Origin of the sequence: Ponticaulis koreensis DSM 19734 (genome assembly GCF_000420665.1) — a bacterium.
Classification (GTDB): Bacteria; Pseudomonadota; Alphaproteobacteria; order Caulobacterales; family Hyphomonadaceae; genus Ponticaulis; species Ponticaulis koreensis.
Genome location: NZ_ATVJ01000001.1, coordinates 393,950 through 620,695 on the forward strand (window position 1 = coordinate 393,950; position 226,746 = coordinate 620,695).

Annotated in this window: 237 protein-coding genes, 1 tRNA gene and 1 other RNA gene (1 of these 239 running past the window's edge); 110 read left to right on the top strand and 129 right to left on the bottom strand. The window is 55.3% G+C overall.

Annotation, left to right across the window (positions count from 1 at the left end; all coding sequences use genetic code 11):
* Positions 1-175 precede the first annotated feature (175 nt).
* The 8 genes from G523_RS0102115 to G523_RS0102155 all read right to left on the bottom strand — a co-directional run bounded on the left by G523_RS0102115 (position 176) and on the right by G523_RS0102155 (position 6,941).
* Positions 176-1,333 (bottom strand): winged helix-turn-helix domain-containing protein, encoded by a 1,158-nt coding sequence (locus G523_RS0102115; RefSeq protein WP_022693367.1) that lies wholly within the window; start codon positions 1,331-1,333, stop codon positions 176-178.
* Between the two features lie 235 nt (positions 1,334-1,568).
* Complete coding sequence (locus tag G523_RS0102120) at positions 1,569-2,108, bottom strand: SMI1/KNR4 family protein (protein WP_022693368.1); 540 nt, start codon at positions 2,106-2,108, stop codon at positions 1,569-1,571.
* A 126-nt stretch (positions 2,109-2,234) separates the two neighbouring features.
* Positions 2,235-3,302, bottom strand: a complete 1,068-nt coding sequence (mtnA, locus tag G523_RS0102125) for an S-methyl-5-thioribose-1-phosphate isomerase (RefSeq protein ID WP_022693369.1) — start codon at positions 3,300-3,302, stop codon at positions 2,235-2,237.
* A gap of 17 nt (positions 3,303-3,319) precedes the next feature.
* Positions 3,320-4,009 carry an acireductone synthase gene (gene mtnC / locus G523_RS0102130; RefSeq protein WP_022693370.1) on the bottom strand — a complete coding sequence of 230 codons (690 nt, stop codon included), beginning with the start codon at positions 4,007-4,009 and terminating at the stop codon, positions 3,320-3,322.
* On the bottom strand, positions 4,006-4,560 hold the full coding sequence (locus tag G523_RS0102135; RefSeq protein ID WP_022693371.1) for a 1,2-dihydroxy-3-keto-5-methylthiopentene dioxygenase: 555 nt from the start codon (positions 4,558-4,560) through the stop codon (positions 4,006-4,008). Before G523_RS0102135 ends, mtnC begins: the two co-directional genes overlap by 4 nt.
* Entirely contained in the window at positions 4,557-5,210 is a 654-nt protein-coding gene (mtnB, locus tag G523_RS0102140; protein ID WP_022693372.1) for a methylthioribulose 1-phosphate dehydratase, read from the bottom strand. The genes G523_RS0102135 and mtnB overlap by 4 nt, the downstream gene beginning before the upstream one ends.
* Positions 5,207-6,391 carry a pyridoxal phosphate-dependent aminotransferase gene (locus G523_RS0102145; RefSeq protein ID WP_022693373.1) on the bottom strand — a complete coding sequence of 395 codons (1,185 nt, stop codon included), beginning with the start codon at positions 6,389-6,391 and terminating at the stop codon, positions 5,207-5,209. The genes mtnB and G523_RS0102145 overlap by 4 nt, the downstream gene beginning before the upstream one ends.
* A 130-nt stretch (positions 6,392-6,521) precedes the next feature.
* The gene (locus G523_RS0102155; protein ID WP_022693375.1) at positions 6,522-6,941 is read right to left on the bottom strand and encodes a MarR family winged helix-turn-helix transcriptional regulator; all 420 of its coding nucleotides are present in this window, start codon (positions 6,939-6,941) and stop codon (positions 6,522-6,524) included.
* 70 nt (positions 6,942-7,011) lie between these two features.
* On the opposite strand from G523_RS0102155, the gene G523_RS0102160 reads away from it, so the two are divergent.
* Positions 7,012-7,542: a hypothetical protein gene (locus tag G523_RS0102160; RefSeq protein WP_022693376.1), complete on the top strand. Its 531-nt coding sequence runs from the start codon at positions 7,012-7,014 to the stop codon at positions 7,540-7,542.
* A 103-nt stretch (positions 7,543-7,645) separates the two neighbouring features.
* Here the strand turns inward: G523_RS0102160 and G523_RS0102165 are convergent, their stop codons facing one another.
* The gene (locus G523_RS0102165) at positions 7,646-9,817 is read right to left on the bottom strand and encodes a primosomal protein N' (protein ID WP_027441376.1); all 2,172 of its coding nucleotides are present in this window, start codon (positions 9,815-9,817) and stop codon (positions 7,646-7,648) included.
* A gap of 71 nt (positions 9,818-9,888) precedes the next feature.
* Here G523_RS0102165 and G523_RS0102170 point away from each other — a divergent pair, with 71 nt between their 5' ends.
* From G523_RS0102170 to G523_RS0102180, 3 genes are all read left to right on the top strand, one after another.
* Positions 9,889-10,812: a tyrosine recombinase XerC gene (locus tag G523_RS0102170; RefSeq protein ID WP_022693378.1), complete on the top strand. Its 924-nt coding sequence runs from the start codon at positions 9,889-9,891 to the stop codon at positions 10,810-10,812.
* Positions 10,813-10,901: 89 nt separating this feature from the next.
* Positions 10,902-11,525, top strand: coding sequence for a hypothetical protein (locus tag G523_RS0102175; protein ID WP_022693379.1), 624 nt, complete (start codon positions 10,902-10,904; stop codon positions 11,523-11,525).
* Between the two features lie 6 nt (positions 11,526-11,531).
* Positions 11,532-11,849 (top strand): winged helix-turn-helix domain-containing protein, encoded by a 318-nt coding sequence (locus G523_RS0102180; RefSeq protein ID WP_022693380.1) that lies wholly within the window; start codon positions 11,532-11,534, stop codon positions 11,847-11,849.
* A gap of 64 nt (positions 11,850-11,913) precedes the next feature.
* On the opposite strand, the gene G523_RS0102185 is transcribed toward G523_RS0102180, so the two are convergent.
* The 7 genes from G523_RS0102185 to G523_RS0102215 all read right to left on the bottom strand — a co-directional run bounded on the left by G523_RS0102185 (position 11,914) and on the right by G523_RS0102215 (position 20,603).
* Entirely contained in the window at positions 11,914-13,077 is a 1,164-nt protein-coding gene (locus G523_RS0102185) for a pyridoxal phosphate-dependent aminotransferase (RefSeq protein WP_022693381.1), read from the bottom strand.
* Positions 13,078-13,116: 39 nt separating this feature from the next.
* A complete protein-coding gene (locus G523_RS0102190; protein ID WP_022693382.1) occupies positions 13,117-13,956 on the bottom strand; it encodes a sulfite exporter TauE/SafE family protein in 840 nt (279 codons plus the stop codon).
* 169 nt (positions 13,957-14,125) lie between these two features.
* Positions 14,126-16,759: a TonB-dependent receptor plug domain-containing protein gene (locus tag G523_RS0102195; protein WP_022693383.1), complete on the bottom strand. Its 2,634-nt coding sequence runs from the start codon at positions 16,757-16,759 to the stop codon at positions 14,126-14,128.
* A 333-nt stretch (positions 16,760-17,092) separates the two neighbouring features.
* Positions 17,093-17,665 (bottom strand): ANTAR domain-containing response regulator, encoded by a 573-nt coding sequence (locus tag G523_RS17575; RefSeq protein ID WP_162141016.1) that lies wholly within the window; start codon positions 17,663-17,665, stop codon positions 17,093-17,095.
* Between the two features lie 212 nt (positions 17,666-17,877).
* Positions 17,878-19,284: a dihydrolipoyl dehydrogenase gene (gene lpdA / locus G523_RS0102205; protein WP_022693385.1), complete on the bottom strand. Its 1,407-nt coding sequence runs from the start codon at positions 19,282-19,284 to the stop codon at positions 17,878-17,880.
* A 112-nt stretch (positions 19,285-19,396) separates the two neighbouring features.
* Complete coding sequence (locus G523_RS0102210; RefSeq protein ID WP_022693386.1) at positions 19,397-19,756, bottom strand: hypothetical protein; 360 nt, start codon at positions 19,754-19,756, stop codon at positions 19,397-19,399.
* A 34-nt stretch (positions 19,757-19,790) separates the two neighbouring features.
* Complete coding sequence (locus G523_RS0102215; protein WP_022693387.1) at positions 19,791-20,603, bottom strand: PhzF family phenazine biosynthesis protein; 813 nt, start codon at positions 20,601-20,603, stop codon at positions 19,791-19,793.
* 128 nt (positions 20,604-20,731) lie between these two features.
* Here G523_RS0102215 and G523_RS0102220 point away from each other — a divergent pair, with 128 nt between their 5' ends.
* Positions 20,732-21,181: a DMT family transporter gene (locus tag G523_RS0102220; protein WP_033232567.1), complete on the top strand. Its 450-nt coding sequence runs from the start codon at positions 20,732-20,734 to the stop codon at positions 21,179-21,181.
* Positions 21,182-21,183: 2 nt separating this feature from the next.
* Here the strand turns inward: G523_RS0102220 and G523_RS0102225 are convergent, their stop codons facing one another.
* The 11 genes from G523_RS0102225 to G523_RS0102275 form a co-directional block, all read right to left on the bottom strand.
* Positions 21,184-21,501 (bottom strand): hypothetical protein, encoded by a 318-nt coding sequence (locus tag G523_RS0102225; protein ID WP_022693389.1) that lies wholly within the window; start codon positions 21,499-21,501, stop codon positions 21,184-21,186.
* Between the two features lie 3 nt (positions 21,502-21,504).
* On the bottom strand, positions 21,505-22,329 hold the full coding sequence (thiD, locus tag G523_RS0102230; RefSeq protein WP_022693390.1) for a bifunctional hydroxymethylpyrimidine kinase/phosphomethylpyrimidine kinase: 825 nt from the start codon (positions 22,327-22,329) through the stop codon (positions 21,505-21,507).
* 65 nt (positions 22,330-22,394) lie between these two features.
* The gene (ftsH, locus tag G523_RS0102235; RefSeq protein WP_022693391.1) at positions 22,395-24,293 is read right to left on the bottom strand and encodes an ATP-dependent zinc metalloprotease FtsH; all 1,899 of its coding nucleotides are present in this window, start codon (positions 24,291-24,293) and stop codon (positions 22,395-22,397) included.
* Positions 24,294-24,348: 55 nt separating this feature from the next.
* Complete coding sequence (tilS, locus tag G523_RS20015) at positions 24,349-25,701, bottom strand: tRNA lysidine(34) synthetase TilS (protein WP_022693392.1); 1,353 nt, start codon at positions 25,699-25,701, stop codon at positions 24,349-24,351.
* Positions 25,685-26,686: a tetratricopeptide repeat protein gene (locus G523_RS0102245; protein ID WP_022693393.1), complete on the bottom strand. Its 1,002-nt coding sequence runs from the start codon at positions 26,684-26,686 to the stop codon at positions 25,685-25,687. The genes tilS and G523_RS0102245 overlap by 17 nt, the downstream gene beginning before the upstream one ends.
* Before the next feature lie 78 nt (positions 26,687-26,764).
* Positions 26,765-27,322 carry a peptidoglycan-associated lipoprotein Pal gene (gene pal, locus G523_RS0102250; protein ID WP_022693394.1) on the bottom strand — a complete coding sequence of 186 codons (558 nt, stop codon included), beginning with the start codon at positions 27,320-27,322 and terminating at the stop codon, positions 26,765-26,767.
* A gap of 116 nt (positions 27,323-27,438) precedes the next feature.
* Positions 27,439-28,803: a Tol-Pal system beta propeller repeat protein TolB gene (gene tolB, locus G523_RS0102255; RefSeq protein ID WP_033232266.1), complete on the bottom strand. Its 1,365-nt coding sequence runs from the start codon at positions 28,801-28,803 to the stop codon at positions 27,439-27,441.
* Positions 28,804-28,823: 20 nt separating this feature from the next.
* Positions 28,824-29,732, bottom strand: a complete 909-nt coding sequence (locus tag G523_RS0102260) for a hypothetical protein (RefSeq protein WP_022693396.1) — start codon at positions 29,730-29,732, stop codon at positions 28,824-28,826.
* 5 nt (positions 29,733-29,737) lie between these two features.
* A complete protein-coding gene (locus G523_RS0102265) occupies positions 29,738-30,181 on the bottom strand; it encodes an ExbD/TolR family protein (protein WP_022693397.1) in 444 nt (147 codons plus the stop codon).
* A 3-nt stretch (positions 30,182-30,184) separates the two neighbouring features.
* The gene (tolQ, locus tag G523_RS0102270; RefSeq protein ID WP_027441381.1) at positions 30,185-30,904 is read right to left on the bottom strand and encodes a protein TolQ; all 720 of its coding nucleotides are present in this window, start codon (positions 30,902-30,904) and stop codon (positions 30,185-30,187) included.
* A 120-nt stretch (positions 30,905-31,024) separates the two neighbouring features.
* On the bottom strand, positions 31,025-31,543 hold the full coding sequence (locus G523_RS0102275; RefSeq protein WP_022693399.1) for a YbgC/FadM family acyl-CoA thioesterase: 519 nt from the start codon (positions 31,541-31,543) through the stop codon (positions 31,025-31,027).
* On the opposite strand from G523_RS0102275, the gene G523_RS17585 reads away from it, so the two are divergent.
* The 3 genes from G523_RS17585 to G523_RS0102290 all read left to right on the top strand — a co-directional run bounded on the left by G523_RS17585 (position 31,542) and on the right by G523_RS0102290 (position 32,983).
* Positions 31,542-31,895: a DUF983 domain-containing protein gene (locus tag G523_RS17585; RefSeq protein ID WP_022693400.1), complete on the top strand. Its 354-nt coding sequence runs from the start codon at positions 31,542-31,544 to the stop codon at positions 31,893-31,895. The genes G523_RS0102275 and G523_RS17585 overlap by 2 nt on opposite strands.
* A 54-nt stretch (positions 31,896-31,949) precedes the next feature.
* Positions 31,950-32,381: a hypothetical protein gene (locus tag G523_RS0102285; RefSeq protein ID WP_022693401.1), complete on the top strand. Its 432-nt coding sequence runs from the start codon at positions 31,950-31,952 to the stop codon at positions 32,379-32,381.
* 173 nt (positions 32,382-32,554) lie between these two features.
* Positions 32,555-32,983, top strand: a complete 429-nt coding sequence (locus G523_RS0102290) for a hypothetical protein (RefSeq protein WP_022693402.1) — start codon at positions 32,555-32,557, stop codon at positions 32,981-32,983.
* Positions 32,984-33,013: 30 nt separating this feature from the next.
* Here G523_RS0102290 and G523_RS0102295 read toward each other — a convergent pair whose 3' ends face one another.
* From G523_RS0102295 to ruvC, 5 genes are all read right to left on the bottom strand, one after another.
* Positions 33,014-33,322, bottom strand: a complete 309-nt coding sequence (locus tag G523_RS0102295) for a GIY-YIG nuclease family protein (RefSeq protein ID WP_027441384.1) — start codon at positions 33,320-33,322, stop codon at positions 33,014-33,016.
* A 174-nt stretch (positions 33,323-33,496) separates the two neighbouring features.
* The gene (locus G523_RS20800; RefSeq protein WP_022693404.1) at positions 33,497-33,667 is read right to left on the bottom strand and encodes a hypothetical protein; all 171 of its coding nucleotides are present in this window, start codon (positions 33,665-33,667) and stop codon (positions 33,497-33,499) included.
* A gap of 326 nt (positions 33,668-33,993) precedes the next feature.
* Positions 33,994-35,019 (bottom strand): Holliday junction branch migration DNA helicase RuvB, encoded by a 1,026-nt coding sequence (ruvB, locus tag G523_RS0102305; protein ID WP_022693405.1) that lies wholly within the window; start codon positions 35,017-35,019, stop codon positions 33,994-33,996.
* Positions 35,016-35,639, bottom strand: a complete 624-nt coding sequence (ruvA, locus tag G523_RS0102310; protein ID WP_022693406.1) for a Holliday junction branch migration protein RuvA — start codon at positions 35,637-35,639, stop codon at positions 35,016-35,018. Before ruvA ends, ruvB begins: the two co-directional genes overlap by 4 nt.
* Positions 35,636-36,136: a crossover junction endodeoxyribonuclease RuvC gene (ruvC, locus tag G523_RS0102315; protein WP_022693407.1), complete on the bottom strand. Its 501-nt coding sequence runs from the start codon at positions 36,134-36,136 to the stop codon at positions 35,636-35,638. The genes ruvA and ruvC overlap by 4 nt, the downstream gene beginning before the upstream one ends.
* A 229-nt stretch (positions 36,137-36,365) precedes the next feature.
* Between ruvC and G523_RS0102320 the strand changes: the two genes are divergently transcribed.
* Entirely contained in the window at positions 36,366-38,660 is a 2,295-nt protein-coding gene (locus tag G523_RS0102320) for a TonB-dependent receptor (protein ID WP_022693408.1), read from the top strand.
* A 53-nt stretch (positions 38,661-38,713) separates the two neighbouring features.
* On the opposite strand, the gene G523_RS0102325 is transcribed toward G523_RS0102320, so the two are convergent.
* The 3 genes from G523_RS0102325 to thiE form a co-directional block, all read right to left on the bottom strand.
* Positions 38,714-39,328: a glutathione S-transferase family protein gene (locus G523_RS0102325; RefSeq protein ID WP_022693409.1), complete on the bottom strand. Its 615-nt coding sequence runs from the start codon at positions 39,326-39,328 to the stop codon at positions 38,714-38,716.
* 112 nt (positions 39,329-39,440) lie between these two features.
* Positions 39,441-39,890, bottom strand: a complete 450-nt coding sequence (locus G523_RS0102330) for a YcgN family cysteine cluster protein (RefSeq protein WP_027441387.1) — start codon at positions 39,888-39,890, stop codon at positions 39,441-39,443.
* Position 39,891: 1 nt separating this feature from the next.
* A complete protein-coding gene (thiE, locus tag G523_RS0102335; RefSeq protein ID WP_022693411.1) occupies positions 39,892-40,548 on the bottom strand; it encodes a thiamine phosphate synthase in 657 nt (218 codons plus the stop codon).
* Positions 40,549-40,638: 90 nt separating this feature from the next.
* Here thiE and G523_RS0102340 point away from each other — a divergent pair, with 90 nt between their 5' ends.
* From G523_RS0102340 to G523_RS0102355, 4 genes are all read left to right on the top strand, one after another.
* Entirely contained in the window at positions 40,639-41,121 is a 483-nt protein-coding gene (locus G523_RS0102340; protein WP_022693412.1) for a VOC family protein, read from the top strand.
* Between the two features lie 22 nt (positions 41,122-41,143).
* Complete coding sequence (locus G523_RS0102345) at positions 41,144-41,557, top strand: VOC family protein (RefSeq protein WP_022693413.1); 414 nt, start codon at positions 41,144-41,146, stop codon at positions 41,555-41,557.
* A 95-nt stretch (positions 41,558-41,652) separates the two neighbouring features.
* The gene (locus G523_RS0102350) at positions 41,653-43,347 is read left to right on the top strand and encodes a S41 family peptidase (RefSeq protein WP_022693414.1); all 1,695 of its coding nucleotides are present in this window, start codon (positions 41,653-41,655) and stop codon (positions 43,345-43,347) included.
* A 2-nt stretch (positions 43,348-43,349) separates the two neighbouring features.
* A complete protein-coding gene (locus G523_RS0102355; protein ID WP_022693415.1) occupies positions 43,350-43,718 on the top strand; it encodes a hypothetical protein in 369 nt (122 codons plus the stop codon).
* A 264-nt stretch (positions 43,719-43,982) separates the two neighbouring features.
* On the opposite strand, the gene G523_RS0102360 is transcribed toward G523_RS0102355, so the two are convergent.
* The 7 genes from G523_RS0102360 to tkt all read right to left on the bottom strand — a co-directional run bounded on the left by G523_RS0102360 (position 43,983) and on the right by tkt (position 52,744).
* A complete protein-coding gene (locus tag G523_RS0102360; RefSeq protein ID WP_022693416.1) occupies positions 43,983-44,873 on the bottom strand; it encodes a fructose bisphosphate aldolase in 891 nt (296 codons plus the stop codon).
* A gap of 65 nt (positions 44,874-44,938) precedes the next feature.
* Entirely contained in the window at positions 44,939-46,135 is a 1,197-nt protein-coding gene (locus G523_RS0102365; RefSeq protein ID WP_022693417.1) for a phosphoglycerate kinase, read from the bottom strand.
* A 3-nt stretch (positions 46,136-46,138) separates the two neighbouring features.
* Positions 46,139-46,774 (bottom strand): class I SAM-dependent methyltransferase, encoded by a 636-nt coding sequence (locus tag G523_RS0102370; protein ID WP_022693418.1) that lies wholly within the window; start codon positions 46,772-46,774, stop codon positions 46,139-46,141.
* A gap of 204 nt (positions 46,775-46,978) precedes the next feature.
* Complete coding sequence (gap, locus tag G523_RS0102375) at positions 46,979-47,986, bottom strand: type I glyceraldehyde-3-phosphate dehydrogenase (RefSeq protein ID WP_022693419.1); 1,008 nt, start codon at positions 47,984-47,986, stop codon at positions 46,979-46,981.
* A gap of 136 nt (positions 47,987-48,122) precedes the next feature.
* A complete protein-coding gene (locus tag G523_RS0102380) occupies positions 48,123-48,629 on the bottom strand; it encodes a 1-acyl-sn-glycerol-3-phosphate acyltransferase (RefSeq protein ID WP_022693420.1) in 507 nt (168 codons plus the stop codon).
* A 169-nt stretch (positions 48,630-48,798) separates the two neighbouring features.
* Positions 48,799-50,511: an alpha/beta hydrolase gene (locus tag G523_RS0102385; RefSeq protein WP_022693421.1), complete on the bottom strand. Its 1,713-nt coding sequence runs from the start codon at positions 50,509-50,511 to the stop codon at positions 48,799-48,801.
* A gap of 253 nt (positions 50,512-50,764) precedes the next feature.
* Complete coding sequence (gene tkt / locus G523_RS0102390) at positions 50,765-52,744, bottom strand: transketolase (protein ID WP_027441390.1); 1,980 nt, start codon at positions 52,742-52,744, stop codon at positions 50,765-50,767.
* Between the two features lie 137 nt (positions 52,745-52,881).
* On the opposite strand from tkt, the gene G523_RS0102395 reads away from it, so the two are divergent.
* The 4 genes from G523_RS0102395 to G523_RS0102410 all read left to right on the top strand — a co-directional run bounded on the left by G523_RS0102395 (position 52,882) and on the right by G523_RS0102410 (position 55,413).
* Complete coding sequence (locus tag G523_RS0102395) at positions 52,882-53,160, top strand: DUF4164 family protein (RefSeq protein WP_022693423.1); 279 nt, start codon at positions 52,882-52,884, stop codon at positions 53,158-53,160.
* 19 nt (positions 53,161-53,179) lie between these two features.
* Positions 53,180-53,509 carry a cell division protein ZapA gene (locus tag G523_RS0102400; protein ID WP_022693424.1) on the top strand — a complete coding sequence of 110 codons (330 nt, stop codon included), beginning with the start codon at positions 53,180-53,182 and terminating at the stop codon, positions 53,507-53,509.
* Positions 53,510-53,605: 96 nt separating this feature from the next.
* Positions 53,606-54,418: a hypothetical protein gene (locus G523_RS0102405; protein ID WP_022693425.1), complete on the top strand. Its 813-nt coding sequence runs from the start codon at positions 53,606-53,608 to the stop codon at positions 54,416-54,418.
* A gap of 74 nt (positions 54,419-54,492) precedes the next feature.
* Positions 54,493-55,413, top strand: a complete 921-nt coding sequence (locus tag G523_RS0102410; RefSeq protein WP_022693426.1) for an outer membrane beta-barrel protein — start codon at positions 54,493-54,495, stop codon at positions 55,411-55,413.
* A gap of 1 nt (position 55,414) precedes the next feature.
* Here the strand turns inward: G523_RS0102410 and G523_RS20020 are convergent, their stop codons facing one another.
* Positions 55,415-56,854, bottom strand: a complete 1,440-nt coding sequence (locus G523_RS20020; protein ID WP_162141017.1) for a S8 family serine peptidase — start codon at positions 56,852-56,854, stop codon at positions 55,415-55,417.
* 101 nt (positions 56,855-56,955) lie between these two features.
* Between G523_RS20020 and G523_RS0102420 the strand changes: the two genes are divergently transcribed.
* The 3 genes from G523_RS0102420 to G523_RS20025 are packed head-to-tail and all read left to right on the top strand — an operon-like array spanning position 56,956 to position 58,745.
* Positions 56,956-57,453, top strand: coding sequence for an RNA polymerase sigma factor (locus G523_RS0102420; RefSeq protein WP_022693428.1), 498 nt, complete (start codon positions 56,956-56,958; stop codon positions 57,451-57,453).
* Positions 57,446-58,240 carry an anti-sigma factor gene (locus G523_RS0102425; protein ID WP_022693429.1) on the top strand — a complete coding sequence of 265 codons (795 nt, stop codon included), beginning with the start codon at positions 57,446-57,448 and terminating at the stop codon, positions 58,238-58,240. Before G523_RS0102420 ends, G523_RS0102425 begins: the two co-directional genes overlap by 8 nt.
* The gene (locus G523_RS20025) at positions 58,230-58,745 is read left to right on the top strand and encodes a CC0125/CC1285 family lipoprotein (protein WP_022693430.1); all 516 of its coding nucleotides are present in this window, start codon (positions 58,230-58,232) and stop codon (positions 58,743-58,745) included. Before G523_RS0102425 ends, G523_RS20025 begins: the two co-directional genes overlap by 11 nt.
* A gap of 58 nt (positions 58,746-58,803) precedes the next feature.
* Here G523_RS20025 and G523_RS0102435 read toward each other — a convergent pair whose 3' ends face one another.
* The 3 genes from G523_RS0102435 to G523_RS20030 all read right to left on the bottom strand — a co-directional run bounded on the left by G523_RS0102435 (position 58,804) and on the right by G523_RS20030 (position 63,939).
* Positions 58,804-60,840: a methyl-accepting chemotaxis protein gene (locus G523_RS0102435; RefSeq protein WP_022693431.1), complete on the bottom strand. Its 2,037-nt coding sequence runs from the start codon at positions 60,838-60,840 to the stop codon at positions 58,804-58,806.
* A 135-nt stretch (positions 60,841-60,975) separates the two neighbouring features.
* Positions 60,976-61,296 (bottom strand): energy transducer TonB, encoded by a 321-nt coding sequence (locus G523_RS0102440; RefSeq protein ID WP_022693432.1) that lies wholly within the window; start codon positions 61,294-61,296, stop codon positions 60,976-60,978.
* Between the two features lie 279 nt (positions 61,297-61,575).
* Positions 61,576-63,939 (bottom strand): mechanosensitive ion channel family protein, encoded by a 2,364-nt coding sequence (locus G523_RS20030; protein ID WP_022693433.1) that lies wholly within the window; start codon positions 63,937-63,939, stop codon positions 61,576-61,578.
* A gap of 142 nt (positions 63,940-64,081) precedes the next feature.
* Here G523_RS20030 and ssrS point away from each other — a divergent pair.
* The 4 genes from ssrS (at position 64,082) to G523_RS0102460 (ending at position 68,108) form a co-directional block, all read left to right on the top strand.
* Positions 64,082-64,243: non-coding RNA, 6S RNA (gene ssrS, locus G523_RS20590), on the top strand.
* Positions 64,244-64,266: 23 nt separating this feature from the next.
* Positions 64,267-64,851, top strand: a complete 585-nt coding sequence (locus tag G523_RS0102450) for a 5-formyltetrahydrofolate cyclo-ligase (protein ID WP_022693434.1) — start codon at positions 64,267-64,269, stop codon at positions 64,849-64,851.
* A 140-nt stretch (positions 64,852-64,991) separates the two neighbouring features.
* Positions 64,992-67,160: a methyl-accepting chemotaxis protein gene (locus G523_RS0102455; RefSeq protein WP_022693435.1), complete on the top strand. Its 2,169-nt coding sequence runs from the start codon at positions 64,992-64,994 to the stop codon at positions 67,158-67,160.
* A gap of 123 nt (positions 67,161-67,283) precedes the next feature.
* Positions 67,284-68,108 carry a TIGR00282 family metallophosphoesterase gene (locus tag G523_RS0102460; RefSeq protein WP_022693436.1) on the top strand — a complete coding sequence of 275 codons (825 nt, stop codon included), beginning with the start codon at positions 67,284-67,286 and terminating at the stop codon, positions 68,106-68,108.
* Here G523_RS0102460 and G523_RS0102465 read toward each other — a convergent pair.
* Positions 68,105-68,512, bottom strand: coding sequence for a hypothetical protein (locus tag G523_RS0102465; RefSeq protein WP_155802566.1), 408 nt, complete (start codon positions 68,510-68,512; stop codon positions 68,105-68,107). The genes G523_RS0102460 and G523_RS0102465 overlap by 4 nt on opposite strands.
* Positions 68,513-68,805: 293 nt before the next feature.
* Between G523_RS0102465 and G523_RS0102475 the strand changes: the two genes are divergently transcribed.
* The 5 genes from G523_RS0102475 (at position 68,806) to G523_RS17605 (ending at position 73,552) form a co-directional block, all read left to right on the top strand.
* On the top strand, positions 68,806-69,534 hold the full coding sequence (locus G523_RS0102475; protein ID WP_022693439.1) for a DUF4328 domain-containing protein: 729 nt from the start codon (positions 68,806-68,808) through the stop codon (positions 69,532-69,534).
* Between the two features lie 109 nt (positions 69,535-69,643).
* Positions 69,644-70,393, top strand: a complete 750-nt coding sequence (locus G523_RS0102480; protein ID WP_022693440.1) for a YebC/PmpR family DNA-binding transcriptional regulator — start codon at positions 69,644-69,646, stop codon at positions 70,391-70,393.
* 126 nt (positions 70,394-70,519) lie between these two features.
* On the top strand, positions 70,520-70,888 hold the full coding sequence (locus G523_RS20805) for a hypothetical protein (RefSeq protein WP_022693441.1): 369 nt from the start codon (positions 70,520-70,522) through the stop codon (positions 70,886-70,888).
* Positions 70,889-70,947: 59 nt separating this feature from the next.
* Entirely contained in the window at positions 70,948-71,811 is an 864-nt protein-coding gene (locus tag G523_RS0102490; protein WP_022693442.1) for a protein phosphatase 2C domain-containing protein, read from the top strand.
* A gap of 94 nt (positions 71,812-71,905) precedes the next feature.
* Positions 71,906-73,552, top strand: a complete 1,647-nt coding sequence (locus G523_RS17605; protein ID WP_022693443.1) for a methyl-accepting chemotaxis protein — start codon at positions 71,906-71,908, stop codon at positions 73,550-73,552.
* Positions 73,553-73,607: 55 nt separating this feature from the next.
* Here G523_RS17605 and G523_RS0102500 read toward each other — a convergent pair whose 3' ends face one another.
* Positions 73,608-74,864 (bottom strand): FAD-dependent monooxygenase, encoded by a 1,257-nt coding sequence (locus G523_RS0102500; RefSeq protein ID WP_022693444.1) that lies wholly within the window; start codon positions 74,862-74,864, stop codon positions 73,608-73,610.
* 226 nt (positions 74,865-75,090) lie between these two features.
* Here G523_RS0102500 and G523_RS0102505 point away from each other — a divergent pair, with 226 nt between their 5' ends.
* Together G523_RS0102505 and G523_RS0102510 are read left to right on the top strand one after the other, a co-directional pair.
* The gene (locus tag G523_RS0102505) at positions 75,091-76,398 is read left to right on the top strand and encodes an ammonium transporter family protein (RefSeq protein ID WP_022693445.1); all 1,308 of its coding nucleotides are present in this window, start codon (positions 75,091-75,093) and stop codon (positions 76,396-76,398) included.
* Positions 76,399-76,636: 238 nt separating this feature from the next.
* Complete coding sequence (locus tag G523_RS0102510) at positions 76,637-79,108, top strand: FtsK/SpoIIIE family DNA translocase (protein WP_022693446.1); 2,472 nt, start codon at positions 76,637-76,639, stop codon at positions 79,106-79,108.
* 39 nt (positions 79,109-79,147) lie between these two features.
* Here the strand turns inward: G523_RS0102510 and G523_RS0102515 are convergent, their stop codons facing one another.
* The gene (locus G523_RS0102515; RefSeq protein ID WP_022693447.1) at positions 79,148-79,546 is read right to left on the bottom strand and encodes a hypothetical protein; all 399 of its coding nucleotides are present in this window, start codon (positions 79,544-79,546) and stop codon (positions 79,148-79,150) included.
* 263 nt (positions 79,547-79,809) lie between these two features.
* Here G523_RS0102515 and G523_RS0102520 point away from each other — a divergent pair, with 263 nt between their 5' ends.
* On the top strand, positions 79,810-80,508 hold the full coding sequence (locus tag G523_RS0102520) for a LolA family protein (protein ID WP_022693448.1): 699 nt from the start codon (positions 79,810-79,812) through the stop codon (positions 80,506-80,508).
* Between the two features lie 60 nt (positions 80,509-80,568).
* Here G523_RS0102520 and phaR read toward each other — a convergent pair whose 3' ends face one another.
* On the bottom strand, positions 80,569-81,177 hold the full coding sequence (gene phaR / locus G523_RS0102525) for a polyhydroxyalkanoate synthesis repressor PhaR (protein WP_022693449.1): 609 nt from the start codon (positions 81,175-81,177) through the stop codon (positions 80,569-80,571).
* Positions 81,178-81,531: 354 nt separating this feature from the next.
* On the opposite strand from phaR, the gene phbB reads away from it, so the two are divergent.
* The gene (phbB, locus tag G523_RS0102530; protein WP_022693450.1) at positions 81,532-82,257 is read left to right on the top strand and encodes an acetoacetyl-CoA reductase; all 726 of its coding nucleotides are present in this window, start codon (positions 81,532-81,534) and stop codon (positions 82,255-82,257) included.
* Between the two features lie 97 nt (positions 82,258-82,354).
* Entirely contained in the window at positions 82,355-83,101 is a 747-nt protein-coding gene (locus G523_RS0102535; RefSeq protein ID WP_162141018.1) for a DUF4908 domain-containing protein, read from the top strand.
* A gap of 3 nt (positions 83,102-83,104) precedes the next feature.
* Here G523_RS0102535 and G523_RS0102540 read toward each other — a convergent pair whose 3' ends face one another.
* The 4 genes from G523_RS0102540 to trxA are packed head-to-tail and all read right to left on the bottom strand — an operon-like array spanning position 83,105 to position 85,251.
* Positions 83,105-83,446, bottom strand: coding sequence for a gamma-butyrobetaine hydroxylase-like domain-containing protein (locus G523_RS0102540; RefSeq protein WP_022693452.1), 342 nt, complete (start codon positions 83,444-83,446; stop codon positions 83,105-83,107).
* Positions 83,446-83,652: a Trm112 family protein gene (locus tag G523_RS0102545; RefSeq protein ID WP_022693453.1), complete on the bottom strand. Its 207-nt coding sequence runs from the start codon at positions 83,650-83,652 to the stop codon at positions 83,446-83,448. The genes G523_RS0102540 and G523_RS0102545 overlap by 1 nt, the downstream gene beginning before the upstream one ends.
* Entirely contained in the window at positions 83,640-84,296 is a 657-nt protein-coding gene (locus tag G523_RS0102550; protein ID WP_022693454.1) for an LON peptidase substrate-binding domain-containing protein, read from the bottom strand. Before G523_RS0102550 ends, G523_RS0102545 begins: the two co-directional genes overlap by 13 nt.
* Before the next feature lie 55 nt (positions 84,297-84,351).
* Positions 84,352-85,251, bottom strand: coding sequence for a thioredoxin (trxA, locus tag G523_RS0102555; RefSeq protein ID WP_022693455.1), 900 nt, complete (start codon positions 85,249-85,251; stop codon positions 84,352-84,354).
* Positions 85,252-85,443: 192 nt separating this feature from the next.
* Here trxA and G523_RS0102560 point away from each other — a divergent pair, with 192 nt between their 5' ends.
* A complete protein-coding gene (locus tag G523_RS0102560; RefSeq protein ID WP_022693456.1) occupies positions 85,444-85,755 on the top strand; it encodes a DUF1272 domain-containing protein in 312 nt (103 codons plus the stop codon).
* Here the strand turns inward: G523_RS0102560 and G523_RS0102565 are convergent.
* The gene (locus G523_RS0102565; protein WP_022693457.1) at positions 85,752-86,252 is read right to left on the bottom strand and encodes a prolyl-tRNA synthetase associated domain-containing protein; all 501 of its coding nucleotides are present in this window, start codon (positions 86,250-86,252) and stop codon (positions 85,752-85,754) included. The genes G523_RS0102560 and G523_RS0102565 overlap by 4 nt on opposite strands.
* 53 nt (positions 86,253-86,305) lie before the next feature.
* On the opposite strand from G523_RS0102565, the gene G523_RS0102570 reads away from it, so the two are divergent.
* Complete coding sequence (locus G523_RS0102570; RefSeq protein WP_022693458.1) at positions 86,306-87,073, top strand: DUF6065 family protein; 768 nt, start codon at positions 86,306-86,308, stop codon at positions 87,071-87,073.
* Positions 87,070-87,813 (top strand): thermonuclease family protein, encoded by a 744-nt coding sequence (locus tag G523_RS20035; RefSeq protein WP_022693459.1) that lies wholly within the window; start codon positions 87,070-87,072, stop codon positions 87,811-87,813. Before G523_RS0102570 ends, G523_RS20035 begins: the two co-directional genes overlap by 4 nt.
* Here the strand turns inward: G523_RS20035 and G523_RS0102580 are convergent.
* The 8 genes from G523_RS0102580 to G523_RS20040 all read right to left on the bottom strand — a co-directional run bounded on the left by G523_RS0102580 (position 87,810) and on the right by G523_RS20040 (position 94,797).
* Positions 87,810-88,700: an RNA polymerase factor sigma-32 gene (locus G523_RS0102580; protein WP_022693460.1), complete on the bottom strand. Its 891-nt coding sequence runs from the start codon at positions 88,698-88,700 to the stop codon at positions 87,810-87,812. The genes G523_RS20035 and G523_RS0102580 overlap by 4 nt on opposite strands.
* A 65-nt stretch (positions 88,701-88,765) precedes the next feature.
* Positions 88,766-89,284, bottom strand: a complete 519-nt coding sequence (locus G523_RS0102585) for a CarD family transcriptional regulator (protein WP_022693461.1) — start codon at positions 89,282-89,284, stop codon at positions 88,766-88,768.
* 208 nt (positions 89,285-89,492) lie between these two features.
* A complete protein-coding gene (gene fdxA / locus G523_RS0102590; protein WP_022693462.1) occupies positions 89,493-89,834 on the bottom strand; it encodes a ferredoxin FdxA in 342 nt (113 codons plus the stop codon).
* Positions 89,835-89,897: 63 nt separating this feature from the next.
* Positions 89,898-90,350, bottom strand: a complete 453-nt coding sequence (locus G523_RS0102595) for a tellurite resistance TerB family protein (protein ID WP_022693463.1) — start codon at positions 90,348-90,350, stop codon at positions 89,898-89,900.
* A 58-nt stretch (positions 90,351-90,408) separates the two neighbouring features.
* Positions 90,409-90,699 carry an RNA-binding S4 domain-containing protein gene (locus tag G523_RS0102600; RefSeq protein ID WP_022693464.1) on the bottom strand — a complete coding sequence of 97 codons (291 nt, stop codon included), beginning with the start codon at positions 90,697-90,699 and terminating at the stop codon, positions 90,409-90,411.
* Positions 90,700-90,707: 8 nt separating this feature from the next.
* Complete coding sequence (locus G523_RS17615; RefSeq protein ID WP_022693465.1) at positions 90,708-93,548, bottom strand: helicase-related protein; 2,841 nt, start codon at positions 93,546-93,548, stop codon at positions 90,708-90,710.
* A gap of 73 nt (positions 93,549-93,621) precedes the next feature.
* Positions 93,622-94,320 carry a DUF6544 family protein gene (locus tag G523_RS0102610; RefSeq protein WP_022693466.1) on the bottom strand — a complete coding sequence of 233 codons (699 nt, stop codon included), beginning with the start codon at positions 94,318-94,320 and terminating at the stop codon, positions 93,622-93,624.
* 24 nt (positions 94,321-94,344) lie between these two features.
* Entirely contained in the window at positions 94,345-94,797 is a 453-nt protein-coding gene (locus G523_RS20040; protein ID WP_022693467.1) for a PH domain-containing protein, read from the bottom strand.
* Positions 94,798-94,965: 168 nt separating this feature from the next.
* Here G523_RS20040 and G523_RS0102625 point away from each other — a divergent pair, with 168 nt between their 5' ends.
* The gene (locus G523_RS0102625) at positions 94,966-95,685 is read left to right on the top strand and encodes a dienelactone hydrolase family protein (RefSeq protein WP_022693469.1); all 720 of its coding nucleotides are present in this window, start codon (positions 94,966-94,968) and stop codon (positions 95,683-95,685) included.
* A gap of 175 nt (positions 95,686-95,860) precedes the next feature.
* A complete protein-coding gene (typA, locus tag G523_RS0102630; protein ID WP_022693470.1) occupies positions 95,861-97,672 on the top strand; it encodes a translational GTPase TypA in 1,812 nt (603 codons plus the stop codon).
* Positions 97,673-97,763: 91 nt separating this feature from the next.
* Here the strand turns inward: typA and G523_RS0102635 are convergent, their stop codons facing one another.
* Genes G523_RS0102635 through dcm form a run of 3 tightly spaced genes read right to left on the bottom strand, consistent with a single transcriptional unit; the run spans position 97,764 to position 100,827 of the window.
* On the bottom strand, positions 97,764-99,116 hold the full coding sequence (locus G523_RS0102635) for an MvaI/BcnI family restriction endonuclease (protein ID WP_022693471.1): 1,353 nt from the start codon (positions 99,114-99,116) through the stop codon (positions 97,764-97,766).
* 24 nt (positions 99,117-99,140) lie between these two features.
* Positions 99,141-99,602 (bottom strand): very short patch repair endonuclease, encoded by a 462-nt coding sequence (locus G523_RS0102640; protein WP_022693472.1) that lies wholly within the window; start codon positions 99,600-99,602, stop codon positions 99,141-99,143.
* A gap of 1 nt (position 99,603) precedes the next feature.
* A complete protein-coding gene (gene dcm, locus G523_RS0102645; RefSeq protein ID WP_027441395.1) occupies positions 99,604-100,827 on the bottom strand; it encodes a DNA (cytosine-5-)-methyltransferase in 1,224 nt (407 codons plus the stop codon).
* Positions 100,828-100,952: 125 nt separating this feature from the next.
* Between dcm and G523_RS0102650 the strand changes: the two genes are divergently transcribed.
* Complete coding sequence (locus tag G523_RS0102650; protein WP_022693474.1) at positions 100,953-101,684, top strand: hypothetical protein; 732 nt, start codon at positions 100,953-100,955, stop codon at positions 101,682-101,684.
* Here the strand turns inward: G523_RS0102650 and G523_RS0102655 are convergent.
* Entirely contained in the window at positions 101,681-102,013 is a 333-nt protein-coding gene (locus G523_RS0102655) for a hypothetical protein (protein ID WP_155802567.1), read from the bottom strand. The two genes, G523_RS0102650 and G523_RS0102655, sit on opposite strands and share 4 nt — an antisense overlap.
* A gap of 108 nt (positions 102,014-102,121) precedes the next feature.
* On the opposite strand from G523_RS0102655, the gene G523_RS0102660 reads away from it, so the two are divergent.
* On the top strand, positions 102,122-102,571 hold the full coding sequence (locus G523_RS0102660; protein ID WP_022693476.1) for a GNAT family N-acetyltransferase: 450 nt from the start codon (positions 102,122-102,124) through the stop codon (positions 102,569-102,571).
* Between the two features lie 106 nt (positions 102,572-102,677).
* Positions 102,678-102,959 carry a hypothetical protein gene (locus G523_RS0102665; RefSeq protein ID WP_022693477.1) on the top strand — a complete coding sequence of 94 codons (282 nt, stop codon included), beginning with the start codon at positions 102,678-102,680 and terminating at the stop codon, positions 102,957-102,959.
* 3 nt (positions 102,960-102,962) lie between these two features.
* Here the strand turns inward: G523_RS0102665 and G523_RS0102670 are convergent, their stop codons facing one another.
* A complete protein-coding gene (locus G523_RS0102670; RefSeq protein ID WP_022693478.1) occupies positions 102,963-103,625 on the bottom strand; it encodes a YggS family pyridoxal phosphate-dependent enzyme in 663 nt (220 codons plus the stop codon).
* A 74-nt stretch (positions 103,626-103,699) separates the two neighbouring features.
* Here G523_RS0102670 and G523_RS0102675 point away from each other — a divergent pair, with 74 nt between their 5' ends.
* The gene (locus G523_RS0102675; RefSeq protein ID WP_033232582.1) at positions 103,700-104,236 is read left to right on the top strand and encodes a thiamine phosphate synthase; all 537 of its coding nucleotides are present in this window, start codon (positions 103,700-103,702) and stop codon (positions 104,234-104,236) included.
* Positions 104,237-104,297: 61 nt separating this feature from the next.
* The gene (locus G523_RS0102680) at positions 104,298-104,483 is read left to right on the top strand and encodes a hypothetical protein (RefSeq protein WP_022693480.1); all 186 of its coding nucleotides are present in this window, start codon (positions 104,298-104,300) and stop codon (positions 104,481-104,483) included.
* Positions 104,484-104,492: 9 nt separating this feature from the next.
* On the opposite strand, the gene G523_RS0102685 is transcribed toward G523_RS0102680, so the two are convergent.
* The 7 genes from G523_RS0102685 to G523_RS17625 form a co-directional block, all read right to left on the bottom strand.
* Positions 104,493-104,909, bottom strand: coding sequence for a GFA family protein (locus tag G523_RS0102685; RefSeq protein ID WP_022693481.1), 417 nt, complete (start codon positions 104,907-104,909; stop codon positions 104,493-104,495).
* Positions 104,909-105,688 (bottom strand): hypothetical protein, encoded by a 780-nt coding sequence (locus G523_RS0102690; RefSeq protein ID WP_022693482.1) that lies wholly within the window; start codon positions 105,686-105,688, stop codon positions 104,909-104,911. The genes G523_RS0102685 and G523_RS0102690 overlap by 1 nt, the downstream gene beginning before the upstream one ends.
* A 5-nt stretch (positions 105,689-105,693) precedes the next feature.
* Entirely contained in the window at positions 105,694-106,506 is an 813-nt protein-coding gene (locus G523_RS0102695; protein ID WP_022693483.1) for an enoyl-ACP reductase FabI, read from the bottom strand.
* A gap of 77 nt (positions 106,507-106,583) precedes the next feature.
* Positions 106,584-107,054, bottom strand: coding sequence for a GNAT family N-acetyltransferase (locus G523_RS0102700; protein WP_022693484.1), 471 nt, complete (start codon positions 107,052-107,054; stop codon positions 106,584-106,586).
* Entirely contained in the window at positions 107,044-107,799 is a 756-nt protein-coding gene (locus tag G523_RS0102705) for a 7-carboxy-7-deazaguanine synthase QueE (protein ID WP_022693485.1), read from the bottom strand. Before G523_RS0102705 ends, G523_RS0102700 begins: the two co-directional genes overlap by 11 nt.
* An 8-nt stretch (positions 107,800-107,807) precedes the next feature.
* Positions 107,808-108,332 carry a bifunctional 3-hydroxydecanoyl-ACP dehydratase/trans-2-decenoyl-ACP isomerase gene (fabA, locus tag G523_RS0102710; RefSeq protein WP_022693486.1) on the bottom strand — a complete coding sequence of 175 codons (525 nt, stop codon included), beginning with the start codon at positions 108,330-108,332 and terminating at the stop codon, positions 107,808-107,810.
* Between the two features lie 101 nt (positions 108,333-108,433).
* Positions 108,434-109,039 carry an SH3 domain-containing protein gene (locus G523_RS17625; protein ID WP_022693487.1) on the bottom strand — a complete coding sequence of 202 codons (606 nt, stop codon included), beginning with the start codon at positions 109,037-109,039 and terminating at the stop codon, positions 108,434-108,436.
* Between the two features lie 156 nt (positions 109,040-109,195).
* On the opposite strand from G523_RS17625, the gene G523_RS0102720 reads away from it, so the two are divergent.
* Positions 109,196-110,182 carry a 2-hydroxyacid dehydrogenase gene (locus G523_RS0102720; protein ID WP_022693488.1) on the top strand — a complete coding sequence of 329 codons (987 nt, stop codon included), beginning with the start codon at positions 109,196-109,198 and terminating at the stop codon, positions 110,180-110,182.
* On the opposite strand, the gene G523_RS20045 is transcribed toward G523_RS0102720, so the two are convergent.
* The gene (locus tag G523_RS20045) at positions 110,183-111,208 is read right to left on the bottom strand and encodes an alpha/beta fold hydrolase (RefSeq protein ID WP_081648683.1); all 1,026 of its coding nucleotides are present in this window, start codon (positions 111,206-111,208) and stop codon (positions 110,183-110,185) included. It lies immediately after the preceding gene.
* A complete protein-coding gene (locus G523_RS0102730; RefSeq protein ID WP_022693490.1) occupies positions 111,205-111,945 on the bottom strand; it encodes a HesA/MoeB/ThiF family protein in 741 nt (246 codons plus the stop codon). Before G523_RS0102730 ends, G523_RS20045 begins: the two co-directional genes overlap by 4 nt.
* Positions 111,946-112,015: 70 nt before the next feature.
* Here G523_RS0102730 and G523_RS17635 point away from each other — a divergent pair, with 70 nt between their 5' ends.
* The gene (locus G523_RS17635) at positions 112,016-113,344 is read left to right on the top strand and encodes an ATP-dependent DNA helicase (RefSeq protein WP_022693491.1); all 1,329 of its coding nucleotides are present in this window, start codon (positions 112,016-112,018) and stop codon (positions 113,342-113,344) included.
* A gap of 318 nt (positions 113,345-113,662) precedes the next feature.
* Here the strand turns inward: G523_RS17635 and G523_RS17640 are convergent, their stop codons facing one another.
* On the bottom strand, positions 113,663-114,247 hold the full coding sequence (locus G523_RS17640; RefSeq protein WP_022693493.1) for a TetR/AcrR family transcriptional regulator: 585 nt from the start codon (positions 114,245-114,247) through the stop codon (positions 113,663-113,665).
* A 61-nt stretch (positions 114,248-114,308) separates the two neighbouring features.
* On the opposite strand from G523_RS17640, the gene G523_RS0102750 reads away from it, so the two are divergent.
* The 5 genes from G523_RS0102750 (at position 114,309) to G523_RS0102770 (ending at position 117,850) form a co-directional block, all read left to right on the top strand.
* On the top strand, positions 114,309-115,307 hold the full coding sequence (locus G523_RS0102750; RefSeq protein WP_022693494.1) for an NAD(P)H-dependent glycerol-3-phosphate dehydrogenase: 999 nt from the start codon (positions 114,309-114,311) through the stop codon (positions 115,305-115,307).
* Complete coding sequence (locus tag G523_RS0102755; protein ID WP_022693495.1) at positions 115,304-115,750, top strand: MmcB family DNA repair protein; 447 nt, start codon at positions 115,304-115,306, stop codon at positions 115,748-115,750. The genes G523_RS0102750 and G523_RS0102755 overlap by 4 nt, the downstream gene beginning before the upstream one ends.
* A gap of 61 nt (positions 115,751-115,811) precedes the next feature.
* Positions 115,812-117,026, top strand: coding sequence for a DUF418 domain-containing protein (locus G523_RS0102760; protein WP_022693496.1), 1,215 nt, complete (start codon positions 115,812-115,814; stop codon positions 117,024-117,026).
* Entirely contained in the window at positions 117,023-117,208 is a 186-nt protein-coding gene (locus G523_RS0102765; RefSeq protein ID WP_022693497.1) for a hypothetical protein, read from the top strand. Before G523_RS0102760 ends, G523_RS0102765 begins: the two co-directional genes overlap by 4 nt.
* A gap of 90 nt (positions 117,209-117,298) precedes the next feature.
* Entirely contained in the window at positions 117,299-117,850 is a 552-nt protein-coding gene (locus tag G523_RS0102770) for a hypothetical protein (RefSeq protein WP_022693498.1), read from the top strand.
* Between the two features lie 22 nt (positions 117,851-117,872).
* Here G523_RS0102770 and G523_RS0102775 read toward each other — a convergent pair whose 3' ends face one another.
* On the bottom strand, positions 117,873-119,000 hold the full coding sequence (locus G523_RS0102775) for an iron-containing alcohol dehydrogenase (protein ID WP_022693499.1): 1,128 nt from the start codon (positions 118,998-119,000) through the stop codon (positions 117,873-117,875).
* A 121-nt stretch (positions 119,001-119,121) separates the two neighbouring features.
* Between G523_RS0102775 and G523_RS0102780 the strand changes: the two genes are divergently transcribed.
* Positions 119,122-120,975 (top strand): ABC transporter ATP-binding protein, encoded by a 1,854-nt coding sequence (locus tag G523_RS0102780; protein ID WP_022693500.1) that lies wholly within the window; start codon positions 119,122-119,124, stop codon positions 120,973-120,975.
* A gap of 4 nt (positions 120,976-120,979) precedes the next feature.
* Here G523_RS0102780 and G523_RS0102785 read toward each other — a convergent pair whose 3' ends face one another.
* Entirely contained in the window at positions 120,980-121,789 is an 810-nt protein-coding gene (locus tag G523_RS0102785) for a class I SAM-dependent methyltransferase (RefSeq protein WP_022693501.1), read from the bottom strand.
* Between the two features lie 101 nt (positions 121,790-121,890).
* Between G523_RS0102785 and G523_RS0102790 the strand changes: the two genes are divergently transcribed.
* The 3 genes from G523_RS0102790 to G523_RS17645 are packed head-to-tail and all read left to right on the top strand — an operon-like array spanning position 121,891 to position 124,108.
* Positions 121,891-122,286, top strand: coding sequence for a nuclear transport factor 2 family protein (locus G523_RS0102790; RefSeq protein ID WP_022693502.1), 396 nt, complete (start codon positions 121,891-121,893; stop codon positions 122,284-122,286).
* A 6-nt stretch (positions 122,287-122,292) separates the two neighbouring features.
* Positions 122,293-123,516 carry a threonine ammonia-lyase gene (locus G523_RS0102795; protein ID WP_022693503.1) on the top strand — a complete coding sequence of 408 codons (1,224 nt, stop codon included), beginning with the start codon at positions 122,293-122,295 and terminating at the stop codon, positions 123,514-123,516.
* A 22-nt stretch (positions 123,517-123,538) separates the two neighbouring features.
* A complete protein-coding gene (locus G523_RS17645; RefSeq protein WP_022693504.1) occupies positions 123,539-124,108 on the top strand; it encodes an FKBP-type peptidyl-prolyl cis-trans isomerase in 570 nt (189 codons plus the stop codon).
* A 25-nt stretch (positions 124,109-124,133) separates the two neighbouring features.
* On the opposite strand, the gene G523_RS0102805 is transcribed toward G523_RS17645, so the two are convergent.
* Together G523_RS0102805 and G523_RS0102810 are read right to left on the bottom strand one after the other, a co-directional pair.
* Positions 124,134-124,841 carry a hypothetical protein gene (locus tag G523_RS0102805; protein WP_022693505.1) on the bottom strand — a complete coding sequence of 236 codons (708 nt, stop codon included), beginning with the start codon at positions 124,839-124,841 and terminating at the stop codon, positions 124,134-124,136.
* 114 nt (positions 124,842-124,955) lie between these two features.
* Positions 124,956-125,726, bottom strand: a complete 771-nt coding sequence (locus G523_RS0102810) for a hypothetical protein (RefSeq protein WP_022693506.1) — start codon at positions 125,724-125,726, stop codon at positions 124,956-124,958.
* 161 nt (positions 125,727-125,887) lie between these two features.
* Between G523_RS0102810 and G523_RS0102815 the strand changes: the two genes are divergently transcribed.
* Complete coding sequence (locus G523_RS0102815; RefSeq protein ID WP_022693507.1) at positions 125,888-127,198, top strand: cytochrome P450; 1,311 nt, start codon at positions 125,888-125,890, stop codon at positions 127,196-127,198.
* A 52-nt stretch (positions 127,199-127,250) separates the two neighbouring features.
* On the opposite strand, the gene G523_RS17650 is transcribed toward G523_RS0102815, so the two are convergent.
* On the bottom strand, positions 127,251-128,171 hold the full coding sequence (locus tag G523_RS17650; RefSeq protein WP_022693508.1) for a GNAT family N-acetyltransferase: 921 nt from the start codon (positions 128,169-128,171) through the stop codon (positions 127,251-127,253).
* Between the two features lie 455 nt (positions 128,172-128,626).
* On the opposite strand from G523_RS17650, the gene G523_RS0102825 reads away from it, so the two are divergent.
* The 3 genes from G523_RS0102825 (at position 128,627) to zapE (ending at position 131,003) form a co-directional block, all read left to right on the top strand.
* On the top strand, positions 128,627-129,052 hold the full coding sequence (locus G523_RS0102825; protein ID WP_022693509.1) for a DNA-binding transcriptional response regulator: 426 nt from the start codon (positions 128,627-128,629) through the stop codon (positions 129,050-129,052).
* A gap of 203 nt (positions 129,053-129,255) precedes the next feature.
* Positions 129,256-129,873 carry a rhomboid family intramembrane serine protease gene (locus G523_RS0102830; RefSeq protein ID WP_022693510.1) on the top strand — a complete coding sequence of 206 codons (618 nt, stop codon included), beginning with the start codon at positions 129,256-129,258 and terminating at the stop codon, positions 129,871-129,873.
* Entirely contained in the window at positions 129,873-131,003 is a 1,131-nt protein-coding gene (gene zapE / locus G523_RS0102835) for a cell division protein ZapE (RefSeq protein ID WP_022693511.1), read from the top strand. The genes G523_RS0102830 and zapE overlap by 1 nt, the downstream gene beginning before the upstream one ends.
* Here the strand turns inward: zapE and G523_RS17655 are convergent.
* Positions 131,000-131,686, bottom strand: coding sequence for an arylesterase (locus G523_RS17655; RefSeq protein ID WP_162141019.1), 687 nt, complete (start codon positions 131,684-131,686; stop codon positions 131,000-131,002). The genes zapE and G523_RS17655 overlap by 4 nt on opposite strands.
* 84 nt (positions 131,687-131,770) lie before the next feature.
* Between G523_RS17655 and G523_RS0102845 the strand changes: the two genes are divergently transcribed.
* From G523_RS0102845 to G523_RS0102870, 5 genes are all read left to right on the top strand, one after another.
* Complete coding sequence (locus G523_RS0102845) at positions 131,771-132,439, top strand: ABC transporter ATP-binding protein (RefSeq protein WP_022693513.1); 669 nt, start codon at positions 131,771-131,773, stop codon at positions 132,437-132,439.
* Positions 132,436-134,955 (top strand): ABC transporter permease, encoded by a 2,520-nt coding sequence (locus G523_RS0102850; RefSeq protein WP_022693514.1) that lies wholly within the window; start codon positions 132,436-132,438, stop codon positions 134,953-134,955. Before G523_RS0102845 ends, G523_RS0102850 begins: the two co-directional genes overlap by 4 nt.
* Positions 134,956-135,097: 142 nt before the next feature.
* A complete protein-coding gene (locus G523_RS0102855; RefSeq protein ID WP_022693515.1) occupies positions 135,098-135,748 on the top strand; it encodes a hypothetical protein in 651 nt (216 codons plus the stop codon).
* A gap of 148 nt (positions 135,749-135,896) precedes the next feature.
* On the top strand, positions 135,897-136,241 hold the full coding sequence (locus tag G523_RS0102860) for an ArsR/SmtB family transcription factor (protein WP_022693516.1): 345 nt from the start codon (positions 135,897-135,899) through the stop codon (positions 136,239-136,241).
* A 311-nt stretch (positions 136,242-136,552) separates the two neighbouring features.
* The gene (locus G523_RS0102870; protein WP_022693518.1) at positions 136,553-137,839 is read left to right on the top strand and encodes a TAXI family TRAP transporter solute-binding subunit; all 1,287 of its coding nucleotides are present in this window, start codon (positions 136,553-136,555) and stop codon (positions 137,837-137,839) included.
* Positions 137,840-138,026: 187 nt separating this feature from the next.
* Here G523_RS0102870 and G523_RS20050 read toward each other — a convergent pair whose 3' ends face one another.
* Entirely contained in the window at positions 138,027-138,788 is a 762-nt protein-coding gene (locus tag G523_RS20050) for a LytTR family DNA-binding domain-containing protein (RefSeq protein WP_022693519.1), read from the bottom strand.
* Positions 138,789-138,967: 179 nt separating this feature from the next.
* Here G523_RS20050 and G523_RS0102880 point away from each other — a divergent pair, with 179 nt between their 5' ends.
* From G523_RS0102880 to sucD, 13 genes are all read left to right on the top strand, one after another.
* Positions 138,968-139,522: a DUF2306 domain-containing protein gene (locus tag G523_RS0102880; protein WP_022693520.1), complete on the top strand. Its 555-nt coding sequence runs from the start codon at positions 138,968-138,970 to the stop codon at positions 139,520-139,522.
* Positions 139,523-139,667: 145 nt separating this feature from the next.
* The gene (locus G523_RS17670) at positions 139,668-140,846 is read left to right on the top strand and encodes an alkaline phosphatase D family protein (protein ID WP_022693521.1); all 1,179 of its coding nucleotides are present in this window, start codon (positions 139,668-139,670) and stop codon (positions 140,844-140,846) included.
* Between the two features lie 3 nt (positions 140,847-140,849).
* Positions 140,850-142,097: an MFS transporter gene (locus G523_RS0102890; protein WP_022693522.1), complete on the top strand. Its 1,248-nt coding sequence runs from the start codon at positions 140,850-140,852 to the stop codon at positions 142,095-142,097.
* Positions 142,098-142,311: 214 nt separating this feature from the next.
* Complete coding sequence (gene sucC, locus G523_RS0102895; protein WP_022693523.1) at positions 142,312-143,505, top strand: ADP-forming succinate--CoA ligase subunit beta; 1,194 nt, start codon at positions 142,312-142,314, stop codon at positions 143,503-143,505.
* A 69-nt stretch (positions 143,506-143,574) separates the two neighbouring features.
* Positions 143,575-143,907, top strand: a complete 333-nt coding sequence (locus G523_RS0102900; RefSeq protein WP_027441403.1) for a DUF952 domain-containing protein — start codon at positions 143,575-143,577, stop codon at positions 143,905-143,907.
* Between the two features lie 131 nt (positions 143,908-144,038).
* Positions 144,039-144,392 (top strand): hypothetical protein, encoded by a 354-nt coding sequence (locus G523_RS0102905; RefSeq protein WP_022693525.1) that lies wholly within the window; start codon positions 144,039-144,041, stop codon positions 144,390-144,392.
* A 99-nt stretch (positions 144,393-144,491) separates the two neighbouring features.
* Positions 144,492-145,058, top strand: a complete 567-nt coding sequence (locus tag G523_RS0102910) for a hypothetical protein (RefSeq protein WP_022693526.1) — start codon at positions 144,492-144,494, stop codon at positions 145,056-145,058.
* Complete coding sequence (locus G523_RS0102915; RefSeq protein WP_022693527.1) at positions 145,059-145,622, top strand: hypothetical protein; 564 nt, start codon at positions 145,059-145,061, stop codon at positions 145,620-145,622.
* Positions 145,623-145,813: 191 nt separating this feature from the next.
* Complete coding sequence (locus G523_RS17675; RefSeq protein ID WP_022693528.1) at positions 145,814-147,889, top strand: redoxin domain-containing protein; 2,076 nt, start codon at positions 145,814-145,816, stop codon at positions 147,887-147,889.
* 107 nt (positions 147,890-147,996) lie between these two features.
* Complete coding sequence (locus G523_RS0102925) at positions 147,997-148,593, top strand: hypothetical protein (protein ID WP_155802569.1); 597 nt, start codon at positions 147,997-147,999, stop codon at positions 148,591-148,593.
* Between the two features lie 63 nt (positions 148,594-148,656).
* Complete coding sequence (locus tag G523_RS0102930) at positions 148,657-148,884, top strand: ribbon-helix-helix protein, CopG family (protein ID WP_022693530.1); 228 nt, start codon at positions 148,657-148,659, stop codon at positions 148,882-148,884.
* Positions 148,881-149,300, top strand: coding sequence for a PIN domain-containing protein (locus G523_RS0102935; protein ID WP_022693531.1), 420 nt, complete (start codon positions 148,881-148,883; stop codon positions 149,298-149,300). Before G523_RS0102930 ends, G523_RS0102935 begins: the two co-directional genes overlap by 4 nt.
* A gap of 31 nt (positions 149,301-149,331) precedes the next feature.
* Positions 149,332-150,234: a succinate--CoA ligase subunit alpha gene (gene sucD / locus G523_RS0102940; protein ID WP_022693532.1), complete on the top strand. Its 903-nt coding sequence runs from the start codon at positions 149,332-149,334 to the stop codon at positions 150,232-150,234.
* 60 nt (positions 150,235-150,294) lie between these two features.
* On the opposite strand, the gene G523_RS0102945 is transcribed toward sucD, so the two are convergent.
* Positions 150,295-150,966, bottom strand: coding sequence for a hypothetical protein (locus tag G523_RS0102945; RefSeq protein ID WP_155802570.1), 672 nt, complete (start codon positions 150,964-150,966; stop codon positions 150,295-150,297).
* Between the two features lie 65 nt (positions 150,967-151,031).
* On the opposite strand from G523_RS0102945, the gene G523_RS17680 reads away from it, so the two are divergent.
* From G523_RS17680 to odhB, 3 genes are all read left to right on the top strand, one after another.
* A complete protein-coding gene (locus tag G523_RS17680) occupies positions 151,032-151,445 on the top strand; it encodes a globin (RefSeq protein ID WP_022693534.1) in 414 nt (137 codons plus the stop codon).
* Between the two features lie 366 nt (positions 151,446-151,811).
* Positions 151,812-154,823, top strand: coding sequence for a 2-oxoglutarate dehydrogenase E1 component (locus tag G523_RS0102955; RefSeq protein ID WP_022693535.1), 3,012 nt, complete (start codon positions 151,812-151,814; stop codon positions 154,821-154,823).
* Between the two features lie 32 nt (positions 154,824-154,855).
* Entirely contained in the window at positions 154,856-156,388 is a 1,533-nt protein-coding gene (gene odhB / locus G523_RS0102960; protein WP_022693536.1) for a 2-oxoglutarate dehydrogenase complex dihydrolipoyllysine-residue succinyltransferase, read from the top strand.
* 49 nt (positions 156,389-156,437) lie between these two features.
* Here odhB and G523_RS0102965 read toward each other — a convergent pair whose 3' ends face one another.
* Positions 156,438-157,112: a Fe2+-dependent dioxygenase gene (locus tag G523_RS0102965; RefSeq protein WP_022693537.1), complete on the bottom strand. Its 675-nt coding sequence runs from the start codon at positions 157,110-157,112 to the stop codon at positions 156,438-156,440.
* A gap of 98 nt (positions 157,113-157,210) precedes the next feature.
* On the opposite strand from G523_RS0102965, the gene G523_RS20055 reads away from it, so the two are divergent.
* Together G523_RS20055 and G523_RS20060 are read left to right on the top strand one after the other, a co-directional pair.
* Positions 157,211-158,125: a hypothetical protein gene (locus G523_RS20055; protein WP_022693538.1), complete on the top strand. Its 915-nt coding sequence runs from the start codon at positions 157,211-157,213 to the stop codon at positions 158,123-158,125.
* Between the two features lie 9 nt (positions 158,126-158,134).
* Positions 158,135-158,815: a DedA family protein gene (locus G523_RS20060; protein WP_022693539.1), complete on the top strand. Its 681-nt coding sequence runs from the start codon at positions 158,135-158,137 to the stop codon at positions 158,813-158,815.
* On the opposite strand, the gene G523_RS0102980 is transcribed toward G523_RS20060, so the two are convergent.
* The 9 genes from G523_RS0102980 to G523_RS0103025 form a co-directional block, all read right to left on the bottom strand.
* Positions 158,757-160,043, bottom strand: a complete 1,287-nt coding sequence (locus G523_RS0102980; RefSeq protein WP_022693540.1) for a glycosyltransferase — start codon at positions 160,041-160,043, stop codon at positions 158,757-158,759. The genes G523_RS20060 and G523_RS0102980 overlap by 59 nt on opposite strands.
* Positions 160,040-161,317, bottom strand: a complete 1,278-nt coding sequence (locus tag G523_RS17695; protein ID WP_022693541.1) for a F390 synthetase-related protein — start codon at positions 161,315-161,317, stop codon at positions 160,040-160,042. Before G523_RS17695 ends, G523_RS0102980 begins: the two co-directional genes overlap by 4 nt.
* Positions 161,317-162,090 carry an MBL fold metallo-hydrolase gene (locus tag G523_RS0102990; protein ID WP_022693542.1) on the bottom strand — a complete coding sequence of 258 codons (774 nt, stop codon included), beginning with the start codon at positions 162,088-162,090 and terminating at the stop codon, positions 161,317-161,319. Before G523_RS0102990 ends, G523_RS17695 begins: the two co-directional genes overlap by 1 nt.
* The gene (locus G523_RS0102995) at positions 162,087-163,061 is read right to left on the bottom strand and encodes an NAD-dependent epimerase/dehydratase family protein (protein ID WP_022693543.1); all 975 of its coding nucleotides are present in this window, start codon (positions 163,059-163,061) and stop codon (positions 162,087-162,089) included. Before G523_RS0102995 ends, G523_RS0102990 begins: the two co-directional genes overlap by 4 nt.
* A complete protein-coding gene (locus G523_RS0103000) occupies positions 163,058-164,050 on the bottom strand; it encodes a 3-oxoacyl-ACP synthase III family protein (RefSeq protein WP_022693544.1) in 993 nt (330 codons plus the stop codon). Before G523_RS0103000 ends, G523_RS0102995 begins: the two co-directional genes overlap by 4 nt.
* Positions 164,051-164,260: 210 nt before the next feature.
* On the bottom strand, positions 164,261-165,556 hold the full coding sequence (locus G523_RS0103005; protein ID WP_022693545.1) for a dihydrolipoamide acetyltransferase family protein: 1,296 nt from the start codon (positions 165,554-165,556) through the stop codon (positions 164,261-164,263).
* A gap of 1 nt (position 165,557) precedes the next feature.
* On the bottom strand, positions 165,558-166,571 hold the full coding sequence (locus tag G523_RS0103010) for an alpha-ketoacid dehydrogenase subunit beta (protein ID WP_022693546.1): 1,014 nt from the start codon (positions 166,569-166,571) through the stop codon (positions 165,558-165,560).
* A gap of 1 nt (position 166,572) precedes the next feature.
* Positions 166,573-167,820 (bottom strand): thiamine pyrophosphate-dependent enzyme, encoded by a 1,248-nt coding sequence (locus tag G523_RS0103015; protein ID WP_022693547.1) that lies wholly within the window; start codon positions 167,818-167,820, stop codon positions 166,573-166,575.
* 284 nt (positions 167,821-168,104) lie between these two features.
* A tRNA-Arg gene (locus G523_RS0103025) sits at positions 168,105-168,181 on the bottom strand.
* 64 nt (positions 168,182-168,245) lie between these two features.
* Between G523_RS0103025 and G523_RS0103030 the strand changes: the two genes are divergently transcribed.
* Positions 168,246-169,178, top strand: a complete 933-nt coding sequence (locus G523_RS0103030; RefSeq protein ID WP_162141020.1) for a TraB/GumN family protein — start codon at positions 168,246-168,248, stop codon at positions 169,176-169,178.
* Between the two features lie 9 nt (positions 169,179-169,187).
* Here G523_RS0103030 and G523_RS0103035 read toward each other — a convergent pair whose 3' ends face one another.
* Positions 169,188-170,150 (bottom strand): ABC transporter ATP-binding protein, encoded by a 963-nt coding sequence (locus G523_RS0103035; RefSeq protein ID WP_022693549.1) that lies wholly within the window; start codon positions 170,148-170,150, stop codon positions 169,188-169,190.
* An 89-nt stretch (positions 170,151-170,239) separates the two neighbouring features.
* Here G523_RS0103035 and G523_RS0103040 point away from each other — a divergent pair, with 89 nt between their 5' ends.
* Together G523_RS0103040 and G523_RS0103045 are read left to right on the top strand one after the other, a co-directional pair.
* Positions 170,240-170,437 (top strand): zinc-finger domain-containing protein, encoded by a 198-nt coding sequence (locus G523_RS0103040; RefSeq protein WP_022693550.1) that lies wholly within the window; start codon positions 170,240-170,242, stop codon positions 170,435-170,437.
* A 23-nt stretch (positions 170,438-170,460) separates the two neighbouring features.
* Positions 170,461-171,918 carry an SLC13 family permease gene (locus G523_RS0103045; RefSeq protein ID WP_022693551.1) on the top strand — a complete coding sequence of 486 codons (1,458 nt, stop codon included), beginning with the start codon at positions 170,461-170,463 and terminating at the stop codon, positions 171,916-171,918.
* On the opposite strand, the gene G523_RS0103050 is transcribed toward G523_RS0103045, so the two are convergent.
* Positions 171,915-172,325, bottom strand: a complete 411-nt coding sequence (locus G523_RS0103050) for a hypothetical protein (RefSeq protein ID WP_027441405.1) — start codon at positions 172,323-172,325, stop codon at positions 171,915-171,917. The two genes, G523_RS0103045 and G523_RS0103050, sit on opposite strands and share 4 nt — an antisense overlap.
* A 138-nt stretch (positions 172,326-172,463) precedes the next feature.
* Complete coding sequence (locus tag G523_RS0103055) at positions 172,464-172,793, bottom strand: hypothetical protein (protein WP_022693553.1); 330 nt, start codon at positions 172,791-172,793, stop codon at positions 172,464-172,466.
* A 106-nt stretch (positions 172,794-172,899) separates the two neighbouring features.
* Here G523_RS0103055 and polA point away from each other — a divergent pair, with 106 nt between their 5' ends.
* Together polA and G523_RS17700 are read left to right on the top strand one after the other, a co-directional pair.
* The gene (polA, locus tag G523_RS0103060) at positions 172,900-175,692 is read left to right on the top strand and encodes a DNA polymerase I (protein ID WP_027441406.1); all 2,793 of its coding nucleotides are present in this window, start codon (positions 172,900-172,902) and stop codon (positions 175,690-175,692) included.
* Positions 175,693-175,782: 90 nt separating this feature from the next.
* Positions 175,783-177,213, top strand: coding sequence for a sensor histidine kinase (locus G523_RS17700; protein ID WP_022693555.1), 1,431 nt, complete (start codon positions 175,783-175,785; stop codon positions 177,211-177,213).
* Here G523_RS17700 and G523_RS17705 read toward each other — a convergent pair.
* Together G523_RS17705 and G523_RS0103075 are read right to left on the bottom strand one after the other, a co-directional pair.
* A complete protein-coding gene (locus G523_RS17705; protein WP_022693556.1) occupies positions 177,210-177,683 on the bottom strand; it encodes a GNAT family N-acetyltransferase in 474 nt (157 codons plus the stop codon). The genes G523_RS17700 and G523_RS17705 overlap by 4 nt on opposite strands.
* Positions 177,680-178,483, bottom strand: a complete 804-nt coding sequence (locus tag G523_RS0103075; RefSeq protein ID WP_022693557.1) for an SDR family NAD(P)-dependent oxidoreductase — start codon at positions 178,481-178,483, stop codon at positions 177,680-177,682. Before G523_RS0103075 ends, G523_RS17705 begins: the two co-directional genes overlap by 4 nt.
* Positions 178,484-178,565: 82 nt before the next feature.
* Between G523_RS0103075 and G523_RS0103080 the strand changes: the two genes are divergently transcribed.
* The 5 genes from G523_RS0103080 (at position 178,566) to G523_RS17715 (ending at position 183,670) form a co-directional block, all read left to right on the top strand.
* Positions 178,566-179,012 carry an iron-sulfur cluster assembly scaffold protein gene (locus G523_RS0103080; protein WP_022693558.1) on the top strand — a complete coding sequence of 149 codons (447 nt, stop codon included), beginning with the start codon at positions 178,566-178,568 and terminating at the stop codon, positions 179,010-179,012.
* Between the two features lie 54 nt (positions 179,013-179,066).
* Positions 179,067-179,360, top strand: coding sequence for a membrane protein insertion efficiency factor YidD (gene yidD, locus G523_RS17710; RefSeq protein WP_051134738.1), 294 nt, complete (start codon positions 179,067-179,069; stop codon positions 179,358-179,360).
* 138 nt (positions 179,361-179,498) lie between these two features.
* Positions 179,499-181,427: a threonine--tRNA ligase gene (gene thrS, locus G523_RS0103090; RefSeq protein ID WP_022693560.1), complete on the top strand. Its 1,929-nt coding sequence runs from the start codon at positions 179,499-179,501 to the stop codon at positions 181,425-181,427.
* 78 nt (positions 181,428-181,505) lie between these two features.
* Complete coding sequence (locus G523_RS0103095) at positions 181,506-182,747, top strand: O-antigen ligase family protein (RefSeq protein WP_022693561.1); 1,242 nt, start codon at positions 181,506-181,508, stop codon at positions 182,745-182,747.
* Positions 182,747-183,670: a glycosyltransferase family 2 protein gene (locus G523_RS17715; protein ID WP_022693562.1), complete on the top strand. Its 924-nt coding sequence runs from the start codon at positions 182,747-182,749 to the stop codon at positions 183,668-183,670. Before G523_RS0103095 ends, G523_RS17715 begins: the two co-directional genes overlap by 1 nt.
* Here G523_RS17715 and G523_RS0103105 read toward each other — a convergent pair.
* Entirely contained in the window at positions 183,660-184,559 is a 900-nt protein-coding gene (locus G523_RS0103105) for a hydroxymethylglutaryl-CoA lyase (RefSeq protein WP_022693563.1), read from the bottom strand. The genes G523_RS17715 and G523_RS0103105 overlap by 11 nt on opposite strands.
* Positions 184,556-186,502, bottom strand: a complete 1,947-nt coding sequence (locus G523_RS0103110) for an ArnT family glycosyltransferase (RefSeq protein WP_022693564.1) — start codon at positions 186,500-186,502, stop codon at positions 184,556-184,558. Before G523_RS0103110 ends, G523_RS0103105 begins: the two co-directional genes overlap by 4 nt.
* Positions 186,503-186,577: 75 nt before the next feature.
* On the opposite strand from G523_RS0103110, the gene G523_RS0103115 reads away from it, so the two are divergent.
* Entirely contained in the window at positions 186,578-187,354 is a 777-nt protein-coding gene (locus G523_RS0103115; protein WP_051134739.1) for a glycosyltransferase family 2 protein, read from the top strand.
* Positions 187,355-187,490: 136 nt separating this feature from the next.
* Positions 187,491-187,946 carry a hypothetical protein gene (locus tag G523_RS0103120; RefSeq protein WP_033232601.1) on the top strand — a complete coding sequence of 152 codons (456 nt, stop codon included), beginning with the start codon at positions 187,491-187,493 and terminating at the stop codon, positions 187,944-187,946.
* 56 nt (positions 187,947-188,002) lie between these two features.
* Here the strand turns inward: G523_RS0103120 and G523_RS20810 are convergent, their stop codons facing one another.
* Together G523_RS20810 and G523_RS0103130 are read right to left on the bottom strand one after the other, a co-directional pair.
* Positions 188,003-188,140, bottom strand: coding sequence for a hypothetical protein (locus G523_RS20810; protein WP_022693567.1), 138 nt, complete (start codon positions 188,138-188,140; stop codon positions 188,003-188,005).
* Positions 188,140-188,484, bottom strand: coding sequence for a hypothetical protein (locus G523_RS0103130; RefSeq protein WP_022693568.1), 345 nt, complete (start codon positions 188,482-188,484; stop codon positions 188,140-188,142). The genes G523_RS20810 and G523_RS0103130 overlap by 1 nt, the downstream gene beginning before the upstream one ends.
* Positions 188,485-188,781: 297 nt before the next feature.
* Here G523_RS0103130 and xth point away from each other — a divergent pair, with 297 nt between their 5' ends.
* Positions 188,782-189,582 carry an exodeoxyribonuclease III gene (gene xth, locus G523_RS0103135; protein WP_022693569.1) on the top strand — a complete coding sequence of 267 codons (801 nt, stop codon included), beginning with the start codon at positions 188,782-188,784 and terminating at the stop codon, positions 189,580-189,582.
* Here the strand turns inward: xth and G523_RS0103140 are convergent, their stop codons facing one another.
* From G523_RS0103140 to leuC, 5 genes are all read right to left on the bottom strand, one after another.
* Positions 189,583-190,143: a DUF4287 domain-containing protein gene (locus G523_RS0103140; RefSeq protein WP_022693570.1), complete on the bottom strand. Its 561-nt coding sequence runs from the start codon at positions 190,141-190,143 to the stop codon at positions 189,583-189,585.
* Between the two features lie 54 nt (positions 190,144-190,197).
* Positions 190,198-190,824 (bottom strand): rhomboid family intramembrane serine protease, encoded by a 627-nt coding sequence (locus tag G523_RS0103145; RefSeq protein ID WP_022693571.1) that lies wholly within the window; start codon positions 190,822-190,824, stop codon positions 190,198-190,200.
* A gap of 14 nt (positions 190,825-190,838) precedes the next feature.
* The gene (locus G523_RS0103150) at positions 190,839-191,525 is read right to left on the bottom strand and encodes a response regulator transcription factor (RefSeq protein WP_022693572.1); all 687 of its coding nucleotides are present in this window, start codon (positions 191,523-191,525) and stop codon (positions 190,839-190,841) included.
* 120 nt (positions 191,526-191,645) lie between these two features.
* Positions 191,646-191,873, bottom strand: a complete 228-nt coding sequence (locus G523_RS0103155) for a hypothetical protein (protein ID WP_022693573.1) — start codon at positions 191,871-191,873, stop codon at positions 191,646-191,648.
* Positions 191,874-191,955: 82 nt separating this feature from the next.
* Positions 191,956-193,356 carry a 3-isopropylmalate dehydratase large subunit gene (gene leuC, locus G523_RS0103160; RefSeq protein ID WP_022693574.1) on the bottom strand — a complete coding sequence of 467 codons (1,401 nt, stop codon included), beginning with the start codon at positions 193,354-193,356 and terminating at the stop codon, positions 191,956-191,958.
* Positions 193,357-193,553: 197 nt separating this feature from the next.
* Here leuC and G523_RS0103165 point away from each other — a divergent pair, with 197 nt between their 5' ends.
* Complete coding sequence (locus tag G523_RS0103165; protein ID WP_022693575.1) at positions 193,554-194,393, top strand: 2OG-Fe(II) oxygenase; 840 nt, start codon at positions 193,554-193,556, stop codon at positions 194,391-194,393.
* A 263-nt stretch (positions 194,394-194,656) separates the two neighbouring features.
* Positions 194,657-195,412 (top strand): 2OG-Fe(II) oxygenase, encoded by a 756-nt coding sequence (locus G523_RS17720; protein WP_022693576.1) that lies wholly within the window; start codon positions 194,657-194,659, stop codon positions 195,410-195,412.
* Here the strand turns inward: G523_RS17720 and G523_RS0103175 are convergent.
* Positions 195,409-196,473, bottom strand: coding sequence for a 5-(carboxyamino)imidazole ribonucleotide synthase (locus G523_RS0103175; RefSeq protein WP_022693577.1), 1,065 nt, complete (start codon positions 196,471-196,473; stop codon positions 195,409-195,411). The two genes, G523_RS17720 and G523_RS0103175, sit on opposite strands and share 4 nt — an antisense overlap.
* Positions 196,470-196,961, bottom strand: a complete 492-nt coding sequence (gene purE, locus G523_RS0103180; protein WP_022693578.1) for a 5-(carboxyamino)imidazole ribonucleotide mutase — start codon at positions 196,959-196,961, stop codon at positions 196,470-196,472. The genes G523_RS0103175 and purE overlap by 4 nt, the downstream gene beginning before the upstream one ends.
* Positions 196,962-197,128: 167 nt before the next feature.
* On the opposite strand from purE, the gene G523_RS17725 reads away from it, so the two are divergent.
* The 9 genes from G523_RS17725 (at position 197,129) to G523_RS17735 (ending at position 206,749) form a co-directional block, all read left to right on the top strand.
* Complete coding sequence (locus G523_RS17725) at positions 197,129-197,866, top strand: GGDEF domain-containing protein (RefSeq protein ID WP_022693579.1); 738 nt, start codon at positions 197,129-197,131, stop codon at positions 197,864-197,866.
* 743 nt (positions 197,867-198,609) lie between these two features.
* Positions 198,610-199,257, top strand: a complete 648-nt coding sequence (locus tag G523_RS0103195) for a TetR/AcrR family transcriptional regulator (protein ID WP_022693581.1) — start codon at positions 198,610-198,612, stop codon at positions 199,255-199,257.
* 85 nt (positions 199,258-199,342) lie between these two features.
* The gene (locus G523_RS17730; RefSeq protein ID WP_022693582.1) at positions 199,343-200,686 is read left to right on the top strand and encodes a serine hydrolase domain-containing protein; all 1,344 of its coding nucleotides are present in this window, start codon (positions 199,343-199,345) and stop codon (positions 200,684-200,686) included.
* Between the two features lie 152 nt (positions 200,687-200,838).
* Complete coding sequence (locus G523_RS0103205; protein WP_022693583.1) at positions 200,839-201,705, top strand: hypothetical protein; 867 nt, start codon at positions 200,839-200,841, stop codon at positions 201,703-201,705.
* Positions 201,705-202,766, top strand: coding sequence for a hypothetical protein (locus tag G523_RS0103210; RefSeq protein WP_022693584.1), 1,062 nt, complete (start codon positions 201,705-201,707; stop codon positions 202,764-202,766). Before G523_RS0103205 ends, G523_RS0103210 begins: the two co-directional genes overlap by 1 nt.
* 93 nt (positions 202,767-202,859) lie before the next feature.
* Complete coding sequence (locus G523_RS0103215) at positions 202,860-203,924, top strand: hypothetical protein (protein WP_022693585.1); 1,065 nt, start codon at positions 202,860-202,862, stop codon at positions 203,922-203,924.
* A 76-nt stretch (positions 203,925-204,000) separates the two neighbouring features.
* The gene (locus G523_RS0103220; RefSeq protein ID WP_155802572.1) at positions 204,001-205,056 is read left to right on the top strand and encodes a hypothetical protein; all 1,056 of its coding nucleotides are present in this window, start codon (positions 204,001-204,003) and stop codon (positions 205,054-205,056) included.
* 88 nt (positions 205,057-205,144) lie between these two features.
* Positions 205,145-206,200 carry a hypothetical protein gene (locus tag G523_RS0103225; RefSeq protein WP_022693587.1) on the top strand — a complete coding sequence of 352 codons (1,056 nt, stop codon included), beginning with the start codon at positions 205,145-205,147 and terminating at the stop codon, positions 206,198-206,200.
* 102 nt (positions 206,201-206,302) lie between these two features.
* Entirely contained in the window at positions 206,303-206,749 is a 447-nt protein-coding gene (locus G523_RS17735) for a DUF6152 family protein (protein ID WP_022693588.1), read from the top strand.
* Positions 206,750-206,893: 144 nt separating this feature from the next.
* On the opposite strand, the gene G523_RS0103235 is transcribed toward G523_RS17735, so the two are convergent.
* Genes G523_RS0103235 through G523_RS0103260 form a run of 6 tightly spaced genes read right to left on the bottom strand, consistent with a single transcriptional unit; the run spans position 206,894 to position 212,086 of the window.
* The gene (locus tag G523_RS0103235) at positions 206,894-207,817 is read right to left on the bottom strand and encodes a DUF6644 family protein (RefSeq protein ID WP_022693589.1); all 924 of its coding nucleotides are present in this window, start codon (positions 207,815-207,817) and stop codon (positions 206,894-206,896) included.
* Positions 207,817-208,377, bottom strand: coding sequence for a DUF6644 family protein (locus G523_RS17740; RefSeq protein ID WP_155802573.1), 561 nt, complete (start codon positions 208,375-208,377; stop codon positions 207,817-207,819). The genes G523_RS0103235 and G523_RS17740 overlap by 1 nt, the downstream gene beginning before the upstream one ends.
* On the bottom strand, positions 208,374-208,934 hold the full coding sequence (locus G523_RS0103245) for a hypothetical protein (protein WP_022693591.1): 561 nt from the start codon (positions 208,932-208,934) through the stop codon (positions 208,374-208,376). Before G523_RS0103245 ends, G523_RS17740 begins: the two co-directional genes overlap by 4 nt.
* A gap of 1 nt (position 208,935) precedes the next feature.
* A complete protein-coding gene (locus tag G523_RS17745; protein WP_022693592.1) occupies positions 208,936-209,667 on the bottom strand; it encodes a HupE/UreJ family protein in 732 nt (243 codons plus the stop codon).
* Positions 209,664-210,131 (bottom strand): hypothetical protein, encoded by a 468-nt coding sequence (locus G523_RS0103255; protein WP_022693593.1) that lies wholly within the window; start codon positions 210,129-210,131, stop codon positions 209,664-209,666. The genes G523_RS17745 and G523_RS0103255 overlap by 4 nt, the downstream gene beginning before the upstream one ends.
* Positions 210,132-210,133: 2 nt before the next feature.
* Positions 210,134-212,086 carry an outer membrane protein assembly factor BamB family protein gene (locus G523_RS0103260; protein ID WP_022693594.1) on the bottom strand — a complete coding sequence of 651 codons (1,953 nt, stop codon included), beginning with the start codon at positions 212,084-212,086 and terminating at the stop codon, positions 210,134-210,136.
* A gap of 280 nt (positions 212,087-212,366) precedes the next feature.
* Here G523_RS0103260 and G523_RS0103265 point away from each other — a divergent pair, with 280 nt between their 5' ends.
* Entirely contained in the window at positions 212,367-213,173 is an 807-nt protein-coding gene (locus tag G523_RS0103265) for an SDR family NAD(P)-dependent oxidoreductase (protein WP_027441411.1), read from the top strand.
* A gap of 72 nt (positions 213,174-213,245) precedes the next feature.
* On the opposite strand, the gene G523_RS0103270 is transcribed toward G523_RS0103265, so the two are convergent.
* Genes G523_RS0103270 through G523_RS0103280 form a run of 3 tightly spaced genes read right to left on the bottom strand, consistent with a single transcriptional unit; the run spans position 213,246 to position 216,673 of the window.
* A complete protein-coding gene (locus G523_RS0103270) occupies positions 213,246-214,931 on the bottom strand; it encodes a methyl-accepting chemotaxis protein (protein WP_022693596.1) in 1,686 nt (561 codons plus the stop codon).
* 1 nt (position 214,932) lies between these two features.
* Positions 214,933-215,556, bottom strand: a complete 624-nt coding sequence (locus tag G523_RS0103275; protein WP_022693597.1) for a hypothetical protein — start codon at positions 215,554-215,556, stop codon at positions 214,933-214,935.
* 10 nt (positions 215,557-215,566) lie between these two features.
* The gene (locus G523_RS0103280) at positions 215,567-216,673 is read right to left on the bottom strand and encodes an OprO/OprP family phosphate-selective porin (RefSeq protein WP_022693598.1); all 1,107 of its coding nucleotides are present in this window, start codon (positions 216,671-216,673) and stop codon (positions 215,567-215,569) included.
* Between the two features lie 344 nt (positions 216,674-217,017).
* Between G523_RS0103280 and G523_RS0103285 the strand changes: the two genes are divergently transcribed.
* The gene (locus tag G523_RS0103285; protein WP_022693599.1) at positions 217,018-218,919 is read left to right on the top strand and encodes an outer membrane protein assembly factor BamB family protein; all 1,902 of its coding nucleotides are present in this window, start codon (positions 217,018-217,020) and stop codon (positions 218,917-218,919) included.
* A gap of 502 nt (positions 218,920-219,421) precedes the next feature.
* Here the strand turns inward: G523_RS0103285 and ald are convergent.
* Positions 219,422-220,513: an alanine dehydrogenase gene (gene ald / locus G523_RS17750; protein ID WP_022693600.1), complete on the bottom strand. Its 1,092-nt coding sequence runs from the start codon at positions 220,511-220,513 to the stop codon at positions 219,422-219,424.
* 188 nt (positions 220,514-220,701) lie between these two features.
* On the opposite strand from ald, the gene G523_RS21190 reads away from it, so the two are divergent.
* Complete coding sequence (locus G523_RS21190; protein ID WP_407674746.1) at positions 220,702-221,091, top strand: Lrp/AsnC family transcriptional regulator; 390 nt, start codon at positions 220,702-220,704, stop codon at positions 221,089-221,091.
* A gap of 6 nt (positions 221,092-221,097) precedes the next feature.
* Here the strand turns inward: G523_RS21190 and G523_RS0103300 are convergent, their stop codons facing one another.
* Genes G523_RS0103300 through phhA form a run of 7 tightly spaced genes read right to left on the bottom strand, consistent with a single transcriptional unit; the run spans position 221,098 to position 226,334 of the window.
* Entirely contained in the window at positions 221,098-221,388 is a 291-nt protein-coding gene (locus tag G523_RS0103300; RefSeq protein ID WP_022693603.1) for a 4a-hydroxytetrahydrobiopterin dehydratase, read from the bottom strand.
* Positions 221,385-222,395, bottom strand: coding sequence for a fumarylacetoacetate hydrolase family protein (locus G523_RS0103305; RefSeq protein ID WP_022693604.1), 1,011 nt, complete (start codon positions 222,393-222,395; stop codon positions 221,385-221,387). The genes G523_RS0103300 and G523_RS0103305 overlap by 4 nt, the downstream gene beginning before the upstream one ends.
* A gap of 3 nt (positions 222,396-222,398) precedes the next feature.
* Complete coding sequence (locus G523_RS0103310) at positions 222,399-223,052, bottom strand: hypothetical protein (protein WP_022693605.1); 654 nt, start codon at positions 223,050-223,052, stop codon at positions 222,399-222,401.
* 54 nt (positions 223,053-223,106) lie between these two features.
* Entirely contained in the window at positions 223,107-223,766 is a 660-nt protein-coding gene (gene maiA / locus G523_RS0103315; protein WP_022693606.1) for a maleylacetoacetate isomerase, read from the bottom strand.
* Entirely contained in the window at positions 223,766-224,317 is a 552-nt protein-coding gene (locus G523_RS0103320) for a VOC family protein (RefSeq protein WP_022693607.1), read from the bottom strand. Before G523_RS0103320 ends, maiA begins: the two co-directional genes overlap by 1 nt.
* On the bottom strand, positions 224,317-225,423 hold the full coding sequence (gene hppD / locus G523_RS0103325) for a 4-hydroxyphenylpyruvate dioxygenase (RefSeq protein ID WP_022693608.1): 1,107 nt from the start codon (positions 225,421-225,423) through the stop codon (positions 224,317-224,319). The genes G523_RS0103320 and hppD overlap by 1 nt, the downstream gene beginning before the upstream one ends.
* Before the next feature lie 17 nt (positions 225,424-225,440).
* Positions 225,441-226,334, bottom strand: a complete 894-nt coding sequence (gene phhA, locus G523_RS0103330; RefSeq protein WP_022693609.1) for a phenylalanine 4-monooxygenase — start codon at positions 226,332-226,334, stop codon at positions 225,441-225,443.
* Positions 226,335-226,477: 143 nt separating this feature from the next.
* Here phhA and G523_RS0103335 point away from each other — a divergent pair, with 143 nt between their 5' ends.
* Positions 226,478-226,746, top strand: the 5' portion of a protein-coding gene (locus G523_RS0103335; RefSeq protein ID WP_022693610.1) for an Lrp/AsnC family transcriptional regulator. It continues 199 nt past the right edge of the window; the window shows 269 of its 468 coding nt (coding positions 1-269); its start codon is at positions 226,478-226,480; its stop codon lies off the right edge, out of view.

Genomic DNA, 226,746 nt, shown 5'->3' on the forward strand with positions numbered 1-226,746 from the left:
GGCTTACAGCCCCGGTTCAGACGTCTAACAACCTTGGAATTATCGGCACGCAAAGCGCCCCACCCCGGTCATTTGCGCGGTCCTTAGCATGCTACCTACCGACTCGCAACAGGGGGTGAGCCGTGTTTTTCATGCCCGTTTGTCGCAGCTGATTGTTTTCTTTGAAAGAAGCCTTTCACGCCCCAAACTGGAAGGTCGCAAACCGATCGAGTTCACCCTCGATAATCGCTTTGTGGTCGGCCTCATTGCCTTTGCCCACCCAGTGCCAGGCCTGAATGAGAAGGCGCCCCTCTTTCCTGTCGGCTTTCAGGTCGAGACCGGCGACAATCTCATCGCCGATCAGTACAGGCAGGGTGAAATAGCCAAGCTTGCGCTTCTCCTTCGGGATATAGACCTCGAAGATATGGTCATAACCGAAGAACGCACTGGTGCGCTTTCGCTGAATGATCAGCGGATCAAATGGCGAGAGGATATGCGTCAGCGTCGGTTCAGGCGGTTCCGTGTCCAGCGTTTCAGGCCGCGCCCAATGCTGGACGTCACACCCTTCAATCAGAACCGGCCTTAAGCGTTTTGCCCGTACCTCGCGCTCGATCAGCGCCAGAATATCCGGCTTATCCTTTGCATTGAGATGACAAATGGACTCTAAACTCACCAGCCCTTGTGAGCGCAGCGCCCGTTCCAGCAGGTATTTCAGCGTCTGAAGGCGCGTTGCCGGTTTGGGCAGACGCTCCCATCCGAAGTGTCGTTCCAGAAGATCATAGGTTTTCAGCATGCCATCACGGCGGCTGATCGCCAGCTGCCCGCCGAAAAAGCCAGCCTGCAGCGCCTTTTTAGACGGCTTGCGCGATCCCCAGGCGTGAGACTTATCGACCAGCTTGTCGTCTTTAATGTCGGAAATCGCGAGCGGACCATCCTCACGCACCCGTTTCAGAATGCGCCGCATATCCTCTGGCTCAACGCTACCGAACCAGCCACCCGGGTCTTTGCGCTTTTCCTTCATCACCGCGACGAAATAGGGAAAATCCTCCGTCGCGATATAGCTCAGCGCGTGCGTCCAGTATTCAAAGACGGACTTATCATCAGATTGGGCGGCATTGAGATCAGCCCGCCGGTAAGCCGGAATGCGGTTGAACAATATGTGGTGATGGCACCGCTCGATCACATTGATTGTGTCGATCTGCACATAGCCAAGATGGGCTACTGCTTTAGCAAGAGCCTCAGCCCCCTCACCAAAGGGTTCACGCTCATCCAGCTTTTGCGCCGCAATCCAGATCGCCCGTGCCCGCGCCTGCGATAAAGTTTCATTGGGCGGCCCCGCGCTGGCCTTTGGCATCACCGGTCTCCGAATTGAACCAAAATGCTAAGCACCAAAGCGAAAGGTAGCAAGCACCCGCTTAGAAGCTCCCATCTCTCAAGAGGGGAGCCCTACTCCTCGGGGAGAAGGGTTTGGGATGAGGGGAACTCACGGGTCCAAACTGCGGCTGGAAGCTAGCCCAAAAGCAATGCAAGGTTTTTCTGGTGCATTTGTGGAGCGTGATGCACCCTACATATCGTCACATGCCCGCACTTCATAGCGCGACACGAGCCAACCTCAATAGCGCGTTTATATCCTCACAAATATACCAATACGTTTCGAGTTCTTCCAAATCTGCTTCCCCCAGATCTGCCAGCTCTGTATCCGGCCACATCTCTTCAGGCGTGAATGGCGGATTGGCGTTGTAAGGATAATCATCAATGATCTGAGCATAAATTGCCCCGGATTTTTCGGGGCGAAGGTCAAGGAGGTAGGTCGGTTCTGCACCCGACCAGTCAGCAATAGGCAATAGCCAATTCGGTACACTTGCCAACAATGAATCACGCGTCTCATAAATGTCCAAGAACCGATGTTCTTCACTCAGTGCGTAAAACTGGTTTAAGAGAAAGTCCTTATCATAAGCTGGTACCCTAAACGGTTCTGAATATTTTTCTCGGATTGCAAACCCATTCACTGTCTGAAAAAAAGTCCGATAGGCATGCGGCAAATTGAAGCCAATCGTGGTTTCCAATTCTCGAATTTGCGGCTCACTGGCGGGTTCGCATTGAGCCAGATATTTCTCGTTTTGTGACATCACCTGCGCGCCATACTTTATGATCGGCCCATCACCTTAGAGGCAATTTTCGAAAAAAACAGACTCATCCACGGTGCATCCGCTACACTTGGTGCACCTTACAAAACGCCATCGCTTTAATTGAAGTTACCCCGCCCGCTCGATCAGGTCGGCGGCGGAAAGAAGCCCCTGCTCTGTCACATAGGCCGTGACGTATTTCGCCGGCGTAATGTCAAAGGCCAGATTCCCGCCCGGTGAGAGGGTGAGTTTCACCCGTTTCATCTCACCGTTTTCATCCAGCCCATCAATATGGGTGACCTCGGTCGCGTCTCGCTCTTCAATCGGCACATCGCGGCCTGTCGGCGTGGAGGGGTCATAGGTTGTGAACGGCATGGCCACATAGAAAGGCACGTCGTTATCTGCCGCAGCGAGCGCCTTCAGATAGGTGCCAACCTTATTGCAGGCATCGCCATTTCGCGTCACGCGGTCGACGCCGACTATGCACATCTGCACCTGCCCGCGCTGCATGAGCAGACCGCCCGCATTATCCACGATCACTGTGTGTGGCACGCCATGCTGTTGCAGCTCATAAGCTGTCAGAAGCGCGCCCTGATTTCGCGGACGGGTTTCATCCACCCACACATGAATCGGAATGCCTTCATCGTGCGCGCGATAGATCGGCGCTGTCGCCGTGCCGAAATCCACCGTCGCGAGCCAGCCCGGATTGCAGTGAATGAGGATATTCACCGGTTTGCCCGGATTTTTCGCGTGGAGGTCACGGATGATCTGAAGGCCTGTCTCACCAATCGCACGGTTGGTCTCAACATCCTCATCACAGAGCGCATTCACCTTCTCATAGGCCGCTGCGGCGCGGGCCTCTGGCGCGAGCGAGCGCACATGCTCCCGCACCTGATCAAGCGCCCATTTCAGGTTCACTGCCGTGGGGCGGGTCGCAACCAGCATGTCGTATGCAGCATCGAGCCCTGCATCAGAGGCATCATCACGTAGCGCCATAGCCAGGCCATAAGCGCCCGTCATCGCCAGCAAAGGCGCGCCGCGTGTCCACATCTCTTTGATAGCCACAGCGCAGTCAGCCGGGCTTTTCAGCTCCACAATGGTCAGCTTCCAAGGCAGATCGCGCTGGTCGAAAATATGCACAGACCAGCCGTTTTCGTTCAGCCAGATGGAGCGATACGGTTTGCCATCAATTTTCATGGAATGCTCTCCCGCCCTCAGGCGATCTGAATATTGGCGAAGGTGTCGGTCTTGTTGCCCCAGATACCTTCATCAAGCTCGTGCTTACGGTCGAGAAGAACCGTCTGGAAACCAGCCTCGTCTGCAGCCTCAAGCTCGGCGACAACGTCAGACAGGAAGACGATTTCTTCCGGCGGGCGCTTCAGCTCTTTAGCGATTTTTTCGTAAGAGAGCGTCTCGCGCTTCCCGCCGGTTGTCGTATCGAAATAACCAGAGAAGAGCGGCGTGATATCGCCCGCTTCAGAGTGCCCATAGAGCAGCTTCTGCGCCGCAATAGATCCGGAGGAATAGACGTAAAGCGTTTTACCGGCTTCATGCCACCGCTTCAATCCTGCCACCGCGTCATCATAGATATGACCTTTGAACGCGCCCGTTTCGAAGCCTTCCTTCCAGATCATGCCCTGAATGGCTTTCAGCGGCGTCGCTTTACGGTCTTCATCGATCCAGCGAATGAGCACAGAGATAAGTTCGTCAGCCGTCAAATCCGGCGCGTCTTCTTCCTCGCGCACCGCATCAAGATGTTCCTGAATATCGCCTGCGTTCGCGCGCACGAAATCACCCATACGCTCACGCGCGTATGGAAACATCACATCATGCACAAAGCTGATCGAGCTGGTCGTGCCCTCAATGTCGGTAACGACGGCTTTGACGCCCTTCAGTGAAATCATGCGGCCATGAACTCGAAAGTCGGGAAGCCTTTGGCAATGCCGCTCTCGGTAAAGTTCGGCACCCAACCTTCTTCATTGTTGAAGAAGCGGATAGCGGCCAGGCGCGCATCCGGCCCCATGTCGAACCAGTGCGTTGTGTTCGCTGGCACGCTGATCAGATCATTCTGCTCACACAGCACCATGTGCACCTTGCCGTCCACACGCAGATAGAACACGCCCGCGCCTTCAATAAAGAAGCGAACTTCGTCTTCAGAGTGTGTGTGTTCGTCGAGAAATTTAGCGCGGATGGCGTCCTTGTTCGGCGTCTCTTCCGTCACGCGGATAATGTCGACCGTGGTATAGCCGCCTTCAGCGCAAATGCGCTCGACTTCGTCGCGGTATGCGGCCAGCACATCTTCCTGCGTGGCGTCGGCAGCAAAAGCTTCACGCGCCTCCCAGCGCTCGAAACGCACACCGATATCGTTCAGCGTAGACGCGATGGTTTCAAACTCGGTTGTATCGAGGACAGCCGTTTGCGGCGCAGTCTCTTCAAAAACAGTCAGTCTGCTCATTTCCAGAGTCCTTTCTTCGGGACGCCCTTAATCTTCAAAATCTCGACTTCAGCGGTCAGCATATGGTCGACAGCTTCGCACATATTGAAGCACGCCTCCATGTCCTTGCCCCAGACATAGAAGCCATGATCGCGAATGATATAGGCAGGCACAGGCAGATCGGCGATAAATTCTTCCAGAGTGTTTGCCAGCGCTGGCATATCCTGCGTGTTGTCGACCGCACGCAGACGCACTTTAACAGCATGGGTTTCAACGCCGGGAAAGGCTTTCAGCATCTCATAGCCCGCCAGCATGATATCGCCGTGCATGAGCCGCGTCAGCACAACGCCCGCCGTAGAGTGCACGTGCAGAATGGCGTTCGCATCCGGATAATGCTTGTAAATCTGGGTATGCAGCAGCGTCTCGGCAGAGGGCTTCTTCTCTTCCAGAGCTTTGCCTTCGGCATCTACGCGCATCACATCCTGAATGTGAAGACGGCCCTTATGATTGCCAGACACTGTCACCGCGAATGCGCCATCATTCAGGCGCATGGAGTAATTTCCACTGGAGGCAGGCGCCATGCCTTTTGCATCCAGAAGACGCCCCGCCTCGCAGATATGGCTCGCGGCGGTATCGAAATCGACAGGCCCGTCAGACTTCAGGCTGATCATTTTGCAAACCCTTTCCGTAGCAGCTCAACAGCCAGCTCCAGCGTTTCCGGCTTCTTACAATAGACGAAACGGATTTTGGCGCGCCCGTCTGCTTTATCGCGATAGAAGCTGGAGCCCGGCACGGTTGCAATACCGACTTCATCAATCATCCATTTGGCAAAGGCGACGTCGTTATCGTGGCCGGTCCGCGCCATCAGCTCGGATGCGTCCGTCATGATGTAATAAGCGCCCTGCGGATGGTAGCAGGTAAAGCCAATCTCCTGCAAAACCGGCATCAGAATATCGCGCTTCAGCGCATAGGTCGCGCCAAGCTCGCCATAATAGTCATCGCCAAAGCGCAGCGCATGGGCTGCGCCCTCCTGCAGAGGCGCCGCGGCGCCCACGGTAAGGAAGTCGTGCACCTTGCGAATAGCGTCAGAAGCATCCGGCGGCGCGATGATCCAGCCAATCCGCCAGCCTGTCGCCGAATAGGTTTTGGACAGACCAGTGATCGTCACCGTGCGCTCTGCCATGCCCTCAATATCGGCCATGCGCAGATGCGGGCCTTCATAAATGATGTGCTCGTAAATCTCGTCCGTGATCGCGACGACATCCCATTTCTGGCAAAGCTCGCCAATGAAGGTCAGCTCCTCTTTTGAGAAGACTTTGCCCGTCGGGTTAGATGGCGTGTTGATGATGATGGCGCGGGTCTTGTCGTTAAAGGCGGCGGCCAGCTCTGCCTCATCAAAGCTCCAGTCTGGCGCGCGCAGTTTCACAAAGCGTGGCACAGCGCCTGACAGGATCGCGTCAGGGCCATAATTCTCATAGAACGGCTCGAAGACGATCACCTCATCGCCCGGATCAACCAGCGCCATCATGGTCGCCATCATCGCTTCGGTCGTGCCACAGGTGACGGTAATTTCGCGCTCTGTATCAGGGCGTACGCCGTAATGACGCTCTGTCTTCTCGGCGATGGCGTTGCGCAGATTCACAGTGCCCCAGGTGATGGCATACTGGTTGAAATCCTCGCGGATCGCCGCAACAGCCGCCTCTTTCAGCGCTTCAGGCGCCGCAAAATCCGGAAAGCCCTGCGCAAGGTTCACGCCCGGTTTATCGCCGCCGCGCGCATTGAACTGGCGCGTCATACCGCGAATGACAGACTCGGCGAATACGCCTGCTTTCTTGGAGGTGTGAATTGGCATGGATTTCTGTGACCCTTCTTATAGCCGCGCTTCACCCGCTTATGGCGCAGATGAGCTGCTATTTCCATGGTGGATTATCCCCATCCATGAAGGCCGCGCGATTTATCAGGTCTGCGCTTCGGCGCAATAACTACTCCCGCAGCAATATCTCGTAATAACCCGACATGAGCGCCTGAAGGCGTGCGCGGCCCTCATCAGATAGTCGGTTGAGTTTGTGCCGCTTGTTTTCCGCGTCAGTGATCACTTCGACCAACCCGTCCGAAACAAGCGCGCCAAGCGACCGGCTGACCACCGGCGAGGATACATCAATTCGATCCACAATCTGCGAATGCTGGAGCCCTTCATGCGCGCCGTCCAGAATGACAAGGATCAGAAAGCGCGTAAGGGAGAGATCATGTTCGCGGAAGAAATCATCGAGGTCACGCAGGAGGAGCGAGGCTTTGCGGAGCATTTCCAGCTGGCTCGAAATCTGCGGCTCTGATCCGGCCGGAAAATGCTCGCGATAATTCATCAGAAGCGACTGCGTTGGCAGGTATTTCAGAAAGAACATTTACACCACCTCTGATAGACGCATAAAAGTTTTGCGCATCATTAGAGCGCACAGCCATCAGGGGGAAGACATGGCAGGAATTTCAGACATTTACTATATCGGTGACCTCGATTTTGCCGATGTTTATGAAATGGAACGCGACGATGAACCAATGCCGTCAGTTGATGTTTTTTCCGCCAAAAATCTTAGCTTGATTGAACTCTGTGAACTTGGTCAGGTTCTGGGTCTCGGTTCATTTGACGAGATGATGGCTGGATTTAAAGACGCGTTTGTCGACGAAGAAGCAGGTTGTGGTGCATTGATCATCCCAGAAAAGCTGGTCCGTAAGATCAAAAGCCTGTCTGTGTATGAGATCGGAAGCGCCGCGGAAGCGTGGAGCAAATTCGAACAGTTTCAGCATATGTTGCCGCCTCAGACCTTATCAAATCCGCCTAAAAAGCGTGGCCTGTTTGCGCGAATTTTTAAGTTGAAAACAGAGGTGCCAATTGTTCAAGAACCGGCGGAAAACGGAGTTAAGCCACGACTTGTTGAATACCTCATCAGACTTCAGACCTTTCTGAAGACGCGAAACGAACCGGCTTATCTCTTCATGACACCCTGAAGGCACTCTATGCGAAAGCCCGTTCGCGTGAGCAATTAAGAACAGCATTCAGCGCGACCCTTAGCGAATCCCTAGCCTGTTTTTTTGGAAGGGAAGCGGACGATCACAAGAACGAATATGGATCGATATCCACCTGCAGGCGCGCCTGCGCAGGCAGTCTGAGCGCGGCTTTCCATACGCTCATATAAGCGGAGAGATCAACATTGAGCTCGGATCGGACAAGGAAACGCCAGCGCCACCGCCCGCGCAGCACGCCGATAGGTGCAGGCGCAGGGCCCCAGACTTCGACGCCATCCGCATTTGGCGCGACCATGCCGAACTCTTTGGCAAGACGGGCGGCTTCATCCTCGCCCGGAAACGACAGAATGACAGCTGCAAGCCTGCCATAAGGCGGCATGCCCATCATCTCGCGCATTTCCTCTTCGCAGGCGAGGAAGCTGTCGCGGTCGGTTGCAGCCAGCGCCTGCATGAGCGGAGCATCCGGATCATAGGTTTGGAGCATGGCGCGGCCCGGCTTTTCAGCGCGCCCTGCACGGCCTGCCACCTGAGAGAGAAGTTGGAAGGTGCGCTCACCGGCGCGAAGGTCGCCGCCCTTCAGGCTGGCATCGGCATCGACAACGCCAACAAGGGTGAGCCCCGGAAAGTTGTGTCCTTTAGCGATCATCTGTGTACCGATGAGCACATCAATCTGGCCCTGCTCCATCCGATGGATGAGCGCGCGTAGATCGTCGCCGGACTGGATCGTATCTGACGATAAAAGCTCGATACGGGCTTGTGGCAATTTGGTGCGGACCTCTTCGGCGACGCGCTCAATGCCAGGGCCAACGCCCATGAGAGAATCCCGCGCACCACATTTCGGGCAGGCGGCAGGACGCCTCATTGAAAAGCCCGTCAGGTGACAGACAAGGCGGTTCGTATAGCGGTGTTCGGTGAGCCAGCTTTCCGTGCCCGGCGTCTTTAATTTGTCGCCGCACGCCTTGCAGATGACGAGCGGAGCATAGCCGCGACGGTTCAAAAACAGGAGAGACTGCTCACCCGCGCTCAGAACGTCTGCCATATTGCGTACGAGCACGGGCGAGAGCCAATCCCCTCGGTCGGGGGCTTCGGACCGCATGTCAATGAGGCTGACCTCAGGCAGGCGGGACACCCCCGGCCTAGCAGCTAAGCGCAGATAGTCAAACCGTCCGGTGCGCGCATTATGCAAAGTTTCGAGCGCTGGCGTGGCGCTGGCGAGGATAACTGCAAACTTTTCAAAGCGTGCGCGTGCCACACATAAATTTCGCGCATGATAGATAACGCCGTCTTCCTGCTTGTAGGATCCGTCATGTTCCTCATCCACAATGGCGAGACGCAAATTCGGAAACGGCAAAAAAAGTGCAGACCGGGCACCAACAACGATGCGAGCCCGCCCGTGAGCAACCTCCCGCCACGCACGGCGACGGTCTGCATCGCTAATGCCTGAGTGCCATTCAACCGGGCGCGCACCGAAGCGGGCCTCAAAGCGTTTCATGATCGCCTGAGTAAGCGCGATCTCTGGCAAAAGGATCAATATCTGCGCGTCAGGGTCGGCGCGCAGTGCCTCTGAGATCGCTTCGAAATAAACTTCGGTTTTGCCCGAACCGGTCACGCCATCGATCAGGGAGACATTAAAGCCATGCTCACGAACACGGCGGCGCAAATGCTCTGCAGCGCTTTCCTGTTCGTCAGTCAGTTCAAACCCCTGCCCTTCGGCATTCGGGACAGGGTAAGGCGGATCAATGGGGCGGTAGTCCGTACCCAGAACATCAAGGTCGACCAGACCTTTCACAACGGAGGTAGACACGCCCACTTCACGGCCAAGCTCGGCCTGCGTCATAGGCGGGTTGCCTTTTACAAACTCAAGAACGCGTTCGCGCGCAGCCGTCAGCCGCTTTGGCGCTTCCGTGGAAGGCTTTTCAAGAACCACCGTTTCCATTTTGGACGGGTAAAGCGAGGCGGGAGAACGAAGCACCATGCGCAGGACACCACCCGGATTGGAGCAGGTATATTTCGCTGACCAGTCGATGAAGTCTCTGAAAGGCTTTGAAAAAGCGGGCGACGGATAGGATGCATAGAGCTCTTTCAACTCGCGCAGCCCGTCTTCTTCCTCGCAAACGTCCCAGACGACGCCCAGACGTTCCTGCGCTCCCAGTGGTGCACGCACAACAGAACCTGGCTCGACATGCATCTCTTCAGGGATGGCATAGTCAAACGGCTCTGGCAGAGGCAAAGTAAAAAGGACTCGGGCGTAACGCATGGAGGAGAGATTGGGCGTAAGCGGGCTTCAAGAAAAGAGGCTGTTAACGCCCTTCCACGACAATCTGCACAATGAATGCATCTGACACGCCTGCGACCGACCTGTTTTCCGACTTTCTCGAACATATCGAGAAGGAGCGAGGCATGTCTGCGCACACGGTGACGGGATATCGTCATGACATCGGATCATTTGTCGGCTTCCTAAACCGGAATAACCCGAAGCCCGTGACAGGACAGGATCTGGAAGCCGTCCATCCAAGACGTGTTCGCTCATGGCTGGCCGAACGGCGCGAAGACGGTGCGGATGCTGCGGCCACTCTGGCTCGTGCTCTATCAGCACTTCGCGCATTCTATCGCTGGCTTGATGTCGCCCACGGGTTGGAGAACGCCAAACTGCTCGCCATGTCGGGCCCTAAGCTCAAATCGCGGCTTCCCCGCCCGACCAGCGAAGAGGACACCGCAAACCTGATCGCTCTGGCCGGCGACATGCAGGAAGAGCCATGGCTTGGCGCGCGTGATACCGCGCTTTTGACGCTAATTTATGCGGGCGGCCTGCGTATTTCCGAGGCGCTGTCTCTCACGGGAGACCTGACGCCCGCCCCCGCCGAGCTTCGCATCCTGGGCAAGCGCAACAAGGTTCGGATTATCCCGCTTATGGATGTCGCGCGTAACGCTATGGACGCCTACGCAAAGCTCTGCCCGTATAAGATGGGCGCGGAGACGCCATTCTTTTTTGCCGTACGCGGAGGCCCGATGAGACCACGCGCGGCACAAGCGCTAATGCAGCAACTTCGCGGCGCGCTGGGCCTGCCCGAAAGCGCAACGCCGCATGCGCTGCGCCATGCCTTTGCCAGCCATCTTCTCGCCCATGGCGGAGATTTGCGGTCCATTCAGGCCCTGATGGGTCATGCCAGCCCGTCAACAACGCAAGTCTATCTGGGCGTTGAGGATGCCCGTCTCACCCGTGCCCATAAGCTGGCACATCCACGCGCCTGACGTCTCACGTACATCCACTTTGAAAAACAAAGTTGACATTTATCGAAAAACAATTACTCTGAAATTCAAAGTGATTTGTGGAGACTAAAATGAACTCGAAACTAGCCGACGATCTGGAATATGTTCGCACCATTGCCGAAGCCGGTCAGGAAGCACCCTCAACATCAGGCCGATTCGCAACGCTTTGGTTTCTTCTGGTGACAAGTGCACTGCTCGCGCACTGGGCCCTCGCAAAAGGTTTTATTGCGGGCTTAGATGAACGCTGGGCAGGCGCTATCTGGATGACAATGGGTATCGCCGGCGGCATTGGCAGCTTTATCTTGCGAAAGACAGCATCGGATTTACCAGGCCAGTCAGCCCCTGCAAATCGGGTAGACCGTTCAACGTGGCGCGTTGCATCAATCGGGCTTTTCTCATTTGCGATCACGATTGCAGTCGCTGTGAGTGTCCGGTCGGATCTGGGCGTTGATCTGTTCGATGCGATTATGCCTGCAGCATTCCTTGTCTATGGCATTAGCTATGCTGCGACTGCAGCGTTTTCTAAAGAAGCAGGCAGATGGCTCCCTGTCATTGTGTCTATTGCCTTCGCCTGCATTACAGTCGCTTTGTTCGGCCTTAGCGATACTTATCTCGCGGCGGCGATAGGCACCCTGCTCTGCTGGCTGACGGGCGGCGCGCGCCAGCTGCTTAACGAGCCGAAGTCCGTGGTGTAACTCGCAATGAGTGACACATCCGACAACCCTTTCGACCATGGCGAGATTGATGATGCCATTCACGGGCGGCTTCGCCTCGGCATCATGGCCTATCTCTCTGCAGCATCGCCAGCAATCTTCGGCGAGTTGAGAGACAAGGTGAACGCCACGGATGGCAATCTCTCAACCCATCTGCGCAAGCTCGAAGATGCAGGATATGTGGAGATAGAAAAGCGCTTCGAAGGCCGACGCCCACAAACGCGTATCCATCTGACCGATACCGGCCGGAAAGCCTGGCTCGACTACCTCGCAAGACTTCGCTCGCTGCTCGACGCCGCCGAGTAGATACAAAAACAGGCGGGCATGCCCCCCGGCACCCGCCTGTTTCGTCCCTGATCAGCTATCGCTGTTAAGCGACCACCTCAGGAAGTGCTCTGCAGAACTTATCCACGTCTTCGATAAAGCCCATCGAAACGCGGGTCCATTCATTATAGTCCATGTACTGGCCACGAACCGAGATCATCCGGTCAGCCATTGCCTGCTGAACGGCGTTAGCCTCTTTACCCGACTTAAAGTAGACGAAGTTCGTCTGAGACGGCAGATACTCGAGACCAAGCGTATCTAAGGTTGTTGTAACCATTTCTCGGGCTTCGACAATCTTTGCCTTTGAATAATTTACAAATTCCATGTCGTTATAGCTGCCGATCGCCGCTGCGATCGATGTAGATGGCGTCCAGCTCATCACGACAGACTGAATTTTCGCCGCGGTTTCAGGCGCCGCAATCAGATAGCCCATACGGATACCCGCCATGCCATAAAGCTTGGAGAAGGTACGCGTAACAATCACATCATGGCCTTCTTTGATGAGCGGAACACAGGTCGTGCCTTCCTCATCATCGGCCAGCTCGATATAGGCCTCGTCCACAATGACAGGCGCCTTCGCCGCCATGCGTGCGACTGCCGCGCGGATTGTATTGCCCGGCATCACAAGGCCTGTCGGGTTGTTCGGGTTACAAAGCTGAACGGCGCCCGTGCTTTCAGTAACCGCAGCCTCCATAGACGAAAGGTCGATCTCCATATCCGCCGTCAGCGGGATGCGTTGAATGTCCGCCATGCCAAGGTTAGCCGCATAAAGCGCTGTCGTATCCCAGAATAGACGCGGCGCTACGATTGGGCCATTCGGACCGTATGTCAGCGCGATTGCAGACAGGATCTCGCCGGAACCTGTAGAGAGCGCGATATGATCAGGCGTCACACCATGGCGCGCCGCGATCATGGCTTTCAGTTCTTCGGTCGCGCCCTGCGCCGTATAGTAAGCACCTTTGGACGCCGCATACGCGATCATGTCTTTGGCAGACTGCGCCGGACCATAAGGATTTTCATTGCGCGACAGAAGCGCAACGCCCTGAGGCGCCCCGAGCAGATACGGGTTTTCCACCGCAGCATTTTCTGGCGTGAATGCGCCCTGAGCGACCGCCGCACCGTTCGTTGAAGTGGCGCAAGCTGTCAGGCCTGCGACTGCTGCGCCTGCTGATCCTGTCAGCAGAAAACGTCTTGATAGATCAAATGCCATGTCCGTAACTCCCTTTTACCTTTCCGTTCTGATCTCTCATCAACCCGCGACGGCCTTGTAGAAAACGTATGCTGAGGTCGCGATCAGGTAGATTCCGAAGTATCGTTTGAGCTTCACGCCATCGAGACTGTGCGCGAGCTTGGCGCCAATAGGCGCGGTGAAGATCGACATGCTGACAATGGAGAGCGCAGCAATCAGGTTCACATACCCGATAGACCCGGGCGGAAGCCCTGCCTCACCAAAACCGACGATCATATTACTGATAGTGCCTGGCACCGCGATGATAACACCAAAGCCCGCCGCAGTCGCGACAGCCTGGTGGATAGGTCGCTGACAAGCCGTCATCACCATGACAGCAGGCGTACCGCCACCGATACCGAGTAGTGCCGAAAACCCGCCAAGGAATGTTGCGATTGGAGCCAGCACGAAGCCTTTCGGCATTTCAGCGCTGAAATGAAACCGGACATTGCCCTTTGCCGGGAACACGAAGTGCAGGCCCATCAGGAAAACGCCAACCGAGAAGATCAGTTTGAGCGCTGAACCGTCCAGCACACGTGTCAAAATTGTTCCGAGAATGGCCCCTATAGTCAGCCAGGGGGCCCAGTCCCTGATAATCTGCATGTCGACCGCGCCTTTTTTATAATGCGCCTGTGCCGACCTGAAGCCTGTAACCACAATGGTTGCGAGTGATGTTGCGACAGCCATCTTCATCAGAATGGAGTCGCTGAAATCAAAGAACTCAAACACCACGATAAGCGTTGGAACGACAACAAAACCGCCGCCAATGCCAAATAATCCGGCTACCAACCCTGCTGCCAGACCGGCCCCCATCAAAATGAGGACCATCTGCACCAGCTGGAGCCAACTGTAATCACCCAAGAAACCACATCCCAGACTGAGTTGCATAAATCGCCTTCGACCAAACTATCGCTAAAGGCGAGGCTGAGGCGGGTATTTCCCGCCTCAATCCATTTATTCTGATGGTTGCCCCATTTTTCCGCAGTGACACCGCAGGACGGCACAAACCATCATCAAACCCTCAGCTTGATCAGAGGTCCGCGCGAAGCTTCAGGTAGTAATAGCCACCCTGCCAGTCGACGACTGAGTCTGAGCGATAGATACGACCACAGCAGCTGTCGCCAATCGCCGGATCTGCCGCATCCGGATACTCGTCGAACACGTTACGTGCACCGAGAGACAGACGAACCGCATCGCTGATCTGGTAGGAGGCTTCTACGTCGACCAGAACTTCAGGGCTGAAGTTCTGGATGAGGCCGGTCGCTCCACCACTGTCAGAGTTGTCATACTCGCCATAATAGTTAGCACGACCAAGGAAGGTCCAAGGACCCGCTTCGTGCAGGACAGAGAACACACCGCGCCATTCCGGCTGACCGTTTTCAAAGTCGAACGTATCTTCTGCGTTGAACACTGACGCACTACCATCGAACTCGGTCTGGTTGTAGTTCACAGAGGCCGTAAACGCAGTGGAAGAGCCTTCGGTAAATGACGTATTGTACGTACCTACAATATCGACACCCTGAGTGATGGTATCAAACGCGTTCTGGAAGTAGAACACGCCGCCGATTGATTCAGCACCAGCAACACCTGCGCCAGCGAGCGCGAGATAGTTCTGATAGGCTGTACCAGCACCCGGATCATTAGAAACGTCGCGAGTAGAGATCGCATTCACACGATCTTCCAGTTCGATGCGGTAATAGTCGACTGTCAGAGACAAATCTCCCCAGCCGCCGGTGAAACCGAACGCATAGTTAGTGGAGGTCTCCGGGCCAAGCGGCGATGCACCAAGTGCCTGAGCGATAGTACCACCCGCTGGGAAGAGACCTGTTGCGACGGGGAACCCGTTTGGCAGACGTGTGGACACGTTCGTCGTACCTTGTTGCCCCGGCGTTGGAGCGCGGAAACCTGTGCCAACAGAGCCACGAAGACCCATGGTTTCAGTCAGATCGAATTGACCTGCAACTTTCCAGACAAGTTCTGAATCGAAGTCGGAATAGTCTTCGAAGCGAATAGCCCCCTGAAGGAAGAGGCGATCTGTTACGTCACCGGAAAGATCGACATAGGCTGCATAGGAATCACGCGTGTATTCGCCAGAGAACGCTGGAGAGTATCCAGGGAAACCGTTCGAGCCGACGCCAACAACCTGATAAACAGGGTCACTTGTATCTGCACAATTCAGTGTAGAGCCGTTTGCGATAACGGCCAGACCTGCTGCGGTCGGCGCACCGGCATTACAGAAACCCCACGGGTCTGGTGTAGCATAAGGACCGGTCTGGTAAGAAGCAGGGTCACCGCCGACAAGTTCATAGGATTCATCCATGAAGCTACCGCCAAACGCAAGTGTCAGCGGGCTTGCCAATGAAGCAAACTCCAGATCGTACGCAAAGTCCGCCTGCAGCTGGAACTCTTCGTTGATCAGATCGCCTGGATTGAAACGTGTCGGAGACATGTTGCCGAGCGACGGGTTGACCGTGTTCGCAAGCGTATACTGGATTTCATTGTGACCCAGTCGGCCGCTAATATCGTATGAAAAGCCGTCAAACCACTCACCTTCAATCCCGACCACACCGGAATAGTCGATAACGTCACCGAAGAAGCGGGGTGTAAAACCGCCCGGGAAGAAAGAGAGTGGGCTCCAGAGAGAACCGTCTTGAAGACGGAGATTCTCAATCGTCCCATTGCCGGGATAGCGATAGAAAAATGAGCCATCTGCAGAGCTCTTGGAGTAGCTGGCGAACGCGTAGAGCGATGTATATTCGTCCAGATCATAACCTGCATTCACGAAGCCACGAAGCGCTTCCGAGCTTGGCTGCCCCCATGGCTGAACGACATCGCCGAAACCAATGTTGGCATCTGGCAGACCAGCCGCAAATGTCGCTGGATCGTAACCCGCGAGCGTTGTGTCGAAAGAACCACCTGTCAGGAAGCGAGGATCGTTCGGGTCAACACATGCCCATGACTCACAATACTCCGCACCGCGAGACGTCGCATCTGATGTGGACCGCTCAATAGAGAAGTTTGCGAAGCCATTCTCACCAAGTGGAACACCGAAGTTTGCAGCAGTCACAAACTGGAAGCCATCGCCCTCATAATATTGACCCGTTTCCGCGGTGATCGTTGCCCCTTCAGCATCATCCTTCAGGATAAAGTTGATAACACCTGCGATCGCGTCAGAACCGTAAAGCGCGGCAGCACCATCACGAAGAACCTGTACGTTCGCGAGAGCGATTGCTGGAATTGTCGCAATGTCCGGCCCTTGCGTACCCGAACCACCGATCTGAACGAGCGCTGCACGGTGGCGACGGTGACCGTTCACAAGAACAAGCGTTTTATCCGTCGGCATGCCGCGCAGCTGTGCTGGACGAACAAAGGTACCACCATCCGAAATTGGCTGGCGTGACAGAGAGTAGGATGGAACCAGTGTACGGATGATGTCGTTAGCATCCGTGAATGGAACGTTTTCGAGTTCCTCGGAGCTGAGAACATCAACCGGAACCGGCGAATCTGTAACCGTGCGCGGCTGACCACGAACACCCGTTACAATGACGTTTTCCTGAACCGCTTCCTCATCTTCCTGCGCGAGAGATGCAGGTGCGAACAGCGCTGCGCCCATCGCCATAGCGATGACTGATGTCATCAGAAGTTTGTTATTGCGTTGACCCATAACTTATTTCCCCAGTCAGATAGCCAGCCTGGAGGACACGCGACTCCACACACGAGTTACGTTTCCGACCAGAGTTCTGGCGAACTAAACATTTGCTGAAAAAGTGCTGCCCGGCCCTTGGGCTGCGATGTAAGGAAATCCCGGATCGTAAATAGCACCCCCCATTGGACGCCGACCGAGACTTCAATTCACGAGCCTAGCCCACCAGCGAAACCAGACGCTGTAAACTGTCATGCATTTTTGCTTTGGGGAGGGATGTATTGCTGCATTCTTTTGATGCAGTGCGATAATTTAACGGTCATTTAATGAGCAGGCGCAGCAGAGGCGGCCCTGTCAGTCGAGCAACCCAGATAGCGCAAGATAGCTTTCTGCAACTTCTCGCATTGTCTTGCTTTGTTTCATCGCAGTTTTTCTGAGGATGTCATACGCCTCTGATTCTTTTAAGCCGCGCTGCTCCATCATGACGCCCTTGGCGCGATCGATGACTTTGCGCGCTTCGAGCGTACCCTTGGTTTCCGCCAGCTCGACCTGTAGCTTGCGCGACTGCTGGAAGCGTTCACGCGCAATCGCCGCAAGCGTGCCGATGCGATGAGGCTGCATTCCGTCAATAACACAGGAACTCGCGCCAGCACGTAGCGCCTTCTGAGCATCTGCCGCCTCGCCCGATGCTGAGAAGATAAGAACCGGACACGGAGACCGCGCTTGCAAAGCTGAAATCTGCGTGAGCATTTCATCATCAATCACATCACAATCAATAATGAGGAGCGTATTCTCGGAGAATCCTGAAAAATGGCCTTTTAAAAAGGCTTCGCGATAGATGATCGAAAAGGCGCTGTCCGCAAACGCTTTGGAGAAGACATCAAAATGCCCCGCCCCAAAGGACACGATCACTACTGATTCTGACACTACACTGCCGCCCGACATCGTCGTCACGCCTTCACTCACCAAAGTCTCGTCGCCGCCAATGGCGAAAAATACAGGTTGAAAAGACTATCGACCTCATTGTCAGTATTCGCACCCAATAAATCGATCAGAATGCTTCGAGAGAAAGTATCGCCCAAAAAAAATGCCTCTCCTGATCACAGGAAAGGCATTTCATGAGAGAAAATTGCCGCAGATTACATCTGCATCGTCCAGCCTTCGACACCCATTGCCGCCTGACGGATCGCCTCAGACAGAGTCGGGTGAGCATGGCAGGTGCGCGCAACGTCTTCAGAAGACGCCTTGAATTCCATCGCAACACAGATCTCGCCGATCAGTTCACCAACGCCGACGCCCAGCATGTGGACGCCGAGAATTTCGTCAGTTGTAGCGTCTGCGAGGATTTTTACAAAACCCTCGGTTTCGTGGTTACAGCGCGCACGGGAGTTCGCCATGAATGGGAACTTGCCGGTTTTGTACTTAATACCAGCGTCTTTGAGTTGCTGCTCGTTCTTGCCGACCCACGCAATCTCTGGACTTGTGTAAACAACGCTTGGCACAAGATCATAATCAACGTGACCCGCTTTACCTGCGATCAGTTCGGCAACGGCAGCGCCATCGTCTTCAGCTTTGTGCGCCAGCATCGGGCCAGCAACACAGTCACCAATCGCCCAGACGCCTTCAACATTCGTCTTGAAGTGATCAGTCGTATCGATCACGCCGCGCTGGTTTACACCAACGCCGATTGTTTCAAGGCCGAGACCTGCAGTATACGGCTTACGGCCGATCGCCATGATCACGACGTCAGCGTCCAGTTGCTCTTCATCGCCGCCCTTCGCAGGCTCGACTGAGACTTTCAGCTTTGTCTTCAGCTTCTCAATGCCGGTCACTTTCGTGCCCATGCGGAATTTGAGACCCTGCTTTTCAAAAATGCGCTTGGACTGTTTGGAGATTTCCGCGTCGGCGCCTGGCATGATGTGGTCGAGGAATTCGATCACTGTCACTTCAGAACCAAGACGTGACCAGACTGAGCCCATCTCAAGACCGATAACGCCAGCCCCGATCAGGGTCAGCTTTTTCGGAATTTCTTTCAGAGACAGAGCACCAGTGTTCGTGACGATGCGCTCTTCATCAATCTCGATACCTGGCAGGCTTGCAGGCTCAGAGCCTGTCGCGATGACGATGTTCTTCGCGCCGACGTTCTCAGTGCCGCCAGCATTCAGTTCGATCTCGACTTCACCCTTGCCGACAATCTTACCTTTGCCTGCATAGTGCTTGACCTTGTTCTTCTTCATGAGGAAAGCGACGCCTTCGGTAAGGCCTTTCACAGCCTCGTCCTTCTGAGCCATCATTTTCTCAAGGTTCACAGCGAGGCCGGACACTTCAATACCCATGCCTTCAAAGTCATTCTTCGCAGCAGCGTAATACTCAGACGCGTGCAGAAGCGCTTTGGAAGGAATACAGCCAACGTTGAGGCAGGTACCGCCCAGCGTGTCACGCATTTCGATAATCGCAGTTTTCAGTCCAAGCTGACCGCAACGGATTGCGCAGTTGTAACCGCCGGGGCCGCCCCCGATAATAACGACGTCATAAGTTTCAGACATATTATTCAGACTCGCTGGCTTGGATTTTCTTTCCCCTCTCCTACTCCCCTAGGGCTACAGGTCAATGACCAAGAGGTATTAGAAGGGCTGAACCGGCAGGTTTCTTCCGGTTTTATCGAAACTTATAAATGCCCGCCGTCAGGACAAGCAGAACACCAGACCAGATCGCCTCATCCAGCCATAAAGACACGTCTCCGCCGACGGCGACAATCGCGCCAGTCAGAAGCAGAAAACACAGCGTTCCAAGTGTCACCATGAGGCGTGAGAGCCAGCGCTTTCCTGCCAGACCGATCAATGCCCCCAACAGGAGTAGCAGAGTGCCCACAAAACGCAGGAGGAACGGAATGTCCGACGTCAGACTTTCCAACCCGTCAGGGCGGCGCGCCATGATAAAATTAATATACACGCCAGCCTGATACAAAAGGTATGCGCCGCATGCCGCGATCAGCAGAGTGAAGATAATTCTCATCATTTCAGGGCCTCCCTGATCGGCACCCTAGCACGGATCAGAGTTTGAAGATGCCCTCAATGATGGTCACCGCCTGCCCTGCAAGAAGCACCCGGTCTCCATCAAGGCGGGTATCAATACGCGCGCCTCGTCCCGGATATGCCTGAAAGCATCGGAAGGTCGATTTGTCTGTTCGCTCAGCCATGACGGCTGTCAGCATGCAATGCCAGCTGCCCGTGGCTGGATCTTCATCAATGCCGGAACCCGGGGCAAAGAAGCGGGAGGTCACATCAACATCTTCGCCACCATCGGCGAAACACCCGAAATTGCCCCGCTCCCATCTACCCTCACCGCTCAGTGCAGCCAGTTTGGAGAGGTCGGGCTTGAGCGCCAGAACCTCTTCGACGCTGGCAAACTCGGCCGCAAAGAAAGAGCCCGCCCATGCTGCGACAGGGCGCGCGCCCAGCGCCTCCGCAATATCTTCGGTGATTTCAGTTTTGCTTATTGCTGGTGCAGGAAAATCCATCAGATAGCCGACTTCAGTTTTCTGAACGATCAGCTCTCCGGCTTTTCGCGTTTCGAAAATGATCTTCGACCCGTCAAAGTCCATATGATCAAACAAAGCATGTGCTGAAGCGAGCGTTGCATGCCCGCAGAGCGGCACCTCAACCGTTGGCGTAAACCAGCGCAACTTCCAGCGATTGCCCTCGACAGGCACAATGAAAGCCGTTTCAGGCACGTTGTTTTCTGCGGCGATCGCCTGAAGAACCTCATCGTCAGGATAGGCATCCATAGGCATAACGCAGGCAGGGTTTCCCATCAGCGCGCGAGCCGCAAACGCATCAATCTGAAAAATAGGATATTCAGCCATGGATTTGATCCTTTCAGGATGTACCTTCTCTCACAATGATTAGACCGGCTTTCTGATTTTACCAGAATTCAATTCTGCTATCTCGATCAGAAATTCTAAGGTCGGCCGCAGCGAACAAAGGTATGTATATGCATTGGGCAAATCTACTCATCGGCCTCGGGCTTGCGTCCGGCATGATGATCGCCGCTCAAGGCGCGATCAATGGTCGGCTGAGCGCAGCCATAGGCGGGCCGGTTCAGGCGGCGACGGTTTCCTTCTGCGTCGGGCTGACCTGTCTGGTTATTGTGAACACGCTACTGGGAAACCGGTTCGCATTTTCTAATGCGGTATCATCACTTCCCTGGTGGGCATGGATTGGCGGCGCGCTAGGTGCGGTCATGGTCACAAGCTCGGCGCTTGCAGTGCCTCGTATTGGCGTTGCTGCGTGGGTGAGCGCCGTTATTGCAGGCCAACTTCTGGCCGCGGTTCTCTATGACCAGTTCGGTGCTTTTGGTCAGACGGTGCGTCCCGCCACACCGCTACGTCTGCTGGGCGTCGGGTTTCTTATTGTCGGCGTCTATCTGGTGCGCCGCTTCTAAATCTATTTCGGGCCGTAGAGCCGCTGAAAGCTCTCAGAGAAATAACTTATTTCGGCCTCGGGCAATGCCGCCTGAAGCGCCCACCAGATCGCAAGCCCCTCATGTTCGAAGCGGCTCTGCGCGTCCGGCGTGTTAAATCCTGATCGGGATGGATCGGTCTGATTAAAAGTCGCCGAATACGCGTCCGCCCACTCTTCAATCCGCTTCACCAGTGCTTCAGCAAGCCCCAGCACTGCCGGATCGACATTGCAGTATTGCCCGCCTGACGTTTCCCAGATCGGCCATGCTTCGTAGTCCGCCATCAACTTAAAGCGACGCATGCCTTAGCGCTCGGCTTCCAGTGGCCAGCCATGATTGACCGGTCCATGTCCCTGCCCGAGCGGTTTCGCGCTTTCAATCGCCTTCAAAAGATAGTCACGCCCGGCGGCAACCGCATCCGGAAGCGCTTTGCCCAAACCGATATGTGTGGCGATTGCAGACGCGAGCGTGCATCCCGTTCCATGCGTGCTGGTCGTTTCAATGCGCAGGCTTTCGAAAAAGAACTCGTCATATTCTGTCTGCAGTACATCGACGATGACATCCCCGCCGACATGCCCGCCTTTAACAAGCACTGCTTTGGCGCCCGTTTCGAGCATACGTTCTGCTGCGCGGCGTTGGCCATCAACGCTTTCGACGGCTTTCCCCGACAGAATTTCAGCTTCCGGTACATTGGGCGTCAGCAGAAATGCGCCCGGAACCAGAAGATTTTTCAACACGTCGACAGCATCTGACGCCAGCAATCTGTCACCAGAGGTCGCCACCATGACAGGGTCAATCACGCGAGGCGTTTCAGCCGCAAAATCATTCAGAACGCCCGACACGGTCTCGATTGTTTTTCTGTCACCCAGCATGCCGGTTTTGATCACATCAGCGCCGATATCAGACAGCGTCACCTTGATCTGCCCAGCGATGGCATCTTGCGGAACAGGAATGACGCTGTACACGCCTTGCGTATTCTGCACCGTGATTGCGGTGACCGCTGTCATCGCGAAACCGCCATTCATAGCGATGGCTTTGATGTCCGCCTGAATACCCGCCCCACCGCCAGAATCAGATCCCGCGACGGATAAAATACGTGCCGGCGAATTCGCTGATCTTGTTTCTGTCACTTTCCCAAACCTGAGCGTATCACTTTGAGAGAAAAGCCCGGCAGTTAGCCGGGCTTTTGTAAGATTTATGCCGGTTCAGGTGAGCCGTCGCCGACACCGCCATCACCGTCTTTCTTCTTGCGCGAACCGGTGATCGGTACCGCAGAAGACGGGCCTGGCATGTCATCTTCGTCCTCAGGACGTTCAGGCTTTTTACCGTTGAGCAGATCATTGATCTCGTCGCCGGTCAGTGTCTCGTACTCAAGAAGACCTTCAGCAATCGCAACCCAATCATCTTTATAATCAGTCATGATGCGGCGGGCTTCATCCATACCCGTCTGAACGAGATGGCGGACCTGCTCCTCAATCTTCTTGGACGTTTCCTGCGAAATCTGGGTCGGGCGATAAGGGTCATCGCTTTCGCCATAATCAATCGGGCCAACTTCATCGGACAGACCAAACTGGGTGACCATTGCACGGGCAATTCGTGTTGCCATTTTGATGTCAGAAGACGCGCCAGACGTGACATTCTCTTCGCCAAACGCGATTTCCTCAGCAACGCGGCCACCCATGAGAACAGCCAGACGCGATGTCATTTCCTGACGGGTCTGAGACAGCTTGTCGTCAGTCGGAAGCTGCATAACCATACCCAGCGCACGGCCACGTGGAATGATCGTCGCTTTGTGGACAGGGTCCGTTGCCGGCATTTTCAGACCAACAATGGCGTGCCCTGCTTCGTGGTAAGCTGTGAGACGCTTTTCCTTGTCAGACATGACCATTGAGCGGCGCTCAGGGCCCATCATGACCTTGTCTTTCGCGTCCTCGAACTCCTTCATGGAGACCATACGCTTGCCGCGGCGTGCAGCCAGCAACGCTGCCTCGTTCACAAGGTTCGCGATATCCGCACCCGAGAAGCCCGGCGTACCACGCGCGATAACCTTCGCATTGACGTCTTTCGCCGTCGGAACGTTACGCATGTGGACTTTGAGGATTTTCTCACGGCCGATAATATCCGGATTACCAACAGTGATCTGACGGTCAAAACGGCCCGGGCGCAGAAGCGCAGGGTCCAGAACGTCAGGACGGTTGGTAGCCGCGATGATGATAATGCCTTCATTAGCTTCGAAGCCATCCATCTCAACGAGCAGCTGGTTCAGCGTTTGCTCGCGCTCGTCATTGCCGCCGCCAATACCGGCGCCACGCGAACGACCGACAGCGTCAATCTCGTCGATGAAGATAATGCATGGTGCGTTTTTCTTCGCCTGCTCGAACATGTCGCGGACACGGCTTGCGCCAACGCCCACAAACATTTCAACAAAGTCCGAACCGGAAATCGTGAAGAATGGAACGTTCGCTTCACCCGCAACAGCACGTGCTGTCAGGGTTTTACCCGTACCCGGAGGGCCAACAAGCAGAGCGCCTTTAGGAATTTTACCGCCAAGGCGCTGGAACTTTGAAGGGTCTTTCAGGAATTCAACGATCTCCTGAAGCTCTTCCTTTGCCTCATCAATGCCCGCGACATCATCAAATGTCACACGGCCATGACGTTCGGTCAGAAGGCGCGCCTTGGATTTGCCAAAGCTCATCGCACCGCGACCACCGCCGCCCTGCATCTGACGCATCAGGAAGAACCAGAGGCCAACGATGATGATCAACGGAAGAATAGAACCAACCAGATCCCAGATATTGAAGCCGCCGCCTGGCTCTTCATAGGAAATATTCACGCCCGCCGCGTCCATCTGCTCGACAAGGTGATCCTGCGAGTAGGCGCGCGTGGTGAAACGCTGATCGGTGATTGTGACGCCATGAACGGTGTAGCCATCCACATCCACGCTGCGCACTTCACCGTTGCGGGCGCGCTCAAGGAGTTCAGAATAGCTGATCTGGGTGCCGCGCTCTGCTGTATCTGTCGGCTGCAGATACGAAAAGAGTGCGATCAGAAGGGCAGCAATGACAGCCCAGAGGGCGATATTGCGCATGTTCATGTGTTCAGGCTTTCTTCTTCAAAAACGTTGCTTTGTATAACATAGGTAAGGAATATCAGGAAAACGACTCCCTTTGGCGAGTTTCAGTCGCAAAAAACTGCGCTTTGAACTGCAAAAGCTTATAAAAGCGCGCCTGCGAAAGGTCTCTTGGGCAGACTGACGCGCCATCTTCCAAATGTGGGACTTCAGTTACCTCACCGGCATCATTTAGAATGACCGGCAGACTATGTCTGATATCGTAGCGCGGCAGACTTCCCCTATCAAGCGAACGCGGCACTTCTCGCGTTTCCCATGAGGCGATCAATGATTGCCCGCCGCAATTGTCGGCTCGAGTTAACAGGGTTCGCCCTTTCCAGACTTCAGAGCTTTGAGGTTCGAGACTCAAAACGTCTGCGAGCGGAACAGGTTCCGGTGCAACGAGACAAACTCCATCACGCACCTGCAGACGGCAACCATGCAGCGTTCGCCCGGCTTCACAGCCCGACAGATCAATCAGTGCCCCTGCTTTTTCCTGACGCGGCAAAGCCTCTTTCCCGCCGACAGCCGTCAGAAGCGCCATCAGAAATCGCAGGCGCAGCGCTGGCTCCAGTTTCAAAAATGCAGGCACGTCAAATTCGGCTGCTCCGCCGACGAGGAAATCGACGTGTTGAGCCGCCCAGCCAGTCATCTGATCGGTATCGCTTATGCGTTGGGAGATTGCATGACCGAGCACCCTTTCCAGCCGTTTGACCTCATCAGGATTATCGCTGAGCAGATTGCGCACCCGCACGCGTTCAAACGCAGTATTGGTATTGGACGGGTCTTCCACCCATTCTGCGCCAAAACTCTTCAGAAACTCACGCAAATCATGTCGCCCTGCCGTCAGCAGCGGACGCACCAAGGAGAGGTCATACCCTTCAGGCCAGACGGGCAACGGCGCGACATCTGCCATGCCCGCAAGGCCATAGAGACCCGATCCTGCGCCTTCACGGATGAACACCGTTTCCAGCTGATCATCATAGGTGTGACCTGTGGCAATCGCAGCCAGCCCATGTGCACGGGCATTGGCTGCCAGCGCTGCATATCGCGCGCGCCTTGCCTGCGCCTGCGAGACGCTTGCAGCGTCGTCCCATTTGAGGGTCAGAATGTCATGAGGAATATCAAGCCGATTGCAGACATCACCGACCATTTCAGCCTCGGCGCGCGCTTCAGGCCGCAGCCCATGGTCTACCGTTGAAACACGCATAGCGGACTTGATGACGTCTGGGAGACTGGCAAACGCATAGAGTAGCGCCAGCGAGTCACTGCCACCGGAAACGGCGAGCAATAGCCCGCCGCTTAAATCGTCTTCATAGAAAGAGACAAACTGTGAGAGCCGCTCAATAACAGACCGGCCCTTCACGTCAGATCGTTCAGTTACAGCCGGCAAGTTGTTCCTGCACATTGGCTGCCTGCATTGTTCGTGCGGACACATCACCAATCTGGTCGATGCGCGAGAGGAACTGACAGGCGCGGTTCGTATCGCCGACCTCAACCAGCGCGCGGGCGAGTTTCACTACGCCATCCGCGCGGCGCGGGTCTTCTGGGAAGTCACGCACAAAAGAGGTGAGGAAGCGCGCGGAGCCTTCATAGTCACCTTCCTGATAGAGGACTTCGCCAAGCCAGTAATGGACCTCGCCAGCCTGCGGATCATCGCCGAACTCGTCGAGAAAAGCGCGGAATGCCTGCTCGGCACCTGTATAATCAAAATTCAGAAGGCGGTTACGTCCGAGTTCGTAAAGCGCGCCCGCTTCACCCGGAAGCTGACTTGCTGGCAGAGTGCCAAGGCTGCCTTCTGGCAAGCGTCCGTCCGGACCGCGTGTAAATGGAGCTGTCTGCGTTGAGCCTGTGGCAGCGCGACCGCCAGAGAGAGCGGTCTGACCATCGGGCGAAGTGTTCGGCACAGCCGTTTCAGGGCGTCCCGGCTGGGTGTAGCGGACACTTCCGTCACGCGTCTGGATATTGCGCGGACCTGTTGGAACTTCCGGCGCGACCTGCTGGAAGGATGGACGCGGCTGGCCTGTCGGAGCCTGCCCCGAGTTCACCGAGCTGGCACCTGCAGCGAGGCGCGCATTGATCGTATCAATCCGTTCGTTCAGGCTACGGAAATCTTCCTGCAACTGCTCGCGGGCATTTTCACTTTCAGACAGACGGTATTCAAGCTGCTCTATACGCCCCGTGAGGCGGGAGATTTCGGCTTCAAGATCTACCACCCGCGCGCTCTGGCGAGATAACTGATCCTGCATATCCTGCTGCGTCTGATAGGAAGAACTGCCTTCACCGAAACGGATCGGCGCGTTGGATTGCGCCATGGCAGGAGCGGAAAGGAGCACCAGTCCCAGTGCTGCGAGAACGGAATGACGTGCGTGTTTCATGGCTCAACTCATACACAAAAAAGCAGGGCTGAAATGAGGCAGCCCTGCTTTTTCTGTTTTTAATAGCAGTGCCGGGAGTTAACCGACCTGACCGCTCACAATTTGCGTGTGAGAGTTACGGTTCACTTCCCATGCTTCCGGCGTAGAGCGTCCGTCGATCGGGCGTTCCTTACCGTAAGAAATGGTTTCGATACGGTCTGCAGAGATACCGCGAGAAACGAGGTAATCCTTCACAGAGTTCGCACGGCGTTCCCCAAGGCCGAGGTTATATTCGCGTGTGCCGCGCTCGTCACAATTGCCCGCAACCATGATGCGAACAGTCGGATAAGCCTGCAGCCATGCTGCCTGACGGTTCAGAACAGCCATGTCGTCTGCGTCGAGGTTGTAACGGTCTGTGTCGAAATAGACGCGCTCACCCACATTGACGATGAAATCCTGAACCGTGCCTGGAGGCGGGCCCTGAACCACTTCACGTGATGTCACAACTTCATCGCGCACGGGTGGCGGCGTTGTATCGCGCACTGGCGGCGGTGTTGTAACCGCAACTTCTTCCTCAACTGGCGGATTTGAAGCACATGCGCCCAGTGCAAGTGCGATGCCCGCGACCGAAACCAACTTGAACATTTTGTTTTTCATTTGGGACCCTTCCACAACCTTCTTGCGTATCTCAGTCTCTAAGTTGGGAATTTGTCAACTCTGAGACCAATGTCCTGATTTCAGAGTGACAAATTCGAATTCATTTGCCCAATGAATTATCGGAGAGTTGGGGACCATGCCGGGTCAGATGCGTCGCCCGGTGTATTGAGGCGGCGCAAATTGCGGCCTGTGAGGTCGACCGTGTAAAGCGCAGGGCTTGCACCCGGGCGGTCTTCGCGGAAGAAAATGATCACGCGGCCATTCGGAGACCATGCCGGACCTTCGTCCAGATAAGCCTCGGTCAGAAGGCGCTCACCCTCCCCATCCGGCTCGATCACGCCGATATAGAAACGACCGTTTGCCTGACGCGTGAAGGCGATCAGATCACCACGTGGAGACCAGACCGGCGTTGAGTAACGACCGCTACCGAAAGTAATGCGGCAAGCCACGTCGCGGCCACCTGACGGACAGGTGCGCATGGAGCCGTCACGGTTCATCACATAAAGCTGCGGTGTGCCTCCACGGTCAGAGGTGAACACAATCTCATCCCCGTCCGGAGACATGCTTGGCGAGGTATCAATGGCAGGGTGGTCTGTCAGGCGCGTGCGGCGACGGCTGTTCAGATCCATAATGTAGATGTCGGAATTACCGTTATCTGCCTGCGCCATGATGACGGAGTTACCATCTGGCGAGAAACGCGGCGCATAAGTCATGCCCTGGAACTGACCCAGCGCCTCTGAACGGCCTGTTTCGATATCAAAGAGGTAGACCTGCGGACGACCACGCTCATACGTCATGTAAGTGATCGTCTGGTCAGACGGTGAAAAACGCGGCGTCAGAACTGTGTGCTGTCCGTTTGTCAGGAACTCAGCGTTTGCACCATCCTGATCCATAATCGCAAGGCGTTTCACACGCGCTGTACGCGGGCCGGATTCAGCAATGAAGACGATGCGGCTATCGAAATAGCCTTCATCACCTGTCAGGCTTGTATAGATGTCATCAGCCAGAACGTGCGCGACACGGCGCAGATTTTCAGAAGTCGTTACATACTGGCGACCACGACGACCGGAGAGGAGATGCTCCTGCTCCTGCGCCGTATCCCAAAGCCGGAAGGCGACGCGCATACGCCCGTCATCCATGATCTCGACTTCACCAATACCCAGCGACTCTGTGTCGATAATGCGCCAGTCGGCAAAGCGCGGCTGCACGAGAACAGAGAGATCCTGCTGGATAAAGGAATCCGGTGTCAGAAGATCAAACAGGCCCGTCGAGCGCAGGTCATTGCGCATGATTGCGGTGATCTGATCTGCCAGCGCCTGAGCTTCCGGAGTGTTTGCGTTGAAGTCTGGTAGCGCGACGCGGAACTCACGCGCGGAAGCCTGCGTCACTTCACCTTCGAGCTGCGCCATCGCAGGTGCGCCGAGGCCCATACTTACCGTGACCGCCACCCCAAGGCTCAAAATCATTCTCTTTAGTGCCATGTGTGTTCCTCCAATCGGAATCAGAATGTGTCTTCGTTAAATGTCAGCACGATGTCTTCATCACGCCAGAATTCGTAATTTTGCTCGCTCATAGGAAACGGCTCGCAGTTCCGGATCGCGCGGATCGCGCGGTCAGCTGCCGTCCGGATAAAGCGATCTGAGTTAACCGGACGCGAGGATCCGGTAACGCGCGGCGAACGCGTGATATTGCCCTCAGCATCAAGGCGGAAAGAAACCGTCACATCAAGGTTCTGCCAGTCCGGCAGGTCGGAAACAGAACGCCAGCAATCCTGTTCTTCGATGTAGGATACGATAAAGTCGACGACCGTTGCCGTATTACCAGTCTGCGCACCCGCGCCGCGCTGGTCTTCCTGATCTTGATCTTCCAATTCGGTGGTTGACGCATTCCGGTTACGGCGTGTCGGCGGCTCTCGCGTCACATCCTGATTGAGCGTTTCTTCGACTTCATCAATCAAATCACCGAACGGATCATCATTTTCCGGTTCTGGTTCCGGCGCACGTGTCACCGGCGCTTCAGGCGGCTCTTCGCGAACCGGTTCGGGCTCTTCTTCCTCAGGCTCTGGCGGCGTCTCTTCTTCAGGTGGCTCTTCTTCAGGTGGAGGAGGCGGAACGTCTTCTATTTCTTCCGGCTCGGGCTGTGCCTGCGCCGTATCTGCCGGAACAATCGTATCCTCTTCGTCTTCCCCTTCCTGGTCGATCAGCTCTTCTTCCTCTTCAGGCTCAGGCTGGGTCTCAGGCTCGGGGCGGCGGACTTCACGGATATTCGTTTCTTCAGCGATATTCACGATATCAAGCGGCACTTCCACGAATGTTTCCACACCTTCGCGCGGCGCCGTGCTCCAGACAAAAAGTCCGGACGCGCCGATCGCGACGTGTACGAGAATGGAAACAGGAAGCGCGTATTTCATACAGCTCAGCCTGCGTTGGAATCTGTCACGATGGCCGCGCTGTTAAAGCCGGCCGCCTGAATCGCTGCGAGCACCTGCGCGACAATTTCCAGCGGCACGACACCGTCACCACGCACATAGACGCGCTGGGAGTAGCCGGTAGACACAATCGCCGCGAGCCGCGGGCGCAGCTCCTGCATGGAGATTTCCTCTTCCTGCAGATAGATGACGCCCTCTTCTGTGATCGTCAGAGCCAGCACTTCGCCTTGCGTTTGCGGCAATGGACGCGCCTGGGCATTCGGCAGAGCGACATCAATACCCGTGACAAGCAGCGGCGCTGTCACCATGAAGACGATCAGCAGCACCAGCATGACGTCCACAAATGGCGTGACGTTGATCTCGGAATTCAGGCCGCGACGTCGACGCCCTCTGCGTCCTCCGCCACCACCGCCTTGCATCATCATGGCCATGGATCAGCCCTCGCCTCTGCGCTCGTAAAGACGGCGCGACAGGCGCACGATGAATTCCTGCGAGAAGGTATCGAGGCGATCCCCGAAGCCCGCCAGCTGGGAGGCAAATTTGTTGTAGAAGGTCACCGCCGGAATAGCTGCAACGAGGCCGAGTGCGGTCGCAAACAGCGCCTCGGCAATACCCGGCGCGACAACAGCAAGGTTGGTAGAGCCCGTGCCCGCAATCTCGCGGAAGGCGTTCATAATCCCCCAGACGGTACCGAAGAGACCTACGAACGGTGAGACAGACCCAATTGTCGCCAGCACGCCAAGCCCGCCTTCAAGTCGGGACATTTCACGGTCGGTCGCCGCCTGCATGAGACGCTCTGCGCGGTTTACCAGCGCGGCGCTCTGACTATCGGAGAAATTTGAAACGCGCCTTGCATCCTGCCACTCGCGGCGGGCCGACACGAACACACGTGCCATCGCCTCTTTCTTGTCGGACATCACACTATCATCAAGATCTTCCAGCGGCTGGCCGGACCAGAACGCGCCTTCGAATTTCTTCGCTCGGCTGATCGCGCCGCCAATCGAGCCAAACTTTTCCAGAATGATCGCCCAAGACCAGATCGACAGCAGAACCAGAAGGCCCATAACGCCTTTGACGATGATGTCCGCTCTGAGGAACAACTCATAAAGCGAGAAATTGTGCGAGGTTACGGCCTGTAGTGCTTCAGTTTCCATGGACGCGTCCAACTCTTTCTTATGCTTGTCACCCCGGCAAAGAAGCGGGCTTAGACTGTGTCGGCAACCATCTTGGCAAAATCAAGACAATCGACGCACGTGACTGCGATTTCATGATTTTTATGATTGATAGACGTAGCTTTGCAGTAGTTCTGCGATTTCCGGAATAGGTCTGCGCGGGCGTCCATCCGAATGAATGGTCACTGCAATGATCCTGGCCTCGCAGATCAGGGTTTCATCACGCAGCACCGCCTGATCAAAGAAGATGCGTGCGCCCTTCACGCCCATATAGCGGGTACGCACCATCAGCTCGTCTTCGACATGTGCGGCGTTTTTGAAGTCCACATCAGCCTTCACAATTGTAAAAGCGGCAGGGTCATCGCGCTCGAGTAGAGACTTATGCGTCACGCCCGCATCGCGCAGATGGTTCGACCGTCCGCGCTCGAAATATTTCAGATAATTGGCGTGATAAACGAGGCCGGTGAAATCAGTGTCCTCGTAATACACACGCACGGGCGTCCAGTGCTGTTTATCGGCGTCGAAATTGCGATCATCAAGCTGCAGTGTCGTCATGCAAAGCCGGTAGCAAGGTTTGAATGAGCTGTCATCTGGTGCAAAGCCATGTAAAGCTCGGCGCATGTCAGCTTTCATCCCGATCACGCGCGGCCTGTGCCGCAAATGCCCCGCCTGTGGCGAGGGAAAGCTGTTTGCCGGATATCTGAAGCTGCAGCCGGAATGTCAGCATTGCGGCGAGGCGTTCAATCACGATATGGTAGCTGACGGCCCGGCCTGGCTGACAGTGCTGTCGCTGGGTCCGTTCTACGCTCCACTCATTTTCCTGGCGTCACTCAAAGCTGGCGAACATGCCATGCTCGTCTTCCCGCTCCTTCTCATTTTCATGGTGAGCACAGCACTCGGCCTGCTCGCTTTGATGAAGGGCGGCTGGCTGGGCGCGCTCTGGCATATGGAACAGAAACGCACGGCGAGGTGACAAACTTCCAAGCCCGGCTATTATCTTCCTAGGGGATAATCAGAGGGGGCTTTCATGTCTGAGACCATAAAAACACCATGGCATATCTGGGTGGTGGGCATCATCACTTTTATCTGGAATTTCGCAGGCGGCGGGCTGGATTACATCTTCACCCAACTCAACACCGAATTCTACATGTCGGGCTACACCGATGAGCAACGCGCCTATTACGAAGCCCTGCCGGCATGGTTTACCGCGATATGGGCGATCAGCATCTGGACAAGCGTTCTTGGGTCCATTTTCATTCTGTTACGAAACAAGCTCGCCTTTCCGGTGTTCGCGATTTCGCTGGTCGGATACATTTTTGGAACGATCTACTCGTTTGCGCTCAATACTGTGCCAGATGTCACGACAGCCAATTATATTTTCACGGGCGTTATCACGGCCGTTCTTCTGTTCGAGGTCTGGTATTCCAGCTCGATGACCAAGCGAGGTATTCTGCGTTAAAGCGTTGTCCGCAGAAACGAACCGCTCATTCTGCGTGCGGATTGGCCGTCAAATGACCGATCCGCAGCAAAATATTCCCAATATCACGCGCCTTCTCGCCGCTCACGCGAACTCACGTGACAAATGCAAGCCTCTGGCTATCGTCCTGTTAACGATACTGAGCGGGGGCTTTCATGTCAGAGAAAAAGAAAACGCCTTGGCACCTTTGGGTGGTCGGCATCATCACACTGCTCTGGAACGCCTTTGGCGGCTTTGACTACACCATGACCAAGCTCAATGTGGATTGGTATATGGAAGCCTTCACTGCCGAGCAGATCGCTTATTACCAGTCACTCCCGCAATGGTTTGTCGTGGCCTGGGCGCTCAGCATCTGGCTAAGCGTGGCAGGCTCACTCCTGCTTCTCCTGAAAAGCCGCATCTCAACGCTGGTGTTCGTGATTGCCCTGTTCAGCTATGGCGCGGCGCTGTCAGGTACATTCCACTTCCACCCGCCACCAACCCTGACCGATCAGGATATGATCATTAGCGGCGTCATTCTGGCAGTGCTTGTGTTCGAATGCGCCTATTCCATCATGATGAAACTGCGGGGGTTCTTGCGTTAGATTATGGAAGCACTTGAACCATCAACGCGCCTACCAGCCATACTCCGAAAGCTGGCCAGACAGATCATCCCAAAACCGATTGTGTTCTTCAATTAGATTGATCTTCCACTGCCGGGGCCAGCCTTTGATAGTTCGCTCACGTTGGAGCGCCGGCGCCATTTCAGGAAAGCGCGCGTACCACACCAGACGGTCACAGCCGTATTTGGCCGCAAAGACGGACCCTTTGCCCAGCTTGTGTTGCTCTATGCGCTGAAACAAATCTGACGTCACGCCGGTATAGAGCGTCCCGTTCTTTCGGTTCGCCAGAATATAACAGGCGATGAAATCATACTTCGCCATCAGCGCCCCCTGAGCATAAAAACTTGCACATCCCGGTCGATCATGACGCTTTGTTTCATTCCACGACGTCCCAAGGCTCGTCCTTGGGACCCAGCGCCAAGCCTCCATATGCTTACAAACCCCGTCTAAATCAAACGGGAGATGGTTCCCGGTGACGAGCACCGGGAAGGCGCATTAATCCACTGATGCATCACCAAGAGGACGATAGCCCTCTGGGCCAAACCAACCAAATGCGTTGCGGTAATCGTCATACGCCTGTTCGGCCGCATCCAATTGCTCCGCAGTTGCGCCGTTGGAACGCAGCCGGTCCAGCTCGTCTGTAAGTTCATCTCCCGCTAGCCTCACTGAGCACAGACCAGACCAAATTTCTCCAGACGCATCCCTACGCGCAAAAACAACGGTGTTATCAGTTCCCCAATGACTTAACCCACAAGCTGCAGACGATCCGCTATGACGCAATGAAACCGTTCCCGTAGCATCGCCTTTCCAGACGTTTTGTACGCTGAACACTAATGGCTCGCGACGATAGCCGTCGGCTCGCACAACGCTCCCCTGAAAAACGAGATCTGAAGACTCGAACGCCTCTGCCGTATGCCCATAGAAACAAGAGCATGCGTGACTCGCCGGAACAGCAATCAAGAAAGCAACAGCGGAGATAAAAAGCGACCGCATCACTCAAACAGATCGCCAGTCGGTTTCGCGAGCGGCGGCGCAATGCCAAGGCGCTCATACGCGCCGGGCGCCGCGGTTCGGCCACGCGGGGTGCGGGCGACAAAGCCCTTCTGCATGAGATAAGGCTCGATCACGTCTTCAATCGCGTCGCGCGCTTCTGAAAGCGCCGCGGCCAGCGTATCGACGCCCACCGGACCGCCCGCATAGGTTTTCACCAGCGCATGCAGATAACGACGGTCCAGCGCATCAAGACCGTCAGGATCAATCTCAAGACGTTTCAGCGCGCGGTCAGCCGCCTCTTTGGTGATGGCAGAGCCTTCAGCGTCTGCAAAGTCGCGCACACGCCGTAACAGACGAAGCGCGATACGCGGTGTACCGCGTGCACGGCTCGCAATTTCAAGCGCCCCATCTTCAGTGATCGTCACATCCAGCTTAGCGGCAGCTGCGCGAACGATACGCGCCAGATCTTCCGGCTCATAAAACTCAAGCCGCATCGGAATGCCGAAACGGTCGCGCAATGGCGTTGCCAAAAGGCCTGCCCGCGTCGTCGCGCCCACCAACGTAAACGGCGCAAGATCAAGCCGCACAGACCGCGCCGCAGGCCCCTCGCCGATCATGATGTCGAGCGCATAATCTTCCATCGCCGGGTAGAGAATTTCCTCAACAGCGGCTGGCAGACGGTGAATCTCATCAATGAAGAGCACATCATTCGGCTCAAGATTGGTCAGGATAGCCGCAAGGTCGCCCGCCTTGGCGATGACGGGGCCGGAGGTTGAGCGAAAGCCTGCACCAAGCTCTTTGGCAAGAATCTGTGCCAGCGTTGTTTTACCGAGGCCAGGCGGACCAAACAGAAGAACATGGTCCAGCGCCTCTTCGCGCTTACGGGCAGCCTCGACATAGACTTTGAGGTTCGACTTGGCGCGGCCCTGACCGACATAGTCGTCAAAGGTCTGCGGGCGCAGCGCTCTGTCCAGCGCTTCACCAGCTTGCAGCTCGGGGCTGGAAAGGCGTTCAGCGTCGTTCAAGCAGAAAGCTCCTTCAGGCCTGCCTTGATGAGCGCAGACACATCATCTTCCTTTGCGCCCTGCGCAGCGGCCGCAACAGCGCGCGCGGCATCTACCTGCTGATAGCCGAGATTAACGAGCGCGGAAACCGCTTCGGCACGTGCACCGCTTGGCGCGGCGACTGGAGCTTTTTTATCGCCCGCATGAACCGCGCCCGGCAGCGTACCGAACCGGCCAAGGGGCGGTGCTTTACCGGAAAGCTCGCCCACAATACGTTCGGCAACCTTTTTACCAACGCCTTTAGCGCGGGTCAGGCTTGCCGCATCGCCGAGCGTCACAGCGTCCATCAGACCATTCGGCCCCAGCGCATCCAGCACGGCAAGCGCAACCTTGCCGCCCACGCCCGGCACATCGGTCAGGCGGACAAACCAGGCTCGTGCCTCATCGCTTTCAAACGCAAACATCTGGATAGAGTTTTCGGTAACGCGCGTCTCGATGTGCAGCTCCGCCTCACGCCCCGGCGCGAGCTTTGCCAGAAGCGAAGACCCGGCCAACGCGACATAGCCAACGCCGTTCACATTGATAAGAAGCGTGTCCGCCCCTGTTGAGAGGACTTCGCCTTTAAGCCAGCCAATGATCATGCCACGCCTCGCACCAGAGCAGGCCGGTAATGGGCCGCACAGATTGCCGTCGCGAGGGCATCCGCCGCATCATTCTTTACACCGCCTGCGCGTGGAAGGAGCCGCTGCACCATAAAGGCGATCTGTTCTTTGTCGGCCTTACCTGTGCCGACAATTGCCTGTTTGATACGGCGCGGCGCAAACTCGGACACCTCAACAGAAGACACTGCCAGCGCAGTCATTGCAGCGCCCCTCGCCTGCCCCAGTTTCAGCGCACTCTGCGCACCGGCATTCACCAGCGTTTCCTCGACGCCCGCCAGATGCGGCTGATGCAGGGATACAAGCTCATTCACGCCGTTGAAAATGACAGCGAGGCGTTCAGCCAATGGCAAAGTCGGATCAGGTGAGATGACGCCATGTGCCACCCATGACAAACGCGGGCCATCAGAGAGGATCATTCCCCATCCTGTATGGCGCAGACCGGGATCAATCCCGAGAATTCTGACTGGTGTTCCCATAAGTCGTATCTGCGCCTGAAATGGTGAATCGTGACTTAATGTTTCTCGTTTTGTTCCACAAAGGTCAAGGCCGGGCAGAACCCTCGTGAAGAATGTGCCCCAAAATCCACAGCGTATTGGAATGACGCCCACGTCACCAATTGTCATTCATCTGAAACATTACTGTCGCGAAAGCTTCGCAGCTCTCGCTTAGCTCCGCGCCAATACTTCAATGCTTGCGGAGTGCATCATGAAATCTTTCCTCTTTGGTACTGCATCGCTGATCGGGCTTGGCGCCCTGTCCCTTCCGACATTCGCACAGGATGCTCCTGCCAACGACCAACCGCTTATTGCAAATACGATCTATGTCACCGTCCAGAAGCGTGAAGAAAGCCTGCGCGATGTACCGGTTGCCGTCACCGCGATTGATGCCTCAGTGCTTGATGATCTCGGCCTCGACGAGTTCGATCAGGTTGCCCGTTTCGTTCCGGGTTTTGAAGTTCAGGAGCAGAGCCCGAACAATCCGGGTTTCGTAATCCGCGGCATTACATCTGACTCAGGCGAAGCTAATATTGAGCCACGCATCGCGATCTTTCAGGATGGCGTTTCGATCTCCCGCTCACGTGGCTCGGTTGTCGAACTCTTCGACATTGAGCGCGTCGAAGTTGCTAAAGGCCCGCAGCCGACCCTGTTCGGTCGCGGTGCGCTCATCGGCGGTGTGAATGTTATCCAGGCCCGCCCGGAATTTGAACTCTCCGGTGCAGCAACAATCGGCATTGGCAATCTGGAAGAGCGTTATGTAGACGGCTATGTCACCGGTCCAATCATTGACGGTGTTCTGGCCGGTCGTCTGGCCGGTCGCCTGCGTGAACGTGAAGGCTATGTGGAAAGCGTCACGCCATTTCAGGATCACTTCAACAGTCAGGATATGGCAGCAGTTCGCGGCTCACTGACTTACACGCCGCGCGAAGATCTGTCGTTCGACCTGATCCTGAACTATCAGCGTGACGACCCGTCTGGTACGAGCTTTAAGTCCGGCGCCTTCGAGCCAACCCCGGATGGCAGCACCGATGCCTGGGATCCGGCGAACCTCAACACTTTTGGCAACTTCCTGAACGGTCAGGACCTTGGCCTGCGTCGCATCGTGTCCAGCGCAACTCTAATCGGCGAATGGGAGATCAACGACCAGCTCTCGCTCACCTCCACCACCGGCTATCGTGACATTGATAGCCTTGAAGTGTTCGACCCGGACGGTTTTGGGCTCGACCTTCTTATCTTCGCCGAAGATTATCAGGGCGAGCAATTCTCTCAGGAATTCCGCGTCAACTATGATAGCGGCGAGCGTCTTCGCGGCTTTGCGGGCATCAGCTATTTCGATGAAACCGGGTCACAATACGTGCCCCTGACATTCGACGAACGGGCTGTTCAGGCATTACTCGGCGGTTTTCTCGTGCCACCGACAGTTCCGGACGTGAACACACTTCCGGCAATCAATCTTACAGCGTTCGCACAAAGCGGCGGCACCCTGATTGTACCGCTCAAGCCGATCCACAATGAAGCCTTTACAAACTTCGGCGAGACCCAGTCCATCGATCTGTTCGCAGATGTCAGCTATGACGTGACCGATCGTCTGGAAGTGACAGGCGGTATCCGCTGGACACGTGACGAGAAAGAGTCTGGTCTTCTCGTTGAGCTTCTGAACGGCCCGAGCAATCTGACATTTGGTGGCCTGTTCGTACAGGATTCCAACGGCCTGATCTCCGCCTCTGACGAGTTTGATGATTTCACATACCGCGTTGCAGCCAGCTATGCGGCGACTGATAACGTCAACATCTATGCAAACTATGCACGCGGTCGCCGTCCTGAGGTCATCACGGCCTCTGCATCGGCGCCAAGCGCAGGTTTTGCGACACTGGATGCAGAGATTGTCGACGCGTTCGAGCTTGGCCTGAAAGGCCTGTTCCTCAACGGTAATCTCAGCGTTGAAACGTCTGTCTTCAGCTATGATTACTCGAACTTCCAGAGCACGCAGGTGAATGCGACAACCGGCCTGATCGAACCGATCAACGCAGGTGATGCAACATCTAACGGCTTCGAAGCGCAGGCGATCTGGGCTGTAAACGATATGCTCGCGCTGACAGCGAACTATGGCTACAACCATGCTCGCTTCGACAATGAAGCAGGTGCGCCATTCGCTGGAAACTCACTGCGCCTGTCACCGGACCAGACGGCATCTGTCTCAGCCCGTCTTCTGTTCGATCTCGGCTTTGCGGACCTCAAACTGGTGCCTAGCTATACATGGCAGTCTGAAGTCTATTTCGACAACACAGAGCGCGCGGTAATCAGTCAGGACAGCTATGGTCTTCTGAACCTCAATGCACAGCTCGACTTTGCAAACGGGTTCGGCATTGAAGCGTACATCTCCAACGCGCTTGATGAAGAATATCTGATTGACGCTGGCAACACCGGCGATGCGTTCGGAATTCCAACCTTCATCTCTGGCGCGCCGCAATTCTATGGCGTACGTGTCTCTCAGGAATTCTAAAAGACCCTCCGTCCAATAAGAAAAGCCGCGGGCCATGCTCGCGGCTTTTTTGTTTAAACGAGCGGTGTGGAAATGAACTCCGGCAGCGCCTCCGCCTGCTTAGAGAGCACAGCGATGGACGGATAGGCCGTAGGTTCTGAAAGGTTTGGATAAACCAGCCTCGTAAAGCCCCACGCGCAGGCAGCTGTAATATCCGCCTGAGTTGGTTCGTCTCCACCGAGGAACGCTGACAGCCCTTCGAGCTCTTTATCCAGCGCTGAATACGCTTCCCCCAGCTGGGTTTCGACACGCGTCAGCCATTCCGGGTGCATTTTGTCAGCGGGGCGCATATTGTACTCATACACGATCTGAACGGTCTTCTCGCAAGCGATGAGCGCGAGACCAATCACCCGCTGGCCTTTCACAAAATCAGACAGCGCTTCGGGGAAGAGCGTTTTGTCCGGCCCTGCCCGTTTTTCCAGATATTCCAGGATGACCGTCGATTCCATCAGCACCGTGCCGTCATCCGTAATCAGCGTCGGCGCTTTAACGAGCGGATTGTACGCGCTGAAGGCCTCGAACTGACGCATCACCGAAATCTGCTCATGCTCAAAAGAAAGCCCCAGGCGTTTCGCGCTGATCGCAACGCGGCGCACAAACGGGGAATCAGACATGCCAATCAATTTCATCACACCCTCCTGATAAACTGGTGTGAGTACTGCTAGCTCCGTCAGCCATCTCGCGCAAAGCACCGAATGTCACATTCCGGTGCACGTCGTCTGAATGCTTCGCCGCGAGGCGCTAGGGCTCGTTACCCTCCCAGTCGACAATCCAGTCGAACTCGTCACCTTCAAAGACCGTATCTTCAGAGACGGTCCGCCCCATAATAGAGTGGTCCTGCCGGTGGACAGAGCTTTGCTCACCGGAAACCAGCGGATGCCAGTCTTCTAACGGTTTGCCTTCATGGATGAGACGATACGCACACGTCTTCGGCATCCATTTCAGCGCGCCCAGATTATCCGGCGTCAGCTTTACGCAATCAGGAACGAACTGCTTGCGGTTCTCATAATTCGAACAACGACACGTCTCAGCGTCGAGCAGCTTGCAGTGAAGACGCGTATAGGCGATCTCGCCCGTGTCCTCATCCTCGAGCTTCACAAGGCAGCACTTCGCGCAGCCATCACAGAGGGCTTCCCACTGGTCCTCGCTCATATCCTTGAGCGGAACGGTTTCCCACCACTTGTCAGTCATTTTAAGCGCCAGCGGCCCGATCAAAGATCGCGTTCAGTTCAGCTACCGCAGCGGCTGCTCCTGCTTCGTGCTTCCAGACACCACCGGAGACCGCGAGAAAATCTGCGCCAGCCTGAACCAGAGGCTCTGCATTGGCTGGCGTAATACCGCCAATGGCAACGCAAGGAAGCTCCATCATTTCCTGCCACCAGGTGAGGAGTTCAGGTTCAGCCTGTGTCGGCGCCTCTTTTGTTTCTGTCGGATAGAAAGCACCAAAGGCGACATAGTCTGCGCCCTGCTCGCCAGCCACCATCGCCAGATGACGGCTATCATGACAGGTCACGCCAACAATTCCGTGCTCGCCCACCCATTTCTTGGCGTCTTTGAAGGTGCCGTCGGACTGGCCGATATGCACGCCGTCCGCTCCAAGCTCGGCGGCGAGATCTGCGCGATCATTGATAATGATTGCGACATCGCGCGCCTGAACTTTCTCAATGAGCTTTTCGCCAAACCGGCGCGTCGCATCAACGTCGACACTCGTCCCGTCCGCTCCCTTCAGCCGCACCTGCAAACAGGCGACATCGCCCGCGTCGAGCGCGCTGAAAAGATCGGTTTCGAACGCCCCAAGATCAGCGATGACAGGAGGCGTGATGAGATAAAGGCGGGTGCGATGGTCCATCCCGCAGTCAGAAAGCGAAAATACCCTGACGGTCAAGTCTTGTCGTATTCTCTGCAGCGTATAAAGCTGAGATAAATATAGGGAGGTATCATGAAATATATTCTGAAAACGGGCCTGTTCACGGCAGCCCTTCTGGCCGCTGGCTGCACATCCACAGCGCAGGAAGCCGAAACAATTCCAACTCCGAATGTCGACATCGCAGTTTCGGCTGTCGGCATTGGTGTCACCAGCCTCGAAACAAGCATGGCCTTCTATCAGGACACGCTAGGCATGCGCGCCATCGCCACATTCGAGATCGACTACATGGACGAGATCGTCCTCGTCGCGCCAAATGGCGGCAGCGCAATTGTGCTTATGGAATACACGGATGGGATTGAGCGCAATGTCACTAATCTGCCTGTGAAGATCGTTCTGCGCGTTCCTGACCCTGCAGCGCTTGCAGCCAATATCCGTGCGGCCGGCTACGAGATTGTACGCGAGCCGATACCTTCCGCAGAGGTAGGTGGTGCAATTGTCGGTTTTGCCCGCGATCCGGATGGATATCTGATCGAAATTCTGCCAACTCAGCCATAACGAACACTCAGGGGAGGCTTTCATGGCGGATACACAAACACTTATGCAGTCGCGGCTCTTTGCGATGGGCATTGCTGTCAGTGATCTGGAAGTCTCCACCGCCTTTTACCGCGATGTTCTGGGGCTTGATGAAGTGAACCGCATTTCATTGCCGAACATGGAAGAAGTTGTGCTGCAGTATCCGGGCGCGGACCATAAAGTCGTCCTGATGAAATTCACCGATGGCAAGGATCGAAACGTCACACGCCTGCCGGTGAAGCTCGTCTTCCAATTTGCCAATGTGATGGAAACGGCAAAAGCGATCCGAGACGCGGGCTATCAGGTCGTGAAAGAGCCTGAACGCGTACCTGAAATCCACAATGCGATCATCGGCTTCGCACGCGACCCTGACGGCTATCTGATTGAACTTCTACAGTCATACACCCCTGCCGAGTGATCAAATCTCAGTGGGAACGGTCAATTCCGGTTTACTTGAGCGTCCGTCGCACTAACGTTTCTGTTTTACAGTATTGTTGAACAGGACATTCCAAAATGCGCCCGGGCCTAAAGCCATCCCTTCTGACGATCGCCCTTTTCGCAGGATTACTGACCGCGTGTAGCGGCGGCGGAGGTGGTGGCGGCACAACTGTTGCGCCCGTTCCTGTTCCGACACCAACGCCGACGCCTACACCGACGCCAACTCAGTCGCAGCCGACCTATACGCGCGGTGTCTTTCCTGCAGCGAGCACTTTTAAAGACCAGTGCGAAGTGCCGCGCGTGGGCGTGGATATTGAAGGCAATCCTTACACGGATGTTCAGGGCACACTTGGCGACGAGCTGTTCTGGTTACGCTCTTGGACCGAAGAAACCTATCTCTGGAATGACGAAGTGACGGACCAGAACCCGTACAACTTCTCAAATCCTGAAGCCTATTTCGACGTGCTGCGCACAACCGAGACCACGCCATCCGGCGAGGACAAAGACGACTTCCACTTCTATCAATCAACCGAAGATTATCTGGCGCAGCGCACGGCGGCTCCTACAGCTGGTTATGGCGCCCGCTTCGCAATATACGCTTCTGCGCCACCTCGCGATGTGCGCGTCGTGTTTACCGAGCCAAACTCACCAGCCTCCACACCAGTCAGCGGTGAAGCCCCATTCCAGCGCGGCGCCCAGATTCTACAGATTGACGGCGTAGACGTCGTCAATGGCGGCAGTCAGGCTGACGTTGATATTCTGAATGCCGGTCTGTTTCCGGCAACCGCCGGAGAGTCGCACACATTTGTTGTGCGCGATGTCGGTGAGACAGCCCGCACCGTCACCGTCACGTCAGCCAATATTGCGCCATCGCCGGTGAACCGGACCGAGATCATTGATCAGGGCGCGAACAAGATCGGCTATATCCTGTTCAATACCTTTAGCCCGACAACGTCCGAAGAGGCGATCCGCGACGCCATCCAGACTATGGCAGACGGCAATGTGACAGACCTCGTTCTCGACCTTCGTTATAATAGTGGCGGGCTTCTGGCCGTAGCGTCACAGCTCTCCTATATGGTGGCTGGCCCAACCCCGACGACTGGCCAGACATTCGAACTGCTCCAGTTCAATGATGACGCCGGAAACCGCAATCCAGTCACAGGTCAGGTGAATAGCCCTATCCCATTCTACGCAACGGGCCTTGGCTTCTCTCTGCCGAATGGAACGCCTCTGCCCTCACTGGATCTGCCGCGCGTTTTCATTCTCTCAACAGGAGGCACATGCAGTGCCAGCGAAGCAGTTATCAACGGCCTGCGCGGCGTAGGTATCGAAGTCGTACTGATCGGCGATATTACCTGCGGTAAGCCTTATGGCTTTTATCCGACAGACAATTGCGGCACGACCTTCTACACGATCCAGTTTCAGGGCGTGAACAATGTCGGCTTTGGCGATTATGCGGACGGCTTCGTGCCACAGGATAACAGCTTTGCCTTCGGTGAACGCCTACCGGGCTGTACTGTCGCTGATGACCTGTCGAACCCGCTCGGCACAGCAGGCGAGAACCTGTTGGAAACGGCGCTCTATTACGCCGAGAACAATGCCTGCCCGCCTGTGCCATTCTCGTCTTCGGCATCTACCGGCGTTGCGCCAGGTTCACCGGAGACCGTGTTCGACCGGATTCCGGGCCAGCAACTTGCTATTCGCACATCACCCTTCACCGAAGCCCGCGATATTCTTGAGAATAGCCGCGACCTGACCGGAGTGAACTGATCATGATGAAAGCCGGTTTTGCATTCATGACGGCGTTGGCGAGCCTTACCGCCTGCGCGCATTCCGTCGGCGGCGCGCCCGTGCCAGCCATTCTGGCCAGCGACGCTGAACTGGCGCCGCTCATGGCAGAGCTTCGCGAGATGACCGGCCGGGCCAATGTTGAGCTCGGCGCCGATGATCCGCTGGTTACGCCTATTGTAACGATCCTACCTCCACCCGCCGGACCGTTTGAAGGCAATAATCCAGCGCTACCGACAAGCTACGGGCTGGAGCTGCGTGACGGAGCGTGTGTCCTCGTTGATCAGGACGGCGATTTGGTCCGCACACTTCAGGGCGTAACTTGCGCGCCCTATACGGGCGAGGCCGGGTAAAATCCTTTTGATCTCAACCTGACTTGAGAAATTAAAGACAGGGTCTGCAATCAGAATAAGGAGCAGACTATGAGAGGAAAATCGACATCCAGCGCAGGTATTCGCTTTGGCACTCAAAGCGACCCGACCACATTATGGAGCGCGTTCCGCGATCTGTCACAGGGTGGTCACCTCACCCGCTAGATACAAAAAACCCCTCACCAGCGCGGTGAGGGGTTTCTCAATTCTGAAGGAACGATTGGTTCCTCAAGCAAGGCTTAACTATCAGCCTGCTTTTGACGCCTCGCAGATCGCGTCGATTGTCTCTGCGAGCATGGAGTTGAACTCTTCGTCAGACTGCTGCGCGGAAAGACCTTCAGTCAGTGCGCGGGAGAAGCTTGCGATAACGCCTGTGTTCTGCGCGAGCTTTGCGTTTGAATCTTCGCGGGAATAACCGCCAGACAGAGCCACCACACGCATCACAGCCGGGTGGTCTACAAGCGGCTTATAATGGTTAGGTGTTTCTGGCAGAGTGAGCTTCAGCATAACCTGCGTGCCTTCTGGCAGAGCGTCGAGCTGCTTTGTGATTTCCGCGAGCAGAATGTCTTCAGCTTCAGCCTTGTCCGGCGCGTTGATGTTCACTTCTGGCTCGATGATCGGCATCAGGCCGGCAGCGAGGATCTGCTTGCCAACTTCGAACTGTTGCTCAACAACTGCTGCAACGCCACCCGCATTTGCAGAGTTAATGTTAGAACGCATTTTTGTACCAAAAATGCCTTTGGACACGGCTTTCTCAAGCAGCTTGTCTAGGCCCGGGTTTGGCTTCATGACCTGAACGCCGTTTTCTTCGTCCGCGAGGCCTTTATCGATTTTCAGGAATGGAACAACGCCGCACTCATTCCAGAGATACTCGGCTGTTGGTGTGCCATCAATATCGCCGTCCATTGTGCGTTCGAACAGAATTGCGCCAATAACTTTCTCGCCTGTGAAGGCTGGAGACTTGATGATACGCGTACGCATGTCGTGGATGAGACCAAACATTTCCTCATCATTGGAGTAAGCGCTTTCCTCAACACCATAAAGGCGCAACGCTTTTGGTGTCGAACCACCTGATTGGTCGAGCGCTGCAATAAAGCCGTCTTTTTCTGCAGCCTGTTTGGCCATTTCTGCGTTCATCGTCTTATGTCCCTGCTTATGTGACTATGAAGTGAGTATCGTTCTGACAGTGAAACCTGCCGCTATTATTTCTTGAGTGCCTCTACACCCGGAAGCGCTTTGCCTTCCATCCATTCAAGGAATGCGCCACCCGCGGTGGAGATGAAGGTGAAGCGGTCTGCTGCCTTTGCATGGTTCAGCGCAGCAACTGTGTCACCGCCGCCTGCAACAGCGATGAGAGAGCCTTTTTCACAGCGATCCGCAGCAGCCTGAGCCGCCGCTACTGTCGCTGCATCGAATGGCTCGATTTCGAACGCGCCCAGCGGGCCGTTCCAGATAAGGGTCTTTGCGGCATCCATAACCGTTTCAATACGGGTCACAGTGGCCGGGCCCGCATCAAGGATCATCTCGTCTGCTTCGACTTCCGGCAGGCTACAAATGCGGTTTGGCGCATTCGCGGCGAACTCTTTGGCGCAGACCAGATCAACCGGCAGAACCAGCTCGCAGCCAGCAGCTTTGGCATTGACTTCGATCTCTTTAGCCGTGTCAGCAAGGTCATGCTCGCACAGTGACTTGCCGACATCAGTGCCGCGCGCCGCGAGGAAGGTGTTCGCCATACCGCCGCCAATGACGAGGTAATCCACTTTCGCAACGAGGTTCTTCAGAAGATCAATCTTGGAGGAGACTTTCGCGCCGCCAACAACCGCCACAACCGGACGCTCCGGCGCGCCGAGCGCAGCGTTCAGCGCATCAAGCTCGCGCTCCATGCTCTTACCCGCATAGGCCGGAAGGTGATCTGCGAGACCCACTGTAGATACGTGCGCACGGTGCGCAGCAGAGAAGGCGTCGGACACGAAAATATCGCCGAGCTTTGCCATTTCAGCGGCCAGCTCCGGATCGTTCTTCTCTTCGCCTTTATAGTAGCGTGTGTTTTCCAGAAGAATGATGCCGGTTTCGTCCAGAGCATCAATCGCCGCTTTAGCGCCCTCGCCTTTGCAATCTTCATAAAACGAAACCGGTTGGCCGATCACTTGCGCGAAAGCCGGTGCGATAGGCGCGAGACTCATCTCAGGCACGCGCTCACCTTTTGGACGACCAAAGTGCGCCAGAAGCGCTACTTTCGCGCCCTTGCCGCGCAGAGCGTTTACTGTGTCCACCGCTGAAACCAGACGCGTATCATCGCTGACTTTGCCGTCCGCCATTGGCACGTTGAAATCGACACGAACCAGTGCCGTTTTGCCAGTCAGATCGCCTGCGTCGTCAATGCGGTTAAAATCAGCCATTCATCAATTCCCTGCTTTTGTAAAAACCGCGCGCAGTAATGCTGCCGGGCCTGTGTGATAAGGACCCTCTTCGAGTCGCTCAATGCCTGTCAGCAGAGACTCTTCGCGAAGGCCCTCGAAATCAGAGCGGATATCTCCCGCGCTGTAGAGCATGTCGACGTCCGGCGGTCCGCCAGACTGGTATTTTTCCTGATATCCGATCTGGTCCTTAGTGAACCCTTCCAAAAAGACAAAGCCGCCCGGTGCGAGCGACTTTGAAAAATGAGAATGAAGGTGCGGACGGACTGCAGATGGCACATGGGCAAACATGGATGCCACAAGGTCAAATTTGGCCTCTGGCCATGCCCAGGCAAACAGATCTGCTTCAATGGTTTTCACGGACACACCCTTGCGGGCTGCAAGTTCAGCTGTACGCTCCAGGCCGACAGGTGAAATATCAACGGCTGTCACATCAAGGCCAAGTTCAGCCAGAAAGACCGCATCACGTCCCTGGCCGGACGCAGGCACAAGCGCTGTTTTGCAATTTGAAGCGATAAGGTCGGACCAGCCGAGCAACAGGCGGCTTGGACGATCGCCATAGGCAAAACCGTCTTCCGAAAATCTTGCGTCCCAGAATTCCTTTGGAATGCCTTGAGACAAGATACGCCCCCGCTTAACTCAACCCAGATACCGGCGTGAGACATACCTCACAATGGCGTAATGTCCAGCACATGGGACAATTGAAACCGCCTATTTCATGCATTTTGCATGCAAGACATGCGGATTCTTCGATGAGGCCCAAAACACAAAGCCCGGCACGCAAAACGTACCGGGCTTCTGATCAGGTCAGCCTAAACGCTGAAACTAGATAAGCTTTGCCATAGCAACTGCTGTATCAGACATGCGGGTCGCGAAGCCCCACTCATTGTCATACCAGCTGAGAACAGAGCAGAAATTGCCGTCCATGACTTTGGTCTGTTCCATGTGGAAGATGGAAGAGTGGTCGTCATGGTTGAAGTCAGTTGAAACGTTCGGCGCGTATGTATAGCCGAGAACGCCTTTCAGAGCGCCGTCAGCCGCCGCTTTGATCGCGTTATTGATCTCGTCGACTGTTGTGTCTTTCTTCGCGATGAACTTCAGGTCAACAACAGACACGTTCGGTGTAGGAACGCGCATGGAGAAGCCGTCCAGCTTGCCATTCAGTTCCGGCAGAACGAGGCCTACAGCTTTCGCCGCGCCTGTAGATGTCGGGATCATGGACATTGCAGCCGCACGTGCACGGTACAGGTCGCCATGCATACGGTCGAGCGTAGGCTGGTCACCTGTGTAGGAGTGGATGGTTGTCATCATGCCGCGCTCAATGCCGATCGCGTCGTTGAGGACTTTCGCCACTGGAGAGAGGCAGTTGGTTGTGCAAGACGCGTTGGAAACAACGAGGTCGTCTTTCGTCAGCGTGTCATGGTTCACACCGTAAACGATTGTCTTGTCAGCGCCAGATGCCGGAGCAGAAACCAGGACGCGCTTTGCGCCAGCTTCAAGGTGCATTGCAGCTTTGTCGCGCGCCGTGAAGATGCCAGTACACTCGAGAGCGATATCAACATCCATTTCGCGCCATGGCAGCTCTTTCGGGTCACGAACAGCTGTGCACAGGAATTCCTGATTGCCAGCTTTGATGGTTTCGCCGTCAACTTCTACAGGAACCGGAAGTTTGCCGTGTACGGAGTCGAACTGCAGGAGGTGCGCGTTTGTCGCGACCGGACCGAGATCGTTGATTGCGACAACTTTAATGTCATCACGGTTGTGCTCGATGATAGAGCGGAGAACCAGTCGACCAATACGTCCAAAACCATTAATCGCGACGCGAACTGCCATTCTTACCTCCAGTAAGTTACAAAACGAGTGTTCCCCCACGGAACGGAATTTGCGCGTTCTCTAGACCCAGATTGGGTGAAGGTCCAGTGATGACGGGATGAAACTTTGCTTAACCCTGTCAAACGCGCGTGATGGATCACTGCTTCTCGGGGTGGATGCCGGTCCATGTCGCATCGACATAGGCCTTGATACTGGCATTGTCGGTTTCAAGGTCGCCGGTCAGGTCCATGAAGCGGTCCAGTACAACCCGTTTGCCAATGCCATCAAAAGCAGCAAGGAAAACCGGCAGGCCCGTCGCATAGGACACGCGCAGATATCCGCTCTTATATTTGTCGACTTTGGACCGCGTGCCTTCAGGTGGAAAGCCGACAACGACTTCATCACGGCTCTCGATCAGATCAATCATCTGGTCAACTGTTGCACGCGCATTACCGCTGCGATCAACCGGATGGCCACCAACAGCGCGAAAGAGTATTCCCATAGGCCAGAAGAACCACTCCTTCTTTACAAGGATGGTGTAGTGCAGCCCGATAGACAGCATGGAGAACGTCGCTGCCAGCGCATCCCAGTTTGAGGTGTGCGGAGCGCCAATCAGAATGATTTTGGGTTCATCTGGAAGCTTGCCTGAAATCTTCCAGCCCATCAGTTTCAGCCCCGTCGAGCCGATCCAGCGTGTGAAAGCATTACCTTTACGCGGCGAACGCGCACCGATGTGCGGATTATCGTATTCCAGCTGAGGTCTCCTGCCCTGATTTTATTATCTTGCAATAAGCGTATCGGGTTTGTCCGGCAGAGAGAAGAGGAGACTATATTTAAGTCGATCTGGCCTCTGGCACGAGATCTCGAACCATCTCTGCAATCTCTCGCCAGCCCTTATAAACGACAAGTTCACCGCAATCTGGAACAATCGTCAGATGCGTCGCCGGATGCACGTCCATAAACTCTTTGATACGCTCCGGGATCATCTGATGGTCATTCTCTCCGACGATCAGGCGCACAGGTTTCTGGAACCGTGAAAACTCCGGAAAGCCATCATAATGGGCGAACTCAAACTCACGTATAAAACTTTCCGGCCCCTGACTGATGCCGTGCGCGCAGGCATTACGAAGCAGCGCGCGATACACAGGGTGGTTCATGATCTGCTGGTCAGCTTTGGAGTGTCCGTAGGCCCGCGTAAGGTACCAGTCGAGCCCTTTCTCGTACATGATGCGCTGACCGGCCCGCGCAAGCATACGCGCAGCCCATGGCGCCTTCTCCACGAGATCCAGAAAGGTGTTGTGTATGAAAGGCAAATGCCTGCGCCGGGATTTGTCATACATGGGAAAGAAACCCCCGACGGAAATCAAACCGCCAACTTTCTCAGGATACAGTGTTCCAAAACGCGCCACGCCCATACCGGTGAAAGTGTGCGCCACAAAGTACAGCTTTCCAACATTCAGGTGCGTATGCAGATCGTTGATTGCTTCAATAAAATCATCGATCACAGGCATGTCGTAGCGCGCTTCGCTATTGCCAAAGCCCGGACGTGAGAACGTGATCAGACGCACACCTATTTCCCGATAATAGCGGTCCGCCTCCTCGGACAGGGTAATGCCGACGGAGTGCCCGTGAAGCAGGATAACCGGTACGCCGTCTTTCGCGCCAAGCCAGGAATAAGCAAGCTTGCGCCCTGACGGCGTCTTGAAGACACGTTCGCGACCGTAAGGATCGCGCCATACAGGAATACTCGTCTCATCTTTTTTCGTCATTCGAACACAGATGAGCGAGAGAAGCCGAACGAGATCGACCTGTGAAGATGCCCGGGTTTTCTGGAATACAGATGCCAGCTGCAGACGAACCGTGCGGGCTGATGTGTTGCGCTCCTCGGCGATTGCCGTTGTATCACGCAACCGGAACAAAGCCTGGCAGACCTCAGCTTCGGCGTCCGTCAGACCAAACGCCTCGATAATTCCGTTTCTGACGGACGGTGTCCATTCCGGATCCAGAACCCGAATAGCAATCGCATGAACATCACGACCGTTGCGAGGCTCAACGGGAAATATCTCGGCGATGCGTTCATCCATATCGGCCGTGCAAATGCGTACCATACCATGCTGGAGATTGCCGCGATTTTTCAGGTTACGAAGCACGGTACGGAAGGTTTCTACCGAATCGGCAGCCAACCAATCTTCACCGATCTTCTGGCCCTGATTGTGGCCAAACCGCGTGGTCCATTGCTCGTTCGTGCCCAGCACATACTGCTCTGCGGAAACGACGAGTGTTGCGAACGAACCATCAGCGAGCAAGCGATCTACCGGATCGTTTGCAAGCGCCGTGGGCACTTCGCTCGCAAGTTTGTCCGCTTTCTCAATGTGCTGGAATAACTGGTTAGCGAAGCCGCTAATTCCTGATGAGCTATTCTCGCCGCCAGCTTTATCGAGACGGTCCTGCCAGGCTGCAACGAGCCCGTCGAAAGCGTCCGCGTCGCTGATCACACGATAGCTTTGTGCTACGATTTCAAAGTCTTCCTCGCGAAGATCTTCCATGAAATGTCACCCCATATGTCACATGACATATGACAAGCGCATCGCGATGTAGTTTTCAACTGTCAAAAGCTGGTCCTGCGGGGGACGTGCCTAAAAAAACACTCTCGAAGCGCGACATTCGCTCTGTCCGCGCTCTCGCTCTGAAACGCGTTCCTATAAAAAGGGACGCGTTCTTTTTTTGGCCGGTCGTCCAGAAACGAAAAAGGCGCCCCGTCATGGAACGGAGCGCCTTCGAAATTCAGATAACTACGTATCAGACCAGTGCTTTGGCCGAAGCCACAACGCCTTCGGCTGTGATGCCAAAATGCTTGAACAGGTCTTTGTAAGGCGCGCTCGCGCCAAACGAGTTCATGCCGACGAAGCCGCCTTTACGGCCGATCCACTGATCCCAGCCCGTGCGAACACCGGCTTCAACTGCGAGCTTAGGCAGGTCACCGCCCAGAACGTCGTCAATGTAAGCCTCGTCCTGCTCGGCGAAGATTTCCCAGCAAGGCAGAGACACAACGCGTGCTGCGATGCCCTCAGCTTTCAGGCTCTCCTGAGCAGCGAGTGCAATCTCGACTTCAGAGCCTGTCGCAACGATTACAAGCTGCGCATCGCCTTCGGCTTCTGAAAGGACATAACCACCTTTGGCAGACTTGTTCTCTGACACGTCGCCGGAACGTGCCGGAGCGAGGCCCTGACGGGTCAGAACCATCATGCTCGGGCCGTCTGTGCGTGCGAGCGCCAATTCCCAGCATTCAGCCGTCTCAACGCCGTCAGCAGGGCGGAAGACGTTGATGTTCGGCATAGCGCGGAAGCTTGCGAGATGCTCAACCGGCTGGTGGGTCGGACCATCTTCGCCAAGACCGATTGAGTCGTGTGTCATCACGTGGATGACAGGCGTGCCCATCAGAGCGCCAAGACGGATCGCAGCGCGGGAATAGTCAGAGAAGACGAAGAATGTGCCGGAGTAAGGAATTACACCGCCATGCAGCGACATACCATTCATCGCAGACGCCATGCCGTGCTCGCGCACACCATAGTGGATGTAGCGACCAGCATAATCGCCGGATGTCAGAGGACCGGTCGAGCTTGTCTTGGTGTTGTTGGAACCTGTGAGGTCAGCAGACCCGCCAATCATGGTTGGCAGAACCTTGGTAGCGGCTTCCAGCGCAGCGCCAGACCACTGACGTGTCGCCTTCTTTTCCTGACCGTCAGACACAGCCTGTTTGTGCGCCTTCATGACGTCAGCGAGTTCTGCAGGGATCACACGATCCATAGCTGCAGTGAACTCAGCCTGTTTGTCAGATGCAGCCAGACGACCTTCCCATTCTCTACGTGTCGCTGCGCCGCGAGCGCCTGCTTCACGCCATGTTGAGAGGACATCTTCCGGCACAACGAATGGTGCGTGGTCCCAGCCGATATTCTTGCGAATGCCTTCGATTTCGGACGCACCGTAAGGCCCGCCATGGGCTTTGCCTGTGCCTTCGATTGTCGGCGCGCCGTACCCAATGCGTGTTTTGCAGGCGATCATGACCGGGCGGTCAGATGATTTCGCCCACTCAAGTGCCTGATCAATCGCGGTCGGGTCGTGACCGTCAATCGCCGCAACAGCCCAGCCCGCAGCTTCAAAGCGTTTGATCTGGTCTGTTTCGTCGGCCACGTCGAGCGTGCCATCGATCGTAACGTTGTTATCGTCCCAGAGCACGATCAGCTTGTTGAGCTTCATATGGCCCGCAAGCGTAATCGCTTCCTGGCTAACACCTTCCATGAGGCAGCCATCGCCAGCGATCACCCATGTATTGTGGTCGACAACGTCATCACCGAATTTCGCATTCAGGTGACGCTCGGCGATCGCCATACCGACAGCCGTTGCGATACCCTGACCGAGTGGGCCGGTTGTTGTCTCTACGCCTTCGGTCACGAAGTTTTCCGGGTGGCCCGGAGTAGCCGCGCCAAGCTGGCGGAAGTTTTCAATATCGCTCAGAGAAACGCTCTCATATCCTGTCAGATACAGGAGAGAGTAGATGAGCATGGAGCCGTGGCCCGCTGACAGGACGAACCGGTCGCGGTCAGCCCATTTAGGCGCCTTCGGATCATACTTCAGATGTTTGGTGTACAGAATGGTTGCGACGTCCGCCATGCCGAGCGGCATGCCGACGTGACCACTTGCAGCCTTCTCGACAGCGTCCATAGAAAGTGCACGGATCGCATTAGCCATATCCTGATGGGAAGCGGGGGAAGAGGACATGTCATTATTCCTTTGAGCAGCGTTACCGCGCACAAACTGAGTCTGGCCCGTTACGTCAAGGCTTGATATTTGCTCTGAACTGCATTTTTGGGAATAATGCCTGTGATTCTTGAAGTTAATTTCGGCGGCAAAAGGCCATGACCCAGTTAAAAGACGCCGTTTCAGACCTCGAGGCTGCCCTACGCCGCCTCGAAAATAGTGTTGAGTCCCTGACTGACAGACACGCTCCCGGGCGCATCATGCAGGCTGAAGCCGAAGCGCTGCGCCGCGACCGTGCAAAACTGGCAGAAGACCTTGATGCCTCACGCGCAAGAGAACGCGAACTTGAAGCGCTGGCTGACGAAGCCTCCAAAGCGCTCGGCGTTGCGATTGCAGAAGTCAAAGCGGCCATGCAGGCCCAGCCACAGAACACTTAAGCAGGATTGCTGAACGCTCATGTCCAAAGCTGATATCGTCATTCGCGGCAAAACCTACTCCATCGCATGTGCGGAGGGTCAGGAACCGCGTCTCATCGCGCTCGGCGAAAAGCTGAACGAACGTCTGGAAGCGCTAGTCTCTGCTATTGGCGATGTCGGCGATACCCGCCTGCTCGTTGCTGCTGGGCTTTCGCTCATCGACGAACTTGAGAGCGGCGAAGGAAGTGATTCCGAGTTTGCCGATCTCGACAATCGTATCACGCTGGTCGAGCGCACCGCTGCGGCGGCACTTTCAGAGGCTGCCGCACGCATCAACCAGATTGCGGACCGCGTCGATCAGGCAGGCTAAGATAACTGTGCGTTCCGGAATTTTTCCAAACACGCCGGAATAAAACATCAGCTACCACGTCACTCCAGCATCAACACGATGACGAAGGAGTGTGTGATGCTTAAGACAGTTTCCATTTCGACACTGACACTCGCAGCAGTGCTTGGCTTTCAAGCTCAGGCGCAATCTGTATCCGTAGATGTTTCTGCGAGCGGTGCCGGTTCAGCAACAGCAACCAATAACGCCGTCACAACAACGGTCACCGCCGAAGGGAATGCCGACGCACAAGCGTCCGTGTCGCCAGAAGGTGTAGAACGCTCAGCCGAAGCCGAAGGTGACGCAGACACAGACACGTCGGTTTCGCCAGGCATGACCGATGAAGCAAGCATCGCTGCAGAAGGGGCAGCCGAACGCACAGTAACGCTTGCAGGTGAAACCTCGGGCCGGGTCCTCGGCGAAAGCACTAGCTTCGTTGTAACGGCAGAACGCCAGAGCGAAGCCGCGATCAATGGCGCAATCGAAGACGGCGAAGCAACCGTTGAAGGCGCTGCCGAAACGACGCGCATGGTTTCAGCGCAGGCTGAAGGCGCGCTGAACGGCACGCTCGAAGCGACGAGCTCACGCGCAGCCGCCGGTTCTGCGACAATCACGGGTCTGGCCGACGACTCTGTGCCGGATCTTAGCGGTGCGGGCGATCTGCCGGTCGCAACTGAAATCGCTGGCGAGATTTCCGGTGACGTCGCTTCAAACCTGTCCGCCACAATCAATGATGCCGTCAGCGCAGACATTGCAGGCGACCTTGCGGGCACTGTGAATGCTGAAATTGCCGGCGAGATCGGGGCAACCATTCGCGAAGCTCTCGCGACAGATATCGGCTCTGATATCCGCGAGAACGTTGTGAACGACATCAGAAACAACCTGCCGCTCTAACCCCCGAGAGCAGCAGTGGCCGGCGCTCCCCCGCGCCGGCCTTTCCCCTGACAGATTATACCGGAGTAGACTTCATGAAACGTCCGATCCCATATCGGCGCATAGGCGCACTTTGCCTTTTGACCGCCCTCGCCCAACCGGCCATCGCGCAAGACGATCCGGTCACGTTTTCTGGTTCTGTAAGCGCAGGCATTGGCTCTGATTCCAATGTCGGCATTCCGGAGCTTGACCAGACAACAGGTGAAGGTGACCTCTCCTATCTGTTCAGCCTGGAAGGTAATGTTGAAGCAGATGCAAGCGAGCGCCTGACACTGCGCGCAGGCTATGAACTCGCCCATACCAGCTATCAGGACTTCTATCAGTTTTCCCTGCAGACACACCGGGGTTCGCTGGAAGCTGTCTATGATTTTGATGTCGTGGAAGTCGGCGTTCTCTACAACTATGTCCATGCACGCCTCGATAGCGAAGGCTATCTGAACTATCAGCAGATTTCGCCGTACGTGACGCATCTGGCCGGTGACCGTGTTTTCCTGCGCGGCGCTCTGGAATTCACAGACAAGGATTTCCAGACTGACGATGCCCGCGACGCCGAAGGACAGGGCCTGCGCGGCGACGTTTATTACTTCATCGATGGCGCATCGCAGTATGTCTCCCTCACCGGGCGCGTCCGCGAAGAAGACGCAAATTCAGATCTGTTTGACTTCACCGGCATGAGCGTTGATGCGCGCTATAATCAGGACTTTACGGTTCTGGACCGATCTGCGGAGCTTCGCATTGGTGGAGGCTATGAAAGCCGGGAGTATGACGGCGTGGATCCGCTGATCAGTGACGCCCGCAGTGACGACATCCTATCTGCGCAAACGGGTCTGGAGTTTGAACTCGCCGGCCCGCTCGCGCTCGACGTCGACTACAGCTATCGCGACCGCCAATCGAACCTGCCAAGTGCCGATTACGATGAGCACGTTGCCGAGCTAAGACTTCGAGCTAGCTTTTAGGTCAGTCTTCCTTCCTTGGGGCTATCATCAGCACCCCATAGCCGATGGCCTCATCCTTAGCCTGATCCTGCGTCCAGCCTACGGCGCGGATCAGGCGATTTTCTGCCTCATCGACTGCGGAAAACTCAGCATCCTCAACCCATCCTGCCAGAAATGCAGAGACAATTGGAGCCGCAAGCGATGTTCCCGAGTCCCGCTGCTCGCCGCCATCAGGCGCGGCGACCAGGACATTGACCCCTTCTGCAGCAATATCGACATAAGGTCCGCGATTGGCCCAGCGATAAGGAACGCCATTTGCGTTCACTGCTGTGACACCGATAACGCCCTCATAGGCTGCCGGATAAAGCGGGCCAGATGCCGGGCCTTCATTTCCAACTGCGGCCACCACGACGATGCCACGCGCCTGTGCGCTCTGAATCATACTTTCCAGCGCCGCATTTGGCGGCCCCGTCAGGCTGAAATTGATGAGATCAACGCCTTCCATAATCATCCAGTCGATTGCTTCGATCAGGCTTGCCGTTGTGGCGCCTGTCGTGCCGTCGCTATCCAGAAAAAATACCGAAGCCCCTAAGAGCTCCGGCGATCTTTGCACGGTCGCATGACGAGACAAAACTGAGGCAACGGACGTACCATGCCCCGTCGGGCGAAGCGCGCCATGACTGACAAAGTCTGCCTCGGTCAATTCCAGAGTCTGAAGCAGAGGATGCCCCTCTTCAATATCGGTATCGACCATGCCGATGCGCAGGCCTCCAACCGCACCTTCGAATGTCATGGGTGCTGCGCCGGGGCGCACATCCTCGGATATATCAGCCTGTGGCTCATCCAGAGCTGCACGGCGGAAGACATGGTTGCGCTCCACAATCTGACCATCAAGTGCGGAAAGTTCTGCTTCTATCTGGTGGCGCGTCGTCGGATCATCAGGAAACTGCACGACAAGCAGCGTTTGAGACACCGACCCAAGATCGGTCTCCTCGAGAATATCCAAAGACAGGGCAGCAAGCTCATCGACCGCGCTTGTCGGCACCATCACGATCCACTCATTGCGCATGACCGGCCAGCCATCGAAACGGTCAATCTCGATGGCACGTCTCGGGCGCACCTGACTGACGGTTTCGCGAACGCCGGAGACGACGCCTCCTGTCAGCTCGCGCGTGGCGTCCAGCGTATTGCCGATGCGATCAGAACTCAGCACACGGTCGGTCAGCACCTCACCCAACTCGCCATCGACGACCCGCTCTGGAAGATCGTCCAGCACGTTATCGAGATTCTGAAGACGGTCTTCTATCGGGCGCTGGATCTGGTCGGACAGCCTGTCTTCCACCCGGTCGGTCACGCCAGGCAGAAGCTGGGCATGAGCAGCGGGAATGGCGGTCAGACAGGTACAGGCGGCGAGCCCGAAACCGATGCGTCTGGCTCCCGCAAAAAGAGATATCACTGGCACACGGCGCTCCATCATCTTAGTCACATGACATAGAGACGGGACAGAACCAAAAAAATTTCACAGTGGCGGGAATAAGAACACATACGGTCCGTCAGTGCAGCATGATGAACAAAAAACCTGATCTTGAACGTGAAATCCTGGAGGCTGTGCCGCATGTCCGGCGCTTTGCCTTCTCGCTCACACGAGATGCGACGGACGCTGACGATCTCGTCCAGTCCGCAATCGAGCGCGTACTTGCACGCGGCGTTCCCGATGATGCCGATCTGAAGAAATGGATGTTCCGCGTCTGCCGCAATCTCTGGATTGACGGACTGCGCGCGAAAAAAGTTCGTCAGGATGCGGTGCCGGAACTTTCAGGGGCACAACCCGAAACCGTATCCAGCGAACAGGTCGCCAGCGCGTCCATTATGTTTGCGCGCACGAAAGATGCGATTGCAGCTCTGCCGGATACGTATCGCGAAGTCCTGACCATAATCGCCATTGGCGGCGCGAGCTATAAAGACGCGGCTGCTCAACTGAACATTCCTATCGGCACGGTGATGAGCCGCCTTGGGCGCGCCCGTGCCATGATCGCAGACAAGGTGGGATATCATGACTGATCTGCCAAAAGACCTCGACGCACGTCTCAGCGCGTTTCTGGATGACGAGCTCGGCGAGCTGGCCCGTGCTGAAATCGAAGCGCTGATCGTCAGCGACGAACGCGTTGCCGAACGCGTTGAAGCCCTCGCACTCGCTGACTCAGACTACATCGAAACTGTCGGCGAGATTGATAGCGCGCCGATGAGCGACAGCCTCAGTCACACAGTTCGAAAACTTGAAGCCTCAGACAAGGGACAGGTTATCCTGTTTCCGGGCTGGCGCCGCGGCATGCAGTTTGTGGAGCGTCACAGTGCGCTCGCCGCCTGCGCAGTGATAGGTATTGCGGTTGCATCCTTCATTCCGCAACTGATGGGCAGCGGTTCGAACGCACTGCCCGACCTTTCCGCTGGCACTGTAATCACGGCAAACTCCGAGCTTGGCAGCTCAATCGCGTCAGCACGCGGCGGAGAGGTGTTCACCGTGTCGGGCACAGAGTTCCAGCCGCGCTTCAGCTATCTTGCGGATAATGAGGCCTGCCGATTGATGGATGCGACCAGCGCATCCGAAACCACGCGGTTTGTTGCCTGCATGACGCCTGATGGCTGGGAGCTGCGCATAGCCGAAGCAACGCCGGTGAGCGACCAGCCTACAGGTGGCCCATTCACGACGGCAAGCGGCCCGGCAGGCGACGCGATTGAAGCTTTTCTGGATGAGACCATGACGGGCGCCCCTCTGGGCACCAATGAAGAAACCGCCCTGATGGAACAAGGCTGGGTAACGCGCGAGGAGATGACTGATGTCGAATAAACTTACCGCCATTCTGCTAGCCGCAGGTATTGCCCTCTCAGCCTGCGCAAGCGCGCCGGACTATACTCAGGCCCGGAACGACCGATCCTCCGGTTATTCTGAAACCCAGCTGGAAGCAGACCGGTATCTGGTGCGTTATCGCGTGCGCAATGACGAACTGGAAGAAGCCCGCACGCTCGCGCTACGCCGCGCAGCTGAGCTCACGCTTCTCAACGGCTTTCAGACATTCGAAATCGTCTCTCAGATCGGAACGCGCGACCGCGAGAGCGACACCTATCACAGCGCCTACCCGGCTGCGCCTGTGGTCGCGCAACGCTGCGGACTTTTGAGCTGTCAGAGCACGGTTATTCATCAGGCCGGAGTTGGAGGCACGACACGCTTTGAACGCGAGGAAAGCCTGGTCGAACTCGACATCGTCATGTCTGACAAAGACGCTCGCGTGAGCCCGTCGCTCTATGATGCGTCGGAAGTGTATTCCTCGCTTTCAGAAGACGACAGCCAATAACAAAAAACCCCGGCCCAAAGGACCGGGGTTTGAACTGAGGGGTTCGGGTCTTCGCGAATTACGCCGCGCGGACCTTTGTAAGGAAGTTAGTGATTGCAGACTGCATTTTGCCAGCTTCCTGTGTGATGCCGTGAGAGGCACCTTCAACCTGAGTTGCACACTCGCCAGTTTCAGCCGTTGTCGCGGAGAGCGACTGGACATGCTCTGATACGTCGCGTGCACCACCAGCAGCTTCCTGAGCAGAGCGGGAGATTTCCGCAATCGCTGCACGCTGCTGTTCCATCGCCGCCGCAATCGTGGAGGAGATGTTGTCGATGTTAGAGATCAGCTTGGAGATGTTCTCCATGACGCCAACCGCCATACCGGACGCATTCTGGATAGAAGAGATCTGCTGAGCGATCTGTTCTGTCGCACGAGATGTCTGGCTTGAAAGCGCCTTCACTTCGCTCGCAACAACCGCAAAGCCTTTACCAGCTTCACCAGCACGTGCCGCTTCGATCGTTGCGTTGAGGGCGAGAAGGTTTGTCTGGCCCGCAATGTTGTTGATGAGTTCAACAACTGCGCCGATGTCTTCAGCAGCCTTATCGAGGCCACGAACACGCTCGGAAGATACAGTCATCTCTTCAACCGCTTCAGACGCGATTTTCGTAGATTCGTGGATCTGCTGAGTGATCTCGACGATAGACGCAGAGAGCTCTTCAGCCGCAGATGCAACCGTACCAACATTGTAAGAAGCGTTGTCAGCAGATTGGGACGCAGAACCTGTCTGTTGTGCAGCATTCTCTGCAGAAGACTTCATGACAGACGCAGTGCTTTCGAGTTCACGTGTCGCACCGTTCATCATTTCCAGCGTACCCTGCATTGTAGAGTCGAACTGGGAAATCAGATCTTCGATTGCTTTAGCACGTTCAGCGCGCGCTTCTTCTTCAATACGGGACGCTTCTTCGAGGCGGACGCGCTCACGGCCGTTTTCTTCAAAGACACGGAGTGTCTTAGCCATCTGGCCGATTTCGTCCTGACCGTCTGTACCAGACATATCGACATCAAACTCGCCATCAGCCAGACGGCCCATAGCAACAGTCAGCTTTGTCAGACGACGTGACAGACCGCGTTCAACATAGAAGTACCCGATAGCACCTGCACCAGCCAGAGACGCTAGCGTGATGATCACGAGGAAAATCGTCGTCATAACACTTGTCGCCGCCGCACCGGTTGCTTTTGCATCGGCAGAGTCAGACAGTGTCGATGCAAGCGCCTGAGCTTCCGTCTGAAGCGTCACAGCTTTAGCACCGGCTTCATCAGCTACTGTATTTGCACGCGCGGACTGTTCAATCGCAGCAATGCGAAGTTCAGGAATAGACTGATCACCCTCAACAAGAGAGTTCAAATTGCTCACCGCATTGCGCAGATCGCCAGAAACCGCATCGCCCAGAATAGCGACATTTACAGTCATCTCGTCGACCTGGTCGAACATAGACTCCTGAAGTGCAGTCACATCAGCAGCATTATCCATCAGGCTCGCCTCTGCAAACAGCGAGTTCAGAAGGTTCGCAGACAGCGAAATACGCAGGAAGGTTTCAATATCCGCTTCGTCAGCGGTATCAAGCTGCGCCTCAACAGCGTTTACAACGCTAGCACGGTAAGCCTGTGCAGTGATCATCTGTGAGTTCAGGGAAACTTCTGTCGCGATACGGCGCTCCACAATCTGGTTCAGAGAGCCGATCGCACCTACCATCTCCGTGTAGGATGTCTCCACCGCAGCAAGGTTTACATCACCGTCCAAAGCCAGTTCGTCGAGGTCGTGGCGGATGGTGTCCATCATGCCATTCACGACGTCCTGACGCTCGAGGCGAGCATCTTCTTCACGAACAGACGCGAGATTTGTTGTTTCGGATGTCAATGCGTTCGCATTCTGAGCAAGCTCAGCCGAATGCGTCAGCATTGGAAGTGTTTGATTTGCGACCGCTTTCAGCGAATTGCTGGAAGAGTTCAGCGCAAATACGGATATTGCGGAAACTATCAACACGACCGCACCAGCCAGACCAAAAGCGGCCGGCAGGCGGAAGCGGATCAGTTTCGAATTAAAATTAGCCATCAGATTTGCCCCTCAGCGATTTCCTCTGGGTTCAGCACCCGATATACTCCCGGGTGCTCTCAGCCTGTACGGGCAGCTCACCTGCCCGTGCCGTTTAGTTATTTTCAGAGCCCCTGGCGGGGCTCCTATACCGGCTTAAAGCTGGAATGCGATCGTGATCTCGCCACGACCCGGATTGCCTTCTTCGAATTCCCACTGTTCGAGAGCTTCGATTGCGGCATTATCGAAAACGCCAGGCATAGAAGCCGACAGAACTTCGACGCCTTCGACGCGACCTGAAGCGTTGACCTGGAATGCAAGTTCAACACTACCCTCAAGGTTACGACGCTCGGCGCCGCGCGGGTATTCTGGAGCAACTTGCTTAACCAGAACTGGTTCAGCCATTGCCGGCGCAACGCCGACACCGAAAGCGGTCATAGCAGTCGCAGCGGCCATAAAAGCATGCTTGAGCTTCATTTGGGTTTTCCCTCTATTTATACACACCATCAAACGAGCCCGCCCTTTTCATATTCTACGCGGACGGGTCCCGATGGAAGGGAAACTAGCAATGCTCGATGAAATCTAAGTTAATACAGTCGTGAATTTTATTCAGTTTCCGAGATTCGCAGCAGAAACCAAAAGTGCAGATACCCATGAATGCAAATCACGACTATATATTTACTTACTGTAAACCATTTTAAACGCGGACAATCTACAGATATCACAAGCAAAACATACTTATGAATGGTAAATATTTTAACTTTGCTTGTCGTCGCGAGAAGTATTCAAGTCACCTATATCAGAAGACCGGATATGCAGATCGCGCTGAGGGAATGGAATTTCGACATTTTCATCACGGAACAGTTTGAATATCTCAACTCTGACTTTTGAACGCGTGATAATGCTTTTCTGTACATCTGCGATGAACACTCTTAGCTCAAAATCAAGAGAACTATCCCCGAAACCCATGAAAAGCACCTGCGGCTCAGGGACTTCCAGAACATCATCCAGCTTCGCCGGAATCGACTCCAAAAGCGCGATAATACGGTCCGGGTCTTCATTATAAGAGACACCAACTGGTATATTAACGCGGCCGAGACGGTTCTTATGCGTCCAGTTCGTCACGCTGTTTGCGATAAGCTCAGAGTTCGGAACCAGAATGGATGATCTCTCGAACGTCTCAATCTCGGTTGAGCGGACAGAGATTTTCTTGACGATCCCCTCGCCCGAGCTTGTGACGACCCAGTCGCCCACTTTGATCGGACGCTCGAACAACAGGATCAGACCGGATACGAAGTTGTTTACGATGGACTGAAGGCCAAAACCGATACCGACCGAAAGCGCACCAGCAATGATCGCCAGGCTGGACAGATCAAAGCCCAGCATGCTGACGCCCGTGATGAAGGCGATCACCAGACCGACATAGCCAATGAGTGTCTTCAGCGATGTCTGTATGCCCTGATCCACACGTAGACGGGACAGAACGCGCTTTTCTGCCGTCCGCTGCACAAAACGGGTCAGCATCACCAGAACAACAAATACCGCAATCGCGATCAGTATCTGAATCACCGAGATACGTACCGGCCCGATGCTGAAGCCGGTCGCCATTGTGGTTAAGATCCGGCGCACGACCTCCCATTCAAGCCCGACGAGCAGGAGCGCGATCGGTGCTATGGCAGCAATCACCAGAATATCGACGAACAGGCTGACCCAGAAATCGATCAGGTCTGCACCTGTTTCTGAAGAGAGTTTTGAACGGAAGACCCGCCCGGTCACGACCAGAGCTACCTGCTTCAGAGCAGCACGCGCGATCAGAGCCAGCAGCAAAAGACCACCAATCAGAACCACACGCGTCATGACAAAGTGCGCAAGCGCCTCATAACCGAACAGCGCGCCAGCCAGACTCACAACAGAGAGGAAGGTCAGCCCTGTTCGAATAACGCCCGGAATAGCGAACGCACGATTGTCCACCAGCAGAGGTGAACCTTCATCACCTTCTGCAGCGGCATCAGTCTTTTCCAACTTCCAGACACGCGCGGTAAAGAAAACGAGACCAGCCAGCAAAATCGCAACAATGCCGCGGCGGACAAGCTCAGCATCCTCAACGCCCGCGAAGAGATTGATCTCTGCATGCAACAAATGATCGACGCCAACGACACACACCATTGTCAGGATCAGGGTCGTGACGAGCCCCGACATGCGGCGGGAATCCATATTAAATGGCGGCAGCGGAGCACGGGACGACATAAAGATGCGTGACACAGCTTCGAGCAAGATCAGTATAGCTGGCACAATCCAGAGCTTCTGATCTGCAAACCTCAAAACATCAGAGCCAAGTGAGATCATGGCCGTCGCATGATAGAGCGCGAACAGCCCCAAAAGTGATGGCAGTGCGCGAATGAACGCCCGCACAAGGCCAACCACCGCACTCAACGCACCGGTACGGTCATCATCGCCGAGCGGCTTGACGATTTTCTGATTCAAATATCGACGGACGGGAATAGCGAACAGTAGCGCAAGGACAAGCACCGCGCCGCTTTGTATCCATGTCAGCGTGCTGATCGGTTCGTCCGACTGCAATTCCAGAACTGGCGTACCACCCTCTGTCAGAGTGCCATACTTCTCGCCGAAGCCCGAAAAGGCATCTGACCAAATGGATGGGCTGACAAGCATCGGGCCACGTTCGACGAGACCTTTATAGAATTCGCGGCGGCGCAGATCATCGATTTCAGACTGCAGACGATCAATCTCGTCCAGATTGCCTGTTGTACGTGTTAATGCCTCGGTCAGCGTGTCCAGCTCGCTCTGAAGCGCATTGCGGCGCGCAGAAACGCTGGCGGATTCACCTTCAACTTCTTCGCCGATCCGCGACAGCTGGTCCTGTGTCTGATCGCGCAGCGCCACAAGTTCGGCTTCTAACGAAACAACATTCTCTCTCTGACGGGCAAGCGCGGAACGAATTTCCGCAAGGTCTGGCGAAGATGTAGTCAGTTCGACTGCGTTCTGGGAAATAACGCGGGTTTGCTGTGCAGCACGCGTATCAAGCTCTCGGACTTGCGCCATAGATGGCTCAACGAGCAGAAAAACCAACATAAAGAAGGCGATAACAGAACGTGTCATAAGACCAGCGTCACTCCAGACTAAAACTTTCGTGCAGGGAATAGAAACTATCACACCCTGACAAGCGCTATATCAGAGGCTGCTATCGAATATAAAGCCATACCCCCTTCACGGAATGCATTTGCCATCTTATTTCTGTAGCCGGCGGCTGCGGCGTTCGAGCAGGGCTTTTATTCCAGCGACCTTACATTCTCATCAGGGAACTGGCAGAACTGTCTGGATCGTGGTCCAGGTAACCGGTGCCCACCTAGCGTTGCTGGGTCGATGGGAATAAACATACCTGAACGGCGCACGCGGTCGCTTTATTGATTACAGGAGCTGACTGATATGACGCCTGACAAAAATGCGCTCCGGCAGTCGGCCAAAGAGCTTCGCCAGCATCTCTACGAAACCGAAAAAGACGCCGCCGAAACCATCGCGTCCATTTTTCCGGAGAAGCTGTATACCCGGTTTGGTCCAGTTGTGGCTGGATACATCGCTATTGGCAGTGAGCTGGACCCGTCTCCGCTCCTTGCGCGTCTGTCTGATCTTGGCGCGCAAATCTGTTTGCCGCGCGTTGAAGATGATGGATCAATGACGTTTCGTCACGTTGAAGGAACCGGCTCGTTAACAGCCGGGCCGTTTGGATTAACGCAACCATCAGCCGAAGCACCGCTTGCGGCTCCGACTTTAGTCTTAACCCCTATGCTGGCCTTTGATGCGCAGGGTAATCGCCTGGGCTATGGCAAGGGCCATTATGACCGGGCGCTGGAAAAGCTGAGACAGAATGGCCGAGTTTTCGTCTGCGGTCTCGCCTATGCAGGCCAGATTGTCCCTGTAATTCCAGCAGAATCTACGGACATTCCGCTCGATTGGATGGTCACAGAAACCGGCTCACTTCCGTTGTTCTTCGGGCGCGCTGCAGGGGCATAACCCCTGCCCCAACCGGCAATATTAAATTTGCGCGTCGATCTTAACTCGCCGTTTACCAAAAATTTCACGAACGCGTTTCAACAATAAAAAAGCTATTCGGCATAAAAACTCGCTGTGGGAGTTATAGCGGGTGAATTTTTATGCTGAATCGTATCTCGATTACGTACAAACTTCTGGGGCTGGTCGTCGGGGGGATTGCTGTAACGGCAATGACACTGGGATGGGTGACCAGTCAGGCCTCTTCAGAAGCGCTTTCGCGTTTATCCGAGGATAAGCTGAGCTCTATTGCTCAGACAGAAGCTGCTGCGTTTTCAGACTATCTGCAATCAATCCAGCAGGATCTGGACACCGTTGCAGACAACCCATTCACTCTGAGCGCACTACGCGAGTTCGAAAACGGCTGGGATGCGCTGGGTTCTAACCAGATGAACACGCTCCAGGACCTTTACATCGAGTCTAACCCTAATCCGCTGGGTGAGAAGCATCTGCTCGACTATGCGAGCGACGGCTCGGAGTATTCGCAGGCGCATGCCGAGTTCCATCCATGGTTCCGCCAGTTTCTTGAGGCCCGTGGCTATTACGACATCTTCCTGTTCTCCAATGATGGCTCGCTGGTTTACACCGTATTCAAAGAGCTGGATTACGCGACCAATCTGCGAACTGGCGAATGGGCATCATCAGATCTTGGCGCTGCGTTCCGCGCAGCGGCTGACGATAGCGCCTATATCTCCGATCACGCATTCTTTGATTTTCAGCCATATGCACCGAGCCATGGCGCACCCGCGAGCTTTATTGCCCGCCCGATCCCGGATGAAAACGGCAATCAGGCAGGCGTACTCGTCTTCCAGATGCCAATTGACCAGCTGAACGAGATTATGGGTGCGACATCCGGTCTTGGCGAAACGGGCGAAAGCTTCCTGATCGGCGAAGACGGCCTTTTGCGTACGGATGCACCGCGTTCAGATACTTCGACGATTCTCAACGCAAGCTTCCCGACAGACAGCCTCGCAGGCGCTGCCTCACGTGACTTCGCTATGTATGAAGGCGCGTCTTACACCGGCGCTGACGTCAGCGCGGCGATTGTGCCGGTCGAATTTGAAGGCGCACAATGGTTTGTCGTTGCGCAGGAAAATACAGAAGAGTTGAACCAGCCCATTGTTGATCTGCAGCAACGTTCGCTTATCACATCACTGATCGTTCTGGCCGTTCTCGGGGTTATCGGCGCGTTCTTCGCCCGCATGATCTCAGGCCCGATCGCATCCATTGCCAAAACAACTGACAAAATCGCCAACGGCTATTTCGATACGGTAATCCCTTATCAGAAACGCGGTGATGAAATCGGTCCGCTGGCCCGGTCACTTGAGAAATTCCGCCTCGCCATGATTTCTTCCGAAAAACTGGCTAAAGAGCAGCAGGAACGTGCCATTCAGGACCGCAAAGATGCTGAACAGCGTGCTGCGATTGGCGAAGCTCTGACCAAGCGCGCTCAGAAGTTCGACGAAATCGTCAGCCGCACACTGGAGCAGTTCACAAAAGCGGCAGGCAATCTCGACGAGAACGCGTCCGCTATGGCTGCAATCGCCGAAGAAACAGCGTCCCAGTCACAAGGTATCACCGCTGCGTCCCAGAACGCGTCCAGCAATGTTCAGAGCGTTGCGGCCGCGACCGAAGAACTAACTATGTCAGTGAACGAAATCAGCTCCAAGGTTGAACATTCGCGTGACGCCACAAGCAATGCTGTCTCCAAAGCAGAAGTCATGCGTGAACGCGTTGGCGGCCTGGAGACGGCAGCAAATGCGATCTCCGACGTTGTTGGCCTGATCACGGATATTGCTGGCCAGACCAACCTGCTTGCACTCAACGCAACCATCGAAGCGGCGCGCGCTGGCGAAGCGGGCAAAGGTTTTGCGGTTGTTGCCAGCGAAGTGAAAGCCCTCGCGACACAAACATCCAAAGCGACGGAAGATATCAGCCGTCAGGTTCACGCCATTCAGGAAACAACCTCAGCGTCTGTGTCCGGCATCCATGACATTCTGACGGTCATCAGCGAGCTGGAAGAAGCGTCTGCCCAGATTTCTGCGGCGATTGCCCAGCAGAACTCTGCGACTATGCAAATCTCTGAAAGCATTCAGAGTGCAGCTGGCAGCGTGTCTGAAGTGGATAACAACATGCACGGCGTGAGCGACGCGGCGCAGGAAGCAGGTGTCACCGCATCACGTATGCGCACAGCCTCCGAGCTTCTGAGCGAGCAGTCCAACATTCTGAAAAGCGAAGTCATGAGCTTCCTGAATGATGTACGCGTCGCGTAAATTTACACACCAGTGACCATTCGAAAGAGCCAGCCCTTGTGCTGGCTCTTTTGCTTTTGATGCAGGCACAGACTGGTTTTTTGGCCCCGTCTGGTCCATATCGCTCGGCTATAGGAGAACGAGATGAGACTGGCCTTTTTCGGAGATGTTGTCGGCAAACCCGGGCGCGACGTGGTGGAACGCTATCTGCCCCGCCTGCGTGACCAGCTGTCTCTGGATTTCGTGGTTGTGAACGCCGAGAACGCAGCGGGCGGCTTCGGCCTCACCGAAGCGATTGCCAATGACTTCTTTGATGCGGGCGCAGACTGCCTCACCCTCGGCGATCACGCCTGGGACCAGCGCGAAATGGTCTCCTACATCGAACGCGATTCTCGCCTTATCCGCCCGCTGAACTACCCGCCGAGCGCGCAGGCACCGGGCAAAGGGTCAAACATATTTGCTCTGCCGGACGGACGCATGGTTGGCGTCATCCAGCTTCAGGGCAATGTGTTCATGCGTCAGGCGTTGGATAACCCGTTCCTCGTTCTGGAAGATGCACTGGCTGATATGCGCCTTCGCGAAGTGTGTGACGCCATCATCGTCGACATGCATTGCGAGGCGACGTCTGAGAAAATGGCGATGGGTCATCACTGCGATGGGCGCGTCAGCCTTGTTGTCGGCAGCCACACGCATATCCCGACAGCCGACGCACAGCTTCTGGTTGGCGGCACAGCCTATCAGACAGATGCGGGTATGTGCGGTGACTATGACAGCGTGATTGGCATGAAGAAGGAAAACTCGGTTTACCGCTTCCTCACCCAGCTTCCGGGCGAACGCTACCAGCCTGCCCTAAGCGATGGCACGCTTTGCGGCGTGTTTGTAGAGACCGATAACAAGACCGGCTTGGCGACACGCGTTGAACCAATCCGTATGGGCGGACGTCTGCAGTCACTCGTGCCTGCGGCTTAAGCTCCGCATACCAGATCACGCACCGCCGCCATTGGCGCATCATACGGATCGTCCGTAATCGGCGTGAAGGTGAGCGCACGCAGGCTGGATGACACGATATTGCTGTAATACTGCGCCAGTTGATCCAGCGCTTCAGGCGTCACAGGCAGCTCAGGCGCATGGTCCATCGCCAGATAAACATACTGCCCGGAATCACAATCAGTCATCTGATCCATGAGCGTTACGCCGCCATCTGCGCGGGTGATCAATAGCGACGCGACAGGCCGGTCTGCGCTGCCATGAATGCGCAGCAGTTCATAGGTCGACCCATTCGGCCCCGCCATCGAAAACCCCTGCCCTCCGCCGCTCGCCGTCATGGGTAAAACCAGCACAGCAGCTGCGATTAGTCCGTACACAGATTTCATGATGCCATGCCCCCGATTTTTGCCTCTTCCAGATTAAGCAGAAACACACAATGCGCAAACTGCGCGGCTTGCACCATCATGCTGTGAATGCTTTAAACATCAACTCGAGAGGGAAACTGATCCGTTCGTCACCTCCCGAGCATGTATCCGGGGGGATTCGTCAATATGGATTGGTATGTTCGCACGTCAGATGGCGAAAGCGGCCCGTTGTCAGAAGATCTGATGGTGTCAGGCTTTCACGACGGGACATACAGCGAGAAAACGTCCGTCCGCGCGGCATCAAACCCGCCACAGTGACAGACGATGACGGCGCAATCAGGCGCATCCAGCCCGAGCTCTATCGCAAGATCAGCCTGCGCGGAGCCTTCCTGCAGATTTTCCTGACGCTGTTCGCTGCGCTTTGTCTGATCGCGCTGGTACCGATTGGCTATGTCTTCGTAGATACGCTGATCAACCCGCCCTTTCCGGACGATCTGATGAACAAACCTCATCTGCTTAGCACGCTGGACCTGAACTATTACATCTCTGCCGTTCGATTGTTGGTTTTCCCCTTAGCAGCTATCTGTTTCATTCTGTTTTTTCATCAGGCGCTGAAAAACGTGCGCGTGCTTGGCGCGAAAAACGCGACCATGCCACCCTGGGGTATCTGGGCATGGTTTTTTGTGCCGTTCGCCAATATCATTCAGCCAGTCAAAGCCATGTCCCAGCTCTGGAGCGGGGCCCACCAACTCGCAGGCCGTGATACCGTCAGTGCGATACCGCTATTTCTGTGGTGGACATGCTGGCTGTTGCAAGCTTTCGCACTTCGCATCGGCGACTATGCGTTCAACGAGTTGTTCCGGCGCGCCAATATCAGCATCACACTCTATGATCCGGCCGACTTCCAGACCGCGTATGGCGCCATGTTCGTCGGCCTGCTCGCGCTTCTGATCTCCACCATCGGCCTGATGCTCATCGTAAGCCGAATTTCAAAGCTCAATAAGACTATAAACGATCACGCAAACATTGAGGCGTTTTCCTGATTTCGCAGCGCAAATGGTCTTCTGAGCCAGCACCCTTCACCTTTCAGCCTGCATAGGCTAAACGAGGCGCTTCAGAACACACCGTCAAAAACAGCCTGCAGGAGTTTTCATGGCTGGCCACAGTAAATGGGCAAACATTCAGCACCGCAAAGGCGCGCAGGATAAAAAACGTGCCGCAGCTTTTGCGAAGCTCTCAAAGGAAATCACAATCGCTGCCAAGCTCGGCGGCGGTGACATTGACGGCAACCCGCGTCTTCGCCTTGCGGTGAAAAACGCGCGCGCCGAATCCATGCCAAAAGACAATATCCAGCGCGCGATTGATAAAGGTGCTGGCGGCGATTCAGGTGACTATTTCGACATTCGCTATGAAGGCTTCGGCCCGGGCGGAGTTGGCGTGATCGTTGAGTGCTCAACCGACAACAAAAACCGTACTGCTGGCGATGTCCGCTCTACATTCGGCAAGAATGGCGGCAATCTTGGCGAGACCGGCTCTGTATCCTTCGGTTTTGATCAGGTTGGTGAAATCGTTTTCGCGCGTGAGATTGGCGACGAAGAAACCGTGATGGACGCAGCCATTGAAGCTGGCGCATCTGACGTGGAAGTCGAAGAGGAAGTCTTCGTCATCTACACAGAGCGTGACGACTTCATGGAAGTTGCGGGCAATCTGGATGCAGCTTTCCCGGATCACGAGGCCCGCTCAACCAAGCTGATCTGGAAACCACAGAACCTGATCGAGATTGAAGGTGATCCGGCACTCACACTTCTCAAGCTCATCGATGCGCTTGAGGATTTGGATGACGTGCAGAACGTCTACCACTCCGGCGAGATAGATGAAGCCACGCTCGAAGCCGCAGAATAAGCATCCTGAAAAGCCCTCTTCCTGGAAGAGGGCTTTTTTCTCAGCTCCACCTCATTCGAACAGGGGATATGAGCTTTTCCACGTCTGGGTTACTCTTCTTCCTGAACGCGACCGAAGGAGGGGACGATGCTCAACACATTTACGAAAACGGCTGCGGCGCTGGGACTCGCTGCAACACTCACTGCTTGTGGCAGCCTTGATGGTGGACCGCTTGTCCGCCCGGGCGAACCGGTGGGCCAGATCACAATCCGCAATACATCGAATGCTCATCTGACCGTTGTAACCATGTCAGATTGTTCAAACTCGACTTATGGCTTCAACCGCCTCTCTGACGGGGAAACCATCGCGCCGGGTTATGACCGTTACTTCACTGTGTCAGCAGGGTGCTGGGACGTGCAGGTGGGATACGGATATGGAACGGGCTATGCGACTGGCACCAAACGCACTCAGGTTTCTCCCGGACGAAACCACATTCTGAACTATGGCGGCAGCTAAGCCCTTTTGCCGCCCTGCCCGAACCGATATACGGAACGGGCAGACGCGGAGGGACACGAGTGCCAATCTCAGTAAAAGAATCCATCAACTGGCCCGGCGCGGGCCTGACCGTCGACACGCCTAAAGTCACGGGTGACGACCGGTTTGGCTTTGACGAAAGCGCTGGCACAGCATGGGTTCTGGATGGCGCAACTGATCTTGGCCCGTTCCGGCTGTTCAAACAGTTTGAGAGCGATGCCGCATGGATTGCCGAGTTTCTGAACCGCGAGCTTATGAGCCACCCTCCAAAGGGTGATCTGCGTGCATACTTTGGAGACATTCTCGCCGCCGTTCGCAAACGCGCGGAACAGAAGTCGAAGGTCGATATCGAAACCGCGCCGCGTGAGACATGGCCAATCGCATCAGGCATGTGGATATGGCACACAGATGACGTCACAACTTTCGTCCGCTCCGGCGACTGCGTCGCCCTCATCCGCACGCCAGACGGCAAAACTGAAGTTCTCACCAAGCACGAACAATCAGACCTTGAGGCCCGAACCTCGCGCGAGCTTAATGCCATGTCTCCTGAAGACCGGATAGCAGGCCTTCGTAAAATCCGCGCCACCCAGAACACCGAACCGCAGCACGTGCTTCTTGGCCTGTCACCTCAAGGCGTGGATACGCTCGTCATTGAAACCCGCAATCTGCCAGAAGGTAGCCACATCCTGATCATGTCTGACGGGCTTTGGCGGGTCGTTGATCCGTACGCCATGATGACCGCTGAGCAGATGATGGATGAGGCTCTTTCTGACGGCGTGGAACATCTCGCCCGTCTGATGCGCAAATTTGAGAAAGCTGAAAGTCAGGACGCAGTCGCACGCATCAAAAAGAGCGATGATGCCTGTGGTGTACTCGTTGAAATACGCAGTCTGAACGCGGGTTAACTAAACAAGTTTATCGTTTCCAACGTTTTTTTAACACGAGCCGGGTACACTCACCTCAAATATAACAGGTGTTTGGGAGATGCCGGTGAGGAACATGAGTACGTCCAGTCAGCTAAATCTGATTGGGATTGCGAGCATTGTCGCGCTTGCAATCGTCATCGCGGGAATGACCGCATTTGCTTATAACAAAGAAGTCGAGAGCCGGAAGCAAGAGCTTCGCAGCCTTGTCGATTCCGCACTCACCCTGGTTGAAGATGCCCGCGCAAGCGGTGATCCGTCAGCCGGTGAAGTGATCAATCCGCTTCGCTATCGCGAACGTGAGTATTTCTTTGTTATAAATACCGACGCCTTCATGGTAGCGCACCCGATCCGTCCGGAACTTAACGGCACGGACCTGCGCGTTCCGGATGCAAACGGCAACAACTATTTTCAGGATATGATCGACGTTGCTCTGGCCGATCCACTTGGCGGCTTTGTACATTATGAGTGGGCAAAACCGGGCAATGCGCCCGAAGAGCTGTCTCCAAAGATCAGCTTTGTCCGGGCAACAGCTGACCGTCAGTGGATTGTCGGCACAGGCATTTATGTGGACGATCTGCAGACCCTGCTCTGGCAATATATCGCGACCGGTATCGCCGCGCTTCTGGTTATTGGCGGCCTGCTCTTCCTGATCATCCGCAGCATTGCGAACTCCATCAAAAAGCCGATCAACAGCCTGCGTGAGACGACAATTCAGCTGTCGTCCGGCAATACATCTATCGTCGTACCTGCGACTGACCGGACCGACGAAATTGGCGAAATGGCACGTGCAGTCGAGACCTTCAAACAGGGCCTGATCGAACGCGCCAGCCTTGAAGAGGAACGGACGCAAGCGAACAAAGCCAGCGCCGAGCGTCAGGCACGTATCGATGCCATGATTGAAAGCTTCCGCGATGAAGCACGTGGCCTCATCTCGAGTGTCGTTGAAAACGTCCACATGCTGAAAACGACAGCCGAACAGGTCGAGGCGATTTCTCTGCAAACGACTGAGAGCTCCAGTACAGCACTTCGTGCAACCGGTCAGGCGTCTCAAAACGTCGAGACGGTTGCCGCAGCCTCCGAAGAACTGTCAGCATCTGTGTCTGAAATCATCCATGCGATCACAGAGGCAAATTCATCCGTGTCCTCAACGTCTCAGGTCACGACTGAAACCTCTATCAATGTTCAGAAGCTTTCCGAGGCGGTGAACAAGATCGGTGATGTTGTCACTTTGATTTCTGACATTGCAGAGCAGACCAACCTTCTCGCGCTGAACGCAACAATCGAGGCGGCGCGCGCTGGTGAAGCGGGCCGTGGCTTCGCAGTCGTTGCTTCGGAAGTGAAACAGCTGGCAAACCAGACAGCCCGCGCCACTGAAGAAATCTCCGGTCAGATCATGGCGGTTCAGAATTCTACTGGTATCGCAGTGTCATCTATCGGCGAGATTTCGAGCGCCATGGAAGGCGTCTCCGGCACGATGGAAGCGATTGCCAGCTCGGTTGAGCAACAAGGCGGCGCGACACGCGAGATCAGCGAGAACGCGCAAATGGCAGCGGGCATGACCCGCGATGTCGTGACGAATGCTGACGCAGTCGTTGGTATGGCCGAGAATTCAAAAGCGGCTGCGGTTGCTGTGAAGTCTGCGGCCGACGAACTGTCTGCAGCCTCTAAAGATCTGGAACAACGCGTTGAGACATTCCTGTCCAACGTCGCTGCAGCCTGATCTGACAAGACCTTAAATAAAGCGCCCGACCTGAATAGGTCGGGCGTTTTGCGTTCTATCCGATTAGCGCTTCCAGAGGTTCGCCGCGGACAAGGCGCGGAAGACCCGGCTTGTCCGCACTGGCCTGTGCGGCAAGGGCGCGACGCAACGGGCCGACTGTACTGCCCACCGTCAGCGCCAGACGCTTGAACGGAGAGAGCAGCGCGCTCGAATTTGAGAATGTGCGGTTGATGCCATCCATGGCGAGCGCTGTGGCTACGCCATCAAACCGGCGCCAGCGCTGATAGGTTTCGAGCTGGGCGCCATCTGAAAGCGCAAGACCCGCACGACGGCTCTCAACGAGAATTTCCACCAGCGCCGCAATATCTTTAAGGCCGAGGTTAAAGCCCTGCCCGGCGAGCGGGTTCACGCGGCGTACCGCATCACCAACCAGCGCAACGCGCGGCGCAATCAGCTTTTCAGCGAGGCGCAGTCGCAGCGGGTAAGCCAGTGGATCGCGTAGCACTTTCATCGGTCCAGCCAGATCACCAAAGCGCTGATTGACTTCAGCCTCAAGGTCAGCCTGAGACAATTTCGCCGTCGCGATACCCGCTTTCTCTTTGCGGAACCATGCGAGATTTCCGCGGTTTTCAGTCAGCGGCAGAATGGCGAACGGGCCTTCATCCTGAAACCATTGGCGTGCTGCGCCATGATGGGGCCAGTCAAGCTGGACAGTCGCTGCGACGACCGCCTGCTCATAGCTCCAGCCGAGTGTCTTGATGCCGGAGAGTTCACGGATCGCGCTGCCAACACCATCAGCCCCGATAACGAGGTCGGCTATTATGGATTTACCGGAATCAAGCGTCACAACAGCGCCGCTATCACCAACTTCAAGGCCGGTTACCGTTTCAGGCGCGTACTGGGTGATCGCGGTGCAGGCATTTACCCGGTCGCGGATCGCCTGATTGAGAAGATCGACCTCGATCATATAGCCAAGCGGCTCACCCTCAGTGACACCATCGGGCAGGTCTTCCACGCCGAACATACTTGCCGCTGGCGGCAAAAGCCCGTTGCGATCATGGGCTTCCATAGACAGAAGCGGCTCGGCTTTATTAACTAAATTGCCGCCCACGCCTGCCGCATCAAGAACGCGCCAGCCACCGCGCACAATCGCGAAGGCGCGGCTGTCTGGCGTAAAAGGCAGCGTCGGATCGCGCGTGTCGACAAGGCCGACTTCAAAGCCAAGCTCGGAAAGAAGAACTGCCAGAACACCGCCGCTTGAACCACCGCCAACAATGAGAATCTGCGATCTAGTATGCTGTGAAGCTGGCATTTATATCTCCTGATACCGGAAATCGATAATAGCTTACTGCGATTTCCCGACAAGCGGTGCAACGCTTTTGGGCGATTCAGTCGCAGGGTGCTCAGAACGTGACCAGTTTGTTCGTAACCCGTTTCAGATGCTCCATGGCGCTTAGAAGAAACGAGCCGTTTTGCAAGATTGGCCCCCGAGCAAGCGGGGCAAAACCGCTTCTCCTGATTAACGATTGGGGAAAACAATGAAAGAAACAGTTTGGAAATGGACGGCCCGTTCCGCGGGCGCCGCCATTCTGAGCGGCCTAGCGCTGACGGGTTCAGCCTTCGCTCAGGATGCCGGTGAAGTCGCGGCATACGTCGATAACTCTTACCTCTTCCTGATTTCAGGCATGGTTGTCATGTTCATGGCGGCTGGTTTCTGTATGCTGGAAGTTGGTCTCGTTCGCAGCAAGAACGCGGCAACACAGTCTGTCAAAAACATCATGATCTACTCTGTAGCGGGTATCATGGTTTACCTCGTAGGCTACCACCTGATTTACCCTGCTGGCGACTGGATGATCCCGGGCGTTCTTGCTGGTTTCAACGTTTGGTCTGAAGGCGACCGCGCAGCTCTGTCTGACGCCGGTTACGCTCCTGCCTCTGACTGGTACTTCCAAATGGTATTCGTAGCGACTGCTGCGTCTGTTGTTTCCGGTACTGTTGCAGAGCGCGTGAAGCTTCTTCCTTTCATGATCTTCACAGCAGTTCTTACCGGCTTCATCTACCCGATCCAGGCTTCCTGGCAGTGGGGCGGCGGCTGGCTTTCTGAGCTTGGTTTCTCTGACTTCGCTGGTTCTACGCTCGTACACTCTACAGGCGGCTGGGCAGCTCTCGTCGGCGCAATCATCCTCGGCCCACGTGCTGGCAAGTATGTTGATGGCAAAGTTAACCCGATGCCAGGTTCCAACATCCCGCTCGCGGCTCTTGGTACATTCATCCTCTGGCTCGGCTGGTTCGGCTTCAACGGCGGCTCTCAGCTCGCTGCTGGCACAGCTGAAGACATCAACGCTGTTTCTATCATCTTCGCGAACACAAACCTCGCTGCGGCTGGCGGTGTTGTAGCGGCGGCAATCCTGACACCTATCTTCTTCAAGAAGATGGACCCGACAATCGTCATGAACGGTGCGATCGGTGGTCTGGTTGCGATCACAGCTGAACCATTGGCTCCGGCTCTGTGGGAATCAATCCTCATCGGTGCAGTTGGCGGCGCGATCATCGTGTTCTTCGTACCACTGCTCGACAAACTGAAAATCGACGACGTTGTTGGCGCGATCCCAGCTCACCTCGTTGCAGGTATCTTCGGTACACTCGTTGTAGCGTGGAACGGTGGTGACATCGTTGCTCAGGCGACCGGCGTAGTTGCCATCGGTGCATTCGTCATCGTGACATCTGCAGTGACATGGCTCCTTCTCAAATTCACGATCGGCATCCGCTGCTCTGAAGAAGAAGAGATGGAAGGCATCGACAAAGTCGAACTCGGTCTCGAAGCTTACCCGGAATTCTCCAAGTAAGTTTGACCTGATCCTTATGAAGAACCCCGGTCCGAAAGGTCCGGGGTTTTTTATTGCCTGCACTCGGAAAGCCACCAGCTGACTGTCAAAAGCAGCGCAAAATGGCTGGAACTGCAGTTATTAACGAAAAATCTCGCAGTTTGGCCCATTTTTCTGCCATATGTTTCCTGACCATTAAGCAAGAGACCGGCATTCTCAGAGCTACACCTAACGTTTTTCGCCTCTGAGATTTGCCAGAATGACAAATTCAAACACTGCTGCTGCCATGTCAGACACAACATCACAGATGTCAGGTGAACCAATCTGGCGCATCCTTACCGGCTTCGGAATTTTCGCGCTGGGCGTCTTTCTGTGCGGCGCGGTCGGCTATTACGACCCGCAGGACCCAAGCCTGAATGCAGCAACCGGCAATGAAGTCAGCAATCTCTTCGGCATGACAGGCGCTGTCGTGGCAGACCTCGCCAACCAGATCCTTGGTTGGGGCGGCATGCTTGGCGCATTCCTCGTATTCGCAGCAGGCCTTAAGCGTATGCTGCTGATCGGCAAGCCGTCCGCCTCCAATTGGGGGCTCGGCTTCCTCAGCGTTCTTGCTGCAAGCACGTGTCTTGCCTCCTGGCCTATCCCGAACAGCTGGGTGCTTGCGACGTCGCTTGGCGGGATGACGGGCGACTTCCTGTTCGGTCTGGCGCGCCTGCCGTTTGCGGCGCTTCGCGTGCCATATCCTGATGTCATCGCAGGTGTTGCAGCGGCTATCCTCTCCTTCTTCCTGCTGACCCGTGCAGCTAATCTGGAGAATCGCGACCTGACGCGCCTCTCGCGCCTGTTCTTCCGCAATGTCGGCAAGCTGCTGGCTCTGCTTCTTTTGCCGCTCGGCCCTGTCGGGCGCTGGATCAGCCGCAACATGGTAGCCGGCGTCGAAAAGCTCAAATCATCAGTCTCAGGACTGGTGGGCGGCCTGTTCAACCGTGAACGCGACGACTACCCGTATGTGCGCGGCGCGATCACGCCAGACGCTGATGACGAGTACGGCTATTTTGATTACTCAAAATCCCAGCGCGAAGCTGAACAGGCCGAGGCGCCACGAGCAGCCGACACCAAGCCTGAAACAAAAGCACAGCCGGAAGCCCCGCGTACGCAGCGCCGCCAACGCCGCGAAGCGCCCAAAGCCCCGCGCGTGAACAAGGCAGGCCTGCCTTCGCTCGACCTTCTGGTGACACCGCCAGCTCGCACAGGCACAGTAGACGAACATCTGCTTTTAGAGCGCGCGGAACACCTGATGCGCATTCTGAACGAGTTCGGCGTTAAGGGCCGCATCACACAGGTACGCCCCGGCCCTGTTGTCACCCTGTTCGAGCTTGAACCTGCACCGGGTGTGAAATCCTCCCGCGTGATTGCGCTTGCAGATGACGTTGCCCGTTCCATGAGCGCGATCAGCGCACGTATCGCCGTTGTGCCGGGTAAAAACGCAATCGGTATCGAACTTCCAAACAAATCCCGCGAGACGGTGTATCTGCGCACGCTTCTGGAAAGCCCGAGCTTTAATGACGGCAAGCAGAGCCTGCCGATGGCACTCGGTGAAGACATTGGCGGCGAGCCGGTTTGCGCCGACCTCGCGAAAATGCCTCACCTTCTCATCGCGGGCACAACGGGTTCCGGTAAGTCGGTTGGTATCAACGCGATGATCCTTTCGCTCATGTACAAGCTGCCACCTGAGAAGTGCCGCTTCATCATGGTCGACCCGAAAATGCTCGAGCTTTCGATCTATGAAGGCATTCCGCACCTTCTCTCGCCTGTCGTGATTGACCCGAAAAAGGCTGTCACAGCGCTCAAATGGGCGGTTCGCGAGATGGAAAGCCGCTATGAGATGATGTCCAAGGCGGGCGTACGTAACCTTGCGGGCTTTAATGAGAAGGTCGAAGAGCTGAAACGCACTGGCGGACGCCTCACGAAAGAAGTCCAGACGGGCTTTGAGGCCGATACAGGCCGCCCGGTCTATGAGACTGAGGAAATCCCGCTCGAGCAGGTACCAAACATTGTTATCGTGATCGACGAGATGGCCGACCTGATGATGGTGGCCGGTAAAGAGATTGAAGCCTGCATTCAGCGCCTTGCGCAGATGGCGCGTGCGGCTGGTATTCACCTCATCACGGCGACGCAGCGACCGTCCGTTGACGTTATCACCGGTACGATCAAAGCAAACTTCCCGACCCGTATTTCCTATATGGTGTCGTCCAAAATCGACTCGCGCACCATTCTGAACGAACAGGGCGCCGAGCAGCTTCTTGGCATGGGCGACCTTCTCTACATGGCGTCCGGCGGCAAGATTAAGCGTCTGCATGGCCCGTTCGTGTCCGATGAAGAAGTAGGCCAGATCGTCGAATTCCTGAAATCAACCGGCGAGCCGGACTACCAGACCGATATCACTGAAGAGCCGGACGAAGATCCGTTCGGCGGCGGTGGCGGCGGCGGCTCTCCTGTCATGGACGCTATGCTTGGCGGCCATGAAGAGGCAGACCTTCTTCAACAGGCCATCCAGATTGTCGTTCGCGACAAGCGCGCCTCAACCTCCTATGTTCAGCGCCGCCTGAAGATCGGCTATAACCGGGCCGCATCGCTGATCGAGCAGATGGAAGATATGGGCGTCATTTCTGCGCCGAACCATGCGGGCAAGCGGGAAATCCTGCGCAAAGCCCCTGGCGAAGAAGACTAACAAAAAAGCCCCGGACATCCGGGGCTTTGCATTTATGGGCTAGTCGATGCGTATCGCGACACGGGTACCACGACGCTCATGAGCGCGGTCATACCGGTCATAGCAGAAGGTAGATTCATAGCGCACACGGTCGCCATGCTGCCAGCCATACTGGAACCGGGTATGGCAGTCATAGCCGCCATAATACGGGTCGTAATGATATGCGCGGTGGGTATGCCCCGCTTGATACCAGTGACCTGAGGTATAGCCGTTATAAGTGAAGCTATAGCTGGAATGACGGCGTGGCTCCGGTGCACGGCCAACCTGCACACCGACACGAGCATCGGTGTTCACGCCAAGGCCCAGAAGCTGGGCAGACGCCTGCGGCGCGGAGAACATCGCGCCCGCTGAAATAAGTGCGACGCAGACGGTTTTAGTAAGTTTATTCTGTTTCATCATGATCGCCTCCTTTTGGCTTCTCATGATGGACTGACGGATGGACGAGATATTTATTCCCGCCTCTCTATTTTTCAGCCTTCGCAGGTCAGATGGAACGGAAAAGCAAGCCGGGCATTGCATCACCTCGCGGGCAGTTAGCGACTGCCGCACATAGAATTTTGCTGAACGTCAGGCAACGAATCTAGGCAGCGCGCCCAAATTAAGCCCTATTGTGGTGAAGGGCGTATTCTAGATAAGACACCTGACAAGTAATGGAGTGCCAGATGTTCAATTTTGCGAACTGGATCCTTTCAGGTGCCGTTCTGACGTCGCCTTTCATGGCGTTGGACACCGCACAGGTGGAAACGCCTGTCGTAGAGACTGAAACCGCAGCAAGTGCTGAGGCGGCTCCGGCTGAAATCGCGCCTGTGGAGGCCTTCAACCGGACAGAAGCGCTTGCGCGCGCGAACGCGTCCCTCAACGCGATTGATACCGCGCGCGGGCAGTTCTCTCAGCTCGACCCGAACAATCATTTCTCGACCGGTACATTCTATCTGAACCGTCCAGGCCGCCTGCGCTTTGAATACGATGCGCCTGTGCCTCTGCTCATCGTATCAGATGGTACAACGCTCGCGATTGAAGACACTGATCTGGAAACAGTAGACCGCGTGCCGCTGGTCTCCACGCCGCTGAATCTCATTCTGCGCCGGAATACAGATCTCGCAGAGCACGCTGATATCATCTCAATCGAGCGCAAAGCCGGTTATGTCGCTATCCGTGTCGCAGATAAATCCGGTGAAGCCGAAGGCGAGCTGGAGCTGTTCTTCGATCCTGAAGACTATACGCTGGCCCGTTGGGAAGCGATCGACATGATGGGCGGTATCACTACTGTTCAGCTCAACGACATTGAACTGGGTGTGTCCGTTGACCCGCGCCTCTTCAGAATTGAAGATCCTGAAGACGAGGATGACCGTCGCCGCTAGCTACAGAAGATGGCTCAACCACCAGAATCAAAAAAGCCGCTCTGATCGAGCGGCTTTTCTTTATTTCTTAGAGAGCTTGGAAAGCTGGGCCTGCATTTCCGCCATCTGGCGCTGCAGGGCATCAATCGTATCCGCTTCTTCATCCTTATCTGCGCGCTGCGCCTTTTTCGGCGGCGCTTCATCCTCGGCCTCAGGACGCGAACGGGCTGGCGTTCCAGCCGTGAAGAGGTTCATAGAGCGCTCGAACATTTCGAAATTACGACGCGCCTGCTCTTCAAACAAACCCATAGGGTTCGGGCCAACAGCCCCACCGGCCATCATATCGCGCCAGCGTTCCTGATTCTTTGTGAAGTTGTTCATCGCCATGTCGAGATAGGTCGGCAGCGCAGAAGACACGCTGTCACCATAGAAGCGGATGACCTGACGCAAGAAGTTAAGCGGCAGCGCATTGCCGCCCTTGTTTTCCTGTTCGAAAATGATCTGAGCCAGAACAGAGCGTGTCAGATCTTCGCCTGTCTTCGCGTCCTGAACGACAAAATCCTTACCTTCACGGACCAGCGTGCTCAGATGTTCCAGCGTCACATAGGAACTGGACGATGTGTCATAGAGACGACGGTTCGCATATTTTTTGATGATGATCACGTCGTTGAGACCTGATGTATCAGCCATCGATTTACCTTCCCTCACCTTGGGGCGGAATAAATTCCGTTGGGCAATGCACGCCCTTTATACGTTTCCTACCACAGACTCTTTAAACCAGAGTTTCGCGTTTGCAGCAAAAAACCACTCAAACGGGGCGTATGGCAAGGATAAATATAGCATTATACATATTAGGAATAGCTGAAATTCGCACATGCCACACCGTTGACAACCCCGACTTTCCTCGGTCTTTGCTTACTTAGGCGAGACATTTAGTCCTAATTCTAAAACCAGTCTGGTCGGTCTAAGAATATGCTGCAGCCGCTTACAGACCCAAAAAAGGGCAAAGGGGTTCAGGATATAGTTCAGCTCGGGGAGAATAGAATGAGCAAAGTAGCAGTCGTAACGGGTGGCACCCGTGGTATTGGTCGTTCAATAAGCGAACGCCTCGTCAAAGACGGATACAAGGTCGCTGCGACCTATGCCGGCAATGACGAAGCAGCGCAGGCCTGCGCAAAGGAAATCGGCGTTTCCGTATTCAAGTTTGACGTTGGCGATTTTGATGCCTGTGTAGACGGCATCGCAAAAATCGAAGCCGAAGTCGGCCCTGTCGAAGTTCTGGTCAACAATGCCGGTATCACATGGGATGCGCCATTCCATAAAATGTCCAAAGAAGCTTGGCAGAAAGTCATCAATGTTGACCTCGATTCCGCGTTCAACATGACGCGCAATGTCTGGGAAGGCATGCGTGACCGCGGCTTTGGTCGTGTGATCAACATTTCTTCAATCAATGGTCAGAAAGGCCAGTTCACGCAGGCGAACTATTCTGCCGCGAAAGCAGGTCTGATCGGCTTCACCAAAGCTCTGGCGTATGAAGGCGCGAAAAAAGGCATCACGTCTAACGTTGTTGCGCCGGGTTATATCGACACAGAAATGCTTCAGGCGGTGAAGCCTGAGATTCTGCAGGGCATTATCGCGACAATTCCTAACGGCCGCCTTGGCAAGCCGGAAGAGATTGCAAGCATGGTTGCATACCTTGCGAGCGAAGAAGCAGCCTTCATCAATGGCGCGACCATGACAGTCAACGGCGCGCAATACATTGCCGGTTAAGCCCTCTTAAAGGGAAAACACGGTTTAATTTCAGGCGGTAATGGGATGGTCAGATAGACGCCCCATTGCCGCCTTTTTTGTTAGTCATAACATCAGCATGAACACATCCCTGACCCGCAAACTCAAAACAGGACTTTTCTGTCTCGCCGCTGCCACCAGCAGCGCGTTGGCAATGCCTGCGTTTGCACAGGATGCGTCCGAAGAGATGAGCTTCCCGCATCTGTTTGCAGGCAACCCGATCTTTCGTGATGGCCTGACCGGCTTTCAGACGCTTGACGGCCGTGGCTTCAGCATGGAGCGCCAGGGAAATGTCACCCTGTTTCATATGAGCGGACAGACAGAGGTCTGGGCTCTGGAATCCGTGCCCGGGCCACGCGGTGATGAGTTCCTGAAAAATGACAATGGACGCATATTTGTACGCCTCACCGATCTTGGCGGCGTGATCCTGTATCTGCCATCTAATCCGCATGGCATGCCCGTGGACCCGATTGTAGAACCGGAGCCAATCCCGGAACCGCAATACATAGACAATCTGGAAGACAGCCTTCTTCTGTATCTGTCTCTTCGCGCTGGTCACCGGATGAACGTTTCTATTGAGGACATCGACGATAGCCGTGAACGCTGGCTGCATGATGCTGCACGTATCGCAGCAGAAACGCTCGTCGGCACACCAGAAGAAACCAGCGCGCTAAACACGCTAAGGATTGTGAGCGGTGAACGCGCCGATGTGAATATGACGGGTGATGGCGAACTGACCGTCTTCGTCAACCCCGAAGCAGAGTTTCAGGGTCGTCCGTCCTCGGACAGTCTGACTGTTTTCATCAAACAGCGGATTGCAAGCTAAGGCTTAGCACCCCTCAAAATCAGCGACGCGTGCGCGATACTCCGCCATACGCTCGTCCAGATTTTTACCCACCTCTTTTAAAAACTCCCAGGTGAACAAGCCAGAGTCATGGCCATCGTCAAAGATGATGCGGATTGCATAATGGCCTACAGGTTCTGCGCGCACGACGCCGACATCCTGCTTGCCACGTACCGGCGGCGGACGCTCGCCGCCATGGCCCTGCACCTCGGCAGACGGGCTTTCTACGCGCAATAGCTCAAACGGAATGACAAGCGGCTCACCGCTCTCATATTCCAGCACCAGCTGCTTAGCTTCTTTTTGAAAACGTAGCTTTTTGGGCGCCATTAATCTGTAACTTCAGACGGGTCCAACTCGCGGGCTTCATCTGCCAGCATGATCGGAACGCCGTCGCGGATTGGATACGCAACGCCAGCCTTCTGGGACACCAGCTCAGAAGCTTCCGGATCATAGATAAGCGGACCGCGCGAAATCGGGCAAACCAGAACTTCAAGAAGTTTCGGGTCGAGACCATCAGTGTTCAGTTCTGCCATTTCGGGGCTCCATTACCGGATGTATCGGTTCTGAATAATGCTATCAGACATTCCATCCGGGCTTTCAAGTCTCGCGCTTCAAGCAGCGCCTGTTTCTCGATCGGCGCAAACGGACAGCCCATAGCCAGCGCATTCACCAGCGCATCAAGCGGGGCATCTTCTACCGATGTGCGGTCAACAGAGAGATCATTGCGCGTGAGGTATTCGTCCATCTCTGCTATGAAAAGCTCGGGCGGCTCACCTTCCAGAGAGCGATCCGGCTGCAGATCTTTCTCATAGACGTCCCAGCTCACTTCCGCAGTTCGATAAGGCAGCTCCAGAGGCGGCTCCTGAACCACTTCAAAGCGAGACACACCGCGAAGTGTAATGAGGTAGCGCCCGTCTTCGGTTTCCGAATGGGAGACAATCTCCCCGAGCGTGCCGACAGCCGCGATTTCGGGATGATGCTTTGGTCCACCACCAAGCGCCTGAACCATGCCGATCAGCCTGTCGCCCGCCATAGCGTCATCAATCATATTGAGATAGCGCGGCTCGAAAATGTTCAGCGGCAGCAAGCCGCCGGGAAACAGTAATGAACCCGGCAGCGGGAATATCGCTATCGTGTCTGGCAGATCACCTGTGGTCTCAAACCGGCGCCGGGTCATATCGCCCCCTCATTCAAGGCATTGCTCTTCATGAGGGGCGACAGATAGGTCACGATTATGAGAAGACCAGTGCTGAGAGGCGACGACGGCCTTTCTTGGTGACGTCTGCCTTCGGACCCGCAGCCTCGAACAGCTTCAGAAGCAATTCCTTAGCCTTGCCATCTTCCCACGCCAGATCCTTCTCCAGAATCATGAAGATCGTATCGCTCGCCTGCTCGTGGCGGTTTGCTGCAATCTCGGCTTCTGCGAGTTCATAACGAAGCTGGAAGTTCTCTGGCTCGGCGTCAGCCTTGCCTCGCAGCTCTGCAAGCTCTTCGCTTTTGGTTGGCGTGGACATGAGGTCGAGCGCTGTCTGAACGCCTTTCACATCCGGATGGGAACGCTCGTCTTCTGGCACCATTTCCAGAACCTGACGCGCGCGATCATAGTCTTCGTTCGCGAGGTAACAGCGCGCCAGACCCGCAATCGCAGGAATATGAGACTGATCAGCCTGCAGGATTTGAGAATAAAGCTGAGCTGCGCCACCGACATCGCCGTTCTGGAACATCTGCGCCGCTTGCTCTGCAGCTTCTTCAAGCTGCTGTGCGCCAGACGTGTTGGACAGAAGGCGGTCAACAAACTGCTGCACCTGTGCTTCAGGCTGCGCGCCCATGAACGCATCAACCGGACGGCCATCAACAAAACCGAAAACGGCAGGGATGGACCGCACGCCGAGTTGGGTAGCGACGCCCTGGTTCTCATCCATATTGATTTTGACGAGTTTCACCTTGCCGCCCGCACCGTTCACTACGCGCTCGATAGTCGGGGTCAGCTGTTTACAAGGTCCGCACCATGGCGCCCAGAAGTCTACCAGAACGACCGCATCTTTAGATGCTTCGACAACGTCCTGCATGAAGGTCTGGTCTGTGCCTTCCTTGATCACGTCAGGGGCAGCCCCTTGAGTGCTGAAATCCATATTTCTCTCCGTCGGTCCGCGTGGCAGACAATGTTTTCTCTCAGATGGGATGTCTCATGCGCAGTGCAAGCATGTCATCAGCCCCGTCTGTGCTGAAATTTGCGTCAGCTAACAGCCGAAGGACATGATCGGCAATACCTGACCCCCAATACGTGCTAAACACCCGGCGGGTTCGACAGGGGGATATACGAAATGGCACTTGAGCTGCGCCCGAACTGTGAAGGTTGCGACAAGGATCTACCGCCGGACGCGATAGATGCCTGCATCTGCACTTACGAATGCACCTTCTGCGCGGACTGCGTGGAAAACCTTCTCCATAATGTGTGCCCGAACTGCGGCGGCGGCTTCATGCCTCGTCCGATAAGGCCGAAAGCAGCCTGGCGTGAACGCGTATCCCTGTCATATCAGCCTGCATCTACGAAACGCCGTGCACTGAAATATGACATGTCAGATATCAAGACGCATATCGACCGGATCAAAAACATTCCACCCGAAGAGCGCTAGTCGAGACCGGAGAAATCCACCACGTCACAGCTATGCCCCGTATGTGCGAGGAAACGATCAAAGTCCGCGCGTGCGATAGCTGTAGTCATGTCATTCCGCAGCGGGTGGAAGTTCATCGGATCGCTGTCTGAAAGCGTTTTCTCAAGAATAAAGCGCACGTGATGCCCGGTATCATTTGCAAGCGCGAACGCCGTAACACTGCCCGGCTGAACACCCAGATGTTCGACCATCAGTTCAGGCGACGCAAACGAGAGGCGCCCCGTTCCGATAACGTTATGCAGGCGGTTCAGCTTTAATTTCGTATGGGCTTCGGCAGAGATCAGCACCAGCTGGCCAGCCTTGTCTTTCATAAACAAATTCTTCGAGTGGCCGCCCGGCATGTTCACCTTCAGCTCGCGCCCCTCTTCGACCGTAAAGGTCGGCTCATGCTGAAAGGTGCGAACCGGAATATCCAGCGTTTCGAACAATCGAAACAAGTCATCAGACGTCATTGCCATGGGAGCCCCTTGCGTCGCTACGCACCTTCCTGTTCAACTCATCAGGATATGTAATGGCAAGTCCAGAGGGCCTGATGCAACTCGATTGTTACCGGATTTATGACACAGCACCGAAAATCATTCCCGGCCGTTCCCGCCGCGAATGGATGGACGCCTTTGCGGACCGCCACCCGTATCGCTGCCTGCCTCTGACAATGGCAAACTCTACGGGCTGGGAAATTCTGTGCCCGATTGATCTGGAGATTGAGTGGAATGGCGGCGAGATGGAAGACGCCATCACCTTCCGCAGTTCTGCTGGCCCGCAAGCCATCGCTTCTTTTGCTGCCAGCCATTTTCGCCGCGGTATTGTGACCATGCACACAGGCCATTTATTCCGGACGCCTCCGGGCTGGGGGCTCTGGTGTAATGGTGCACCGAACTGGCCAAAAGATGGCATTATGCCTCTGTCTGGCCTTGTAGAAACCGACTGGCTGCCTTTCCCATTCACGATGAACTGGCAGATGACGCGTCCGGGCGTAGTGCGGTTTGAGAAAGACGAGCCGTTCTGCTTCTTCACTTTGATGGAGCATGAAAAGCTCGAAGAGATTACGCCGCAGCTGCGCCAGCTCGACGACAATGAAGAGCTGAAAGCCGAGTTTAAAGCATGGTCCGAAAGCCGCGCCGACTTCAACAAACGCCTTGAAGAAGGCGAAGAAGGCGCTCTGCGCGATAAATGGCAACGCCATTATATGCGCGGAACGAAAACGAGCGGCCAGAAGGTCGAAAGCCACAAAACCAAGCGCCAGCTTCAGGCCCCTGTTGAGGCAAAAGACAAAGCTTGATCCGTGCTGCGGCCATTCTTCTTATCGCTTTAGGCCTTGCCGCATGCTCGGCTGACGACCCGTCGTCAAACTGGGCGCGCGGACAAAGCGGAACCGTTTCGCGCGTCATCGACGGCGACTCCTTCGTATTAGATGACGGGCTCGTCGTGCGCCTGGTCAGCATAGAGGCGCCATCCTTCGGATATCGTGGTGACGAAGATGATCCGTATGCAGAAGAGTCGAAACGCGCTTTGGAAAGACTAGTCCTCGGACGCCGCGTTGAGCTGTTTTATCCGGGCCTCACGCAGGACCGGTATGAACGCGCCCTGGCGCAGGTCTATGGCTTCAACGAAGCAGGCAGCCGGTTCTGGGTGAATGAGGAAATGGCGAGTTCTGGCAATGCATGGGTCAGGCTCTATCCCGACACTTCGCCAGGAAGTGATGCGCTCTGGATTTCAGAAGCCGAGGCGCGCGCAGATAGTATAGGCCTGTGGGGTGACGCCTCACCAGAAAGCTCTATCACTGACGCTGAAGACGCCGATGGTGAGTTTGTAATTCTGACTGGTCGCTTACTGGAAGGCACGGAGTATGAAACTGACTGCGTACACCGGCTCGTCGGATCAGACATATCGGTGCGTTACCGCGCGCTAGCCGGATGCAATGTCATTCCGGAAGGAGAAGTAGAAATTCGCGGCTGGGCCAGAAACGGATCAGTTAGCGCAGGGTATCACGCTAATATCCGCCCCCTGCCCGAAGATTAAAGCTGATCCGGCAGCAAGCCTGATTCTTCCGGATTGCCGGCGATATCGATCAGTATTTTCTTCAGCTTGCCCATTGCAGCCTGCTCAATCTGGCGCACGCGCTCCTTGGAGACACCAAGCTCCTGCCCCAGCGCTTCGAGCGTGACGTTCTCTTCCGTGAGCCGACGACGCATGATGATGAACTTCTCACGCTCGTTCAGATGCTCAAGCGCCTGACTGATCCAGCCGGATCGCTTCGCGTCATCATGCTCGCTCATGTAAGATTGTTCAGGCGTAGCACCCTCATCGGGTAGAAGGTCCTGAAATTCGGCACCAGAGTCGTCGGCGACAGGCACGTTGAGCGACCGGTCCGACGAGAAAAGCCGAGCAGACATGCGCTCAACGTCACGCTCCGGTACGCCAAGCTCTTTAGCGATATAGGCTTTGACCTCGGGAGACGGACTCGCATCCTGCACATCATCGATCTTCGCGCGCAGGCGCTTCAGATTAAAGAAGAGAGATTTCTGTGCGGCAGTTGTTCCTGTACGGACGATAGACCAGTTTCGCAGAACATAGTCCTGTATCGCAGCGCGGATCCACCAGGTCGCATAGGTCGAGAAACGAACATCACGCTCGGGGTCAAAACGGGCCGCAGCCTGCATCAGGCCGATATTTCCTTCCTGAATAAGATCATTCAGCGGAAGGCCGTAATTTCGGAATCGATTCGCGATGGAGATTACGAGGCGCACATAAGCCATGGTCAGCTCATGTAGTGCTTCTTCATCTTCCTCTTCACGCCAGCGGCGTGCGAGTTCCCGTTCGTGCCCCTGCTCAAGCAGCGGCGCATCCATTGCGGTTTTGACAAACTTCCGGTCAGCACCCGGGTTTGACACGTCGCTAACGGCCATGCGTATCTCCTGTGCTACAGAGAGATACGCAGCTTGGCCGTTATCGGATCAAAAACTTGAGAAAGTTAGGCTGCTTTTTTAGCAAGGGAAGAGGTGAGACGCTCAATAGCTTCGTCACGCTCGATATTTTCTACAGCAGCAAGCTCGCGAGCCATACGGTCCAGAGCGGATTCGTAAAGCTGGCGTTCTGAGTAAGATTGCTCAGGCTGGTCTTCAGCGCGGTGAAGGTCACGAACGACTTCCGCGATAGAGATCAGATCACCAGAGTTGATTTTCGCTTCGTATTCCTGAGCGCGGCGGCTCCACATCGTGCGCTTGATACGTGCACGACCTGTGAGCGTGTGCAGCGCATCGTCAACAAGTTTAGACCCCGCAAGAGCGCGCATGCCGGACGCAACTGCACGTGCAGTTGGAACGCGAAGGATCATTTTGTCCTGGTCGAAAGCAACGACATAAACTTCAAGATCGATTCCAGCGACAGACTCTTTTTCGACGCCGGTGATGGTGCCTACACCGTGAGCTGGATACACGACGTGCTGGCCGACTTCGAAACCTGATTTTTTATCTTGAGCCCGTTTTGCCATTTTTTGTTTTACCTCTCAACGCAAACAAATCGACGCTCAATAACTCTCCGTGCTAATCAAAAACACAGGATTAGCAGAAATTAACCATTGGTTAAGAATTATGAGCGCGGGAACGCCTTATAACACACTATTGCTTATAAGAATAGTGCCCTGTCACACTTGTTTCACGTAAGGCATAACTAGGCTTAGGAAGTTATCAGCGGTCTGCCTAACTTCCAGACCCTGGCTTTTCAGAGAAATACTTCTCAAATTTACCTTTTTCTTCGGCAAACTGGTCACGATCCGTAGGTGGCGTGCCCATGACTGTAATATTCGGCCAGACTTCAGCGAACTTGGAGTTGATCTTCAGCCACTTACCATCCGGCTCATCTTCCGTATCCGGAACAATAGCTTCAACCGGGCACTCAGGCTCGCAGACGCCGCAATCGATACACTCGTCCGGGTGAATTACGAGGAAGTTTTCACCCTCATAAAAACAGTCCACCGGACACACTTCGACACAATCCATGTATTTGCATTTAATACAGGCATCCGTGACGATATAAGTCATTCAATCATTCTCCGACCAGTTTCGGCGATCACATGCGGCGCGAATAGCAGAAAGTCAATTAAGCTAAGCTAAAGACTGCTGTTCAGCGCGTTTTCTGGCCTCTGCTCGATCACGATCTTCAATGTGAAGCAAGGAGGCGACATGACGCACAAACGCATCTTCAAACGGGCATTTCTCACCGTCCGCCAGCGTCACATAGTAGAGTCCCTCAATGAAGGCGATGCGATTGGCTTCCGGCAGGGTTTTGACCAGCGTCGTGTACTGGTGCGCGCCCGTCGCATGTTCAGCAACATCTTCAGCTTCATTCAGAATGGTGGAAGCCTCATCCGTTGAGATGTCGAACGTCTTCGTCAGAACCTCAACAATGCGCGTACTTTCAATGTCAGCATAAATGCCGTCAGTGAGCGCCGTCTCAACGAGAAGCGCTGCAGCCGCAACTTTCGGATCGTCTGTACGACCTGCTTCAACTTCCTGAGGCTCTTCAGAGCCGAAGATAGATTTCAACCAGTTCATCATGGCAGTATTCCTGAGTTCCCCGTCAGACCGGACCGTGTTTGTCCGGCAACGTCAAGCCTTAACCCTCACTCTCCTCGCTCACGCTTTCATAAAAGCCCTGAGCTTCAGCAGCAGGCCCACGCCGGAGCGGCAGACCAAGCACGCGCACCGTCAGCACCTGACCGCGCGCCCTGAATGTGAGGATATCGCCCTCACACACGGTTGCGCCGGGTTTCTGTGATTTGCGGATCATACCCGTACGATCAATCCGAACACCTTTTTGCGACACAGCCTTGGCGGCATCGGCGCGCATTTTGAAAAAGCGCGCCCGCCAAAGCCAGATATCAAGGCGTTGTTCGGTTTCAGCCAAGGGCTTACCTATTCAGCAGGTTTCTCGGTCGGCTCGCTGGATTGAGCGCTCTCAGCCGCTTTATCAGCAGCTTCCTGCGGTACAACTTCCGGAGACGGGTTTTCGGTCACCTCAGGCTGAACGCTCTGCGTCTGATCCTTAGCCTCTTCAGAAACAGCCTCAGGCTTTTCAGCCTTCGGTTTTTTCTTCTTTTTTGGCTTAGGCTTTGGCGCCGGAGGAGGCGGTAGAAGCGAGGCAAGCGCTGCGAATGGATTATCCGGATCCTGCTTACGCGCTTCGGCGCGTTCCTGTGCACGTGCCTTGGCCTGCCCCCGGTTGTCGCCGCCACGTTGCGGACGATTACCACCCTTGCCTTCAGCGCCTTTCGCGCGGGCCGGACGCTTACCACCACCCTGTTGCGGCGGACCATTCCGGCGGCCTTGCGGGCGGTCAGTTCGGGCACGGGCCATAAAGCGCCAGTTTTTCACTGCGCCGGTTTCGGCGTCATGTTCGGCTGGTGAAAGGCCATACGCTTTCAGAACTTCAACAAAGGCATCACCCGGCGAAGAAACCACGGAGGCTAGCTCTGGCGGAATTTCGAACTGGTTCTTGCCAGCCTCCTTACGGCGCTTATCGATTTCCCATGCCAGGCGTTCTGCAAGGTCTGCACGGATCGCCCGCGGACCAAATCGCAGATACCCCTGAGAAAGAAGCGCCTGATCGCTCCAGCCCTCATCGACCGGGAATGAGCCCGCACCCGTAGGCGCGATCATGACGTCTGTGTCGTTAAAGACAGAGAAGAGACGCGCAATCAGCGCCTGTTGGGCTGGTTTGGTTGTTTCTGGAGCATAAGCTGCAACACGGCCAGCGCGAATGCCCCAGCCTTTAAGCGCTTCACGTTCTTCAGCAGACAGACGCAGCGGCGGGTCATCCTTGCGCACGTCGATCGCAGCGCCGGATTCCAGAACGCGATACGCAATACCGCGCGCCATGCCTGGCATTTCAGCTTCGTTGAGCTGGGCTTTCAGCGCCATCAGAGCCGGAAGAAGCTTCTGCGCATAATCGGTGACATAGCGTTCTGCACGGGCACGTGCCTGTTCGCGTTCCTCAGGGACCGCATCTTCTGCGCCAATGAGTTCCGCACGCGGGCTCAGCCAGTCATTACCTTTAGTGAGGCGCGCAATCGGCTTATCCGCATACAGCACCTGACCATAATCATTGATAGAGAACGCGATCTGCTCTGCTTTAGCGATCTCGCCGAGACGCTGTGAAAGGATCGGTTTCAGCGCTTGCATGGCCGCGCTGCGAATGGCTTTGCCTTCCAGCTTGGACGCATCATCCACTGGACGGAACACAAGCCCCTCCAGATGACCGACCACATGGCCTTCAATCGTAATTTCACCGTTATCGCCAAATCCGGCTTCCATTGCACCCTCACGGCTTAGTCCACGCATTAATGCGGTGGTTCTCTTGTCTACAAAGCGAAGAGTCAAACACTCATGCAAAGCATCTGACAGAAGATCCTCAATTTCGCGCGTTTCATTGCGCCAGATTTCAGCCTTCTCGACCCAATCAGATCGGTTTGCTGCATACGTCCAAGTACGGATGGCAGCAAGTCGTGTCTGCAAAACGCCCAGATCGCCTTCTGTAGAACGCAAACGTGAAAGAGCGGTTTCCATAAAGCTGCATGACAGGCGGGCATCGGGATCAGCCAGATTATTCCAGAGCGTCTGAACCACACGGTGATGCCCATCCACACCCGTCCGGCGAAAATCCGGCAGGCAGCATAAATCCCAGAGCCGCTTCACATACTTGCCTGATGTGCAGCGTTCTTTGACGTCATGATCCATCGCCATCCGGCGGAGCGTTGCCTCGTCCAGCGCGTCCGGCGTCTGACGCAGGATCGGATCGCCGCTATTTTTCGTCAGCGCACGGAGAAGGTCGTCAATCGTGCGATAACTGAGGTCATAGTTGCGCCATTGCAGGAAAGGGACCGGCTCGAAATGGTGCTCCTCAATACGGGCCACCATATCCTCTTCAAACGGCATGCAATCGCCCGTCTCGCCGAAAGTCCCATCGGTACGGAAACGCCCCGCGCGGCCCGCAATCTGCCCGGCTTCGGCAGCATTCAGTTCCCGACGGCGGCGCCCGTCAAACTTAGCTCGCGAAGCAAAGGCGATATGCTCAACATCAAGGTTGAGCCCCATGCCAATGGCATCCGTCGCGACGAGATAATCCACCTCGCCAGACTGATACATATCTACTTGAGCGTTTCGCGTACGCGGGCTAAGCGCGCCCATCACCACCGCAGACCCGCCGCGCTGGCGCTTTAACAGCTCTGCAATCGCGTAGACCTCGTCGGCCGAGAAAGCGACAATGGCAGAGCGTTTCGGCAGCTTGGTGATCTTGCGCGGGCCAATATAGGTAAGTTCTGAAAACCGCTCTCTGTGCGTGGTATCCACATCGAGGCCGAGCCGGCGTAGCGGTTCGCGCATGATCTCAGAGCCTAGCAACACCGTCTCATGATTGCCGCGCGCATGCAGAATGCGATGCGTAAACACGTGCCCACGATCAGGATCAGAGGCGAGCTGGATTTCATCAATCGCCATGAAGTCAACGCGCTGAGAGAGCGGCATCGCCTCCACCGTACAAATGAAATAGCGCGCATTTTCGGGCCAGATACGCTCTTCGCCTGTTACCAGAGCCACCGAGCCATAGCCCTTTTGAGCAACGACCTTGTCGTAAATCTCACGGGCAAGCAGGCGCAAAGGCAGACCGATCATGCCAGAGCCATAAGCCAGCATGCGTTCCAATGCATAGTGAGTTTTGCCGGTATTGGTAGGGCCAAGGACGGCCACGAGCTTGCTCATGGTCGAGAGCGCTTTTCTGCTTTTACGTTACGCTATCAGCCCTAGTGGCATGGAGGTTTGAGAGCAAGAGGCCTCATACCGAATGCGCAGCCCATTCGGTGATTTCACCCTCCCAGCACCATTCAGTCGTTCGGTCATCATGCCATCCGACGCGACCCGAAAACGGCGTCCAGATACCGTCATGCAGATGATAATCGCTAAACTCGCCGCGCCACATCATGTCGACATAGCTGCCCTTCCATGCCCTCGGGCGGCTTTGGGCCAGAACTGACCCAACCTGCCCTTCGGCATTCAGAAATAACTCTATTTTCGCCTGAACGTCGCCCGCGCTTGCTGACACTTCAAAATGATTGTGAGCGATGACTTTCCAGCTAAGCCTGTCATTTTGCAAAATGATGTGCGGCGCCCACGCGATTTCGGCGAGGTACCGCAGCAGCTCACCGCGATTGAGATCTTCGCTCACCGCGGGCCGAACCATTGTGAAAAGCCCGAACAGCTTAACCGATAGCTCGCCCGTCTCACCCTGATACGCGTCGGTGACATAAACCGCGCCAAGCGGACCCATTTTGGCCTTCCAGGCAAAGGCCGTGTCCGCGCATAATATTGTCTGGTGAGCCGTGAAAGGCATCCACGCTGAGCCATAGCCCTGGCGCATTCTGCCTTTCTGACGGAGGGTTACGACGTCCGGCCTAGCCTCTTTCGCAACAATCAACCGCGCGGCGAGGTCAACAACCTCATCAGGCATCCGGTCTCGCGTCACTCGGTCGATCATTCCGTCCCCCTTACGGCCTGGCAGTTACGCCTCCGGCCTTATCTCGTCGGCCAGATGTTCCACGGGTGCGGCCTGCGCATTCATGCGCGCTTCTTCAATGGCCGCAACGAACGCGCCGGGTCTGGACATGGTCGGAAAATCTATATCGCTCTCGCCGCGGCCCCTCACCTCAACCGTGCCATAGCCGAAGATGCGCCCGAAAAAGGTCTGGCGCACATGGGCGCCTTCAATCGCGTCCAACTCTAACTCATACATATTGGCGGTGAAGAAGCCTTTTTTCAGCACAATGCGCCGCGAGGTGACGCAGAACTCGGTCGTACGGAAATGCACCATCATGCCGATGAAGATGAAAATACCGATGACAATAATGCCGAGAAAGAGAAGCGCGACCCAGGCCCAGAATTTATGAATGCCGGGAAAGTCACCGCAATAGACGATCTCTTCTCCGTCGAACAAACGCTTCTCAATGTATTTCATGGGGTCATCATCCTTCCCACTACCAACACATCATATCACAAAGCGTTCCCCAACGCGCTGCGACATGATCGGCGACACGCTTGCGAACTCGCCTTTGCCCATTGCGCCGCCCCGCCTCACGGCCTACCTGTTTCTGCGTGAGGAAACATCAAATTAGGAGAGTGGGACATGGTCACCAAAACTGTCGATTATTCTGATGCAGAGCTAACCTATGAAGGTTATCTGGCGCTTCCGGGTGACGCTTCACCAATCGGCCTTGTGGTTGTCGGCCATGCCTGGGGCGGCCAGTCCGACCATGAGCGGAATGTTTGCGACCGTCTCTCTCAAATGGGCTATGCGGCATTTGCTTATGACATTTACGGCAGAGGCAATCGCGCCTCTGAACCGGCTGAATGCGAAGCCCTGATGAACCCACTCGTTGGCGACCGCGCAAAGCTGCAATCCCGCCTCGCGCTCTCAATTGCGACAGCGCAGAAAGAAACCGGCCTCGGCTCAGATAAAACAGTCGGCATTGGCTATTGCTTTGGCGGCCTCTGCGCACTGGACGAAGCACGCGCAGGCATGGATGTCGCGGGCGTTGTCTCTTTCCACGGCCTGTTCTTCCCGGCTGACAATCTGGCCGCTGACAAAGCGATCTCTGCCAAAGTGCTGATCCTGCACGGCTATGATGACCCAATGGCAACGCCGGATCAGATGAAGGGCGTTCTGGACGAAATGACGGCCAAAGGCGCAGACACACAGCTCATCGCCTACACAGACACCGGCCATGCCTTCACGAACAAAGCGGCAAACGACAAAGAAGGCGGCATGTTCTACCGCGCCGATGTCGACGCGCGTTCATGGACAGCCATGACCAACTTCCTCGAAGAAGTCATCGCAGAGGCATAACGCTCTCTCACCGCAATCGAGAAAGGCGCCTCACCGGGCGCCTTTTTTAATTTCGGCCCCGTCTGCTCAGCGGGCATAAACACACAATCCCCGCATTCGCATCACAGCTATAGCCATATGCGGCATTTTCGCTTATGTGCGGCGCAACACTTCCTCCCTTCCAAGGCTCTATTCTATGTCCATGCGAAATATCGCAATCATTGCGCACGTCGACCACGGTAAGACGACCCTCGTCGACGAACTCCTGAAACAGTCCGGTACGTTCCGTGAAAACGAGAGCACATCCGACCGGATGATGGACTCCAATGATCTGGAAAAAGAGCGCGGCATCACCATTCTCGCGAAGGCAACGTCTATCGAGTGGAACGGTCACCGCATCAACATCGTAGACACCCCGGGCCACGCCGACTTCGGTGGTGAGGTTGAGCGTATTCTGCACATGGTGGACGGCTGTATCGTTCTCGTCGACGCGGCTGAAGGCCCGATGCCACAAACCAAGTTCGTGGTTTCCAAAGCCCTTAAAGTCGGCCTGCGCCCGATCGTTGCTGTCAACAAAATCGACAAGCCGGAGCGCCGTCCGGACGAAGTCATCAACGAAGTTTTCGACCTGTTCGCAAACCTCGACGCTGACGACGACCAGCTCGACTTCCCGATCCTCTACGGATCTGCAAAAAATGGCTGGATGTCTACGGACTACGAAAATCCGACAGACAATATGGACGCCCTGTTTGAACTCGTCATGAGCCACGTGCCTGAGCCACGCGTGTCTGAAGGCTCGTTCAAACTGCTGGCGACCACGCTCGCATCTGACAACTTCCTCGGCCGCATTCTCACAGGCCGCGTTGAAGCTGGCACAGTGAAGCCCAACATGGCCATCAAAGCCCTCAACCGTAACGGCGAAATCGTCGAGCAGGGCCGCGTTTCTAAAGTTCTCGCATTCCGCGGTCTTGAACGCTCTCCAATCGACGAAGGCGTGGCAGGCGACATTGTATCTATCGCCGGCCTCACCAAAGCGACGGTTGCGGACACGATCTGCGCGCTGGACGTCACAGAGCCTATGCAGGCGCAACCGATTGACCCACCAACCATCGCCATGACCTTCCGCGTGAACGATTCACCGCTGGCCGGCACTGAAGGCTCTAAAGTGACCTCCCGTATGATCTGGGACCGTCTCCTGAAAGAAGCTGAGGGTAACGTCGCGCTGAAAGTGACTCGTTCTACCGAAGCCGAGGCGTTCGAAGTTGCAGGCCGCGGCGAGCTTCAGCTCTCTGTCCTCATCGAGACAATGCGCCGTGAAGGCTTCGAGCTTGGCGTGTCCCGTCCGAAGGTTGTCTTTAAGGAAGACGAGAACGGCGAGAAGCTGGAGCCAATCGAAGAAGTCGTGATCGACGTTGATGACGAGCACTCCGGTGCGGTTGTTCAGAAGCTTTCTGAGCGCAAAGCTGAAATGGTTGAGATGAAGCCATCCGGCGTTGGCCGTACACGTCTTGTCTTCCATGCGCCGACACGCGGCCTGATCGGTTATCAGGGCGAGCTCCTCTCTGACACACGCGGTACAGCGATCATGAACCGCGTCTTCCTTGAATACCAACCGCACAAAGGCAAGATTCAGGGCCGTCACACAGGCGTTCTCATCGCTATGGAAAAAGGCGAAGCGGTCGCGTTCGCCCTCTGGAACCTGGAAGACCGTGGCAAGATCATGATCGAGCCGCAGGAAAAGGTTTATGGCGGCATGATTGTGGGCGAGCACTCTCGCGATAACGACCTCGAAGTGAACGTTCTCAAAGGCAAGAAGCTCACCAACGTCCGTGCATCTGGTACTGACGAAGCGGTTCGCCTGACGCCTCCGATGAAGCTCACACTCGAGCGTGCTCTGGCTTATATTCAGGATGACGAGCTGGTGGAAGTGACACCGGAAAACATCCGCCTGCGTAAGGTCTATCTCGACCCCAACGACCGCAAACGCATGAAGAAAAAAGCGGGCTAGTTAACGTCCACCTCCGACCTTCTCGGGGGCAACAAAACACTCCAATAAAAGAAGCCCGGCAGACCGCCGGGCTTCTTTGTTGGTGGTCCGGTCAAACCTCTATCACGTTCACAGCTTTGTACAGCTTCCTCAGCACATCATCGAACCCATTCTTAGGAGAACTCATCCTCCACTGAGGACGAACTTTTGCTTTTCCGTCAGAATAGATAACGTGCGCAGGGTCATAATAAACGACTCCGGCGGAGATCGCCCGTAGAAGCATGAAAACATCGGTTCCTTCGCACATATAGAAAGGTGAGAGATACCGGTACTCTGTGCTGGCCCGATCACGTTGTTCCTCAGCCCGCACATACACCGCGAAAGCGTGCTTCGTGTTCCAACCTTCCGCTAATTTTGCGAATGACCACGACGAAACTATTTGGCCATTTTCGGCGACGTAATGCTCAACACGAATGTCTTCCGGGTTGGTCGCAAATGAATCCGTAACGGCATCGAACCCAGCGACGCGCAGCGCCCGCCCAGAGGACCCCACACGCTTTGTGCGATCAGACCGAGCGACTCCCGTAAACCGCAACGACCCATCATTCTTGACACCAGGAGTTCCGTACCCCGACATAAAGTCGCTGAACGAAAGGTCTCCCTCAAGTCCGCCGTCCGCAGTTGGGGTCATTAAGCTGATTTTCCCACCTCGAAACGATTTCACTTCATGACCGAGATAATCAGGCTCTTTTCTGGAATTAGACTCCACACCTAAGAAAGCTTCCAGAGTAAATCCCGCCCCCTGATTCCCTGAAAACGCTACAATCTCTCCGCCCTTATTTCGAACTGAAGGCATCCAGCCCAGATTCACAGCTTCAGTAATCTTCTTTTTCACGAGTTCGACTGGGCTTTCGACACCAGAAGCGGTCGTCGTAAACACGCCTAAGAGAGATGAAATACTGGACGTTGGAAGTACGGGAAAAAACGATACCAGAGGGTCGTCTTTTTCAGTAAGCAGAATGCCAAAAACGCTACCGGAAGCGTTGGCACCTATGCACAATATTCGCGCGCCGTATTCTGCCTGAAACTCTCGCCGGATTGCCCGTGGTCCCCACCGGCAATTGTTTAAAAACCCGGACAAACGAGCTTCCGGATATTGAAAGTAATCTATTATTTTCGTGTCTGGCGCTTTGAAAACCTCGCCCTCTGGGCTAACCCAGTAAAAATCCAGGGCGGCTTCTAAGATCGGCTGCCCAGCGTCCGACTTCCGCTTCAGCTCGCTTGCGCTTGGCGCTCGTGCAGTTACCTTTGCCGCAAAGGCGCTGGTCAAACCCTTTAACCCGCTGGACAGCACAATTTGGTTTTTTTGATTGTCCTGTTTGCGTGCCAGCGTCTTCGCGTAAACTGTGTTCACACCAAGATCCGCAAATATCAATTTCAATTCGTCGAACGATTCAATCGGCATGGAAGCCGGTCTAGTATTCAACTCTTAAATTTCTTTTTCAGTGCCAATTTGAATCAAGGTTTCACTCGACCAGAGCCAACCGCCAATGCTTTCAGCGACGACGACTGTTCCGACGCCATGTCGCCCCTTCAGGGCACATTCCCACACGACGCACACCCTGATCCCGGATGAGATCAGCGCTTCAATATTCCGCGCGTCCCGCTCAACATTGGCCGTAATCTTCTCGCGCCAGAATTCTTCGCGCGTCTTAGGCCACTTAAAGAGATGACACCCATGACCGTGCCAGAAGCACCCATGAACGAACAAAACAGCGTTGTACTTACGGAAGTACAGATCAGGGTTCCCCGGCAAACGCTTGTTCTGAAGTGAATACCGAAAACCAAGTTTGTGGAGCGCTGACCTGATCAGAAGCTCGGGCTTAGTATTCTTCCCCTTAATAGCAGCCATGTTCTTCCTGCGAATGTCAGGAGAATGCACATCCGTCATATCAGGCGCTCAACCGCACCCCTTGCTGGGACATCACACTGAACAAATGGGGCTGCATCGCCGCCGCTACGGCCTTGAATACCGGAACGGCGACCGAATTTCCAAATTGCTTGTACGCCTGAGTGTCCGAAACGGGTATGCGAAAGCTTTCAGGAAAACCCATCAGACGCGCACACTCGCGAGGCGTCAGTCTGCGTGGGTTTTTTCCTGTTCCTCGGTCAATCAGGATTTCAGATCCATCTTTATAGTATCTCGCCGAAAGCGTCCGACACGTGTCATTCGGACCGACCAGACCGAAACCAAAGCCATTACCCGCCGCTTTATGCTTAGCCGCATAGTTTTGCAGATACTGCCAGAGCTTGTCAGAGAGCGTATATTTTTCATTCACTGAAGCATCGGCCCCAAGCGTGAAATGACTCTCAGCAACTTCGCTGCCGTCTTCCGGATGCAGGATGTCCCTCATCCTCGAAACGCCTGCCTCCGGCAGGTTTACATCATTCCATGAAAATGACGTTGCGTCCCGAAAACCAACCAGTACAACGCGTTCCCGGTGCTGTGGTAGAAAATGTTTGGCATCAATAACCTTCACATGAAGCTCATACCCAAGTTCATCTTCTAATGTCCGACGGATAACCTCGAAGGTGCGCCCTTTGTCATGACTTTTCAGGTTTTTGACGTTCTCCAGCAGAAACGCGGCGGGCCGATGATGATTAATAATCCGCGCAACGTCAAAGAACAGCGTGCCTTGCGTCTCATCGAGAAAACCATGCGCCCTGCCAAGTGCATTCTTCTTGGAAACACCCGCAATCGAGAAGGGCTGACACGGAAACCCTGCAACCAGAACATCGTGCTCGGGAATCTGATCTACGGCGATTTTCGTAATATCACCCTCTATAGGACGGTTATCCCGGTAATTTGCCTCATAGGTCTGTTGCGCAAAACGGTCCCACTCAGATGTGAACACGCACCGCCCACCGGCCGCGTCGAAAGCGGCGCGCAGGCCACCAATTCCTGCAAACAGGTCAATGAACGTAAATGTAGTGAAGCGATCATCCGCCTCCCGAAGACCGGACATTGCACGCAAACTGTCCAACACAGCTTTACGCGGTGTGATTTCACCTGATTCCATTCGAAAGATCTGACGCTCAGAATAGCCAAGCTGATTAGCGGCGGCATCCGTGGTCAATCCAGCCTGAATTCTCAGCCTTGCAAATTCAGTCGACATCAGAATCATCCCCGTGGTTAAAGAGTGCCATTCTGTCAGTATTTTTCCCAGCACACAAGCATTTGTTCCACCTTTGTTCGCAAAAACTTATCCCTCTCCCCAGAGATCACGCCATACTGGCTGGCATGTACGAAGCGCCGATCAATCTGTCTGAAGATACGCCCAGTGACCTGCTGGCGCGGATCATGACGTATATTGGTGCGGCCTTTCGTTATCAGAGAAGCTGGGCCCTGCCCGCGCAAGCTGGAGAACCGCCTCGCCTTCTGACGTTCGAACGCCGCGTGCTGGCGCGTATGGTGAGCCGGGCCGAGCATATGATCCGCTGCTGGATTATTCTTCTCGCCTTCGCGCACATTCGTGACGACACAGCGCCCGCGCGCCAATGGACGCTGCCAGTGTCTATTCAGGCCGGCAAACGTCAGCCGATCAGTTTTGCGGAGCGCGAGATTCTTGCACGGCGCAAACCTGTACCGCCTGCATTCTGCATCTCACTTCCATCAATCAGAGACATCACCAAACGGTCTTCCGGCGGGCGCCACACCGGCCACCCGAAACGTCGGTCAGAGCAGATTGAAGCGGCTCTAGATATGCGCCTGAAACGCCTGTTCACACTGCTTGATCAGGCAGACGACCGTGCCCGCAACATCGCCTCAATCTGGAAAGGTCGCATACGGAGCATTCGGAAGGCTCCGCCCACTAGGAGGCCGATCTTTAATCCACTCAAAGGAGCTGCCGCGCCAGGCGCGCTGTTAGAGACCGCCGAGGAGGATGAGGCCCGAACCGTCAGGCAGTTCCACCTGATCGCACACACTGCCGTGCAGGGCATTTATGCCTTGTGCGGGCGCCAACGCAGCTAGGGCGTCAGCGTAACCGTGAACTCATGGTCCGCATTCTGAAGAACGTAGTCGCGCAGCAGCTTTAGCGATGTGAGCACAGTGTCGATATCCCCCGCGCCCAGCTCTTTTGGTGGCAAAGTCGGGATATCCATAATGGCATCGCTCACCAACTTTAAGAGCTCAGCCCCCACTATTTTAGGCGCAACATCATCGCTGTCCATATAGAGAAACGGCTCCGTCAGATCATCGCGCCAGCCAAGCGTTTCACGAAGCGCATGCAGAAAGCGGTTTCCGCCAGACATGACCTCGAGGCCTGCAGTCTCATCCGTCACCGAGTAGTATAATCCCATGGCTCACCTCTACTGAGACGTTGGCGCGATTTAAACTCACACACAAGCAGGGGCGCTGTGTGTTGAAGTGATTTTGGAATTTCAAAAAACTGAGCTAGATTATCGGGTATGGCACTTAAGACCCATCACGCTGCCGGATGGGAAATCCGGCCTCACGCGCGCGAAGATCGTGACGCCATCAAAGCCGTTTTGCAAACATGTCTGCAAGAATTCCCGTGGCATGTCACAACCCGGTTTGACCCTGACGCGCTGGAACACGCGCTTAGCTACACCACCGCCATCGTCGCGACTGAGAAGAAAGCCGGCATTGTTGGCTTCATAATCGTGAACACGGAAAGCGGATATGTGAGCCATATTTTCGTCCTCCCTGAATGGCGTCTCTGCGGCATTGGATCTGGCCTGTTGGAGGTCGGCCGTGTGCTCACCGGCAAGCGCCTGTTTCAGGAACTCGACGTGCGAAACAAATATGGCCGCGCCGCCTGCGCTGCGATGGGCTGGTCTGAAATGGTGCCGGAAGGAAACAGCGGCAGCTGGCAGGTCCGCCTGATTTCAGAATAGGCCCCGCTCCCTTCTGCGTAAAATCTGGTCGCTTGCCGGTTTAGCAGCGCGTCACGCTTGTCGTCTCACATAGTTTGCGTTTCATTGCCATTCGGGAGGTGCCCTCATGGCATTTTATGAAGTTGATCTTCGCGGCGAGTTTTTCCCTCTGCACGACAAGGGACGCTGGAAACTATTCGGTTTCGAGACGACCTGCCATGTTGAGGCTGACAGCGCACAGGACGCCGAGATGGAAGCGGTCAAACTGATCCGTATCGACCCGGTCTGGCAACACATCCGCCCGCGCCCCGGCTTTCCGACGCCGCGCCTCTATCCTGAGGGCACAGTTAGTGCCGATCCGGCAGAGTTCTCGCTACCAGAGTATGATCTCTATCGGATGGTGAAATAGCGGCTAGCTGTCTCGTTCGCCGAACAGGGCCGATCCAACACGGATATGGGTCGCGCCATAGAGTATCGCGGTTTCAAAATCACCGCTCATGCCCATGGAGAGCTCTTTCAGGTCATAACGGTTTGCAAGCTTCGCCAGCAGAGCAAAGTGAGGCCCCGCCGGTTCGTCCGCAGGCGGAATACACATCAGGCCTTTTGGGGTAATCCCGAATTCCGGGCAGGTTTTCGTGATGAAGGTTTCAAGGTCTGCTGGCAGAACGCCAGCCTTTTGCGGCTCTTCACCTGTGTTCACCTGCACCAGAATGTCTGGCGATTTACCGAGTTTCTGGATCGCTTCCGCCAATGTACGCGCGAGCTTTGGCCGATCCAGCACGTCAATCGCGTCAAACAGGGCGACAGCATCTTCTGACTTGTTCGACTGGAGCGGCCCGATGAGACGAAGTTTCAAATCTGAGTACTGTCCACGGCGCTCACCCCAGCGCTCCTGCGCCTCCTGAACGCGGTTCTCACCGAACACGCGCACGCCTGCCGCCAGCGCTGCTTCAATCCTCTCATCCGGCTGGCGCTTGGAGACGGCAACCAGTTCCGGCGCGGTTTCACGCTCTGCCTTTTGACAGGCTTTGGAAATGCGGGCTTCTATCTCGGCAAGGTTTTCTGAAAAGCTCATAAGGCGGTTTTCCGGACATGATGCATCGAACAGGACGAAGAATGGTGTCTGCCGTGCGAGAGGCAAGCCGTCAAATGCCTTATCCCCTGCCCGGCGCATTTTTCCTGACCGATCCGCAGCGAACACCGGATCCGGTCAGCGTTGTGAACACACTGCCAAACGGTACGGGCGTCATCTACCGCCATTTCGGCTCAACCGACCGGAAGGAAACCGCAAAAGCACTAAGAGCGGCTACATATCGCAAAGGGATCGCCCTGCTCATTGCGAATGACCCAGACCTTGCCATCGCTACAAAAGCCGACGGCGTTCACTGGCCAGAAGCCCGCGCGCAGCTTGCCCGTAAATGGCAAGGCCGCTTTCTGATCCAGACACAATCTGCGCATTCAAGACGCGCCATAGCCGCCGCCGTTTGCGATGCCATTCTGTTCTCCACCGTATTTCCATCCAACAGCGCGAGCGCGGGGGCTAGTATGGGGCCGGTGAGGTTTCGGAGACTGGTTATGAGAACGGAGAAGACGGTTTACGCACTTGGCGGCGTCAACGCAGAGACGGCAGCACGCGTGAGCGGGTTCGCAGGACTCGCCGCGATTGAAGGGTTTATCTGCACGTAAAACTTGTCTCGCCCGCATGCCACGCTTAGAAATTAAGGCAGTCAACTCAAGGGGACGTAGTATGAAAAAGAAAGCCAGCCCGATTAAATCCGACTTCGAAGCTATGAAGCTCAGCGACGAGAAATGGGCAGAATACAAAGCCGGCAAGAAGCAGATGGCGAAAAAGCGCATGGGCGCGAAAGGCGCCAAGAACTTCTCCCGCAAGCTGGAAGCCAAGCGCAAAAAGTTTCTGGGCGGCGGCGCTTAAGCGCTTTGATCACCGGATCTGTTCAGAGTCCCGGCCTTTTCTGAAGGTCGGGATTTTTAATGGCTCCAGCCAGGCGCAGCGATTGTCATCAAATACGGAACGAACGGGCTTAGAATCCGGCAGATCATCAAACGCACCCACGGCAATGCCAATACCGGACGGATGACGCTCTGTTGTCCAGTAAAGTGTTGTTGCGCAATTAGGGCAAAAGAACTGGATAAAGTCAGCGCCTGATGCGGCCTTGCGGATATAGCGCTGGGATACGCCGGTTATGGTGACGGCTTCACCCTGATAATAGGCACCAAGGCCGAACGCACTGCCCGACCGTTTTTTACAGTCGGCGCAGTGACATTGAACAATACTATCAGGCGCCCCGTCGCAGCGGGCTTTCAGCTGGCCACAGCCGCATGATGCCGTGTAGCTCATCAGTCGTATTCCGGGCCAAGAGGAATAAGGTCTTCCGCGTTGGGCCATGACGCATTCGCAAGCAGCTGGCTCAAGGCGAAGGCGTTTCGGCATCCAACAGCAACGAGCCGTGGCTCGCCGCCATTGAGAACGATTTCACCAGCCCAGGAGTTTCCATCCGATGGACAAACATAAGGATCGAACCATCCGGGAATATGCTCGGGTCCCGCGGCAACGCACTGATCAAAGAATAACTGGTCAAGCCGTTTCGAACTTTCAGCGTTCAAAGTGCGATAGCTTGGTAGAGGCGGCCGATTTCGTGCACGTTCTTCTGCCTCTGCGCGTCGTGCGGCCTCCTCGGCCTGACGCTGCATGTAGCGTTCATAAGCCTCTTCATCTTCTGGTTCTGGGGGCGGAGGTGGCGGCGGAGGAGGTGGTGACGGATTCCACGAGTATCGCTGATAAGTGCGAACGCCCTGAAGGTTCCAGAGCCCTGTGTTATCGTCGCGCCAGTAAGTGATGGATTTATCAGGTCGTCCGAACATGCGAACACGCAGACGGTTTTGCGCAGCGACAGCCTCGTCCGGTAAAGGCGCTTCTGACAGAGCTTCAGGAACGAAGCTCTCCACGGGGCGGTCAATATAGGTGCTAGAGGCCTCTAGCCTCTCCCGGCTATAACCATCTACCGCCGGGCAATTCAGTTCCGCCTCCGTAGGCAGAGGAGGTGACGCAGGCTGCGACGTTTCACAGCCCGCAACAGCAATCAGGACAGTCAGAACAAAAGGTGTTTTGCTGCCCATTTTGCTTATTCCTCGGAAGGTTCAGGCACGCCTACAACGTGGAAGCCTGCATCGACGTGCAGAACTTCACCCGTAATAGACTGGCCGATGTCAGACAGAAGATAAAGCGCGCAGCCTGCAACGCCTTCCATCTTCGTGTCTTCTTTCAGGAGCGACCATTCGCGGCCCGTACCCATGAGGGATTTGCCGCCGCGAATACCAGCCAGAGACAGCGTACGCATTGCACCTGCAGAGATCGCGTTGACGCGAATGCCCTGATTACCAAGGTCGCGTGCTGCATACCGGGTGGATGCTTCAAGTGCAGCCTTGGCAACGCCCATCACGTTGTAAGACGGAACAACGCGCTCAGCGCCAAGATAGGTCATGCAGATGATAGAGCCGCCCGGGTCCATCATTTCAGATGCACGGCGGGAGCAATCAATGAAGGAATAAACCGAGATATCCATAGCGCGGCGGAAACCCTCACGAGAGGTGTTCGCCACCATGGAGCCCATCAGCTCATCTTTGCCAGCGAAGGCGATGGAGTGAACCAGAAAGTCGATCTTGCCCCATTTTTCTTTCACTGCCGCAAAGGCTGCATCCATGCTTTCGTCGTCAGTCACGTCCGCCGGAATCATGAAATCCATGCCGATAGATTCGACGAGTGGACGCACGCGGCGCTCAAGGCCCTCGCCCTGATAAGTGAACGCGATTTCAGCGCCCTGTGCAGCGAGTTGCTTTGCGATACCCCAGGCGATGGAGTTCTGGTTTGCGACGCCCATAACGATGCCGCGCTTGCCAGCCATCAGATTGCCTTCCGGCATGTTCCAGTCAGACATGTGTCCTCCAAGACGAAATGTTGAACACGTTGGCTATGCGCGGACGCCCATCACGTCAAGTAAGGCAAGGCCTGCACTCAGGCGATTTCAAGGTGATAATAGCTGTTAAAGTCGGAGACGACATAATCGCCGAACACATCACCCGGCTGGAAGCCAAAGCTTCGGTAGAGGGCATTAGCTGGCGCATAGACCTCTGTCGTACCGGTCTCAAGGCTCACGGTCTGATAGCCGCGCTCTTTCGCCATGGCGATGAGCGTTTGGAGCACAATGCGGGCCACGCCTTTGCGCAAATGATCCGGATGAGTGCGCATGGATTTGATCTCGCACTGGGCATCCGACAAATGCTTCAACGCGCCCATACCGACGAGCTGATCGCCCTGCCAGACTGTGATGAAATCAATTTCCGGCACTTTGAGTTTTGAAAGGTCCAGCACGAAGGCGAGCTCTGGCGGAGAATTGGCAAAAGCCTCTCGAACGTGAAACTCCAGAAGTGACACCACTTGCGGATCATCAAAATCACCAGCGCGGATTTCAAACTCAGGTGCCACGCGTATCCCCGTATAGATGGATATGCAGACGGTCGGTGAAGTTCATGCCGTGTCGCAGGCATTCTTCGGTGAGCCATTTGCTACGCATGCGCACTTCGCCCGAAGATCGGCCGAGCGGCATAAGATACACGCGCTCATGCGGGATACGGAATTTCCGGGTCAGCGCGAGAACCTCTTCAAGGTCCTCAGGTGAGCCGATAACAAACTTAAACCAGCTTTGCGGCAGCGCGGCATAAGCGGAAAGCGAGGCCTCATTCAGCGCAATAGCGGCGTCATTGCCAGAATGGGCGAGCTTTGGGGAGACGTTGAACTGATTGACCAACGGAACGAGACGTGCGGGCGGCGCGATAGAGCCATTGGTTTCAATCTCGACCCAGACAGGCCCGCAATCGTTTTTGATCGCTGTAATCAGGCCTTCAAGCTTACCCTTCTGGAGCATGGGCTCGCCGCCGGTAATCACGATGCCCGAAGGTTCTAACTTGGCGACTTCAGAGGCGATATCCGCAAAGCTGCGTGAAAGCCGTTCCGCTTCCGGAACGAACTTTACATTGTCTTCGTGAGAGAAAGGTGTGCCTTCGAAGTTCCAGGTGTAGGCGGTGTCGCACCATTTACAGTGCAGGTTACACCCTGAAAGGCGGATAAAGGTGCGGGGCGCGCCAAGGCTCGCCCCTTCACCCTGAATAGAAGAAAAGATTTCCGGATTGCCGTGATCGTCAACCGCAAGCCAGAGCGTTTCCTGGCTCATGGCTATGATCAGCTTTTTTCCGGTTGGAACAGTCCAACGCGCATGTCGTCAGCTGTATAAATCAGCTTGTCGTCAGCGTACAGACGACCGTCTGCAATACCCAGAACAAGGCGACCACGCTTCACGCGCTTCAGTTCCATTTCATAACGGACGAGCTTCACATCAGGTGTGACCTGACCGGTGAACTTCACATTGCCAACGCCAAGCGCGCGGCCTTTGCCCGGAGAGCCGCTCCAGCCAAGCCAGAAGCCGACATTCTGCCAGAGCGCATCAAGGCCGAGACAGCCTGGCATAACCGGGTCGCCAATAAAGTGGCACTGGAAGAACCAGAGTGACGGATCGATATCCAGCTCGGCAACCATATTGCCCTTGCCGTGCGGACCACCATCCATGGTGATCTCGGTGATGCGGTCCATCATCAGCATTGGCGGCGCCGGCAGCTGAGCATTACCTTCACCGAACAGGCTGTTCTTGCCGCTCTCGATCAGCTCTTCCTTCGTGTAGGAAGATTTTCTTTCAAATAACTCAGACAATTGGGATTCCTTACCGTCGTGCTGTCCGCTGAAAGTCTGCCAGAAACGGTATGTTTCCCTTGAGGTCAACCCACACACGCATAGCGAGTACGGGCTTTGCCTTAATTTACGGCAGCAACCTGCAGAGCCATATCAGCGTTTGTATCGCCGAGGTCATCTTCGTCATCAAAGGCGACGACAGACGGCGCAGTACCCGGCGCGCCCCAGAGATAGGTTTTGTCGGCCCAGCCACGACGATGATTGATATAGACTTCGCACATGGTCTCTTCACAGCCGATGAGCGTGGCGATCGCGCCGGATTCCATGCGCGCCACGACGCGGGATTCAGAATTGGAAGACCGATGAAGATCAACAAGGTCTGAACCATGGATCATAACGCTTGGCTGACCACCGAGAGTACGCTCATGCATCCAGACTTCATCGCCGGACGGGTCACGCACCATGCGCCAGTCGCGTGTTTCACGAACAACCATAACGGGCAGGCCGCGACGCTCGTATCGCCATGCTACCGGATATTCGAGGCTCGGGCCTGTGCGACCGTGCACGGCGGAATACTTCAGCGATTCAAAGCGCGGCACCGGCAATCCGGAGAAGGCGCTGATTCGCACAGCCTGACCGGTCACAGGGCCCTGGTTCGCAGATTGCGCGACCGATGGCAGTGAAATCATGAGGCTGGCGAGAAAAAGGCTTTTCAGCTTCGCAAACATGCTTAATTTCCCGAGGTCTGTTCCATGGGAAATTTTTGCCTGTTATGGTGAATAAGGCGTAAACAGGTTCTGAAAATTTATCTGGGACTTCTGAACGCATTGGCCACGCCGCACTTGTTTGCTATGGCACGAGAAAAGAAGCAGGATAGGGACGCGATGTCTTCGCAAAAATTGAAAGTTATAGTGACCCGTCGACTTCCGAGCGTGGTGGAACTTCGCCTGAAGGAATTGTTCGACACGACACTGAATGAATCTGACCACCCTATGTCACAGGGTGAGCTGTCAGACGCAGTGGCGGAGGCAGATGTACTTGTCCCGACCGTGACAGATAAAATCGACGGACGCGTTCTGGCTCATGCTGGCGACAATCTTCGTCTTATCGCGCAGTTCGGCGCGGGCGTAGACAATATCGACGTACAAAGCGCAACCCAACGTGGCATCACCGTCACCAACACGCCCGGCGTTCTGACTGAAGACACTGCGGACATGACAATGGCGCTGCTTCTGTCTGTACCGCGCCGCATGATCGAAGGCGTCAAAGCCATCGAGAATGACGAGTTTAAAGGCTGGACACCAACCTGGATGATGGGCCGCCGCATCTCCGGCAAGCGTCTTGGCATTATCGGCATGGGCCGTATCGGTCAGGCTGTTGCGCGCCGCGCCAAAGCTTTCGGCATGCAGATCCACTACCATAACCGTACTCAGGTCAGCCCGCAGATCGAAGAATCTCTCGGCGCAACTTATTGGGACAGCCTCGATCAGATGCTGGCGCGCATGGACTATGTGTCCATTAACTGCCCGCACACACCGGCTACCTATCACCTTCTGAACTCACGCCGTCTTGAGCTGATGCAGCCTCACGCTTTCGTCGTGAACACATCGCGCGGTGAAGTGATTGACGAAGCTGCACTCGCGCGTGCGCTTGAAGAAGGCAAAATCGCAGGCGCGGGCCTCGACGTGTTCGAGCATGAGCCAGCGGTGAACCCGAAGCTCAAAGAAATGCCGAATGTCGTTCTGCTGCCTCACCTTGGCTCTGCGACTGAAGAAGGCCGCACCGAAATGGGCGAGAAGGTTCTGATCAACATCAAAACCTTTGCTGACGGTCACAAGCCGCCGGATCGCATCATTCCGGCTATGCTGTAATCAGTCTTCCGATACTGGAATTTCAGGCCCCGCTGTCTCTGGCTGCGGGGTCTCTTGATCTGGCGCCAACGTATCTAAAAATGCACGCAGATCAGTCAGCGTGACATCCGGAATCTGTTCATGCGGCAAATGCCCAACGTCCGGATATATGACGAGCTCTGCCTGAGGGACCGCTTCAACAAAACGCCTTGCATGATCGGCAGGCACGATTTCATCGCCCTCCCCCTGCAGAACGAGTACGGGCAGGCTCAGGCTTTGCAGCCGTTCCAGAGCATCATCTGATACCCCATCGGTTCGCGCAGAGACGCGTAGCAACGCCTCACGATGCCCCGGCGCACGCGCAAAGTCAGCATACTGACGAACCGTTTCATACGGCGCGGCTTCTCCGCTTGCGGCAACAAAACCGCGCCGGATCGCTATCGCTGGATCAAGCGTCACCGCGAGGGCGCTAACGACCGGGTTATTCACGATGTCGGACGCAAAGGCAGCATGCTCGCGCGCTTCATCGGGAGACGACAAACCGGCTGGCGCAACAAGCACCAGCCCGCTCAGATTATCAGAATGACGGAGCGCATATTCCCTACCAATATGTCCGCCGAGCGAGGCCCCCACTAATACAAACTCATCAAGATTCAGGCGCGTAGCGAAGCGGGACAGAAAGTCAACGAGGCCTGCCGTAGTGAGATCAGTCGTTTCAAGCACGCGAGTGAGACCATGCCCCGGCAGATCCACACTGATGACGCGGTAGTCTTGTTTCAGATCCTCTCTCCAGGCCATCCAGCTCTGACTGGCCGAGGCAAGGCCATGCACCAGCAAAAGCACCGGCGCATCGCGCGGGCCTTCGTCAGTGTAATGCACCAGAAGCCCGTTTGGCAGGCGCGCATATTCAGACACTGGCTGCTCATAGAGCGCCTCAAGGTCTTCATAGGGAATGTCCGCGCGATGAAAGGATAACCAGGTTGCGCCGGTCAGCGCGAGAGCGGCACAAAGGCCTACAACAGACCATTTCAGCGGTCCGCGCATCATTTAGCGCCACATGCCGGACAGGCCGGATCTTTAGGAAGCTTAACAGTCCGGAATGCGCCGGTCAGCCCCTCTATGAGCAGCAACCTGCCAAACAGATTTTCTGTTTCGCCGATGAGGTAACGTGTTGCGAGAAGCGCCTGCTGACTGGCGACCAGATGGGTGATCGCGCCCACAACTCCAAGGTCTTTGCAATTGCCTGCATCCGGCGGCTCAGCAGGCACAAAGCACTGATAACAAGGACAGTTTTCATCATGCGGCGCATTCACCGCCATAACCTGCCCCGTCCAGCCGGCAACAGCGCCGGAAACGAGCGGCACGCCCTCTGCAAGGCTTGATGCGTTAAGTGCGAAACGGGTTTCAAAATTATCGGAGCCATCCAGAACAAGGTCCGCTTCAGCGAGCGTCGCATCCGGCGTCCAGCGCTCCTGAACGACATCTATGCGGATATCCGGATTGAGCGCAGACAGCCCCCGAAACAACGCCGCGACCTTCCAATCTCCCACATCACGCGATGAAAACTGCGTCTGGCGCTGAAGGTTCGATACATCAACCTTGTCATCGTCAAAGATGGTCAGCCGCCCAACGCCGCTCGCTGCGAGTATCCGCGCCGCAACACCGCCAAGCGCGCCCGCACCGACGATCAGAACATGCGCATCCAGAAGTTTTTTCTGGCCATGTCCGCCGATTTCTTTCACGAGGAAATGGCGCTTATATCGTTCAATCTGTTCAGGTGTCATATCTGGCCCGGCTATTAGCTGGTTTCGTTTTGCGCCCTCGCGGCGCAGGCTTCAAGTGGAGGAATGAGAATTGTCGGACACTGAGAGCTCAGCTCCACTGAAATGGGTTAGCGGCGAAGAACGCTCCCCGACCGGCAATGTGTTTCTGACCGGTCGTGCGGGAACGGGTAAAACCACGCTTATCCGCAAATTCCTCGCTGACGCAGGCGAGCAAGCCATCGTGCTCGCGCCGACAGGTATTGCTGCCATGAATGCGGGTGGCCAGACCATCCACTCTTTCTTCAAATTTCCGCCAAGACTACTTGATGCAACCGATATCAAACGCCTGCGAAATGCGCGCCTGATCAAAAAGCTCGATACGATTATCATCGACGAGATTTCCATGGTCCGCGCAGACATGCTGGACGCAATCGATAAATCACTGCAGCTCAATCGCGGCTCCCGAAAACCGTTCGGCGGTGTACGGATGGTTTTGTGCGGAGACCTGCATCAGCTGCCTCCTGTTGTCTCCCGAGACGAAGAAGAAATCCTGATGGAGCGCTACGGCAACCCATATTTCTTCCGCGCGGAAGCCTTCCAGACCGGCGCGTTTGCACTGGTCGCGCTCAAACATGTCTATCGCCAGAATGATCCCGAATTCCTGAAGCTCCTGAACGGAGTGCGGCAGGCGCGCCTGGATGAAGATGATGTAGAGGTACTGAACAATCGCGTTACGGGCCGCCGCGCTATTGAAGCGAGCGAAACCCATATCGTTCTCACGCCGAACAATGCCGCCGCCTTCCGCATCAATCAGGCACGTCTGAAAGCGCTTGATGGCGAAACCTATGCCTTTCAGGCAACCGTGGAAGGCCAGTTCGACGATAAAGCCGCACCGACAGAAAACATTCTGGAGCTGAAACGCGGCGCGCGCATCATGCTCATAAAGAATGACCCCCAAGGCCGGTATGTGAACGGTTCAATCGGAACGGTTGAAGGCTTTGATGAAGACGAAGTGATTGTCAAAATCGATGGTGAGACCTGCCGGATCGAACCTGCCGTCTGGGAAAAGTACCGCTATGAGATGGACAAAGAGAACGACAAGGTCGACCGGTCTGTCGTCGGCTCATTCAAACAGCTGCCGATCCGCCTCGCCTATGCGGTCACGATTCATAAGTCTCAGGGACTGACCCTGAAGAAAGTCTATATCGACTTCGACAACGGCATGTTCGCGCATGGTCAGGCCTATGTTGCCTTTTCAAGGGCGACAACACTTGAAGGACTAGAGCTTTCACGCCCGCTTCGCCCGTCCGATCTGGCGTTTGACCGCCGCGCCTTTGAATTCGGCCAGCTGGAGATCGTCGAAGATACAGACACACACTTGATTGCAGGCTTCCAGCCGCGCGAAGACGAGCTGCTTTAGCCTCTTACAGAAACAAAAAACCCTCCCGGCGAACCGGGAGGGCATCTAGTTTACTACGTGACTGCAGTTCAGATCACGTAACCAAAACCCGCAACTGTCATCGCAATTACAGCCGACGCGAGCGGCACTGCCGCGAACATACTGATCAGATTGCGTTGAAACTCCGTGCTCATTGTTTTTCTCCGTTCCCTTAGAGCGGCACCATGCCGTGTTCGTGGATTGTATATAGAACCAACATGAACCAAAAACAATGAACGAAATCAATTTTATTCAGTATTTAGGTGTAAGAATTCACTGCACCTTGTTTTTAAAGCCGTTTCAGGTGAGCGATTTTTCGAGAAGCTTCATGACGCCGTCGAATTCGCGGGTCAGTTCTTCATAGGACTCGTCAGCCCAGAAGCGTGGAGACTCAAACTTCATGAGTGCGATCTGCAGCATTTCAGCGGTAAAGTTCGGATTATCCAGTGACTTGATTTCACCGGACTTGCGCCCCTGCTCCAGGATCTGAACGATATAGATCCGCTCCTGAGCCAGCTCTTCGACATAATATATCGGGCGCTCACGTGCCAGAACATCCGCCATTTCTAAGGCTTTCGTCTTGTTCTGCATCATGTGGTAAGTGCGTTCCAGCCGCGCTTTGAAGAGCTCAGTCAGGCGTGGCAGGGCCGGCTCGTCGCTCCGGCGGGCGATCTCAGCGAATAGCTGGTAAAAGGCCTGATTAAAGCCGCGCACAATCGCTTCGGCGATATCCAGCTTGGATTTGAAAAACCTGTAAATATTGCCCGCAGACATATCGCAGTCTTTTGCAATCTCGGCCATTGTGGTCTTTGCATATCCATAGTGTAGGATACGGGTCATGGCCGCTCTGAGGATCTGTTCGCGGGTGTCTGTAGTCTCGGTCATGGTTTGAGCATAGATGATAAGAATGAATCATCAATGATTTATTCAGTCGATAGGACAATTAATGAGTTTTGATCGAATTGGCGTTCTTGGCGCTGGCGCATGGGGCACAGCACTGGCTTATTCCACGCAGGCCGCCGGACGCGATGTGCTTATCTGGTCACGAGAAACCGAGGTCGCTGAGGCCCTCTCTTCCGGTCAGGGCAATCCGCTATTCCTGCCCGGTGTCGACCTCCCAGCTATCCCTTCCACGTCATCCCTTTCCGATCTTGCAAACGTCGATGCGATGCTCGCGGTCGTGCCTGCGCAATTTGCACGCTCCGTCTTCGAACAGCTGAACGGCCTGATACCGGACGACACACCTTTCGCACTCTGCGCCAAGGGCGTTGAGCACGGCTCTCTGAAACTGATGGCTGATGTTCTTCAGGGAACGCGACCGTCTGCTCCGGTTGCCGTTCTCTCGGGCCCCTCTTTTGCTATCGACGTCGCCAAAGGATTGCCCACAGCCGTCACGCTCGCCTGCGAAGATCAGGCTCTTGGCGCGCTATGGATGGAGAGCATTGGACGCCCAGAGTTTCGTCCATACTGGAGCAACGATATTGTCGGCGCAGAAATTGGCGGCGCGGTTAAGAACGTGCTGGCGATTGCGTGCGGCGCTGTTGAAGGGCTTCAGCTTGGCAAGTCTGCGCATGCTGCGCTCATCTCCCGAGGATTTGCAGAGATGGTGCGCCTTGGTAGCGCTATGGGCGCCCAGCCCGAAACGCTTGCCGGCCTTTGCGGGCTGGGTGATCTGGTTCTCACCTGCTCGTCACCGCAGTCGCGCAATATGAGCTTTGGTAAAGCGCTGGGCGAAGGTCGCTCTCCAGCTGATATTCTGGCAGAACGCAAAGCCGTCACCGAAGGCGTCGCGACCGCACCCGGCGTCGTTGCAATTGCGAAACGCTATGACATCGAAATGCCGATCTGTGAGGCGGTCGCTAATATTCTGGCTGGCAATATCACTCTGCGCGAAGCCATGAAAGGTCTGATCGAACGCCCGTTTAAGGCCGAAAACGTTCTATGAGCTTTACCACGCCGGACATAACCCGCGCGGTGACGCAGGGCGCAGTCCGGCTGCTTGAACAAATGTCTCTTGCCTGCGTGACAGAGCTGGTGCTCGCAAACGGCAGACGCGCAGACATCATGGCGCTGAGCGAGAAGGGCGAGATTTGGATCGTCGAAGTCAAATCCGGAAAGCCCGATTTTGAGTCCGATGGCAAATGGCATGAGTATCGCCCCTATTGCGACAAGTTCTTCTTCGCCGTGCATGAGAGCTTTCCGACCGAGCTTCTGCCACTCGATACCGGCCTGATAATTGCCGACCAGTTTGGCGGCGCGCTGATTCGCCCGGCTCCGGAACACAAACTCGCCGCGGCACGCCGCAAAGCCGTCACCCTGAAGCTTGCCCGAACAGCCGCACAACGCTTCTCCGCGCAACAATTCGCAGCCGGTTTCACACCAGAATAAAAACCTTCACTGACAAACCGCAACAATTCTGTATATCCTGTCCGAAACTGGGAGGGACACCATGCTGAAAACGACTGTCGGACACCGCGACCTGATGCCGGACCTGATCCGCGCCTGGGCGATTATCGGGATTGTACTTGTAAACGTCGAAATGTTTTCAGCAGGATTAAACGCAGGCTATCCCTCCACCGGAGAGGCAGGGGATCACTGGGCGAAACTGCTGGTGAACGGGCTTTTCACGCTGAAATCCTATTCTCTCTTTTCCATGATGTTCGGCGCTGGCCTCGGCTATCAGCTCGCATCAGCCGCACGCACAGAAACCAATGCGACAGCGCGTTATTATCGCCGAATGGTGGGCCTGCTGGCGCTCGGCCTGATCCATGTCATCTTCCTGTTTCTGGGCGATATTCTGGTAACCTACGCCATTCTGGGCAGCCTTCTTTATTTCTGCCGGAACGGAAAACCGAAAACGCTCATCATCTGGGGCCTCGTGCTGATAGCGATTCAGACTGCCCTGATGATGCTTGGCGCAGGCGCCATGGCGATGATGGAAGGTATTACCGACCCTGCGACCCGCCGTATGATGGACGATCAGATGGCCGAACAGCGCGAAGCCTTTCTGGCCATTGATGCCATCTTTGCTGAAGGAAGCTTCCTGCAGATCGCTGCTGCAAGAGCGTCTCTGATCCCAACGCTGATCCCGACAGTCATACTGGTTCAGGGTATAAGTGCGTTCGGTTTCTTTCTGATCGGCCTCGGGTTTTTCAAATTGGGTCTGCTCAGTCAGCCAGACCATAAATTCTGGAAGACGTCGCTCTTCGTACTTCTGCCAATCGGGCTCATTTTGAGCTTTTACGGCTCAAATGTTTACATTGGAGCGCAGCAGCGTGAAAGCGCGCAGGGCCTGTTCGGCATGGCCATCATGATCTTAGGCTCACCCTTCTCCACCTTTGGCTATATCGGCGTGATTGCCCTCATCGCACGCATGGGCACAGGGCCGGTCCTTCAATTCCTGGCGCGAGGCGGCTCAGCCACGCTGTCCGCTTATCTGCTACAATCTGTGATTCTGTGCATCGTAACCCTGCCGATCGGCTTTGGCCTCTATGGTCATCTGGGCGCGTTGCCAGCCGTTCTGATTGCGCTGGCGACCGGTATCTTCACACTGTGCTTTGTGAGCCTCTGGCTTACAAAGTTCAAACGGGGACCGATGGAAATTCTCCTGCGCCGCTGGACCTATCTCGGTTACCGCCAACCATTACAGAGAAACAACGCATGACACGTTCATGCGCAGCACTGGTGACGCCTGTCTTCCTTCTGTTGGCTGCGTGTGACCAACAGGAGGAACGCCTCGCCCGCGCTGAAACACTGGCGAACGCAGTTCAGGATCAGGTCGTAGAGACTGTTACGGGCGAAACAGCCCCTATAGACCCATTCCCCGAGGCCGCGAACGACGGCTAGACTTCGCCCCGATGGTGAAACCCGTTTCGCGAACCACAGGCAGGCGCTTAGTCTGAATAGAGAAGCGCGACATCGGACTGGGGCTAAGCCGTGCGTAAACCCGTAACACCAGCAAACGTATTTATTCTGGAGATTGGCATCGCCGCAGCGATTGCCATGGTTGGTGCTATGGCTGTGCTGCTGACGATGGTTCCACCTGCAGACCGCCAAAGTGCGCCTATCATCATGGATGCGGTTGAACGCTTTGAGGGCCTGTCGCGGCCCGCAGAAATCCTTCGGGCCAGCACCCGCGCAGGCATCATCAGCGAGACAGAAGCAACGCACACATCGGGCGCACCACAACCACCCCGCTTTATTGTCAGCCTTAGTTCACACTCCGAAGCGGCACGCTTTCTTCGAACCTTCCGCGAAAACCGCGGCGCCGCCCGCGCGCAATTTGCCGATTGGACCAAAGCCAATCCGACATTCCGGGGTTTTTATCTGGAAGGTATTACAACGTCAGGCGAGGCAATTCTCACCTATCGTCTGGCGGGCGATCCGCGCGCGGCAGGTGAACTGGAAGTTGCGCTCGCACGCCAGCTAAGCGCCTCAGGCGATGTACGCCACATCACTGCGGTGACGAGCAGACGGGCGGCGCGATAGCCGCCCGGCCAGATCATCCAACTCAGAGCGCGAGTTCGAAGATTTTCTCATAATCAGCCTGCGTGACAGGCTTGGCGTTACCATAGTGCGCAAGGTCTTTCAGCGCGTACTCGACGATTGACGGACCGTGATCCGCTGTAACGCCGATATCTGAAAGCTTAGCTGGAATGCCGATATCTTCGTTCAGCTTAGCAATCGCATCGCCCACACATGCGCCTTCTTGCAGGTTCATCATCTGGCGGATGCGCTGAAATTTACGCTCGTCAGCATCAGCGTGGAAGCGCATGAAGTGCGGCAGGAAGATTGCGTTCAGCGTGCCATGGTGAAGCTTAAGGTCATGCAGGCGACCAGCCGCGTGAGACATAGCATGCACGCCGCCAAGGCCTTTCACGAAGGCGAGCGCGCCCTCAAAAGAAGCCACCATCATGTTCCAACGGGCGTCTGTGTCCGAACCATCCTGAACAGCGCGCTTCAGCCAGCCATCACCAACGGCGCGGCCAAGACCTTCATAGCCGATGCCTTCAGCCGGCGGGTTCACTGTAGGGGTCAGGATCGCTTCGATACAGTGAGTGACAGCGTCCATACCTGTCGCAGCCGTAAGCAGCGGCGGCAGGCCGAGTGTCAGATCAGGGTCACAGATCGCAGTCGCTGGAACAAGGTGTGGAGACGCATAAGTCTGCTTATGCCCGTCGTTCTGAATGATGATCATACCCACGCTGACTTCAGAACCAGTACCAGCCGTTGTCGGGATCGCGATCAGAGGCGGGATTTTGCCAATCTTCTTGCTCCCACCAACAGTCGCGCCGTAATCGGCGAGGTTTCCGCCATGGCTAGCCATCAGACCAACAGCCTTTGCAAGGTCCATGGAAGAACCGCCACCAAGCGCGATAATGCCGTCACAGCCGGACTCTTTGTACATCGCAGTGACTTCCGTCACCTGCTTTTCGGTTGGGTTCGGCTCGGTTCCGGCGAACACTTCGTACGCACCGCTGATATTTTCTGTGACTTTGTCCAGCAGACCGACTTGTTTAATGCCCGGGTCAGTGACTACAAATCCCTTTGTGATATTAAGACCGGCCATGGTCTTGCCAAGCTTTGTGATGGCGCCATGATCGAGAATGCACGGTGTTACGAAATTGATGACAGGCATTATGTTTCTCTCCCCTGAGATGCTAGTTGCAAAAAAGCGTAAGGCGCGCCTGTAAGCAATGAAAAATCGGCGGAAAGTGATAGTTAGCTATCCCTTTTTGACGTAGGTCCGGAGTAAAGAGTTGGAAAATCAGGCTAAAACCCCACTTCTCAGCATAGAAAATCTCGCTGTGGAATTCGATACGCCGGATGGCGTTGTGAACGCAGTGAAGGGGGTCAGCTTTGAAGTCTTCCCCGGCGAATGCGTCGGCGTTGTCGGCGAATCCGGATCAGGCAAAAGCCAGTCCGCCCTCGCGGCAATGGGCCTGCTCGCCGCGAACGGACGCACCAAAGGTCAGGTAAAGTTTGAAGGCAAAAGCCTGCTCGGCATGAGCCAGAGCGAACGACGCATGATGCGCGGCTCTCAAATGTCCATGATCTTTCAGGACCCGCTGACATCTCTGACCCCGCACATGACTGTCGGCGCACAGCTTCGCGAAGTACTCGCCATTCACCGCAAATTGCGCGGCAAGGAAGCGGACAAAGAATGCATTGAATGGCTGGAACGCGTGCGTATTCCAGACCCTGCCCGTCGCATGGACCAGTTCCCGCACGAACTCTCCGGTGGCATGCGCCAGCGCGTCATGATCGCGATCGCCATGCTTTGCGGCCCGAAACTTCTTTTCGCGGACGAACCGACAACCGCACTCGACGTCACCGTTCAGGCGCAGGTTCTGGCGCTGATGAATGACCTGAAAGCAACGACCGACACCGGCATCGTTCTCATTACCCACGATATGGGCGTTGTTGCACGTATGTGCGACCGCGTTGTGGTGATGAAGCAAGGCGAGATCGTAGAGACTGGTACGGTTGACCAGATTTTCTACGAGGCGCGCCATGACTATACAAAAAAGTTGTTGGAGGCAGTGCCGCGAATTGACCAGCCGGATCGTCCGGGTCGCACTAGCCTCTCTCCGCCGCCCGCTGCAGATGTGAAGCCGGTGCTGGTGGCAGACGATGTACGTGTCAGCTTCCCGATCAAGACCGAAGGCGGCTTCTTCGGCACAACAAAGCAGCTTCGCGCTGTTGATGGCGTAAGCTTCGATCTGCGTCCGGGCGAAACGCTTGGCGTGGTTGGCGAGTCCGGTTGCGGCAAGTCCACGCTTGCACGCGCTGTTCTCCAGCTTGTCGAGCCAACGGGCGGATCGGTCTCATGGATCGGCAAGGACATCACAAAAACCAGCCAGGATGGGCTGAAAGAAGTCCGCCGTGATCTGCAGATCGTCTTCCAGGACCCGTTTGCAAGCCTCGATCCGCGTATGACCATCGGCCAGTCGATTGCAGAGCCGCTCACCGTGTTCGAACCTTCGCTTTCGCGTAAAGATCGTGAACTCCGCGTTCGGGAAATCATGCCTCGTGTTGGCCTCGATCCGGCACTGATCAACCGGTATCCGCATGAACTGTCAGGTGGCCAGAACCAGCGTGTCGGTATTGCCCGCGCGATGATCATGAAGCCAAAGCTGGTCATCTGCGACGAGGCCGTTTCCGCCCTCGACGTTTCGGTTCAGGCGCAAATCATCGACCTTCTGATCGAGCTTCAATCCGAGTTTGATCTGGCGATGATCTTTATCAGCCATGACCTTGCCGTTGTACGCGAAATCTCGCATCGCATCATGGTACTGTATCTTGGCCGCGTGGTCGAGATTGCAGGGCGAGACGCAATTTATGAAGACCCGCGCCACCCTTACACAAAGTCTCTCATTGCTGCCGTTCCTAACCCGGATCCACGCGCCGAGAAGGACCGTGATATTGTAAAGCTTCAGGGCGACCTGCCGTCACCGCTGGATCGCCGCGCAACGCTGCGTTTCATGAAGTCCAAACTGGTTGATGACGCCGATACAGAACAGTATCGCCCACAACTTGTCGAAGTTGGCCCGGGTCACGTCGTGGCTGAGCATGATCCCTCAGAACTGAGCGAAGGTCTGCTGGCGAGCTAAGCTCTCAGACCTTTCGGGCGATGATCGTGTCCTGATAGCCGAACTGGCTGTGAGGATTAGCCCAGTTTCCGTACTCAATGGCCTCGATAGCGAGGCCATTTTTCAGATACGCGTCGCGCACCCAATTCTCCGAGAATGCGATAGCCGCTTCAGGGCTATCTTCCAGCGTCGTCTTAGAGCCCTCATCCACCGGAAACCTGAAAGTCAGGCGCGGAGCTTTGCAGGCTTCTGTCTGCGGGTTCAGCAGGAACCATGTAATCAGGCAGCGACCGCCCGGCTTCAATGAGCGTGTAATCTCTGACAGATAACGCTCCACGTCCGTCTGCAACATGTGCGTGAAGACAGATGTCAGGAACGCAAAATCATAGGCATCGCTGTCGGATGGGAATGTGTAGGCAGATGCTTCGTTATGGCCGTCTGCATTATATCGAGCGTTGAACACATCAGCATGGACGAAAGTGAAATTCGGCAGATCAGCATAGTGCGTCTGGCACCATTCCACGCCTGCTTTCACAATATCAAAACCGAGATAGTGCCCTTCCGGCACCAGAAACTCCGTAAGCGGACGCGCCATACGACCCTGCCCGCACCCCACATCAAGAATGGCCATATCCGGCGTCACACCATGTCGTTTGAGTGTCTTCAGGAAGTCGTCGCCAACTGCCACAAAATCGCCGCCGCCGACAAACGTGTCACGACGGTTTGGCACACGCGGATCCTTCACCGGATCAATAATGTCTTTAACCGCATAGCCCGCCCATTTCAGGCGTGTACGTACATTTACCGGCAGGATGGATTTGATCGCATCTTTCATGATCGCCGCGCTCCGATAGCAGATTTACTCGACACATAGTTGTCGGATGCGAAGTTAAGGCTACACATGTGGGATAACTATACGGGAAAGGAAGCACAATAATGGCAAGTCCAAATCTTCAACGCTGGTATGACCATATGCAGAGCCATGACCATCAAGAGCTGCGCGGTATGCTGGCAGATGATGTGGTTTTCCACTCGCCGGTCGTTCACACACCCCAGCGAGGCAAAGAGATCACCTTCCAATACCTTGCTTCTGCTGAAAAAGTGCTGGGTGGCGAAGACTTTGTCTATGTGCGCGAATTCGATCTGGGCGACCGCGCCGTGCTTGAGTTCGAGACCAAGATCGACGGCATCTACATCGATGGCATCGATATGATTTCATGGAATGAGGCTGGACAAATTACTGATTTCAAAGTGATGGTCCGCCCGTTGCAGGCTATCAATATGCTGCACGCCAAAATGAAAGAAATGCTCGAAAGGCTGAAAGCTCAGTAAGGACTGATGTTAAACGTGACCGAAAACACCCTAAAGCTCGAAGATGTTCAGGCCGCTGCGGACGTAATCGCAGGACAGGTGGAGCATACCCCTATGCGTCACTCGCGGACGCTGTCAGAGATTACGGGTGCGGAGGTCTGGATTAAGTTCGAGAACTTCCAGTTCACAGCAGCCTTTAAAGAACGCGGCGCGCTGAACCGTCTCATGGGTCTGACCGATGAAGAGAAAAAGCGCGGCGTGATCGCTATGTCTGCGGGCAACCACGCACAGGGTGTCGCTTATCACGGACAGCGGCTTGGTATTCCGGTGACCATCGTCATGCCGGAAAACACGCCCTTCGTGAAAGTGCAGCATACGCGAAACTATGGTGCGCGCGTGATCCTGAAAGGCAGCACGCTGATCGAAGCCAATGAGCATGCCCAGATGCTGTGCGAGAAGGAAAACCTCGTCTTCCTTCATCCGTTTGACGACAGGCTCGTCATGGCCGGTCAGGGCACAATTGCGCTTGAAATGCTTGATGACGTTTCAAAGCCGCTGGATTGCCTGGTCATTCCGGTCGGTGGTGGCGGACTGATCAGCGGCATCGCAACAGCCGCTAAAGCGCTGCAGCCGGACATTGAAGTCATTGGCGTTGAAGTCGAACAATTCCCTGCGCTCTTCAACGAGCTCAAAGGCGAACCACCGAAAGCGGGCGGCACAACGATTGCTGAAGGCATTGCGGTGAAGACTGTTGGGCGACGCAACTTTGAAATCTGCCAGCGCCTCGTAGACGACGTGGTGCTTGTCGATGAAGACACGATCGAGCGCGCCATCACGCTTTATGCAACGGTCGAGAAAACGATTTCCGAAGGCGCTGGTGCAGCAGGTCTTGCTGCGCTTCTGGCGCACCCGACGAAATTCTCCGGCAAACGCGTGGGCCTCGTCCTGTGCGGCGGCAATATCGACACCCGTCTGCTGGCTTCAGTTCTGACACGCAGCCTTGTGCGCGACCAACGCCTCGTCAACATCCGTATTCTGGGTGACGATCGGCCGGGCCTTCTGGCGCTCGTCTCCAAAGTGATCGGCGATTCCGGCGCAAACATTATCGAAGTTGCCCATAACCGTCTTGCACTGGATGTTCCGGCGAAAGGCGCGGAATTTGATATCCTCGTAGAAACACGCGATGCGCAGCACACTCAGGAAGTGATTGAAGCCCTGACAGCTGCCGGCTATCCGCCACGCAAGCTCTGATCTCAGACACAAGGAAACAGTAATGCTGAAACCTACCCTCCTCGCGCTTTCCATGAGCGCTGCTTTCGGACTGGCTGCCTGCGAACAGGGCGCGTCCACAACAAGCGCCGCGCCGCGCATGGAAGCTACACCTGCGGCCGATCCATCCGATCCGTGGGCGACTTACGCGAATGATGGCTGGGACCATGAAGGTGACGCCGTAAACATTATGGAATCAGGCCTTGAATACATCGTTCTCACAGCTGGCCCTGAATGCGAATCCAACGTCAACAATGACGACATTGCGCTCGCTCACTATGAAGGTCGCCTCGTAGACGGCACGGTTTTTGACTCGTCTTTCGCGCGCAACCAGCCGTCTCAGTTTCCAGCTAACCGCGTCATTCGCGGCTGGACAGAAGCTCTCGGCATGATGTGTCCGGGCGATGACTGGCTGCTTTATATTCCGTCTGAGATGGCTTACGGCCAGAACCCGCGCCCAGGTGGCCCGATCAGCCCGGGTGACGATCTGATCTTCCGCATCGTGCTGCTGGACGAAATGAACATGACCTCCAGCTATGAAGCTGATGTCTGGTCAGGCGAAGCGTTCAACTAAATTGCTCTCATTCGCCGTTTACGACTTAGCGAACGGCGAATGAATTGCCCCCATAATAACTCAAAGCGGGTGGTTGTCTGTTCCAACAGGCTTCCACCCGATTTGCATTTAAGCGGCGCGAGTCACTCTCCAGCTGGTCATCCCGCTCCAGCATATAGAGAATATAGACCTGCTCGCGATACTCACTAACCGCAGGAGCAGGCGTAAAATCGCGTCTACGTTCGGGGAAACGCTCAATGCCCGGCACCACCTCAGGAAACCCTGCAACCGAGCCAGCATTGCGCTGATCCAGTTCCGCAAATGCGGTGTAGAGCCAGTATTTAGAATTATACGTCGACTCATAGGGCGAGATGATTTCGCGGCGCCCCTGAACATCAATACCGGCAGCGCAGGTCATCGAGTAGAGAAGTGATGGCAGCGTGAGCGACAGACGCAACTGTTCCAGGCTTTCCTGCGTCGCTGCTTCATAGCGTTCGCGAACGCCCGGCTCATTGCGAACCGTCTCGTAAATGTCATCATAGGCTGCCCGCTGTTCGGGAAGATACAGCCCGCGAAACGGGGAAATGCTTTCGCGGGACGTATCCTGCATCGACATATCAAGTTCACGGGGTTCATCAGAACTTGCCATGGCGCGAATAGAAGACAGCGACGACACGGCGGCACTTGGTTCGGCAGAGTCGCTTTCGGCAGTTTCAACAGGTGTTGGCGCAGGCTCTTCAGCTGCACATGACACTATTCCCGCGCATAGTGCTGCCGCACACAAAGCTCTAAAACCTGACACTCCAGCCCTCCCCGATGAAGCTGGAACTTTATGTGTGATTTTGCGCAGGTGCAATCTAAACGGGCGCTATCCGTTTTCTTCGGCTTCAGCCTGCTCGCGGGCAATAATCAGAGCTGCGATGTCGTCTTCATAGGTTTCAAGGCAGCTGTTCAGCTCTTCCTGCAGGGCATCACGGTTTGCGCTTTCAAGCAAAGCATCGCGCATGAGGAAATAGTTCAGGTAATGGCGTGTCCGCAGGCGGTTTTCTTCGGCTTCAAGCGCGCGGCGATGGTTGAAACGATCAAGCGCTGTACCGTTCTCCTGCAGATCAACCATCTGCGCTTCGAACGCCTGAAAATCTTCGCTTTCCATGTCGTCTGCGGTGATGGTGATGGAAAGCTCAGTAAAATCGATCGCATGATCAAGCGCAACGTGCGGCACAAGCACGCCCAGACGGCCCAGAACGTCAGCCGACACAGCGCAGGACAGGATCGCCTGATAGGACTCAAAGCTCTTGCCCGGGCGTACAACAGGCAGGCTCTCTTGCGTCGCCGCGAGCGAACGGGAGAGGTAATCACTCTCGGCGCGGGCATCAGCCAGTAGCCCGTTCAACAGGTCCCGCTCATATATTGTGTAATCGAGCCCGTATTTGAACGGGTCAATGTTTTGCGCCGCGGCTTCAATAGTGTTCGGATCAACGACATCCACACGCTCTTCATTCAGACTGTCCCGCAGCCCTGATAAAGTGCGGATATTCTCAGCACCCGCACCATCGCCTTCGGTTGGAACATCTGAACCACCGCAGGCGTTCAGCACCAGAAGGGAAGCAATAAAAAGAGGGATGGCGGTACGCGTCATTCTGAATTCCTGATTTGATACTTAGTTACATAATGCCGGGCGTGGATTTCTTCCAGAAAGAACTACACATCGCCCAAATCAAAAAAATGACGCCTGCGTCATAGTTTTTAGCAAAGAGCTGTGATATAACCCTCTCAAAGACCTATTCGGGGAGAAGAAAAATGGCAGATACCGCCTCTGAAGTTGCTGATACTCAGGAAGAACGCGATTGGCGTCTGGATCGTAAATACGTGATCCCCGGCGGCCCTGTCCGCCCTGCAAGTTCGCTCGACCTTTCTGATCTTGATATCTCGGATCCTGAACTCTGGCGCCGCGAAGCCTACTGGGACCGTTTCGCCCGTCTTCGCGATGAAGAGCCAGTTCACTACTGCTCAGAGAGCGCGGTTGGCCCATACTGGTCCGTCACACGCTATGAAGACATTATGGCTGTCGACACAGACCATAAGCGTTTTTCCTCTGCGGGCGGCATTACGCTGGTCGATCTGGACGAAGACTTTTCGCTTCCAATGTTCATCGCGATGGACCAGCCAAAGCACGACGTTCAGCGCAAGACAGTTCAGCCAATCGTGGCGCCGGACAATCTGCGCAACTTCGAAAGCCTGATCCGCGAGCGCACAGCTAAAGTTCTCGACAGCCTGCCAGTTGGCGAGCCGTTCGACTGGGTCGACACTGTTTCTATCGAGCTCACAACCATGATGCTCGCGACACTGTTCAACTTCCCGTTCGAAGATCGTCGCAAGCTCACACGCTGGTCTGACGTTGCAACCGGCCGTGAGAACCCTGAGATCTGCCCGGGCGGCGAAGAGCAATGGCGCGCAGAGCTGATGGAATGCCTCGGCTATTTCACAGAGCTCTGGAACCAACGCGTCAACGCAAACGAGCCAGGCAATGACCTGATCTCCATGCTGGCGACGGGCGAGCACACTAAAGACATGGAGCCGATGGAATATCTCGGCAACGTCATTCTGCTCATCGTCGGCGGCAATGACACGACCCGTAACTCCATGACGGCATCTGTGCTTGGCATGAACCTGTTCCCGCAGGAGTTCGACAAGCTGAAAGCCAATCACGATCTGATCCCGAGCATGGTCTCCGAGATCATTCGCTGGCAGACACCGCTGGCGCACATGCGCCGTACGGCTCTGGAAGATGTCGAGCTTGGCGGCAAAACGATCAAGGCCGGTGAGAAAGTTCTCATGTGGTATGTTTCCGGCAACCGTGATGAGCGTCATTTCGAGCGCCCGAACGATATCTGGATTGACCGTCCAAAAGTTCGCAGCCACCTGTCCTTCGGCTTCGGCATTCACCGCTGCGTCGGTAACCGCCTCGGCGAAATGCAGCTGAAAATTCTCTGGGAAGAGTTCTTCAAGCGCTTTGAAGACATCATCGTTGTTAAAGATGCTGTCCGCACTCCAAGCTGCTTCGTGAAGGGCTATACAGAAATGATGGTTGAACTGGTGCCGAAGAAATAGTCGGCAGTCAGACTGAACAAACAAAAGCCCGGGCACTCGTCCGGGCTTTTTCTTATGAAGCAGGATCGCCTTTAGTAGCCCGATACTCCGAAAATTTCAGGTCCGGATTATCACCAAGCTCATAAGCGACATAGTTCTTCAGCTCTTCGGTCACGAGCTGAACGTCTCCGGCCAGATCTTCAGGCTGGATAGGTTCACCCGCTGTCATCTCGAAGCGTGAGCCTTTCTTGTTCAGAAGCTCATAGAAGAGCGTGATATCGCGCAGCTCTCCGGAAACCTTCGACAGGAAGTAAAATAGCCAGGAATTTCTGGCATTCACATGCACAGGAATGATCGGGCATTTCTGCTTACGCGCCAACGTGGCCACAGTCTGAAACCATGGACGCTCGGTCAGTCCATCCTCTTCCATGGCAGCCAGACGGCCTGAAGGAAAAATGACTACGCATTTTTCGGCTTTGAAGGCTTCCTTTGCGCGGCGCAGCGTTTCTTTCGCTTTGGCCGGAGAGCGTTTCTCGGCCACCCATTCCACCGGGATAATAACGTCCACCATGCGCGGGCTGACGCGGATCGCATCCGCATTGGCGAAGAACAAAATATCGCTGCGAATACGCTTCAGCGCTTCCCACATAGCAACGCCATCTGCGAGCCCTGTTGGATGGTTTGCCGCGATGATCACGCGTCCCGTTGCCGGTATCCTGTCAAACTGATGCAAATCGAGGCCGATATCGAGATCCTCAACCAGATAATCGAATGAATCCCGGCCGCGCAGCTTTTCAATATAGTCCGCCATTTTCACGGCGCGCCGATACCCCAGCATGCCAAACAGGATCGGACGTAGAAGCGGCCAGCTCCAATGACCGGCAAAACTTGGACAGCGCTCCTCAATGAGCACATCCACGATATGAACATCGTCACGCTCGGCGTCCGGAAGAAAGAGGGCCGTATTGTCTGTCGTCTTTTCTCTGGATGTCATTGCCGGGCGCCTGAATGAAACTATCTTGGCTATCAAGAGCCTGTAATTATTTCAAAATGTCTGAATCGCGTCTGAAAAGCGTTAACGCGAATCGCGATCATCATTAAGTGTTAACGCGCTCTGGCGCGGAACCGGTAATAATTTTATGCTACTGGGCTAACGAGTGTGGTCAGTCGAATTTATGCAGAAACCTTTCGTTTCGGTTTCGGAATATTCTTCAAAAACCTGAAATGAAGGGGATTTGGAGGCAATCAAGGCGCCAGCTCGCTACAGAAATGCTATTTTTATTTCGATATCGTAACATCTTATCCTTAACAATTTTATCAAAAAAATTAACCTCACGCTCGAAAGCTTTAACGCGACGAGACCGTTAAATTTACTTTCCGGAAAGGGTCTTGAGGCAAACTCTGCGTGTTATTGAGGATTTGACCTGATTTCAGGTGTAGGGGTTGGAAATGAAAGTGTTATGGGTCGAAGACCATCAGCGCGCTCAGGAGATGCTTATGGTTGCCGCAACAAAAGCGGTTCGTAAGCGCATTCAACTTGATCTCGTTATTGCCGCGAACCTGATGGAAGCGGAACGCCGTATCCGTTACGAACAATTTGATCTGGTTGTTCTGGATCTCCGCCTGCCCGACAGCTTCGACGAGAGCATGACGCTGACACGCGTAGCATCTATGGGCAATTTCCGCATGGCGGTCGTTTCTGCAAGCGAGAACCGCGACACCGTCGCGCAAGCAGCCATCGCTGCGGGCTGCGATTGCGCACCGAACGCAGTTGCCAAAGAAAATCTGCCGTTCAACCGCTTTATCCAGCGCCCGGAAGAGTTCTACGAATTCCTGCAAAGCCTGATGCCACAGGCAGAGCCGCAAGCCGCCTGAAAGCAAGGTGACGACTCGTCAGACAGCTAAGCCTGTCAGGACCCCGGGGACGCGAAACCTCCGGGGTTTTTGATGTCTTGAGCACGGGCAAAGGCTCAAAACAGCCTGACCGCAAACAAACTTTTTTGATTCCCACGGGTTTAACCACTAAGTGAGGGTCAAAGACCTGTCGCACTGCTCAAATCTGCCGGAGACGCCCTAGCGTGGAAGACTTACTCACATCGCGCGCAACCCTGATTTTTCTGGTTGCGAACATCGCCTTGAGCGTCATGGCCTTCTCTAACGACGGATTGATGCGCTGGGGCATTCTGAACACGCGCGCTGTGCTGCAAGGTAAGGACTATCACCGCCTTCTGACATCGGGCTTTCTGCACGCTGACCCGACGCACTTATTCGTAAATATGCTCACGCTGTTCTTCTTCGGCCCCGTAGTTGAACGCGTGCTTGGAAGCCAGAGTTTCTTCCTGATCTATCTGGGCGCCCTGATTGGCGGCAATCTGTTTGCGCTATGGCGGCATAGAAACAACCCGAACTATATGGCGCTCGGCGCTTCCGGGGCTGTGTCTGGCATCATCTTCACCTTCTGCCTCTTCGCACCGTTTCAGCTGCTTTATGTGTTTTTCTTTCTCCCGCTTCCGGCAGTTGTGTTCGCATTGCTGTACGTGGCTTACAGCATTTACGGCATGCGCGCCGCCCGCGATAATATCGGCCATGATGCCCACCTCGGCGGCGCTTTGATTGGCATCGCAATCGCCATCCTGCTTCATCCGGAGCTCTTGAACATCTTCATCGGCGAGATCACGCAGGCTCTGGGGGCTTGATGGGCACTCTGTATAAAGAATACGAGGCTAAAACCGCCAGCGGCACCATAGAGTTTGACGCCGCACAGGCCGAGGTTGCGCGCCTTCTGGATGACCTTCAGGACCGTATTGAAAATCGCGGCAAGAAGGGTTGGTTCTCAAAGCCGAAAAAGGTTCGCGGGCTTTATCTCTGGGGCGGAGTCGGGCGTGGCAAGTCCATGCTTATGGACCTCTTCTTTTCGACCACAAATATCGAGCACAAACGACGCGTCCACTTTCACGATTTCATGCAGGAAGCCCACGCGTTCATCAACGACTGGAAGAAGCTCACCCCGTCAGAGCGCCGAGCTTCTGGCTGGGCCGTTAAGGGCGGCGTGGATGATCCGATACCACCGGCCGCTAAGAAATTTGCCGCCAGCGCCGAGCTCCTCTGCTTTGACGAGTTTCAGGTCAAAGACATCGCCGATGCCACGCTGATCGGTCGTCTGTTCGAACACCTTCTCGCCCGTGATGTAGTCGTCGTCGCGACCTCTAACCGTCCGCCGGATGATCTCTATAAGAATGGTCTCAACCGCCAGCGCTTCCTCCCTTTCATCGAACTTCTAAAAGACACGCACGACGTTCATGAAATCCGTTCCGACCGCGATTATCGCCTTGAGCGCCTGACTGCGGCACCGGTTTATTACTCTCCGCTGGGCCCGGAAGCGGATGCGAGCATTGATGCCGCCTGGGAACGCCTTACCTCTGGCGCAGAGCCACATGAAACGCATCTCACGGTGCATGGCCGTGAATGGCGCATTCCTGCACAGGCCGCTGGCGTTGCCCGCATGAGCTTTGAAGAGCTGTGTGACAGACCGCTTGGCGCCGCAGACTATCTGTCACTTGCCCGCCATTTCGACACCGTACTCATCGAGCACGTACCGATCCTTAGCCCTGAAAACCGGAACGCCGCTACGCGCTTTATCACGTTGATCGACGCACTCTACGAAGCGCGTGCCAAGGTAATCATTTCTGCGGAAGCCGAACCGAACGAGCTCTATGTCTCAGGTGATAGCGCGTTCGAGTTTGAGCGAACATCATCACGCCTGTTTGAGATGCGCAGCGCCGATTACCTTGCCGCCGAGCGCATCACCGAGCCGGAAGAAACCTAGTCAGCCTCGATCACGCTGATGATGACCGGCAACAGGCCTGTTGCCATCACCTCTACACCCTCGGCAGTCGGGTGAAGTCCGTCCCCTAACAACAGAGACGGCGTATTCCAGACACCTGCCATCAAGTCTGGATACAGCGGCACGCCATAATCTTCGGCGAGCGCCGGATAGATGGCGGCATACTCGGCCTCGAGACTATCATCGGCGCCCTCAAAGCGCGGCGACAGACCTGCAAGAATCACCTCAATACCGTCTTGCTGAGACTGTTCAATGAGCGCAGATAGATTATCCCGCGCCAAACTGGACGGCAGGCTTGAGAGGAAATCATTCGCTCCGAGCGCAATCACCAGGATGTCCGGATCAGCCGATGCCACGCTCCAGTTATAGCGAGCGCGTCCCGTTGATGTGGTGTCACCGGAAACACCTGCATTGATCACCTCGACTTCATAGCCGGCCTCGGTAAGTTTTCGCTCGACAACGGATGGCAAGGCGGCCGCATCGGGCAAACCAAAGCCTGCGGTCAGGCTGTCGCCGAGCATGACAATCACCTGCGCATCGTCCGTAACGACGTCCGCGACGGTCGCGTCCTCAATGGCTGGAGCTGGCGGCTCTGCAGGAGGCTCATTCTGGGCAGAACAACCGACCAGCAGCAAAACAGACATCACGAAAGCTTGAAAACCCATTTGCTTCACCATCTTCCCTGACTTTCCTGCCATTCGTATGCTTCATATAGCTCATTCCAACCAAATCGTGATCGGAGCGCTCCATTGGCTGAATCCCTGAACCTGCATGATGTAAGGCTGACGCTGCCTGCGCAATCCGGTCCGGTCGAAATTCTCAAAGGTGTGAGCCTGAAAGTCGAGCCTGGCGAATGCGTTGCGGTGATTGGTCCATCAGGCTCGGGCAAATCTTCTCTTATCTCCATTGCGGCAGGGCTCGAGCGCATCACATCCGGCAAAGTCGAACTTCTGGGAACTGACATAACAGGGATGAGCGAAGATGCCTTGGCCCGTCTTCGTCGCGGCCGCGTAAGCCTGATCTTTCAGTCCTACCATTTACTGCCGACAATGACGGCACTCGACAATGTGCGGGTGCCACTCGAAATTTCTGGCATTGAGGGCGTGAAAGACAAAGCCACAAAGCTGCTTCAGGAAGTGGGTCTGGGCGACCGGCTTGATCACTATCCCGGCCAGATGTCCGGCGGGGAACGTCAGCGCGTTGCCGTCGCGCGCGCGCTTGCCAGCGATCCCGAAATCGTTTTTGCCGACGAACCGACGGGCAATCTCGATGGCGATACCGGCGCAGGCGTTGCCGACATGTTGTTCGATATCGTGCAGAAGCGAAAGACCGCGATGGTGCTCGTCACCCATGACCGGGAACTGGCCAAGCGCGCAGACCGTATCGTCACCATGCGCAACGGAAACCTTGAAGCATGAGTGCAGCCTGGCGCATCGCAATACGTGAGCTGTCCGGCGGGCTGAGAGGCTTCTGGATTTACCTTGCCTGCATCACGCTTGGCGTCGCGGCCATTTCGTCTGCCGGTTCGGTGACAGAAGTCTTCACACGCGGCCTCGCAGGCGAAGCGCGTATGCTGCTTGGCGGCGACGCCATGTTTGCGGTGAACCAGCGCAGGCTGACCGATGACGAACGTGCATACGCAGAAAGCCTCGGCGACGTCTCTGAGAAAATCACACTCACCGTCATGGGAACCGCAGGAGATCTGCGCCGTCAGGTCGATCTCACAGGTATAGACGATGCCTTCCCTCTGGTTGGCGAAATGGAACTGTCGGGCGACATCGATACGACGTTCGACCAACAGGGCGAATTATGGGGCGCGGCTGTCAGCCAGAGTTTTCTGGACCAGTTTGATGCTGCCATCGGTGACGAAATCAATCTTGGCCCGGTACGCGCGGAAATCCGTGCCCGCCTTGACCGCCTGCCCGACCAGATCGGAACACCCGGCTCGTTTGGCCCTGAAGCTGTGGTCAGCATTCGCGCACTCGAAGCTGCAGACAGACTTGGTGTCGGACAACTCTTCCGGACACGCCTGATTGTCAGCGCCAATACTGAACTGCCCATTCGGGAATTGCGCGAAGCATTCGATGAATCCTTCCCCGAAGCCAATGTGCGCATTCGCGGACCCGAGAATGCCGTTGATGGCTTGCAGGAGCTTCTTCAGACACTGAACGATTTTCTGTCGATCATCGGCATCGCAGCCCTGATCGCAGGCGGCATTGGCGTCGAACAGGCAACGACATCCTTTTTACAGTCACGTACCTCTGCCATCGCTGCGCTGAAATCTCTGGGCGCTGAAAGCGGCCTTATCCGCACAGCCTACACCATTCAGCTGGGGGCGCTCGCCCTCCTCGGTGGTGCTCTGGGTCTCACTATAGGTGCTGCAGCGCCGTATCTCATGGTGAGCTTTGCAGGCGATCAGATCGCCCTCCCCCAGGCGCTGGCCATTTATCCCATACCTTTAATCACGGCGCTTGCGCTTGGCCTTCTGAGCGCCGGTTTCTTCGCCATTCCCGCCATTGGCCGCGCACGCGCGACGCCGCCATCAGCGCTCTTCCGGAACCTCTCTGAAGAAAGCGGGACGCGCACGCCTGTGCTGGAACGCAGCCTGTCGCTCGCCTGTCTTACCGGATTTATCCTGCTATCGACACTTAGCAGCTCCCGTCCGATGATCACGCTCGCGCTTCTGGCTGGTACGGCAATTATCTGGGGCGCATTCCTGCTCACGGCGTGGCTGATCAAACGTGCCGCAAAGCCTGTCGCTGACAATTCGCGCGGCCTGACGCGGCTCGCTTTTTCCAACATTTCAGGGCCCGGCTCTCTTGCAAGCGCAATCATGCCGTCTCTCGGTATCGGGCTCGCGCTGTTGTCACTGGTCGTTGCTGTGCAGGCTAACCTTCTGCGTCAGATAAAGGAAACAGCCCCTTCCAACGCGCCGTCTCTCGTCTTCACCCAGATTCCGGGCGACCGCGCAGAAGATTTTGACCAGCTCATATCTGGCTTCAGCGTGGATATTGACGACAGGGACGCCTATCGCCGCGCGCCTTTCCTGCTTGTCCGCATCACTGAACTCAACGGCGTTCCGACCGCCGAAGCAGAGATCGCAGACAGTGAGAGATGGGCTGTCCGCGGTGAAACCAACGTGACTTTTCTAGGCCCCGAACCTGAAGGCGGCGAAACACTCGAAGGTGAATGGTGGGCAGAAGATTATTCCGGACCGCTTCTGGTCTCTGTTGAAGAGGGCGCAGCCCGCGGTCTTGGCCTCTCGCCCGGCTCAACGATTGGACTACGTGTCTTTGGCCGTGATCTCACCGCAGAAGTCGCTGCTATCCGGCGCGTGGAGTGGGGCACGTTCGATATAGGATCGAATACGGCATTCATCTTCTCGCCAGGCACTCTGGAAGCCGCAAACCCGTCTCATGTCGCCATTGCGCGAACAGAAGGCAGCGAGGACCGCGCACTGATAGCAGCGCTGAAAGATGATTTTGCGGGCGTGGTCGTATTCGAAACACGTCCTGCGCTGGAAGCTGCATCCAAAATCTTTGACGATATTGCTCTGGCCGTAAACGCGGCTGCCAGCGTCGTCACAATTGCGGGCCTTCTCGTACTGATGGGGACGCTTGGCGTGATGACACAGAAGCGCGCGGTAGAAGCAGCTCTATTGAAAACCTTCGGCGCTGCGCGATCGCAGATATTCCAGCTCTATGCTCTGGAGTTCAGCATAGCCGGCGGCATTGCAGCCCTCCTCGGTGCCCTGATAGGCATCGCGGCAGCTTATCCGATTATCGTGAGTGTATTCGAAGCGCGCTGGTCAATACCTTACGGGCCGGTTGGCGTCATTCTCATCGCCGCTCTCGGCATCTCAGTTCTTGGCGGCCTGTTTGTCGCGCGCAGCGTTCTGGCGAAGCCTGCAGCCCGCGTTCTGCGCGACGCGTAATCCGGCTGTTGTGTGAACAAGTCCTTACGCCGACGGATCAAGTTCCGTTAACAGGCCTGCCAGTTTTTTAAACGCATTTATGAGAGTATACTCTCTGACAGGAAAGCGGCTGAGCAAAAGAACAAGGCCGTGCGAGGGACTTATGACAGGCATGAAGATGTGGCGCACAGGATTAGCGGGCGGTTTGGCGCTCCTACTTGCAGCATGTGGCGGCTCGGTTTCCGAGGGCGTTATGGAATCTTATAACGGCTATGCGGCTGCGGTCAGCTCCGGGCGCGGATATGATGCGACTGACTATGTCTCCGAAGCCTCAATCGACCGTTTCGAAACGCTCCGTCAGATTGCGCTATATGGCCCGGAAGGCCAGCCCTCTCTTGGTATCCATGATGAGATTTCAGTCTACTATCTGCGAAGTGAGTTCGACGCGTCGCACCTTCAGCGCCTGACTGGCCGCGATATTATGAACATTCTGGTATCCGCTGATCTGATCGGTGAAAACGGCTTCCGAAACATCGAAGCTGGTGAAGTTATTCAGGGTGAAAACGGCCGGGCCACACTGCCACTGCGCGACACGCGCTCAGGCGCAAACTATTCACTCGAATTCATTCGAGAAAACGGTGACTGGGTTGCTGACACCCGTGGCTTCCGCAACCAGCGCGATCAACGCCTTGAAGGACGCATTCGTGAATTCAACGGCAATCGCAGCGAAGTCATCAACGAACTTCTCATCGTGCACGGTGCGTCGGACGGTTTGACAGCAGAATTGTCTAACCCGCTGCTTCGGCAAAACTAAAAATTCAGGTGAATCTGAAATAATTTGCCCACCTCAGCCCCCAGCTGCAAAAAGATCAATTTTTTACAGCTGGGTGTATGGATTAATATGCCGCATTTCGTCTAACACACAGCAACCCTATTTTGTGTGTGTAATTGGGCGAAGAGAAATGACCGCGATAGATAAATATACAATTGAGCTTGAGAAGACTCTCAAAGGATTCAGCGCGCTGGCACAAGACACGCGCCTTCGAACTTTCTGCCTGCTCATGAAAGCAGGTCCGGACGGTCTGCCGGCTGGCAAAATCGCGAACACTCTTGACGTCACCCCGAACAAGCTGACCGCACATCTTAATGTGCTGACAGAGGCTGGCCTTCTTAACGTTGAACGTCAGGGGCGGCACATGATTTATTCAGTAAATCGGGACGAGATTGCGACTTTGATGCGTCGCTTTACCGAGAATTGCTGCGAAGGCGCGCCGGAATGCGCGGGCGAGCTCGTCAGCGAGGCCTGAGCTCCGCCGTCAATATCAAAACAGCGAATGGTTCTGCTGCAACACCAGCCACAGGCTTGTGCCCAGCATGGTTGTCAGCAGAGTCATTGAGACGGACCGTTTCAGCCAGTTTACCTGTCCCATTTTGAGTGACTCCTTTTGCGGTTCCTGAAATACAAACCCGCTTGCAGCGGGCTGGTTCCCTGAAATTCAGAACGTGCAAGGGCTGCGCCAGGTTAAAGATTATCTTTCAGGCATAGAGCGCCTTCTGAAGCTCTGCATCTTGCAACCGCCACCGGAAGCGCTATGGATTTTTCCGAAGGGGATGCAGCATGTCGATATCCAAATCAGCGCTCACATATGTCGGGATAACGCTTGTCGCGATTATCGTCTCATTCCTTCTGTTCCGCTTTATCGCCCCGCCGCCACCCAAAGAGGTTAGCTTTGCATCGGGTAGCGCTGGCGGCGCCTATGCGCAGGCAGCTCTCGATTATCAGGCCTTCTTTGCAGAAGAAGATGTCACGCTGAATGTCGTGAACACGACGGGTTCAGGCGATAATCTCGATCTTCTGCGTGCCGGTGAAGTGCAGGCGGCTATTGTGCAGGGCGGCGCGACACTTCCTGAAGACGAAGACGAGCTGCAATCTCTGGGCACGGTATTCTATGAGCCGCTCTGGGTGTTCTTCCGCGACAGCGCAGATGTCATGAACATCGACGATCTGGATCTTCGAAATTTCAGCAATATGCGTATCGCAGCCGGTTCGGAAACTTCAGGCACACGCCTTCTGGCAGACCGGATGCTGGCTGAAAACGAGGTCGACGCGACGTTATTGCCGCTCTCGGGCGATGCTGGTGCGCAAGCGCTTCTGGCCGGAGAAGTGGACGTATTGATGGCCGTGTCCGGCCCGAGCGCACCATTTGTCTCTCAACTTCTGGCCGATCCCGATATCGCGGTTCTGAGCTTTCCCCGCGCCCTCGCCTATGAACGCCGGACACCTTACCTGAAGCGCGTCATCTTCCCTGAAGGCGGCCTCGATCTGGCAGACAACCTGCCATCGGATCCGATTGAACTGATTGCGCCAGTCGCCGAAATCATCGTGCGTGAAGACTTACATCCGGCTATTCAGGCCCTTTTGATCGAAGCGATGGTGGACCAGCACCGCGGCGGCACGCTTCTATCCGAGCCGGGTGTTTTCCCAAGCCCGAACCGCACAAACCTGCCTCTGTCTGAGGAGGCTGCCCGCTATTACGAAAAAGGCCCGAGCTTCCTGCGTAGCATGTTCCCATTTGGCGTTGCCAATTTCCTTGAACGCGCCTGGGTGCTCGCGATTCCGCTTCTGACGCTTGTCTTTCCGCTCATAAAAGCTGCACCGCCGCTTTATCGCTGGCGCACACGCCGCAAAATCTACATCTGGTATAAAGACCTTCGTACACTGGAAGACCGTGGACGCGCGGCCCACACAATTCAGGAACGCGATAATGTAATCTACGAGCTGCAAGCCTTGCAGGCAGAAGTTGGCAATGTGGAAGTTCCTGAATCCTACACAGACGAACTTTATCGCCTGCGAAGTCACATTCTGTTTGTCAGCCAGCTCATGCAGCGCCTGAACGACAATTAGCACGTGAGTCGCCTGCCCTTTTCTTTACGCGAATTCCTGATCGGGTTCGCTGTGTGCTCCCTTTTCCTGGCTGCGCTAGTTTTTCTGTTTCTGCGCGACACACAATGGGGCGTGCTGGCGCCACTTCTCTCAGCAGTTTCCAGCTTCTGCGTCGTTCTGATTTCAATTGTAAAGCGACAGGACTAGATCACCCAAGCCAACCGGCTTCGCGAACCTTCGGGGCAAATGTGCGGCTGACCGGAACCTCAACATCCGATTTCAGGGTAATGGTCATTTTACCGCTGGACGTCGTCACCGACTTCACACCCGTTTCATTCACCCACCATGATCTATGCGTCTGAAGGCCGGGCGCGCGTTCCAACTGGTGCATAGCTGTGCTCAGGCGCTCCAGAAACAGATGCTCCCCGGCGCTGGTATGCACACGTAGATAATGGTCTTCGGACGAGATCGCATAGAGAGCGGCGTTCCGATAGGGAAGCGGCAAACGGGACATGAAGATCGCAATAGGATTCCCAGTTTCGTCAGTTCCGCCTTCAACGGCGGCATCGCCATTAGTTGCGCGATCCAGAAGATAGCCAAAAATTGTAATGCCAATCGAGATGACGAGCGCGAGGCTATAGACACGCGGATACTCGTCGAGTGGCACGCGTCCACCAAAGGCATGTTGCAGGATGATGAGCACCGGCGTCACGAACAGAGCGCATACAGCTGCGATCACTGCGAGAATGAGCCAGATGGGCAATCCATCCAGCCATTTCAGCGCAAGTGTCGCCGTGCCCCAGCCGATCACCGATCCGTAGATGACGAGTCCGGTCCAATAGCACCAGACCGCCCAGAAAGGGAGGCTGTTTCCCGCATTGAACGGATTGAGAATCGAGAGAAACGTGCCGATCCCGACAAGGATTGCCAGTTGGCGGCCGCGTTGTGCCCAGTCAATCGCGATACGCAAAATGCAAACTCCCCTCAAACACCATGCAACTCACGCTTCGTGAACGACATTAGCTGCGTTTCGCGAACCTCGTCATCCCCTTCATGAAGATCAGCTCGCAGCAATCGCTCCCTTTGCCAGAATGGGGTCATCGGCACAACGCCAGACACATTCAACCGCGACCTACGGAGCCCGTCATCATGTCTGATACACTTGTTTCCAAACCCTCACCACGTTTCCCGACGATCAACATTCCGGGCCTTACCAGATACCGGATCGCGGTTGTCTTTGCATTGGCTGCTTATAGCTTTCTGGCATACCAGATCGTCAGGGGCTCAGGTGTTATACCGCAGTTCCGGGTGGACCTTACGCCGCTCCTGACAGCGCCAATTGAAATTCAGATCCACGCCTATGGCGCAATTGCGACCTTCATCATTGGTCTGGTGCTTCTGTTTGCGCCAAAAGGTTTCCGCCTGCACCGGACACTTGGCTGGACATGGGTTGTCACCATGGCGATCACGGCAATCTCTTCCTTCTTTATCACCTCGTTCAGCCCGGTCCATTTCAGCCCGATCCATGCACTCTCCGCCTGGACGCTGATTGGTCTGCCAATGGGTATTGCCGCCATTCGTCGCCGCAAGGTTCAGGACCACCGTAAGAAAATGACCGGCATGTTTGTGGGCGGCATGATGATCGCTGGCCTGTTTTCCTTCCTGCCGGGTCGCCTGATGTTCAGCCTGTTCTTCTCATTCTGATCGACGACGACAAAATCTACCCGTCAGAGCCACAGGCCGAAGCAAGACTTCGGCCTGATTTCGTTTTGAATTGAATTTTCTTTCATGGGGCGTCATGACAATGTCATCCATCCGGTCTAGCGGTCTGACGAAACGGGAGAGCCTCATGAAACATATTGGTGTCAGCCTTATTGCCCTTGCCGCGCTTGGCGCATGTGCAACTCAAACAGCAACGTCACCAGCAGCTGTCTCGCCGCAATCCGCTGAAGAAGCACTGAGCGTTTATTACCGCGCTATTCCGACGAGCGAGCTTCCGTCAGGTCCCGAAATTCTGCCGCTCAGCACATCAGAGGCGCTGACACGTGTCATCGTCGCGTCTTGCAATGATGAGGAACAGCCAAATCCGGCAATGGCGCGGATTGCCGAAGAAGACGCCGATCTGTTCCTTTTCATCGGCGACAATGTGTATGGCGACCGCGATGGCCGCAATTACGCCAATGCTGATTTCGAACTGGCCGAGCTTCACGAAAGCTATGCCGATCTTGGCGTAAGCGAGGCTTACAACGCCGTGGCTGCGGCCATGCCAATCCTCGCGACATGGGATGACCACGACTTCGGAATGAACGACTTTGGACGCAACTTCGCGGGCCGTATTCTGGCCGAACGCATGTTCGAAAACTTCTTCCACATGGATGACACCGAGATCGCAGACTATCCGGGCGTTTATTACTCTCGCATGGTCGGCCCTGAAGGCCAGCGAACACAGATCATCATGCTGGACACGCGCTTCTTCCGCTCAGACCTGATGCCGACCGATGATTATGGTGCAGCAGGCCGCGAACGCTATATTCCAAGTACTGACCCGGCGCAGGATATGCTGGGTGAAGCGCAATGGGCGTGGCTGGAACAGGAATTGTCCAAACCGGCGGACCTTCGTCTGCTCGTTTCATCCATTCAGGTCATTCCCGATGTTCACGGCTGGGAAAGCTGGGACAAGATGCCGACAGAGCGCCAGCGTCTCTACGACATGATCGACGAGACAGAAGCAAATGGTGTCGTGTTTGTCTCCGGCGACCGCCACACATCTTTTCTCTATAAAGACGAAGATCGCGGCGCGTACCCATTCTATGAAATTACGGCTTCATCTCTCAATGTCGCCTTCGCACGTGAGCCCGACTCCACAGAAGTCGATCCGCGCCAGCTTGGCCTCGGCTACACATTTGGTAATTACGGCGAAATCGAAATCGATTGGGACGCCCGCCAGATCAACTTCGTCATCAATGATGAAACTGGCGAAGAAGTCCGCTCAACATCGTTCTCCATGGACGAAATCAACGCTGGTTAAGCCGTGACTGCCTTTCGCAATGTAGCCTCTCTTATTCTCGCAGCAGCTTTGCTGCAGGTCGCTGGCGGCCTGCTGGGCGTTGTCGTGCCTCTGGCGCTTGGCGACGTCGGTGTGTCTGATGCGATTGTAGGTCTCATTGCGGGCATTTACTCAGCCGGCTTTATGGCGGGTGCAGCTCTCGCGCCAAAGATGATCCGCGAGATTGCCAATATTCGGGTGTTTGCCTTCGCTGCCGCGTTAGGTGCCAGCATGGCGTTGCTCATGGCACTTTTCCGCGATCCGTTCACATGGTCGATTGCACGGTTTGCGCAAGGCATCGGCATCGCGCTCATGTTTGCGAGCGTTGAAAGCTGGATGACCGAAGCGACGCCGCAGAGCCAGCGTGGCTCTGTCATCGGCATTTATCACGTGGTTGCCAAAATGGCGCTGATCCTTGGTCCATTTCTGGCCGTCGGGAATGCACCGGCCGATCTGGAGCCTTATATCTGGTGCGGCGTCTTCCTCGCATTCTCTCTCATGCCAGTGTGCATCACGAAAAGCCTGCAACCGGCGCCGCCTGATCCCGCGCCTTTTCCGTTCCGGCGCATGTATGAAGTGGCACCCGCCGCCGTTATCGGTGTGTTCATTGCCGGTTTCTCCAATACCGGCTTTCTCTCTCTCTTGCCGCTCTACGCGCAGCAGGCAGGTGGAACGACCTCAGTTGCAACCGCAGCTGCCACCCTGATGGCTGCCGCCTATTTTGGCGGCGTACTCAGCCAGTGGCCTGCAGGTTATCTGTCTGATCGTGTCGACCGACGCGTCGTGATCGGCGGAATGGGGCTTATTTCTGCGTTCGCCGCAATCGCCCTCATCTTCCTGAACGCACCCGGCAGCCTGATCACTCAGGCGCTGATCGGCCTTTGGGGCGCAGGCGCGCTTTCATTTTACGGTCTTTGTATTGCACACGCGGCTGACCGGTGCGAGCCATCAAAATTTGCGCGCATGCTGTCGGGCCTCTTATTTGTATGGGCGGCTGGTTCCGTCATTGGCCCGATGGTTTTCGGCCTTGTCATGTCGTCGCCGCTCGGAACGCGCGGCCTCTTCATTCTGGAAGCCGTTATCGGATTTGTCCTGTTTGTTCTGATGGTGTGGCGTCGTCAGGCGAAGGCTCCGGTTGTCGAGGAAGAGCGCGAATCTTACGAAATGGTGCAGCCGACATCTGTGGTCGGCGCGGAAATCGACCCTCGTACAGACGAAGAGCAGGCAGCATAACGCCAATCTCTGACGGGAATAATTTCCCGTAAAAATCCGAGTTTTCTCGTCTGGTGGAAATAAAGTGACCATCAAACCGGTAAAAACCCATATATTTGGCCTTCAGAGGGACAATCACACCAAAGATGGAGTTGCACACCCCTAGTGCATTGTTATAACCCGGTCCTGTCTTAGGGGGCGAACCGCCTTCACAAACAAATAAGAGGCAGCATCCATGAACATTCACGAGCACCAGGCCAAGGCAGTTCTGAAGTCTTTCGGCGCACCGGTTGCAGACGGCTATGCCGTATTCTCTGTAGAAGAAGCAGCGGAAGCTGCGGCTAAACTCCCGGGTCCTCTCTGGGTCGTGAAAAGCCAGATCCACGCAGGTGGCCGCGGCAAAGGTAAGTTCAAAGAAGCTGAAGCTGGCGAAAAAGGTGGCGTTCGCCTCGCATTCTCTCCGGACGAAGTTTACGAACACGTCAAAGCTATGCTCGGCAACACTCTGGTCACGCACCAGACTGGCCCGGAAGGCAAGCAGGTCAACCGCATCTACATCGAAGATGGCGCTGACATTAAATCAGAGCTTTACTGCTCGCTCCTCGTAAACCGCGAAACAGGCAAGCCGGCATTCGTCGTGTCTACTGAAGGCGGTATGGACATTGAGGAAGTTGCAGCAGAAACACCTGAGAAAATCCTCACAATCAACATCGAGCCAACAACTGGCGTTACAGATGCAGACTGCGAAGCGCTCTGCAACGCGCTGAACCTTGAAGGCACTTCTAAAGAAGACGGCTACAAACTGTTCCCGATCCTCTACAAAGCCTTCACTGAAAAAGACATGGCGATGCTGGAAGTGAACCCGCTGATCGTTATGGAAGACGAGCACCTGCGCGTTCTCGACGCGAAAGTGTCTTTCGACGGTAACGCTCTGTTCCGCCACCCTGACATTCAGGAACTGCGCGACAAAACAGAAGAAGACGAGAAAGAAATCGAAGCTCACGAGTGGGACCTCGCTTACATTTCTCTCGACGGTACAATCGGCTGTATGGTGAACGGTGCTGGTCTCGCTATGGCGACCATGGACATCATCAAACTCTACGGTGCTGAGCCAGCTAACTTCTGTGACGTTGGCGGCGGCGCATCTGCGGAGAAAGTTGCTGCTGCGTTCAAGATCATCATGAAGGACCCGAATGTTGAGGGCATCCTCGTCAACATCTTCGGCGGCATCATGAAGTGTGACGTCATCGCGGAAGGCGTTCTGCAGGCTGTTAAAGAAACAAACCTGTCAGTTCCGCTGGTTGTTCGCCTTGAAGGTACCAACGTAGAGCGCGGTAAAGAGATCATTGCGAACTCTGGCCTCAACGTGATCCCGGCTGACGATCTCGACGACGCAGCTAAGAAAATCACTGACGCTGTTAAGAAGTAAGCTTTCTGCTGATCTTTGAATTCGAAAAGGCGGGCCATTGGTCCGCCTTTTTTGTGAAAGGGCATGACCATGATCGTCTACAAAATCTTCCGCGCCGATGAGCAGGCTGCATTCGAAGCCGCGGGCCGCACATCGGGCGCACCGATCGACCTTCAGGATGGCTATGTTCACATGTCTACGGCCGAACAGGTGAAAGAAACAGCAGCGAAGCACTTCGCGGCTGAAGACAATCTCTACCTTCTGGCAATTGAAACCGACCGTCTTGGCGATGAAATAAGATGGGAAGTCTCTCGCGGCGGCGCTGAATTCCCGCACCTTTATCGCGATCTTCTCGCCAGCGATGTTGTCTGGACAAAAACGCTGAAGCTCGGCCCGGACGGGCATGAATTCCCGCCGCTCTGACGAGCCGTCGTCCCGCCTTCCAATTCCCCAGTTAGTTGTGTCTCAACGCCTTTGCTGCGATCAGGACTTGGCGAACTGTATTCCTTGAGTACAAATACACCGCTGCAAACGTTTCCTGTACGGAGTTTTCGATGAAACGTGTTCCTGGTCTTTTGGGTGCCCTATCGCTGATGATTATGCCCGCGCACAGTGATGACGCATTCCACCGGCGTGCTTATGAAACCTGTATTGCACATCTGGAGCACCACATCTTCCCATCTGGAGACGGTCTGGTCGTCTATCCACATCAACAAGGGTCAGTTCAGGTTGGCGACGGTGAAGTTGTGATCAATTTCCCCCAAGGCAGCATTCTCAACGGCGAAAGCAATGACGGCATTTGGGGCTATGAACTGAGCGCTGAATGCGTTGCGCACCCGGACTCAAATGTCATTTCCCAGATCATCGTAAATGGTCAGCCTGTAAATCATCGAACGATTTCGTTCTGATACTTCGCGCCAAAATAAAAGCACGACAATTTTAAATTCAGGATTGCCGCCACTAATCCTTTCGCATAGCTTTTCTCCGGGAAAAGCAGGGGGTTGGGCATGAAAGCCTTTTTCGGATTTCTGATAATCGTCGCACTCGTACTGGGCGGCGCTTATCTTGGCAGAGCATTCATCGTCGATAAGCTCTACCCTGATTCCGAGATTTTCTCTGATGAGATTGGCATCTTGCCGCACGATATGGCCGTCAAAGAATACTCGGTAAGCCAGCCTTCCGAGATGATGATCCGCGTTACCTTTCTGGATGGAACAGAGAGCCTGGTAACCGTCTCGCAAAGTGATGAGGATCGCGATTGGGAGAACGGTGTTTCAGGCCCGCTGCCTGTACAATTTTCTATTTCGAGCGGACGCTACTCAACTGAATGGTTCCCAGCTCAGGCAGATGAGACCTTCCGTGTTGCGCTCGCCAATATTGCAGCCAGCCGCCTCGCCGAAGTGGGCACGCTCTCCAGGATTACTGTTTATCGCCGCGAACCGATTCCAGCCTGGATCGCCGCGCTCGTACCTCAAGCCTATGACATTGAAGGCGCACGTATTCGGCGCTTCGATCCTGACAAGGACATCGACACCGAAAACATCATGAACTTTGTCTATGAGATGGATGATTAAATGCGCGCCTCGTTTTTCGCACTCGCGACCGCTTCTGCCATCCTCGCAGCCCCTGCGAACGCACAGCATTTGCCCGCAGCAGCCCCGGCAGGCATGGACCCGCTTTCTACTCTATTCATTGAGGCGTGCGAGAGATACGGCCGCGGAGTGCACAATGATGACGGCACACTCGCAGCGGCCGGCTTCACATTTCTTGGCGGATTTGCGCTCGAAGGAAATGATCACCAACCAGAACATAACTCGCGGTTTGGGAATTTTCTTCCGGGCACTGAACGCAATCACGAACAGGCTCAGATCACTTTCATGAAGTGGTACCATGATGACGGAAGACCTGAATATTTCTGTCATCTTCTGGTGGATGAGGACACGAATGCGCTGAACCGGTTCAGCCCGAACTCATTCCACCTTCTGACCGATTTCGACTATTACCCGCCCCGGCCCGGAGACGTAGGTTACGGCGCAACCGAAGACTGGGAAGTAGACGCCCGCGACCGTTACACAAAGATCAGCCTTGATAGCCAGGATGGCGACTGGTCTGTCTCGATCACGTCTTACCCGCACTAAGGCAGCGCTGAACAATTTTCAGAAAAATTTGAATTATCGCGACGGAACACGTTCACAATCTCGTTAGATTGGTGAGGTTGTTGCCGACTAACGCGATAAAATGAGAGCCCACTATCATAATTTCCTCGCAAATCGTGCAGCAATCAAATATAAATAAGAAAAAATAAAACCGCGACAGGAGGACAACGCCCATGCGAAAGATTTTCGCCTTTACTGCATCTGCATTTGCCCTATCAGCACTGACTTTAAGTGCAGAAGCTTCCCCGACATATGTGGATAACTTTCGCCTCGTAGACCACGAGCGCGTTTCACATGAACTGTATTATTATCAGGACGCCCCAGCGATCGTCCTCATGACAGTTACGGCCGATTCTGATTTTGCAATGAACGCTGTCGAAGCGTTTGCTGAACTGCGCGATGAATACGCAGCAGAAGGTGTACGCTTCTACCTCATCAACCCTGACGCAACTGAAACCCGAACCCAAATGAGCGACGCGATGGCGGCGGCAGGCGTCGACATGCCTGTTCTGATGGATGCCCGTCAGCTGGTATCTGAAAGCCTCTCGCTGCAAACAACCGGCGAAGTTCTTGTAATTAACCCGCGCACTGGTTTCCAGCTTGCGTATCGCGGACCAGTCAACGGCCGCATCGATGGTCGCGGTCGCACGCCTTACGTCGCAAACGCTTTGGACGCACTGATCTCCGGTGAAGCCGTCGAAGTGACATCCGTCGAAATGCGCCGCGGCGATTCAGTCGAACTTCCGCACGCAAACACAAGCTTGCACCAATCTATCTCTTACTCCGAAGACGTTGCGCCAATTCTGGTTGAGCGCTGCGGTGGCTGTCACGTTGCTGGCGGCATCGCTCCGTGGGAATTGGCTGACTACGAGACTATTCAGGGCTGGGCGCCCATGATCCGCGAAGTTATTCGCACGGACCGGATGCCACCGTACTTCCCTGACTTTGATCACGCAGGCACATTCTTCAGCGAGAACGAACTCTCACCTGAAGAAGCCCGCACAATCGTGCACTGGATTGAAGCAGGCGCACCACGCGGTGAAGGCGAAGACCCGTTGATCAACGCGCTCCAGCCGCTTCCGGAATGGCCGCTCGGCGAACCGGATTACATCGTGGAAGTCACGCCGTTTGATATCCCGGCGACCGGTATCCTCGAATACGAATACCCGACCATTCCAAACCAGATGGAAGAAGGCCGCTGGCTGCGTGCAACACATGTGCGTCCGGGCTCCAATCAGGGCGTTCACCACGTAACGTCGGGTTACATTCAGAACCGCAATGCGGCCGTTGATGAGATCGAAGGCAATCTGCCAAGCGGCTCAGTCGGCAGCTACACGCCAGGCCAGAATCCGCAAGAGTTCCACGAAGGCGTTGGCACCTATCTGTCACCGGGCGGCGCGTTCCGCTTCTCCATGCACTACACGACGTTTGGTCTGGAAGAGACAGACCGCACGCAAGTCGGCCTCTACTTCCATGACGAGCCGCCAGAGCTCATCATGCGCTCTACTGTGATTGGCGATTCAAACTTCGTGATTCCTGCAGGCGAAGAGAACTTCCACATCACGTCTTACACGCTGTTCCCGGCGGACGCCGAACTCTACACGCTTTATCCGCATGCGCACTATCGCGGCAAACGCGTAGAACTGTCGATTGAGTATCCGGATGGCACGAGCGAGCTGCTTCTGTCTCTGCCACGCTATGACTTTAACTGGCAGCGCGACTATGACCCGGTCGATCCAATTCAGGTTCCAGCGGGCTCCCGTCTGGTAGCTGACTGGTGGTATGACAACTCCGACCGTAACTTCGCGAATCCGGATCCGGCAGCAGATGTCTATCCAGGCGACCAGACGCACGAGGAAATGATGTATTTCCGCGTGAACTATCGCTGGCTCGACGAAACCCGCGAGAACATCACGAACTATACTGAGATCATGCAGCAGGATCGCCTGTTCGCTTCTCTGGATGACTCTCGTGATGACATGCTTCAGCCAGCCGAGATCGTCGGTCAGCGCAATGTCTGGCTCGCAAGCGGCTTTGACGGATACGATACAAACAATGACGGCCTTCTCGACCGTGAAGAGTATCAGGCCGCTCTGCCAGATCGTCCGGCACGTCGCCGCGGCCCTGCCGCACAGGGCGTGAACGAGTTTGGCGATATTGATGAGAACGTCATCAACTCCGAAGAGAATTCCGGTGAAGCCGACATGACCTCTCTGGACACGCCAACAACACGCGCTGGCGTTCAGTAAGCCTCTTCGGATATAAATTCCAAAAGCCCCGGCGGAAACGTCGGGGCTTTTTCGTTGCAGCACAAATTGTAAACAGGTAAAGATTCGCGAGAAAGGGGTGCAGCGTCATGCGGTTATTTTACGGTCTGATCGGAGTATGTCTCCTAACCGCTCAAGCAACAGCGCAACATCTTCCACGCACAGCGCCAGCCGGAATGGACCCGCTTTCCGCTCGCTTTATCGAGGCTTGCGCACTCTATTCTATGGGCACCCATGAAGAAGCCGAATTTCTGACAGATCAGGGTTTTCTCTATTCCGGCCCTGTTCGCCTGCGTGAAGCCTCGCGCCCCAGAGATCATTCCGCCGTTTATAGGAGCACTTGGGAGCCCGCCTCTGCTGAACTTGAGGACGCGCAGATTCAGTTCGAATCCGATTTCGAAGACCCAAATGAACAGGCAGCGCCTATCGCCTATGCCTGTAGACTGATTGTACATGAATCCGTTGAGGTAGAGGACCGGTTCAAACCGGAATCGTTTTTTCAGCTTGAGGATTTTGAAGATTATATCCCACCCACCGAAGACCAGGCGATTGGCATTACCGATGCCTGGGAGCTTCATGGCAACGACCGGTATACAGGCATCCAGTCCGGCTCACCGGAACCGGGTTTATGGGTCACGCTCATCTACTCCTACCCATTGACTCGGATTACCGAGACAGTCGAATAACACGCATACGTCTTGCATCCCGCATATCCTGTGTTACACGGCTTATGTGGAAATGAGGCCCGCGTGACGAAAAACATCACACTCGCCATTGATGAAGACCTTCTGGATAAGGTCCGCGTTCTGGCCGCTCTGAAGCGGACCAGCGTCAATGAGCTTGTGCGCGGCTTTCTGACAAAGCTTGTCGAACAGGAACGCGCCCATGATGAAGCGCGTACCGGCCTGCTCAATCTGATGGAAACCTCGCCTGCGCGCCTCGGCAAATGGCGCCCTGACAGCGAGGCGTCATCATGATTGATGAAGCCGATGTATTCCTCGACACGTCCATTCTCGTTTATGCCGCGCTTGGCCGCGAGGATGCACCAGAACGCTATCAGATCGCCCGCCGCATTGTGCTGGAAGAAAACTACGCGACATCTGCAAGCGTACTCGCTGAATTCCACGAAGCAGTCACCACACGCGGCGACACACCTATGCCGTCAGAGCTTGCTTCTGAATGGGTGCGCACGCTGGCACTCAAACCGTGTCAGGCCGTTGATGACAAGCTGGTCCGTGAGGGTATTGCGCTAGCCAGCGAGAACGCAATCTCAACTCGCTCTGGCATCACACTCGCATCGGCGCGCCGGCTTGGCTGCAAAACGCTCTATTCTGAACATTTTTCACCCGACCAGACCTTTGAAGGGGTTTGCGTCGTCAATCCATTCAACTAATCAAACACCGATCCAAACAGGGGAAACGTAAATGTCCATTCTGATCGACAAGAATACCAAAGTCCTCACTCAGGGCATGACCGGTAAAACCGGCTCATTCCACACAAACCAGGCGCTGAACTATTTCGGCACGCAAATGGTTGGCGGCATCCACCCGAAAAAAGGTGGCGAGAAGTGGCAGGCTGAAAACGGCGCAGAGCTTCCAATCTTCGCATCCGTCGAAGACGGTAAAAAAGCAACTGGCGCGACAGCCTCTGTGGTTTACGTTCCACCGGCAGGCGCAGCAGCAGCTATCGAAGAAGCGATCGACGCAGGCATCGAGCTCATCGTTTGTATCACCGAGGGCGTTCCTGTCATGGACATGGTCCGCGTGAAGGACAAGCTGGTGAAGTCTTCTTCCCGTCTTATCGGTCCTAACTGCCCGGGTCTTCTGACACCTGAAGAATGCAAAATCGGCATCATGCCGGGCTCTATCTTCTCTAAGGGTTCTGTCGGCGTAGTTTCCCGCTCAGGCACACTGACATACGAAGCTGTTTTCCAGACATCTCAGGTTGGCCTCGGCCAGACAACAGCTGTCGGTATTGGTGGTGACCCGGTCAACGGCACGAACTTCATCGACGTGCTCGACATGTTCCTCTCTGACGACGAGACACAATCTATCATCATGATTGGTGAAATCGGCGGTTCTGCGGAAGAAGAAGCTGCTGAATTCCTGATTCAGGAAGCTAAGAAAGGCCGCAAAAAGCCAATGGTTGGCTTTATCGCTGGCCGTACAGCGCCCCCAGGCCGCACAATGGGTCACGCTGGTGCGATCGTTTCCGGCGGCAAAGGCGGCGCGGAAGACAAAATCGCTGCGATGGAAGAAGCTGGCATCGTTGTGTCTCCATCACCAGCTCGTCTCGGCGTTACGCTGCAGGACGTTCTCAAAGGCTAATCGACTGCCTTTACGGACAGATTTTGAAAGGCTCTCTTCGGAGAGCCTTTTTTATGCGCACTAGAATGCAATGCCTTCGGACCGTAACAATTCAATATCGCGCATCTGGTCGGCGTAATCCCGATCCTTCGGCTTTGGCAGGCTGAGAACTGCATCACGCACACGTCGGCCGACTATCTGATCAAGCGCAATCGACCACAGTCCGTGCTCAGTCAGGCCGATGGCCTGACTGAGGTGGCGTTCGCGCGTTGGGTGGCGAAGCCTTATCTGCGTTTCAGGATTGATAGCCACCCTGTCCGCAGGCACACCCCATATCTGCAAATCTCCCTGATAGCCGGACACATCCAGCGAAAACTCCGGATCATCTATCTGACGATCCTTTTCTTTTTCACTCGTCAGGCCCGGCTGTATTTCAAATCTGTTTGCCTTTGCCAGCGAACTGGCGCGGACATGTCTCATCTTCGTCCGGTTATCGAACATGAAACGCCAGACTTTTAGCTTGTCGAAGTGGACATTCTCCAACTCATAGCCTTCGCCTAACCAGAAAGGTCCGGCTTCGACCTCGCAGCGCTCAAAATGAACATCACGAAGGCAATGTGGGCCCTTCGTTTTCAATGCACCTTGCGTCGACTTGAAAACAGTCCGGTCGAAATGCCGGTCAGCCAGAACCATCCCCTTGCGAAACGGCCCAAGACGCACCTCCGAAAAATAAGACTGCAAATCCTCGGCCACACATCCCCCGATTGTTGCGTTCGGCAAACACTTCTATGCATGCACCGTATCGGCGGGAGAGATGAATGCAAGCGAACGATGACGCAGCCACGGGACAACTCACAAAGTCGCTCGAACTCCTGTCCGAAAAAGTCGGTGATCCGGGCGCGCTCGTCTATGCAGAGCTTTTCCGCCGTCACCCCGAACACGAAGACCGCTTTTTCATGGATACCGACGGCAGTGTGCGCGGCGAAATGCTGTCTCAGGCCTTCGAGGTTCTTATGGGGACAGACGAGAACCGCGCCAGCGCAAAAACCATCGCGACGGCTAACCGCTTTGCGCATGACGGCTATGATGTTTCAGAAGGTGAATTCAATCAGTTCTTCTTCATCATCCGCGATGTGACGCGTGATGCACTGGAAAGTCAGTGGACAGCAGAATTTGAAAATCGCTGGGCGGATATCCTCAACAAAGTCACCGGCGAAACCACAAACCCGTGAGCTTACTTTCCTTTGCGACAATCATGCGCAGACTGCTCCGTCACCGGAGATTTCGTGCCTATATTTCACGTCTGAAGCAACAGCCGTTCACTAGTCGCAACCGCATAGCAGTTATGCTGTTCTGACCTCGGTATAAAAAATGGACCCGTCGAATCAAATTCGATTAATGTTGCATTGCGGAGTCGGCTTTTTTGATTTAGCGGAAGGCAATTTTTTCAGGCAGGCCTGTTGCAGGAATTGCCGATGAAGCCCGATTACAAATCTATGACTTAGGTTGGGTTTCTATCCGGCAGAAAATTCCCTAAATAGGATAGCAAGAAATTTGTGTGTTTTGTTTCTGCAAAACAATCATCAGGACGTATAGCAATGGCAGATGACGGCTCCCCACCAAACGGCAATCGCTCCGACGCAAATTCGGCGATGCTGGAAACCCTGTTTCTTTACGGTGGAAACGCCTCATACATTGAGCAGCTTCAGGCGAAGTTCGATCGCGATCCGAATTCCGTTGCTCCTCAATGGCGTAGTTTCTTCGAAAGCCTCGGCGATGGCGGCGAGCCGGTTTCCAAAGCAGCTGACGGCCCAAGCTGGACACCAGCAAGCTGGCCACTGACGCAGCGCGACGAAAACACCGACGCAATCGACTATTCATGGTCTGCGAACGAACCGCAGATCGCGGCGAAGATCACCGAGCGCGCCGGCCCAAGCGCAAACCCGCAGGACGTTGCACGCGCCATTCAGGAATCGATCAAAGCGATCATGATGATCCGCGCCTATCGTATGCGCGGCCACCTCGCAGCTGATCTTGACCCGCTGCGCCTCAATGACTTTGGCAACCAGCCGGAGCTCGATCCGCAATCTTACGGCTTTACGCCGGACATGTGGGATCGCCCGATCTTCATCGATTTCTACCTCGGTATGGAATACGCTTCCATCCGTCAGATGCTCGACGTGCTCAAGCGGACTTACTGCTCGACCGTCGGCATCGAATTCATGCACATTTCCGACCCGGAAGAGAAATCCTGGCTTCAGGAACGCATTGAGGGTCCGGACAAAGGCGTTGCCTTCACGAAAGAAGGCAAAATCGCCATTCTGAAGAAATTGATCGAAGGCGAAGCGTTCGAGCAATTCCTCCATAAGCGCTATCCAGGCACAAAACGTTTCGGTCTTGATGGTGGCGAAGCAGCCGTTCCTGCTCTCGAGCAGATCATCAAACGCGGCGGCGCACTCGGCGTTGAGGAAATCGTTCTCGGCATGCCACACCGTGGCCGCCTGAACGTACTGGCTGCCGTCATGGGCAAACAGTACAAAATCATTTTCCACGAATTCCAGGGCGGCTCGTCTCAGGGCGCTGACGAGTTTGGTTCCGGCGACGTGAAGTATCACCTTGGTGCCTCTTCCGACCGTAAGTTCGACGGACATAATGTTCACCTGTCCCTGACACCTAACCCGTCTCACCTTGAAGCGGTGAACCCGGTTGTTCTGGGCAAATCCCGTGCAAAGCAAAGCTTCCTGAAGCGCGAGTCTGCAAAGAACCGCCGCGCGCAGGTTATGCCTCTCCTTCTCCACGGTGACGCGGCGTTTGCCGGTCAGGGTGTTGTATCAGAGTGTTTCGCGCTCTCCGGTCTTGCGGGCTATCGCACAGGTGGCACGATCCACTTCATCGTGAACAACCAGATCGGCTTCACAACGAGCCCGAAATATTCGCGTTCTTCGCCATACCCGTCTGATGTTGCGAAAATGGTGGAAGCGCCGATCTTCCACGTGAACGGTGATGACCCTGAAGCTGTGGTGTACGCGGCGAAGGTTGCGACCGAGTATCGTCAGAAGTTCGGCAAGGACGTTGTCATCGACATGTTCTGCTACCGTCGCTACGGCCACAACGAAGGCGACGAACCAATGTTCACGCAGCCTTTGATGTACAAGAAAATCAAAGGCCACCCACCGGTTCAGAAGCTTTATGCTGACCGCCTGATCGGCGAAGGCATCGTTACACGCGAAGAAGTTGATCAGTGGAATGCTGACTTCGACAAATTCCTCGACGACGAATTTGAAGCTGGCAAAACATACTCTGCGGATCGTGCTGACTGGCTGGATGGCAAATGGTCCGGCCTCGGTCTGCCTGAAGGCGACGAGCGCCGCGGCAACACAGCTGTCGAAATGGATACGCTCAAGCGAATTGGCACAGCGATTACAACGATCCCTGAAGGCATTACACCGCACAAAACGCTCGCGCGGGTCATTGATGGCCGCAAGAACGCGATTGAAAGCGGCGAAGGCCTCGATTGGGCAACCGCGGAGCACCTCGCATTCGGTTCGCTTTTGGATGAAGGCTTCCCGATCCGACTGTCCGGTCAGGACTCCGGTCGCGGCACATTCTCCCAGCGTCACTCGCGCGTTATCGACCAGAAAACAGAAAAGCCGTACACGCCGCTGAACAATATCAGCGAAAACCAGGCTAAATACGAAGTCATCGACTCCCTGCTCTCTGAGGAAGCGGTTCTTGGCTATGAGTATGGCTACTCTCTGGCAGACCCGAACACGCTTACGCTCTGGGAAGCCCAGTTCGGTGACTTCGCAAACGGCGCGCAGGTTCTCTTCGACCAGTTCATCTCTTCCGGTGAACGTAAATGGCTTCGTATGTCCGGCCTCGTCTGCCTTCTGCCACATGGCTATGAGGGTCAGGGCCCTGAGCACTCTTCAGCCCGCCTTGAGCGCTTCCTGCAAATGGCTGCCGAAGACAATATGCAGGTCTGCAACCTGACTACACCAGCGCAATACTTCCACGCGCTGCGCCGCCAGATTCACCGCGACTTCCGTAAGCCGCTAATCATCATGACGCCGAAATCGCTTCTGCGTCACAAGCTGGCGACCTCTGCGCTTGCTGATCTTGGTCCGGAGTCATCTTTCCACCGCGTTCTGTGGGATGATGCAGAGACACCGGGCCGCGGCGGCGAAGTGAAACTCGTATCCGACGACAAGATCAAACGCGTCGTTCTCTGCTCCGGTAAGGTCTATTACGACCTGTTTGAAGAGCGTGAGAAGCGTGGCATCGACAACATCTATCTGATGCGCGTCGAGCAATTCTATCCGGTCCCACGCAAGTCTCTGATGCAGGAGCTGAAGCGCTTCCCGCAGGCAGAAATGGTCTGGTGTCAGGAAGAGCCACGCAATATGGGCGGCTGGACCTTCATCCGCGACGAAATCGAATGGTGCCTTGAGCAGGTTGGTGCGAAGCATACACGTCCGCTTTACGCTGGCCGTCCGGCATCTGCGTCTACCGCAACCGGCCTCATGTCTAAACACGTCGCCGAGCGCGACTCCTTCATCGACGCTGCCCTTGGCGACAGCGGCAATTGTACAACATTTGAAACGGCCTGAGCGCCGAGAACCCCGGAAAGAGAGCAGTACGAATGACTGATATTATTGTCCCGACGCTCGGCGAATCTGTCTCCGAAGCAACTGTCGGAACATGGCTCAAAAAAGCCGGCGATGCCGTCAGCAAGGATGAAGTGATTGTCGAACTGGAAACCGATAAGGTTTCTGTCGAAGTCGCAGCCCCGGAAGACGGTGTTTTGTCTGAAATTGTTGCCGCTGAAGGCGAAACGGTCGGCATTGGCGCGCTTCTCGGTAAAGTTGGCGCGGGCGACGGCGCTGCGGCAGCACCTGCTCCTGCAGAAGAGACATCTGAAGCCCCAAAAGAAGAAGCGGCCGCTCCGGCCGCCTCCTCCGGTTCTGGTGACACGGTTGACGTAGAAGTCCCGGCGATGGGCGAAAGCGTCTCTGAGGGCACTCTGTCTTCATGGCTGAAACAGCCTGGCGACACGATCTCCAAAGACGATATCCTTGTCGAAATCGAAACAGACAAAGTTGCTGTTGAAGTTCCGTCTCCGGTCGATGGCGTCCTCTCTGAGGTGCTCGTCGCTGAAGGCGAAACAGTCAGCATCGGCACTGTAATCGCACGCGTATCCGGCGGCGAAGGCGGTGCGGCGGCACCTGCAGCAGCGCCTGCGGCATCTGCACCGGCTCCAACCACATCTGCACCAGCGGCAGCCCCATCGGGCGGCGCGCCGGTCTCTCCATCTGTTCGTCGCATCGCAGCGGAGAACGGCGTAAATCCGGCAGATATTCCGGGTTCAGGCAAAGGTGGACGTGCCACAAAAGGCGACGCACTCGCCTATCTCGAAAAGAAACCTACGGAAGCTCCTGCCATGTCATCTTCGTCCGGCATTCCACGCGCGACGGGCCCTCGCGAAGAACGCGTAAAAATGACCCGCCTTCGTCAGACGATCGCACGTCGCCTGAAAGAAGCGCAGGACACAGCTGCAATGCTCACCACGTTCAACGACGTGGACATGACCAACATCATGGAAATGCGCAAAGCGTACAAAGACAATTTCGAGAAACGCCACGGCGTAAAACTCGGATTCATGTCTTTCTTCGTGAAAGCGGTTGTGAACGCTCTGCAGGAAATTCCAGCTGTTAACGCTGAGATCGACGGCACAGACGTCATCTACAAAAACTATTACGACATCGGTGTCGCAGTCGGCACAGAAAAAGGCCTCGTGGTTCCGGTTGTCCGTGACTGTGACGCGCTGTCTCTGGCTGGCATCGAAGCGTCCATCGGCGAATATGGCCGCAAAGCCCGTGATGGCCAGCTGACCATGCAAGACATGCAAGGCGGCACATTCACCATCTCTAACGGCGGTGTTTACGGCTCCATGATGTCTACACCGATCCTGAACCCGCCACAGTCAGGCGTTCTCGGCATGCACCGCATCGAGCAGCGTCCAGTTGCGATCAATGGTGAAGTTGTGATCCGTCCGATGATGTATCTGGCTCTGTCTTACGACCACCGTATCGTTGACGGCAAAGAAGCTGTGACCTTCCTCGTGCGTGTGAAGGAAGCTCTGGAAAATCCTGAGCGCATGCTTCTCGGCGTCTAAGCGACCTGAAAAGATCAAAGAAAAGCCCCGCTCTCGCAGCGGGGCTTTTTTATTCTCCCCACATGCGTGTGAGATTGGCGAGCGTCTTGGATAAGGTCAGCAGTTCCGGCGAGTTCTTGTCATGAGATACCAGAAGCTCTGCTTTGAGATTGTCCAGATCGAATAGAATCTCCCGCTGATAACCAGACCGGATAAGGCTCTGGATCCAGCCGACACATACAATACGGCGACCGCGCGTCACCTCTGCAACCTGATGCAGAGTCGTAGAGGGGTAAATCACCAGATCCCCGCGTGCACCTTTCACCGAATGCGTCATACCGGCCATGTCGATATTCAACTCACCGCCTTCATAACTATCCGGCTCTGAAAGAAAGAGCGTGAATGAGAGATCAGTACGCACGCGGCTATCCCCGGTGCCCATAAAGGCGTTATCGATGTGCGTGCCATAGCCTCCGCCCTCACCCGTCTGACTGACAATAAGCGGAGACCATTTCGCGGGGCGTGCAAAGGCCAGCACGACCGGATGCGTACGAAGCGCAGTCTGCACAAGCTCGCGAAGCCGGGTGCCTGACCGCGTCGAGAGATCAGCCTGACGGTTTCTCTTCACTTCGCGCGCCACAGCACCTGCGGTTTTCGTGCCGTCTGCCCACATTAGTTGCGGCAGGAGTTCAGCAACGCTGGCAAGGTCCGCCTCGTCCAGTACATTCCCGATAGTGATAGGCATCAGACCTCCTCATTTATGATAATGAGTTGCATTATTGGATACATTAGGTTTATGTCACGACAAACGCAATTCGCCAGAGATTAGCAAGGACGATTACTGTGAAAACAGACACGAAACGTTGGACACGCCTCGGACTGACGGCCGCACTCGCAGGCACAACACTTCTCGCAGCCTGCGGAAACTCAGGTGAAGCCGGAGAGGCTGGCGAGCAAGGTGAAACCGCTGTCAGCACCACTGATGCAGGTGAAGCGGCAACAACCGCACGCGCACCGTCTTACGCCGCTGCAGATGGCGGTGAAGGTGAAGGCGCCGGCGGCGAGGGTGAAGGCTCTGGTGGAGAAGGCGAAGGCGGCGAAGGTGAAGGCGGCGTCGCTGTTCAGCAAGCTACGACAGACCCTGTCGTATTCCGGTCTGCGCTGGCTATCACAGAAGCCCACGTAATCGCAGCGCGCGACGCATACATTGTTGGTGAGACGAGCGCAGCCGGCGAAATGTTCGCGCACCCGGTTTCAGAAGTTCTCTTTGATGTCGGCCCTTATCTGGAAGAGCGCGGCGTTGAGAACTTTGACGAACTGCTCCTGAATGCGTCTTCAGCCGTTTTTGAAGGCGAAACTACAGAACAAATTTCAGAGCGCACGGATGAGATCATCGCGACGCTCCGCGCCGCAGCTGAAAAAGCACCAGATGACGGGTCATCCGAAGCACGCATCCAGGCTGGCGTAGCTGCCGATCAGATCGACCGCGCCGCCGTTATGTACACAAACGCGCTGCAGTCAGACTTCTTTGAGCCATATCTGGACGGCTATGGTTTCTATGAAGCAGCCAAAGCCGCGTTCGCAGAAGAAGAAGCGGCTATTCGCAATGAACTTCCTGAAGTCGCATCAGCCATCGATACGGCATTGGCACAGCTGGGCGAAGCTTACGCGACCGTGGAACGTCCAGAATCACTGGATGCCAACCCCGCAGCGCTCACCGCGACATCATCTGCCGTACTGCTAGCACTCGGCAACTAACGACACTCTATGACGGGCCAAACTGACAGTGGTTATGGCCCGTCACCTATCGCCAATAGCGCGATCCCTGAAAGCTTTCTATGCTGGCGCAGCATGACGCTTTCGATCCTAATCATTCTGTTTCTGGGTGCGTTCTTCGACGCAACACTGGTCACATGCTTCTTCGTGTTCGGAGAGGCTTTCTTCCTGATGGCTGGCGGCTTAGCCTACACCGATAATGACTGGCGAGGCGTGATTGCTGTTCTGGCCGGAGCCTATCTCGCAGATCAGACCGGCTTCTTCATTGGCCGACAAATGAAACCCTGGTTTCTACGTTTTGCCAGATCAGGCAAACGGCGACGGAACGCGCTTCGCAAAACACGCAGCCTCCTTCGAAAGCATGGCATGAAAGCCGTCGCAGGCTCTCGCCTGATGGGACCCGTCGCCTGGTTCATGCCGCCAATTTGCGGCGGCGCGGGTATGCCATGGCGCCGGTTCGCGATTGGCTCGCTGGCGGGCGTTGGTATTGGTGTGGGCATGTTTCTGGTGCTTGGGTACATAAGCGCCTGGGGCGCGGACCAGACCAGTTTTGATGTGGACGGGTTTATTGAGCGCTATAAATGGGCGCTCCTGATTGGCGGTCAAGTTTTCTTCATTCTGACAGCGCTTGTCGCGCGCTTTGCCGCCCGCTTCCTATTCTCGAAAGTGTAAACTCAGCGATTTCTCTCGCTCCGTTTCGGGAGAGCAGTGGACCTGCGACCTGTTTCGCGAACGCTCTGGCCTCTTCACTAAACGCGAAGCTCAACGCAGTTTTGATGTCGGTGCTCGTGACCTGTCCGCGTTTCAAGGGCTTCGGGGCTACTCCGCCCTTCCAGAGCGCATCAGCATGCCAGAACTGATCAAGATGCCGCGGCAAGATGATTTGCGGAACGCCCGCTCTCAGAGCTGTATCGAGTGTACCAGCGCCGCCATGATGAAGGATCGCCGCGCATCTCGGAAATATGAGGTCATGCGGCACCTGGCCGACGATGATGTGTTGATCGCCTATTGGGCTATCCAGTTTTTCGGCCAACCCTGCAGAGAGGATCGCCCTGCGTCCTCTTCCCGCGATTGCATCAAGAATAACGCGCAAATCTGAGGCGTAGGCCTCAACATCCATTGAGCCAAGGCCGATGAAGACCGGCGGCGCGTCCGCTTGCAAAAAGGCTTCGATATCTGGCGGCAGAGCTGCGCCGGACACAGGCACAAGCGACGGGTATGGCTTTAACACATCATAGGGCCGCCAATCGGGCGGAGCATCAGGGATGAGAAAAGGCGAAACAGTCGTCAGCCGTACCATATCAGTGTGCGGCTCGCCGCGTGAGGCGCCAAGATTATGTGGCGCGCGCAAGCCAAGCCGGCGCCTGTGTCCGCCTAGAGCTTTCTCCATAGCACGCTGCGCGCCCCAGACCATCGCATAGCCCGCTTTATTCAAAAATGAGGGCATGCCCGGCTTCCAAAGCATGGCGCAGGGGTAGTCTCGCGTAGAGCTGATCGCGGGCTGGTGTGCATTCAGGATGAACGGAATGTCGTAATACTCGGCGACCATCTGGGCAGGTGCGCATATCGAATTGGCCAGAATAAGATCAGCGCCTTCAGCGGCTTTGAGAGACGCTTCCACGGTTCTGGCGACATAAGGCGCGACCATTTCATTCCAATCAAGGAAGAAGTTGAGCGGGTTCTTTAAAGTGCCCCGTTGTTCAGCTTCTTTATCCCATGCGGCGAGCGTAAAATCTTCTACTGCTTCGGCCTTGATATCGCGCGCTTCAATTGCCCCGGAATAGTCAGACGGTGAGAGAATGCTGACGTCTTCACCCATTTTATTCAGATAATGCGCGACGGACACAAAAGGCATGACATCGCCAAAGCTTCCCAATGTCTGGATCGAGACCTTCGTCATATCAGGGCCTCGGGCGCGACACTTACACGGCGAAGTTTATGACCTGATGGCGGCATGAGCTCGGTCACATGCGCCGTAACCTCAGGAGCAGCACCGCAGGATGCAAAGAGCGTCTGAAGCGCCTCGCAGGCAGCCGTCAGACCGGGCGCATTCGTGGTAGGCAAAGTCAGCTGAACGGCGTTTCCACCAGTCTGAACGACACGAAAGTCCCTGATGGAACGATCAGTTCCTATAACGGTATTCCGGATTACATCCGGCGTAATCCGGATCGTTTTGCTATCTCCGGACACCAGCTGAAACACGTCATCACATCTGCCATGGACGGCCTTGATAACGCGATGAGGACACCCGCAATTGCAAGGGCGTTTTGCCAGCTCCAGAACATCATTCATCCGGTATCGCACCATAATTTGCGTGGTTCGGGAAAAATCAGTGATCAAGGGTGAGACCAGAGCGTCAGAACCTTCGACAGGCTCAAATTCAAAATGCACATGGTCTTCGATCAAATGAAGCGAGCCCTTCTCGCAGCCGACAGCAAACAGACCTTCGGTCGCCATGTAGATTTCGCGCACGATCACGCCGAACCGACTTTGGATGATGTGCCTGTCCTCATCATCCAGAACTTCAGCGCCTGAAAAGATGCGGTCCGGAGAGAGCTTCGTTTCACTTTCTGCAAGTGCCCGCAGGAACTTAGGCGGGGCCACAATCACAGTCGGGCGAAAATCTTCTAATGGCGCAAACTGCGCCTCTATGCCTTGTCCCAGATCAAAGAATTGAAGTGCCAGATGCCGGCTTTCATTCGCCGCATCATAGAGGCGGCTGTTGGCAGGCAGCACGACCGCAACGCGGTGTCGGCGGGTCAGCACATCAGGCAACGCTCTCGACAGCATCACCCCGAGCCAGCGATAGCGCTCCGCTTCCGACACAACATAAAGCCCTCTATTACCAGAGGTGCCCGTGCTCGCGCCAACGGCATACCCTTCAGGGGCAGTGCCATTCTCAAAATGCGCCCATGCTTCTGCTGTGGTCATGCCGAGCCGGTTATAAAGCGCGAAGTCTGCCATGAGCCGGGATTTGTCCATTGTCGGCCAGTCTTGCAGTGGTAGCCCACGACATCCGGCAAACGCAGGCACTTTGCTCGCCGGGCCGTTGAGAAACCGCGCGAGCCGCCGCGCCTGTTTTTCCTCCAGCTCATCGCGATACGCTACAGAATTGAGACGCAAGCTGGCATCAACAAAAGCCGCTAAAGTGCCCAATGATGCTTTCAGCGACATCAGCCCTCTCCTTCGGGATCATGGCAAAGCTTCAGCTCGCCGCCGGCTGCTACAAAGGCCCGAAGCTTTTCACGTGTTGTTTCGGCTGCAGCTTTATCTTCAAGAATTTGCGTCGCGGGAAAACCCGGTGCCCGGCGTTCATCTATCGCCTGCCAGAGCCACTCACTATCAGCCGCGTAGAGAAGCGGACGAGCTCCCGTGAACAACACACCCGTATGGCCAAGCATATGGCCGGGCAAAGGTACGCCCAGCACGCTCCCATCACCGAACAAATCAAACGCTTCGCCAAGACCCATTGGGGCCTCGATCTTCGGGCAATCCTGGAAGCGCACGAGGCGATCCGCAAAGTCGTCCGGCAAAAGTTCTTTGAAAAACCCGTGACGTATACGTTGAAACCAGCCTGCTGCGAGATAATGGTCCAGCGCGTCACCATCGAGTACAAAGCGCGCGTTTGGATAGTCCCGCAGCGCGCTGATATGATCTGCATGCAGATGGGTAACGATGATCGTGTCCACATCAGGCATGGCATCCGGCAGGACATCTGATGTCAGCTTCGGTTTCAGAATGCCCCCGTAAAGACGGAGAAAGGCGCCGCGCCGACCACTCATTATCCGCCCGGAATATCCGGTATCGATCAGGCATTTACCGGCCGCAGGATGCTCAAACACGCCATAACGGACCGGTAAATGCCGCATGGTTCGCGTACCATTTTTCATGATCAGCCATTCAGGCGCCGAAACAATCGCGCTATTTTTAAACTCCGGCCTGATCATCCTGTCCGCCCCGCGAAGGTTTTTTCCAGACCTTCATCAAATGAGACTTTGGGCCTCCAGCCAAGAAGTTGCTCCGCCTTTTGAATATTCAGAGTCTGGCGGAAGGCAAACAAGCCCGCTGAATAAGCCGTTACAGCCGGTTCTGGTCGCTTGGGCAGCATAGCGCAAACGCGCTCTGAAGCAGTGGCAAACGCCTTCACCAGCGGCCATGGAAGCTGTCGCCAGCGCACATCAATTCCAGCTTTTTCTCCTGCCCGTTCGGCAACCATTTTCACCGGAAGAGCCACCCCGCCTGAAATGTTGAACGCCTGCCCGCTAACCGATGATGGAGCGACCATCGCCGCCAGAATGCTCTCGACGACATCGTCTATATAGGTGAGATCGGTTGCCGCATCTCCGCCTCTCATAAGTGGCAGTGGCCGGCTCTCCGCCGCTTTTAGAAGCCTCGGCAACAGCGCCGTATCCGCCGGGCCGTAGAGCCCGCGCGGGCGGAGCGTAACCGTTTCAAACGCCGACGCTTCACTGACCAGTTCCTCCGCGCGACGCTTGGTATCTGCATAGGCATTTACCGGATCCGGAAGAAGAGCATTCTCCCGCAAACGGTCCTGATCGGCGAACCGAAAATAGATACTCGGTGAGGAGATGTTGATGAAACGATGCGCGCCTACCCGTTCGGCAAGGCGTAAGGCATTCGCTGTGCCCATTATATTCGCACGCTCAAAATCCTGCGCTCTTCCCCATGGCGAGGAGAGAGCTGCCGCATGCACGACAATATCACTCGCATCAGGCTGCATGTCATCTGGAAGGACTGCCAGATCGCATGGCAGCGTCGTTGCGCCGAGGCTTGCAAGCTCTGCAAGCTTTTCCTGATTACGCCCAAGAGCGACAACTCGCACGCCATCACCGAGCAATCGTCGCGTGAGCGCCCCTCCGAGAAACCCCGTCGTACCTGTGACCAGAACAGTTGTCATGCGGTGAGTGTCGCCCCGCCAAGCGAGACGCCGGCGGACGTCCCTATCAGAAGGATTTTATCCCCTGCTTTGATGCGCCCGTTACGGCGCGCGGTGTCCAGCGTCGTCGGTATAGAGGCCGCAACGAGATTGCCTGTTTCGCGCACGGTCGAGACCACTTTTTCTCTGTCGAAGCCGCATTTGCGGATCATATGCTCCAGCGCCAGCGGGCTCGCCTGATGCGGGATGACGACATCGATATCGTCGCGCGACCAACCGGATGCCTCAAGCACTCGATCTATGAACTTGGGAAGCTTGCTTCGCGTAAGTTTAAACAAGGCATGTCCGTCCATCCTAAAGAAGGCGTTCTTTTCAAACTCGTCACGCGCGCTATGAAAGTCATAGCGTGTTCCGCCCGCGCCGAGCGTGCAGAACTCATAGCCCTCAGACCATGTTTCCAGCAGGACCTGATTAACCGAGATGCCTGATGCGCCCTCACCTACAATAAAGGCAGCAGCCCCATCGCCAAACAGGCCTGCTGTCGCCGGGTCAGTGTCCCATGGCAGAGCCCTGGTTGCGACTTCACTGGTGACGACGAGCACACGCTTTGCTCGCCCCGCACTCACATAGAGAGAGGCAACATCGAGCGCCGCCACGCCAGAGAGGCATGTCGCATTAATGTCAAACGCTGGAATAGCTGTCTTTCGAAGGCCAAGCGCATCCTTAATCAGAGCAGCTGTTGCAGGAATTGGTTGCCGCCCCACAGCAGACGCAAACAAAATGAGATCTAAGTCGTCTGGATGAAGGCCGGCGTCATCCAAAGCGGTCTGCGCAGCCTGAAGGGCCAGAGATTCCTGAGTTTCGGCGTCCGTGAGCACGGGCCGCGAGCGCACGCCGCATTGCGCCTCAAGCCAGCCGGACTTTCGCCCGATACGCCCGTCTATTTCTTCTGACGTAAGGAGCCGCCCTCCAGCGCGTGCGCCCGTACCCAGCAGAACAGGTCTCGTCATGATCTTCTCCGCTATTTCCAATCAATAGAAAGTGATCGAACACTCACATTATAGTATCTCTTGAGATTTGACCAGAATTTTCTGGAATACTGCGACCGATGCGCAAAGAATGACAGCGGGAAAACTAAAAAGCCCCACGGAATTAACCGCGGGGCCAAGGTAGTACGCTTGGAGAATAGCGTCCGGTGATCTGTTTGAGCTGAGCCCGTGTCAGATCTCACACGCCTCGATACGGCGCTTCATCGCCGCAACGAATTTGGCTGCGGCCTGACCATCGATGATCCGATGGTCAAAGCTGCAAGACAGGTTCATCAGCTGGCGCGGCTCAAATCCTTCGCCATTCCAGACAGGCGCCGTGCGCACCTTGTTGACGCCGATGATCGCGACCTCTGGCGGATTAAGCACCGGCGTTGAAGCAATGCCGCCGAGCGCCCCCAGAGAGGTGAGCGTCATGGTAGAGCCCACAAGCTCGTCACGAGACGCTGTACCATCACGCGCCGCTTCAGCGACATGGCGGATGGCCGCCGCAGCTTCGTACACATTTTTCTTTTGAGCATTGCCAATGACTGGAACCATCAGGCCTTTATCAGTCGCAACAGCAATACCGAGACGGATTTCGTCATAGATATGCACTTCTTGACGATCGCCGTTATAGAGCGCGTTTACATAAGGCGCTTCCGGCACAGACAGGACGAGCGCGCGCATAATGAACGGCAGAATGGAAAGCTTCTCACCGCCATCCGCCTTCGCGTTCATCTCACGACGCATAGCCTCCAGATCGGTGACATCGACTTCTTCAACATAGCTGAAGTGCGGCACACCGGGCTTGGCCTGATTCATCTTCTTGGAGATCGCACGACGCATGGACGACAGGCGGTTGACCTGAATTTTGCCATGACTGCTTGCAGCCACGAATGACGCAGGTTTAGGTCCAGCCGTAGGTGCTGGTGCAGGCTTCGGCGTTGGTACAGCCGGGCCAGAGCCAGATGAAGCTTCGGCGCGGATTGCCGCAATCAGGAACTGGTCGAGGTCGTAGTGGGCAATTCGACCGCCAGCGCCCGTACCCGCCACATTTCCAAGATCAATCTGCAGGGATTTGGCGCGAGCGCGAACCGCTGGAGACGTATGCACCTTAGACGAGCCGGAAAACACCGCCGCTGACGCAGGCGCTGTTTGCGGAACGGACGGCGCTTGAGGCGCGGCCTGTTTCGGTGCTGGCGCAGGCGCAGCTTTTGCAGGCTTTGCCGCCGCATCAGGCGCATCACCCTTCATATCGTCGATCTTGGCAAATTCTGCGCCGATCGCGATCTGGTCACCCGGCTCACCGGATTTCCATGTCAGTTTGCCTGCGTAAGGAGATGGCACTTCGATATTAGCTTTATCGGTCGTGACGACAGCGATTGCCTGATCTTCGGCAATCGTATCACCAACCTCAACCAGCCATTCAACCAGCTCGGCTTCAGCAACGCCCTCGCCCACATCAGGAAGTTTGAAAATCTTTTCCATATCAGGCCTCCATGATCTGGTTCAGCGCTGCGCCAAGACGCTTCGGGCCCGGGAAATAATCCCACTCCTGAGAGTGCGGATACGGGGTATCCCAGCCGGTAACGCGCTCCACTGGAGCTTCCAGCGCCCAGAAGCACAGCTCATTCACAATAGAGACAAGTTCTGCGCCATATCCGCATGTGCGTGTAGCCTCATGAACAACAACGCAGCGACCGGTTTTCTGAACCGATTGCGCTATCGTCTCGGTATCGAGCGGCACAAGCGTACGCAGGTCGATCACTTCGGCATCAATGCCCTGATCTTCTGCGGTCTTCTTGGCGACATGCACCATAGTGCCGTAAGCGAGAATGGTAACATCCTTACCTTCACGCACGATCTTCGCCTTGCCGAGCGGCACGGTATAATGCCCGTCCGGCACTTCGGCGTCGTCATGTTTGGACCATGGCACGATGCTTTTATCGTGTTCGCCATCGAACGGACCGTTATAAAGGCGCTTCGGCTCGAGGAAGATGACCGGGTCATTATCCTCGATAGAGGCAAGTAGAAGACCCTTCGCGTCATATGGCGTAGACGGGATGACCGTCTTCAGGCCGGAGACATGCGCAAACAAAGCTTCAGGGCTTTGAGAGTGCGTCTGACCGCCAAAAATACCGCCGCCCGTTGGCATGCGGATCACCATCGGCGCAGTGAACTGGCCACCCGAGCGATGACGCAGACGCGCAGCCTCAGATACGATCTGATCATAGGCCGGATAGGCATAGTCTGCGAACTGAATTTCAATGCACGGACGCAGGCCATAGGCCGCCATACCGATTGCCGCGCCAACAATACCGCCCTCGCAGATCGGCGCATCGAAACAGCGGGCTTTGCCGAACTTTTCCTGCAGACCGGCCGTACAGCGGAACACACCGCCGAAATAGCCAACATCCTCGCCAAACACGACGACCTTTTCGTCAGCTTCCATCGCGATGTGGTGGGCATCACGAATGGCTTCGATCATGGTTTTCTTAGCCATATCAGCCTTCTCCTGCTTCTTTGAGAGACTGGGCGAACTGCTCACGTAAATGAGGCGGCATCTCCTCATACACATCTTCGAACATGTCCCGCGGTCCTGGCTTGTCGCCTTCGAGCAGCGTACCAATCGCCTCGGACTCGCGCTGCGCCGCTGCAACTTCGTCCTCGATCTGGGACGCCATTTGCGCGTGGCGGTCTTCACTCCAGACACCCTTAGCAATCAGATAGCCTTTCAGGCGCTCGATCGGGTCTCCCAACGGCCAGCCATCAGCTTCGTCTTTTGGGCGATAAGCGGACGGATCATCTGATGTCGAGTGCGCCCCTTCACGGTAAGTCACATATTCAATCAGGGTCGGACCGAGGCGCTTACGTGCGCGCTCGATCGCCCATTTAGCGACTGCATGCACCGCCAGATAGTCATTGCCATCGACACGCAGGGACGGAAGACCGAAGGCGAGGCCTTTAGAGGCAAATGTCGCCGCGTTGCCGCGCGCAATGCCCTGATAGGTCGAGATCGCCCACTGGTTATTCACGATGTTGAGCACGCATGGCGGCTGGTATGTAGACGCAAAGACGAGCCCTGCGTGGAAATCACCTTCCGCCGTCGAACCATCGCCGATCCAGCCCACGCCAACGCGGTCATTACCCTCAATCGCGGACGCCATAGCCCAGCCCACAGCCTGCACGAACTGGGTCGCGAGATTACCGGAGATGGAGAAAAAGCCATGCTCTTTGGAGGAATAAAGATTGCCCAGCTGGCGGCCTTTCATGGGGTCTTGAGAGTTGGAGAATATCTGGTTCATCATGCTAGTCATCGGATAACCGGACGTGATGAGCAGGCCCTGCTGGCGGTAGGTCGGGAAGTTCATATCGCCAGGTTCCAGCGCTTTCTGGAACGCACATGCGACAGCTTCCTCGCCAAGCGCCTGCATATAGAATGAAGTTTTACCCTGACGCTGCGCACGTAAGAGACGCGCATCCATAGTGCGCAGGCGCATCATGTCTTTAAGGCCCTCAAGCGCCTCTTCGTCGGTAAGCGACGCGGCCCATTCGCCAACAGCTTCATTATCGCTGGACATCACGCGAATGATGGTGCGGGCGAGGTCCTGAATATCATCGGGGTGAACATCCACAGGCGGACGGCGCACGGCGCCAGCCTGTGGGATAATCATTTCATCAAATGTTGGCTTATCGCCCGGCCTGAAGCTTGGTTCAGGGACGTGGAGATAAGAACGTCCTGTATCTGTCATTTTTCCTCCGGCATGCCTTATTATTTTTCGGGGCCAGAAAGGTCAGAAATTGCGCTTCATCCGAAACACGAGGCATGACCGTTCGCCCGAGGCAAGCTTTGTGGAATATTTATACACCAATCAATTTATCAATGGAATACACGTTCTGCTTATTCGGAATAATAAGAGAAGAAATTGCGCATAGCGCTTAGCGCGCGGAAGGTTTTGCCAAAATCAGACATGGAAAACGAAACGGCGGGAACAAAAATCCAGCCTGTCGTGACGGAATGCAATGAGCGAGGAAATGGCGCACCCAAGAGGATTCGAACCTCTGACCTCTGCCTTCGGAGGGCAGCGCTCTATCCAGCTGAGCTATGGGTGCTAAAATCAGCCATGATGCGCTGATATAACCGGCCCTGATTATGGCGGAAGAAGGTAAAACGCAAGTGACCAGCTGGACTTTTAGAGAAATTATAAACGCCGTTTCAGCCTGCGTTGCTGCGCTTGCGGTCTCACTATCTTTCTCACCTGCGCAGGCCGCGCCTGCCGAAGTTCTCGGCGATACCCGTTTTGAAATGAGCGGCCCCGCAATGTGGATGATCGAAGACCAAGACACAGAGCTGTATCTGTTTGGCTCGGTCCATGCGCTACCACCGCAACTCGACTGGCGACGCGATGAATTCATCGAAGTGATGAACACCGCTGACATCATTTTCTTCGAAACCACGACACGCGATTCCAGCGACGACTTTCTGGCCTTTTTTCGTATGGGGATCGCGGGGCCAGGCGAGTCCCTTCATGATGTGCTGAACACAGAGCAGCTTGAACGTCTCGCAGAAGTTCTCGCTGACGTCGGTCTCGATCTGGAAAGCTTTCGGGGCCAAAAGCCGTGGTTCGCATCCCTTATGATCAGCTTTGCTGTCATGGATATGCAGGGCGCAGCAGCAGAAGATGGCGTTGAGGCGTGGATGGAACGCCAGCTATCTCTGGACCGCGATGTAAGGTCTCTCGAGGATGCTCTGGTTGTCGCTGAATCGTTTTCAGAGCTGACGACCGAGGAGCAGATCGACATGTTGATGGACGGGCTCTCCGATGAAGAGCTTAGCACACCGGTGGGCGAGAACATGCTGCGCGCCTGGATGAAGGGCAATCCGGATGGGCTTTATCGCGGTTCGTTTCGCGAAATGAGTGAAGAACAGCCCGGCGTGTACGAGATCATGATTACGCGGCGCAACACGCAGTGGGCAGAGACGCTTGATACGCTTATGGACGAACAGCCCGGCCGTATTCTGGTCGTTGTCGGCGCGGGCCATCTGGCTGGCCCGGAAAGTGTTATTCTGATGATGGAAGAGCTCGGCTGGGAGGCCGAACAATTCTAAGGAAAACCATTAAGCCGCTGCGTTTGCGCTGCTTGTCATTGAGACGAACACATCTTCGAGATCCGGCTCTTCTGTCGCGAGATCCGCAATTGAGATGCCCGCAGCGCGCACAGTTTCCATGACACGGCCAAAGCCGGTCTCGCTGGAGCGGAAGGTGATTGCCAGCGTGCCATCAGGGCGCAGCTTGCACTCGTAATCCTTCAGCGCCTCCGGAATGACGGTGAACGCTTCAACTGGTTCGATAACCAGTGTTTTATGATCCAGACGCTTGAGAAGCTGAGCCGTTGGCTCACATGCGATGACTTCGCCATTATTGATAATGCCAATCTCGTCGCAGAGCTCTTGCGCCTCTTCCAGATAGTGCGTGGTGAGGATGATTGTTGTACCGGCCTTGTTGAGCTCGAGCACATATTCCCACAGTGAGCGACGCAGCTCTACGTCCACGCCCGCAGTCGGCTCATCGAGAATAAGTACTGGCGGCGCATGAACGAGCGCCTTTGCGACCATGAGACGGCGCTTCATGCCGCCGGACAGCTGACGCACATAAGCGTCGCGTTTGTCAGCAAGCCCTACGGCCGCCAGAATCTCGTCCGTGCGGCGCTCTGATTTCGGCACCCCGTAAAAACCCGATTGCAGCTCCACAGACTCAAACGGCGTGAAGAACGGGTCCATATTGATTTCCTGCGGCACAACACCGATGGACGACCGCGCGGCGCGTCCGTCTGTGTCGATGTCATGTCCCCAGATACGGGCCGTGCCGCCAGACTTTGTCACAAGACCGGATAGAATATTGATAAATGTCGACTTTCCAGCGCCATTCGGACCGAGCAAACCAAAAATCGAGCCTGTGCGAATTTTCAGATCAATCCCGTTCAGAGCCCGCTTGGCAGGCAGTTTACCGGAAGCCCGATAGGTCTTTTCAAGGCCTATAGCTTCAATTGCGTATTCAGGTTTTGAGGAAACTGAAGTCATTAGAGCTTCTTTCAAGATTGACGTAGTGAGCGCGCTCAACATACCTAGTGTGCAATATCCATTTCACAAACGCCACAGGGGCTAAAATTATGGTGAGTGAAGCAGAACTAAAGTCAGCGCCGGAAGTCCTGATCGTCGAGGACCATAAAGTGTCATGCGATGGCGGTGGTGGCGCACTCGGTCACCCGAAGGTCTGGTACGAAATGGGCGACGAGGACTATGTGACCTGCCGCTATTGCGACCGCCTGTTTATTCTGAAAGGGTCGGAGCACGATCCTAACGCGTAAAGCCAATCTGTCGGGGGGACAATTTGGAGGAAACTCAAGGTCGCAGTAAAGCGCAAACAATAGGGCTGATTCTCGGCCCTGTCCTGGCGCTGCTCATCGGCTTGATACCACCGCCTGACGGCCTGTCGGTTGAAGGTCTGCGCGTGGGTGCCCTTCTGGTATGGATGGCCGTCTGGTGGTCCACCGAGGCCATCCCAATCCCTGCGACCTCGCTCCTCCCCCTCGTTGTCATTCCCATTATCGGAGCCGGCACCGCCGGACAGGCCGCGGCTGGCTATTCCAGCACAATTGTTCTTCTTCTGCTTGGCGGCTTCGTTGTCGCCATGGGCATTGAACGCTGGAATTTGCACACGCGCATCGCCCTGAACATTGTGTCTCGCGCTGGCAGCCGACGACGGTTCATCATTGCGGGCTTCATGATCGCGACCGCGCTGATCTCCGCGTGGATTTCCAATACAGCCACGACCATTATGATGGTGCCGATCGCCATTTCTGTCGCCGCAGAAACTGGCGACGAGGAAGGCCATTTTGCGAAGGCGGTCCTGCTCGGCATTTGCTATTCCGCAAGCATTGGCGGCGTCGCGACACCGATTGGCACGCCCACAAACCTGATCGCGATTGACTGGCTGCGCACCAATACCGGCGAAGATATCGGCTATTTCCAGTGGATGATGTTTGGCGTGCCAGCCATGCTGCTACTCATCCCGCTCGCCTGGTATGTCGTGACCCGCGGCCTGCCAAAACGAGCGCTGGGTTCGACTGCCAATGACGGGCAAGCCGAAGTCAAAAAGCACCTTGATGCTCTGGGCAGTGTAACAGCGCCCGAAGCGCGGGTCGCAATTGTGTTCGGTATTGTCGCGACACTCTGGGTACTGCGCGTGCCGATGCAGGAATATCTGGCGCCCATTCCGGGACTTGGCTGGATTTCTGGCCTTAGCGATATGGGCATTGCTGCCTTCGGCGCTGTCATGATGTTCCTCATGCCCGCAGGTGGCGGCGAAAAACGCACGCTGCTGACATGGGATGAAGCCGTTCAGCTGCCCTGGGGCGTCATTCTGCTCTTCGGGGGCGGCATTTCTCTCGGGCAGGCGGTCAGCCGGACAGGGCTTTCAGAGTGGCTGGGTAATCTGCTCACCGTGCTTGAGGGCGCGCCTGCCCTCGCCGTTGTGTTCGTCGTTGTGGCACTTGTGGTCTATCTGACCGAGCTGACAAGCAATGTCGCGACCATGACAACGCTTGCGCCGATTCTTGGTGCCTTCGCTGTGGGCGTTGGGATTGCGCCCGAAAGCCTGCTTGGCCCAGCAGCCGTGGCAGCGAGTTGCGCCTTCATGTTGCCGGTGGCGACAGCGCCGAACGCCATCGTCTATGCGTCCGGTCATATGCATGTAAAAGACATGATACGGGCCGGTTTCTGGATAAATATCGGTGCGGTAATCATCATCGCGCTGATCGGCACTTATCTGGCACCGCTCGCGCTTTAACGGAGTACGCGGCGCACGGCCAAGGCGTTCGAGTACATCATTGCAAACAAGCAAATGATCAGCGCACCAAGCAATAGCGAGAGTTCGTCGAATCCGATTTCAGGCGTTCTGCGCAAGCATGCCGCGTAGTAAGCATAAGCACTGCTACCGACGAGTGACGCCACAAAGCCGAGAAGTGCCATACGGCTACCGAGAATTAACAGCACCGCTCCCGCAAAGCCTGTCCAGACGCCGAGCGCCTGCCCCGAAGATGCCCAATGCGGCATCATGGAGAACATGATAGATTCCGGAGAGTTTGGCGGCGCTGAACGCGAGGCCACAAATTCAAGCGCGACATATCCAAACCAGACCAACAGCAAGAAGCTGATCATCCAATCCTGAAACCGTGTTTCTGCACGCGAGAGCATATCATCACACCCGAAATGTGAAGCGAACGAAGGATAAAACTATCTGTCAGAGAGTTTGCGCGCGAGTTTCCGAAATCGTTAAAATCTGTGAACGCAGATTTCCGGAAGGTTAAGCATGAGGGCCCAATCGATCAGACCTCACCCCAGCACATCTTCCAGCTTATCGCCAACATAGGAATAGATGTTTTCAATCTGCTTGGTCGAGACAAGGCCACCGGCCACCGACGACGCCCCTGCAAACAAGGCGACAAAGATGTATGCCAGTGCACCCCAGATATGATGGCCGAACCATTTCTTCTTTTGCTTGATCTCAGCCGGCTTAGGTTTTTCAGGCTCCGGCCAAAGCTGCGCCCGCAGGTCCTGCCCGCTGGCAGACCACCCTCTTAGCATTTCATTTCGGTTGAGTTGGCGCATGGGCATCAGCGATAGCAGCGCAAGGTTAAGGCCGGTAAAATCCACCGCGTCCAATTCGCGGCTTCAGAAAAAAATCGACAAGCGGCAAATTCAGCCGGAGGCCGGAATGGACCTTGGCGCAATTGTCGTTAATTGTGGGCGCTCGAAGGAATCACTCTGCATGACCGACAACTCTGCTCCTATTACCGAAGACAGCCATCTCTATCTGATCGATGCGTCCGGTTACATCTTCCGGGCCTTCCACGCTCTGCCGCCCCTAACCCGCCCGTCAGACGGCCTGCCGGTTGGTGCTATCCAAGGCTTTTGCAATATGCTGTGGAAGCTTCTGGAAGACCTGAAAGGTGATGAGCGACCAACCCATTTTGCATGCGTTTTTGATAAGGGCAGCTACACATTCCGGAACGACATGTACCCGGACTACAAAGCCCAACGCCCGCCCGCACCAGAAGATCTCGTGCCGCAGTTCCCGTTGATGCGCGATGCCGCTCGCGCCTTCGGCACACCAGCAATCGAGATGGAAGGTTATGAAGCGGACGATCTGATCGCGACTTACGCCAAACAGGCTGAAGCGGCTGGCGCGCGCGTAACAATCGTCTCGTCAGACAAAGACTTGATGCAGCTCGTCTCCGACAAGGTCTCTCTCCTCGACACGATGAAAAACAAGCGCATCAGTTTTGAAGAAGTGATGGATAAGTTCGGCGTCACGCCGGACAAGGTGATCGACGTGCAGTCGCTCGCTGGTGATAGCGTCGATAATGTTCCAGGTGCCCCCGGCATTGGCGTCAAAACAGCCGCGCAGCTCATCAACGAGTATGGGGACGTGCTGACCCTGCTCGAGCGCGCCGAGGAAATCAAACAACCAAAACGCCGTCAGACGCTGATCGACCATGCCGAGAAAATCAAAATCTCCAGAGATCTCGTCACGCTGAAAACAGATGTGCCGGTCGAAACTCCGGTTGAAGCGCTAAAGGTCAACGATCCCGACCCGAAAACGCTCATCGACTTTCTCGAGACGATGGAATTTCGCACCATCACACGCCGCGTAAAGGAGCAATTCGAAGCCGACGGCGAGATCGAGCCGGCGGCTGAACGCGAAGGTATCGATACCTCAAACTATGACACGGTCATCACTGAAGAGGCGCTTCAGGGCTGGATAGAGAAAGCCTTCAAAGCAGGCGTTATCGCAGTCGACACAGAAACAGATGCATTGAACGCCGTCTCCGCCAATCTCGTCGGTATTTCACTCGCAACCGGCCCGAATGAGGCCTGCTACATCCCTGTTGCCCATGTGAATGTGCCTGAAGGTCAGCTTGATTTTGGCGATACGGAGCGTCCGGAACAGCTCAATCTTGAGCGCGCGATTGAGCTGTTGAAGCCATTGCTTGAGGCGCCTGAAATCCTCAAAGTCGGTCAGAACTTCAAATATGATCTGGCAGTCCTGAGCCGCTACGGCGTCACCGTTGCCCCGTATGACGATACAATGCTCCAGTCATTCGTACTGCATGCCGGCATGCACGGGCACGGCATGGACGAACTTTCAGAGCGTTTCCTCGGCCATACGCCGATCACCTTCAAAGATGTTTGCGGCACAGGCAAAAAGCAGATCAGCTTCGATCAGGTGCCGCTGGATAAAGCGACGCCTTATGCAGCTGAGGACGCGGACGTTACACTGCGTCTCTGGCAGATATTCCGACCACTGATCACTCAGCGTCAGGTCACGCGCGTTTATCAGCGCATTGAGCGCCCGCTCCCTGCCGTCATCTCCCGCATGGAGCTTGAAGGCGTCAAAGTCGACCGGGATGCGCTTTCGCGCATGTCGTCTGATTTTTCCCAGCGCATGGCTGGCCTTGAAGCTGAAGCGCATGAGACTGCAGGCCGTGAGTTCAATCTCGGCTCTCCGAAGCAGCTTGGTGAAATCCTGTTTGACGAAATGGGCCTGCCGGGCGGCAAGAAAACAAAGTCTGGCGGCTGGTCTACTGATGCAGATAAGCTGGAAGAACTGGCTGCTGCCGGCCACGAACTGCCGACAACCCTGCTAAAATGGCGCACGCTCTCTAAGCTCAAGAGCACCTATGCCGACGCCCTGCAGCAGGCGATCAACCCGAAGACTGGCCGCGTTCATACGTCATTCTCTCTTGCGGTTGCGCAAACCGGGCGCCTGTCTTCTACAGACCCGAACCTTCAGAACATCCCAATCCGAACTGAAGAAGGCCGTAAAATTCGTGAAGCCTTCATTCCTGAAGAGGGCAATGTTCTCGTCGCCGCTGACTACTCGCAGATCGAACTGCGCCTGCTTGCGCATATCGCCGATATCGACGCGCTGAAAACAGCCTTCCGCGATGGCCTCGATATTCACGCCATGACTGCAAGCGAGATGTTCGATGTGCCGATTGAGGGCATGGATCCGATGGTTCGCCGTCAGGCGAAGGCAATCAATTTCGGCATCATTTACGGCATTTCCGCATACGGATTATCTAACCAGTTAGGCATCCCGCAGGGTGAGGCACGCGACTATATCAAAGCCTATTTCGAGAAGTTTCCCGGTATCCGCAAATACATGGATGCGACGAAGGAATTCGCAAAAGACAATAACTTCGTCCAGACGGTTTACGGTCGCAAATGCTGGGTGCAGGGCATCAATGCCAAAAACCCAGCGCAGCGTGGCTTTGCCGAGCGTCAGGCGATCAATGCGCCAATTCAGGGTTCAGCCGCTGACATTATCAAGCGCGCTATGATCGCTATGCCATCCGCTCTCGAAAAAGCAGGCCTCAAAGGCCGGATGCTGCTGCAGGTGCATGACGAACTTCTATTTGAATGTCCGAAAGCGGAGGCTGAGGAGCTGATTCAGACAGCCGTGAAAGTGATGGAGAACGCGACATTCCCATCACTTCAATTGTCTGTCCCGCTTGAGGTCGAAGCACGGGCTGCTGGCAACTGGGCTGCAGCACACTAAATTTTTTTTGGAACCAATGAGTGCGCGGTGCGTTCCCGCCCCACGGGCTGCATCACAAGGTGTCTCAGCCGAGTACCGCGTGGTTGTTTTATGGATCAGAAATTTCGCTTCCCCGGAGCAGACGGCCTGTTCAGTTTCCTGACAGCCGGTGCACACAATGCCTGGCTGGCAGCTATTATCCGGTCTTCAAATGACGCGATTATCTCCAAAAAACTGGACGGTTCCATAACCAGCTGGAATCCTGCGGCGGAGCGCATGCTTGGCTATACCGAAGATGAAATGCTGGATGAGTCTATTCGGAAAATTATCCCTGAGCATCTTCAAAAAGAGGAAGACGAAATCGTCGCCTCTATCAGCGCAGGCAATCCCGTCGAGCATTTCGAGACAGAGCGCATCCACAAGAACGGAAAATCCGTCGCGATCTCGGTCTATGTGTCACCAATTCTGGATGAACATGGAAAGGTAGTCGGCGCATCCACCATTGCCCGCGACCTTTCAAAAGAGATTGAAAACCGACGCCGTATCGAAGAAAGCGAATTTCGCTTCCGGATGCTGGCAGACAATATCTCTCAATTCTGCTGGGTTGCCGACAATACCGGCCATATTTTCTGGTATAATAAACGCTGGTTTGACTATACCGGCACGACGCTGGAAGACATGGAAGGCTGGGGCTGGAAATCGGTTCACCACCCAGATCATGTCGACCGCGTAGTCGAAAAAATTCAGCATAGTTGGGATACCGGAGAAGACTGGGAAGATACGTTTCCACTTCGCAGTAAGGACGGCGAATACCGCTGGTTCCTGTCACGCGCCAAGCCGATCTACGACACCGACGGCAATATAGTCCGTTGGTTTGGCACCAACACCGACATCACAGACGAGCGCGAACGTCAGGAGCAAATTCGCTTCCTGATGCGTGAGGTCAATCACCGTTCTAAGAACATGCTCGCACTCATTCAGGGCATTGCCCGCCAGACCGGCAAGAAAGAACATCCCGAATTCATCCGCAAATTCGAGCAGCGACTGCAAGCCCTCGCAGCCAGTCAGGACCTTCTGACCAATATGGGCTGGCGGGGCATGACCATCGATGACCTGCTCAATTCGCAGCTCGGCCATCTGGCTGATCTAAAAGACATCCAGATTTTTGCTGAGGGCGAGGAGATCCGTATCAATTCGCATTGCGCCCAGAACCTCGGCATGGCGCTACACGAGTTGTCGACAAACGCCTCCAAATACGGCGCTCTGTCTACAGATGAAGGCAAGGTGTATGTGAACTGGTCGCTGGAACATCGCGACGGCGAAGACGCGCCTCGGCTTCGCATCAGCTGGCGTGAAGAGGGCGGCCCGCTCGTGACCGAGCCTGGCCATAAAGGCTTTGGCTCAACAGTGATAAACCAGATGTGCCGGAGCGCCTTTTCGGGAGAGGTGACGCTCGATTATCGACCAGAGGGCCTCTACTGGGAGCTGGTCGGATCACCTGCTCGCGGGCTCGACCTCACCTATGATGAGGATCAAGACTAGAGCACGATGTACATGCCGAGGCGTTTGTAAAACTGCAAAGCGCCGTTCGGATTATCCTTTCGCGCACGCAGATCAACTTTCGGAATTTTGCGTCGTTCGAATTCGTGGAAAATGCGCGCCATCAGGCACCGGCCAATCCCCAGCCTGCGGTGCTCGGGATGAACGGCCAGATCCTTTACAAAGCCGGTCACCCAGCATTGGGCGAAGGCAACGACTTCACCCGTTTCAGTCATTTCGATCACAAAACAAAGCTCAGGGTCATACTCATCATCTTCGATCAGCATGTCCCACCATTCTTCGAAGGCAAGAACTTCGCCGCCACCATCGCGGAAGGACACATTAAGAAGCTCTCGGCCCGCCCTCGCATGACGGGACGGATTGAAGGGCGCAAACTGCATCCCTTCAGGCAGAGGCAATATAGTATTCGCACGTTCGTTAATCAGTATACGGAAGTGCACCGCATCGTTCATGCACCAGCCTCCCTTTTACTGTCTGCCGACTGCGCCTTCATCAGGCTTCGGGCAATGCCGCCAGGAAGCACCTGCCCGAGTACCGCCAGGCACTTGTTTACGAAGCCGGTCACAATCACAGGACGGTTTTTCTCAACCGCGCGCGCACCGAGCTCAACGACGCGGTCCGCTGTCTGCCACATTAAGCCGGGTGTTTTAGACACCCGCGCTCGCTGACCATTTACGTCATGAAACTCGCTGAATGTCAGACCTGGGCACAATGCCGTCACATGAACACCGGTCCCCTCGGTTTCAGCGTTCAGAGACTCTGAGAACCGCATCAAACCGGACTTCACCGGCCCATACAACGTGTGCCCCACGCCGCCCGGCAGAAAGCTCACCAATGACGCGACATTGATAATCCGGCCATATCCGCGCTCGATCATGCCAGGCAGTAAGCGATGGCATAACTCCAATGGCGCGGTGAACATAAGCTGGATAAAATCGCGCTGATCTTCCCAGTGGGTTTCGGCGAATACACCCGGCAAGCCGAAGCCGGCGTTATTGATGAGAACATCAACATGTCGTCCCGCGCTTGACAGGTCTTCGAGAATTCGCTGGGGCGCATCCGGAGCAGACAGATCGCTCACAACGATCAAAGTCTCGATATCAAACCGGGATTTCAAATCCGCGGAAATCTCAGCGAGACGGTCACTCCGACGCGCAACAAGAGCCACGTCAAAGCCTTGTGCTGCATAGTGTTCCGCAAATGCATGGCCAATGCCCGCCGAAGCACCTGTAATCAATACAAGTTTACGCAAGCCCCTCGTCCCCCCTGCCAGCGCGTTCGCATGTGCGCACAAAACACTTGTCGAACGCGATTTGCAATGCCAACTGAAGGGTATGTCTGGTGATCTGTATCACAATCGCGTTCTTGAGCTTGCAGCCGATGTTCCAAATATCGGTGAACTTCATGCGCCTGATGGTAAGGCTCATAAGATTAGCCGGGTGTGCGGCTCGGAAATCTGGATCGAGCTTGATCTCTCTGAAGACGGCGAAACGATCACGGGCATTGCGGTTAAATCGAAGGCCTGCGCCCTTGGCGCGGCCACACTCAGCGTACTCTCCGAACATGCTGTTGGCGCATCTGTGGAAGAAGTCTACGAAGCGCGCGAAAAAATGCGCGCCATGCTGAAAGAAGGTGGGCCACCGCCTGAAGGGCGCTTCTGGGAACTCCGCCATCTGGAAGGCGTGCGCGATTACCCGCAGCGTCATATGTCGACCCTTCTGGCCCTTGATGCAGCAGTTGCGGCTATCGAAGACGCGCTGTCGAGCCGAGAAGCTGCCTGATACAGTATAACTATCGCGATGACAGTCGCGCGCCTTTCTGCTAAACGCTCTCTAATGGCTCACAAATACGCCCATATCGCCCCGGCGCCGCGCGCGCTTCTGGTCGGCTATAAAGCAACGCTCTCTGCAGCTTTGTTTGCCTTCGGCGTGCGTTGTCGCCATGAGCCAACCTGCTCGGAATACGCTGCAGAGGCCTGGACAAAACACGGCTTCCTTCAGGGCGCACGCCTTGGTGCGGGCCGCCTTCTGCGCTGCCGCCCAGGCGGCACAAGCGGCTATGATCCTGTACCGGACGAATTGCCCGCTTTCGGCACGACACCAACAACCACCACAACCACGCGAACTTAACGCGCGTCCCGGTGCCATGTCTGCTGCACGCCGGGGCGCGTTAGCCCCTGCTATGTAGCCGAAAAATACCGGTCTAAGGGGGTGGTTTTGCAGCCAAGTTCAGTTAAACAGCCTTGATACTAATCAGAGAGCAAACTCATGCTTGAAGTTACGCTGCCAGATGGCGCGAAAAAAGAATTCGAAGACGGCGCATCCCCAATGGATGTGGCAGAGTCCATTTCCAAATCCCTCGCTAAAAAGGCGCTTGCTGCCAAAGTAAATGGCGAGCTGTGGGATTTGAAGCGCCCTCTGCCGGGCAATGCGGAAGTGGCAATCGTCACAGATCGCGATCCTGAAGCACTGGAGCTGGTGCGCCACGATGCGGCGCACGTTCTCGCACAAGCTGTTCAGGAGCTTTATCCCGGCACTCAGGTCACAATCGGCCCGGTAATTGAAGACGGCTTCTATTACGACTTCGCCCGCGACGAACCGTTCTCGACTGACGACTTTGAAAAGATCGAAGCCAAAATGGCTGAGATTGTCGATCGCGATCTGCCGATTGAACGTGAAGTCTGGCAAAAAGAAGACGCGATCAAGCACTTCAACGAGATAGGCGAGAAATACAAAGCGCAGATCATCGATGGCATCATTCCACCGGGCGAAGACATCACGCTCTACGGACATGCTGATCAGTGGTCTGACCTTTGCCGTGGCCCGCACCTTCCTTCAACGGGCAAACTGCCGAAAGCCTTCAAACTGATGAAGCTTGCAGGCGCTTATTGGCGCGGCGACAGCAATAACGAAATGCTTCAGCGCGTTTACGGCACTGCGTGGACAAATGAGAAAGAGCTGAAAGCCTATCTCACACGCCTTGAAGAAGCTGAAAAACGTGACCACCGCAAGCTGGGCCGCGAACTCGACCTCTTCCACATGCAGGAAGAAGGTCGCGGCATGGTGTTCTGGCACAAGAAGGGCCTCACGCTCTGGCATGAGGTTGAGAACTATGTCCGCCGTCGCCTCGACGCAGCAGACTATGAAGAAGTGCGCACACCACAGGTTCTGGATCGTAAGTTCTGGGAACAGTCCGGTCACTGGGACAAATACCGCGAGAACATGTTCGTTGCGGAAACCGCCGAAGAAGAGGTTCTGTCTCTGAAGCCGATGAACTGCCCGGGCCACGTGCAGATCTTCAAACAGGGCCAGAAATCCTATCGCGACCTGCCGCTTCGTATGGCTGAATTCGGCGCATGTCACCGCTATGAACCATCAGGTGCGCTTCACGGTCTGATGCGCGTTCGCGCCTTCACACAGGATGACGCGCACATTTTCTGCCGCGAAGACCAGATTGAAGACGAGACAGCGAAATTCATCACGCTGGCCAAGTCCATTCACTCCGACTTCGGTCTCGAAACGCATCACATCAATCTGGCGACACGACCTGAGACACGCGCCGGGTCTGACGAGTTCTGGGACAAGGCCGAAACACAAATGCTAAACGCTGCGCGTAAAGCAGGTGTTGAACCGGTAATCGCAGAAGGTGACGGAGCGTTCTATGCACCGAAGCTCGACTTCATCGTCAAAGATGCGATCGGCCGCGAATGGACATGCGGCACCATCCAGCTGGACTATGTTCTGCCGGATCGTCTGAATGCGGAGTATGTCGGTGAAGACGGCGCCAAGCACAAGCCGGTCATGCTGCACCGTGCGATCCTTGGCTCTCTCGAACGCTTTATCGGCATTCTGATCGAGAACTGCGCGGGTGCCTTCCCGATGTGGCTCGCGCCGACACATGTGGTTGTTGCGACGATTTCCGAAGAGTCCAATGACTACGCGGAAGAGGTTGCTGAAGAGTTCCGTAAAGCGGGGCTTCGCGTCGAGACAGACATGCGGAACGAGAAGATCAACTACAAGATCCGCGAGCATTCTCACCAGAAAATCCCTTACATCGCCGTGGTCGGCCGCAAGGAAGCAGAAGAGCGCAAAGTGGCCCTTCGTCAGTTTGGTACCAAGAACCAGGAAGTTCTGAGCCTTGATGAAGCATTGGTCAGATTGCCTGCTGAAGCGACCCCACCCGACCTACGCGAATAAAATGTATAATAAAACCTGAAATCTGTTGGTCGCGGTGCGCCGCGGCCATACAGTTTCAGCAGTGTAGGGAGTATAGGCATGCTGGTAGCTGTCTGGTTCTGGCTATTTGCCTGGGTGATGTGGTGGGTCAACGTGGCGCTCGGAGTGCAAGGTGCCTCTCCGATACTCGCCATTATCGCAATCCTTTCTCTGCCCGTCCTACTCAGAAAACGCCCTGCCTTGTCTCGCGATGTTATCGCCTTTGGCGTTTTCATTATCTGGTGCGTCGCTTCCACGTTCTGGTCTCCGGGCGCTGCCAGCGGGCTGTTCGTCTTTGATCCTGAAAATTCCAATTATGCGATCTCTTCGCCGGGGCTTCGCATTGCACTTACAAGCCTGATTTGCGCCTTTGCTTACTGGGCGCTTCATCAGCTCAGTGATAAACAATATCAGCATGGCGCACGCGCCGTGCGTATCGGGCTCGGTATTCAGGTCATTCTCACGGCACTTTGGGCGCTAACATTCCAGCTCGTTTTTCAAGTCGCTGGCGAGATGACAGATATTCCGTCAGCCTTTCAGAACATGATCCGTGTTGTGAACATCTCTGTGCTCATGGTTCCACTCGCCGCCATATCTCTTCCGGTAAAGAGTGTAGCGATCAAATGGGCGGCCGGTACTGCAATGATGCTGGGCCTCGCCACCCTCACATCTCGCGACGGTTTTGATGCGGGTGCAGCTTTGCTCGCAATTGCTGCCGTGGCCGCGACGGTTATCGCAACTGCTTTCTTTGGCCGCCAGATTTTCCGTCTTCTGGGCCTTGCAACGGCGGTTGCGGTTATGGCCATGCCATTTGCTGTGCAACTGCTTTTAACCGCCGTCTCACACGGCTCAAATATGTCCTCCCAGTCTCGCCTCGATAGCTGGAGCTACGTGCTCGAGAAGATCAAAGAGCGACCGATCACCGGCTGGGGCGTTGAAGCCTCTAAAACCTGGGATGAAACCATTCGTATCATCGGCGCGAACGGCATGGAAGTGGACTACCGCATTGTGCCTGGCCACCCCCACAACGGCGCATTGCAAATTTGGGCGGAAACCGGCCTGATCGGCGCGCTCCTTATTTCTGCTTTCGCACTGCTGCTCGGCGACCGCCTCGCGCGCACCTCGTCGCCATCGAAACAGATCATGGCTGCAGGTGCTGCGCTATGGGGCGGCGGGCTTGTCTATTCTGCAATCTCCTACAGCGTCTGGAATGATGCCTATTGGGCGACCTTCCTCTTCCTCGGCACAGGCATTTACGCGCTGTCTCGCACACTTCCGAAAACGCCGGAGGCTACGGCCTAGTGAACTCTGAAGGCTTCCCATCTGTTTCAGCAATTGTCGTGACCTTTTTATCAGGTCCGGCGCTGAAAGAGTGCATAAATGCGCTCTGCGTGGAAACAGAAGTCACTGAAATCATTGTCGTAAACAACGGCAACAAGGACGCGGATAACAAATGGCTAGCGCAGTTCAAACCGCCGGTGCATTGCCGCTATAAGGTCGTCGGTGGGCACGGCAATATAGGCTTCGCCGCTGCTGTAAATCTCGGCGCGCGCCACGCGACAGGTGAGCGCTATCTGATCATCAACCCGGATGCAGTCATTCGCGTGCACTCTCTGCCCGCGCTGGAAGAAGCCCGCCAGATGGGCGCTTCACCCTGCCTCGTAGGCGGCAAACTGATCTACCCGTCTGGACAGGAGCAACGCGGCGCACGGCGGGATATGCTGACGCCTTCGCGCGCGCTCGCCACCTTTACCGGCCTTCACAAATTTCAGCGCATCATCCCGCAGCTGCGCAACATGCATAAAGAGCATGAACCTGAACCAGCAACACCAGTGCCCATGCCGGTCGTTTCGGGCGCGCTCATGTACATTTCCGCAATCGACTATGACCGTGTGAACGGCTTTGATGAAGGTTATTTCCTGCATGTCGAGGATGTCGATTTCTGCCGCCGCATCGCCGAAGCGGGCGGCCAGGTCATGTACACGCCCTTTGCCGTGGCAATGCACTATGGATCAACGTCCGATGTCTCAGCGACTTTTGTTGAGTACAACAAGGCCAAGGGCCTGACGCGGTACTTCCACAAGAATGCCAAAACGCCGTTCGCACGCTCAATGGCCAAAGCAAGTTTTTATGGCTTCGCACCTCTACTCGTTGTGCGTTCAGCAGTGATCCGGTGTCTCATGCAAATGCGGCAGGCTCTGCGCGATCTGAGAGTTAAACGCTAGGGAAACTTCCGGCTTTCAGCAGCGCAGAGGGCACGCTGTGCCCGAGCGCGCCCTCAAGCCATTTCGATACCGAAACGAGTTTTGACAGATCTATTCCCGTTTCAAATCCCGCCCGCTCCAGCATGTAAACGACGTCTTCTGTAGCAACGTTACCTGTCGCGCCTGGCGCGAACGGACACCCGCCTATACCGCCGCAACTTGCATCAATCGTATCGACTTCGCCCTCGATCGCCGCGAACACATTTGCGAGCCCTGTGCCCCGCGTATCGTGGAAGTGAGCCCTCAGATACACATCGGGCGCATAGATGCGCATTTCTTCAATTCGTGCACGGACAAGCCATGGATCAGCGACGCCAATCGTATCAGCGATGCCAACCTCGGCAACACCAGCACGCTGAGCCTGCGCTGCCAGTCCGCCAACCACGCCGTCACGAATATCGCCATCGAATGGGTCTCCGAAAGCGACCGCGATGGTCGCTGAAAGCGGAATGTTGGCCTCATGTACGATGGGCGCGCAGGCTGCTAGCTTGTCTGCACTTTCCTGCGGGCTCATACCCTGATTGCGACGACCAAAGCCCTCTCCGGCGACGAGCACGAAGTTAATCTCGTCAGCTTCTGCCTCAATCGCACGGCGGACACCCGTCTCATTCATAGCGAGCGCGATATGGCGAACGCCCGTCTTCCGGTCGACGCCTGCAAAAACTGCGTCACTGTCCGCCATTTTCGGTACAGCCTTCGGCGAAACAAAGCTCCCCGCCTCCATTCGACGGATACCGCATTCAGCCAACCGCTCGATGAATTCCAGCTTCTGCGATGTTGTAAGGTCTGACGGGTCATTCTGCAGCCCGTCACGCGGACCAACTTCAACAATGTCGATACGGCGTGTCATGACTGGCAAGCCTCCGGTCCCACGAGCAAAGCCTGGAATGTCGCCGCGCTTCCATTTGAGTAATTCAGCGCGTGATGCAGCTCGCTCTGATAGACGCAGCGCCCTTCCGCGTCTGCTGCCGCCCTAATATCCGGAGCGACGTCGCGGGCGGCCTCGCCATCCTCAAGATTGATGATGAAGGCTGAATAATTCGCCTCACTCAGAGGGCGTAATTCACGGCTTGAGTGCGGTTCTATCTGAACATCCGTCCCGTTCGCGAACACAAAGCTCGGTTCTGCAAAGCCGATGATCTGAATATCCGATGCACTAAGCCCTTCACATTCTTCCATGCCCGCTGATGCGCAAGCCTCTTCAAGGGAAGCGCGCGCCGTAACGCTCGCCTGCAGCCAGTTTTGTTCCGGCAGGAAGGTTGTGCGGATGTGCCAGCCAAGAAACAGGCTCGCAGCCACCGCGCACACCACCGCGAACTGATAGCGTTTCACGACAAAATAAAATGCTGAGAGCAACAGACCCGCGACAATGAAAATGAGCGGCCAGATGATGACGTTCGTCATCTCCCAGCTTTCCAGTACCAGCGCGGCGTCCGTGAAGCGATAGTCACCCGCCCCTTCAGACATAAAGATGTCGACACCAGCAGGCGATGCGATCAGCGCGAGAAGCCCGCCGCCGAGCAAGAACATCACAAGCGACGCATAGCGCGCGATTGGCGCGCGCGCACCATCGATGAGCTTAAAGATGCCATACCCGCACAGCAAACCGAGCGCCGGATAGACCGGCATCTCATAATGGCTGAGCTTGGTCGGCAGCACCTCAAACATAAGCCATGTCGGCAAAAGCCACGCCCAGAGAAATCTTACGCCATTGGCCTCTGCCGCGGCCTCTTTAGAAGCCTTTGCCCCAATGAAGAGCGCAGGAATGAGGAACAGCGTCGCCGGGAAGAAATGCGTAAGCAAATAGAGAAGATGATATCCAGGTGGGCCGGAATGGCCTTCAGACGCGCCGCCAACTTTATCGCCAAGATCCTTACCCAGAGCCTCTGCGAGAAATTGACCATCGGTCGCTATCTGGATCGCGATCAGCCATGGCAAAACCATCAGCACAAACAGAACAGGCCCCGGCCACCACGACAGCGCGCGGACATAACCCTTGCGCCATTCGCTTTTCGCGACCCGAACAAGACTGAAGCCAATCAGTCCTGCAGCGATGACCTTAAAGAGAATACCGCCTGCGGCGCTAAACGGACCGAGCGGCACATAAGCGTCCAGAAACACAAAGACCAGCCCGCCACAGAACATTGCCGGTGGTTTCCAGCCCCGTTCTGAAAGTGCCGAAAACACCAGCGCGAACACAGCGACCATAGGGGTCACGGGCCCTTTGATCAGAAATCCAAAACCGATAGCAAACCAGAATATGAGAGCGAGGCGCTTTGGTTTGTCTGCGCCCATTTTCAGATGCGCCAGCGCGCCAAGCGCCAGTGTCGTCGCCAGCAACAGCGTCGCATCGGTTTTGGCGATGTGAGCCTCGGTCGTGACAAGCAGCCCCGCCCCGAACAGAGCGGCTCCCAGAAATGCTGCACGCCGCCCGACAAGCGGCATACCTGCCCAGAACACCAGAGATGTGGTAAGAGCCGCTGCAATCCAGGACGGGATGCGATAGCTCCAGATTTCCTGCGCCTCCGCCGAAGAAAACACGGCGGTCGATACGGCCTGAAGCCAGTAAATACCCGCAGGCTTTTTATTCCGCTGTTCATCCTGATTACGAATGATCAGATAGTCGTTTGTTTCCAGCATCTGCTTTGATGCCTGCGCAAAGCGCGATTCATCGCGATCTAACGGCGCGAGATTAAAAACACCCGGCGCTGCTGCGATAAAGGTCAGCAGAAACAGAAGGACATAGCCGCGAACTCCGCGGCTAATCTGGTCCAGAACGGAAAAACGATCCATAATTCAGGGCCCCGACAAACAAGTTTTCTCACTTAACGCCTTTTCTCTGCATTGTCGCCTCTCGCTTCTTGTAAAATGAACAGGTATGAGGGGCGCTGTAGGCAGACTGAGGAGAACGAAGTGTCTGACGCCGTTGAACTGAGTGTGGTGGTTCCCGTCCATAACGAAGCGGGTAACGCAGCCAATCTGGTCCGAGAGATCGCCAGTGCGCTTGAAGGCCGCGCTTATGAAATGCTGTTTGTGAACGATGCGTCGACCGATTCAACCCTCGACGAGCTGGTTGAGGTGCGTAAGGAAGTGCCTCAGCTTCGAATCCTTACCCATCGCAAGAATGCCGGACAGAGCCGCGCCATCCGCACAGGGGTGATGCATGCGCGCGCACCAATCGTCGGGACGCTGGATGGTGACGGCCAGAATGATCCTGCAGACCTGCCAGAGCTTTACCGCACGCTGACGCGTCCGGATGCACCGGAGAAGCTGGCCATGGTGATGGGACGCCGCGCAAAGCGTCAGGACACAGCCTGGAAACGCTTTGGCTCTCGCTTTGCGAACAAAATCCGCCAGAAAATTCTGAAAGATGGATGCGACGACTCCGGTTGCGGTATCAAAGTCGTCAAACGCGACGTGTTCCTACGCCTCCCATACTTCGATCACATCCACCGCTATATGCCGGCGATCATCCGCGCAGAGGGCTTTACTGCCGAATTCGTCGATGTGAACCACCGCGGCCGTGTACATGGTGCATCCAAATACACCAATTTCGGTCGTCTTTGGGCAGCATTTTCCGATCTTCGCGGCGTCACATGGCTGATGACACGCCGTAGACTTCCTGAAGACGTTGATGAAGTGTAAGAATTACACTTAACGAAACCTTGCAGGAGCGCTAACAATGGCAGGTATGTTCGGGCCCATGTTTGCAGCGGCCCGCATGGAAGAACGGCGAGCTGCCGCTGGGGGCGGCAATAATCGGAACCGGAGGGGTGGTCCTATGATGACACTATTCAGCATTTTCCCGCTGCTCACCATACCCGTGGTGATTTACAACATTATGGCCTTTGCCTTCACCGGTAGCGGCCCGATCGACGCTGGTGCAGCGGCGCCGATCCTGGCTAATCTCGAAGCACCAATGCTGAGCCTGCCAATGGTTTCCGGCGCGGTCTGGACGATGACAGGTGGGGACCTGCTCATTCTGCTCAGCCTTGTCTTCCTGTTTGTTGAGATCCTGAAATCAACAAGCACAGGCACAGCGACCATCATGAACCACGCGGTATCCATGATCCTGTTCATTGTGTGCCTCGTCGAATTCCTGCTGTTCGAAAATTTCGCAACATCGATCTTCTTCATCCTGACGATGACAACGCTTCTCGATGTGCTCGCTGGCGTGGTTGTGACGATTGTCTCTGCACGACGCGACTTTGCCGTCGGCGAAGGATTTGGCGGCTAAGCGATCTCGTCACTTCTATAGAATTGAAAAGGCGCCTCAAATGGGCGCCTTTTTTGTTATGCGAAGAACAGGATGATCAGCGCAAACACAGCAAGATCGAAGCAGAACCAGGCCAGACCGTTTCCCTTAAGAATGGCTGGCTCTGCTTTTCGATCAATCCGATGCGTCAATAGAAGTGGGTCCTGGACACGCATCAGATCAGCCCTCCGCGACGGGACTGAATAGGTTTCATTGAATTTGTGTACGCGCTCGCTGCACGCTTTGCATCGGCAGGCGCCTCATAGGCCTGTCCAATCAGGTGCGCGCTGAAGTCTGCAGTAAGCCAGACCTGCGCGTCGGTACGCGCCATGCGATCTGTTGCGCGGCGGCCTTGCGCACGGCGATCAGCCTGACGACGGTCACCCATACGACGATTGCCATGATGACGACGGCTCTCAGTCGTCTCCGCACTCTCTTTGGCACGGCTGTACTGATCCTGCCGTGGCTGGCGTGTGAAATGTGCCAGATTGGCACCATATGTCGGTAGAATGCGCGTCATAGGCGAACAGATGCAATTCATTCGCCAATCGGGCTGAACACAGAAATGGTGTCAAAAATGACACTGCTGTGATGTTACTCATTTTTCATTTGATATTTTTCTTTTATGTGGCACATTAAACACATAAGCGATTGACTGAATTTTGCGTTGTCCCCCCCCCCCGCTAGTCAGTCGTAAGCCGGTCTTTTCCCCTGCCGGCCGCGTTTGAAGCGCAATCACCCGGACCCTCTCCCAAGGTCCGGGTGATTTCTTATCTGCCATCTTGTTTTCATACCGGACTCGTGGCCAAACGAAATTATGAGCGATTTGTCGATTGTCACCTGGAATATCAATTCCGTCCGCCTGCGCGCGCCGCGCGTGTCTGCATTTCTTGAGCAACACAAACCTGACGTGCTCTGCCTTCAGGAAATCAAATGCCGCGAGAGCCAGTTCCCGACCAAAGTGTTTGAAGAGCTTGGCTATAAGCACATGCATATTGCGGGGCAGAAAGGCCTTCACGGCGTCGCAACAGTCTCCAAACTGCCAATCGAACAATTAGAGCCGCCGGAATTCTGCAATCTCGGCCATGCGCGCATTGTAGCCTCGCGAATTGCAGGCTTTGACATTCACAATATCTATCTGCCTGCGGGCGGGGATGAAGCCGATCCGGTCATCAATGAGAAATTTGCGCACAAGCTCGAATTCCTCGACCGGATGGAACGTATCTATGGCGAGTTCGATACAAATACGCCGCTTATCGTGGTTGGCGATCTCAACATTGCTCCGCACGAAAACGACGTCTGGTCGCACAAACAACTTCTGAAAGTTGTCAGCCACACGCCGGTTGAGACGGACGCCATGGCCCGCATCATCAAAGCTGGCAGCTTCACCGACCTCGCACGCCGCGAGCATAGCGATGATGAAAAGCTTTATAGCTGGTGGAGCTATCGCGCGAAGGATTGGGCAGCCTCAAATCGCGGCCGCCGCCTGGACCACATCTGGGCGAACGCCGCGGCTGAACCGAAAGCAGTTGGCGGCACGTATCGTATTCACACAGATGAGCGCGGCGGCGAGAAGCCATCCGACCACGCCCCTGTCGAAATGCACTTCAACGTCTGATCAGGCGGCTGAATAAGCCTCTTTCAGCCAGCCCTTCACCTCATCATCAAGCTCACCGGCACCGGTGAGCTTAACAACATGTGTGCACATTGCGTTCTTTGAGGCCTCAAGACGCCCCTCCGGGGCTTTGCCTTTAATGTTGATACCAAGATCAACCCGCGTCTTAGTTGCTGGTGTCACGAGCGCGAACTGCTTTGAACGCCGCAGAGACACACTCGCCTTTTTGGGCGCGATTTCCACATCACCGCCAAGCGTCTGCACATAGGCAATCACAGCATCGTAGATTGGCTTGAGGTCCGCTTTCGCACCAGAATACCGAGCCGCCACCAGATCATCCGACGACTCATCTGTTGTTGAGGCTGCAGATTTGAGCGCCGTGTGCGCAACCAGATTAGCAAAGCCGTGCGTCATACCATGATCGGTTTTGAGCAGTTTAACGATCGCACCATGCTTTTCCAAACCGGATGCGAATACGATTTTCAACCAGTCTTCCATGGGCTTGCCGGTCTTTTCCGGCATATTGGCAATCATAGTTGCCGCCATTTCTTCAGGTGTCGCCATTTCGCCCTCCTACAATTTGAGGACGATTTTACGCGATGATTTTCAACTGGCAAATCAGCGCCCGGCGAAACGTGCCTTCACCTGACGCCAGAGCTCGAAGAACACATCAGGACGCATAACCGCAACAACAACCAGTCCCGCCAGCGCGCCCGCAAGGTGCGCCTCATGACCAACGCCGCCAAACGAGCCGGACCTGATCGCAAAGGTCGAAAACCCGATAAAGCCAACCGCATACAAAATGGCAGGGATCGGGATGATCCCGAAAATGAGGATCATCATAAACGGCGCGAACAGGCTGACACCGATCATCACGCCAGATACCGCGCCCGACGCGCCAACGGCTGCGTAGTTTACATCACCCAGATTAGCCCAGACAGCATATCCACTGCCCACCAGAAGGGATACGAAATACAAAATCAAGAAACCACGCCGACCAAGAAAACGGTCACTCTCCAGCGCAGGGCCGAAGAAGAACAACGTGAACATATTAAAAAGCAGATGGGTAAAGTTCAGATGCAGAAAGCCTGACGTCAGGAGACGCCAGATTTGCCCGTCCATAACCGCCCCGACATGCAACAGCCCCATGCCAAAGACATAAGGGCTGGCAAATCCGGCGAGCGAGATGATCACGTTGACCGCGATGATCACATATGTCGCCGGAAGGGATTTCTGTCGGGTCATTTAGGGCTCACCTGCTATGCCTGCAGGCGATACCCGCCTGTCTCGGTCAGAAGAAGTCTGGAATTGGCCGGATCCGGCTCGATTTTCTGCCGCAACCGGTAAATGTGAGTTTCTAATGTATGGGTGGTGACATTGGAATTGTAGCCCCAAACCTCAGAGAGCAGCTCCTCACGACCGACAGGCTTGCCGCTGGACCGATAGAGATACTTCAGAATGTTGGTTTCTTTTTCCGTCAGACGGACTTTGCGGCCCTCACTGTCTGTCAGCAGCTTCGTGCTTGGACGGAACTCATATGGACCGACCTGGAAGATCGCATCTTCGCTCTGCTCGAAGCTGCGCAAATGTGCACGCACACGCGCCAGAAGAACGGAGAATTTGAACGGCTTGTTGACGTAATCATTCGCGCCGGAGTCGAGGCCGAGAATGGTATCCGCATCCGTTGTCTGACCCGTGAGCATAATCACCGGGGCACGAATACCATCACGGCGCATCAGCTTGCACGCATCGCGCCCATCCATATCCGGAAGCTCTACATCCAGAAGGATAAGATCCACACGGCCAGTTTTGGCGGCCGCAATACCGTCTGCAGCATTCGCCGCCTCGATAATGGAAAATGTATCATAAAGCTCGAACTGCTCTTTCAGAGCGCCGCGCAGATCCTCATCGTCATCTACCAGAAGGATCGTTTTAGTCGCTGACATGGCCAGCCTCCACAAATTGTCTCGGTCAGACTTTAATAGGGTAAGTCAAATCACATTTGTAGATTTTTATCGATAAACAGAAATGACGACAACTACACATTCACGTGTAGTTAAGCGTGATTAATCGTCTTCGTCGAGATCGTCTTCGAAATCCTCTGCCTCGAGTTCATGGTCAATATCTTCGATATCGGCGACATAATCGCCCGCGACCGAGTTCACGCAGTCCGAATAAAGGTCCAGAAGCAGCTCTTTACCGAGATCAGTTGGCTTCAGATCCTTGCCTTCCAGAATCGTCTCCATCAGCCTCCATGCCGTGTAGGATGGTGACCAGTTCTTCGTATCAGACATGAGGGCGCTCCAATGATTTCACATCAGGAATCATGGATGCGTTCGCGCTGTTGTGAAAGAACAGAAATGGATGGCGGAGGGGTTATTCTCCGCCAAGCGTTCCGGAGAGAGCAGCACGTGCAGCAATGCGTGGGCTGACAAGGTGTGTACGGCCATCACGGCCCTGGCGGCCCTCGAAATTCCGGTTAGACGTCGACGCGCAGCGCTCGCCGGGTTCCAGCGTATCAGGGTTCATGCCCAGACACATGGAACAGCCAGGCTCACGCCACTCAAAGCCAGCCGCGGTGAAGATTTCGTCGAGACCTTCTTCTTCGGCTGCTGCGCGCACGAGACCAGAGCCCGGAACGACCATAGCGCGGACGCCGTTAGCAACTCTCTTGCCTTCAACTTCCTTCGCCGCAGCACGCAGGTCCGCCAGGCGGGAGTTTGTGCAGGAACCAATAAAGACGCGGTCGATCTTCAGGCCGGAGATCGGCTCGCCCGACGTGAGGCCCATATATCTGATTGCGCGGGCCGCAGCCTCTTTCTTCACCGGATCATCAAAATCTTCCGGCGCAGGAATGCTTGCGGAGAGAGGCAGAGCCTGCTCTGGGCTTGTGCCCCAGGTGACAGTGGGCGGAATATCGGCAGCATTAATCTCGATCACATGATCCCATTGCGCGTCATCATCAGAGAAAAGCGTTTTCCAGTGCGAAAGCGCCATTTCCCAGGCGCCACCTTTCGGCGCTGCCGGTCGGCCCTTCATATATTCAAACGTGACCTCATCTGGCGCAACGAGGCCAGCACGTGCCCCGCCTTCGATCGAGAGATTACAGAGGGTCATACGGCCTTCCATATCGAGGCCGCGGATTACGTCCCCCATAAATTCCATGACACAGCCCGTACCACCCGCCGTTCCGATCAGGCCAATCAGGTGAAGCGCGATATCTTTCGCGGTCACGCCTTCCTGAAGCTCGCCATTCACGCGCACAGCCAGATTCTTCATCTTGCGGGCGCGCAGGGTCTGGGTCGCCAGAACATGCTCGACTTCGGATGTGCCAATGCCGTGCGCGAGCGCGCCAAACGCGCCGTGCGTCGAGGTGTGGCTGTCACCGCAAACGATTGTCAGGCCCGGTTGGGTACGCCCCTGCTCCGGCCCGACGACGTGCACGATACCATTACGGATATCGCCCATCGGGAAAAACTCGATGCCATACTCTTTCACATTGCGCGAAAGCGTTGCCAGCTGGTTCTTCGCTTCCGGGTCTGTGACACCATCAATGCCTGCCGCCTGATTTTCTGTCGGCGTATTGTGGTCCGCGACAGCCAGTGTCAGGTCAGGACGGCGCACCTTGCGGCCCGCAGACTTAAGACCCGCAAACGCCTGAGGCGTGGTCACCTCGTGGATAAGATGGAGGTCAATGAATAGCAGCGCGTCACCATCCGGAGTTTCATCAACCAGATGTGCATCCCAGATTTTGTCGTATAGCGTCTTGCCGGTCATAAGTCTTTTTTACCCATAAGAGAAAAATTCACGCGCTCTTCTTTCAAGACCGAAGACGTTTGTCCAGTCATTGAGGCATAAGTTTGCGCGTGACGAACATTAGAGATAATGCCCGGTCTTACTCATGTGTAGAGTTGGTTGCATTCTGACCAACGCGTCGGCCATAAAGTAGCAGAACAAGCACAGCACGAGATAACATGCTTACCGACGCCAAGCTTAATGAGTGGACCAGCTGGGTCTGGACAAATCTGCATCGCGGGGTCTCTCCGTCCATGCTGAAAGCAGAGATGGCAAAACAACTTGTGCCAGACAGCGAGATTGCACGCGTTTTTGGCCGCGCGCTCGAACCCACAGCTCCGGTCGATTACGAAGCCCTTGCAAATTGCGCGATCACCAGAAAATTCACCGAAACAGCCGGGCTGAAGAAAATTGCATCACGCAAGGCGCAGGTTTTCACTTGGGAAAATTTCCTGACACCGGACGAGTGCGAGAAGACGATTGACGTCATCAACCAGCATTTGCGCCCATCTGAAGTGACTGATACGCGCGGCGACAAATATGTCCGCACATCCTCCACCTGCGATCTGGGTGATATTGCTGATCCGCATGTCTTCATGCTCGATCGCAAGATAGCCGAAGGCCTTGGCATTCACTGGAGCTATTCAGAACCAACTCAGGGGCAAAAATACGAGGTCGGTCAGGAGTTCAAATCTCACACTGATTATTTTGAACCGCGAACAAAAGAGTTCGAACCAAATACATCAGAACGCGGCCAGCGCACCTGGACTTTCATGATTTACCTGAACTCCACACCGGAAGGCGGCGCGACACGGTTTCCGAGGCTTGAAAAACTGTTCCGTCCAAAACAGGGCATGGCCGTGATCTGGAACAACCTCAATGCTGATGGGAGCGTAAACCCTTTTACCCTGCATCATGGTATGAAGCCGCGTCAGGGAGAGAAATACATCATCACCAAATGGTTCAGAGAACGCGGCTGGGGCCCGATGTTTGATGACCCCGGATTTTCGAAGCTTTGATTTCGCCAAGATTCGGACCAGAAACGTTATGTCTGCTTCTGCACAGCAGACGTATCAGGTGCAGTTCGATGAATACCAGTGCGAAATGCCAATCCGATACATAAATAGATGATGTGTAGCCCACAGTAATGTCATACAGCCGGATAGGGACAGAAATGTCTTTGACACAACAGCAGAGAGACTACTCCAGAAACTGGGTCTGGAGCAATTTGCACCGCGGACATTCCCCCAGATCACTCGCCAATGAATTGCGGAAGCACGGGATGCCCGAGCATGAATTAAAGGCGATATTCGGCGAAGCTTATGAAGCTGAGACTGACGCGATCAATTATCAGGCTCTATCGCAATGCCGCCTGACGCAGCAAATTGACCGCAAGCCGGGACTGGAAAGACTGCCCACCCCGAACGCTCAGGTCTTCACTTGGGAGGACTTTCTTTCTGGTGATGACTGCCAAAAGACAATGGAACTCATCGATCAGAATTTGAAACCGTCAACCGTCACGGGCGCACAAGGCGAGACCCGTACGCATGTTGATACTCGCGTCCGAACCTCATCGACCTGCACTCTGGGACTTCAGCCAGATCCGTTTGTTCTTGATCTCAACCGCAGGATTTCCGCTACACTCGGAATTCACTGGAGTTATTCAGAAGCAATACAAGGCCAGAAATATGAAGTGGGCCAGGAGTTCAAATCTCACACCGATTATTTCGAACCGGGCGCAGCAGAATATCTGCCCAATACTGCTGAGCGCGGTCAGCGCACGTGGACCTTCATGATCTACCTGAATTCCACGCCCGAAGGCGGCGAAACGCGGTTCCCGAGGCTGGAGAAATTATTCCACCCCAAACAGGGCATGGCAGTGATCTGGAATAACCTCAATGCTGATGGCAGCGTGAACCCTTTCACTCTGCATCATGGCATGAAGCCGCGTCAGGGTGAGAAATACATCATCACCAAATGGTTCAGAGAACGCGGCTGGGGGCCAATGTTTGATGACCCTGGATTTTCGAAGCTTTAGAGCCTCTTGACGATATGGCCCATTTTCCGGCCGGCGCGCATTTCCCGCTTGCCGTAGAGCGTGATCATATCGCCCGGGCCAGCTGATCCATACGCTGTCATCACATCGTCGCCGAGCAGATTCTCCATCTCAACATCCATGAGACGGTCCGTACTACCAAGCGGCCAGCCCGCAATCGCGCGAATATGCTGCTCGAACTGACCGGTGATGCAGGCTTCTGGCGTCCAGTGCCCTGAATTGTGAACGCGCGGGGCGATCTCGTTCAGCAGAATCTCACCGGACTCCAGAACGAAGAACTCACACGCCATAACACCCACATGGCCGAGCGCCTCTGCGAGTTTTTTGGCGGCCCCGATAGCAGCCTGTTTTGTCTCTTCGGCATAACGCGAAGGCGCACGTGAAATGTGGAGAATACCGTTCTTATGGATATTCTCGGCAGGTTCGAACGTTGCCATTTCACCATCAGCGCGGCGCGCAACGATGACAGACATTTCTCCAGCGAAAGGTACGAGCGCCTCGAATACGCACGGCGCTTCACGTAAATCTTCGAAGGCCTGAACCGGGCTGTCTTCAGGCTTCAGCCGGCGCTGGCCATGCCCATCATATCCGTCCCGGCGCGTTTTGAGGATGCCGTTTCCGCCAAGTGCCTCAAAGGCAACGACCGCATCATCCACAGAGTTCACGACGTGATAATCTGCTGTCATCACGCCCGCCTCGCGTGAGAAGGACTTCTCCAGATGGCGGTCCTGACAGATTTTAAGAGAGGTCTGGCCCGGGCAAACTGTAGCGCCCATATCCTCAAGGATTTGCAGCGCCTCAACCGGCACATTCTCAAATTCCAGTGTGATAAGATCGCAGCGGACAGACAACTCCGCCAGCGCATCACGATCTGTGTATTCTGCGACGATGGAATGTGACGCGACACGTCGCGCAGGACTATCCTCATCCTGACCAAATACAACAACATCAAAGCCAAGCCGGGCCGCCTCACTGGCTAGCATCCGGCCAAGCTGACCGTCGCCCAGAATTCCGATCACCGAGCCGACGGGTAAAGGTGTCATTGTTCTACCGGTTCCTCTGTCACCGCGGCGCTTTGCTCTTCGCGGAACGCAATCAGGCGTGCGCGGACATCTTCATCATGAAGCGCGACAACAGACGCCGCCAGCAAAGCAGCGTTCGCAGCGCCTGCGCCGCCAATGGCCAGAGTGCCAACGGGAACGCCCTTCGGCATCTGCACAATAGACAGAAGGCTATCCATGCCCTTGAGCGCCTTGCTTTCCATTGGAACGCCAAACACTGGCAAATGGGTCAACGCTGCGACCATGCCTGGTAAGTGGGCTGCGCCGCCTGCACCAGCGATAATGACCTGAATACCGCGCGCCTCGGCTTCCCGTGCATAGGTAAACATACGGTCTGGCGTACGGTGGGCAGACACAATCTTGCACTCGTGTGCGACACCGAGGGTTTCAAGCATGTCATGAGCGGCGGAGAGAACCGGCCAGTCTGACTGACTGCCCATAATAATCCCAACCTGAGGCGTGGTTGTCATAGCGGGTGTACTCCGGCAAAGGGACAACTTATGGATTTTGCCCTCGCTGGCAAGACCCTCTGCATTTGCAGGGTTTCTATCCGGTTTTTTAAAGAAAAAATCGCCTATCGTTAACCGTCCACTAAGCCATTCGGCGCATTCTTAATAGAATTGCGAGGAATGATTTAATGTCTGACACGCCTTCGGGTCATCAGAATTGGACATCAGGAAAGGTTCTCCAGCTCTATCCGGGCGGGGGAAACCATGACCGCACGTCCGATTCCGTTCGCGCGTCGCTCAACACATTTCTCAATGCGTCCGGCTGGTCTGTGGATGACCTGACACCAAACCAGCTTCACATGCTGGTTGGCTTGATGACCGAGCGCCAGAATCTTCTCGAAACCGTACAATCGCTCAACGCTGCTCTGGATCAGGCACGCGACATTGCCGATCACGACCCGCTTTTGCCGGTATATAACCGCCGCGCTTTCATGCGCGAGCTCGCAAAACAGATTTCCTTCTGTGAGCGCTACGGGACGACGGTCTGCCTTGTGTATATGGACCTGGATTACTTCAAGGCTCTCAATGACTCTCTCGGTCACTCGACCGGTGACGTGGCGCTAAAATCCTTTGTCTCCATCATCAAGAAACATGTTCGCCAGTCCGACCTTGTTGGCCGCATGGGCGGAGACGAGTTTGCTGTCCTCCTTCTCAACGCGGAAGAAGAGCAAGCCGCCCAGAAAGCGGGTTTCTTTTCTGATGACCTCAAAGAGATGGAATTCGGCGAAGCAAGTGCTGCCATGACACTCGATGTCTCATGCGGCGTCGCTGTCTGGGAACGCGGTGAGACACCGGAGCACTTCATAGAGCGCGCCGACGAGGCCATGTACATTCAGAAACGCCTGAAGAACAAAGCACGCGCCTGAACTCCCCTAAATGCAGAAACAAAGCACCGCCCGTTTATCGTGCAGCGGCGTTTGAAAACGCGTCAGAGCTTACGTTGCGGCATGCTTTAGTATTTTTTCTGCAATTAGTGAGTTGATCGCGAAACTGTACGCGTTTAATAGCCTGCACTAAAGATGTAGCGAGCCTATCATGAAATCGCCCGGCGGGGCCATTTGGCGAGGCTTGCATTGGGGGAGTGCAGCAAGGCGCGTTCGAATAAATCGAACAGCGACAAACTCTTCCACGACAGAACTGAGCGCGGTGCCTGCCTGTGTAGTATCCGCCTCAAAACAAACGACGCGGTAGTCCCTTGTATTGCCGTCTCGTAGGAGAGTCGGCTTCCGGCGCTCCGAGGTCAGTCTCTTTTTCCCCTGTGCAAGGGTTGAGAGTCTGTCTTTTCTTTCCCAGAAGACCTGAAGGCGGTCGGTTTCCGACCGCCTCTTTTTCTGGCAAAATTGCGCATAGTGCGACCTGCATAGGTGCGACACAATCCTGCATAGCTCCCCCGAAAAATCTGTGTTCCAAATGAGAACGACAGTGTTCATGGGCATTTTTTAAGCTTTTTTATAGCGAAATCCGATAAAAGTATGAGGTTTGCGAGCTTTCAATCACTTACATGCTGTGATCATATGCCTTGCTTGAGTCTCGGTACGGAATGTATCGGGCTCGTTATAAAAGACGAACCCGAACCAACTGGGACAAGAAAGAAAGACGGACGAAAGACATGACGACGAAATTTCCATTGCGTACGAAACGGAAAATGGAGACGCGCCTGAAACTCGTCAGGTCTGCCCGTCACCTGTTTCTGAACAAAGGCTACGACAATACGACTCTGGAAGAAGTTGCGGAAGCCGCTGGCCTGCACGTTCAGACACTTTACCGTCACTTCGGTACGAAACAGGATCTCGCAAAAGCAGGCGATGAATACTGGCTTCGCCTTTTCGAAGAAGCGATCAGCAAGCGCGACGCGTCTCAAAGCACATTTGCGTTCTGGCGCAACTGGATGTCCGAAACCGTTGATACGCTTCTGGAAGACGCCGAGGCATTTCGTTCCCACCTTCGCATGAGCTATTCAACGCCAACCATTATGGGCGCGACACTCGCGATCCGTGGCGCGTATGAAGATCTTCTGACCAAACATCTGGCGAAAGATTTCGGGATGCCGTTTGAAGGCGTGACAACACCGCGTCTGGTTGCGGGCATGCTCATGTCGGGCAACCACTATGTCCGAATGAACTTCAAAGACCATGATACAGACCTGAAAGCTGAAACACTGCAGGTCATCGATACTGTCACTGAAATGTTCTCCGATCTGGTGAAGGCACCCGCGAAAGCTCCGAAGAAAGTCAGCGCTGAATCTACACCGGCCTGAGCGCGTTTAAAATCACTGGCACACCTCCCGCGATTATGCATAGTTCACTCTAATAAAGAGAGAACATAATCCGTGGGAGGATACCTTGAACACAACCGAGACGAAGGGCGTACTGCGCCCAAAGCTGATCGCTGGAGCATGCTTTGCGGCGCTGCTTGCGCTTGGCGCATGTAATCCGACAAGTTCGGAATCCGCGCCAGCCGCTGTTGAACACACCGAAACCCATGAAAGCCGCTTCTCTGAAGAAGGCCTTCAAAACCTGGACGACGCGATGCGTCAGGCGGTTGAATCCGGCGAAGTCATCGGCCTGTCTTATGTTCTGGTATCCGGCGAAGAAGAAGTCGCACGTAATTATTTCGGTCTCGCCTCAACTCAAAGCAACGCGCCGATTCAGGAAGATACGATCTACCGCATCTACTCCATGTCCAAGCCAATAACCGGCGTTGCCATGATGATGCTGTGGGAACAGGGCCTGTGGGACCTCGACGATCCGGTCACTGACTACATTCCGGAATTTGAAAATCTGCGCGTTCTGGACGGCATGAATGAAGACGGCACACCGCGTCTTGTAGATGCGGACCGCCCGCCAACCATGCGCGAAGTCATGAGCCATCAGGCTGGATTTGCTTACGGTCTGGGCGGCACGGACATGGCAAATGAAGCCTTCCGCGAGCGCCGCATCCTGCGAGAGCCGGATCTGGATTCCTTCATTGATGCAGTCGCTGACGTTCCCCTGCTCTTTCAGCCGGGCGAAAATTGGTATTACAGCGCAGCCGTCGATGTGCAGGGCTATATCGTCGAAAAGCTATCAGGCCAGCGCTTTGGTGAATTCCTCGACGAAAACATTTTCACACCGCTGGGCATGGACGATACCGGCTTCTTCGTTCCGGAAGCCGATTATGACCGCCTGTCTGATGTTTTCACCTTCAGTCAGGAATATGATCGACTGGTAACTGTCCCGACGCTCGAAACGCGTTTCCGTGAAGATACGGTACCTATGGAATCCGGTGGCGGCGGCCTCGTCGCGACACTCGATGACTATAAGAATTTCTGTCAGATGATGCTCAATGGCGGCGAACTGAACGGCCACCGCATTATCCGCGAAGATACTGTCGAGCTGATGCGCACAAACGTACTCGGTCCGGACATGGAGCTCTGGTCCAACGGCAATGCGGGGCGCGCAACAGGCGCTGAAGGCCATGGCTTCGGTCTTGATTTCGGCATCGTTATGGACCCGTCCGCCACAGGTACAGGACAAGGCCCTGGAACATATTACTGGGGCGGTGCTGCCGGAACATGGTTCTGGATCGACCCTGCCAGTGACCTCTATTTCATCGGCATGATCCAGCTGTTCGCAGGCGACCCTGAATCGCAGTTTGACGCGCGCGGTGCGAGCCGTGAAGCCGTCTATAATGCTCTGGTCGAGTAATCAGCCAGCTGGCAAATTTACCTAACTTGACATTCGTGTAGTTAAGTATCACAAATTCAATGGCAGGCTGGCAAAGTGCGCAAAAGCGCCGCCAGCTGCCAACTTACTTGAGGAGTCAGAAAGGCGAAAATGCCTTTCGCGGGAGGATACACATGAAGGCTTTGTTTTCAGCCGCTGCAGCGATGGCGCTGCTGGCCGGCTGCGCGACTGCGCAATCAACCGGTACAGCGACAACAACCGCGGCAGCACCAGCTGTTGCTGAAGAAAGCGCTCGTCCAGACCTGAACGGCGTCTGGCGCGTCAACAATCGCGCTTACTACGACCTGGAAGCACACCATGCACGCCATGCTATGCAATTGCGTGAAGGCCCATACGGCCCTCTGCCTGATAGCCGCGTTGTCGCACTGGGCGCCATTGGCGCGGTTCCAGCGGGCGAAAGTGTCGTAAGCACTGGCGACATTCCATATACAGCGGACGCACTCGAGCGGCGCGATGCGAATTTTGAAAACTGGATTGATCGCGACCCGAATATCAAATGCTACCAGCCGGGCGTTCCGCGCGCGAACTATATGCCATTCCCGTTCCAGATAATCATGAATGAGGAACAGGGCCAGATGCTGATTGCTTACGAATATGCTGGCGCAGTTCGTAACGTCTTCCTCGGCGAAGATCCGGGCGAAGCGCCAGTCGATAGCTGGATGGGTCAGAACTACGGTTACTGGGACGGCGATGATTTTGTAATCGAAGTCAAATACCAGAACGGTCAGACATGGCTCGACCGCGCAGGCAACTTCCTGCCATACGGCGCCGAAGTCACCGAGCGTTATTCCCGCATCGACGACAACCACATCCGCTACACTGCGACAATCGTCGAGCCGGAAACCTACACAGAGCCGTGGGAAATCTCCATGGTACTCTACCGTCAGATCGAAGAAGACGCTCAGATTCTTGAATTCAACTGCGTTGAATTTGTTGAAGAACTTCTTCACGGCCACCTGCGCCGGGAGCCGCTTGACTAATGAAAGCGCTCAAACTTCTTACAGCCTCGGCGGTAGCGGGTCTTCTCGCTGCCCTGCCGGGTGCGATGGCTCAAGATGGCCCAGCCCCGTGGGACCCGGACTATGAGCCTCCGCGTATGGAAGACGGCACTCCAAGCTTTGCCGGTGTGTGGTCAAAGGCATCCCTTACCGTTCTGACACGCGGACGCCAGTTCTCCGATCTCGTGATCCCGCCTGCCATGGCGCAAGCGATCGAGTCCGGAAACGCTGCCGCAACAGAACGCGCCAATGCAGCACGCGATCCTGATGAAATACGTCAGGCACCCGAAGCGGGCGGCGCTGGCGTGGGCGGCTATAATCGTTTCTGGATGGACCCGGGCAATGCACTTGGTGTGATTGACGGTGAATACCGCTCATCCTGGATTGTTGATCCGGCAGATGGCCAGATCCCTTATACAGACGCGGCCCGCGAAGAAGCTGAAAACGCCATTTCAAACATGCGTAACAGCTTCTCTGATCCGGAAGTCCGCTCTGCAGGTGAACGCTGCACAGTCGGCTTTGGCTCTACAGGCGCGCCGCCTATGCTGAACGTGCTTTACAACAACCACATTCAGTTCTTCCAACAGGACGACCTGATCGTCATTCTCGTGGAAATGAACCACAACGCCCGCATGATCCGCATGAATGCGGAACACCGCGGTCCGGAAATGCGGGAATGGCTTGGCGACTCCATTGGCCACTGGGAAGGCGATACGCTCGTCGTGGAGACAACCAATTTCCACCCGGATAACTCTATCCGCACGGCTATTCGTCACGAGCTCTATTTCGAGCCGGATACAGTCGTGGAAGAACGGTTCACACGTGTGTCTGACGATGTGATTCACTATGAATTCACCGTCACAGACCCTGATCTGTTCACACAGCCTTGGCGCGGCGAGATGCCGATCTGGGCGGCTGAAGGTCCGATCTATGAATATGCCTGCCATGAGGGCAATTACTCTTTGCCGGGCATTCTGGCTGGCGCACGACGCGAAGAACGTCTGGCAGCGGAAGCTGCTGCAAACGGAGGTGGCGGGGAATAGACCTGCCGCTTTCAGAGATGGCTAAACCGGTGCGCGTTTCATCAACGCGCGCCGTGCATCTCAGACTATGATAATCAATTTAGGGAGCGCGACATGACATCACCGTTAAAAAACCTGGTTTCTAAGGGCGCCATTTCCATGCTTGTGAGCGCGATGGCGCTGGCTGCTTCCGCACAGGACGCGCCGCCTGCATGGGACCCGAACTATGAACCGCCTCGCATGGAAGACGGCACGCCAAGCTTTGCCGGTATCTGGTCGAAAGCATCCCTCACCGTGCTCGAGCGTAGCCCACAATTTACCGATCTTGTTATTCCGCCGGCAATTGCTCAACGGATTGAACAGGGTCGTGCTGCGGCGACCGAAGCAGCTAACGCACCACGTGACCCGAACGAGCTGGAAGCCCCGGAAGCTGGTCAGAATGTTGGCGGCTATAATGCGTTCTGGACAGACCCCGGCACTGCGCTCGGCGTGATTGACGGCGAGTATCGCTCGTCCTGGATTGTCGACCCGGCTGACGGACAAATTCCGTACACTGAAGCGGGCCGCGAAGAGGCTTTTTCTGCGCGTCAGGAAGCACGTGAAAACTTCGACGATCCGGAAATCCGCATGGCTGGCGAGCGTTGCTCCGTCGGCTTCGGTTCCACGGGTACGCCGCCAATGCTGAACGTGCTCTATAATAACCACGTCCAGTTCTTTCAGGATGGCGACACAATCCGCATTCTGGCGGAAATGAACCACAATGCCCGCATCATCCGGATGAACACAGAGCACCGCGATCCTGAAATGCGCACATGGCTTGGCGATTCCATCGGGCATTGGGAAGGCGACACGCTTGTCGTGGAAACGACCAATTTCCATCCGCAGAACTCGGTCCGTTCGGCCATTCGCCACTATCTGTATCTACAGCCGGATTCTCTTGTCGAGGAACGCTTCACCCGCGTGTCTGACGACGTGATCCACTATGAGTTCACGGTGACTGACCCGGACCTGTTCACCCAACCATGGTCTGCTGAAATGCCGCTCTGGGCGGCTGAAGGCCCAATCTACGAATACGCCTGCCATGAAGGGAACTACTCTCTTCCAGGCATACTTGCTGGCGCGCGTCGTCAGGAAGCCCTCGCCCGCGAAGCTGCGAGCGAGAACAGCGGCGGCGAATAATTCGCCGTACGCTATGAACGGAGCTGACCCGACAAAAGAGGTTAGCCCGTTCGACACGAGTTAGGGAGGATATGTCGTGCAATCGGCATTAAAGAAACTAGCCGCAGCCACTGCGCTTACCGCAATGACGGTAACTGGCGCCGTGGCCGCCTCGGCACAGGACGCGCCAGAAGCGTGGGATCCGAATTACGAACCGCCTCGCATGGCAGACGGCACACCAAGCTTTGCTGGTGTCTGGTCCAAGGCCTCACTCACCGTTCTGGAGCGCACGCCGCAATTTGCCGACCTGATGATTGCGCCAGCCGTGGCGCGCGCCATCGAAAACGGTCAGGCTATGGCGATGGAAGCCAGTCAGGGCCCGACTGATCCCGATGCACCTGCGCCGGAAGCAGGTCAGGATGTTGGCGGATACAATACGTTCTGGATGGATATGGGCGACCGGATCGGTGTGGTGAACGGAGAATACCGCTCCTCATGGATCGTTGATCCTGCAGATGGCAAAGTTCCGTATTCAGAAGAAGGCCGCGCGGCAATGGCAGAGGCCATGAGCCGACGCAGCTTTGATGACCCTGAAGTTCGCTCAGCCGGTGAACGTTGCACTGTGGGCTTTGGCTCTACGGGCGGCGCGCCAATGCTGAATGTGCTCTACAACAACCACGTTCAGTTCTATCAGACCGAAGATGTCGTTTCCATTCTGGTCGAGATGAACCATAATGCGCGTATGGTCCGGCTGAATGCCGAACACCGCGCGCCTGAATTGCGCCAATGGCTCGGCGATTCCGTCGGACACTGGGAAGGCGACACACTCGTCGTCGAAACAACCAATTTCCATCCTGGAAATCTGATCCGCGGCGCGATCCGTCATCGCCTCTATGTTGAGGAAGACACTGTTGTCGAAGAACGTTTCACACGCGTAGCGGATGACGTCATCTTCTATGAATTCACCGTCACCGATCCGGACCTTTACACCCAGCCATGGCGCGCAGAAATGCCGCTCTGGGCGGCTGAAGGCCCGATCTATGAATATGCCTGCCATGAGGGAAACTATTCTCTGCCGGGCATTCTCGCCGGCGCGCGACGTGAAGAACGTCTGGCCGCCGAAGCCGCGGAAAGCGGTGCGACTACGAACTAAACCAAAATCTGCCCGTCGGCCCGTCGCATCAGTCTGATGAGCCGCCTGCAACAAGAATAAAAACGTCATAGCCCGGGGAAAAACAGCAATGACATCACGCCTGACCAAATGCCTTACGGCGACCATCAGTATCATCGCACTCGGTATGTCCGGTGCTTCGGCACAAGACGGCCCAGAACCATGGGACCCAAATTATGAACCGCCGCGCATGGAAGACGGAACACCAAGCTTTGCTGGCGTCTGGTCCAAAGCGTCAATCACATCAATCGAGCGCAGCCCGATGTTTGATACTCTGGTCATTCCGCCGGAAGTCGCAGAAAACGCAGAAGAAATGCGTCGCCGCATGCTTGAAGCGCGGTCACAGCCAACCAACCCCGATGAAGGCGCACCTCCGGCTGGCGCAGGTGTTGGCGGTTATAACTCATTCTGGATCGATGCTGGCGACCGCCTCGCAGTCGTCAACGGCGAATACCGCTCTTCATGGATTGTTGATCCAGCTGACGGCCGCATCCCGTATTCCGAAGAAGGTCGCGCGGAGATGGAAGAAGCCGTCGCACTCGCCTGGCACAATTATGACAACCCGGAGAACCGCTCCGCAGCTGAACGCTGCACAGTAGGCTATGGCTCAACCGGCGCACCTCCAATGTTGAACGTGCTCTACAACAACCACGTCCAGTTCTTCCAGACCGAAGATCTGATCGTTCTGCTCGTCGAAATGAACCACAACGCTCGCATGATCCGGATGAATGCTGAACACCGCGGGCCGGAAATGGCGCAGTGGCTCGGGGATTCCGTCGGCCACTGGGAAGGTGACACGCTGGTTGTGGAAACAACAAACTTCCATCCGGATATGAACCAGCGCTCGTCTCAGGCGCAACGTTTCTATCTGCAGGAAGATACAGTGGTTGTTGAACGATTTACGCGCGTCGCCGATGATACGATTTTCTACGAGTACACGGTCACCGACCCGGATCTCTTCACTCAGCCATGGAGTGCTGAAATGCCTTTATGGGCTGCAGAGGGGCCAATTTACGAGTATGCCTGCCATGAAGGCAACTACTCGCTGCCGGGCATTCTCGCTGGCGCGCGTCGTGAGGAACGTCTCGCGGCTGAAGCGGCTGCCGAAGCAGATGGTGGTCAATAACAAAACGCAGTACAACTGACTCATTCAGTTGATATTCATACTGGTCATGATATTAAACTAACATAAAGTGGCCCGCACACTTATAATCTGGAGGCAACGTACATGATTAAAATGGGGAAAAAGACACTCGCAGCATTCGGTACAGCGACAGCTGTAGCCCTGATTGCTGGCGCATCCTACGCCCACCACGCTTTCTCTGCCGAGTTTGACGCTGACGCGCCGGTTCTGCTGGAAGGCACAGTAACCCGCGTTGAGTGGGTGAACCCGCACACATGGATTCACATCGATGTGGAGCAGGAAGATGGCACAACCCAGCCTTGGATGGTTGAAGGTGGTACGCCAAACACTCTGCTGCGCGCTGGTCTGAACCGCCGCACGCTGTCACCTGGTACAGACCTCGTTGTTCGTGGTTACCAGTCTATCGACCGCCTTTGCGCGCCAGCTTGTAAAGCAAACGGCCGTGACGTGACCTTCCCGAACGGCGAACAGATGTTCGTAGGTTCTTCAGGCACGGGCGCTCCGGATGATGGCTCTGACCCAGGTCAATAAGACCAGCTCTGATCTCATCTGAAACAATGCCGCCTCTGGTTCACACCTGAGGCGGTTTTCTTTTGCCTGATCTAAAACCGTCGTAAACAAAGAAGCCCGGACCAATCGGCCCGGGCTTTCCGATTTATGACTAAGTCTAATCGCCTACCAGAAGGCAATCCAGCGACCAGAGATCGCCACAGAAAGCCATAGGAACATGCTCATCATGCTAACAAATCGCATGCTCAATGGCTGAGTTTGCACTGCGCCCATACCAATCCAGGAGATCACGCCGGCGATATAAGACACCAGCATCATACCAAGGATGGACGGGTGGAAGAATGCAGCAATCCCCATCGCGTTGAGGTCAAGCTCATGGAAATACTGATAGTCGATCCGCGCCAGCAGGAATGCCGCGGAAATCAAAGCACCAACGACAACCAAAAATCCCGGTACTGAAATATACATGGGCAGAGAGCGTAATTTCTCGACCTTCTCATTCTTCAGATACATCGGCGCGGTGATAAAGCCCACGATGAGCAGCATCAGAATAAGATAGGCCTGACGAGCCGCGAAACGCCAGTCGGTCAGCTCAATCCATGCATACCAGAAGACCAGCATCGAGATCACGAGACCAACAATCGCGACCGGCGTGAACTTACCATTGTTCCGGATGACGCTGTCGCGCGTCGTGAAGGTGAAGACGAGCGCCGAGAACAAGCCTGCCATTTTCAGCCAGAATGGCGGACTGTTATAGATCCGCATCACTTGCCCTAACCCAAGCATAATGCCTGAGATGATCAGAGCGATTGCTGCCCCGACAAGGAACGGGTGCATTTTCCGGTTCAGTTCGACAGGTGAACGCGCCGTTACGCCCGGGCCAACAACTCGAAGGTCTGCCAGCAGAATAGCGCCGCCCAACAGAGACAATGCAACAAGGTGCACGCATCCCGCCATCGGCGTAAAATACCATGCATCTTTTACAAATCGCGCCGCAGGCCCCTGGTCGGTTGCCCGGAACAAAGGTTCAATATTATCAGAGAAGAAATCGGCATTGCCTGCGAGTTGGTAGATCAGATCAAACAACATCAGTGGCCTCCCAGCTGCGGACAATCAGAGAAGAAGTAGAGGAAATCGCCTTCATTGAACGTCGCGCAATGGAACCAGTCACCATACGCGATAAGACGTCCGAGACAGACGACGATCACCCAGCTCGAAAGTGACAGCCCGGCGATCACGCGCGCACTCATAGGCGGCTTTTCAGCATTGTCCCACTTCGCCTGACCGTGCTGAACCCGGAAGTGAAACACCATGATGTTGATCATCGCGAGCGCGATCACGATCAGTTTCAGCCGGAAATACATATTGTTGTAATAGGTAAGTGGCTTGGCGTAGAACAGAACAACGCCCGTGATCATCAACACCGCAAAGCCGATCATCGTCAGCGGAAGAATGCGCTTTTCAATCGCCGACACCGGCGTGTTCTTGAACAGCACACCGAGCAATCTCAGATCGACCATGATGATGGTCCCGACAAACAGCATTAGCGTCATGATGTGTGTCGCTTCAATCGCAGACCAGACCAGGAACGACTCCCGTAAGGCGACACTTAGCTGCTGACCATCCAGCCACAGCATTAAATCTCTCATTCAGTACCCTCCCCGTTTATTTGATCCTCGTAGACTCCTCCATCACGAAACAGGGTGGCTTCGTCATAGAACCCGTAAGTCAGGAGTGTAATCTCGACATCATCCGCCCCGCGGTTTTCAAAAAAGATGCCGTGAATTCCGTCATATGGCGCGACATAACTCCCTCGCGCGCCTGTACCTGCTGAGATAGCAAAGCTGTCGGACACCTCTTCGCCGTCAATCATCGCATCGGTGTGGAAGTCGTATTCAACTTCAGCCGTTGCAGACCAATCGAACAGAAGAGATTGCCCTTCTAGCAGGTGGTACTTGTATTCAAAATTCTCATAAGGCGCGATCGTCCAGACCTGACGGTCGGAGCGGATATCGGCCTCACCTGCCTCGTTATAATTCGTGGTTTCCATCTCTTCATTGGAAAGGGCCATCAGGCCTGATGCGCGGCCGAAACCTGTCGGGTCGACACCGAACTCTGCTGGCAGAACGGCCAGCACAAGCACGACTGCCGCGACAATGATGGAAAAGAGAAGCGGAAGCAGAGTTCCGCGCGTGGTCTCATTCATCTCAGAAACCTCCTGACTGAATGAAAGCGAAGGAATGCTGGCCGAAAAGCACAAAACCCAAGGTCATGAGCAGAACGTTCGCGTACCAGGCCTGTTGTTCGAAACCGCGCGCCTGACGCCAGATGTTCAAAAGACTGACAATGAAGATCAGCACCAGAACCTGGCCGAGTTCGACACCGATATTGAAGCTGATCATATTGGCGATCAGCCCCTCTTCTGAGACAGAGAGCGCCTGCAGCTTAGTCGCGAGGCCTGTGCCATGCGCGAGGCCGAATGCCGCCACCGCCCATTTCGGGTTTACCCGCAGCGCACCCCAGTTCCTGAAGCCGCCAATATTATCATACGCCTTGTAAACGACAGATAGGCCGATGATCGCATCGACCAGATACTCATTCGCGTGAAAGCCGCCCAGCACACCGCCGAGCAGCGTCAGGCTGTGGCCAATCGTGAACAGGCTCACATAAACCAGGATATCTTTGAACTGGCGCAGAAAGAAAACGACGCCAAGCAGGAAGAGCACATGGTCAGTGCCCGTCACCATATGTTTGGCGCCGAGATACAGGAATGGGATTGGCGCGAATCCGGAAATCGACTCGATATAGCGCGCATTCTGCTGCGATACGTCATGTGCGAATGACGGAAGCGCAAACAGTAAGCAAATCGCGAGGCCTGTCAGCGCAAGACGCCAGACAGCCTGTCGATCATAGCCATAAGGGGACGAAAGAGCGTTCATCGAATTCTCTGAATATCCATGGCGTAGCGCTGGTGGCAGGCAAGGCACACGCGATAGACCTGACCGCCTGCATCAAACAGCTCTTCTTCGTCGCGCGCTTCAGCAGCCGCGCGCACGCGCTCAGCTGCTACAACCAGCCCTTCAGAGATCGCGATCCATTCTTCATCGTCACCTGCAAACTCCTCAGACTGCAGACGACGCGTTTGCGCAATCAGATCATCTGTCGCCTGAATTACGACAGCCCACTCTTCATCGGTTTCCGGGAAAAGAGATTCTTCTCCCTCTTCGGTGAGAATATATCCGGCATTGTCCCAGATACCGTCGGCCGTTTCATCCATTTCCTCGGACATAAACGTGGCGACAGCCGACATGCGCGCTTCGATCTCGGCTTCTTCGTTGTTGCCGCAGGCAGAGAGCATCAAGGCCCCGCCGAGTGCGAAAATCGCAAGGTTAGATTTTTTCATTTTTATTCTTCCTTCCCAGTCAACCTGAAAGCGAGGAGAGCATTCCCCGGCATCTGGCTGAAACCGCTATAGCCGGACTGTACATAAAGCATGTCACCGGCGAGGAACGGCCCGGCATTATCAATCGCGCCGCCATGGGCGGAGATCCCGTTCACCGTTTCAAATTCTCGAACCGTGTCATATTCCCAAAGGCGCTCACCCGTTTCCGCATTGAATACGAACAGGTTTCCATCCAGCGCGCCAATGACGACCAGTTCGTCGGTAGACGCAGGCGTCGCTGAATATCCGTAAGAGAAAGAACAGTCCGGCCAGGGCTCAGTCTGCTCGTTACGCTCCGCGTAAGTGATCTCACACCCGCGCTCAGCGCTCACCGACCAGAGCAAGTCTCCTGTATCGAGATCGAGCACATAGAGCCCCGGTTGTGGGTTATATTCGGCCGGGTCCATCGGAAATTCCGGATCGGCCGCAGGCGCATAAACGCGGCCATTGGAGACGGTTACCCCCCAGTGTACACCGCCGAGAGCAGACCCTGCAGAGATTTTCCGCGTCCAGACGAGTTCGCCCGTAGCCGCATCAACGACATGCACATCGCCGGATTTCTGACCCGCCACGACGACCTCGCGGCCATCGGAGAGCTGCGTGAACGTGACGCCGCCGCCAAAGTCATAGTCCGGCCCTTCAGGTGTCGGGCAGTTTGGACCATCAGGACGGAACGCCGAGCAGGACATGTTCCACGTGTCGTGATCCCAGGCCTGATACACCCAGAGCATGTCTCCGGTTTCAAGGTCGAGTGCGATCAGCGCATCACTTGTTTCTGTCGCCGGCAGTGACGTGTTTTCGCCGGTACCAATGTAAACCCGGCCGTTCTCGAGATCGACGGCAGGCGTCGCCCAGACAGGCGCTCCGGAAGGACCCCATTGCTGGGTACCAACAGACGACACACCAGTCGGTTCCGCGTCCGGTGTCATATGTGTCGTCCAGAGGATCTCGCCGGTTTCCATGTCCAGTGCATGCACGCCGCCATGGCCTTTGCAGCATTCAAAACGCGGATCCATGGCCCGAGGCGCATCATTGTTCGACATAGGAACAATCAGGCGATCACCTGCTGGTACCACACCGCCTGTGCCCATGGATGTATTGAAAAGCGCAGCTTCAGTTGACCAGAGCGCTTCACCGGTTTCGCCGCGATAGGCGTGGACGGTTCCAATAGCATCCATCACGAAAATAGCTGGTGCGCCGCCGACTTCGCCAAGCGACACAGCAGAACGCATCGGGCGCTCCGTCTGATTATGCCATTTGATACAGCCGGACTGACGGTCAATTGCAAAGAGGTGACCGGAGGTCGCAGCTGTGAAAATCGTGTCTTCGGTTACGACAGGATAGGATCGCATGTCGGACGTACCCGGCATGCCGAATGCCCAGGCGAATTCAAGCCCATCAACATTCTCCGCCGTCAGGGAAGTCGATTGAGACCCGAAATATCGCTGGTTGTTCGTTGTTACGCCCCACGACCGGACGTGGACGGTATCAAAATCAATATCAGTGTTTTCACACTGCGCAGCCTCTGAGACGACAGTGCCCGCTTCACCCGCAGGGGAAAGATAATCGATCAGGTCAGCAATTTGCGTACGGTTCAGGCCCGTCGCCATATCGCGCATTTTGCCCTGCGTGACAGCATAGCGAAGGAACGGTCCGCTCATATTCTGAAGATCAGCGAGACTCGGCATGCGTAGGTCTCCGCCTGCATCATGACAGTCCGCACATCGTTCCTGATACACGAGTGCGCCCGGATGCGGCGTCTCTACGCGCTGTTCAACAGCCACCGTTTCAGCAACAGAATTATCCACATTATCGGAAGACGCGGTCTCGGTCTGGACGCATCCTGCCAATACCATCAGCGAAATGCCGCCTAGCAATATTCCCGCAATTGGGGTCGTTCCGCGCTTTGCTGGCATTTGCACCAGACTTCCTCCCGTTATGGCTGAGGCTCTTTCGGCCTCTATCTCTTATAAACATTGCTATATCAGAGAAAAAAATAGTCAACTATCCTAAACTGCCACAGGCTAGATAACGCGCTCTGAATCAGGGGGCTCCGGGGAAGGCAAAACTCAGTCAAGCCAAGTTTTACTTTGCACTTTGAACAGTCATGCTACACGAAACCGCATTAGACGAATACAGGACACCTGTATTCATCGGGGAAACACGAAACAAGCAAGTAAGGAGACGCCCATGCAGATGGACTTTGACAATTTATTCTCGGTAGCCGGCAAAACCGTGGTCATCACAGGTGGTTCACGCGGTATTGGCGAGATGATGGCTGCAGGCTTTCTGAAAGCTGGCGCGAAAGTCATTATTTCATCCCGTAAGGCCGCTGCATGCGAAGAAGCTGTCGAGCGCCTGAAAGCGTATGGCGACGATGTCGGCGCAATCCCGTCTGACATGTCCACTATGGACGGCGTCAATCACCTCGCTTCAGAACTGGCAAAAGTCACAGACAAGGTCGACGTGCTTATCAACAATGCTGGTGCAGCATGGGGCGCACCGATTGATGAATTCCCTGAAATGGGCTGGGACAAAGTTATGGACGTGAACGTCAAAGGCGTTTTCTTCATGACCCAGAAACTGCTTCCAATGCTCCGCGCAGCAGGCACAGCAGAAGATCCAGCACGCGTCATCAATATCGGTTCTATCGATGGCCTGCGCACACCAAAAATGCTCACACCATCTTACAGCGCATCCAAAGCAGCCGTTCATCACCTGACACGCGTTCTGTCTGCGCACCTGATTGGCGACAACATCACTGTGAACGCAATTGCACCGGGGCCATTCCCGACATACATGCTGTCCACAGGTGTTGGCTTTGGCGGCAAAACCGAAGGTGACGACGTAGACTGGGGCGCAATCGGCGCGCAAAATCCAGCTGGCCGCGTCGGCGCGCCATCAGATGCCGCAGGCGTAGCGATCTTCCTGTCATCTAAAGCTGGCTCTTATGTCGTCGGCCAGACAATTGCACTGGATGGCGGCATTGTTGCGACCTGCTAAGGCCTGACAATCTCATCAAACGAAAAGAGCGCCCCTCACGAGGCGCTCTTTTTTGTTGGGATCGCTGGCGTTCTAACTCGCCAGGAGACGCTTCACAAAGCCGTCTGCCTGCTCTTTCAAGCGGCGGGCTTCCTGAATAGCGCCATCCGCCTGATCACCGATACGGCGCGAAGACTGGCCGGTTTGCTGGGCGATGCTCGCAACTTCGCCAATGCTCGCAGATACCGAACCAGCTGACTGCGCGGCGCGGTCTACATTGCTGGCAATCTCTTGCGTCGATGCACCCTGCTGCTCCATCGCGGCCGCAATCGCACCGGAGATGTCGTTCAGCTTCACAATCAAATCGTTGAGGCTATCCGAAGAGTGAGACACGCTGCCAACCGATGTGCGGACGCGAGATATCTGGTTAGCAACAGATTCCGTAGCAGATGCTGTCTGTGACGCCAGCGCTTTCACCTCGCTTGCAACCACCGCAAAACCCTTACCGGCATCGCCTGCTCGTGCGGCCTCAATCGTGGCGTTTAGAGCAAGAAGATTTGTCTGTTCAGCAATGTCGGAAATCAGGCTGACGATGGACTCAATTTCTTTCACGACACTCTCAAGATCTTCGACCTCGCGAACTACATTGCTGCCCGCGGTCTCACCGGTTGCTGCAATGCTGGCAACCTGATTTACCTGCTGAGAAATATCGCGGATTGTTGCAGACATTTCTTCGGTTGCACCTGCGACTGCCGTAATATTGCCCGCTGAATCTTCGGTCGCGTGCGAGACTTCACCTGCACGGTTGCCTGTGTCTTCTGCTGCCAGCACAACCGTGTCGGATAGAGATTTCAGTTCAGCAATGACGTCTGTCAGAGAGTTGATACCGCCAGCGACCTCCTGCTCAAACTGACTAGCAATTTGTTGCAGCGTTTCCTGCTTTTCCTTCTCCGCCTGCTTGCGTGCAGCAACCTGCTCTTCTTCAAGCTGACGCGTGCGAATCAGGTTGTCTCGGAAGACCTGTAGCGCACGGGCAAGGTCTGAGACTTCATCTTTGCCTTCACCGGCGTCGACACGAACGTTGGTATTGCCTTTGGCAAGCTCCTGCGTCGCATCACGAATTTTCGAAAGCGGGCGAGAGACCACACCATTGAACAGGAAGCCTAAAGCGACTGACGCGAGAATAGATACAACGGAAGCAATCACGGACACGATCAGGATGTTGCCAAGGCCCGTCATACTCTGCTTGGACAGGTCCGCAGACTTCGCCGAGATATCCGTCAGAACGGCCTCAATTTGCTCTACCACCTGAGCCTGACGGCGACGACCTTCGCCTTCGCTTTCCAGTGCGCGGGCATAATCGATCGTCTCCAGACGACGCATCAGCGTAAACTGCTGTTCCATCCAGTCCTGAGCATATAGCTCCCAGCTGGATTTGACCGAACGAATTGCCGCGGCCGCAGCCGGATCAATTTCAGAGAACCTCTCTGCGACATGATCAAATTCAGCCGCGAGCTGAGGGGTCTCTGCCAGAAACGCCTCGCGGTATGTCTCATCAGACGACAGAAGATACGCGTTCGCCGTGAGCGCATGCTGGCTAAGCCCACTTTCAAGGCTGGAAAGGCTGCGCACAGCGCTATTGAGTTCTTCGTTCACGACGGAATCGCGGCGTACACTGTCAGCGAAGAAGAATATGGAAAGACCAGTCGCCGCACAGATCAGCGCGATGATCGCAAATGCGGCTGCGGCTTTCAGGGTAACAGACAGAGACTTCAACATATCAAGACCCCTGATACGCACGGCGTCGTGCGAGTTCGCTTAAATTTACTTCAACGGTACCCGCGCCAATCGGCGTACCATTCCGGTCAATCGTCAGATTGACCTGAGTCAGCCAGACACCGACGTCATCATTGAATTCAGGCTCATCAATGAAAACCGCGCCCGTACCTTCGGGGAAGGTACGCTGGAACTTGGCCTCATCTCCTTGCCAGAAGTCACTCGTAACGCTGCTCTGCGCCACGTTCAGACCATGCCGGTCCATTACAAAGATTTCGCTCAAAAGACCTTTGGAAGACGCCTGAGCACGCAAAAGAAACGTGGATGCCGAACCACCAAGAGCAGCAGTAATAACAGGTTGCGGACCATCGGTTGTTGTTTCTTCCCGCCAGCTGCGATCAAGCGCGTCGATCTCAGCCTGAGAAATGTTTCCACGCACCTCGTTCTGGTGATCGATCGCGTGCAGCACCACTGGCGAATTGAGCAGCATTTCAAGCTCGGCAATAAACGCCCCGTCGATAATATCGATTGGTGGAGCCTCAGGTGCCGTCTGGGCGATTGCCCCGCCTGCCGCGCCCAGAATGAAAGCGCTGATTGCAAGAGAGCTGGATAGTTTTTTGCTTAACATGGGGGGGTCCTTAGTACAGCTCAATCTGGGCCCGGAAGAGCACAGAGTCGGCATCGCCACTGCCATAAGAAGGGCTGTTATCGTATTCAGTATGAGCAACGTTCACCATCAGGCGGACATACTTATCGAGATACCAAGTACCGCCAAGAATATAGGTGTCCTGAGAGCCACCATTCAGCGCAGCATCTGAAAGGTCCGCCATGTCATAGCGAGCAGACAGCTGAAATGCGCCATGACCGCCATCATGGATAGACTGGTCGATGGATGTGCGGCTGAACAGGCTGTTACGATAAACACGGTGACCGCCCCAGACATAAGACGCATCCACATAGAATGCTTCTGCCTGCGGGTTGCTCGTGCAGAGCGTTGGCGGGCAATCAATCTCGGTGACGCCATACTCGCTCTGCAGCGTGAAACCGTCATTAATGTAAGCCGCTTCAACGCCAAGGAAGAGATCACTCTCGGCTGTCCCGCCCACACGAACCGTACGAGGCGCAGAAATACCCAGCGGGCGCTGCGAGTAAGAGAACAGGCTCTGGTCGTTTGAATCGCGATAACGAAGCGAACCGCCAAGATGCAGAATGCTTTCATCAGCGAACGTATTCGTCCAGGCCAGACGTGCCGACGCTCCGAACAGATCGATATCTTCCACGACATTAGCGTCCGGACCATAGACAGCACCTGAAAGGTGAATGTCGCCAAACGCCTTGTAGAGACCGATACCCAGCGAACGGCCGATGCCGTTCATGCGTGAAACCGACGATTGCTCCATGAAGGTCGTCGCATAAAGAGACGATTGCTGCTCCAGACCATTCATGATCTTGAAGTTGCCAACCCGCACGGTCAGGTCATCTCCAAATTGCACGAACAGGTCACGGATAAACACGTCGCCGTTTTTAATGTCGAAATTGCTTTTGAATTTATAGCCGTTTGCAGACCCGCCGACATCTACACGAAACAAGCGCAGATTTGTGCCGTCGACGACGTTGTTTCCGCCTACGGAAATATTCTCGTAATCGAGGAAGGCGTGCGCGCCCAGCTTAATATTCAGATCATCTGCGGAAGCCGAGAAAGTCAGCGCGAGGCAAGACGAACATAAGAGAAAAAATTTATTCATTGGGATACTCAGAAAGTTATGTTTGTTTTTTCTGATCGTACCCGAATAGAATTGAGACCTTGTTGCTTAAAGGATAAACAATTAGCGCGCTGCGGTTAACCAGTCCGACGCCGCTCCCGACCGCTCAAGCGAGCCCATTGCCATCATTCATCGAAGTATGTTGTCCCAGCACAGGGCCGCACTTTTGCGTTGAATTCTGCGAACAAAAACAGTCAAGCGTCACAAGCTGCTTACCTTAACGTGTACAAAAACCCATGGACAAACCGGCTCAAAACAGTCAAGTATAGTGAACTATCTTGATGGATGCTCATAAAATCGGGCGGCATCACCCGGGAGGAAAATTAATGAAGCTCACAATGCGCGTGGCAACCGCCACGATCGCTCTCTTAGCAGGCTCCGCATTTTCGCCTGCATTCGCGCAGAACGCAAACCAGCCTGATGATGATCTGCCAGGCCGTATTATTTACGAAGAAAACTGCGCAGCGTGCCACGATAATCCAGCAGATACGCGAGCAGCGAGCTTTGAAACCCTGACAGGTATGACTGGGGAACAGATTTATGCGGCCATCAGCGAGGGCGGCATGATGGAAGCTATGGCTGGTCATCTAGAGATGAGCGAGAAAATCGCGCTCATTGAATATCTTGTATCCGGCCAGACCCCGACAAGCGGCGAAGGCAGCTGGGCGGAGCCTCTTATGTGCGCTGCAGACAATCGCACGGTTGATCTGACAGGCGACGCCTCATTCACGACATTTGGCGTGGATACGCGCTCCACCCGCCACGCATCTGCAGAAGATACTGGCCTCACTACCGAAGACATGCGCGACCTGCAGGTTGCCTGGGCAATCGGCTTCCCGGATTCACAGAATGTCAGCGCAGCACCTGCCACTGTCGGAAACACCACCTTCATCAATGGTGATGGCGTTCTGGCAGCGTTCGACACGCAGGATGAATGCGTGAAATGGACGTACGCTGGCGGCATGTCCCGCTCCCCGATCACCTATGGCAAGATCGATGGCGTCGACACAATACTCTATGTGACAGGCACAGCTGATGTGCACGCCGTGAACGCGCTGACTGGCGAAATGCTCTGGGAAGCCTCTGCACAACCGCGTCGCGGTGATGGCGGACGTGTCCGCTCCGGTGTTGTCCTGCATAACGATACAATCATCGTGAACATCTCCGCGTCCGGTGTCGGCGGCGGTGGCAATTATTGCTGTACCGGCCACGGTTCGGTGACCGCTCTTAATGCAGCAGACGGCAGCTGGAAGTGGGAATGGCACACTATGGAAGAGGCCACAGATAACGGTCTCATCAACAGCCTCGGTCAGATGCAACGCGGCCCGTCTGGCGCACCAATCTGGACACAGGCAACCATCGACGAAACGCGCAATCAGGTCATCGTCACATCCGGCGAGAACACATCCTTCCCGGCGACACGTACATCTGATGCGATTATCGCGCTCGACCTCGACACAGGCGAACCGAACTGGATTTTCCAGGCGATGGAAAATGACATCTGGAACGTGCACTGCCGCGGTGACGATTCAACCGCCGGTCCGAACTGCTCATGGCATTGGGATGACGAAAATATCGGTCGCGACTTTGACTTTGGCGGCGCAGCAGCTCTGACCACCGTCGAAATCGATGGCGAACCGCGCGACGTCTTTGTTGCCGGTCAGAAATCAGGCCATGTCTGGGTACTGGACGCTGCAGCCGGCTACGTCATCTGGGAACGCCAGATCGGCAATGGCACACCGCTCGGCGGCAACCACTGGGGCATCGCGATTGATGGCGAACGTGTCTTCCTGACCATCAATGACCCTGTATCTTACGGTACAGAGAACCCGGTACCAGGCGTCTATACATTCGACATCGCAACGGGTGAACCTGTCTGGGAATATCTGGCAGAGCCTGATTGTGAGAATGGCCGCGGCGACATGGTCACGCTGTGCGAGCAGAAGTACGGCTTCTCAGCAACGCCTCTCGTAGTGGATGGTGCTCTGATCGCAGGTACGCTCGACGGTAAAGTATTCGCCTTTGATGGCGCGACCGGTGAGATCTTGTCTGTGACAGATACGGCCGTCGAATTTGATACGATCAATGGTGTCGAAGGTGCACGCGGCGGCTCTATCGACAGCCATGCTGTGAATGTCGGCAATGGCATGCTGCTGATCGGATCGGGCTACGCCTCCTTCCGCCAGACTGCGGGCAATGTGCTTGTGGCACTGGAACCGGCTGAATAATCCAGCCAGACGACACGAAACAAGGCGGAGCAGCGAAAAGTTGCTCCGCTTTTTTTTATGCTATGAATTTGTGGATACAGCAGTCTACGGACAAGAAGGCGCGAACGCTCAGAGTGATCTCGGGCGAAATCGGCCTCTGTGTCCCCGCGCTCACGACCTTCCCGGGTCCCCTTGCTCTTACGAGCTTGCGTTCTTCCCACCCTCGTGTGCGGAACGCCTGTCCGGTCTAGCTGAGGTTTTCACAACGAAAACTGACACGTTCATTCATATTCGGTTCAAGTAGGCCGAAATCCTGCTCTTATTCGTCCCGAATATCACTTATGATACTGAAATAATGAGATTTTTATAGAGTCACTTATGCGTTCAATTTTCTCGAATTTTTATTCATCTAACATCATCCGTTCATCTTCGTTCCCGAACTGAACAAAATGGCGCTCTTCAGGCGCAACAAAAAAGAGCAGACCCTGGGAGGGGCCTGCTCTTTTCTGGGGGGAGGTTGGACCTACTCAGAGAAATTCAATGAGCGGATCACTTCGGGGTGGGTAATCTTTCCGGCTTTCACATTCAGGCCATCAGTAAGAAACGGGTTATCTGCGAGCGCTTTATCTGTGCCTTTATTCGCAAGCTGAAGCGCGAATGGCAGGGTGACATTGCTCAGCGCCTCGGTTGCAGTGCGCGCAGCCAGAGCCGGCATGTTGGTCACGCAGTAATGCGTTACGCCATCGACAATGTAAGTCGGCTCTTTGTGAGAGGTTGGCTTGCTCGTCTCGAAACAGCCGCCCTGATCAATCGCGATATCGACGACAACGCTGCCTGCACGCATCGCCTTTATATCTTCAGCGGAAACAATCTTCGGCGCAGACGCACCCGGAATAAGAACGGAGCCGATCACCAGATCAGAGTCACGAACCGCTTCAGAGACTGAGCTGGAGGTTGAAAAGCGAAGCTTTGCGCGGCCATCAAGGATAGCGTGCAGCTCACGTAGGCGTTCTGTAGAGCGATCCAGAACCGTCACATCTGCGCCTAGGCCGATCGCCATCATAGCGGCGTTCGTGCCAGCGATACCGCCACCGATAACGGTGACCTTCGCTGTAGATGTACCGGTAACGCCGCCAAGCAGAATGCCCGGACCGCCATTGTTGATCTGCAGGAGCTGCGCGCCGACCTGCGTGCCAAGACGGCCTGCAACTTCGCTCATAGGCACGAGAAGCGGCAGCTTGCCTTGGCGGTCTGTTACAGTCTCATACGCGATGCATGTCGCGCCGCTTTTCATCAGACCGCGGGACTGAACAGGGTCCGGAGCCAGGTGAAGATAAGTGAACAGGGTGTGCTTTGGCTGGAGCTTTTCGATCTCGACCGGCTGAGGCTCTTTCACCTTCACGATCAGATCTGAAAACTCGAAAACGTCGTCAGCAGTGGCAGCGATAGACGCGCCTGCGGTGACGTAAGCTTCATCGCTGAAACCGATGGCATCACCCGCCATAGTCTCGATGATGACGTCGTGGCCGTTATCAACCAGTTCCTTCACGCCTGCCGGTGTAAGGCCTACGCGATATTCCTGATTTTTGATTTCCTTTGGCGAACCAACCTTCATGTCTGCACTCCATGCTGAACATGAGGACAATCTACCACATAATTCGAGAAATAGGCTTCGAATTATGTTACAGTTTTAGAAATTTGACGTATAATATTTCTCTTAATTAAAAAATTGGAGAATATTTAATTATAGAACTGGATGCATATGACCACGCGCTTATCGCTTGCCTGAAAGAAGACGGACGCCTGACCAACGCCGAACTTGCCCAGCGTATCAATCTGTCGCCGTCCGCATGCCATAAACGTTTCAAACGGCTTGAAAGCGAAGGCGTGATAACGGGCTATACTGTGATCCTGAACCCAGACGCGGTAGGGCGCACTCAGAACATCTTCGTTCAGGTGACCCTCGATAAACAGGATAACCGCACCATCCAGACGTTTGAGCAGACGGTGCAATCTGTTCCGGAAATTGCCGAATGTTATCTGATGTCCGGCAGCTATGATTATCTGATGCTGGTGCAGGTGAGCGATACAGCTGCCTATGAGCGCCTTCACCGCGACGTCCTGACATCTCTGCCAGGCGTATCGCGGATCAGTTCACACTTTGCTCTGCGAGCGGTGACGGCGCAAACCTGATACGGACTATTTCAGCAGGTTTTCGATCGACTTTGCGAGCTTCATATCACGCTCGGTCAGCCCATCCGCATCATGCGTAGAGAGCAGGATTTCAACGCGATTATAGACATTGGACCATTCAGGATGGTGGTCCTGCTCGTGCGCGAAAAAGGCAACGCGCGTCATGAAGCCGAAAGCCTCTACAAAGTCATCAAACTCGACTTTGGCCGATACAGACTTGCCGTCCTCTGACAGTGCCCAGCCGGGCTTCAGAGCGCACAGTGTCTTGATTTCGGTCTCGGTCAGCGTTTGCATCATACCTCCACTACGGTCTGTTCAATGGCACCGAAGATTGAATGCCCTTTCTCGTCCAGCATCTCCATGCGAACGACATCTCCTGCTTTCATGAACGCAGTGGATGGCTTTCCGTTCGCAATTGTTTCAATCATCCGAATTTCTGCGATGCAGGAATAGCCAAGGCCACCCTCTGCTACCGGCCTGCCAGCGCCCCCATCAGCATCCTTATTAGACACTGTGCCCGAACCAATAACCGTACCCGCCTTTAATGGACGGGTTTTGGCAGCATGGGAGACAAGTCGCGCCATTGAGAAGGTCGCATCAACACCCGCATTCGCGCGGCCAAACGGCTTGCCATTATAGTCGACATGAAACGGCAGATGGACGAGCGCGTTCTTCCATTTATCACCCAGCTCGTCCGGCGTAACAGCGACCGGCGAGAATGAACCAGGCGGTTTGGACTGGAAGAAGCCAAAGCCTTTGGCAAGTTCCGGCGGAATGAGCCCCCGCAGGGACACATCATTACAAAGCATGATCAGCTTGATATGGTCAGCGGCATCGGCCTCACTGACGCCCATCGGCACATCGTCGGTGATGACGGCGATCTCGCCTTCCATGTCACACCCCCAGGCCTCATCACCCAGCGGAATATCATCACGCGGGCCCAGAAACGCATCCGAACCGCCCTGATACATGAGCGGGTCATCGTAAAAACTTTCCGGCACTTCAGCGCCGCGTGCTTTTCTCACCAGCTCGACATGATTGATGTAGGCCGAGCCATCCGCCCATTGATAGGCGCGCGGCAGCGGGCTTTCACAGTCATGCTCGTGAAAGCGGAAAGTTGGCACAGAGCCCAGCTCAACGCCTTCTGCCTGACGCATCAGACGCGGCGCGACATGCTCCCAGTCATCCAGCGCCGCCTGCAGCGTTGCCGCAATTCGCGCGACATCCGTTGCGCGCGTGAGGTCTTTCGAGACAATGACCAGACGGCCATCGCGGCTACCATCTTTGAGTGTAGCAAGTTTCATATTTTACCTCGTATATCTGAACCAACTGCCGCCATAGTCACGGCGAAAAACTTCCTTTGAATCGAAGCGGATTTCGAGTTCGCTCGTCGCAAGCACCCCGAACTCGTCAAACGGAAGAACCTCAGCCCGCCAGCGGTCCGCAATCTGCGCCTGAACCCCATTGTTCTCGGCAGCCAGTCTTTGCGCCTCCGTCTTGAACATCATGATCGTGCCCGCTAACAACGGCTCTAACAGCGAAAGCCCCGCAGCGGAAAAGTCTCTCAAGACCTGCTTTCGCGTTCGATCCGATACACGCGATAGCGCCTCATGGATCGCAACCGGATCAAATGGCGACCAAGCCACAAACCAGCCGTCAGTACTTTTGAGCAGGCCACACGCTCTGGCTTTTCGCAGAACGGCATCCTGTTTTTCTTCATCGCGCCCGTAAAACTCTTCTGTTTCCGTATAAAAACCCTCTGCATCCGCCCGAGTTCGCAGAACGACATGGAGCCGGTTGCGCCCATCCGGAGTGGGGTCTGAAACAGCGCTTACCGGCGTCGCAATGCAAAATTCAGCGCTCAGCCAGTCGCAAAACTGCCTTTCAGATGCAGGAATATCCTGCTCCCCCCTGAGAACAGCACAACATTGCTTGTAAAGCGGGTCTGACGGCAATTGCATTCAAGAGGCCTCAGGTTTCTTCTGCAGACATATTAAACCGCCACATAACAAGCGTCACGTGGCGGGTGCTTTGTCAGGTGCGTCAGGTTGTTCATCTGGATGGGCGCGCTTGAAAGCGTCCAGCGTCTGGCAATGATCATCAATCGCCCGAAGCGCCTGAAACGGCGCCAGATCCACTTTCCAGCGGCGCGCATTGTACAGCTGAGGAATAAGCAGAACTTCAAATGCTGTCGGACGCCCGAATGGAAGCTCTGCATCACCCGTCATTTCACGCGACAGGCGCCTTTCCAGCCCGCACAATGTTTTCTGCATCCAGCGCTGGTTCCAGGCCTCTTTCGCTTCCTGATCCGCGCCGAACTCGGTTTCGAGGTAAGTCAGAACAGGCAGATTGCAGGGCGCATGGATTTCCGTTGCAATGGCATAAGTGAGTTCGCGGCAAATCTGGCGCTCTCTTGCATTTTCAGGCCACAATGACGGTTCCGGATGTTCCTCTTCCAGCCAGTCCAGAATAGCCAGCGACTGAGCCAATACAGTTTCATCATCTGTCACCAGTGCCGGAACACCGGCATGAGGATTCAGGCGCCTGAAATCATCCGATTTCTGTTCGCCTCTGGCTATATCGACCGGCTGAATATCGTAATTCAACCCCTTGAGATTGAGTGCAATACGCACGCGATAACTGGTGGAGGACCGGTAATAGCCATATAGCCTCATTATGGTTTTGCTTCCTTCCCGAGCTCATGCAACCACGCTGCGTGGCGAGGTGCCTTTTTTGTTGCTGACCATTCGTCAATCATGTCCGGGGCGACGCGCTTAAGCTCTGTGTACTGCTCATCCGTGCCGATGTCGCAAGCGAGCTCAAGACGATGCCCGTTAGGATCAAAGAAATAGATCGATTTAAAGATACCGTGATGGGTAGGGCCCAAAATTTTTAATCCCATACCCTCAAGATGCTCCTTTGCAGCCAGCAACTCGTCCATGGTCGCAACTTTGAAAGCGATATGCTGAACCCATTCAGGCGTGTTCTGATCACGTCCCATTTCCAGCTGTTCCGGCAATTCAAAAAAGGCCAGAACATTGCCGTTACCGGCATCCAGAAAGATGTGCATGTATGGATCGTAAGCGCCCGTAGACGGCACATGATCTTCGGCAATTGCGAGCTGGAAATCCATGCCAAGAGCCTCGCGGTAAAACTCTACCGTCTCTTTGGCATCCTTACAGCGATAGGCGACGTGGTGTACGCCGCCAAGCTTGGGAGCAGCCATTATGCAGGCTCCTCTGTCTTATCCCCGATCACGCCGCGCGCGACCTGATCACGCTCAATACTCTCGAACAGAGCTTTGAAATTTCCTTCGCCGAAGCCGTCTTTATAGTCACCAACGCGCTGGATGAACTCAAAGAAGACCGGGCCAACCTGTGGCTCTGCAAAAATCTGCAGAAGAAGACGCGGCTGACCGCCTTCTGTTGTGCCATCAAGCAGAATACCACGGGTCTTCAATTCAGCCTCATCACGTTCGTGACCCGGCAGACGCTCGCTGAGCATTTCATAATAGGTGTCTGGCGGCGCTGTCATGAACGGCACGCCATTGGCTTTAAGCCGGTCCCAGCACGCGATAAGGTCGTCGCAGATGAGCGCAATGTGCTGAATGCCTTCACCGTTGAATTCACGCAGGAATTCTTCGATCTGGCCACCGCCGCCCTTGCCTTCTTCATTCAGCGGAATGCGAATACGGCCATCCGGAGCCGTCAGCGCCTTGGATGTGAGGCCGGTATACTCGCCTTTAATGTCAAAATAGCGGATCTCACGGAAGTTGAAGAGCTTCTCATAATAATCGGCCCAGTACTTCATGCGGCCACCATAGACATTGTGCGTCAGGTGATCGATCTCATTAAAGCCTGCGCCCGCCGGATGACGGTTCACGCCCGGAAGATACTCAAAATCAATGTCATAGATGGAAAGCTCGCCCTTACCGCTGTCATAACGGTCGACGAGATAGATGATCGAATTACCAATCCCGCGAATGCCCGGAATAGACAGCTCCATCGGGCCGACATCCATGCGCACAGGCTCTGCGCCGCGTTCGATCAGGCCTTCATAAGCTTTGCGCGCATCTTTCACACGAAACGCCATGCCACATGCAGACGGACCATGCTCGCGACCGAAGAACCAGGCCGGTGAGCGCGGCTCGTAATTGGTGATCAGATTGATCTGGCCCTGACGCCATAGCTCTACATCTTTGGTGCGGTGGGTTGCCACACGGGTAAAGCCCATCGTTTCGAAGATCGGCTCCAGAATACCTTTTTCCGGTGCGGTAAATTCGATGAATTCAAAGCCATCAAGGCCAGCGGGATTTTCAAACAGGTCGGGCATGAAAGCTTCCTCTCGTCTTAGTCGGTGTGTTCGGGATGGCGCGCCGCTTTGGCGCGAAAATAGTCTTGTGTGCCGCGATGGATGAGCCGGTCAGCGTCCGTGATCTCATGCGGCTCGATAGCCGGCCGACCGCGCACATCATCATAGATCGGGTCGAAATCGCGGTAGCAGGCATCCAGAAGTGCCTGAAAATCATCGATCACGAAATAAGTCTTCTGGAAGTCGTCGATAATGTATTTCGTGCACATGATCCGCTCCAGATCGAAGGCGATCCGGTTGGGAGCGGCATCTTCAAGCGCGAAAACGGTCTCCTTCGGCGAAGACAAAATACCAGCACCGAAAATGCGCAGCTCGTCCGCCTCGCGGATGAGGCCGAACTCTACTGTATACCAGTAGAGACGGGCCAGATTATGCAGCTGCCCGCGCTCCATCGCACGCAGCCCGCCCTTGCCATAGGCTTCCATGAACTCGGCAAAAACAGGGTCTGCCAGCATTGGCACATGGCCGAAAATATCATGGAAAATATCCGGCTCCTGGAGGTATTCGAACTCCTCTTCAGGACGGATAAAAGCACCGGCCGGGAAACGGCGATTGGCGAGGTGATCAAAGAAAACCTCGTCCGGTACCAGTTCGGCTACAGGCACAACGCGCCAGCCGGTTTTCGTCTCCAGCTGGTCGCTCAGCTTTTCCATATTCGGGATACCGCCCTCCGACAGGCGCAGCGTCTCAATCGCGTCCAGCGCAGGCTTGCACGCACGCCCGACAACCCGGTCCGCCATGATTTTAAACAAGCGGTCCCACCGGTTGTGCTCGGCGGCTGTGTAGGTGTCCCAGCGCTGGTCAATTGTGTAGTCAGCATTGCGCGGGGCGTCAGCATAGCGGTTTTTGGTCAGTCCTTGGACTGAAGCCATATTCCTCTCCCGTATTCTTTTTATTTTGAATCAGAATAACAGGAAGCCATGAAACACGTGGTCCAAAACTGACCATTCATTGTAAATTTTTGAAACATATGTTTCTATTTGTCGAATAATTCGGAACATATTCAGAGAATACCGTGCTCAATAAAACCGATCGTAAAATTCTGAAAGTCCTTCAATCCGACGCCAGCCTGAGCCGTCAGGACATGCTGGATGCAACGCGCGTATCCGCGACAACGCTCTGGCGACGCATCACCGATCTGGAAGAAGCCGGTACGATCCAGAAGCGCGTTGCGCTCTTAGACCCTGTCGCCGTCGGCTTTCCAGTCTGCGTCTTCGTTTCTATTGATATGAAAAGCCATGACCGCGTGGATCGCGACAGCTTTCTGGATTTTGTCAGACGCAC

Bases quoted from the DNA above. Each gene is read 5' to 3' on its own strand.
- G523_RS0103245 (WP_022693591.1), bottom strand. From the start codon at position 208,934: ATGAATGAGACCACGCGCGGAACTCTGCTTCCGCTTCTCTTTTCCATC.
- G523_RS0102635 (WP_022693471.1), bottom strand. From the start codon at position 99,116: ATGCCGATTGAATCGTTCGACGAATTGAAATTGATATTTGCGGATCTT.
- G523_RS0103280 (WP_022693598.1), bottom strand. From the start codon at position 216,673: ATGAATAAATTTTTTCTCTTATGTTCGTCTTGCCTCGCGCTGACTTTC.
- G523_RS0102290 (WP_022693402.1), top strand. From the start codon at position 32,555: ATGTCAGAGAAAAAGAAAACGCCTTGGCACCTTTGGGTGGTCGGCATC.
- G523_RS0102360 (WP_022693416.1), bottom strand. From the start codon at position 44,873: ATGAACGCAGAAATGGCCAAACAGGCTGCAGAAAAAGACGGCTTTATT.
- G523_RS17740 (WP_155802573.1), bottom strand. From the start codon at position 208,377: ATGAGAGATTTAATGCTGTGGCTGGATGGTCAGCAGCTAAGTGTCGCC.
- G523_RS17680 (WP_022693534.1), top strand. From the start codon at position 151,032: ATGCAAGCGAACGATGACGCAGCCACGGGACAACTCACAAAGTCGCTC.
- G523_RS20060 (WP_022693539.1), top strand. From the start codon at position 158,135: ATGACGGGCCAAACTGACAGTGGTTATGGCCCGTCACCTATCGCCAAT.
- sucC (WP_022693523.1), top strand. From the start codon at position 142,312: ATGAACATTCACGAGCACCAGGCCAAGGCAGTTCTGAAGTCTTTCGGC.
- G523_RS0102980 (WP_022693540.1), bottom strand. From the start codon at position 160,043: ATGACGAAGGTCTCGATCCAGACATTGGGAAGCTTTGGCGATGTCATG.
- G523_RS0102285 (WP_022693401.1), top strand. From the start codon at position 31,950: ATGTCTGAGACCATAAAAACACCATGGCATATCTGGGTGGTGGGCATC.
- G523_RS20030 (WP_022693433.1), bottom strand. From the start codon at position 63,939: ATGACACGTTCTGTTATCGCCTTCTTTATGTTGGTTTTTCTGCTCGTT.
- G523_RS0102560 (WP_022693456.1), top strand. From the start codon at position 85,444: ATGGCACTTGAGCTGCGCCCGAACTGTGAAGGTTGCGACAAGGATCTA.
- G523_RS17655 (WP_162141019.1), bottom strand. From the start codon at position 131,686: ATGGGTTTTCAAGCTTTCGTGATGTCTGTTTTGCTGCTGGTCGGTTGT.
- G523_RS0102295 (WP_027441384.1), bottom strand. From the start codon at position 33,322: ATGGCGAAGTATGATTTCATCGCCTGTTATATTCTGGCGAACCGAAAG.
- G523_RS0102785 (WP_022693501.1), bottom strand. From the start codon at position 121,789: ATGAAAGATGCGATCAAATCCATCCTGCCGGTAAATGTACGTACACGC.
- G523_RS17645 (WP_022693504.1), top strand. From the start codon at position 123,539: ATGCTGAAACCTACCCTCCTCGCGCTTTCCATGAGCGCTGCTTTCGGA.
- G523_RS0103275 (WP_022693597.1), bottom strand. From the start codon at position 215,556: ATGTTAAGCAAAAAACTATCCAGCTCTCTTGCAATCAGCGCTTTCATT.
- G523_RS0102275 (WP_022693399.1), bottom strand. From the start codon at position 31,543: ATGCGCCGAGCTTTACATGGCTTTGCACCAGATGACAGCTCATTCAAA.
- G523_RS0102705 (WP_022693485.1), bottom strand. From the start codon at position 107,799: ATGAGCCAGGAAACGCTCTGGCTTGCGGTTGACGATCACGGCAATCCG.
- zapE (WP_022693511.1), top strand. From the start codon at position 129,873: ATGGGCACTCTGTATAAAGAATACGAGGCTAAAACCGCCAGCGGCACC.
- G523_RS0102825 (WP_022693509.1), top strand. From the start codon at position 128,627: ATGAAAGTGTTATGGGTCGAAGACCATCAGCGCGCTCAGGAGATGCTT.
- thrS (WP_022693560.1), top strand. From the start codon at position 179,499: ATGCTTGAAGTTACGCTGCCAGATGGCGCGAAAAAAGAATTCGAAGAC.
- G523_RS0103205 (WP_022693583.1), top strand. From the start codon at position 200,839: ATGAAGGCTTTGTTTTCAGCCGCTGCAGCGATGGCGCTGCTGGCCGGC.
- G523_RS0102755 (WP_022693495.1), top strand. From the start codon at position 115,304: ATGAGCTTTACCACGCCGGACATAACCCGCGCGGTGACGCAGGGCGCA.
- G523_RS0102765 (WP_022693497.1), top strand. From the start codon at position 117,023: ATGACACGTTCATGCGCAGCACTGGTGACGCCTGTCTTCCTTCTGTTG.
- G523_RS0103305 (WP_022693604.1), bottom strand. From the start codon at position 222,395: ATGAAACTTGCTACACTCAAAGATGGTAGCCGCGATGGCCGTCTGGTC.
- purE (WP_022693578.1), bottom strand. From the start codon at position 196,961: ATGACAACCACGCCTCAGGTTGGGATTATTATGGGCAGTCAGTCAGAC.
- G523_RS17720 (WP_022693576.1), top strand. From the start codon at position 194,657: ATGCCCGAGCATGAATTAAAGGCGATATTCGGCGAAGCTTATGAAGCT.
- G523_RS0102220 (WP_033232567.1), top strand. From the start codon at position 20,732: ATGCATTGGGCAAATCTACTCATCGGCCTCGGGCTTGCGTCCGGCATG.
- maiA (WP_022693606.1), bottom strand. From the start codon at position 223,766: ATGAGGCTATATGGCTATTACCGGTCCTCCACCAGTTATCGCGTGCGT.
- G523_RS0102880 (WP_022693520.1), top strand. From the start codon at position 138,968: ATGTCTGATACACTTGTTTCCAAACCCTCACCACGTTTCCCGACGATC.
- lpdA (WP_022693385.1), bottom strand. From the start codon at position 19,284: ATGTCTGAAACTTATGACGTCGTTATTATCGGGGGCGGCCCCGGCGGT.
- G523_RS0102165 (WP_027441376.1), bottom strand. From the start codon at position 9,817: ATGCGTTACGCCCGAGTCCTTTTTACTTTGCCTCTGCCAGAGCCGTTT.
- G523_RS0103165 (WP_022693575.1), top strand. From the start codon at position 193,554: ATGCTTACCGACGCCAAGCTTAATGAGTGGACCAGCTGGGTCTGGACA.
- G523_RS0103225 (WP_022693587.1), top strand. From the start codon at position 205,145: ATGACATCACGCCTGACCAAATGCCTTACGGCGACCATCAGTATCATC.
- G523_RS0102685 (WP_022693481.1), bottom strand. From the start codon at position 104,909: ATGAGCTACACGGCATCATGCGGCTGTGGCCAGCTGAAAGCCCGCTGC.
- G523_RS0103120 (WP_033232601.1), top strand. From the start codon at position 187,491: ATGATGACACTATTCAGCATTTTCCCGCTGCTCACCATACCCGTGGTG.
- G523_RS0102225 (WP_022693389.1), bottom strand. From the start codon at position 21,501: ATGCGTCGCTTTAAGTTGATGGCGGACTACGAAGCATGGCCGATCTGG.
- G523_RS0102145 (WP_022693373.1), bottom strand. From the start codon at position 6,391: ATGCCAATTCACACCTCCAAGAAAGCAGGCGTATTCGCCGAGTCTGTC.
- G523_RS0102695 (WP_022693483.1), bottom strand. From the start codon at position 106,506: ATGTCTGACTGGAACATGCCGGAAGGCAATCTGATGGCTGGCAAGCGC.
- G523_RS0103255 (WP_022693593.1), bottom strand. From the start codon at position 210,131: ATGAAAAAATCTAACCTTGCGATTTTCGCACTCGGCGGGGCCTTGATG.
- G523_RS0102115 (WP_022693367.1), bottom strand. From the start codon at position 1,333: ATGCCAAAGGCCAGCGCGGGGCCGCCCAATGAAACTTTATCGCAGGCG.
- mtnC (WP_022693370.1), bottom strand. From the start codon at position 4,009: ATGATTTCACTGAAGGGCGTCAAAGCCGTCGTTACCGACATTGAGGGC.
- G523_RS0102400 (WP_022693424.1), top strand. From the start codon at position 53,180: ATGTCCAAAGCTGATATCGTCATTCGCGGCAAAACCTACTCCATCGCA.
- G523_RS0103115 (WP_051134739.1), top strand. From the start codon at position 186,578: ATGAACAGGTATGAGGGGCGCTGTAGGCAGACTGAGGAGAACGAAGTG.
- phhA (WP_022693609.1), bottom strand. From the start codon at position 226,334: ATGGCTTCAGTCCAAGGACTGACCAAAAACCGCTATGCTGACGCCCCG.
- fdxA (WP_022693462.1), bottom strand. From the start codon at position 89,834: ATGACTTATATCGTCACGGATGCCTGTATTAAATGCAAATACATGGAT.
- G523_RS0103095 (WP_022693561.1), top strand. From the start codon at position 181,506: ATGCTGGTAGCTGTCTGGTTCTGGCTATTTGCCTGGGTGATGTGGTGG.
- G523_RS0102210 (WP_022693386.1), bottom strand. From the start codon at position 19,756: ATGATGAGAATTATCTTCACTCTGCTGATCGCGGCATGCGGCGCATAC.
- G523_RS0102905 (WP_022693525.1), top strand. From the start codon at position 144,039: ATGAAACGTGTTCCTGGTCTTTTGGGTGCCCTATCGCTGATGATTATG.
- G523_RS0102675 (WP_033232582.1), top strand. From the start codon at position 103,700: ATGCCTTATCCCCTGCCCGGCGCATTTTTCCTGACCGATCCGCAGCGA.
- G523_RS17615 (WP_022693465.1), bottom strand. From the start codon at position 93,548: ATGAGCAAGCTCGTGGCCGTCCTTGGCCCTACCAATACCGGCAAAACT.
- mtnA (WP_022693369.1), bottom strand. From the start codon at position 3,302: ATGAAAATTGATGGCAAACCGTATCGCTCCATCTGGCTGAACGAAAAC.
- G523_RS0102540 (WP_022693452.1), bottom strand. From the start codon at position 83,446: ATGGCGCCCAAAAAGCTACGTTTTCAAAAAGAAGCTAAGCAGCTGGTG.
- ftsH (WP_022693391.1), bottom strand. From the start codon at position 24,293: ATGAACATGCGCAATATCGCCCTCTGGGCTGTCATTGCTGCCCTTCTG.
- G523_RS0102365 (WP_022693417.1), bottom strand. From the start codon at position 46,135: ATGGCTGATTTTAACCGCATTGACGACGCAGGCGATCTGACTGGCAAA.
- leuC (WP_022693574.1), bottom strand. From the start codon at position 193,356: ATGACCGGCAAGACGCTATACGACAAAATCTGGGATGCACATCTGGTT.
- G523_RS0103300 (WP_022693603.1), bottom strand. From the start codon at position 221,388: ATGATGCAAACGCTGACCGAGACCGAAATCAAGACACTGTGCGCTCTG.
- G523_RS0102450 (WP_022693434.1), top strand. From the start codon at position 64,267: ATGACGCCTGACAAAAATGCGCTCCGGCAGTCGGCCAAAGAGCTTCGC.
- G523_RS0102965 (WP_022693537.1), bottom strand. From the start codon at position 157,112: ATGCCTATCACTATCGGGAATGTACTGGACGAGGCGGACCTTGCCAGC.
- G523_RS0102510 (WP_022693446.1), top strand. From the start codon at position 76,637: ATGACAAATTCAAACACTGCTGCTGCCATGTCAGACACAACATCACAG.
- G523_RS17650 (WP_022693508.1), bottom strand. From the start codon at position 128,171: ATGACATCCAGAGAAAAGACGACAGACAATACGGCCCTCTTTCTTCCG.
- trxA (WP_022693455.1), bottom strand. From the start codon at position 85,251: ATGGATTTCAGCACTCAAGGGGCTGCCCCTGACGTGATCAAGGAAGGC.
- G523_RS0103150 (WP_022693572.1), bottom strand. From the start codon at position 191,525: ATGTCAGCGACTAAAACGATCCTTCTGGTAGATGACGATGAGGATCTG.
- G523_RS0102425 (WP_022693429.1), top strand. From the start codon at position 57,446: ATGACTGATCTGCCAAAAGACCTCGACGCACGTCTCAGCGCGTTTCTG.
- G523_RS20810 (WP_022693567.1), bottom strand. From the start codon at position 188,140: ATGCGTGTCCAGGACCCACTTCTATTGACGCATCGGATTGATCGAAAA.
- G523_RS0102435 (WP_022693431.1), bottom strand. From the start codon at position 60,840: ATGGCTAATTTTAATTCGAAACTGATCCGCTTCCGCCTGCCGGCCGCT.
- G523_RS0102195 (WP_022693383.1), bottom strand. From the start codon at position 16,759: ATGGGTCAACGCAATAACAAACTTCTGATGACATCAGTCATCGCTATG.
- G523_RS0103260 (WP_022693594.1), bottom strand. From the start codon at position 212,086: ATGCCAGCAAAGCGCGGAACGACCCCAATTGCGGGAATATTGCTAGGC.
- G523_RS0102355 (WP_022693415.1), top strand. From the start codon at position 43,350: ATGATGAAAGCCGGTTTTGCATTCATGACGGCGTTGGCGAGCCTTACC.
- G523_RS0102570 (WP_022693458.1), top strand. From the start codon at position 86,306: ATGGCAAGTCCAGAGGGCCTGATGCAACTCGATTGTTACCGGATTTAT.
- G523_RS17640 (WP_022693493.1), bottom strand. From the start codon at position 114,247: ATGACCGAGACTACAGACACCCGCGAACAGATCCTCAGAGCGGCCATG.
- G523_RS17670 (WP_022693521.1), top strand. From the start codon at position 139,668: ATGAAACATATTGGTGTCAGCCTTATTGCCCTTGCCGCGCTTGGCGCA.
- G523_RS0102850 (WP_022693514.1), top strand. From the start codon at position 132,436: ATGAGTGCAGCCTGGCGCATCGCAATACGTGAGCTGTCCGGCGGGCTG.
- ald (WP_022693600.1), bottom strand. From the start codon at position 220,513: ATGAAGGTTGGTTCGCCAAAGGAAATCAAAAATCAGGAATATCGCGTA.
- G523_RS0103195 (WP_022693581.1), top strand. From the start codon at position 198,610: ATGACGACGAAATTTCCATTGCGTACGAAACGGAAAATGGAGACGCGC.
- G523_RS0103270 (WP_022693596.1), bottom strand. From the start codon at position 214,931: ATGTTGAAGTCTCTGTCTGTTACCCTGAAAGCCGCAGCCGCATTTGCG.
- dcm (WP_027441395.1), bottom strand. From the start codon at position 100,827: ATGTCGACTGAATTTGCAAGGCTGAGAATTCAGGCTGGATTGACCACG.
- G523_RS0103040 (WP_022693550.1), top strand. From the start codon at position 170,240: ATGGTGAGTGAAGCAGAACTAAAGTCAGCGCCGGAAGTCCTGATCGTC.
- G523_RS0102595 (WP_022693463.1), bottom strand. From the start codon at position 90,350: ATGATGAACTGGTTGAAATCTATCTTCGGCTCTGAAGAGCCTCAGGAA.
- G523_RS0103000 (WP_022693544.1), bottom strand. From the start codon at position 164,050: ATGACGAGACCTGTTCTGCTGGGTACGGGCGCACGCGCTGGAGGGCGG.
- G523_RS0102995 (WP_022693543.1), bottom strand. From the start codon at position 163,061: ATGACAACTGTTCTGGTCACAGGTACGACGGGGTTTCTCGGAGGGGCG.
- G523_RS0102640 (WP_022693472.1), bottom strand. From the start codon at position 99,602: ATGACGGATGTGCATTCTCCTGACATTCGCAGGAAGAACATGGCTGCT.
- G523_RS0102585 (WP_022693461.1), bottom strand. From the start codon at position 89,284: ATGGCAAAACGGGCTCAAGATAAAAAATCAGGTTTCGAAGTCGGCCAG.
- G523_RS0102670 (WP_022693478.1), bottom strand. From the start codon at position 103,625: ATGAGCTTTTCAGAAAACCTTGCCGAGATAGAAGCCCGCATTTCCAAA.
- G523_RS0102610 (WP_022693466.1), bottom strand. From the start codon at position 94,320: ATGATCGACCGAGTGACGCGAGACCGGATGCCTGATGAGGTTGTTGAC.
- G523_RS17700 (WP_022693555.1), top strand. From the start codon at position 175,783: ATGGATCAGAAATTTCGCTTCCCCGGAGCAGACGGCCTGTTCAGTTTC.
- G523_RS0102505 (WP_022693445.1), top strand. From the start codon at position 75,091: ATGAAAGAAACAGTTTGGAAATGGACGGCCCGTTCCGCGGGCGCCGCC.
- G523_RS0102395 (WP_022693423.1), top strand. From the start codon at position 52,882: ATGACCCAGTTAAAAGACGCCGTTTCAGACCTCGAGGCTGCCCTACGC.
- G523_RS0102420 (WP_022693428.1), top strand. From the start codon at position 56,956: ATGATGAACAAAAAACCTGATCTTGAACGTGAAATCCTGGAGGCTGTG.
- G523_RS17735 (WP_022693588.1), top strand. From the start codon at position 206,303: ATGATTAAAATGGGGAAAAAGACACTCGCAGCATTCGGTACAGCGACA.
- G523_RS0102665 (WP_022693477.1), top strand. From the start codon at position 102,678: ATGGCATTTTATGAAGTTGATCTTCGCGGCGAGTTTTTCCCTCTGCAC.
- G523_RS0102750 (WP_022693494.1), top strand. From the start codon at position 114,309: ATGAGTTTTGATCGAATTGGCGTTCTTGGCGCTGGCGCATGGGGCACA.
- ruvC (WP_022693407.1), bottom strand. From the start codon at position 36,136: ATGGGAACACCAGTCAGAATTCTCGGGATTGATCCCGGTCTGCGCCAT.
- G523_RS0102350 (WP_022693414.1), top strand. From the start codon at position 41,653: ATGCGCCCGGGCCTAAAGCCATCCCTTCTGACGATCGCCCTTTTCGCA.
- G523_RS20040 (WP_022693467.1), bottom strand. From the start codon at position 94,797: ATGAAATACATTGAGAAGCGTTTGTTCGACGGAGAAGAGATCGTCTAT.
- G523_RS17705 (WP_022693556.1), bottom strand. From the start codon at position 177,683: ATGAACGATGCGGTGCACTTCCGTATACTGATTAACGAACGTGCGAAT.
- G523_RS0103235 (WP_022693589.1), bottom strand. From the start codon at position 207,817: ATGTTGTTTGATCTGATCTACCAACTCGCAGGCAATGCCGATTTCTTC.
- yidD (WP_051134738.1), top strand. From the start codon at position 179,067: ATGGCTCACAAATACGCCCATATCGCCCCGGCGCCGCGCGCGCTTCTG.
- G523_RS0102815 (WP_022693507.1), top strand. From the start codon at position 125,888: ATGGCAGATACCGCCTCTGAAGTTGCTGATACTCAGGAAGAACGCGAT.
- polA (WP_027441406.1), top strand. From the start codon at position 172,900: ATGACCGACAACTCTGCTCCTATTACCGAAGACAGCCATCTCTATCTG.
- G523_RS0103310 (WP_022693605.1), bottom strand. From the start codon at position 223,052: ATGCAATTGCCGTCAGACCCGCTTTACAAGCAATGTTGTGCTGTTCTC.
- G523_RS0102935 (WP_022693531.1), top strand. From the start codon at position 148,881: ATGATTGATGAAGCCGATGTATTCCTCGACACGTCCATTCTCGTTTAT.
- G523_RS17585 (WP_022693400.1), top strand. From the start codon at position 31,542: ATGTCAGCTTTCATCCCGATCACGCGCGGCCTGTGCCGCAAATGCCCC.
- G523_RS0102545 (WP_022693453.1), bottom strand. From the start codon at position 83,652: ATGGCAGAACTGAACACTGATGGTCTCGACCCGAAACTTCTTGAAGTT.
- G523_RS0102245 (WP_022693393.1), bottom strand. From the start codon at position 26,686: ATGAAACACGCACGTCATTCCGTTCTCGCAGCACTGGGACTGGTGCTC.
- G523_RS0102860 (WP_022693516.1), top strand. From the start codon at position 135,897: ATGACCGCGATAGATAAATATACAATTGAGCTTGAGAAGACTCTCAAA.
- G523_RS0103105 (WP_022693563.1), bottom strand. From the start codon at position 184,559: ATGACACGCCGTATCGACATTGTTGAAGTTGGTCCGCGTGACGGGCTG.
- G523_RS0103005 (WP_022693545.1), bottom strand. From the start codon at position 165,556: ATGGAAAAGATTTTCAAACTTCCTGATGTGGGCGAGGGCGTTGCTGAA.
- G523_RS0102955 (WP_022693535.1), top strand. From the start codon at position 151,812: ATGGCAGATGACGGCTCCCCACCAAACGGCAATCGCTCCGACGCAAAT.
- G523_RS20805 (WP_022693441.1), top strand. From the start codon at position 70,520: ATGCTCAACACATTTACGAAAACGGCTGCGGCGCTGGGACTCGCTGCA.
- G523_RS0102580 (WP_022693460.1), bottom strand. From the start codon at position 88,700: ATGGCCGTTAGCGACGTGTCAAACCCGGGTGCTGACCGGAAGTTTGTC.
- G523_RS0103320 (WP_022693607.1), bottom strand. From the start codon at position 224,317: ATGGCTGCTCCCAAGCTTGGCGGCGTACACCACGTCGCCTATCGCTGT.
- thiE (WP_022693411.1), bottom strand. From the start codon at position 40,548: ATGGACCATCGCACCCGCCTTTATCTCATCACGCCTCCTGTCATCGCT.
- phbB (WP_022693450.1), top strand. From the start codon at position 81,532: ATGAGCAAAGTAGCAGTCGTAACGGGTGGCACCCGTGGTATTGGTCGT.
- G523_RS0102720 (WP_022693488.1), top strand. From the start codon at position 109,196: ATGTCTTCGCAAAAATTGAAAGTTATAGTGACCCGTCGACTTCCGAGC.
- G523_RS0102440 (WP_022693432.1), bottom strand. From the start codon at position 61,296: ATGAAGCTCAAGCATGCTTTTATGGCCGCTGCGACTGCTATGACCGCT.
- gap (WP_022693419.1), bottom strand. From the start codon at position 47,986: ATGGCAGTTCGCGTCGCGATTAATGGTTTTGGACGTATTGGTCGACTG.
- G523_RS0102925 (WP_155802569.1), top strand. From the start codon at position 147,997: ATGCGGTTATTTTACGGTCTGATCGGAGTATGTCTCCTAACCGCTCAA.
- G523_RS0102515 (WP_022693447.1), bottom strand. From the start codon at position 79,546: ATGATGAAACAGAATAAACTTACTAAAACCGTCTGCGTCGCACTTATT.
- G523_RS0103265 (WP_027441411.1), top strand. From the start codon at position 212,367: ATGGACTTTGACAATTTATTCTCGGTAGCCGGCAAAACCGTGGTCATC.
- G523_RS0102520 (WP_022693448.1), top strand. From the start codon at position 79,810: ATGTTCAATTTTGCGAACTGGATCCTTTCAGGTGCCGTTCTGACGTCG.
- G523_RS0102565 (WP_022693457.1), bottom strand. From the start codon at position 86,252: ATGGCAATGACGTCTGATGACTTGTTTCGATTGTTCGAAACGCTGGAT.
- G523_RS0103175 (WP_022693577.1), bottom strand. From the start codon at position 196,473: ATGACACCTTTACCCGTCGGCTCGGTGATCGGAATTCTGGGCGACGGT.
- G523_RS0102990 (WP_022693542.1), bottom strand. From the start codon at position 162,090: ATGATCAGGCCGGAGTTTAAAAATAGCGCGATTGTTTCGGCGCCTGAA.
- G523_RS0102185 (WP_022693381.1), bottom strand. From the start codon at position 13,077: ATGGCATTTGATCTATCAAGACGTTTTCTGCTGACAGGATCAGCAGGC.
- G523_RS0102135 (WP_022693371.1), bottom strand. From the start codon at position 4,560: ATGAGCAGACTGACTGTTTTTGAAGAGACTGCGCCGCAAACGGCTGTC.
- G523_RS0102260 (WP_022693396.1), bottom strand. From the start codon at position 29,732: ATGAAATACGCGCTTCCTGTTTCCATTCTCGTACACGTCGCGATCGGC.
- G523_RS0102870 (WP_022693518.1), top strand. From the start codon at position 136,553: ATGTCGATATCCAAATCAGCGCTCACATATGTCGGGATAACGCTTGTC.
- G523_RS0102215 (WP_022693387.1), bottom strand. From the start codon at position 20,603: ATGGCTGAATATCCTATTTTTCAGATTGATGCGTTTGCGGCTCGCGCG.
- G523_RS20045 (WP_081648683.1), bottom strand. From the start codon at position 111,208: ATGATGCGCGGACCGCTGAAATGGTCTGTTGTAGGCCTTTGTGCCGCT.
- G523_RS0103215 (WP_022693585.1), top strand. From the start codon at position 202,860: ATGACATCACCGTTAAAAAACCTGGTTTCTAAGGGCGCCATTTCCATG.
- mtnB (WP_022693372.1), bottom strand. From the start codon at position 5,210: ATGATCAGCCTGAAGTCTGACGGGCCTGTCGATTTCGATACCGCCGCG.
- G523_RS0103210 (WP_022693584.1), top strand. From the start codon at position 201,705: ATGAAAGCGCTCAAACTTCTTACAGCCTCGGCGGTAGCGGGTCTTCTC.
- G523_RS0103155 (WP_022693573.1), bottom strand. From the start codon at position 191,873: ATGTCTGATACGAAGAACTGGTCACCATCCTACACGGCATGGAGGCTG.
- G523_RS0102650 (WP_022693474.1), top strand. From the start codon at position 100,953: ATGTACGAAGCGCCGATCAATCTGTCTGAAGATACGCCCAGTGACCTG.
- G523_RS0102155 (WP_022693375.1), bottom strand. From the start codon at position 6,941: ATGTTCTTTCTGAAATACCTGCCAACGCAGTCGCTTCTGATGAATTAT.
- tkt (WP_027441390.1), bottom strand. From the start codon at position 52,744: ATGTCCTCTTCCCCCGCTTCCCATCAGGATATGGCTAATGCGATCCGT.
- G523_RS0102910 (WP_022693526.1), top strand. From the start codon at position 144,492: ATGAAAGCCTTTTTCGGATTTCTGATAATCGTCGCACTCGTACTGGGC.
- G523_RS0102855 (WP_022693515.1), top strand. From the start codon at position 135,098: ATGACAGGCATGAAGATGTGGCGCACAGGATTAGCGGGCGGTTTGGCG.
- G523_RS0102410 (WP_022693426.1), top strand. From the start codon at position 54,493: ATGAAACGTCCGATCCCATATCGGCGCATAGGCGCACTTTGCCTTTTG.
- G523_RS0102795 (WP_022693503.1), top strand. From the start codon at position 122,293: ATGTTAAACGTGACCGAAAACACCCTAAAGCTCGAAGATGTTCAGGCC.
- G523_RS0102405 (WP_022693425.1), top strand. From the start codon at position 53,606: ATGCTTAAGACAGTTTCCATTTCGACACTGACACTCGCAGCAGTGCTT.
- G523_RS0102180 (WP_022693380.1), top strand. From the start codon at position 11,532: ATGAGTGACACATCCGACAACCCTTTCGACCATGGCGAGATTGATGAT.
- G523_RS0102625 (WP_022693469.1), top strand. From the start codon at position 94,966: ATGGTCACCAAAACTGTCGATTATTCTGATGCAGAGCTAACCTATGAA.
- G523_RS0102550 (WP_022693454.1), bottom strand. From the start codon at position 84,296: ATGACCCGGCGCCGGTTTGAGACCACAGGTGATCTGCCAGACACGATA.
- G523_RS17675 (WP_022693528.1), top strand. From the start codon at position 145,814: ATGCGAAAGATTTTCGCCTTTACTGCATCTGCATTTGCCCTATCAGCA.
- G523_RS0103140 (WP_022693570.1), bottom strand. From the start codon at position 190,143: ATGGCGACACCTGAAGAAATGGCGGCAACTATGATTGCCAATATGCCG.
- G523_RS20025 (WP_022693430.1), top strand. From the start codon at position 58,230: ATGTCGAATAAACTTACCGCCATTCTGCTAGCCGCAGGTATTGCCCTC.
- G523_RS0103285 (WP_022693599.1), top strand. From the start codon at position 217,018: ATGAAGCTCACAATGCGCGTGGCAACCGCCACGATCGCTCTCTTAGCA.
- hppD (WP_022693608.1), bottom strand. From the start codon at position 225,423: ATGCCCGACCTGTTTGAAAATCCCGCTGGCCTTGATGGCTTTGAATTC.
- G523_RS0103010 (WP_022693546.1), bottom strand. From the start codon at position 166,571: ATGGCTAAGAAAACCATGATCGAAGCCATTCGTGATGCCCACCACATC.
- G523_RS0102730 (WP_022693490.1), bottom strand. From the start codon at position 111,945: ATGACACCTGAACAGATTGAACGATATAAGCGCCATTTCCTCGTGAAA.
- tolQ (WP_027441381.1), bottom strand. From the start codon at position 30,904: ATGGAAACTGAAGCACTACAGGCCGTAACCTCGCACAATTTCTCGCTT.
- G523_RS0103145 (WP_022693571.1), bottom strand. From the start codon at position 190,824: ATGACCCGACAGAAATCCCTTCCGGCGACATATGTGATCATCGCGGTC.
- G523_RS0102465 (WP_155802566.1), bottom strand. From the start codon at position 68,512: ATGAAATCTGTGTACGGACTAATCGCAGCTGCTGTGCTGGTTTTACCC.
- pal (WP_022693394.1), bottom strand. From the start codon at position 27,322: ATGAAAAACAAAATGTTCAAGTTGGTTTCGGTCGCGGGCATCGCACTT.
- G523_RS0102380 (WP_022693420.1), bottom strand. From the start codon at position 48,629: ATGGGCTGGAAGATTTCAGGCAAGCTTCCAGATGAACCCAAAATCATT.
- G523_RS0103035 (WP_022693549.1), bottom strand. From the start codon at position 170,150: ATGACTTCAGTTTCCTCAAAACCTGAATACGCAATTGAAGCTATAGGC.
- G523_RS17745 (WP_022693592.1), bottom strand. From the start codon at position 209,667: ATGAACGCTCTTTCGTCCCCTTATGGCTATGATCGACAGGCTGTCTGG.
- G523_RS0102345 (WP_022693413.1), top strand. From the start codon at position 41,144: ATGGCGGATACACAAACACTTATGCAGTCGCGGCTCTTTGCGATGGGC.
- G523_RS0102690 (WP_022693482.1), bottom strand. From the start codon at position 105,688: ATGGGCAGCAAAACACCTTTTGTTCTGACTGTCCTGATTGCTGTTGCG.
- G523_RS0102535 (WP_162141018.1), top strand. From the start codon at position 82,355: ATGAACACATCCCTGACCCGCAAACTCAAAACAGGACTTTTCTGTCTC.
- G523_RS0103080 (WP_022693558.1), top strand. From the start codon at position 178,566: ATGTCTGGTGATCTGTATCACAATCGCGTTCTTGAGCTTGCAGCCGAT.
- sucD (WP_022693532.1), top strand. From the start codon at position 149,332: ATGTCCATTCTGATCGACAAGAATACCAAAGTCCTCACTCAGGGCATG.
- G523_RS0102385 (WP_022693421.1), bottom strand. From the start codon at position 50,511: ATGGAAGATCTTCGCGAGGAAGACTTTGAAATCGTAGCACAAAGCTAT.
- G523_RS0102120 (WP_022693368.1), bottom strand. From the start codon at position 2,108: ATGTCACAAAACGAGAAATATCTGGCTCAATGCGAACCCGCCAGTGAG.
- G523_RS0102265 (WP_022693397.1), bottom strand. From the start codon at position 30,181: ATGGCCATGATGATGCAAGGCGGTGGTGGCGGAGGACGCAGAGGGCGT.
- G523_RS0102480 (WP_022693440.1), top strand. From the start codon at position 69,644: ATGGCTGGCCACAGTAAATGGGCAAACATTCAGCACCGCAAAGGCGCG.
- G523_RS0102320 (WP_022693408.1), top strand. From the start codon at position 36,366: ATGAAATCTTTCCTCTTTGGTACTGCATCGCTGATCGGGCTTGGCGCC.
- G523_RS0103130 (WP_022693568.1), bottom strand. From the start codon at position 188,484: ATGACGCGCATTCTACCGACATATGGTGCCAATCTGGCACATTTCACA.
- xth (WP_022693569.1), top strand. From the start codon at position 188,782: ATGAGCGATTTGTCGATTGTCACCTGGAATATCAATTCCGTCCGCCTG.
- G523_RS0102760 (WP_022693496.1), top strand. From the start codon at position 115,812: ATGCTGAAAACGACTGTCGGACACCGCGACCTGATGCCGGACCTGATC.
- G523_RS0102680 (WP_022693480.1), top strand. From the start codon at position 104,298: ATGAAAAAGAAAGCCAGCCCGATTAAATCCGACTTCGAAGCTATGAAG.
- G523_RS0102330 (WP_027441387.1), bottom strand. From the start codon at position 39,890: ATGACTGACAAGTGGTGGGAAACCGTTCCGCTCAAGGATATGAGCGAG.
- G523_RS0103110 (WP_022693564.1), bottom strand. From the start codon at position 186,502: ATGGATCGTTTTTCCGTTCTGGACCAGATTAGCCGCGGAGTTCGCGGC.
- G523_RS17625 (WP_022693487.1), bottom strand. From the start codon at position 109,039: ATGTTTGCGAAGCTGAAAAGCCTTTTTCTCGCCAGCCTCATGATTTCA.
- G523_RS0102340 (WP_022693412.1), top strand. From the start codon at position 40,639: ATGAAATATATTCTGAAAACGGGCCTGTTCACGGCAGCCCTTCTGGCC.
- G523_RS0103015 (WP_022693547.1), bottom strand. From the start codon at position 167,820: ATGACAGATACAGGACGTTCTTATCTCCACGTCCCTGAACCAAGCTTC.
- typA (WP_022693470.1), top strand. From the start codon at position 95,861: ATGTCCATGCGAAATATCGCAATCATTGCGCACGTCGACCACGGTAAG.
- G523_RS0102660 (WP_022693476.1), top strand. From the start codon at position 102,122: ATGGCACTTAAGACCCATCACGCTGCCGGATGGGAAATCCGGCCTCAC.
- odhB (WP_022693536.1), top strand. From the start codon at position 154,856: ATGACTGATATTATTGTCCCGACGCTCGGCGAATCTGTCTCCGAAGCA.
- G523_RS17725 (WP_022693579.1), top strand. From the start codon at position 197,129: ATGTCTGACACGCCTTCGGGTCATCAGAATTGGACATCAGGAAAGGTT.
- G523_RS0102810 (WP_022693506.1), bottom strand. From the start codon at position 125,726: ATGACGCGTACCGCCATCCCTCTTTTTATTGCTTCCCTTCTGGTGCTG.
- G523_RS0102775 (WP_022693499.1), bottom strand. From the start codon at position 119,000: ATGCCTGTCATCAATTTCGTAACACCGTGCATTCTCGATCATGGCGCC.
- G523_RS0102170 (WP_022693378.1), top strand. From the start codon at position 9,889: ATGAATGCATCTGACACGCCTGCGACCGACCTGTTTTCCGACTTTCTC.
- G523_RS0102455 (WP_022693435.1), top strand. From the start codon at position 64,992: ATGCTGAATCGTATCTCGATTACGTACAAACTTCTGGGGCTGGTCGTC.
- G523_RS17695 (WP_022693541.1), bottom strand. From the start codon at position 161,317: ATGTCGCTGAAAGCATCATTGGGCACTTTAGCGGCTTTTGTTGATGCC.
- ruvA (WP_022693406.1), bottom strand. From the start codon at position 35,639: ATGATCATTGGCTGGCTTAAAGGCGAAGTCCTCTCAACAGGGGCGGAC.
- G523_RS0102175 (WP_022693379.1), top strand. From the start codon at position 10,902: ATGAACTCGAAACTAGCCGACGATCTGGAATATGTTCGCACCATTGCC.
- G523_RS0102500 (WP_022693444.1), bottom strand. From the start codon at position 74,864: ATGCCAGCTTCACAGCATACTAGATCGCAGATTCTCATTGTTGGCGGT.
- G523_RS0102915 (WP_022693527.1), top strand. From the start codon at position 145,059: ATGCGCGCCTCGTTTTTCGCACTCGCGACCGCTTCTGCCATCCTCGCA.
- G523_RS0102900 (WP_027441403.1), top strand. From the start codon at position 143,575: ATGATCGTCTACAAAATCTTCCGCGCCGATGAGCAGGCTGCATTCGAA.
- G523_RS0102655 (WP_155802567.1), bottom strand. From the start codon at position 102,013: ATGGGATTATACTACTCGGTGACGGATGAGACTGCAGGCCTCGAGGTC.
- G523_RS0102790 (WP_022693502.1), top strand. From the start codon at position 121,891: ATGGCAAGTCCAAATCTTCAACGCTGGTATGACCATATGCAGAGCCAT.
- G523_RS0102160 (WP_022693376.1), top strand. From the start codon at position 7,012: ATGGCAGGAATTTCAGACATTTACTATATCGGTGACCTCGATTTTGCC.
- phaR (WP_022693449.1), bottom strand. From the start codon at position 81,177: ATGGCTGATACATCAGGTCTCAACGACGTGATCATCATCAAAAAATAT.
- G523_RS0103050 (WP_027441405.1), bottom strand. From the start codon at position 172,325: ATGCTCTCGCGTGCAGAAACACGGTTTCAGGATTGGATGATCAGCTTC.
- G523_RS0102325 (WP_022693409.1), bottom strand. From the start codon at position 39,328: ATGAAATTGATTGGCATGTCTGATTCCCCGTTTGTGCGCCGCGTTGCG.
- G523_RS0102460 (WP_022693436.1), top strand. From the start codon at position 67,284: ATGAGACTGGCCTTTTTCGGAGATGTTGTCGGCAAACCCGGGCGCGAC.
- G523_RS17605 (WP_022693443.1), top strand. From the start codon at position 71,906: ATGAGTACGTCCAGTCAGCTAAATCTGATTGGGATTGCGAGCATTGTC.
- tolB (WP_033232266.1), bottom strand. From the start codon at position 28,803: ATGGCACTAAAGAGAATGATTTTGAGCCTTGGGGTGGCGGTCACGGTA.